The organism is Planktomarina temperata RCA23 (assembly GCF_000738435.1).
In the GTDB taxonomy this organism is placed as follows: Bacteria; Pseudomonadota; Alphaproteobacteria; order Rhodobacterales; family Rhodobacteraceae; genus Planktomarina; species Planktomarina temperata.
Genome location: NZ_CP003984.1, coordinates 2857519 through 3088204, shown reverse-complemented (window position 1 = coordinate 3088204; position 230686 = coordinate 2857519). Strand labels below are relative to the sequence as shown.

Below are 230686 nucleotides of genomic sequence, written 5' to 3'. Positions count from 1 at the left end.
ATGGCTGGCCGTGATCCTGCGGCCACATTTGGGGAATGCTTATGATATTTGAAAACTCTGCTGTAGCCGTTGTATCAGGCGGCGCCTCTGGTTTAGGTGCGGCCACCGCGCGGAAGCTCTCGGACATGGGCGCACGGGTGGTGGTTTTTGATCTGAACACGCAGGCAGGTGAGGCCGTGGCCCAGGAGGTTGGCGGGTTGTTTCAACATGTTGACGTGGCCGATCCTGTGAGCGTCGCCGCAGGGTTTGCCGCAGTGGTCGCGGAGCTCGGCACGCCGCGCATCATGATCAACTGTGCGGGTATTGCCCCGGCCATTAAAACCGTGTCACGCGGCGCGGCGCATGATCCTGCGATATTTGCGAAAACGATCCAAGTGAATCTGATTGGCAGTTTCAATTGCGCATCTCAAGCCGCTTGTTTAATGGCAGCCGCAGATCCATGCGGACCCGACGGCGCGCGGGGTGTGATTATCAACACAGCTTCCGTGGCAGCCTATGATGGGCAAATCGGCCAGGTTGCCTATTCAGCATCCAAGGGTGGAATCGTAGGGATGACCCTGCCAATGGCGCGGGATCTGGCCGATAAAGGCATTCGTGTATGCGCCATTGCGCCGGGTATCTTCGCCACCCCCATGATGGACGGTATGCCGCAAGAGGTTCAAGATGCGCTGGGCGCGCAGGTGCCCTTCCCGCGGCGCTTGGGTCAGGGGGCGGAATATGCCAATTTGGTTGGACATATCATCGACAACCAAATGCTGAACGGTGAAGTCATCCGCTTGGACGGCGCCATCCGTATGGCGCCGCGGTAAACCGTCCAAATGCTGGATACAGAGCGCCCAGTCGCGATTCTAGGAGCTGGCTTGATTGGTGTCAGCTGGGCTGCATTGTTTTTGCATCATGGAGTGCATGTGCAGGCTTGGGATCCTGATCCCGAGGCGCGGGATGCGCTGGAAGATCGGGTCAAGGCGCCCATGGCGCAACTGCGGCAATTGGGTGCGGGCGCGGACAGGCCAGGACGTTTGACAGTTCATGGTGAGCTTACAGAGGTGTTTTCAGGCGCGTTTTTCGTGCAAGAGAATGCACCTGAGCGCCTGGATGTTAAACACGATCTTTACCGCCGCTTTGAGCTACACGCCGAGGCAGATGCTCTGATTGCCTCCAGCGCCTCTGGTCTGCCCTGGTCGCGTCTGAGCGCACAGATGGACCGGCCGGAGCGTCTGCTGAACGCCCACCCCTACAACCCGCCTCATCTCGTGCCTTTGGTTGAGCTGTTTTGCCCTGCGGAGGCGAGTTTGGCCCGCGCCGAAGATCTTTACCGCCGCATTGGCCGGGTGCCGGTGCGCATGAAACGCGAGGCGGTGGGTCATTTGGCCAATCGGCTGGCGTCTGCGCTCTGGCGCGAAGCGGTGCATATCGTTGCTGAAGGCATCGCGGATGTGGAGGCGGTGGATCTTGCGTTGGTGAACGGGCCCGGGCTGCGCTGGGCCGTTATGGGCGCGCATATGACCTATCATCTGGGCGGCGGCGCTGGGGGCATGGCGCATTATCTTGAGCATCTCGGTGACAGTCAGGAGGGGCGTTGGAGCACGCTTGGCACCCCGCGATTGACCCCAGAGCTGCGGGCCGCGTTGATCGCAGGCGTTGAGGCCGAGGCCGGGGGCAAATCCATTGCGCAATTGGAGCAAGAACGCGATGCCGCTTTGATAGGCATCTTGGCCACGCGAAAGGCTCTTGATACCTGAGCCGCGCTCAGCCCCGGGTCATTCTCCGCGAAACACGGGCGGGCGTTTTTCATTGAAGGCCGCCACCCCCTCGCGGCGGTCCTCGGTCGGAATGGTGCGATTATAGGCTTCAATCTCCATAGCCAACCCATCTGACACCCCCATTCCGCCCCCGCGCCCAATCGCCAATTTGGCTTGCCGCACTGCAATCGGCGCGTTGGCGGCTATGGTTTCAGCGGTCTGGAGCGCGGCTGGGAGCAACTCTTCAATTGGGTATATGGCATTGGCAAGACCCCAGTCTAGAGCTTGCTCAGCTGTGAAGACCTCACCGGTGAAGATCAATTCCTTGGCCCGGCGCTCCCCAATCGCGCGCGCGAGGGTCTGCGTGCCGCCCGCGCCAGGAATGATGCCGATTTTAACTTCGGTCTGTGCAAAACGCGCGCCGCGGGCCACATAGGCAAAATCGACCGCTGCGGCCAACTCGCATCCGCCGCCGTAGGCTGCACCATTTATGGCGCCAATCACGGGAATCGGGCAGGTGATCACTGCGCGGGCCATGCGCTCATAGATCAAATGCTGTTTAGACCATGCGGCGTTGCTCATCCCATAGCGCTCCTTCAAATCCCCACCCGCACAAAAGGCGCGGGTGCCAGATCCGGTGAGAATGATCGCGCGGGTCTCGCTGGGGTCCATGGACAGAGATTCAAAAATATCTACCAGATCCAAAGCCATTTGCGTGTTGAACGCATTGGCAAAATCCGGGCGGTTCAAAGTGATTTGAACGACATGGTTTGCAGGTCTCGAAATCAACAGGGTGTCATAGGAACTCGTCATGTCAGGGCCTTTACCTTTGGGCATTCGCAAATTGCACCAGCGCCTCAATGGTGGCGTCAAAATCATAATGCGGCGCCCAGCCCCAATCTGCGCGCGCGGCGCTGTCATCAAAGACATCTGGCCAGCGCAGGATCAGGTCATCAGTTGGGCTGCCTGAGGTGAACGTACAGCTAAAGCCGGGAAAACGGCTCTGGATTGCCTCCACGAGGTCTTGGGCCGTGAACATAAAGCTGTGCAGATTATAGGCATGTTGGGTCAATGCAGCCCGCTCGGCAGAGCAAATCTCAACGATGCTGCGGGTCACATCATTGAGGTAAAGCGTCGACATGCCGGTATCTGGGGCAACTGGCATCACGAAGGTGTCGCCTCTGGCCGCAGCGGCGATGGCATGACTTGGATAGGCGGTCATGGCACCAGCTGGGGCGGAGGGGGACAGAACCATAGGGAATCTCAGGCAACGAAAATCAAATCCTTGCTTTAATTTGAGGTAAACCCCCATGCGCTCTACCGCGACTTTGGTTGCGCCATAAATATTTTCGGGCCATTGGGGCGTGTTCAAGGCCACGGGACTGGCCAGGTCAGGACCATAGGTTGCCGCGGTGCTGGCGAAGAAAAAAGGTCCGATGTTCCGGTCCAAACAGTGTCGCATCAAGCGAATGGAGCTTGAGGCGTTCACGTCCCAAGCCAATTCGGGATTGGCTTCAGAGCTGCCCGAAAGCATGGATGCCAGGTGGATCACCACGTCGGGCTTATGGGTCGCGAGCGTGTCCTCCAAGAGGCTCTGGTCTCGCATATCACCTAAGACGACGGCATGGCGTGGATCACAATGGGGGCCTTCGCTGCCGGGCAGGTCAAAGCTGACCACGCGTGTGCCCATGGCCTCCAGATTCTGCGCCACCAAACGGCCAAGATTTCCATTGCCGCCTGTGACCAATGCTGTTTTGAACATGAGACCCCTCCGATGAAGCTGAGCGCATCATGCCGGCAAGGCGCTCAGATTGGCAAGTTTGAAAGCACCATTGGGCGCAGATTGGCAGGGCCAGCGGCGTTTATGCCTTGTTTTGGGTGTCAAAATCGCTTGCGCTGTGACGCTCCGCCAGACGTTCAGCGGCCGGCCCATGGGTGCGGTTGACCATGCGGCCGCGCTGAAAGGCAGGGCGGGCAAAGATCTCATCGGCCCAACGCGTCACGTTTTTGTAGCTGGTCACATGAAGGAACTCTGCCGCATTATAGAGCAGGCCTTTGACCAAGGCACCGTACCATGGCGCGGTCGCGATATCTGCGATGGAATAGCTGTCTCCGGCCAAAAATTGCCGCTCTGCCAAGTTGCGGTCGAGCACATCGAGTTGGCGTTTCGCCTCCATTGAGAAGCGGTTGATGGGATATTCAAACTTTTCTGGTGCATAGGCGTAAAAATGGCCAAAGCCGCCACCCAAATAGGGGGCAGATCCATGGAGCCAAAATAACCAATTCAATGTTTCGGTACGCTGGGCGATATCCTTGGGAAGAAATTCCCCAAATTTTTCGGCCAGATAAATCAAAATTGATCCACTTTCGAAGATACGAAGCCCAGTGTCTTGGTCCAGCATGGCTGGAATTTTGGAATTGGGGTTGAGGCCAACAAAACCGCTGCCAAACTGGGCCCCTTCGCTGATGGGGATCAGCCAGGCGTCATATTCCGCCCCTTCATGCCCAAGCGCGAGCAGCTCCTCAAGCATCGCTGTGACCTTCACACCATTGGGCGTACCTTGAGAATATAACTGCAAAGGGTGCTGGCCAAGCGGAAGCTCTTTGTCGAAGGTTGCTCCGGCAATCGGTCGGTTGATGTTGCTGAATTTGCCGCCATTTTGGGCGTCCCATGTCCAAGTCGCGGGAGGGGTATAGGCCATTTTATTCTCCAATGTCTTCGCACCTCAACATAGGTAGGGCAGTCGGAAACACAATGGCGAAGGGCGTTAATTGGCTGCGAGGGAGAAAGAAAGGCTTTTACGCAAATGGGATTTCAAATGTTCTGTTGCCGCCTCGGCGTCACGCGCGAGTGCGGCTTCAAAAATCAGGTGCTGTTCTTCAAGGGCTTTTGCCCAGCGATAATTGCGCAGCACCAGTTGGTAGCCAATGTGTTTTTCGTAAATATTTTGGAAGACTGCGATCATGTGCCGAGAGTTGCAGGCCCGCACCAAGGCAAAATGAAACTCCCAATCATAGTGCAGTTGGCGTTCTAGAGAAACGTCCTCGCCGGCCATAATTTTCTTGCCAGTCATGGCCAATTTGTGGTGGGCAGAGACCAGATTGCCCTCCCAATTTTCATCACCAAAAGCCAAGGAGGCTTTGAGAGCAGCACATTGCAGTAATACGCGGAGATTGGACAGCTCAATCAGGTCCTCGTTGGACATTGTACGAACCAAAAAACCGCGTTGCTCGGGCGCGTCCACAAAACCATCACTAGCCAGCCGGTTAAGTGTTTCCCTTAAGGTTGAAACACTGGCTGAGTACTGCACTTTTAAGGCGTCTAATTTCAGCTTTTTCCCCGGCGTTAGAGCGCCGGTGATAATGTCGGATTTAATCTTCAAATAAACCGAAGATCCGACCGTTGTCGCGGCACTCGTCATTTGGACTACCCTGCTTCGCTTATAAAATAATCATACACATTTTCAGGGAGTTCCTCAACATAACAGAATATCTGATAAAAATTTAACTACCATATATATGAAGCCTATTATCTCATTTATATAAGATAATATCTGATATAGTGGCTCCAGCTTTGAAATTTTCAGTGGGTCCAAATGTGATCATAAAGTGAAAATTGCGAATCAATAAAATCAGACGATTAAATTTTCATCATACAAAATAACAAAAAAGATTAAGTTTATAGCATATTTTTATTCCACATAATAAACGCCTACTAAGGTGAATTTGACCCATTGTGCGGCCATAATTTGCCCGCCTGAGGTCGAGTCCCGAAAATCGGGAATTTTACATGCAGGAGGAAAATTATCCGCTATTAGTTAGTCTAGAACCTGGGGTAACGAGATCACTGTAGCGGTCATTTAGTTCTGCCACCAAACCCAAGCCGAACACCGCGTGGCTTGCTATTCCAAGCTCTGGAAACCTCTTTCATTTCAACTGAAAGAGGTTTTCGTGCTTCCAATAACCTATGAGGGGCCAATTGGGCCAAAACAAGCGACCGCTGCGCCCGGCCGCTTTAGGTCACCAAGGCTTTACTTTGAAATTCTGGGTTCTGCCAAGTTTTTTCAGTTAATATATTGGCCAAAATATCAACTGCTTGGGTGATATCTTCCAAGCTGGTGAATAAGGGTGTGATGCCAAAGCGCATTATATTAGGCGCTCTAAAATCTCCGATGACCCCCTGCGCAATCAGAGCTTGCATACAGGCATAGCCATGTTCAAACTTGAAAGCCACATGGCTGCCGCGCTGCTCGGGATCGCGGGGGCTGGCGAGGGTTAAGCCGGGGCATTTGGCTTCAACACCGGAAATCAGGGCTTCTGAAAGCTCAATTGACCGGGCGCGCAAATCCAACATATCTACCCCATCCCAAATATCCAACGCGGCCCCAAGCAAAGAGAAGGCCGCAATTGAAGGGGTGCCGATCCGCATGCGATCAATTTTTCCGGGCATCGGACGGAAGTTGAGATCAAAAGCAAAAGGTGCCTCATGCGCAAACCAGCCTGAGAGCACGGGCGCCACCTGATCGATCAAGCGGGGTGCGACATAGATGAAAGCGGGTCCGCCGGGGCCCGAATTTAGGAATTTATAGGTGCATCCGACTGCAAAATCGGCATTTGTGCCATACATATCAACAGGAATAGCACCGATGGAATGGGCCAAGTCCCAAACCACCGTTGCACCAACGCTATGTGCTTTTTTGATAATGGCCTGCATGTCATGTTTGCGGCCGCTGCGGTAATCAACCTCTGTGACCATGACGGTGGCCACCTCTTCGGTGATATGATCCAAAACATCCTCAGGTGCAGGGGTGCGCAGTTCGTAGCCCACATCACGCAAACCCATGAGCCCTTCAACCATGTAAAGATCTGTGGGGAAGTTGCCGCTGTCTGACAGGATTACCCGGCGGTCGGGGGCCAAGGCGAGTGCAGCGGCGACCGCTTGGAAGACCCTTATTGAGAGCGTGTCTCCGACCACGGTACTGCCTGCAGGGGCACCGATCAAACGCCCCAACCTATCACCGAGCGTATTGCTCTGCATGAACCAGTTTTTCGTGTTCCAGCCCCGGACCAATTCCGTGCGCCATTCATCCATTAAAAAGCTGTTGATCGCATTGGGAGCCGCTTTTGGCATAGGTCCAAGTGAATTTCCGTTGAGATAGATCACACCGGGTGGAATATCGAACATCTGTCGGGTCTTCGCAAAATCGGTCATTGAGTCTCCCTCTCGGTCTTAAGCTATCGGTAACCTATTATTATCTTTAGTCACCTGGTGCGATCAATAGGGTAGGCCCACATAGTTTTCAGCCATAGCTTGTTGCGCGGCACGATTGCTGCGCAAGAATTCTATTTCTGCCAGCTGCATCTTAAAATCAAAGGCGCTTTGTTCTGGATAGCGATGCATGAGCGATGAGAACCACCAGCTGAAGCGTTCGGCCTTCCAAACCCGGGCCAGGGCCAGCTCGGAGTAGCCATCAATCCCCGCCGCATCGCCTGTCTCGTAAAACTGCCGCAAGCCATTATAAAGATAATGCACATCAGAGGCGGCTGTATTGAGGCCTTTTGCGCCGGTGGGCGGCACGATATGGGCCGCATCGCCGCAGAGGAACAAGCGGCCCCAACGCATTGGCTCGCTGACAAATGACCGCAGAGGTGCGATGCTTTTCTCTATCGAAGGACCCGTGACCATTTTTTCCGCGACCTCTGGTGGTAGCCGGCGTTTCAATTCGGCCCAAAAGGCCGCATCGCTCCAATCCTCTGGTCGGTCGGTGAGGTCGCATTGAATGTAGTAGCGGCTGAGGTTTTCGTTGCGCATAGAGCAAAGTGCGAATCCACGTTCGGAGTTTGCGTAGATCAGCTCATGGCTGACCGGAGGCGTGCGCGACAAAATTCCAAGCCAGCCAAAGGGGTAGATTTTCTCATATTCTTTGCGAATCTCGCTCGGAATGGTTTTGCGACTAACCCCGTGATACCCATCACAGCCGGCCACGAAATCACAGCTGATCTTATGGGTTTGCCCGTCTTTGCGATAGGTGACAGTGGCCGCGTCGCTTTCAAGATCGTGAATCTCTACCTCTTCCACATTATACTCAATTTGACCGCCCATAGCTTCGCGCGCATCATAAAGATCTCGGGTGACCTCAGTTTGCCCATAAACCATGACGGAATGCCCAGTCAGCTCTTTGAAATCGATGCGAAACATCTCATCGCCGTAAGAGATGAGCGTGCCGTCATGGGCGAAGCCTTCCTTGGCCATACGGCCACCGATCCCGGCCTCCTCCATCAGCCCGAGCAGACCGCGTTCCAAGACGCCCGCGCGAATACGGCTGAGCACATAGTCTTTAGATTTTCGCTCCAATACCACCGATTGAATGCCGCGTTTATGCAGCAATTGCGACAAAAGCAGCCCGGAAGGGCCGCCGCCGATAATGACAATTTGTGTCCTACGCTCACTCATAACCTGTCTCGCAATGATCAAATCTACGCATTAGACGCGCCCGTGAAACAGTGGTCCAATCCGGGCGAGAGTTCAAGCACCGAGACATCTGGGCAGTGCAAGGGCAATCGCCCATTGCGCAATGGCAAAAAAACACTAGTAAAAGTCAAAAATATATTTTCGCTTCATCCCAGGTTATCACTAGGGTGGCGCGAACGTGTTCCAAAGGGGGCTTTATGCTGGTTGTTGGGGGAGACAATTTAATTGATCTCATCGAGATATCGCGCGACGATGCTGCGGTCTCATTCGCGGGTGCCCGTGGCGGCTCTGGTTATAACACGGCCCGCGCGACGGCGCGGCAGGGGCAAGATGTGGGCTTCATTACCCCCATAGCGCAGGATAATCTGGGGCATTTTCTGGCGGATAAAATGGTCGCTGATGGGGTGGCGCTGCTCAGCCCGCGATCAGAAAAACCCTCGTCATTGGCGGTGGTAACTTTGGTCAACGGCCAGCCCAGTTATCAATTTTACCGAGGCGATACGGCTGAACGGCAGGTGGATTTACCCTCTCTCAACGCCCATTTCCCGAAAAATGGCCGCGCTTTTCATCTGACCTCTTTGTCAATCATCGCTGGGGCGGATGCGGAGGCTTGGGCTGAATTTTTTGTTGCGAAACACAAAGCGGGTATCGTCACCACTTTGGATCCCAATGTGCGCCCAATGCTGATTGAGGACTGCGAGTCCTACCTTGCGCGCCTTTGGTATTTGATGTGGCATTCGGATGTCATCAAGCTCAGTGATGAAGACCTGGAGTGGATTTATCCTGAGTTGTCATTTGAAGCGGCTTGCGAGGCCTTGTTGGCCAAGGCCACAGCTAAGCTGACCATCATTACCAAAGGTGCCGAGGGCGCCCTTGGATATTGCAATGGTCACCGGGTCATCGTGCCGGCTCATCCGGTGGGGAAATTGATCGATACGGTTGGCGCTGGGGATACCTTCATGGGAACGGTATTAAGCGGCCTCAACGGTGCAGATCTGCTCACGCAAACCGCCTTGTCAGAGCTGACGCAGGACGGGCTGCAAGACCTTTTGAGCCGGGCTGCCAAAGCGGCTGCGATCAACTGTGGACGTGAAGGCTGTGATCCGCCCAGCAGCGCGGAATTGCTTTAAAAAGCAACCGACACATTGGGCAGGTTTAGGGCCTTGACCAATTCGCGCAGCTCTTGCCTTGCGGCGATATTGGATATGCTCAATTGATTGATCCCCACATCCTTGAGATCAAGCAGGGTTAGACCGCGGGGAAATAATTCGCGAAAGATCACCCTTTCGCCAAATCCGGGCGCCACGCGAAACCCGATTCGCTTGGCGAGGAGCGCGATGGCATCTCCCATTTTTTGTTTGTTGATCATGTTTTGCGTGCCGAGGCGGTTGCGCACCACGATCCAATCCAAGGGCGCCAACCCGGCCTTGGCGCGCAATTGCCGCGCGCTCCACACCATTTCGGAATAGACAGATGGGCCTTTTACCGTGATCCCATCACTCTCAATTTTTGCCAGAAGATCAAAGTCGACGAAGCTGTCATTAAGCGGTGTGATAAGGGTATTGGCCATAGCATGGGCCATTTGAGACAGGCGCGTGTGGCTGCCTGGACAATCAATCACGATGAAATCAGACTCTGGCTCCAGCAGTTCTACAGCGGCCGAAAGGCGGCGGTCCATCAGGTTTTCACCTGGGTTAAGATCGGCTTCGGCAATTTCAGGTAAATCAATGTAATTGGGCGATTGGAGCGTGATGTCGCTTTGGGCTGCATAGCGGATACGGTTGGTGACATATTGGCCGAATGTTTTCTGGCGTAAGTCCAAATCCAGACCGCCCACCCGGTGACCCATACGCGCCAAAGCCGTGGCCAGATGCATGGTTGTGGTCGACTTGCCGGAACCACCCTTTTCGTTGCCCACGACAATAATATGCGCCATCTCATGCCTCACAAATTTAGTGTATTTTGCCCCGGATATAGACGCGCAACGCGATCAAGGAAAGCACCTTGCGCAAGACCTCTGCGCCTTTCGATGTTTTTTGACTTATGGACCAAAGCCAACAAAAAAGACCGGCTCCAAGAAGCCGGCCTTTTGAATTCGTGAAGGGGAATGGCTTAGAAGCCCAAACCTTCGTATTTCTTTTTGAACTTTGACACACGGCCGCCAGTGTCCATCAAACGCGCGCCGCCACCGGTCCAAGCTGGATGCACGGAGGGGTCGATGTCCAAAGACAGCTGATCGCCATCTGCACCATAGGTGGAGCGCATTTGTACGATGTCGCCATTGGTCATTTTGACATTGATGAAGTGATAGTCTGGATGGGTATCTTTTTTCATGGTCCCGCTCCTTAAGACTTGGGTTTATAGTTGGTTTGCTCTGCGATACGTGCGGATTTACCACGACGATCCCGGAGGTAATACAGCTTGGCGCGACGTACGCGACCACGGCGGACAACGGTGATGTTGTCAATGTTTGTGGAATGCAGAGGGAACACACGTTCCACGCCTTCACCAAACGAAATCTTACGAACAGTGAACGATCCTGCGATACCGACGCCATTGTTGCGTGCGATACATACGCCTTCGTAGTTCTGAACCCGGCTTCTGGTGCCCTCGGTTACTTTAAAACCAACACGCACGGTGTCACCGGCTTTGAAATCGGGAATGTCTTTCCCGAGGGCGGCAATTTGTTCCGCCTCTAATTGTGCAATCAGATTCATCTGACGCTCCTTTGGTTGCTCGTGGTTGTTCCACGAAGTTTGATACCACCTCAGAGCTCTCAGTCTTCTTCCGGGTCCACCGCAGTGCCCGCTAGAGATCAGGTCGTCGTTGCTTTTTGCTGTACGAATGGGTTTGTGGATCCGCAGGCCCCGAAGAAAGGGTGCACGTATAATCGAAAACGCAATAGCACAGCCGCCCGAATCCATCTCTGGACCAGACTTGCGCCGTATATTTCGAGACTGCGGGCAAAGCAAGAGGATAGATTGGGACTGTGGCGCTCAAGCGCGCCTTATTTCCGATATTTTTCCCAAAGATCTGGCCGGCGGTCTTGGGTGAGGGCTTCGGATTGTTCGGCCTGCCATTGTGCCACCTTGCCATGATCACCAGACAGCAACACAGGCGGGATTTCACGTCCCTCCCAAACGGGCGGGCGTGTGTATTGCGGGTGCTCCAACAGGCCGTTGGAAAAGCTCTCTTGCTCTGTGCTGGCCTGGTTGCCCAACACGCCGGGAATGAGGCGGACAGCGGCGTCGAGCATCACCTGCGCCGCCAACTCGCCACCGGAGAGCACATAGTCCCCAATGCTGATTTCTTCGATTTTGAAGTGATCAATCACCCTTTGATCTATTCCTTCAAACCGGCCACATAGGACCACAGCGCCGGGCCCATCGGCCAGAGCTTGCGCGCGCGCTTGGGTCAAGGGACGGCCGCGGGGCGACATGTAGATGATTGGGCAGGGCGGGCGACGCAGCAATATATCCGACAAGGCGCGACCCAATACATCGGCACGCATGACCATACCTGCGCCCCCGCCGGCTGGGGTGTCATCAACATTGCGATGCTTGCCCTCGCCATAGGGGCGCAGATCATGGGTGTGCAATTGCCACTTGTCGTCTTTTAGACCCTTCCCGGTGAGGGAGGCGCCCAGAACGCCAGGGAATAGATCAGGAAAAAGTGTGATCACATCCGCACGCCAGACACCGGCCAAATCTGGCGTTTCGCCGTCCAGGGTCCGGGGTTTGAGCGTTGCACGGATCGACTTACGCCCATGAGATTTGCTGGGTGCGGTCATAGCAACCCTTCAGGCGGGTCAATAACAATTCGCCGCGCCGCCAGCTCTACAGTGGGCACAATCGCCTTGGTAAAGGGGATTAAGGCCGTATCTGACGCACCGGGAACTGTCACCTCAAGCAAATCATCGGCGCCGTGGTTCATCACGGATTTCACATGGCCAATTTCAACTCCGCCGGTGTCGCAGACCTGCAGGCCGATCAAATCTGAATAATAATATTCATCATCTGGCAAAGCCGGCAAATCTTCGCGGCGGGCGAACAGCTGTGTGCTGCGCAGCATATCGGCTTGTTCTTTGGTCTCCACCCCAATGATCCGGGCTGAAAACCCGTTTTTGATTTGGCCGATCAACGACAGCTCAAAGCTGCGAGTCCCGGATTCATCGAGTAAAGGTGCGTAGTTTTCAATATCGCTTGGAGTGGCGCAATAGCTTTTCACTCGCAATTCGCCGCGCACTCCATAAGCACCTGCAATCATGCCAACACAGATCAAAGCTGTCATTGGGTCACTCCTAAACAATAGCCGTTTTTCATTTTGCCACCATCCTCGATACACATCTCGCTGGCTTGATGGCGGGCGTAAAAATACCCAACCAAAAAGCATGTTCCGATCAGCATCAAAGAACGAATAGGGCGCAACAACATGCCTTACCCTTAATGCGAAACCTTAAAATGGAAAACCCCGCCAAAGAGGCGGGGTTCATTATTTTTTGAAGCGCAGGCCGTGCTGCGCGGAAGATTACTCTTCTGCGGCGGCTTCTTCTGCAGGGGCCGCTTCTTCCACTGGAGTGGCCGCTTTTGCGGCTTTTTCTTCAGCGCGCTCAATGGCTTTCTTGCCAGGTTTGGCTTTGATTGGGTTGTTGCGTGTTTTGGCCGGGATCACGCCTGCGGCTTCTAGCATACGGGACACACGATCTGTTGGCTGTGCACCTTGACCGAGCCAGTGCTGAATGCGCTCAATGTCGAGCTTTACGCGCTCTTCGCTGTCCTTGGCCAAAAGTGGGTTATATGTGCCCAGTTTTTCGATAAAGCGACCATCGCGCGGCATGCGCGCATCAGCAGCAACAACACGGTAAAAGGGGCGCTTTTTGGACCCACCACGGGCCAAACGGATTTTCATAGCCATTGTTAATCTCCTTGAAAATGGCAAATAGGCAGCAGATATTGCGGTCTATTCTTGATAAGTTTTGTGGTTCTGGATGACTTCTTGAACAATAAAGTTCAGAAATTTCTTGGCGAATTCGGGGTCGAGATCGGCGCGTTGCGCCAGATCTTGCAGACGGGTAATTTGTTGCGTCTCACGGGCGGGATCCGATGGTGGTAGAGCATGTTTGGCTTTGAGCTGCCCCACGGCTTGGGTGTGGGCAAAACGCTCGCCCAGAGTATAAACCAAGATGGCATCCAAGCGATCAATGCTCTCGCGGTGTGATTTCAGCAGCTCTGCGGCGCGTGTGGTATCGTCCGTCATAACAGGCCTCCGGGTGTCATATCTGAATGGTTCATTTCTTTTTTCCCAAACCGCTCAGGCCACCGGGCAAACCGCCGCCCAATCCGCCCATTCCTTTGGGCAAGCTCATGCCTTTGGGCAGGCCGCCCATAGCGCCACTGGCGATTTGCTCTTGTGCTGCGGCAAGCTCTGCTTGACTTGGGGCGCCCTGGCCGCCGAGCATGCCCTTGAGAGCGCCCAACCCGCCTTTTTTGCCAATTTTCTTCATCATATCTGACATTTGGCGATGCTGTTTGAGCAATTTATTGAGATCACTCACCTCAAGCCCCGCCCCCGCTGCGATCCGCTTTTTTCGGCTGGCTTGCAGCAAAGCGGGATTGGCTCGCTCTTTTTTTGTCATGGAATTGATCAAGGCAATTTGGCGCTTTAACAGGCTGTCATCGAGGCCGGCTTGATCAATCTTGCCCTTCATTTTTGCCATGCCGGGCATCATGCCCATCAGGCCCTGCATACCACCCATTTTTTGCATTTGCTCAAGCTGGCTGCGCAGATCGTTCATGTTGAACATGCCCTTTTGCAGGCGGCGCATCATCCGTTCGGCTTGTTCAGCCTCAAGCGTTTCTTGTGCCTTTTCGACCAAAGCGACGATATCGCCCATGCCCAAAATGCGTCCCGCGATGCGCTCGGGCTCGAAAGTTTCCAACGCATCCATTTTTTCGCCGGAGCCTACAAATTTGATCGGCTTGCCGGTGACCGCACGCATTGACAGCGCCGCACCACCGCGACCGTCCCCATCCATACGGGTGAGAACCACGCCAGAGATGCCGATTTTGCCGTCAAATTCTTCGGCGACTTCTACGGCCACTTGGCCTGTTAACCCATCGACGACGAGGAGTGTTTCACGCGGCTCGACCGCATCGCGCACATCCTCAACTTCCTGCATCAGGGTTTCGTCGATTTGCAGACGCCCGGCAGTGTCGAGCATATAGACGTCGTAGCCGCCCAATGTGGCCTGCTGTTTGGCACGTTTGGCAATTTGGACTGCGGTTTCACCGGCGACGATGGGCAGGGTATCAACACCCACCTGCGCACCCAAAATCGCGAGTTGTTCCATCGCGGCGGGGCGGTAGATGTCCAATGAGGCCATCAGTACCTTTTTACCTTCGCGGCCGGCCAAGCGTTTTGCCAGTTTCCCGGTGGTCGTGGTTTTACCGGAGCCTTGCAGACCCACCATCAAAATCGCAGCGGGTGGGTTGTCGATCTTCAGATCACCCGGTTCGCCTTCACCGCGCAGCGTGTCAATCAGAGCGTCATGGACGATCTTGACCACTTGCTGGCCGGGGGTGATTGATTTTGTGACAGCCGATCCAGTGGCTTTGCTTTGAACTTTCTTAATGAATTCGCGGGCAACAGGCAGGCTGACATCGGCCTCTAGGAGCGCAACGCGCACCTCACGCAGGGCTGTTTTCACATCCTCTTCCGACAGCGCACCTTGCTTGGTCAGCCGATCAAATACACCACCAAGGCGTTCGGATAGATTTTCAAACATGGGTCCGCCCCTTTCGCTCCGCACACGATCCCGCAATAGCGCAGGCCGCGTAAATTTCCAAAGTCCCAAACCGAAAAAGCACCCGTGGGCGCAACGCGCTGACGGATGGCGATCCTGGCAAAAGCCTGAGGACCGGAAGACTACAACTTCCGGGATTCGCCTGCGTTTACACGTGTCCCGCGTCCAGAGTCAAGCGCCGCATGTGCCGGGGCTTGCATGGCGACCATGGAGAAAAAAATTGCCAAAGCGGAGGTCTGTCATTACTGACACGGGGGCAGCGCGGCGTTTTTGCACGGTGGGCGACAAGAGGGCAAGGGCGTTATGTTAAATCCAGTGACGGCAGAATTTACAAGCCAATTGCAACGCCTCCTGCCGGCCGCAGCCTTTCCAGAGCTGAGCGATAAATATCTGACCGAGCCGCGCGGATATTACCAGGGATCTGCTGGGCTTTTGGTGGCTCCGGAAAGCACGGCTCAAGTGGCGCAGGTCATTGCGGCGGCGGCGGCGGCTCGGATCGGGGTTGTGCCCTATGGAGGCGGAACCGGTCTTGTTGGGGGACAAATCTTGCCAGAATCCAAGAATGGCGCCCCAAGCCCGCTGATCTTGAGCCTTGGGCGAATGCGCCGGATTCGGGCCCGTTACCCTGAGGAGAATGTTCTGGTGGCTGAAGCTGGTGCGGTGTTGGCGGAGGTTCAACAAAGCGCGGCCGATGTCGATCGATTGTTTCCACTATCGCTGGCTTCTGAAGGCACGGCGCAGATTGGCGGCTTGCTTGCGACGAATGCCGGCGGGGTAAATGTCCTGCGGTATGGCATGGCGCGCGACCAAGTTTTGGGCATTGAAGCCGTGATGGCAGATGGCCGGATTTTCAACGGTCTGCAACGACTGCGAAAAGATAATACGGGCTATGATCTGCGGCACTTGCTCATTGGGTCTGAGGGCACCTTAGGCATTATTACCGCTGCGAGTCTCAAGCTGGCGCCCCGCCCCCAATCTGAGGGCACGGCGCTTTTGACCGTAGAAAGTCCAAGTGCGGCGCTGGATCTGTTGGGGCGGGCTAGGGGCCTATTGGGTGAGAGCATCTCTGCGTTTGAGTTGATTTCTGGACAGGGCTTGCGCTTTTTGGCCGAGACTCACCCGCAGATGCGTCAGCCATGGTCTTCGCCGCCCAATTGGTCGGTTTTGCTGCATCTCGGTCTTTCGAATGGTACAGGGGCGGAACAAGCAATTGAAACTCTGTTTGAGCAGGCATCTGACTTGATCCGTGATGGGGTGATCGCCCAATCTGCGCAGCAAGCGCAGGATCTGTGGAGCTTGCGAGAAACCATCCCTCTTGCCAACCGTGCAATTGGCGCGATCTGCTCGTCGGATATTTCTTTGCCGCTGTCAGAAATTGCCGGGTTTATCGCCAAGATGCCTGCAATGCTGGCCCGTTTTGGCGACCTCCGAATTAATTGTTTCGGTCATCTTGGGGATGGGAACCTGCATTACAACCTTTTCCCGGCTGAGGGTGTACCGGCCTCAAACTACCGCGACATGCGCGCAGATTTGCAGGCAGAGGTGCATCGCCTTACGCATGAATTGGGGGGATCTGTTTCTGCGGAGCATGGCGTTGGGCGGCTCAAGGTGGCGGATATTGCGCGTTTTGGCGATCCTGTGAAATTGCAACTGATGCGCCAGATCAAAGACACGCTGGATCCCCAAGGCATTTTGAACCCTGGGGCCGTTCTGCCGCCCAGGGCCGCCTAGCTGCGGGCTTGTGTTTCGATCCAATTCCAGGAGCTTTGGCACATATCATCCAGACCGAAGTGAGTCTCAAAGCCCAAAACCTCTTTCGCTTTGCGCACATCAGCCAGACAGGTTGGCACGTCGCCTGCGCGGCGGGGGGCGATGACATAGGGCAGGTCTCGGCCGGCGGCCTTGCCATAGGCGGTGTTCATTTCTAGAACGGAATAGGCCTGCCCTGTGCCGAGGTTGACCACATGCCCCTCATCGGTGGAGAGTAATTTTTGCACAGATAACACATGGCCGCGCGCTAGGTCGCAGACATGAATGTAATCGCGTTCGCCTGTGCCATCGCGGGTGTCGTAGTCATTCCCAAATACATTGAGATGTGGCAATGCGCCGCTCGCAACCTTTGCGATATAGGGCATGAGGTTGTTGGGAATGTCGGACGGATCTTCGCCAATTAATCCGCTGGGATGGGCCCTGGCTGGATTGAAATAGCGCAGCACGCCAAAGGCCCAGGGGTCAGCGGCCGCAGCTTGGGTCAAAATTTGCTCGCTGGCGACCTTGGTGAACCCATAGGGGCTCGTGAATTGTAGCGGAGCGGTTTCAGCAATGGGAACCTCCTCTGGCTCGCCATATACGGTTGCGGAGGAGGAAAACACCAAACGCGTAATGCCTGCGCTCTTCATTTCTTCCAGCAGGCATAAAAGACCGGTGACATTGGTTGAAAAATACGCAAGCGGCTGTTCAACACTCTCCCCCACAGCCTTGAGCGCTGCAAAATGGATCACGGCGGAGATATCATGTTCGGTGAAAATCTGTGCCAACAGCGCCTTGTCCAGCACCGAGCCTTCGTAGCAAATGACCTGATTTTGCCCGGTGATTTGTCCCAAACGGATCAAAACACTGGGGTTTGAATTTGAGAAATTGTCTAAAATGACAACCTCAAACCCCGCTTCGATGAGGGCAACATAAGTATGCGACCCAATATAGCCCGCCCCGCCTGTGAGTAATATTTTGTTTCCCATCGGGTTATCCTAGCGAAGCTACTGAACTTGCTCAATGGTCAAGCTACCGACCCGATCACTGACCCATTGTTGCGATTTCCAAATAGTTTTTCCTGAGATCCAAAAGGTGTTTTCAATCTGCCGCCCGGCCAGATCACAGATCTCTACGCGTCTGATAACCCTATGTTTGTGGCCTAAAATGGTGATCGTCTGAGCACCATGATCGGTGAGGCCGCAGGTCAGGGGGACGGCTTCAAGATGATTTTGCGAGTTTATATAGCGCAGCATCCGTTCATATTGCCCGGACCCTTTGAAAATAGCGCGATGTGCTGCCGCATGATCTGAGCTCATCAGGTCATCGCCAAAGCCGCGCGATCCCGCGAGCAAGCCATTTTGCAGCAGCAGAGCAATACCGTCATCCGAGACATAGGTTCGGGTTGGACCGTTTTCTTGGATCATGTTCAGCGAGGCCTTGGCCTCCAGCTTTGGTGCGCTGACCAAAATAACTGGGCCTGTTTGGCCTTCGGTGACACTGGCGCGTGTGAATACTTCTGGTTCGGGCGCCGGTTCCGGAGCTTTGGGTTTGAGCAGTGACAAACCTTGATCTAAAATTTTCTGGGACCAGGGTTGAGTGCCATCTGGGGATGGGGAGCCGCAACCGACCAAAAGAGCCATCAGGCCCAGAGCGATGAGTCTGCGCATGTCTACCTCCAAAACCGGCCCCATTGGGCCTCAAGCTGCGGAACATGGGTGTCACGAACCAGGTCATATAGCCGATCCGAAAGATCCAATTTCGCACCGCCATCGCGCAGGAGGGGACGAATGACCACGGACCGTTTCACACGGCTTGGGCGGCCAATGCTCCAAGAGGTTGGAATTTCCATGACGATACCTTTGTCAAAAGATCCCTCGCCAAAATCATCAAAGGAAATATCGGTCAGCGTCGCATAGGCACCGACCTTCCAACCGTTGTTGAACTCCCGGTTCAATTGCACACTCATCCCCCAGTCTTTTGCCAGATACCGACCGACATCGAGTTGTGCATGCAGCCCGTTGTCGAAAGCATAATAGCCGGAAAAATGCCCGGTAATGGTGTCATAGGATCTTGGGGCGCCCAGGCCTGCTGTCGTGACGGTGAGCGGGGCAAAGCCAAGCCCGTCGAAACTTCTTTGGCGAACGGCGCTGACCTCGAAGCCAAGACCGAATTTGCTGTCAACAGGTTTCCACAAGAGCTCGGCAGATAGGCCGCCATACATGCGCTCCAAATATCCGGCGCTGAACCGGCCATAGAGATTGGTTCCTGGCCGAAAGCGATAATTGGCGGTGAGATCTTGAAGCACAGGTCCGTTGGCGCGGTCGTAAAACGTGGAATCCGATCGCACATGCGTGATGATGGAATCGGAATATCTTGGTGTGGAGGTGTAGTTGTCCACGATATTTTGGCGAAGCGTGCCGGTGACATAGACCCCCCTTGCGGGCACCCACTCCGCTGCCAGCTTTGCCCCAAGTGATAAGGCCACAGGATTATCTGGATCAAATAAGGATGCGGAGACGTCTGGCCCAAAGGACTATGAGAATTGAGGAAAAACGCCCTCGGCTGCCGCGGCTCTGTGATCTATGGCTGCGGCATCTGTCACGATTGTCGCGGCGCGCATGTCGGATGCGCCCGTGGGGGTGGCCTCATGGGTTTCTAGTGCATCGCGTGGGAAAATCACTCGAGAGCCCGCTATGCCCTTGACCATCGGAACTACGGCTATGGTGTCAACGGAAGCTGGGAGCGAATTAGACAACAGGCGTGCGACATGGCCAATGGCTTGGGGTTGCGATTGATAGCGGTGGTTTTCGACGGTCGCAATGGCGATCGTATCGGTCAGCGATAGACCGATGAGTTGGATGCCATCCTGCCGAAGCACCGGGGTCAGCGCGGTGATCAGCGCGCTGCGCAAGGATGGGATTTCTGACCACCCAGCAGGAGCGACCTGAGCCTTGGCACGCGGTAACACCGGCATAGGGGCCGGATCGCGGGTTGCGCCGCCGGGGCTGTGTTTTGGATTGCTGGTCAGACTGGCCAAAATGCCTATTTCATCACCATGCTGCGCATAGGCGGTGAGCTGGACGGTGGGTTTGATCTGATAATCAAGCGCCAGATTGAAAGGAGAGCGATGCTCAAAATGGCCGTAGGAAACTTCCTGTGTGTACGCATCCGAGGAATATTCAGCCTTGAGCGTAACCTTGTCGGTCACTGGCCAAGCAAAGCCGGCAAAAAAGGCCGCTGGACCGCGAAACCAGCGCGCGGATTCGATGCGCCCTCCAGTGCCGGTATAGCCCGCGTCACGGGTATCAAAGCGGCTGGAAATCATGCCAAGAGGATTGTCAAAACTATTATGTGATCCCAAACGGCCCCACCCAATGCCTGCGGTGGCGACAACCGGGCCGAAGGTTTTGCTCGCTGCAACATACTCGCCGCTATAAACGCCCGTACCGATAAAATCTTGCAAACCCACGGCAACGGCGGGCCGGAGCTGCGTTTCGTCAAGCAGCCGGTAGCGCAGATCAAAAGATCGGTCGTAGAGTGTTTGTGTTGGCCTTTCGATAGATGAGTAGCGAAAGGCCCCCGTCAGCCGGGGGGCAATCTGAAACGTCAACGTATTGCGCAGGCTCTTGCCCGATTGCGAAACGGAAAAACTCAACTCTGCGTCCGGTGCCGATTGCGCGCTGGGCATATCGACCAGACCAGGCATGCCATAGGCGTTATATGTGACCCTTGGTTCGGCGAATGAAATATGCGCGGTACACAAAACACCACTGAGGGCAGCCCAAAATAATTTCATTAATTAAATCCTTAACAATGTCTTAGGATACCTTAAAAATGCGAAGTTTGTAAACTGTGGATCTAGAAAATGGATATTTTTTGCTGGGCAATTTACCTATAGGCGCGAAAGAGCTATGGGCGGGGCATGACAGCCTATAACCCTCCGATGGACCCTTTGGATGTGATCCACCTGGATCATGAACTTTTGCTGGTCAACAAGCCCTCGGGTCTTCTGTCTGTGCCCGGGCGTGGACCGCTTTTGGCCGATTGTTTGATCTCTCGCATTCAGGCCGATTATCCCACGGCGCTTCTGGTGCATCGGTTGGATCGCGACACCTCTGGAGTCATGGTCTTTGCTCTGTCACCTCACGCGCAACGTCATTTGGGTCTGCAATTTGAAAAACGCCAGACGCAAAAGACCTATGTGGCGCGGGTTTGGGGGCAAATGGTGGAGCAAAGCGGCACGGTTGATCTTCCGATCATTGTAGATTGGCCAAACCGGCCACGGCAGATGATTTGCCATGAGACTGGCCGCGCGGCACAGACCGATTGGCAAGTGATTAAAAGTGGCCCCCAGGAAACGCGAGTGAAATTGAGCCCAAAAACGGGTCGTTCGCATCAACTTAGGGTGCATATGTTGGCGCTTGGGCACCCGATTTTGGGAGATCCGTTTTATGGCACGCCGGAAAGCCAAGCGGCTCCGCGCCTTATGCTCCATTCCCACCGCCTGCGCCTGCGCCATCCGGATGGCGGCGAAATGATGGATTTTCGCGCAAAAATACCGTTCTAAAATGGCGGCTTGGTCTTTCGAGCGCGGCGCGCGGTGTGATCAAGATCAAAAGTGCCCCACCAAAACCCCTGTCCCTGCGCTTATAGCTTGTCCAGGAAAGTGAGTTTTGATGGGGCTTTGGGCGTAAGAGCTACACGTCTTCCCAGCAGCTCACAGCTTTGATTTCCATGAACTCATGCAGGCCAAATATACCGCCTTCGCGGCCATTGCCCGATTGCTTATAGCCGCCAAAGGGGCTGCCCATGCCGAAGCCGACGGAATTGGTTTCGACCATGCCAGAGCGCAACTGCCGCGCCACGCGCTGACGTTGTTCTTGATCGCCGCATTGGATGTAATTGGTCAAACCGTAGGGCGTGTCATTGGCGATTGCGATGGCTTCCTCTTCCGTATCAAAAGGCATGATGCTCATGACGGGGCCAAAGATTTCCTCGCGGTTGATGCGGGCGGTGTTGTCCACATCCGCAAATATGGTCGGGCGGACATAAAAGCCGCGGTTTAACCCTTCAGGGCGACCAAGCCCGCCGGCGATCAATGTGGCGCCATCTTCTTTGATACCCACTTCGATTAGGGCCTGGATTTTGTCAAACTGCATTTGACTGACCACCGGACCGATGTGGTTGCCCTCTTCGGAAGCGGGGCCAACCTTGGTGGCCTCGGCTGCGGCTGCGGCTTGCTCCAGAGCCTCGGCATAGCGAGACCGCTCCACCAACATACGGGTCGGGGCGTTGCATGATTGGCCGGAATTGCGCATGCAGCGGGCGACGCCATTGGTCACCGCATCTTCAGCGGCATTGGCGAAAATGATATTTGCCCCTTTGCCGCCAAGCTCGAGGCTTACGCGTTTGAGCGTATCTGCGGCGGCTTTCGAAATGGCGATGCCTGCACGGGATGACCCTGTGAAGCTGACCATATCCACATCAGGATGCACAGACAATTGCGTGCCAACGCCCAGTCCATCGCCATTGACGAGGTTGAAAACACCGGCCGGAAAGCCTGCCTCATGGATCATCTCAGCAAACAACAGGCCTGAGAGCGGTGCGACTTCCGAAGGTTTCAACACCATGGTGCAGCCAGAGGCCAGCGCGGGCACGGCTTTGAGCACAATTTGATTCATGGGCCAGTTCCAAGGGGTGATCAAAGCGGTCACACCAATTGGTTCCATGACCGTGCGCTCATTGGGCGCTTGGGGGCCAAGCGGGCGATCAAATTCAAAGTCTTTGAAAGCATTAATGAAGCCTTGCAAATGCCATGTCCCAGCACCGACCTGCTGATTGCGGGCCAATTTCTGTGGCGCGCCCATTTCAAGGCTGATGGCTTCGGCCATATCGGCCTGCCGGGCTTTGTAAACTTCGAGGAGTTTTTCCAAGAGCTCCAAACGTTCCGCTTTGCTGGTCTGGGACCAGCTGGGGAAGGCCGCTTTGGCCGCTGCGACCGCTGCATCTGTATCGGCCTGGCCGCCTAAGGAGATCACCCCAACCACGTCTTCTGTGCTTGGATCTATGACATCAAAGTCATGCGCTGTTGCTGGGTTAACCCATTGGCCGTTTATATAAAATTGGCGCTTTTCGATCATCTTTGCCTCCCGCAGAACTGAATTCGACAGAGAATGTCACTGCCGAATGATTTTCGCAAGCGTTGAAGGCCTAGGGATGTAAATTTTTTGTTAAGGACCGGTGCACTACAGAGCCGCCCAGTCAGAACACTTTGCCCGGTGAAAACACCGGACAGTGTTGAAATGAGGGCAGCGCCGGCCTGGGCAGGCACAGCCCGGTGTTGCCACCGGGCACATGTTTTGGCGTGGCGGCTGGGTTATGCAGAGGTCTTATTTAAGGATTTGGTTTACCCAAAAAAAGCCCCACCAAAGGCGGGGCTTTTTAAGATGTTGGCTCTTGGCGGTTTAGCCTTCGCTGGCCTCATCGGCTGCGATTTCTTCGCCGGTTTCTTGGTTGACCATTTTCATGGCCAAACGCACCTTACCGCGATCATCAAAGCCCAGCAGTTTGACCCAAACCTCTTGACCTTCTTTGAGAACATCGGAGGGGTGGTTCAAGCGGCGATTTTCGATTTGGCTGACATGCACCAGACCATCGCGTTTGCCGAAGAAGTTTACAAATGCGCCGAAGTCGACAACTTTGACAACTTTGCCTTTGTAGATCGCATTTTCTTCAGGCTCTGCCACAATCGCGTGGATCATGTCATAGGCTGTTTTGATGCTATCGCCATTCGGGCTGGCGATTTTAATCACGCCTTCGTCGTTGATATCAACTTTCGCGCCGGAGACTTCAACGATCTCGCGGATCACTTTACCGCCAGAGCCGATGACTTCACGGATCTTATCGGTTGGGATTTGCATGGTTTCAATCCGCGGAGCATGTACCGAGAATTCCTGCGCGCCCGAAATGGATTTGCCCATTTCACCCAAGATATGCAAACGGCCAGCTTTGGCTTGCGCCAAGGCTTTTTTCATAATGTCCTGCGTAATGCCGGCCACTTTGATGTCCATTTGCAATGAGGTGATCCCGGCTTCTGTGCCGGCCACTTTGAAGTCCATATCGCCGAGGTGATCTTCATCGCCCAAGATATCGGTCAGAACGGCATATTCACCGTCATCTTCCAAGATCAGACCCATGGCGACACCGGCCACAGGTGCTTTCAAAGGCACACCTGCATCCATCATGGACAGCGAGCCACCACAGACGGAGGCCATAGAGGAAGAGCCGTTGGATTCGGTGATCTCAGAGACCAAACGGATCGTGTAAGGAAAGTCGGTCGCTGCAGGCAAAACCGCCTGAAGTGCACGCCATGCCAATTTCCCATGCCCAATTTCGCGGCGGCCCGGAGGGCCAAAGCGGCCAACTTCGCCGACCGAATAGGGCGGGAAGTTATAATGCAGCAGGAAGTTGGATTTATAAGTGCCGTGCAAGGCGTCGATCATTTGCTCATCATCGCCGGTGCCCAAAGTGGTCACGACCAGACCCTGCGTCTCACCACGGGTGAACAGAGCAGAGCCGTGTGTACGTGGCAACAGGCCGGTTTCGCAATTGATTGCGCGTACCGTATCCAAGGCGCGCCCATCGATGCGCTTGCCATTCTTGACGACATCGCCGCGCAGAACTTTGGATTCCAGTTTTTTCAAAGCAGAACCGAGGTTTTCATCGGCCAATTGCTCTTCGCTCAGGCTGGCTTTGATCGCGTCTTTCGCTGCGGCAACCGCAGAGGTGCGTTCTTGTTTATCGGTGATGGCGTAAGCGGCGCGCATGGCCTCTTCACCAGCAGCAGATACGGCAGCGAAGAGGTCGCTGTAATCTGGAGCTTGGAAGTCAAAAGGCTCTTTCGCGCAATCTTCCGCCAGATCCACGATCAGATCAATCACAGGCTGGATTTGCTCATGTGCAAAAGCAACCGCGCCGAGCATCTCATCTTCAGACAGCTCATAGGCTTCGGATTCAACCATCATCACCGCATCTTTGGTGCCGGCCACAACCAGATCCAAGCGCTGCTCAGGGTTCTGGCGCAGGTTGTGCATGTCATCAATTGTTGGATTGAGAACATATTCACCATCAACAAAGCCCACACGCGCGCCTGCGATTGGGCCCATGAATGGTGCGCCCGAAATGGTCAGAGCCGCCGAGGCCGCGATCATCGCAACCATGTCAGGGTCATTGACCAAGTCATGAGACAGAACGGTACAGATCACCAAGACTTCGTTTTTGAAGCCCGGCACGAACAAAGGCCGGATTGGGCGATCGATCAAGCGAGATGTCAGCGTCTCTTTTTCAGTTGGACGCGCTTCACGTTTGAAAAAGCCACCTGGAATTTTACCGGCGGCGTAATATTTTTCATTGTAATGTACAGTCAGAGGGAAAAAGTCCTGACCGGGTTTTTGGCTTTTGGCGAATGTTACGTTCGCCATAACTGAGGTTTCACCCAAAGTCGCAATTACGGTGCCATCGGCTTGACGGGCAACCTTACCTGTTTCCAAAGTAAGGGTTTCTTCGCCCCACTGAATGGATTTTTTAGTTTCTGTAAACATCTGTGTTTTCCTAAACGGCCCATTGGCCTGTCACATGGCGGCCCCATTGCCGCCGACCCCGATATCTTATTTTCGGGCGCTGGAGTCCGGGCGCCGCGTTTCAGATAGCGCGCATCTATAGCAATATTTACTGCGGGGGAAGGGGGGGCGTAATATTGGGGAGTTTTACCTGGCTTGGGTCGGAGTGCCGTCGGCCGCGGGCTCTTCAAAGATTTCTACCACACAGGCCCCGACAATGAGGCAAGCCCCGATCCATTCCAGCATCCCCATGGCCTCTTCTGGCAGCAACAAGCTGGCGGTGAGGGTGGCGACGATGACTTCGGTCATCATCAAAAGGGCTACCCTGCCCGGGAAGAGAAATTTTTGCGCCCAGAAGATAATTAATATCGACGGCAGAATGATCCCAATGGAAATCACAGTTGAGGCGGGCGCCACTTGCTGCAAAAGCGCCAGGCTTGGGCCCGAACCTTGGCCCCACAGCGCCCCAAACAACAGCGCAAATACGGAGGCGAGGCAGAACTGAAACAAAAGCAACGTCGGCATGGGAACCTCACCATAGCGTTTGATCATCGCGCCGCCTAAGGCCCAGGTGATGCCCGACAGGAACCCCAAAGCATCACCGATGTTGAGCGGCACCTGCCCGCCGCCTTGGGACACCAAAAACCCAAGGCCGAGCAAGCCGATGGCAATGGCGATCCAGCGGCCGCGGGTGACCTCTTCCTTCAGCCAATAGCTGCCAATCAGCGTCGACCAAATCGGCGCGAGGTAAAACAGCAATGTCACCCGCACCACTGAAGAGAGCACCAGACCAATGGTGAACAGCGCCACGGTTAATCCCATGAACACGCCGATCAAAGCCCCGCGGCGCAGATGTGGCAGCTGGCTGCGAAACTGCCAAAGGAACAGGGCGAGGGCGACAAAAGCGGCTGGAATATTGATCAATGCAACGGCCCAGTCTTCGCGCACCCCCAGGCCTGCAAGATAGCGCAGTGGAATCCAATACAGCCCCCAAATTCCCGCAGCGATCAAAACAGCGAGGGAGGCGAACCGGTTTGAGGGGTTGGCAAATTGCATGGAAAATCTGTCCAGCAGATGGGGCCGATTGTCTAGCCCTTAAAGACCTCTGCCTGCAAACGCAAAAACCGCACCCCGAAGGATGCGGTTTTTAAATCGATGATTGGACCGAGGCTTAGCGGCGCAGGCCCAAACGTTTGATCAAATCTTGGTAACGGGCTTCGTCTTTGCTGCGGGCATAATCCAGAAGCTTACGACGTGTGGCCACCATTTTCAGCAAACCGCGGCGACCGTGGTTGTCTTTTTTATGGGTTTTAAAGTGCTCAGTCAAAGTCGCGATGCGCGAGGACAAGATTGCAACCTGAACTTCAGGTGAACCTGTGTCGCCCTCTTTGATGGCGAATTCTTTCATGAGCCGTGCTTTTTCTTCAGCAGTAATCGACATCGGGGTCTCCTTTAAAGGTTAAGGGTTATGGCGCAGGCCGGGATGTCGTCCAGCAAGGCCCGTGGAGGCACCGCTCAAAACCTCACAAGGAATCTGAGCGATGGCTGCGTATAGGGAAGTTTTTGGCGAAAGGGAAGGGGATTTTCTAGGGCGCAAAGAAGGGCTCAAAGGCCGCAAGAACAGCCCTTGGATTTTCCTCCATGACGAAATGCCCAGCCTCACAAACGCTGGCCTCCACCGCAGGGGCCCAGCTGCGCCAGATTTCGGCGGCATTGCCGCTTTTGGCCGGAAACCCATGGGCGCCATAGAGCAAGCGCAGTGGTGCGGTGATCTGTTTTCCAGCGGCTTTATCGGCCTCATCCAAGGCGCGGTCAAAGCTGGCTCCGGCGCGATAATCTGCGCACATGGCATGAACCCGTGCGGGATCAAGGGCCTGCGCGCGGTAACTGTCCAAGGCGGCGGGGGAAAAGGCCTCAAGGCTTTTGGTCAGCGTCCATTGCGCCAAGGTCCACTCCACATAGGCCACAGGATCCGCCCCGATCATCCGCTCCGGCAGGGGGGCGGGTTGGGCCAGAAAGGTCCAATGATAGGCGGCCATGGCCAGATCGGCCGTCCAGCTGGCCCAGAAATCGGCGGTCGGCACAATTTCGATGATGCCCAGCTTGCCCAGCCGCTCGGGATGATCCAGGGCAAAACGATAGGCGACCCGTGCGCCGCGGTCATGGCCCAGGACATCTGCGCGAGAAATATCCAGCGCGGTGAGAAGATCGGCCATATCCTGCGCCATTGTGCGCTTGGAATAGGTCGTGTTGCTGGGATCATTTGTAGGCGCGCTGCTTTCACCATAGCCGCGCAAATCGGGAATGATCACATCATGCCGCCGCGCCAATTGCGGCGCCACGCTTTCCCAGCACATATGATTTTGCGGAAACCCGTGGATCAAGAGCAGCGGCTGGCCCTGCCCAGCGCGATGCACCGCGAGATCCACGCCGTTGCAGCGGATGACTGTCTTAGTGAAACCTTCAATCATGTCCAAACCTCGGGCTGTTGCGTATAGGCGATATAGAGCGGATGTTTGGGATGTCCGGCCTTGGACAGGCCCAAATGCAGCACCGAACGGCCCGACGCGCGCAACAGCGCCTCGACCTGCGGGCCGCGGTTCAAATGCGCCCCATGGGTGCCCCAAGCGGCAATCACCTGATCGCCCCAGGCGCAGGCCTCACGAATCGCCGCGTCATTATCGGGGCCGATGGGATCAAGAGCGGCGCGCATCTTTCGTGGGTCAGTGTCGCGCCAGGCAAAGATATTGGTCACGCGAAACCCGCCAAAGCCCAAGGCCCGCGCCCGCCGCTCGCAGCGCTCGACTGTGGGATCGTTTTGCACCTCGGTGGCGGTGGAGGGGTTGAGCATCACAAAGCTCAACCGCCGCCCCTGCGGCTCCCAAACGCGGGTCAGAGCATAGCGATACCGCTCGCAGTCGGAATAGACCGCGACGCTGGGCGCATCGTCCTTGATATGGGAGCGGGTGATCATAGCCTATGCTGGGCGATTGTGTGGCGAAGTTCAAGAGCGCCTGTCCCGCCCGGCCCATGGGCAAGCCCCTGATATATTGCCATTTGTCAAAATATTTTGCAGGCTTGCCTCGGCCAGCCCATTTGGGCGGCGATATTTGATGACAAAGTGATTTGAACCGATGAGCGACCCCAAACCCGACCGCATTTCGGTCGAAGAGAGCGACAACCCTTGGGTAAAGCTGATCTTGTGGTCGGATGAGCACCCAGTACGCCTCGCCAACCGTTGGAATGGGTTTATGAAGTATTTGGTTGAGGAAAGACGGGCGCGCTTGGTATCCTTGAAGGTCACCGACGCACGGCGCTTACTTTTAATGAAAGATTGGGACATTGACAGTGCTGAACTTAGGCGCGCGTCGCCATTGTCTGACGAAGAACTCGAAAATGCTAAAAGTTTGTTTCCATTTGGTACTGATTTTAGTCAACTCCTGCCAAATATAACGATCGATAACCTTATTTTCAGAAAGAAGTTAAGTTTCGCAGGCGCAATTTTTGCACGAACGATCAGTTTTAAGAATTGTTGTTTTGAGCGCCCCGTTGATTTTTATGGTGCAAATTTCGAACAATGGGCCATATTTTCAGGCTCTGAATTTTTGGAAGCTGTCCATTTCGGAGATGCGCAATTCCGCGTTGCTGCTCTCTTCGATAGGGTCACTTTTTGTGGACAGATTGATTTTTATTGGTCGAAGAATGACAGAATTCTGGATATGAGTTTTCGAGATGCACATTTTTTAAATTTTACCCCAATGTTCCACGGGCAAAAACTTCATCCGGGCAGTGATTTCCATGGTGTCACCTGGCCAGATATTCCAAAACGAAATGGCCACAAGAAAACCGAAGACACCATCAAAGGTGCCTTGCTCGCTCAAATTACCTCCTACGAATTCATCCGCACCCAAGCCGAACATATCGGGCAGTTGGAGCTGCGGAAGGAGATGATCCGGCGGGAGCTGGCCTGTCGGACGGAGCTGGCAGAGCCATCATTTGAGCGGCTTCTGCGCAAAGCCTATGCGTGGATTTGTGATCATGGCACCTCAATTGGCCGGCCGGCTTTGGCGCTGCTTTGTATCTGGGGTTTCACCTTTGCCGCCTGGCGAGGATGGGCCGCGCAGGAGGCGGCGGTCACGACCTGGGATGTGCTCTACCACACCGGCGGGCGGATGGTGCCGTTTGTCGGCGGCCATGCCTATGTTGAGGAGCACACCCTCAAAGCCCTACGTGCCGCGCCGCATGTGCTGCATTTTCTCAGCGCCATGGCCGCGATCCTCAGCCCGTTCCTTTTGTTTCTCATGGCCCTGGCGCTCAGGCTCAAATTCCGCATGTCGGTCTGACGCTATTCGGCGGCGATTTGATCCTTGGCATTTTCCACCTTCACCGCGGAGAATTTGAATTCGGGGATTTTGCCAAAGGGGTCCACTGCGGAATTGGTCAGAAGATTGGCCGCCGCCTCCACAAAGGCGAAGGGCAAAAAGACCATATCCGGCGCCACGGCGCGATCCTCGCGGGCCATAATCTCAATGCTGCCGCGTTTGGTGGTCAAACGAACCAAGCCGCCCGGCGCCACGCCCAGCTTGCGCAGGGTGGAGGGATGCAGCGAGCAATTGGCCTCTGGCTCCACCGAATCCAGCACCTTTGAGCGCCGGGTCATGGAGCCCGTATGCCAATGTTCGAGCTGCCGGCCCGTGGTCAGGATCATCGGATAATCGGCATCTGGCACATCATCGGGGGCAATCAAATCTGCTGGGGTAAAGCGCGCGCGCCCATCCAGCCGCGGGAAGCCATCACCAAAGACGATGGGCTGGCCCGGATCTGTGGGCGAGAGCGATGGGTAGGTCACCGCATTCTCGTTTTCGAGACGCTCCCAGCTGATATTGTCAAAGGATTTCATGGTCAGCTTCATCTCAGCGAAAACCTCACTGGGGTGGGTATAGCTCCAGCCCAGCCCAAGCCGTTTGGCCAATTCCACTTCGATCCACCAATCCGCGCGCGCCTCGCCCGGTGGGGGGACCGCTGGCCGGCCCATTTGCACTTGCCGGTTGGTGTTGGTGACGGTGCCGCTCTTTTCGGCAAAGGCGGCGGCGGGCAGGATCACATCGGCATAATTGGCGGTTTCGGTGATGAAAATATCTTGCACCACCAGATGCTCCAGCTTGGCCAAAGCATCCCGAGCATGGGCCACGTCAGGATCGGACATGGCTGGGTTTTCGCCTAGCACATACATGCCGCGAATATCGCCCGTGTGCACAGCATCCATGATTTCGGTGACGGTGAGACCTTTGTTGGGGTCCAGTGGCTCATTGACACCACCATCGCGGGCCCAGATGTCGGCGAATTTGGACCGAACCTCATCGCTGACCACGGTTTGCATATCGGGCAGGAACATCGGGATGAGCCCAGCGTCAGAGGCACCCTGCACATTGTTTTGCCCGCGCAGGGGATGCAGCCCCGTACCCGGCCGGCCCACATGCCCGGTCATGAGCGCCAGGCTAATCAGGCAGCGCGAATTGTCAGTGCCGTGGATATGCTGCGACACCCCCATGCCCCAGAAGATCATCCCCGCCTTACCACCGGCAAACACCCGCGCCACATCGCGCAGGGTTTCCGCATCAATGCCGCAGATATCGGCCATTTTCTCAGGGCTGAAGCCTTTGAGATGCGCGCGCTCTGCCTCCCAGTTTTCGGTGTAGGCGTCGATGTATTGCTGATCATAGAGGCCTTCCTCCACGATCACATGCATGATGGCGTTGAGCATACTGACATCCGCCCCAGGGCGAAATTGCAGCATGTGGCTGGCAAAGCGCTTGAGGGCCTGTCCGCGCGGATCCATGACAATCAGCTTCCCGCCGCGTTTGGTGAATTGCTTAAAATAAGTCGCCGCAACGGGATGATTTTCAATTGGATTTGCACCGATGACAATCGCCACATCGGCGTTTTCAATCTCGTTAAAGGTCGCAGTGACCGCGCCAGAGCCAACGTTCTCCATCAAGGCCGCAACGCTGGAGGCGTGGCAGAGGCGGGTGCAGTGATCCACATTGTTATGCCCGAAACCCTGGCGGATGAGCTTTTGGAACAGATAGGCTTCCTCATTGGTGCATTTCGCCGAGCCAAAGCCCGCGACGGAGGCGCCGCCGTGGGATTGCTTGAGCTTGGCCAGACCACCGGCCGCAAGATCCAATGCCTCCTCCCAGCTGGCTTCACGGAAGACATCGCCCCAATTTCCTGGATCAACGTTGAGCCCCTTGGCTGGCGCATCCTCTCTGCGGATGAGGGGTTTGGTCAGGCGGTGGTCGTGATGGATATAGTCAAATCCAAACCGACCTTTCACGCAGAGGCGCCCCTCATTTGCGGGGCCATTGATCCCTTCGACATATTTAACGCGATCCCCTTTGATCTTGAGGCTGACTTGACAGCCCACCCCGCAGAAGGGGCAGATGCTTTCGACTTCATGATCAAAATCTTTGCTGTCGCCGATCTGGTTTTCATCGGTGACGGTGGCCGGCAAGAGTGCTCCTGTCGGGCAGGCTTGCACGCATTCACCGCAGGCCACACAACTGCTTTCACCCATGGGGTCTGCCATATCAAAGGTTGGATAGGCATCATGACCCCGGCCAGACATGCCGATAACGTCATTGACCTGAACCTCGCGGCAGGCGCGCACGCAAAGGCCGCATTGAATACAGGCATCGAGATTGACGGACATGGCGACATGGCTGTCATCCAATAGGGGAATGCGCCCCTCTTCGAGTTTTGGAAAGCGGCTTTCGAGGACGCCTTGACCTGCGGCCATCTCCCAAAGGTGGCTGGATTTGTCATGTGCCACTTCTGGCGTCGGCTGATCTGCAACCAGCATTTCCATAACCATCCGACGGGCCTGCTTGGCGCGGTCCGAGCGGGTGTGCACGACCATGCCTTCGGCGACGGGACGGATGCAGGAGGCGACCAGCGTCCGCTCCCCTTCCACTTCGACCATACAGGCGCGGCAGTTGCCGTCGGACCGGTATCCCGGCTCGTCGCGGTGACACAGATGGGGAATGATAAAGCCTTGGCCTTTGGTGACGTCCCAAATCGTTTGTCCTGCCGGGGCCGAAACCTCTGCGCCATCAAGGGTGAATGTTACTGTCTCTGACATCGAACGTCTCCTGCGAATCTTTCTCTTGTTAGACCAGTTTTTTGCTCAAAACAGGTGTCATACGCGACAGGCATGGCCAAATTTGCGCCAAGGCAGGTTTCCGATGCATATCATTTCAAGCCGATTGGCAAAACCGCTAAAGCGGGCTAACTCAGTGCCATGAGTCAAAGTGAAATTATATTGATCCGTCACGGACAAGCCAATACCGGTGCCCAAGATGAGGAAAGCTATGACAAGCTTTCCGCCACGGGTCATCAACAATCTGCTTGGCTGGGCGATTATCTGCGCGCGCAGGACACAGCGTTTGATCGGGTGATTTGTGGCGATCTTCGGCGGCATCAGGAGACCGCAGCGGGGTTAGCTCTGTCGCAGAGCATCGCGATTGACCCCCGGGTGAATGAGCTGCGCTATTTTGATTTGGCCCGAGAATATCAGGCGCAAACCCGAAAGCCTTTGCCCAGCTCAGCGGAAGAATTTGCCCAGCATGCGCCACAGCTTTTCACCGCTTGGCATGCGGGCCGGTTGGACAGTGCCCATGAAAGCTACCGCAGTTTCGCAGATCGCTTCGGACAAGTGATGTCGGAGCTCACAGAGCTTGGCGGCCGCAGTTTGGTGATCACCTCTGGCGGCGTGATTGGCATGGCGATTGCCCAACATTTGTCCCTAGGGCCGGAGGGGTTTGCCCAGGTGATGTTGCCTATTCATAATTCTTCGATACATCGATTTTCAATTGCACAAGGCGCGACGCAAATGGCAAGCTATAATGGCACGCCACATTTGGATGCTGCCGACCGCCGCCATGCTCGGACCGTGATTTAATAAACGAATTAGGACAGACTATGCTAAAACTTTTCGCCACCAAAGGCACCATTTCCGTCGCAGTTGCGCTTGTGTTGGAGGAGGTGGGGGCCGAATATGAGCTATGTTTGATTGATTTTGCCACTGAGGATCAGCGCAGTCAGGCCTATCTGGAGATCAACTCAAAGGGCCGCGTTCCGGCTTTGGTCACTGAGGGCGGCATATTGACCGAGACTGCGGCGATCTTGGAATATATCGCCCCGCATATGCTGCCAAAGGACGCGTTTGCCTGCGCCAAGCATCGGGAGATATCCTATTATCTCGCCGCCACCATGCATATAAATCATGCGCATATATTGCGTGGCTATCGCTGGGCTGATCTGGAAACCTCCTTTGAGGATATGAGAGCGAAAGTCCCGCAAACCATGGCGGAAAGCTGTGCTTATGTGGAAAATGTCATCGTCGGCCCGTATATATTTGGGGCTGAGTTCACCCTGGCAGATGCCCATCTTTTTGCCATTACGCAATGGCTGGCTGGCGATGGGGTGAAGATTCAAAATTACCCCAAGTTGGCACAGCTGCAACGGTCCATCGCCGCGCGCCCCTCGGCTGCGACGCTCGCTGAGAAAGGTCTGTTATGACCCATATTTGGATTCGTGCCGAAGAGCGCCCGAATGAGCAACGTGTCGGCGTGACCCCGGACGGTGTGGCAGAGCTTCTCCGGGCCGGGTTTCAAGTAACTTTGGAAGAAGATCCGAGCCGTGCTATTTCCCTGGCGGATTACAAAGGGTGCCGCTTGGCCGCGACGGGATCCTGGCGCAACGCCCCTAAAGACGCAATTATCTTTGGATTGAAAGAGCTGCCCGACGACGATAGCCCGCTGGTGCATCGCCATATCATGTTTGGACATGCCTATAAGGGTCAGCCGGACGGCGCGCGCTTGCTGGCGCGGTTTAAGCGAGGGGGCGGGCGGCTTTATGATCTGGAGTATCTCACGGATGACACCGGGCGACGGGTCGCTGCCTTTGGCTACTGGGCTGGATATGCCGGGGCGGCGGTTGCGCTCAAATGCTGGGCGGCGGCGCGCAGCGGTGGGCTTTGCGCCCCTTTGCAGACCTTTTCTTCCGCGGCGGCTCTACAACACCATATCGCTGCAGATCTTGGGGGGGATACCTGTCCAAAGGTCATCATCATCGGCGCTCTGGGTCGGGTGGGCAGCGGCGCGCGTGATTTTTGCCGCGCCATGGGCGCTGAAGTGACCGGCTGGGATATGGCGCAAACCGCGCAGGGCGGGCCATTTCCCGAAATTTTGACCCATGACATTTTTCTCAACTGCATTCTTGCCAGCGCGTCAACTCCGGTTTTCGTGCCGGCCTCTGCCTCAAGCGCACCGCGCGTGCTTCGGGTTATTGGCGATATTGCATGCGACCCGGGCAGTGCCTTTTCTCCCATCAAAGTTTACGATCGCACCACAAGCTGGGAGCATCCCGCGCTGCGTGTTCATGAACATCCGATTTTGGACGTCACGGCGATTGATAACTTGCCGTCACTCTTGCCGCGTGAAAGTTCCGAGGATTTTGCAGCACAGCTTTTGCCAAGCCTATTGGGGTTGCACGATATGGCGCAGGGTGTTTGGGCCAAGGCGGGTGCGCATTTTGACAACCATCTGTCAATTTTGGGTAAAGACTCGGCGTCTTGAACTCCTCAGCTCTTGCCAAAAATCTTGAAATATAGCCGTTCAGGCAAAAAGCGACTGCCTCGAAATACCCAGGAAAATAGGCGCGGAAAGCTGTATTGAAATCGCGTAGTTTCCATGTGGCGTAGCATGTGATCTGCGGCTTTTTCGGGCGACATGATAAAGGGCATCGCAAAGCTATTTTTATCGGTCAGGCGGGTTTTAATAAAGCCGGGATTGGCCAGCTGTACTTTGATTCCTGTGCGGTGCAGATCAGCGCGCAGGCTTTCTGCCAAGGCCATAAGCCCCGCTTTTGAAGGTCCGTAGCCAATCGCACCGGGCAGACCTCGAAACCCAGAAAGAGAGCCGGTCAGCACAATATGCCCGGCATCACGCGCCAGAAAAGACTCCATCACTTGATCAAGAACTCGGAACGCGCCGATGAAATTGATGTCGGCCATGGCCAGAGCCTGCGCGCCATTCCAGTTTTGCGCCGGCATGGGCCAATAAACCCCCGCTAGAAACACCACCCCGTCCACATGACCCAACCGCGCGCCGGCAGCTGCGACAGATGCGCTATCGGCCAGATCCAAAGGCAGAACCTCTGCCGGGCCGGGCAGGGCATCGGCCAAGGCCTGCAAACGTGTCTCTGAGCGGGCCGACAGAATGAGCTCTGCGCCCGCAGCACTCATCTTATGGGCAAGAGCCCGGCCAAGCCCCTCACTGGCGCCTATGAGCCAGTAGCGTTTTGCAGCATAGTTCATTACGGATCAAACCGCCGGCATAGGCCGCATTGTGGCGACCAATTCTGCAACTTTGAACCCAAATTTTCGAAACTGGCTCCGGTTCATGATTGCACCATTCTCCATGAGATACATCCAATCTGTGACCTTGAGCGCGTGGCCACCGGCCTCTTCGGTGAGTTTGATGTCATAGGCAAGCATCACCGTTGCGCCCGATTGCTGCCCATAGCCTATGCCGATTAAATCTGGCGCAGTGGCTTGAATCTGGCCATCGTCACTGAGTTTCAAAGTCCATTCGCGGTGCTGGACTGTGCCGCTGTCGTAGCGGAATTCTTCGGTCATGCGACCTTCATTGCCCTGCCATTCCGCATGCATTTGGGCGACAAAGCGGGTCGTTACGCGGCCAAAGGGACCATAGATCACCCCTTCGCACAGCATTGGCCCTTTTAGGACCTCTCTGACATCGAACACGGGCGTGCTGGCGCCATAGTGCTGCGGGCGCTGGGCTCTGAAGCCGGTGGCATAGCGCAGGCCAAGCGCCAGAGCGAGTGCGGCCAAGATGATGAAAGTCATGGTCATATCTGTTCATCCTGCAAAGGGGTTTTGATCAGCAAGCCAATCGCAACCAGTTTTAGTATGAGCGGGCAAACCGCGTAGAGCAAAGTCAGGGTCCAAAGGGCTTGCGCGGTTTGTCCCTGGGCCGTGGCGTTGAATCCTGCCCCGTCTAGAATTGGAAATACAGCTATGGCGGCTGCGGCCAGGGTCAACTTGCTCATCAAAGCCCACAGCCCGAAACCTTGCCCCCCGCGCGGGGCAATTATGGATAATCGTTGCGCGAAGGCCGCCGGTAAAAGTGTCAAATCAGCGCCGATGCTGGCACCCGAGGCGATGCAGACCAGGGCAAAATAAGCCACATCTCCGCTGCGCAAGAATGCCGCCAGGGCAAAGACGACGACTGCCAGGCTCATGGCCCAAATCAAGCTTTGGCGCGTGCCAAAGCGTTGGGCGGCTTTGGCCCAAACTGGGGCTGAGCCAGCGGCTGAGAGGAAGAAGACCAGCAGTAATCCACCAGCCCAAGCGCCCGCCTGCAGCCGATGGGTGACAAAAAATAAAAACAGCGTTGAGGTAACGGCCACGGGCATTGCATTGACGAAGGCGAGGATCAACAAGCGGCGTGCCAGGTGATCTTGCCAGATGACTGCGAAGTTGGAAGGTGCACGGGGTGCAGCGCCGCCCCATTGATGCCGCATCATCCAAGAGGCCAGAAGCCCGCAACCGGCAAACCCAAGGGTAAAACCCACCATAGGCGAGGCGCTCCAGAGCATGAGCAAGGTTGGCGCGACAGCCGCCAAGCAAATCCCAATGAGCCCGCCGGTCTCGCGCCAAGCCGCCAGTTGCATATGCCCGCCAGGCAGATGAGAGGCCGCTGAAATACCCTGGGCATAGAAATTTATCGTCAGAAAGCTAAAGGCGCTGAACAGCCCGGTCATGGACAGGGCGAACCACAGCAAAGGCGCAGTGCGCGGCGGGATGGCAAACAGCAAGATCAAAGATCCGATCAAGATGAAAACTGCAAAACCGATCCAAAACCTGCGGTCGCGGCCCAACCGTTCAGACATCCAACCAAATAGCGGATCTTGCACCGCATCCAGCAGGCGCAACCAGAACAGAACCGCCGCAATGGCCGTCAATCCCGTACCATAGTTTTGCGCATAGAAAGTGGGTGCGAAGATATAGATGGGAATGCCAGCGGCGGCCAAAAAACCTGCAAAAACCGCAAAGGCCGGCAGAGCCGGATGGCTGGGGCTGGCGGTCATCGGCTTATGTCGCTTTGTGGGGCCTCTGGGCAGGGGCGAAACCGCGCCTTACGCAGCCATAGCTTCACCGCCTGCCAATGAATCAATGCCAAAACCCGGCGAGATCCGAGAGGGCGCCGCAGAAACCCACCCAGGATTGAGGCATTGGACAGGGGTTGGCGTGGTCCAACCAGCGTTGCAATCAGACCACCGCCCGCCCGCAGATATTCAATTGAAATTCCGATGCGCTCAGCGCGAATGTCAAACTGAAACCTGTAATCGCCCTCGACGGGCTGAAACGGCGAGACATGAAAGATTTTTTGAGCGCCCAATGTGTCTTGGGCCGTGATGGGGGAGAGATCCTCTTTGTAGCACAAATAGCTGTGCCTTTGACCGAAGGTGTTGCTGACCTCGGCAATCACCACGCGCAGCCTGTCTTGTGTATCCAAGCACAGCCAGAAGCTCACTGGATTGAAGACATGACCGAGCAGGCGCGGTTGCGCCAAAAGCAAAATACGCTCCTTACCCGGTAGATTTTCCGCTTTCAACACATCGCGCGCCCAAGCCAGACCACGCCCCTCTTTGGGGGCGCCGCCATGGTCGCTGTCAAACAGGCTCATCAAATTGAACCGATTGCGCGAGAAAAGCGTCGGCAAGGGGCGTTCTGCGGCCAAATCAATCAGCACATAGTCTATCGCATACCGAAAGGCATTGGACACGGGCCCTTTGCGCCCGTGATAGGTATGCGCCTTGATATGGTCGAGGCAGGTCATTCAGCGGCGGCCAAAATGGTCGCTTTTTGCGCCGTCAACCGACGGGCCGCTTCGATGCCTGTGGCCAGCCCATCTTCGTGAAAGCCATTGCGCAACCAAGCGCCGCAAAACCAGGTATGATTTGCCCCGTTGATGTCGCTGACAATCTGTTGCGCCTTCAAAGCGGCGGTGTCAAAGACCGGATGGTGAAAGGTGCATTGATCATAAATCAAGGCCGGATCAATATCGCGCTGGGTATTCAAGGTGACGAAGCACGGGTCATCTTTAGGCAGGCTTTGAAGGCGGTTGATCCAATAGGTCAGATCAATACGGTCGGATTGACGATCTTTGTCTTCCGTATAAACCCAGGACGCCCAGGCTGCCTTGCGTTTGGGCATAATGGAGCAGTCCCCATGCAGCACCATCTCATTGGGCTGATATTTCACCGCGCTTAAAGCCTTGCGTTCAAGACTGTTGGCATCGCTGAGCATTGCAAGCGTAGTGTCAGAATGCGTGGCGAAAATCACCTCATCGAAGGCCTCAACACTGCCATCGGTCATCTGCAGCCCAACCCCCAAAGGATTGCGCCGGACTTGCGCCACGGGGCTCGACAGGCGAATGTCAACATTGGCCCGCGTCAAGGCGCTTTGCAGGCGGCCTACATATTCGCGCGAGCCGCCGCGCACCGTGCGCCATTGGTGTTGCCCACCGGCACCGAGCAGGGCGTGGTTTTTCATGAAATTGATCATGGCCTGCGCTGGGAAATCAAGGATTTGCGTGATGGGTGTGGACCAAATTGCGCCGGTGAAGGGTGTAAGGTAATAATCGCGAAACCAATCCCCAAGCTGCCATTTTGTGACCAATTCACCGATGGTAATCGTAGGATCAATTACTTCGCTATTGGCGCGTTTGTTGAATTTTAAGATATCGCGGATCATGCCGTAAAATTTTGGCCGGATGATGTTTCGCGGTTGGGCAAATACGGCTGTAGGGGCTAGGAGCCCATATTCTAACCATCCACCATCAATGGATGCGCCGAAACTCATATCTGAGTCCATCACGGGCACGTCCAGCTCTTTAAACAGGCGAATTAAATGTGGGTAATTCACATCATTAAAAACCAAAAATCCAGTATCCACTGGTAAATCGCCGTTCTTGCCGGCCATTACAGTCCGCGCATGGCCGCCGAGCTTTGGGCCGGATTCGAACAGAACCACTTGATGCGCGTGGCGCAATTCATAGGCTGCCCCCATACCTGAAATGCCACCACCAATCACAGCAATGCGTTTAGCGCCCAAAGGGGCAGTCTCAAATGGCATAGGCGTATCCTTTAATGTTACTTGAAGCTTTTACGCGGAACGCGTGGATTTGGATTACTTTTAAAACCTTCTCGTTTTCTTTGATCCAAATCGTTTGATACTGCGTATGTACAGCATGGGAATGAATTTGGATATAGTGCAAGAAACGGGTGCATCTGGTCGTCAGCTGGCCTATGCTGCATTTAATTCAAATGCACTTGACGATCAGAAGGCAAATTTTCCCGCCGTGACACAAACCATCCCAAAAAATATATGGGTTGATCATCTGAAGCGTATTCAGACAGACCAAGACCAGCAGGCCTTTGCTGAACTCTTCGGATATTTTGCGCCGCGGGTGAAAGCGTTTTTGATGAAATCAGGCGCATCGCCGGGCATGGCAGAAGATTGCACGCAGGAGGTTATGGCCACCCTCTGGCACAAAGCACATCTCTTTGACCCCAGCCGAGCCAGCGTATCCACTTGGATCTTTACCATCGCCCGCAACAAAAACATCGACGCGTTGCGCAAGCAACGACGCCCCGAACCCGAGGAGCTGACCTGGGGTCCTGAAGCGGAGCCGGAAGCCTCTGACGTTTTAGTGATGCAACAAGAATCAGACCAGTTGAGCCAAGCCATGAAAGCCTTGCCCGGCCAGCAGCGTGAATTGATTGAAAAAGCCTATTTTGGCGACCTCAGTCATGGCCAAATTGCTGCTGAAACCGGTCTGCCCCTTGGCACAATCAAATCGCGCCTTAGATTGGCCTTAACGAAACTCCGCCAGACGATGAAATGAATACAATGAACAAGATTACCCACCACCTTTCAGATCAACTCTTGATCGGCTATTCCGCAGGCTCTTTGCCGGAGGCTTTTAACCTGGTTGTCGCCACGCATTTGTCGATGTGTGACGAATGCCGCGCGGCTGCGCAAAGTTTCAATTCTATTGGTGGCGCGATTTTGCAAGCGCAGCCCACAGAAAATTTGGGTGACGCGGCCTTGGCCAAGACTATGGCCTTGATTGCCAAAGGGCCAAAAGCCACGGCGTCTAAGCCTGTTGGCAGCGATGTGCCTGATCCCTTGAGCGCCTACATTGGCGGTGGTTTGAATGATGTAAAATGGCGGCCCATTGGTCTGGGTGTGCGGCAGGCTGTGTTGAAAACCTCTCACGCCGCAACAGCGCGTTTGCTCTACATTCCCTCGGGAGCGGCTGTGCCGGATCATGGGCACCGCGGCACAGAGCTGACACTCGTACTACAGGGTGCGTTTCGTGATGAAACTGCGCGCTTTGCGGCCGGTGATGTTGAAGTGGCCGATGAGGAGTTGCACCACAAGCCTGTGGCTGAGATTGGTCATGATTGTATCTGCCTTGCCGCCACCGACGCCCCGCTGCGGTTTAGCGCTTGGATTCCGCGGGTGGCGCAATCTTTGTTCCGGCTATAGTTTCGGCAGGGGCGCAACCGGATCAAGCGCTTCTATCTCTTCAAAATCGAAATTGTCCAATTTATGCGCGCGCTTCCCGGCGCGTTCTGCGGCTGTGCTGATGCCTTCGATGTCTTTGCGCGCTTGGTTGAAATGGGTGTTGAGCTTATCTACCCGATCCACCACCAGCTCGACATCCCGGTGCAATTGCCGCAATGCGGTGCGAATGGCGCCGGCTTGTTCACGCATCCGCGCATCTTTGAGGATCGCCCGCATCGTGTTCAAAGTGGCCATGCAGGTGGTGGGGGAGACAATCCATACGCGCGCTTCAAACCCTTCACGGATCAACTCGGGAAAATTTGAGTGCAATTCGGCATAGACCGCCTCTGAGGGCAAAAACATGATCGCCCCGTCAGCGGTTTCACCTTCGATAATATATTTCTCGGAAATGGCCTTGATATGCGCTTTCACAGAGGTGCGCATAAATTTGACCGCATCTCTTGTGTCCAGCTCGGTCTTGGCGTTGCGCAGGGCCTCATAGGCCTCAAGTGGGAACTTGCTGTCTATGACAATTGGGCCCGGTGGATTGGGCAGGTGAATCAAGCAATCGGCACGCTTGCCATTGGATAGGGTGGCCTGCCAAGCATAGGCGTCGGACGGCAGGGCCTTGCTGACGATCTCTTGCAGTTGGATTTCACCAAAGGCGCCGCGGGTCTGCTTATTGGCCAGAATATCTTGCAGGCTGAGCACGTCACCGGAAAGTTTTTGGATATTGTCCTGAGCCTTGTCGATTGTGACCAAACGCTGTTGTAATTCGCCCAGTGAATTGGCGGTGGTCTTGGCATTTGTGGTCAGGTTGAGCGTCATTTGTTCCTGAACCGCGGCTAAGCGCGCTTCCATCAACTTGAGCATATTGTTTTGTTGTGCGGCCTGTGCCTCTGAGACATGGGTCAGGCCACCGGCCAATTGTTGTTGCCCGTCGCCAATGGTTTGCACTCTTTGGTTGAGATATTCCATTTGGTTTGTCAAAGGCGCTGTTGCTTGTGCCGCGCGTCCCGCAGCGCGGGCCACCATCAAAAGCAAAATCATGACCACAAGGGCAAAACCGCCAGCGGCCATCATTAAGATTAAGGTGATTTCAGGGGTGACTATCATGTGCGTCCAAACAACTTTTCAATATCGGTCATAGCCAAACTGACATAGGTGGGGCGACCGTGGTTGCATTGGCCTGAGTGTGGGGTCGCTTCCATTTCGCGCAACAGCGCATTCATTTCTTCGGCTTGCATCTGGCGGCCTGTGCGAACCGAGCCATGGCAGGCCACGCGGCTCAAAATCGCATCCAGCTGTGCTTGCAAGCTTTGCTGCGTGCCGCCGTCCGACAGCTCGTCGACGATATCCAAAACCAACCGCTGCACATCCACATGGCCCAAAAGGGCAGGCACGGATTGCACAGCAACCGCGCCTTGGCCGAAGGGTTCAATGCTGAGACCCATCTGCGTCAAGGTTTCGTTTTGCTCCATCAGAAGGGCTATATCGCCGTCAGACAGGCTGATCACTTCTGGAATCAATAGCGCTTGCGCGCGCACGCCGGTTTCTGCCATCTGGGCTTTGAGTTTTTCATAGACCAAACGCTCATGGGCGGCGTGAGCATCCACGATGACCAAGCCGTCTTCAGTCTGTGAGAGGATGTAGTTTTCATGCAATTGTGCCCGCGCCGCGCCCAAGGGACGGTGCTGGGCCTCAAGCTGTGGTGCTTCTTCCATCCGTGCCGAAGGCTGGGGATCAAACATGGTGTCGGTCTCAGCCAGACCGGAATATCCCGGCGCATTGCGGGGGCGATCCATCTGGTAGATACGAGGTTGGCTCGGTGTTTCGGGTGTAAAAGCGCCCAGGGCTGCACTGGATACGGTGGTAGAGGCACGATGCCCCGCCTCGGCCAGCGCGTGACGCAGACCGGAAACGATCAGGCCGCGCACCATGGCTGGCTCGCGAAACCGCACTTCTGATTTCGCAGGATGCACATTGACATCCACCAGTGTCGGATCACATTCCACAAATAGTGCCACCGCCGGGTGACGATCGCGCGATAGAAAATCTGCATAGGCTCCGCGCAATGCGCCGAGCAGCAATTTGTCTCGCACTGGGCGGCCATTCACGAAGAGATATTGCGCGACGGCGGCCCCACGCGAATAGGTCGGAAGGCCCGCAAAGCCCGTGAGGCTCACCCCCTCGCGTTCCGCATCGACGGGAATGGCGTTGTCGACAAAATCCCGGCCCATAATTTGCCCCAAGCGCCCACGGAGCGCGGAAAACATATCGCCCTGCTCAGCCTGAACTTGGAAGACCATCCGGTCCGTGCCGGTGTCGCGCAGTGAGAAGGCAATTGCCGGCTCTGCCATGGCCAAACGCTTGACCACATCGGCAATGGCTTGCGCCTCGGCGCGATCAGACCGCAGAAATTTGAGGCGGGCGGGCGTGGCGTAAAAGAGATCTCGCAGGGTTGCACGGGTTCCGGGCTGCATCGCGGCTGGGCGCACGGGGCTGAGCTTGCCGCCCATAACCTGCAATTCAGCGCCCGAGCCTGTTGCCGTACGGCTTGTCAATGTCAGCTTGCCCACCGCACCCAAAGAGGGGAGAGCTTCGCCTCTGAAGCCAAAACTTTGGATATTGAGCAAATCTGAGCCGTCAATTTTGCTGGTGGCATGGCGTGACATGGCCAAAGCTAGGTCCTCGGCTGCAATGCCACAGCCGTTGTCGGTGACCTGTATCAAACGCTTGCCGCCGTCGGCATATTCCACGTCGATCCGTGAGGCGCCGGCATCAATGGCGTTTTCCACCAACTCTTTGATGGCAGAGGCCGGGCGCTCAACAACTTCACCCGCTGCAATTTGATTGATTGCAGTTTCATTCAATTGCCGAATGATGGGTTGGCTTTGGCTTATATTGGGGTCAGGTTTGAGCATGCTACAATCTATAGCATGCTCTCATCCGATTCTGCTACTCTTCTGTGAGCCCTGTTGGCTGTCCCACCACAACAAAATTCAAGGCCTCTGGCTTGAGCAACTGCGCAGCCACGCGGTTGATTTCAGGCAGAGTGACCGCGTTGATTCTTGCGTTGCGGGTGTTGATGTAATCCAGCCCTAAACCTTGGCGCTGCATGCCCACTAGGATCCGGGCAATCTGTGAATTTCCATCAAACCGCAAGGGGTAGGCGCCGGTCAGATAGGTTTGAGCCGCGTGCAATTCTTCGGCGGTGACACCGTCACGGGCCAGCTTGCTCCATTCGTCACGAATGACCTCAATAGCGGCGCCAATTCGGTCATTGGCACTGGCCACCTGTCCCAACATCACATCGGCCTGATCCTTGCTGATCAGAATTGTCGAGATGCCATAGGTGAGCCCACGCTTCTCGCGGACTTCTGCGGTTAGCCGGCTTTCAATGCCATGTCCGCCAAGAATGGTGTTTAGAATAAAGGCCGCAAAAAAATCAGGATGCGCGCGATCAATGCCGCTGTGGCCAAAAATGGCGACGGATTGCGGTGTGGGTATATCCACCACGGTCAGACCGGCGGGGATGTCCAGCTCCAAGGGCGCCGTTTCGAGGGTGGACCCTGCCGGCAAATCGCCAAGCAAATCGTCCAGAATGGGCCCGAGCTCTTCGGCCGTAATATCCCCAACAGCCGAGATTGATATTGCATCCCGCACCAGAAGGTTTTGATGCGCGGCCAGCAAATCGGTGCGGGTCAGTGCCGCGACGGAGCTTTCTGTGCCTTGGTAAGAGGTTCCATAGGCGTGATCTCCAAAGGCTTGCTCTGACCAAACGCGCTGCGCTGTGTCTGTCGGATCTTGCGCATTTGAGGCCAGAATTGAGAGAACCTGTTGGCGCACCCTTTCAACGGCGTCTGGGTCAAAACGGGGCTGCATTAATGCGGTTTTCAAAAGGGCCAAAGCCTCGGCCCGGTTTTCAGTTAAAACCCGCACGGAAATAGACAGAGTGTCGTCGGTTACGTCAAAGCTAAAAGAGGCAGATAACGCTTCTTTCGCGGCTGCGAAGGCCTGCGAATCCAAATCTCCGGCGCCCTCTTCTAACAGTCCGGTCATCATAAAAGCCGCACCGCGCTTGTCTGGGGGATCAAGCGCTGCGCCGCCGGAAAACATAATGTTCAAAGCGGTGAAAGGGATTGCGGGTTCTTCCAAAACCCAGGCAGAGAGACCGCCCGGGCTGGTGACGGTTTTGACAGGGCTATCGGCCTGAACCGCGCCAGCCCACAGCAGGGCTCCTAGGGCTAGAATACGCATCATTGTGCTTCCTCCTTTGGTCCCATCATCCAGCCAGTCACAGAGGCTCGTTCATCAAACAACCGTTCGGCAAGCGCCATAACCTCCTCGGGGGTGACCTCTTGCAAGATCTGCGGCCAGGCCTGCACATCTGCAACCGTTAGTCCTTGCGTTAGGGCCGCGCCGTAGCGCTCTGCAATGCCTGAGACATTATCCATGGCGTAAATTTCGTTGGCGCGGAATTGGGACTTGATACGCTCAAAGAGTTCACGATCGATGCCTTGGGTCATAAAATTTGCAATCGTGGCATCTACGGCGTGTTCGATTTGCTGTAAGTCCACGCCGGGTGCAGGCACGGCCACCAGACTAAAGGTGCTAAGGTCCAAGGCCGTGGGCTTATATTGGGCGCTGGTGTAAATCGCCTGCTGTGTATCATATTGCAAGGCCTGACCCAGGACAGAGGTGGCGCCCGAGCCGCCTAAAATTTCTGCGAGATAGACCAGCACAGCGGCGGTTCGCTGATCGCCACTGTCGCGTGTCGGTGCGAGATACCCACGGGCGAAAAATGGCTGCGCGACCCGCTCATCACGAAAAATCACGCGGCGGGCGGCCCGATGGGGCGGCTCTTGTCTGCGCGCGCGTGGCGTAACGGCCGGATTGGCTGGCAGAGAACCATAGTATTGCTCCGCCAAGGCTTTAACCCCTGCTGGGGTGACATCGCCCGCCACCACTAAAACGGCATTATTGGGGGCGTAATGCTGTTTGTAAAAGGCCATCGCGTCGTCGTAATTCAGAGCTTCCAGCTCATGCATCCAGCCAATGATCGGCACGCCATAGGGGTGGTTCAGGAACAGAGCGGCTTGCAAATGTTCGTTAAACAAGGCGCCCGGCGCGCTTTCGGTGCGTTGGTTGCGCTCTTCGATTACCACATCGCGCTCAACGGCAATGTCGTCGGGGGACAGCTGCAAGCCGGTCATGCGATCCGCTTCCATCTGCATCATCAATTCCAAACGATCGGCTGCCACCCGTTGATAGTAGCCGGTGTAATCAAGATTGGTGAAGGCATTGTGCGACCCGCCATTGGCCGCCACCGTATCGGCCAGCTCGCCGGCATCTAGATTTTCTGTTTTTTTGAACATGAGATGCTCGAGAAAATGCGCGATCCCGGATTTTCCTGGCGGTTCATCGGCGGATCCAACTTTATACCACACCATATGCACAACCACAGGCGCGCGGTGGTCCTCGATCACCACGACTTGCATGCCATTGCCCAGCATGAAGTCTGTGGTTTTGCCTTGGGCCAGAGCCTCCAGTGGTAGGCAGAGACATAAAATGGCGAGTAATCTATTGAACATGGGTCTTCCTTCGCAACTTGTCGGAGGTTGATTGTGCAAAATTATTTTTATTTATCAGGAAAAAAGCGGCAGTCTAGGTGGGTGGGTTGGGTTTCTTGGTGTCACTGGCGAAAAGCATCACACCTAAGAGACCGGCAAATATGGCGATATCAGCAACATTGAACGCGAAGGGATTTTGCAGCCCACAGCAGGTGATGTTGAGAAAGTCTGCGACACTGCCATATAAGACTCGATCGATCGCATTGCCCAAAGCACCGCCAATCACAATACCGGCGCTGATGAGGGCGATGGGGCGTGTTTCGCGGCGCATCCAATAGGTCACAACACCACAAATGCCGAGGGCTATGGCAATCAAGATCCAGCGTGTGGCGAGGCCATTGTCGGAAAAGAGACCAAAGTTGATGCCGCTGTTCCAGGCCATGTGAAAGTGAATAAAGCCGGGCCAAACGCTAATTTGCCCCCGCTCAATCAGGTTCATATAAAACACCACCAGGTATTTCGTAACCTGGTCCAGCGTAAGAACGCTCGCTGCGCTTATGAGTAAGAGTTTTTGCATATCAGTGCCTAAAATGTCTCATGCCAGTAAAGACCATCGCCAACCCGGCCGCATCTGCGGCGGCGATAACCTCGTCATCGCGCATGGAGCCGCCCGGTTGGATTAACGCCGTGGCGCCGGCCTCAAAGGCTGTGATTAACCCGTCTGCGAAGGGAAAGAAAGCATCGGAAGCAACCACTGAGCCTTGCGTCAAAGGCGCCTCAAGCCCAAGAACCTCCGCCATATCCTGCGCTTTACGCGCTGCGATGCGTGTGCTGTCAACCCGGCTCATTTGCCCAGCGCCGATGCCAATGGTTGCGCCGTCTTTGACATAAACTATGGCGTTGGATTTGACATGTTTCGCCACTTTCCAAGCAAAGAGCAGATCTTGCAATTCCTGCGCCGTTGGTGCGCGTTTGGTCACAACTTTTAAATCGCTTGGCAAAATTTGACCCGTGTCCTTATCCTGCACAAGATAGCCGCCCGAGACCTGGCGTATGGTTTGGCTGGCGGCTGTGACGTCCGGCAAAGCGCCCATGGTCAGTAGCCGCAGGTTCTTTTTCTGGGCAAAGATTTTCTTGGCCTCTTCATCCGCATCCGGTGCAATCACGACTTCGGTGAAGATTTTACAAATTTCACTGGCCGTTGGTCCATCCAAAGTTTGGTTGAGGGCGATGATGCCACCAAAAGCGCTGGTTTGGTCGCATTGGAAGGCGGCCTGATACGCCCCCACAAGGCTCGCGCCTTGGCTGACCCCGCAGGGGTTGGCGTGTTTCACGATCACGCAAGCCGGACCATTCTTAGGATCGAATTCGGCCACCAATTCCACGGCCGCATCGGTGTCATTGATATTGTTGTAGGAGAGTTCCTTGCCCTGATGTTGCACGGCGGTGGCGACACCGGGACGGGCTTGTCCGTCGGTGTAGAACGCTGCGGATTGGTGAGGATTTTCGCCATAACGCAGCGTTTGCGCCAATGTGCCTGCAACCGCTTTGCGCCGGGGGGTGACATCCAAAGTATTGGCCAGCCAATTTGAAACAGCGGCATCATAGGCCGCGGTGCGGGCATAGGCATTGAGCGCGAGTTTTTGGCGAAACTCATACCCTGTCGCCCCACCATTCGCATCTAATTCTTGCAAGAGCGCGTCATAGTCTTCGGTATCCGTGACCACGGATACAAACCCGTGGTTTTTTGCAGCAGCTCGGATCATCGCAGGTCCGCCGATGTCGATATTCTCAATCGCCGTGTCATAATCTGCGCCTTTGGCAACGGTGGCTTCAAAGGGGTAAAGATTGACAACCAGAAGGTCGATCCCTGCAATCCCATGCTCTTGCATTGCAGCCAGATGCTCTGGATTGTCGCGCAGGGCCAGCAGCCCGCCATGCACTTTCGGATGCAGCGTCTTTACGCGCCCATCCATCATCTCAGGAAACCCGGTCACATCGGCCACATCCGTCACAGGCAATCGCGCATCGCGCAGTGCTTTCGCCGAGCCGCCGGTTGAGAGCAGCTCCACCCCCCGATCTGCAAGCGCCTTACCGAGCTCGAGCAGCCCAGTTTTGTCTGATACGGAGATTAATGCGCGTTTGAGGTCTACAAGCTGTGTCATGAGTTATCCTACGAATGTGCCACGCCCCACCGCCTGGCTTCTTAGGAGGCCTTTTGAGGGTTTTCGCTGGCTTTGGCCAGTGACCAACGGACGCGGGTGGTGATTTCTTTGATCACACCGGTCAAAACAATCTGCTGTGACGGGCGCGGGAATTGGCGACCATCCTCAAAATAGACACTTTCGTCCAAGGCCAATTCAACGCCCGGCTGACAGCGAAAGACCCAAATATCACCCGTGGCCAGAGTGAGGGAAACAGAGGCCGAATCAGGCTCCAGATTTGGGGTCACCTCTGGGTGCAGATGAAAGCGGATCGAAAAATGCAGCGGCGACTCCGATTTTGCCTGCGCCGCCTGCAAAAGCCGCACATCGCTCTCATCGGGAGCATAAAGCTCATCCTCGCCCACAAGCCCCTTGCTGTCGACCGGCAGATCAAGCGTGCGCGCATGAATGAGCCCATGGCTTTTTTGATAGCCATTGTGGTTCATCTGTAACCGCACCCCATCCACGGCCCGAGTTTTTTCCACCATCACCAAGCTGGGTGTTTCGATAAAAGGGCGGGTGCCATTGCGCTTCGGCGCAGCAAAGCGGGAGGAAGATAGCCCTTCGATCGCCAATGTCGCATGGGAGGCGGTGGAGCGGCCGGCTTGATGCCAATCCTCACCAAATCGTAGGCCCGATCCACAGTTCACAATGACGCGGGAGCGTCCGACTGAGAGCTCAAAGGCGCAGGTGGATGCATGGCTGGTAAAGCGCTCCTGGCCGAGGGGCGGGGCGGCGGCATCAGCGATCAACGACGTCGCACCGGCTGCGAGGCGGGCAAATCCCATCGCCGAATCCTGCAGAGCGCTGGCGCGGATTCCTGAGATGGCGAGCGCTTGATCCAAGACATATTCGCTGCCCTGTCTACCCCCGTGAAAGCGCGCTAAAGTGCCGTCACCGTGGCGCAGACTGCGCAGCACGGGCGCTATGCTTGCAAGGCTCTTCGTCAAAGCCTCTGGAACGGGGGCATGAGTCAATTCGAGTGATTGTTTGACCCACGTCAGCAGACTGAAAATATCCAAAAGCTCTTCGGGATTGCGCGAGGCAATCGTGCCATGCACATCTATTTGTGCTTGGCATTCCTTAACCAAGGCCGTCAGCGCCGGGGGCAGTATGCTTTGCATCCCGGCCAAAGATTGTGCCGCACAGATCAGCCCAGCCAGGGCTTCGAATCGCCCCCGCCCGGCGGGCAGGTGGCGCCAAGATGTGCTTAGTAAACGGGTTTGGAGTGCCATAGACTGACAAATCTTATCGCGCCGGCTTTGCGACAGGCCGTGCAGCAAAAAGGCCGAATGGTTGATCCAGCGGATCAAGCGCCGGCCGGTGACATCTGCGCTCCAGCCGGGCCCGAGCCCCATGCCAAAACCATCTATCCAATCCAAAATCCAAGCTTGGGCGGTACCCATGGCGCGGGCATCGCCATAGGTCGCCAAGTCATCGAGCCATCGAAACCCATGCAATTCAGCTGCAAACAGCGGGGATGGCGGCTTGTGGTTCCATATCGAGCTTTCACCAATGTCCATCATATGCCCGGTGAAGACAATTTTTCCTGAGAGAATGCGCAGGCCGCGATCAAAATCGCCCGTTGTCCAAGGCTCTGGCGTCGCGATCAACCCCACCTTCGGCTTAGACCAAGCCGCCAAGCGCAACAGCCAGCGATACCGGAGTTGCTGTATCCAAGACAGTTGATGAGAATATCGGGCCACAGGCGTACGCGATCCTAAAAATTGAGTGTTTCGTGGTTTTTATACGGCGAACACCTTACCCTGTCACCCTGATAAATGTCACCCGCGCCGGTTCATTCGGATAAGATAAAACCCATCCATTCCGCCGAGCTCGGACCAATAATCTGGACGCAAACGAAACCCGCCCTCCTCGGTGCGCCAAGCTGGATCCATGCCCTGAGGCAGGCTCGTATCCACGGTGAAATCTTTATGTCTGCGCAAGAAATTTTCCGCCTGCACTTCGCCCTCATCGGGAATCAATGAGCAGGTGCAAAATACCAGCTTGCCGCCCGGCTTCACCCGTCCTACTGTTGCATTAAGCATTTGTGTTTGAAGCTCAATCAGCTCTGAAATGCCGGTGCCATCCTTGGCGAAAGGTAGATCCGGGTGCCGGCGAATTGTCCCGGTGGCGGAACAGGGCGCATCGAGCAAAACGGCATCAAACTGCCGTGGATCTTGCCATTCAAGAATATTTGCCACCACCAATTCAGCGGCCAATTGGGTGCGGGCCAGATTTTCTGCCACCCGCTCCATCCGACTGGCGGAGATATCTAAAGCCGTGAGGACACCACCTTGGGCTGCCATTTGCATGGTTTTTCCGCCGGGCGCGGCGCAGACGTCCAACACGGTTTCACCGGGCGTCACCGCCAAAGCGGCAGCAGGCCAAGCGGCCGCGGCATCCTGCACCCACCATTTGCCCTCTGCAAAACCCTCAAGCGCAGAAATCTGCCCAATCTCGCCCAGGCGCAGGGATCCATTTGCCAAGGGCGTGCCGCCCAAAGTGGACGCCCAGGTTGCAAGATCGCCAGTGACCGTCAAATCCACCGGTGCGCCGCGCATGTGCGCGGTTTCGATGGCCATAATTGTGCCATTGCCATAGGCTTCGCGCAGAGGATTGCGCAGCCATTTTGGCAGCATTTGCACGGGGGATTTGTCCCATTTTCCAGTCACATCTGCGACAGCCTTGCGCAGCACAGCGTTGATAAGGCCCTTATAGGGACGGGTTTGATTGGAGGCGGCGCAAATAGAGACCAAATCATTGACCACAGCATGGGCTGGAGCGCCGAGCCCTGCGATCTCGACCAAACCCAGACGCAAAATGTTCAGCACTTCGACAGCTGGCAGCTTGGCCAAATGCGGCCGCAAAGCCCGATCCGCCCGGCCCACATGGCGGAGGGTATGGGTGGCCAAACGCTGGCTGCGGGCCCGATCTTCGGGCGCTAAGGCTTGGAAGTCGTCAGACTGCGTTAATTCAGAAAGCTGTTTATGCTCAGTCATCACACCGTTCAATATCCGCACAGCCGCCTGCCGTGGCAGGTTCAAAACGGGACGTTTGTTGGTTTGACCGGCCATGGAAAGTCCGGAGCGACCTGATTTTTGCGGGGGGCGGGGCATAAGCTATCCTTGCGATCTGATGAAAGCGGCGTATATCAGCCTTATGACAGAAAACAAGAAACCCGATCTCAAAGCCGCCGCCGCGCGCGCACTGGCTGAAGCTGAAGCCCGCAAAGCGGCACAACCTGAGCAGTCTCTGCCGCCAGAGCTTGGCGGGCGTGACGGACCCGAGCCCGTACGATTTGGCGACTGGGAGCGCAAAGGCATCGCGGTGGATTTTTAAGAGCGGACCGATATCATCAGCGCAGTCCAGGCTTTAGAACGGGTTTTTACAGCCCCAAGACATCCATCATATCATAGTGACCAGGTTTTTTCCCCTGCCCCCAAAGCGCGGCTTTCAGCGCGCCGCGGGCGAAAATGGCGCGATCTGTGGCAACATGGCGCAAAATGATGCGTTCGCCGGCTGAGGCGAAGAGCACGTCGTGTTCGCCAACGATATCACCGCCGCGAATCGCGGCAAAGCCAATATCACCGCGTTTGCGGGCACCGGTGATGCCATCGCGGCCACTGTCGCGCATATCACTCAATGAGACACCGCGGCCTGCGGCGGCCGCTTCCCCCAGCATGAGGGCCGTACCAGAAGGGGCATCCACTTTGTGGTGGTGATGCGCTTCGATAATTTCGATGTCGAAATCCTCATCCAAGGCGGCGGCGACTTTTTCGGTCAATTTCGTAAGAAGATTTACGCCAAGTGACATATTCCCAGCACGCACAATCACCGCGTGGCGGCTGGCCGGTTCGAGCTTTTCTAGATCGTCCTCGCTCATGCCAGTGGTTCCGATGACATGCACGGCGCGGGCTTGCGCGGCGAGGGCGGCAAATTCCAGCGTGGCGGCGGGGGCGGTGAAATCGATAACAGCCTGAGAGAGCGCAAAAGCCTCAAGCGGCTCATCGGTGACAACCACGCCCACAGCTTGGCCGCCCATAGCCTCACCAACATCGCGGCCGACCCAGGGGTGTCCCTTGCGTTCAACTGCGCCGACAAGCCTGGCTTTATCGCTGTTCAAAACAGTTTGCAGCAGCATTTGCCCCATGCGCCCAGAGGCGCCGGTGATGGTGATTGCGGGGGTTTGAGCCATGACATTCTCCTTTCTTGCTTATGTGGCGCAAAGTTTTGCCACTTGCAAACCTATTGGTACAGCGCCTATGACCTCTTCCATGGCACAAAGCAGATCACACAAAAAATCCGGACCTTCGCAACGGCAACTGAAAGTCGGCGAGGTTATTCGCCGAACGCTGTCTGAAATTCTGGCCCGTGACGAGATTCACGATCCCGAACTGAACCGCATTTCAATCACTGTCTCAGAGGTGACCACCTCGCCAGATTTGCAGATTGCGACTGTCTACATCATGCCTCTGGGGGGTAAGCTCTATGAGGAGTCGATTGCCGCATTGGCGCGGAACAAAGGCCAGATTCGCAGCATCGTCGGTCGCAAAGCAGGGCTGAAATTTGCCCCTGATCTGCGGTTTCGCATCGATGAGACTTTTGATCGGATAGACAGCACCCGCGCCTTATTTGAGCGCGAAGAGGTGCGCCGCGATCTCGGGCCGGATCCAGAGGTTGAGGATGCAGCAGATACGGGCTCTCAGAGCGATTGACCTGCTGCGCTGCCCGGGCTAGGGCAGCCGCCTAGAACGCATGAGGGACTTATGGGACGCACACGCAAGGGCCGGGACATTTCCGGTTGGGTCATTGTTGATAAGCCTGCAGGCCTGACCAGCACGGCTGTGGTCAATAAAATTCGCTGGGCATTTGATGCTAAAAAAGCGGGCCATGCGGGGACTTTGGATCCCGAGGCCACGGGGCTTTTGGCTGTGGCGCTGGGCGAGGCGACTAAGACCATCCCCTATATCACGGATGCAACGAAAGCCTATGAATTTACAGTAAACTTTGGTGCGGCCACGAATACGGATGATGCGGAGGGTGAGGTGATCAAAACCTCTGATCTGCGACCCGATGATGCGCAGATTGTTGAAGCCTTACAGGAGTTTCTTGGGGAAATCATGCAGGTGCCGCCGCAATTTTCCGCTGTGAAAATTGACGGGCAGCGGGCCTATAAATTGGCGCGCGCGGGCGAAGAAATGCAGATTGCCGCCCGGCCGCTTTGGGTCGAAGAGCTGTTGCTTAGTGATCGACCCTCAGCCGATCAAGCGGTCTTGGAAATGACCTGTGGCAAGGGCGGATATGTGCGTTCGATTGCGCGGGATTTGGGAGAGGTTTTGGGCTGCTATGGCCATGTGGCGCAATTGCGTCGCCTGTGGTCGGGCCCGTTCGATTTGGAACATGCGGTCAGCCTCGAACAGATCGAACCCTTTGCAAAAACCTCCGAGATTGACCAGTTTCTGCGTCCTTTAGAAGAAGGTTTGACGGATCTGTTGCAAGGAACAACCAATGCCGAAGGCGCGGCAAAATTGCGCAATGGCAATCCGGCGATTTGTTTTACCGCCGCAGAGTATGGCGATGAAATTTGGGTCAGCCATGAGGGCAAAGCCCAGGCGATTGGGCGTTATAAATCAGGCGAAATTCATCCGACGCGGGTGATCTTGCAAGAGTAAGTGCCGCCCTCGTTCCTGTGCCTTTTGCATCCTTTGATGGGTCTTCGCATGACGATTTTGGGTGGAATTGAACGGATGTTCAAAAAAATTGATTGACCTTTGGCAACCCGCAGTTCCATTATCTGACCAGAGCCTATGAAAAGGCGCCGGGAACCGGCATTGGGAGGATAGTATTTTGACTGCGACGGATTCGGCGGATCTGGTCTCTATTCCAGCATTATTGGCACGCAATGCGCGTGAGTTTGGCGATAAAGCGGCCTATCGCGAGAAAGAATTTGGCATTTGGCAAAGCTGGACTTGGGTTGAAGCGGTGGAGCAAGTGGAGGCTTTGGCCTTGGGTTTGCTCTCGCTGGGCGCACAAAAAGGCGATCATGTGGCGATTGCGGGTCGCAACCGTCCGTATCTTTATTGGGCAATGTTGGCGGCGCAATCCATTGGCGCTGTACCCGTGCCAATTTATCAAGATGCGGTGGGAGATGAGATTGCCTATGTTCTGGATCACTGCAATGCGCGGTTTATCGTGGCCGGTGATCAGGAGCAGGTGGATAAGATCCTCGACATTCGCGACAGTTTGAAAAATCTTCAGACTGTCATCTATTTGGATCCACGCGGTCTGCGCAAATATGACCACAGCATCCTCAAGCAATATCAAAGCTTGCAAGAGGAAGGCCGGGCGGCGCGGGGAGATTTGGGCGACGAGCTGGCCAAACGCCAAGCGGCGCAGACCTATGATGACACCTGCGTGATGCTCTATACCTCCGGGACAACGGGCCGCCCAAAGGGCGTGGTCTTGTCCAATCGAAACGTCATTGAAACCTCAAAAAACTCATCGCAATTTGATGACTTGGGCCCGGGCGAAGAAGTGTTGGCTTATCTGCCGATGGCCTGGGTCGGTGATTATACCTTCTCGATGGGGCAAGCCCTGTGGACGGGTTTTTGCGTCAATTGCCCTGAGAGCGCAGAGACGATGATGACGGATTTGCGTGAAATCGGTCCGACCTATTATTTCGCCCCGCCGCGCGTGTTTGAAAACCAGTTGACCAATGTGATGATCCGCATGGAAGATGCGGGCCGTCTCAAGAAATGGATGTTTGACAAGGCGATGGCCCATGCCAAGCGCGTCGGGCCCGCGCTATTGAGCGGGGCCTCGGTCGGCTTTATGGATCGGGTGAAGTATTTTCTGGGGGATATTTTTATCTATGGCCCGTTGAAAAACACCCTTGGCCTGAGCCGCGTGCGCATTGGCTATACAGCCGGTGAGGCGATTGGGCCGGAGCTGTTCGATTTTTACCGCTCGCTTGGGATCAACCTCAAACAGCTGTATGGGCAAACAGAAGCTACGGTTTATGTCACCATTCAACCCGATGGCGAGGTGCGGGCCGATACGGTTGGCGTTCCGGCACCGGGCGTCGAAGTGCGCATTGGAGACAATGGCGAGATCTATTACCGGTCACCGGGCGTTTTTGTGGAATATTACAACAACCCTGAAAGCACAGCATCAACCAAGGATGCCGAAGGCTGGGTGGCCACGGGAGATGCGGGCTTTTTTGAAGAGGACACGGGCCATCTGCGCATTATTGACCGGGCCAAAGATGTTGGCAAAATGGCTGATGGGCGTTTGTTTGCGCCAAAATATGTTGAGAATAAGCTCAAATTCTATCCAAATATTTTGGAGGCTGTCGTTTTCGGCAATGACCGGGACTATTGCACCGCCTTTGTGAATATTGATCTAAATGCAGTGGGCAATTGGGCCGAGCGCAACAATATTGCCTATGGCGGCTATCAAGAGCTGTCCCAGCACCCGCAGGTATTGGACATGATCCAAGCCCATATTGAAGAAACCAATCAAAGCATCGCGCAAGATCCGATGTTGTCGGGCTGCCAAGTGCGCCGCTTCTTGGTTCTGCATAAGGAATTGGACGCCGATGACGGTGAAATGACCCGCACGCGCAAGGTGCGTCGTCGCACGGTTGAGGATAAATTTGATGATCTGATCGTTGGCCTTTACGGCGGCGCGCTGTTTGTTGAGACCACTACTGAGGTGACATATGAGGATGGGCGCAAGGGCTCGATTTCGGCAAAATTGGAGCTGCGGGATGCAGCGCTTGCCGCTGAGCAACAGATGGCTGCCCAATGATTGTATCCATGCCCGCAGTGATCATTCAATATTCTTTGGAGTATCCGCCCCATGTTTGACCAAGCTGAAAGTTTTGTAACCGCAGATGGCCGAACCATTGGTTCTGTGATGATGGAAATGAAGAATATCACCCTGCGGTTTGGCGGGGTGGTGGCGATCAAGGATATTTCCTTTGATGTGCGCGAGGGAGAAATTCGCGCGATTATCGGACCCAATGGCGCTGGGAAATCCTCGATGCTCAATGTTATTTCTGGCTTTTACCATCCCCAGGAAGGGGAGGTCTGGTACAAAGGCGCCCGCCGGCCTGAAATGAAACCCTTTGAAGTCGCCCGCCAAGGCATCGCGCGGACCTTCCAAAATATTGCGCTTTTCGAAGGCATGAGCGTTTTGGATAACGTCATGACCGGCCGATTGAACCATATGAAAAGTGGTATTTTAAGCCAGGCGATTTGGTATGGAAAAGCCGAACGTGAAGAGACAGAAAACCGCGCAGTTGTGGAGCGTGTCATTGATTTTCTCGAAATTCAACATATCCGCAAAACACCTGTCAGCCGCTTGCCCTATGGTTTGAAAAAACGCGTAGAATTGGCCCGCGCCTTGGCGGCTGATCCCAAGCTGCTGTTGCTGGATGAGCCGATGGCGGGGATGAATGTGGAAGAAAAAGAGGACATGAGCCGCTTTATTCTCGACGTGAACGATGAATTTGGCACGACGATTGTTTTGATTGAGCATGACATGGGTGTTGTGATGGATCTATCTGACCGTGTGGTTGTGATGGATTATGGTAAGAAAATTGGCGATGGGCCGCCCGACGAAGTGCGCAACAATCAGGCGGTGATTGATGCCTATTTAGGGGTCGCGCATGATTGATCGTATGAAATTTATGGGCGGCGGCGTCACGCAGGCTGCTCACAATACCGGCACGGAGGCGTAAGCTATGTTCCCAGATCAGTTTTTATTCGGTGTCGAAGTTGTAATCAATGGTTTGATGGCTGGTGTGCTTTATGCGTTGGTAGCTTTGGGGTTTGTTCTAATTTTCAAAGCTTCGGGCATTTTCAACTATGCGCAAGGGGTTATGGCCTTGTTCGCGGCGCTGACCCTTGTGGGCATTATGGATGGTCAGGTTCCATTTTCCCATTTGATCAACGCGATCTTTGGCACGGATGTGCATCACTTCGGTTGGCACGTCCCAGCGTTTGCGGCCATTCTGATGGCGATTGCCGTGATGGTTGGTCTGGCCTGGATGGTTCAGCATTTCATTTTCCGCCATTTGGTGGGGCAAGAGCCAATTATCCTATTTATGGCAACCATTGGGCTAGCCTATCTGATGGAAGGCTTTGGGGATTTGATGTGGGGCTCTGATATCAAGAAACTTGATGTTGGCATTCCGCAGGGTGGTAGCTTTTGGATTGAGGAAGCTACGGCATTTTTAGGTGGCTCGAACTTCTACGGGTTTTTCATAGATCAGCTGGATATTGTTGCGGCCATTGTGGCGATTGTTTTAGTGGTCCTGTTGGTGGCATTTGCTCAATACACGAAGCAAGGCCGCGCCATGCGAGCCGTGGCAGATGATCACCAAGCTGCTTTGTCTGTTGGCATATCTTTGAGCTTCATTTGGGTCTTAGTCTGGTCACTTGCCGGTTTTGTGGCCTTGGTCGCTGGCATCATGTGGGGCGCGAAATCGGGCGTGCAGTTTTCATTATCGCTTATTGCACTCAAAGCGCTTCCTGTGTTGATACTTGGAGGCTTCACTTCAATCCCTGGTGCGATTGTCGGCGGATTAATTGTGGGTGTTGGTGAAAAATTGTTTGAATTCCTTATCGGCGCGCCCTTCTTGGGTGGCGCGACGGAGAATTGGTTCGCCTATATGCTGGCTCTGGTGTTTTTGGTCTTTCGTCCGCAAGGCTTGTTTGGGGAGAAAATCATTGAGCGTGTATAACTCATGTACCTGCGCCCCAAGGGGTTTTGCGACGAATGATCTCAATGTGAAGGAGGCAGAACATGCTATATCGTGAGTCTGGCGATTTCAGCGAAACCTATAAAGCGGACAGTCAAACCTTTCCGATCAAATTTGATCGTTATCGCTATTATGCGGTTTTGATCGTGGCATTTTTGGTCATTCCCTTGGTAATTAATGATTACTGGGCCAACGCTGTTTTGGTACCTTTTTTGATCTATGCGATTGCCGCGATTGGGCTGAATATCCTTGTGGGTTACTGTGGCCAGGTGTCCTTGGGGACGGGTGGATTTATGGCTGTGGGCGCCTATGCGTGTTATAAGCTCATGACAGCCTTTCCAGAGGTGAGCATCATGATCCATGTGGTGATCTCTGGTGGAATAACCGCGGCGGTGGTCACGGTTTTCGGCCTGCCAAGCCTGCGGATCAAGGGTTTTTATCTGGCGGTGGCCACATTGGCGGCGCAGTTCTTTTTGGTCTGGTTGTTCAACCGGGTGGCCTGGTTCTACAATTATTCGTCTACCGGTCAGATAACAGCGCCTGATAGAACTGTATTAGGTTATTTAGTAACAGGTCCGAATACAGAGGCTTGGTCTAAATACCTGATTTGCCTTGTTTTTTTAACAATTTCTGGGATTATTGCCCGAAACTTAACGCGCGGCTCGATGGGGCGTCGCTGGTCTGCTATTCGTGACATGGACATCGCCGCAGAAATCATTGGTGTTAATCCGTTGACTGCAAAGTTATCAGCCTTCGCGGTATCGGGTTTTTTCATCGGTATTTCTGGCGCATTATTTTTTGCAGTCTATCTTGGAGCTGTGGACGTAGGTGAATCGTTTGGAATTCAGAAGTCGTTCTTAGTTCTTTTTATGGTAATCATTGGTGGGCTTGGATCAATTTTTGGCAGTTTCGCTGGTGCAGCTATGCTGGTTTTATTACCGGTTTTGCTAAAAAATATCTTAGTGGGAGCCCTTGGTTGGGATACTGCACTGGCGGCACATTTAGAGTTCATTATAGTGGGCGCCTTGATCATTGTGTTTTTGATTGCTGAGCCCCATGGATTGGCTCAGCTGTGGCGGGTGGCCAAGGAAAAGTTACGATTGTGGCCTTTCCCACATTAGTGACAGGTTAACTACATGACCGGAACAACCGGTATTTCGGACAAACCAAGGGAGGATTAATCCGATGAAAAGACTAGCAACAGCAACAGTGGCGGCCGTCATGGCCGCGGCCCCAGTTATGGCAGACCTGGTGTTCCCATCTCTGTCCTATCGCACAGGCGCCTATGCTTCTGGAGGCATTCCGTTCGCGGATGGATACGCTGATTATATGACACTTTTAAATGAGCGCGACGGTGGTATTGGCGGCGTCATGACTCGCATATTGGAATGTGAGACTGGCTTTAACACAGAAAAAGGTGTGGAATGCTACGAAGCGACCAAAGGTGAAGGGGCTCTTGTTTACCAACCACTATCTACAGGCATCACTTATCAATTGATACCAAAGGTAACTGCGGATGGGATTCCTTTACACTCTATGGGTTACGGTCGTACGTCTGCTGCAAACGGCAAAGTTTTTAGTAATATATTTAACTACCCTGCAAATTACTGGAATGGCGCATCTCTTGTTGTGAACCATCTGCTGGAATTGAACGGTGGTGACATTAAAGGTAAAAAGCTTACGTTGGTGTATCACAATTCGGCATTTGGCAAAGAACCAATCCGTACTTTGGAAGAATTGTCGAAAAAACATGGTTTTGAGCTTACAACTTTGGCCGTCGATCATCCGGGCCAGGAGCAAAAATCACAGTGGTTGCAAATCCGCCGTGAGCGCCCAGACTATGTGACTATGTGGGGCTGGGGAGTTATGAACCAAGTTGCGATACAAGAGGCAGCTAATATCAGGTTCCCAATGGAAAACTTCATTGGCGTTTGGTGGTCCGGTGCTGAAATTGATGTTTTGCCGGCGGGAGATGCTGCTGACGGCTACAAAGCCATTACTTTTCACAATGTTGGAGATGATTTCCCATTATTTGACGATTTAAAAACTTATGTTGTTGATCGTGGAAAGGCTGCTGGAGCCGGGGATCAATTGGGAACAGTAGTTTATAATCGTGGTCTTTATGCTGCAATGTTGGCAAGCGAAGCAGTACGCGCAGCTCAAAAAATTCATGGTGTTTCCGACATTACACCTGCAATGATGCGTGATGGTATGGAGGCCTTGGAAATTACCGAGGCGCGCATGGTTGAGCTAGGCATGCCAAATTTTGGCCCATCCTTTAAAGTATCCTGTGAAAACCATGGTGGTCCGGGAACTGGAGCTATTGCGCAGTGGGATGCCACTTCCAAGCAGTGGTCACTAATTTCCGACTTCATGGCAACGGATATGTCCGTGATCCAACCTTTGATTGATGCAGATTCTGCGGCCTTTGCTGCGGAAAACAACATCACAGCCGGTTGTAGCTAAGACGAATAAGAGCGCTCTGGCCCCCTCTGGGCCAGAGCATTTCCAATAGGATGAATGCCATGCTTGATGACAGCTCAACGAACGAAACACTGCTCGAAGTCAATAATATCGAAGTGATTTATAATCACGTGATTTTGGTATTGAAGGGCGTGTCTTTAAGTGTGCCAAAAGGCGGGATCACCGCGCTTTTAGGCGGTAATGGCGCGGGTAAAACCACGACATTGAAAGCGATTTCTCAATTGCTTCATTCCGAACGCGGCGAAGTTACAAAAGGAACGATTGCCTATCGCGGCCAATCGGTTTCTGGTTTGAACCCTTCGGATTTGGTGAAACGCGGCGTAATCCAAGTGATGGAAGGACGCCATTGTTTCGAACATTTAACAATCGAAGAAAATCTGCTGACCGGCAGCTATACCCGCACGGATGGCTCGGCCGCGGTCGCGGCGGATTTGGAGAAAGTTTACGCCTATTTCCCAAGGCTGGCCGAAAGACGCAAAAGCCAAGCGGGTTATACCTCTGGTGGTGAGCAACAGATGTGTGCCATTGGGCGCGCTTTGATGTCTCGTCCCGAAACGATTTTGCTGGATGAACCCTCTATGGGTTTGGCGCCGCAATTGGTTGAAGAAATTTTTGGCATTGTGAAAGATCTCAATGAGAAAGAGGGCGTGTCTTTCCTCTTGGCGGAGCAAAATACCAATGTTGCGCTAAGATTCGCCCATTATGGCTATATTTTGGAATCTGGTCGTGTGGTGATGGATGGTCCGGCCGCGGAATTGCGCGAAAATCCGGATGTGAAGGAATTTTATCTCGGTATGTCCGATGAGGGGCGCAAGTCTTTTCGCGACACACGCAGCTATCGCCGCCGCAAAAGATGGCTCAGCTGACCTGTTCATAGATGGAAGCCAAGCAATGACATTTTACGACGCCTTAGAAACCCGCTCTGCGGATGCCCGTGCGGCCTCTTTGGCCGAATGTTTGCCGGCGCTTTTGACCCATGCGCAGGGCCTTGCGGGTTATGAGCATTTGGCACAGTTTGATCTGTCCAGCATTGCCTCTGCTGACGATCTCGCCCGCTTGCCAGTTCTGCGAAAGTCAGAGCTTGGCGCTGCGCAAAAACGCTTGCCACCCTTTGGTGGCTATAGTGGTGGAGAATTCGATTATGCCTTCCAATCGCCAGGGCCGCTTTATGAGCCTGGCCGAAACAGTCATGATTGGTGGCGTTTTGCGCGATTTTTGCATGCCACCGGGTTCGGGCCAGACGATATTGTGCAAAATTGCTTTTCCTATCATCTGACGCCCGCTGGAACGATGTTTGAGAACGGCGCACGGGCCGTGGGCGCTGCCGTTTTGCCGGCCGGGACCGGGCAAACCGAACTACAAGCTCAAGCGGCGCACGATGTGGGGGTCACCGGCTATGCCGGCACGCCAGATTACTTGAAAGTGATTTTGGAAAAGGCCGATGAGATGGGCCTGACGCTCGGTATTGGCAAAGCCGCAGTTGGGGGCGGAGCGCTGTTTCCCTCGTTGCGGCAATGGTATGCAGACCGGGGCATCATTTGCCGCCAATGCTATGCGACCGCGGATCTTGGCAATGTCGCCTATGAAAGCGAGGCAATGGACGGATTGATCCTGGATGAGGGTGTCGTGGTCGAGATCGTCACGCCCGGCACGGGCGATCCTGTCCCCTTTGGTGAGGTGGGCGAGGTCTTGGTCACCACGCTGAACAATGACTACCCATTGGTGCGATTTGCCACCGGAGATCTTTCTGCCTTTATGCCGGGTGAAAGCGCCTGCGGACGGAGCAACCTGCGAATCAAGGGATGGATGGGCCGCGCCGATCAAACCACCAAGATCAAAGGGATGTTCATCCGCCCCGAGCAAGTGGCGGCCTTTGTGGCCAAACACCCCGAAGTCACCCGCGCCCGTGTCATTGCCAGCCGGGATGGTGAGGCGGATGCAATGGCTGTGAAAATCGAAGGTGTGGCTGAGAAAGCCGCTGACTACGCAGCCTCCTTGACAGAGACGTTGAAATTGCGCGGTCAAGTGGAAGTGGTCGCCTCCGGCAGCTTGCCGCGTGATGGCGTCGTGATTGAAGATCAACGCAGCTACGAGTGAGCCTTGGACTTCGGCTATAAAAAAAGCCGCCCCCGGAGGGACGGCCTTTTTAAAAACGCTGTATCAGAGATTAACCCTGACGTGCTTTAAAGCGAGGCTGTGTTTTGTTGATCACATAAACACGGCCCTTACGGCGTACCACACGACAATCGCGGTGGCGGCTCTTAAGCGAGCGAAGCGAGTTTTTGACCTTCATGGCCTTCTCCTTCAAAACCGGGCCGCGGAGTAGCCCAAGTAAACAAAATGGTGGGCACGACTGGGATCGAACCAGTGACCCCTTCGATGTCAACGAAGTGCTCTACCGCTGAGCTACGCGCCCGTTGAACCGATGTTTTCCCCACGCCCCACAAAAAAGGACGCAAAAATCGCGCCGGTAGCGGCCGTATATGCAGCAGGTCGCGAGTCTTCAAGCTGAAATCGCAATTGAGCCGAGAAATTGCTGGGACAATGGCAATTTTGGCGGATTTCATAGGAATTGTTTCCTCAATCTGGGCTCTATGCTATGGTTGCCCCATGCAAGATGCTCCTTTCACCCTTTTTGAGCCTGTCCACCGTAGCAGTTGCGTTGTCTTTGCCACGCCGCATTCGGGGCGCCACTATGCGCCGGAGTTTCTGGCGCAGTCTGTGCTTGATTCGCATGCGATTCGCGCCTCTGAAGATGCTTTTGTCGATCACTTGTTTGAGCCTGCCGTTCAGTTCGGCGCGCCGCTCTTGGTTGCCAATGCCCCGCGGGCTTATGTGGACCTCAACCGTGCCTGCGATGAGCTGGATCCTGCGGTGATTGAGGGTGTTAAAAGCCTGGGCGTCAATGCAAGGATTGCCTCGGGTCTTGGTGTTGTGCCGCGGGTCGTGGCGATTGGGACACCGATTTACCGCGGAAAGATCAGCCTAAAAGAGGCGCAAGAGCGCATCTACCGCATTTGGTGGCCATATCATCATAAGCTGACTGCGCTTTTGGACCAGACTCGCGTGCAGTTTGGTCAAGCCATCTTAATTGACTGTCATTCCATGCCCCATTCCGCCGTCAGTCGCGGCCCGCTTGAGGGCACGGCGCCGCAGATCGTTTTGGGCGACCGTTTTGGGGCGGCTGCCGATGAGACGCTGATGGCGCATATTCATGGCGCTTTTGTGGAGGCTGGATTTCGGGTGGCGCGCAACACGCCCTTTGCCGGCGCGTTTATCAGTCGGCGTTATGGCAAGCCGCAGATGGGGCAACATGCGGTGCAGATCGAAATTGATCGCAGCCTCTATATGGATGAAGCGCGTATCCGGCCAAGCGCTGAGTTCGATGCCGTCCGTCGCCGTCTGGTTGGCGTCATTGCGGATATTGCAAGACTGGGACAATCGGGGCAAGAGCTCGCGGCGCAGTGAAGCCCTAGCGCAAAGACCGTCCCTTCACGATCGCATCTTTGCCGAATTTTGCCCGAATAGTATCTGTCGCCCGTTCGGCCTTGGCGCGGGTGCTTGCCTTGGGGTCCAGAAGATCGCCGGTCAAATCACTTTCCTCCGCACGCACCAAATCGGACAGGCCAACGCCAATCAAGCGATAGGGACCCTGCGGGCCGGACTGGTCAAACAAATCTCGCGCCGTGCGGTAGATCCGATCGGCGATCTGCGTGGCCTCGCGCAAAGATACACGGCGTGACAAAAGGCTGTGATCTTTGCGTTTGAGCTTCAGCGTCACGACACGCCCGGCGAGATCCCGAGCCTTTGCGCGGTCACTGACCTTTTCCGCAAGGCGCCAGATATGTCCGTCGAGCATATCTGAATCTGAGGTATCTTCAAAGAATGTCGTTTCATTTGAGATGCTTTTCACAGGCGCATGGGCCGAGACCTGCCGCCGGTCCTCGCCGCGGGCCAGATGCCACAACCGATCCCCCATGGATCCGAAGCGTGCGGTCAGGTCCTGCCGTTCCCAACGCAAAAGATCGGCAAATGTGCGGATGCCCGCCTTGTCCAATGCGCCCTGTGCCACAGCTCCCACGCCCCAGATCAGGCCGATGGGTTTATCTTTGAGGAACTGATTTGTCTCCGCTTTTCCGATCACCGAGAATCCCCTTGGTTTGTCGAGATCACTGGCCACTTTTGCGAGAAATTTATTATGTGACAGACCGATCGAGCCGGTGAGGCCCAATTCCTCCCTCATGCGTTTCACCAAACGGGCCAACATCACCGCAGGCGGCGCCCCATGCAGCGCTGTGGTGCCGGTCATATCGAGGAAGGCTTCATCCAGAGACAAGGGCTCAATGGCTGGGGTGAGCTCTTGCATCATTTTGCGGATGGCGGCGCTGGCTTTTACATATTCCTCCATGCGCGGCCTCACCACCACGGCTTCTGGGCAAAGTTTTAGCGCCTGAAACATCGGCATCGCAGATTTCACACCCCGCACGCGGGCCACATAGCAAGCCGTGCTCACCACCCCGCGTCGACCGCCGCCAATGATAACGGGTTTGCTGGCCAGCTCTGGATTGTCGCGCTTTTCAACCGAGGCATAGAAGGCGTCGCAATCCATATGGGCGATGGAGAGGGAGAAGAGCTCTGGATGGGCGGCTATGCGTGGCCGCCCACAAGCCGTGCACCGGCGCGGGGCAGTCTCAAAGGTGGTCAAACAATCGCGGCAAAATGCAGGCATGTCTGTAAGCTAACGCGGAAGCGCGGCTGCGTCCACGCGCAAGCCGACTGTCGGCCCGCATCGAAGATTTCATTTTTGCATAACACGCCCTATATAGTCCCTATATAGAACAGACTCATGGGGAGAAAATTTATGGATTTTGAAGCGACTTTAAGCCAATTGGGGCAAAATGGCTTTCTCATCGCCTTGGCGATTATTATTTTGGTCGTCCTCTTCAAAGGTGTGCGCATCGTGCCGCAATCTGAGAAATTTGTGGTCGAACGGTTCGGCCGCCTCAAATCTGTTCTGGGCCCAGGGTTAAACTTCATTGTGCCCTTCCTGGACCGGGTGCGGCATCGGGTTTCGGTTCTTGAGCGGCAGTTGCCAACCAACAGCCAAGACGCAATCACCAGCGATAACGTTCTGGTGAAAGTCGATACCTCGGTTTTCTATCGCATTACCGAACCGGCAAAAACAGTTTACCGAATCCGCGATGTGGACGCGGCGATCTCAACCACTGTAGCCGGGATCGTGCGGGCGGAAATCGGTCAGATGGAGTTGGACGAGGTGCAATCGAACCGCTCTGAGCTGATCAATGCGATCAAGTCGGCGATTGAGGTCGCGGTTGATGACTGGGGCGTTGAGGTGACACGGGCAGAATTGCTGGATGTGAACCTCGATCGGGCCACTCAAGATGCTATGCTGCAACAGCTCAACGCCGAGCGGGCCCGCCGGGCGCAGGTGACTGAGGCAGAAGGATATAAGCGCGCTGTGGAGCTCAACGCCGATGCAGAACTCTATTCTGCCGAGCAAGCGGCCAAAGCGCGCCGTCTGCAAGCGGATGCTGAAGCCTATGCCACGGGTGTTGTTGCACGCGCCATTGCCAAGAATGGCATTGAAGCGGCGCAATACCAGGTGGCGCTCAAGCAGGTTGAAGCGCTAACCGCCTTAGGTGGTGGTGAGGGCAAGCAAACCATCCTGGTGCCCTCCAACGCGATGGATGCTTTTGCAGATGCGTTCAAAATGCTGAAAGGGTCGAAGTGATGCTTCAGACACTTCATGCCACTTGGTGGGCTTGGGCGATTTTGGCCTTGGCCTTGGCCTTTCTTGAAATCATCGTGCCGGCCTTTGTGTTTTTGGGCATGACCATCGGGGCTGCCTGCGTCGCGCTGGTGATGCTTTTGGGAGGCGCTGGCTCTATCGGCGCGCCGGTCTCGGTGCTGATATTCGCCGTGACCTCGCTTGTCGCCACTTTGATCCTGCGCCGGATTTTCTCGCTGCCCAAAGGACAGGTCAAAACCTTTGAGGGTGATATCAACGATTAAGCATTTGGGCGTTCGGCTTGTGGGCTGGCCAGTTCCGCCAAAATAGAAAGCGCTGCATCGCGTGGGGAGGGGGCGGTCCAAATTGGCCGACCCACGACCACATGATCTGCGCCATTGGCAATGGCCTGCGCCGGTGTGGCGATGCGTTTTTGGTCGCCCAAGTCGGCGCCCGTGGGGCGCACACCTGGGGTGACGATCAATTTGCCTTTGGCCTCGGGAAGTGCGCGGATGACAGCGGCCTCTTGCGGGCTGGCAATCACCCCGTCCGCTCCGGCGTCAAAGGCCTTGCCCGCGCGCTCTGCCACCAAATCGGCAATATCTCCGGGCTTGATTAAGGCATCATTGAGATCGGCACGATCCAGTGACGTTAAAATAGTCACGGCCAGGATTTTCAAATCCTTCCCTGCCGCGCCCTCTTTGGCCGCGCGCACCACATAGGGGTCGCCGTGGACGGTTAGGAAATCGAGATCAAATTGCGCGATACCGCGCACCGCATGTTCAACGGTGGCACCGATGTCGAACAATTTCATGTCGAGAAAAATACGCTTGCCCAATTCCGCCTTTAACTCATTGGCCAGCGCCAAACCACCGCCGGTCAGCATACCGAGGCCGATTTTGTAGAAGTTGACCGCATCCCCGAGTTGCTCGGCCATCTTCAAGGCTTCAATGGCATTTGGCATATCCATCGCCACAATTAATTTGTCATCAGCCATGGGGATCTCCAGAGTTTGCGCGTTGGGGGTGAATTATCCATTGTAACCGCGCCTGTCCATGCCAAGGGTCATAAATTGCGATTTATTGCCAAAAATCCCTGTTTATGTGGGCCGATCACTTGTCGAGCCAGTGGACGATGCCCAAATAACGGTTAAGGTCGCATAATGGCTGTGCCGAAGTCGGGCAGCGTAAGATCCGCGACGCTTACTAAGGAGAGAGACGATGAATTTAGACAAATTCACCGAACGGTCGCGCGGTTTCATTCAGGCGGCCCAAACCATTGCACAAAGAGAAGATCACGCGCGCCTTGGGCCGGAGCATTTGCTCAAAGCACTGTTGGACGACAAAGAGGGGTTGGCGAGCAATTTGATCGCGCGATCCGGTGGCGTGCCGCAGCGCGTGCTCGAACATTTGAACCTTACCCTGTCCAAAATTGCCAAGGTTACGGGTGATGCGCAGGTCTATGTCGACGGCACAACTGGCAAGGTTTTAGCTGAGGCGGAAAAACTGGCGCAAAAGGCGGGCGACAGTTTTGTGCCCGTGGAGCGCATTTTGATGGCGCTTTGCATGGTGAAATCCAAAGCGAAGGAGGCACTCGACGCCGGCGCCGTAACGGCGCAAAAGCTCAATGGCGCGATTGAAGACATTCGTCAGGGTCGCACCGCGGATTCGGCCAGCGCCGAAGACAGCTATGAGGCGTTAAAGAAATATGCCCAAGATTTGACCGCGCGGGCGCGGGAAGGGAAGATTGACCCGATCATTGGCCGAGAAGAAGAAATCCGCCGCGCCATGCAGGTCCTATCGCGGCGCACCAAGAATAACCCGGTGTTGATCGGTGAGCCGGGCGTTGGGAAAACGGCGATTGCCGAGGGTATGGCGCTGCGCATTATCAACGGTGATGTGCCCGAAAGCCTGCGCAATAAGCGGCTCTTGGCTTTGGATATGGGCGCCTTGATTGCCGGGGCGAAGTATCGCGGCGAATTTGAAGAGCGTCTCAAGGCGGTGTTGAATGAGGTGACATCTGCGGCGGGCGAAATCCTATTGTTCATCGATGAGATGCACACGCTTGTCGGCGCGGGCAAAGGCGATGGTGCGATGGACGCGGCCAATTTGATCAAACCGGCTCTGGCCCGCGGCGAATTGCACTGCATCGGAGCGACCACGCTGGATGAGTATCGCAAATATGTCGAAAAAGACGCCGCCCTTGCTCGGCGCTTTCAACCGGTCCAGGTCGAAGAGCCAAGCGTCACCGATACCATCTCGATCCTGCGTGGGATCAAGGAGAAATACGAGTTGCACCATGGCGTGCGCATCGCTGATGCGGCGCTTGTGGCGGCGGCAACCCTGTCAAGCCGCTATATCACGGATCGCTTTCTGCCCGACAAGGCCATTGACCTCGTGGATGAGGCGGCCAGTCGCTTGCGGATGCAGGTCGATAGCAAGCCCGAAGAGCTGGACGCGCTGGACCGTGATATCTTGCAAAAACAAATCGAGGTTGAGGCGCTCAAGCTGGAGGATGATGCGGCGTCGAAAACTCGGCTTGTGGCTTTGGAGAAATCTTTGGCCGATCTACAAGAGCGCTCCAGCGAGCTGAACGCCCAATGGCAGGCGGAGCGGGATAAGCTCGCCTCAGCGCGCGAGATCAAAGAGCAGCTGGACCGGGCCCGGGCCGATCTGGACATCGCCAAACGTGAGGGCAATCTCGGCAAAGCCGGTGAGCTGTCCTACGGGGTGATTCCGGGGTTGGAAAAAAGCCTAGCAGAGGCGGAAGCGGCCGAAGGTCATATGGTTGAGGAGGCCGTGCGCCCAGATCAAATCGCCGGTGTGGTCGAGCGCTGGACCGGGATTCCGACCTCGCGGATGCTGGAAGGCGAGCGGGATAAATTGCTGCGCATGGAGGAGGAGCTGCATGCGCGGGTGATTGGTCAATCGGCCGCGGTCAAAGCCGTGTCCAATGCGGTGCGCCGGGCGCGGGCTGGGCTCAATGATGAAAGCCGACCTCTGGGGAGCTTTCTCTTTTTGGGCCCAACCGGCGTGGGTAAGACCGAATTGACCAAGGCGGTGGCGAATTTCTTGTTCGATGACGACGCTGCGATGGTTCGGATTGATATGTCAGAATTCATGGAAAAACATAGTGTGTCGCGGTTGATCGGCGCGCCTCCAGGCTATGTTGGCTATGATGAGGGGGGCGTTTTGACCGAAGCTGTGCGCCGCCGGCCCTATCAAGTGGTTTTGTTTGATGAGGTGGAGAAGGCCCATCCGGATGTGTTCAATATTCTGTTGCAGGTTTTGGACGATGGTGTGCTCACCGACAGCCAGGGCCGAACCGTGGACTTTAAGCAAACTTTAATCGTACTCACCTCAAATCTTGGGGCGCAGGTGCTCAGCGAGCTACCCGAAGGGATGGAATCTTCTGAGGCGCGGAGCGAAGTTATGGAGGCTGTGCGGGGGCATTTCCGCCCGGAATTCCTCAACCGTTTGGACGAGACCATCATCTTTGATCGTCTGAACCGGCAGGACATGGACGGTATTGTGGATATCCAATTGGGACTTTTGCAGAGCCGTCTGGCACCGCGGGAGATCAGCTTGGAACTTGATGCCTCCGCCAAAACTTGGTTGGCCGATGAAGGGTATGATCCGGTCTTTGGTGCGCGTCCGTTGAAGCGGGTGATCCAATCGGCGTTGCAAAACCAATTGGCCGAGATGCTTTTGGCCGGTGAAGTCTCAGATGGTGACATTGTGCCCGTCACGGCGGGCAGTGAGGGCTTGATCGTTGGAGATAGGGTGAGCGGTTCCAACCGATTGCCACCCAAAGACGCGGTCGTGCATTAAGCTCTCGAACACCAGCGCCCCCGTGCAATCGCGTGGGGGCGCTTTATTTCACAAGGAACACTATATGCGACAGCTTGAACGCCTGCCTAAGATGGTAATTTTTGATTGTGACGGCGTCGTGGTAGATAGTGAACCTCTGACACTGCAACTGATCCGTAAAGATCTGGCCGCAAGAGGCTTGCCGCTTGAGTTGCCGAAAGTCACCGATCTGTTCGTGGGTGGAACCATTGCCGGGGCCGGTGCCCAAGCGCGGGCCATGGGCGCGGATATTCCAGCAGATTGGGTCGATCAAATCTATGACAAAGTGTTTGCTGTTTTGGCCCGCAGTGTCGCGCCTATCCCGGGCATTGCAGCGGTGTTGGATCGTTTGGATCATCAGGACATTCCCTATGCGATTGGCTCAAACGGGCCGCATCGCAAGATGGAAATTACCTTGGCGCGCTGCGGCTTGGCGGCGCGCTTTGCGGGGCGGATCTATTCGCGCGAAGATGTCGCCGCGCCCAAACCTGCTCCGGATGTTTATCTATTGGCTGCCAGCCAAGCGGGTGTGGCGCGGCAAGACTGTGTGGTGGTTGAAGACAGCGCCACCGGAGCACAGGCCGCCGTGGCTGCGGGCATGGCCGTTTTGGGATTTACGCGCGACACTCCGCGCGCCAAATTTGAAGGTCTTACGGATCTCGTGTTTGACGATATGGCGCAGCTGCCTGCGCTACTTGGTTTGCCCGCGGAGTGACGGCAGACCAATACCCGTGCTTTCAAATCCCCCATCGACCGAGATATTTTGCCCGGTCACAAAGCTGGCCTCATCTGAGCATAGAAAGGCGATGACCTGCCCGATTTCCGCTTCGCTACCATAGCGACCCAGTGGAATGGCGTCGTGATAGGCATCGATGATGTCTTGGGTATGGACGGCCATGGCCAGTTTGGTGCGCACCGGGCCGGGCGCCACAGAATTGACCCGAATGCCATATTCGCCAAGCTCTGCCGCATATTGCTGTGTCATATGAATGATTGCAGCTTTTGACGTTCCATAGGCCACCCGCAGGGTCGAGGCGCGCAGACCAGAGATTGAGGCGATATTGACCACTGCGCCGCGACTGGCCTTGAGGGCTGGAGTGGCCGCTTGGGTGCACAGAAACGCCCCGTCCAGATTGGTTTCCATGACCCGCCGCCAGCGCGCGAAGGTGGTTTGCTCAATCGGGCCAAAATCGGCAACCCCAGCGTTATTGACCAAAGCGTCAATCTGCCCACGCGCGGCCAGCGTCGCTGCGATCATACTGTCCACTTGGTCTGGATCTGAAATATCATGCACCGCCGCGGTCACCGCTTGGCGCTCAAATGCTCTCGCCGTCAACTCTTCTGCGTCTCTGTCCACCATGACCACATGCCATCCCTGCGCGCAGAGTATATCCGTTGTGGCAAGTCCAATGCCGCGCGCCGCGCCGGTAATGAGTGCAGTTTTCATATCATTCTCCTTTTGCCTGACTGTGCCGCTGGGTCGCAGCAGAGGCAAGTGCTCAAAATGTTTCAGGCACCTAGCGAAGCTGTGATGTGACTTGTAGTGGACAGAAGCGGCTTTTGGGCTATGTTTTCCTCAAGAGAAAGGATCTCACCATGGCACATCGCTGGACCAATACGCTGACACGCGCGGATGTCACTCCGGAGCCGCTTTGGCTCAATCGCAGGCAAGTTATCGCAGGCGCCTTGGGGGCAGGGGCTATGGCTTCGATCGCCAGCCCGGCTCTGGCGGAAACCTTAGAGCCCAACACTTGGGAGCATATCACCAGCTATAACAATTTCTATGAATTTGGCACCGATAAGGAAGATCCTGCCGCCAACGCCCACCGGTTGAACACCTCTGGTTGGGAGATTGAAGTAGATGGTTTGGTCGATGCGCCTGGGCGCTATTCGCTGACCTCGCTGCTTGAGGGGTTAAGTGAAGAGGAGCGTATCTATCGGTTCCGATGCGTTGAAGCCTGGTCGATGGTCGTGCCTTGGAATGGGGTGGAGCTGAAAGACATTCTCGATAAGGTCGGCGTACAGTCGGGGGCCAAATATGTTGCCTTTGAGACTGCCAACCGTCCCGATGAAATGCCAGGTCTGCGCTATCCTGTCCTGGATTGGCCCTATCGCGAGGGGTTGCGGCTTGATGAGGCGCTGCATCCTTTGACCCTGATGGCGACGGGAATTTACGGCAAGCCCATCCCAAATCAGAATGGCGCGCCGATCCGATTGGTGGTGCCTTGGAAATACGGATTTAAATCGATCAAATCCATCGTGCGGATCACGTTGACGGACCAAGAGCCTGCCACGAGCTGGAATATGGCCAATGCCCGCGAATACGGCTTTTACAGCAATGTGAATCCAACGGTGAGCCATCCACGCTGGTCGCAAGCCTCAGAGCGCAAGATTGGCGGTGGCCTGTTTAATCGTCGGCAACCAACATTGATGTTCAACGGGTATGAGGCTGAAGTTGCAGATCTCTACAAGGGTATGGATCTCACGACGTATTTTTAGCGTCTCGCCAGCGCGGCGCAGGGTGTTTGCATGGGGCAGCCATTCGGCTATTGTGGCATCTATTAAATGAAAATGGATTGCCATAATGCTTATACAATGGATCAACACGGGTCTGCGCAAAATTCCGACCTGGGTTCTGTACCTCATTCTCCCTATTCCGGGCCTCTTGGTCATTGCGGCGGGCTTGACCGATAACCTTGGACCAGAACCTATTAATGAACTGGAAGAGGAGCTGGGCGAATTTGCCCTCAAGCTCTTAATTCTGGGTCTCGCCATTTCACCGCTGTTGCATTTCACTCGGATCAATCTGGTGCGATTCCGCAGAGCCATCGGGGTGATGGCTTTTGCCTATGTCACGGCGCATTTCTTGGTCTGGTTCGTACTTGATCTGCAAGGCCTCAACCAAATCTGGACTGAGATTGTCAAACGCCCCTATGTGACCGTAGGGTTCGCAGGCTTTGTCGCGATGATCCCCTTGGCGATCACGTCCAATGATCTTTCGGTCCGGCGCCTGGGACGCTTCTGGCGTATTCTGCATCGCCTGATCTATCTGGTGGCTATTTTGGCTGGGCTGCATTTCATCATGCTGTCTAAAGGCTTTGATGTGGAAGCGCTGGCCCATATGGTCGTGATCCTGGCGTTTTTGGCCCTCCGTGTGAGCAAATGGCGTCGTGGATTGCAGTCAGGCCTTCAGGGGCTGCGGAAAAAGCTCATCGGATGAGGGCACCTCGGCCGGTTTGCAGGTGAGTCTTTGGCGGCTGGCATGTTTGCGCTGCCAAGATTCCCACGAATTCTTGTTTTTTGGCCTGTCCGCATGTGTTTTGAATGCCTCACCGGCAGGCAGCAGTCATTGAAAGTCAAATTATGGCACTGTTTTTAATCGTTTAAAAACTTAATTCAAAAAATTAGACATTTCTGCAAAAAAGCTCTTGCGGCTTTTGATCAGTAACCTTAGAAGCCCTCTATCAGCAACGCAGAGACGCCGCGCTGGTCAGACACAGAAAGATAAAACGATCATTTTGCGCATATTGTTATTGCGTAATTTGGCTTTTTTTGTGTCACGTTATTTGAAATTTTGGTATCTGAAGAGATATGTGGGCGGTTTGGTTCATTCGATGAACAAACAACTGCATATCGACTTACTAGGGCTACCTCTTTTGAGGGTGTCCGATGATGTAAGGTCAGCTTCACTGTTTGTTAGGTTTTTGTTTCTTTTGAAACTGAAGCACAATGAACAGAAATGATGTCCCGCCTGAACAGCGGGACGATGTGCAGAGGTTCGAACGTCAAGGTTATACAGGTAACTGTATTTCAACTTGAGAGTTTGATCCTGGCTCAGAACGAACGCTGGCGGCAGGCCTAATACATGCAAGTCGAGCGCGCCCTTCGGGGTGAGCGGCGGACGGGTGAGTAACGCGTGGGAATATGCCCTTCTCTAAGGAATAGCCTCTGGAAACGGAGAGTAATACCTTATACGCCCTTTGGGGGAAAGATTTATCGGAGAAGGATTAGCCCGCGTTAGATTAGGTAGTTGGTGGGGTAATGGCCTACCAAGCCTACGATCTATAGCTGGTTTGAGAGGATGATCAGCCACACTGGGACTGAGACACGGCCCAGACTCCTACGGGAGGCAGCAGTAGGGAATCTTAGACAATGGGGGCAACCCTGATCTAGCCATGCCGCGTGTGTGATGAAGGCCCTAGGGTCGTAAAGCACTTTCGCCAGAGATGATAATGACAGTATCTGGTAAAGAAACCCCGGCTAACTCCGTGCCAGCAGCCGCGGTAATACGGAGGGGGTTAGCGTTGTTCGGAATTACTGGGCGTAAAGCGCACGTAGGCGGATTAGTAAGTTAGAGGTGAAATCCCAGGGCTCAACCCTGGAACTGCCTTTAATACTGCTAGTCTTGAGTTCGAGAGAGGTAAGTGGAATTCCGAGTGTAGAGGTGAAATTCGTAGATATTCGGAGGAACACCAGTGGCGAAGGCGGCTTACTGGCTCGATACTGACGCTGAGGTGCGAAAGTGTGGGGAGCAAACAGGATTAGATACCCTGGTAGTCCACACCGTAAACGATGAATGCCAGACGTCAGCAAGTATACTTGTTGGTGTCACACCTAACGGATTAAGCATTCCGCCTGGGGAGTACGGTCGCAAGATTAAAACTCAAAGGAATTGACGGGGGCCCGCACAAGCGGTGGAGCATGTGGTTTAATTCGAAGCAACGCGCAGAACCTTACCAACCCTTGACATCCTGTGCTACTACCAGAGATGGTACGTTCCCTTCGGGGACGCAGTGACAGGTGCTGCATGGCTGTCGTCAGCTCGTGTCGTGAGATGTTCGGTTAAGTCCGGCAACGAGCGCAACCCACATCTTTAGTTGCCAGCAGGTTAAGCTGGGCACTCTAGAGAAACTGCCCGTGATAAGCGGGAGGAAGGTGTGGATGACGTCAAGTCCTCATGGCCCTTACGGGTTGGGCTACACACGTGCTACAATGGCAGTGACAATGGGTTAATCCCCAAAAGCTGTCTCAGTTCGGATTGGGGTCTGCAACTCGACCCCATGAAGTCGGAATCGCTAGTAATCGCGTAACAGCATGACGCGGTGAATACGTTCCCGGGCCTTGTACACACCGCCCGTCACACCATGGGAGTTGGTTCTACCCGACGACGCTGCGCTAACCCTTCGGGGGGGCAGGCGGCCACGGTAGGATCAGCGACTGGGGTGAAGTCGTAACAAGGTAGCCGTAGGGGAACCTGCGGCTGGATCACCTCCTTTCTAAGGATGATCTTAGCAGCAAGACTTCGGTCTTACTCGTAGATCACTTAGCATGATATGTCCTTTGCATATCAAAACATCAGTTCATCTTTTGATGGACTTGGGCCGAGCCGTCCTCATATCTCTTCAGAATTGCGAGCCTTAGGCTTGTATAAACCGCCTGATTGGACCACCACCGGCCCTTTCGGCAGACTTGCTTTGCAAGTCACCTGTCGGGCGTTGTCGATCTTGTTATTCAAGATCCACTGGGTCGGTAGCTCAGGTGGTTAGAGCGCACGCCTGATAAGCGTGAGGTCGGAGGTTCAAGTCCTCCTCGACCCACCATAGATTACACACCCTTAAATGGGGCGTTAGCTCAGCTGGGAGAGCACCTGCTTTGCAAGCAGGGGGTCATCGGTTCGATCCCGATACGCTCCACCAAGGATTTAAGTTTGAAAGTTAAGCAACTTTTGTTGTTTTGCTGTCCAACTTGGACATTGTTCAGTCTTCGGACTGACTTGACATCGTAAAGAGAGATACAAACATCAGAATTACTGATGCACCGCGTAAGGTGTATCGTGATGTTGTTTGGCATCGTGTGAGAGGGGTAGGAGCAATCTTATCTTTTGATTGGGGTGTCATATATAGCAACAGTTCACAAAGTAATTTTGTTCCAAGTTAAGTACAATTATACCTGAGTAAAGCCGCAAGGTTTTGCTCATCGTCGCTGCTCTATCCGGGCAGTGGCGGCACGCATGTTGCCCCCTCTTTGAACCAGCGGGGGCCCATGGGAATAATTTTGTATGACTTTTGGTTCAGAATTTAGTCATCTTCGGATGATGTTGGCAGGACACGCAAAAGGCCTGTCTTCTTCTGGATCAAATCAAGCGCGAAAAGGGCGTTTGGTGAATGCCTTGGCAGTAAGAGGCGATGAAGGACGTGATACTCTGCGATAAGTTATGGGGAGCTGAGAATAAGCTTTGATCCATAAATTTCCGAATGGGGCAACCCACCTGATACTTTGTTATTAATACTACTTATTGTAGTGCCGTTTAAGGGTTCGCCCTTGGGTAGCGTTGCATGCGGTGGGGCATAATAATAGGGTAAACCAGGTATTTATAACTTGAATACATAGGGTTATAAAAGCAAACCCGGGGAACTGAAACATCTAAGTACCCGGAGGAAAGGACATCAATTAGATACTCCCCTAGTAGCGGCGAGCGAACGGGGACCAGCCGAGCCATGAGTGTGACTAGAATGTGTTGGAAAGCACAACCAAAGTGGGTGACAGTCCCGTATAGGAAGCATGATTGGACGTATTAAGTAGGGCGGGACACGTGAAATCCTGTTCGAAGATCGGAGGACCACCTCCGAAGGCTAAGTACTCCTTACTGACCGATAGTGAACCAGTACCGTGAGGGAAAGGTGAAAAGCACCCCGACGAGGGGAGTGAAACAGTTTCTGAAACCGGACGCCTACAATCAGTTGGAGGGCCCTTGCGGCCTGACAGCGTACCTTTTGTATAATGGGTCATCGACTTAGTGTATCTAGCAAGCTTAAGCCGTTAGGTGTAGGCGCAGCGAAAGCGAGTCTTAATAGGGCGATTGAGTTAGATGCATTAGACCCGAAACCGAGTGATCTAGGCATGACCAGGTTGAAGGTTGGGTAACACCAACTGGAGGACCGAACCCACATCTGTTGAAAAAGATCGGGATGAGTTGTGCCTAGGGGTGAAAGGCCAATCAAACTCGGAGATAGCTGGTTCTCCGCGAAATCTATTTAGGTAGAGCGTCATCCGAATACCCCGGGGGGTAGAGCACTGGATGGGTAATGGGGCCCCACAGGCTTACTGATCCTAACCAAACTCCGAATACCCGGGAGTAATAGATGGCAGACACACTGCGGGTGCTAACGCCCGTAGTGAAAAGGGAAACAACCCTGACCGACAGTTAAGGCCCCTAATTCATGGCTAAGTGGGAAAGCAGGTGGGACGACCAAAACAACCAGGAAGTTGGCTTAGAAGCAGCCATCTTTTAAAGATAGCGTAACAGCTCACTGGTCTAATTAAGTTGTCCTGCGGCGAAGATGTAACGGGGCTCAAGCCATGAGCCGAAACTTCGGATGCATTTAATGCATGGTAGCGGAGCGTAGTGTGACATAGTTCCATGCGTCCTTCGTTTTATAGCGGACTGCCCAGGCTTTCGAGCCTGTGTGGAGGCGCGTAAAATACTGGACGCAAGGAGCTTTCTGTGAAGCCGGCCTGTGAGGGATCCGGTGGAGAGATCACTAGTGAGAATGATGACATGAGTAACGACAAAGGGGGTGAGAGACCCCCTCGCCGAAAATCCAAGGGTTCCTGCTTAAAGCTAATCTGAGCAGGGTAAGCCGGCCCCTAAGCCGAGGGCGAAAGCCGTAGGCGATGGGAACCAGGTTAATATTCCTGGGCCAGGAGGAAGTGACGGATCACAAAGATTGTTGGATCAGGCGTAGTTGCCCCAGCAGTTCAGTGGTTCCTGGAAATAGCCCTCCATCAGACCGTACCCTAAACCGACACAGGTGGATAGGTAGAGTATACCAAGGCGCTTGAGAGAACTATGTTGAAGGAACTCGGCAAAATACCTCCGTAAGTTCGCGAGAAGGAGGCCCGGTTTCTAGGCAACTGGAAGCTGGGGGCACAAACCAGGGGGTGGCGACTGTTTACTAAAAACACAGGGCTCTGCGAAGTCGCAAGACGACGTATAGGGTCTGACGCCTGCCCGGTGCCTGAAGGTTAAAAGGAGGGGTGAGAGCTCCGAATTGAAGCCCAGGTAAACGGCGGCCGTAACTATAACGGTCCTAAGGTAGCGAAATTCCTTGTCGGGTAAGTTCCGACCTGCACGAATGGCGTAACGACTTCCCCGCTGTCTCCAACATAGACTCAGTGAAATTGAATTGCCTGTCAAGATGCAGGCTTCCCGCGGTTAGACGGAAAGACCCCGTGCACCTTTACTACAACTTTACACTGATAACAGGCACAACATGTGCAGAATAGGTGGTAGGCTTTGAAGCAGAAACGCCAGTTTTTGTGGAGCCTCCTTTGAGATACCACCCTTGTTTTGCTTGTTATCTAACTGCGGTCCGTTATCCGGATCCAGGACCCTGTATGGTGGGTAGTTTGACTGGGGCGGTCGCCTCCTAAAGCGTAACGGAGGCGCGCGAAGGTTGGCTCAGAGCGGTCGGAAATCGCTCGTTGAGTGCAATGGCAGAAGCCAGCCTGACTGCGAGACTGACAAGTCGAGCAGAGTCGAAAGACGGCCATAGTGATCCGGTGGTCCCGAGTGGAAGGGCCATCGCTCAACGGATAAAAGGTACGCCGGGGATAACAGGCTGATGGTGCCCAAGAGTCCATATCGACGGCACCGTTTGGCACCTCGATGTCGGCTCATCTCATCCTGGGGCTGGAGCAGGTCCCAAGGGTACGGCTGTTCGCCGTTTAAAGAGGTACGTGAGCTGGGTTTAGAACGTCGTGAGACAGTTCGGTCCCTATCTGCCGTGGGTGTAGGATACTTGAGAGGAGTTGCCCCTAGTACGAGAGGACCGGGGTGAACGATCCACTGGTGGACCAGTTGTCGACTACGGCAGTGCTGGGTAGCTATGATCGGACAGGATAACCGCTGAAAGCATCTAAGCGGGAAGCCCCCCTCAAAACAAGGTATCCCTGAGGACCGAGGTAGACCACCTCGTCGATAGGCCAGAGGTGTAAGCGTGGTAACACGTTCAGCTGACTGGTACTAATGGTCCGATAGGCTTGATTTGATCCAGTAGAAGGCAGACACGCCAATACAGATCCAAAAGCCATACACTATTGCCGCGTAATAAACTTAACTTGGAACAACCAGTTTGATTGCAAAACGCAATCTATAATCTATCTTGGTTTGGTGATCATAGCGCCAATGAAACACCCGATCCCATCCCGAACTCGGAAGTTAAGCATGGTCGCGCCGATGGTACTGCAGCTCAAGCTGTGGGAGAGTAGGTCATCGCCAATCCTAGATAGATTAATATCTCTCATACGATAACAATAGATATAAGCTTAAAGTACCCATACCCAGGCGCGAGCAAGTGCTTGCCTTGGAGCTGAAAGACATTAAAACAGCGGCTATGGAGGACATCATGTTTGCACGAATCTACCAGCCCGCCAAGACAGCTATGTCATCAGGGACGGCCAAAACCAAACTTTGGGTGTTGGAATTTGCACATTCGGAAGCCCGCCGTATTGATCCTTTGATGGGTTGGACTTCCAGCGACGATACACAAACCCAGGTTCGTCTGCAGTTTGACACTAAGGATGCGGCTGTGGACTATGCGGAACGTCACGGTATTCAAGCCACGATTGTGGAACCGCAAAAGCGGGCAACAAATATACGTCCTGGCGGTTATGGGGAAAATTTCGCAACAAATCGTCGTGGTGTCTGGACCCATTAGGCTGCCATCTTACCATGTTAAGGAAGCTGCCTCCGGCGCCTTGGTGCCGGACTTAAAAACGTAGAACTAAATAAAATATATATTAAAATTTTATTTATCTCGACTTTTACAGGTGAGATTTCGTTTGGTTTTAGTAATTCTCGTTAGGTGGGCAGTCGAGATTAGGAATTCACTATGGATTCGCCCATTCACGTATACTTTGGTTGTTCAGAGTAATCTCATATTCGGCCTGACCGTACCATTTCTCACACATCGTCACAGTCGGTTGTAGCAGCGTCAAGCTCAAGTATGCTTTGAGTTTCTGACCTGCCCCACCAGGACTTTGCAAAAGATTTTTCTTTTTATGAAGTTGATGCGATATCCTTGATCCACGGCTAGATTGCGCGATTGGCTTGGCCCAGAATCATGGCTGCTAGTCGAGGGAAGGTGTTGATGCTCTACGCGCATCGCCTTGTTCATTTTGTTTGGGCCCCATTCATGTTATCTTCTGGAACACTGGAAGGTATAAGTTTTGTTTTATGGCGTAGCTTACGACTGCAATCAGCGTAGAGTTTCCTCCCCAATTTATCGATCCAGGACAGGTGGGTTGTTCTCATCTAGTTATGGTGCTTTGCGAATTTGGAGAAATGCCTCTGCGGGTTCCAGTGAGCCTGGCGCGGAACAAGATTACATATTGTTGCGCGGGTACTGCAAACCTGCCGCGCTAGAAATCTGATAACAGACTGTTAGAAAAAACTTATTTTGGTGCGATACAATAAACATAGACAGAAAAAAATTAAAAGTTAAGCTGGACTAAGTGCCATGGATGTAAAGGGCTTTTTGAGGATGTTGTCTGATATGTGAACCATATGGTTCGGTTCGGCAAGCTAGGGGTAAGATTTTACGTTGCGGCACCCATAAGGGAGGTAAAAAATGAGAAATATTATTGGAACAGCGGCACTTTGTGCTGCGATGATGGCAGCTGGATCGGCGTATGCATTTGAGTGTAAACGTGGTGAAGCATCTTTTGACAAACCTGGTGGGTTTCCAGAGCGTGCTTTGACAATGATCGTACCATATGGTCCTGCAGGTGGATCAGGGCAGGTAGCTGCTGCGATGGCCGAAGCGGTGACTGAACTGACTGGCATTCCAATCAACCGCGATCACAAACCAGGCGGTTCTGGGACTGTTGGTATGACGGCCTATATGGCGGCGCCAGCAGATGGATATAACGTTTTGGAACACATTGATGACGCGTCCTCTGCGCATGCGTTGGATTCATCAATGCCAAACCCAGCAGATGATTTGATCCCACTGGTGGTTAGCCAGGTGACATTCAGTCAGGTGTATATCCGCACAAATGAAACACGTTTTAGCGATTGGCCATCTTTTGTAGAATGGGTCAAGGCGCAAAACGGCAAAGCAACCATTGCGAACGTATCCAAAGAGGGTTCGATGGAGCGTGTCACAATGGGCTTTATCACCGATGCAAGTGGCATGAAAATTCAGCAGATCTCATTCGACAAGGGTGCCCCACGTTACGGCGCCTTGTTGGGTGGACAAGTGGACGCCCTTTTTGAGCAGCCTGGTGATGTGCGCAACTTCCTTGATGCGGGTCAATTTAAACCAATCCTAACAATCTTTGATGAACGCCCAGCCGCGTTTGCAGATACGCCAACGCACCGAGAAGTGGGTATGGATTTTGATCCATTGCTACGTTTTCGGGGATTCTATGTACATGCAGATGCACCAGTAGATCGCGTCGAATGGCTAAAGTGGGCTTTTCAGCGTGGATATTGTGAAGACAGCTACCAGGCATTCAATGAATCAAAATTCATGACTGTGATTGACAGCTATCGTGATACTAACGGTGCAAAAGATTTGATTGCCCGTTCGATCGAGCAGTATCGCGAAGTGTACAAAGCCATGGGCCTAGACGTGAAATAAACAAAAGATAATAAATATAACATGGCGCCGTTTGGCGCCATGTTTTCTGCTGCGAGCATGGGAATATACTGTGGGACGACTAACACTCAGTAATCTGATCGAAGCCGCGATTTTTTTGTTGATCGCTGGCATTTTTTACGCCTTTTCATTCGAATTCAATCAACCTATCGAAATCTATATCTTTGGGGCCACCGCATGGCCACGAGTTGTGGTTGGATTTTTACTATTGGCGACACTTGGAAATCTTTGGTTCCATTATCGCTATGGCAACGCGACACAGGCAACTTTGGGCCAATCGGAGGATAAGGCAGACTTTAGTGAGGCCGGAACTGTACGCCGCATGATAGCCGTGCTGCTGACGCCGTTAATATTTGCCTATCTGCTCAAACCAATTGGCATTTACTTTAGTGCACCGTTTTTCATTGCCGCAATTATCTGGTTTTTTGGCGAACGTAGATGGAAGGTGATCTTGATCATGACTCTGTTTATTTATTGTGTTTTCATTGGGCTATTCCTAATGATTTTGAACGCTCCATTGCCCCAAGGCAATGTGTCACCCTTTTATGATTTCAGCGCGTGGGTGCTGAAACTGAATGCTAAGTTGCAAGGGATTTAAAGCGCAATGATCGAGAATTTTTTAGCGGGTTCCGCAGCTCTTTTTGGTGATCCCTTCACGATAGGCATCTTCGTCTTTGGCGTCGTGGGCGGCATGTTGTTTGGGGCAATCCCCGGGGTTAGTATGCTGACACTTGCGGCGATTTTGTTGCCCTTTACCGCAAGCCTGGAACCTGCACAGGGCGTTATGTTGTTTGCGGTCATTTACTGTACTGGGACCTATGGCGGTGCGATTACTGCAATTTTGTTCAACATTCCTGGATCCGCCGAAAATGCTCCAACCGCGTTTGATGGCTACCCCATGACGCAAAAAGGCCAATCGGGAAAGGCTGTTGGCGCAGCCGTGTTGTGTTCGGCCATTGGGGGCATTGCATCGGCCCTCGTTATGATGGCCGCAACCGAACCATTAGCAAATTGGGCGATCCGCAACATTGGCCCGCCTGAAATCTTTGCTCTTGTTTTCTTTGGTCTAATCGTCGCCTCATCCGTTGGGGCGCGCACCATTTGGAAAGGCTGGATGTCGGTCCTAATCGGATTGTTGATCGCAACCATTGGTCAAGATCCGGTGGGAGGCATCAACCGTTATAATTTTGGCATGACTGATTTAGCCGCTGGTATTGCGTTTATCCCTGCGATCTTGGGGTTCTTTGCGGTTTCAGAAATCTTTGTTCAGGCTGAGAAGAAGGCCAGCGGTAAATACCAGGCACCCAAAGTCAGCATGACGTTTCCATCTTTTATTGAACTATGGATGCATAAAATCGCTGTGCTGCGATCTATCCTAGTTGGGTTTTTCTGTGGCATCCTGCCGGGCATTGGCGCCACGCTCGCCGCTTTCATGAGTTATGGCGAAGCTGTGCGGTGGTCCAAAAACCCAGAGGAGTTTGGCAAGGGTAAACTAGAAGGGGTTATTTCCGCAGAAACCGCAAACAACGCGGCAACGGGTGCGGCGATGATCCCGCTGTTGGCATTGGGTCTGCCGGGAGGCGCATTAACCGCGATGATGGTTGCGGTGTTCCAAATGCATGATCTGCAACCTGGTCCATTGGTTTTTATGCTGTCACCTGATCTGATTTGGATTGTGTTTGCGGCGATGTTCTACGCCAATTTGTCCATCCTGATCATTGGTGTTTTAGAAACCAAAACTATTTTGAACCTATTGAAAATCCCATTCCAGTTCTTGGCACCGCTTATTTTGATGTTGGCCACAACAGGGGCTTATATCGGACGTGGTTTGGTTTTGGATGTGATGGTAATGTTCCTAGCAGGCATTATTGGGTATCTGCTGCGCCGTTCTGGGTTTTCGATCCCTGCAATTGTACTAGGTTTGATTCTTGGTAAAATTGGCGAACAAAATTTCGCGCAAGGCATGCAGATGGTGCATTACGATTTGGGCACGTATTTTTCTCGTCCAATTTGTGCAATTTTGATCGCTGCAGGTGTAATCACTCTTGCATCAAACATCTACCGCGCGTTTACCTCAATTAAGACAAAGGCATAAGGCTGGGGTAACCTGAAACGGAGTTTATGGAATGACGGATACTGGCGTTCAGGCGATTGTTGCGCATTCGCGCATCGCACAGGCAGAGTACGAAAAAAATGGATCGCAGCAGCGCTATGACCACGCTGCGCAAGCTGTGGCATGGGTGATTATGGAACCCGCCCGCAATCGGCGTTTGGCAGAATTGGCCGTGGAAACTACAGGGCTGGGAAATGTTCCTGATAAGATCATTAAAAATCATCGTAAAACATTAGGTCTAATGCAGGATATTCAAAATGTGGTGACCTTTGGTGTTATGTCGGATGATCCTAAAACAGGGATTACGGAAATTGCCCGCCCCAAAGGGGTTGTGGGTGCGATTGTGCCCTCAACAAACCCTGCGGCTACACCTGCTAATAACATAATCAATGCGTTGAAATGCGGCAATTCAATTGTGGTCGCGCCATCGCCTAAGGGGGTAGCCTGTTGTGAACTGTTGCTTGAATATATCCATGCCGAGTTTGCGAAAATTGGCGAGGATCCCGCACTGGTGCAAATGATCCCCACACCTGGGTCCAAAGAAAAGACACAAACATTGATGGATCAGTGTGATATGATCGTCTGCACGGGCAGCCAAAACAACGTGCATCGCGCACAAACCGCAGGGACCCCAGCAGTTGCTGTAGGCGCTGGAAATGTGACAGTGATCGTAGATGAAACCGCAGATTTGGATGGGGCTGCAGCAAAAATTCGGGCGTCTAAATGCTTTGATAATGCCACTTCTTGCAGCTCGGAAAATTCGGTTGTTGTGGTGGATGCAGTTTACGATGATTTCATTGCTGCACTCGCGCGCGCAGGTGGTGCGTTTTATGCGGATGAGGCAGCGTTGGTATCCAAACTATGGCCGGATGGGCATTTGAACCGTTCGGTCATTGCACAAGATGCGGATAAAATGATTGCTGCCCTTGATGTGGACGTGCCAGAGGGGACTGAATTTTTGGTTGTGCCGACATCAGGTATAGGTCCGGATCATCCGCTGTCTGGCGAAAAACTTAGCCGTGTTTTGGCTCTGTATTGCGCGTCTGATTTTGACGCTGCTTTGGATATGACGCATAAAATTCAGGCTTATCAGGGGGCAGGGCATTCGGTGGGATTACATTCTGCATTGGATGAGCGCGCGTATACCTTGGCAACGGCAATCCCCACCAGTCGGATCATTGTTAATCAGGCGCATACATTTGCGACGGGTGGATCGTTCACTAATGGCATGCCCTTTTCCCTGTCGATGGGGTGTGGCACATGGGGGGGCAATTCTGTGAATGAAAATGTGAACTATCGCCACTTTCTACAATCAACAAAAATTATTCGCGAAATTTCATCGCGTGAACCCAAATTAGAAGACATCTTTGATGGGTATTGGAGCCTTGCTGGGAAATGAGATTTGATACAACTACGCCTCCTCAAGGAACGCTGAGGGATTGGATTGACGCCCGTGCTGAACGCGGAGGTACGGCATTTGTTTTTCCCGAAACGGAACAGACCCTAAATTGGGCTGATTTACGCGATCACTGCGCGATGGTGGCGGCTGATCTAACGGCACAAGGCATTGTCAAAGGTGAAAGTATCGTAGTGATGCATCCCAACGGATATGATGGGGTTAAGGCGTTGTTTGCCGCGCTCTATGGTGGGTTTCGTGTTACGATGTTAAATTTAGCCGCAGGGCCGGATGCGCTTGGCTATGCCATGGATCATTCCGCGGCGTGGGTGGCTTTCGTGCATGAAACACAATTGGACGTGTTCCATCAGGTGAAACCAGAACGGTTGAAACTATATACGCCAACGGATCAGCGGAAAAACCTGCATCCCCTTTCCTCAGATGACGATGCATTGTTAATGTATACCTCTGGCACCACTGGGCGACCCAAGGGCGTCGTTCACACGCAATCTAGCCTATTGGCAGGTGGTTGGACTGTCAGTGTGGCCCATGAATTGACTGAACAAGACCGTGGAATGGGGGTTTTACCCTTTTATCATATCAATGGTCTGTGCGTGTCCGTCATGGGCAGTTTGGTATCAGGTGGATCCTTGGCGATGGTATCACGTTTTTCCGCCAGCAAATTTTGGCAACAGGCCGCAGATGGCGGAATTACGTGGTTTTCTGCTGTCCCCACGATCATCAGTCACCTGCTGCATGGAGCGGCAGAGCCAAGTGCCGATTTGAAATCCCGCCTGCGTTTTGTGCGCTCTGCATCCTCGGCGCTCGCGGTTGAAACACAGCGTGCCTTTCAGGACCGCTTTGGCTTGGGTATTGTGGAATCTTTGGGCCTGACGGAAACGGCAGCACAATGTTTGGTTAACCCATTGGATCCCCGCCTGCATAAAATTGGGTCTGCGGGCAAAGCAATCAGCAATCAGGCGCGTATTGCTGATGGGAATGGTATTGAATGTGCCTGTGGGGTTGAGGGTGAAATTCAAATCCAAGGTCCCAATGTGATGAAAGAATACTTACGCAATCCCGATGCCACTGCGGCCACCTTTCATGATGATTGGCTGCGCACGGGGGATTTGGGACGTATGGATGAAGATGGCTATGTCTTTGTAACGGGGCGTTTGAAAGAGTTGATTATCAAGGGCGGTGAAAACATCGCGCCGCGAGAAATCGACGAGGTTCTATACGAACATCCCGATGTGGTTGAGGCCGCCGCATTCGCCCGGCCCTGTGCGCAATATGGGGAACGCGTAGAGGCGGCAGTGCGTTTAAACGAGACATCGAACGCCACTCCCGAGCAGTTACGTGCATTGTGTGAGGCAAAGTTGGGAATATTTAAATCGCCAGAAAAGGTACATATTCTGCCAGAGTTGCCCAAAGGAGCATCCGGTAAAATCCAGCGCCTATATTTGAACAAAATGTTATATGGTTCCTAGGTAATGCCGTTGATGATCAGGCGCAGACCCATGAAGAAAAACGCAATCAAAACGGCTTTGCGAAATAATTTTTGGCTGACACGTTGGCGCAGTAGTTCACCAATGCGAAATCCAATTAGGACGACGATCAACGCAAGGCTTGATTTGATCAATGCAGGGCCTGTTAGGATTCCGGCAACCAATTGACCTGCACCCAAAGGCAAGACACCTGCTAAGAACAAGAATCCTGTTGCCCCGATAAATCGTTCCTTACTGACATCACGTGCCACCAAATACATTGCGACAGTGGGTGACCAGATTGAACTGATCCCGCCCAATACTCCTGACAGCACCCCAAATCCTAAATGCCATCCACGCCCTGGGCCAATGTTCAATTTAACACCCAACAGCAGGTTTAAAGAAAACAGCATCATCGCAATGCCGATCGCCACTGTAAGCAGAGCTGTCGGATAGGCCGTAATGAACATAGATGTGACGAAAATCGACACCATAATCGCCAAAGCGAACAGCCAATATTCCCGCGCGATGTCCAATTTGTTTGGTGCTTGGGCAAACTGCAGTGAGTTGGTAGCTAGAATGGACAACCATAATAGCGGTATTGCTTCTGTTGGGGACATCACAAGCGTTAAGAACGCCATTGAAGCGGCAGGTAAACCGATGCCTAAAAAGCCTTTTACGATGGCTGCAAACAAAAATATCCCGATTAGGATCAATGTTTGTAGTGGGTCAAAATTATATGTTAAATCAATAATTTGTGACATTATCTTGTAGTGCCTTATCCATTAGAAGGGCAAGGTTCATCGCCTTACGTTCTGTTACATCTTTGATCTGACAGCGACAGGAAAACCCGTCTGCTAAAACAATTGTATCCGTGGGGGCCGCGCGCACTGTTGGGGCCAGCGATAATTCAGCCATTTGGCGCGACACCTCGGCGGTTTCGACCTGATAGCCGAAGGACCCGGCCATTCCGCAACAGGAACTGTCGATCATCTGCGCATTGGCACCCAGTACACTTTTCACCGCATCAACAGTGTATTGGGCGACACCCATCGCCTTCTGGTGGCAGTGTCCATGTACCAAAACATCCAGTACCGACATATCCAAGCCCGCGGGTGGGTTTTGCATAATATATTCGGCAAAGGTCAGGATTTGTGCGCCATGTGCCTCTGTCCACTCGGGGATCAGGTTTACGGCCTCATCACGAAACATCAATGTGCAAGATGGTTCCAAACCGACAATTGTTTTGCCAGCATCTAGTGCCGCACGAAATGCATCTGTTGTGCGCTGCAATTCCTGTTTTGCGCGATCGGTCTGACCGGTGCTTAGGTGTGTGCGACCACAACAAAGGGGACGACCAGGCGCCGATATAACGCCTACGGTTTTACCTGTGGCGCCAATAACCCGTTCCGCGGCGCGTAATGTTTCAGGATCGAAATGGCGGTTGAACGTATCTGCGAATAACAAAACATCACCGCCTTCAGGCCCTGAATACGGTTTTTGAAAATCTGGTAGGCGGCGGGTTTTGTCAAATCCGAAGAGATAGCCAAATTTGAGCGCAAAGTTCGAGAGAGGTGAAAAGGTGGACGCAATTGGCGCCATGCGGGGCAGGGCCGCGATCAGTTTTTCGCGCATTGGCACGCCATATTTTGCGGCGCGTGCACTTTGCACCTCAGTTTTCATTTTGGCCATGTCGATAGACATGGGACATTCTGATTTGCATGCCTTGCATCCCACACAAAGTGCCATGGCATCTGCCATGTCATTGGATGCAAAGGCATCATCCCCCAATTGGCCCGTTAATGCCAAACGCAACACATTGGCCCGTCCACGCGTCAGGTCCTTTTCCGCACCAGTGACGCGGAAGGATGGACACATCACACCCCCAACGCTTTTGCGGCAGGCACCGTTGTTGTTACACATTTCTACCGCACCTGCCAAACCACCGGGCCAAGCATTCCAGTCGAATACTGTATCTGGCGTTTGTGGGGAATAATTTTTGGGCCAGCGGGTAATCGCCCGTTCGTCCATTTTCGGGGATCGGGTTATTTTACCAGGGTTCAATACCGCGTTTGGATCAAAGCGGTCTTTCACTGTTTCAAAGATACGGATCATTTTTGACCCATACATCCGTTCGTGGAACTCCGAACGTACGATGCCGTCCCCGTGTTCGCCTGAATGCGAGCCTTTGAATTTTGAGACAAGATCAAAGGCCTCTTCCGCGATGGCCCGCATCTGACGTAGTCCCAAATCCTGTCGCAGGTTCAAAACAGGACGCACATGCAACAACCCGACCGAGGCATGGGCATACCACGTGCCGTCCGTGCCGTGATTGTGAAAGACGTCTGTCAGCTGGCTGGTGAAATCGGCCAGATGTTCCAGAGGAACGGCGCAATCCTCGACAAAGGACACGGGCTTTCCTTCGCTGCGCATAGACATCATGATGTTTAATCCTTGCGTGCGCACACCCCAAATGCGTGCTTGGAATGTGGGGTCCTCAACCTTCAACACACCACCTGTGGCTTTATTTTTGTCCGTCCATGAAAAACCCAGATCGCCCATCAATTCGACCAGCGCATTGAGGCGTCTTTTGTTTTCCTCGGGTGTTTCGGCAAATTCAACCAAGAGAAGGGCGGCTGGATTTCCTTGGACGAAACTTTCAACGATGGGTCGAAACTGTGGGATATCACGCCCCAACTGGATCATATTGTGATCAACCAATTCCACAGCAATGGGGCCCAATTTAACGATGTGCTGTGCGGCGTCCATTGCCGCGTAAAATGTGGGGAAATGGCACACGCCCAATGTTTTTGTTCCCAACACAGGGGACAATTTCAAATCAATGCTTTTCGTCAGGGCCAGTGTCCCTTCGGATCCAACCAAAAGGCGGCCGATATGTGGCGTATCGCCCAAAAGGGCATCAATGTTGTACCCGCCCACGCGCCGCTGAACCTTGGGAAAGCGTGTGGTGATTTCATCCTGTTCCTGTAAGGCAAGCGTGCGCATATCCGCATCTAATGACTGTGTTGTATCCGCATATTCAAACCGCCGTGTTGTGCCATCAACGGTCATCGCGGTCAGAGCGCGCACATTATCCTGCATCTTGCCATATCGGATCGAACGCGATCCACAGGAATTGTTGGCCGCCATCCCTCCAAGGGTTGCGCGCGACGCCGTCGACACATCAACAGGGTACCACCATCCATCTGATTTTAATTGACGATTTAGGTTATCTAGAACCAACCCAGGTTGTACCGTGGCTGTTCCCGCATCAGCATCATAATCTAGTATGTTGTTTAAATGTTTTGTGAAATCAATGACCAAGGCATCATTCACGGTTTGCCCTGATTGTGAGGTTCCCCCACCTCGTGGCAACAGTGAAATGCCCTCATCCTTGGCAAAATCCAGCGCGGCTTCTACGTCCTGCCATGTTTTTGGGACCATGACCGCCTTCGGCATGATCTGATAGATCGAGGCATCGGTCGCATAGCGTCCGCGATCAAAAGAGGAATTCAGAATATCGCCTTCGATTTGTTTTTTCAAACGATCATAGTCTGCCATTTCACTTGACCTTTCCTGTCATCACATTCACTTTTGTAGCGGTGTAGTGCAACTTTTTTCGGTTAACAGTATGAGATCAGGACGTCACTTTCTTCAAATTCCCGGACCCACCAATACACCCGAACGTATTTTGCGTGCGATGCATCGATCGGTTATTGATCACCGTGGGCCAGAGTTCGCAGAATTAGGATTGGGTTTGCTGCGTGATTTAAAGCCGGTTTTCCAAACAGAAGGTCGTGTTGTTATCTATCCCGCCTCTGGTTCCGGCGCATGGGAGGCCGCATTGGTCAATGTGTTGCAACCGGGTGATCAGGTGTTGATGTATGAAACGGGTCAGTTTTCGACATTGTGGAAAAACATGGCGACCAAGTTGGGGTATGATCCCATCTTTATCGCGGGTGACTGGCGGCGCGGCGTAGACGCGAATTTGATTGCAGATGCATTAGCCAAAGACACGGATCACAAGATTAAGGCTGTCTGCGTTGTTCACAATGATACCGCAACGGGTATTACATCCGATATCGGTGCCGTACGCGCTGCGATTGATGGTGCAGCGCATCCCGCGCTTATGATGGTGGATACCATTTCATCTCTTGGCTCTATTGATTTCAAAACAGACGCGTGGGGTGTCGATGTGGTCGTTGCAGGATCACAAAAGGGATTGATGTTGCCCCCTGGATTGTCATTCAATGCCATTTCGGAAAAAGCTTGGGCCGCTTGTCAGGCGGGCGGGGATCGCCGTTCCTATTGGGATTGGCGCGATATGATGACGCCGAATGATGCGGGCTATTTCCCATACACACCCGCCACGACACTTCTTTATGGATTGCGTGAGGCTTTGGATATGTTGGCGGGAGAAGGATTGGAGCAGGTATTTGCACGCCATGAGCGCCACGCATCAGCGACCCGCGCAGCAGTTGAGTCATGGGGGTTCGAGATTTTGGCGTTAAATCCAGACGAACGATCAAACAGCCTGACCGCTGTATTAATGCCTGATGGACAGGGGGGCGATGCGTTGCGCGCTGAAATATTGGACGGGTTTGATATGTCCCTTGGAACGGGGTTAAATAAAGTCGCTGATAAAATTTTCCGCATTGGTCATTTGGGCGACTTCAATGATTTGATGCTTATGGGAACGCTAAGTGGTGTGGAAATGGGCATGATACGGGCAGGCGTGCCTCATCAGTCAGGTGGTGCACAAAGTGCGTTGAAATATCTTGCCGATCACCGCATTTGATTTAACAACAGTCGAAATCATTACGATTTTTGCAGCATACCTTTTTGCCGCCACGGCAAAGGGCATCACGGGTTTGGGTTTTTCAACGACCTGCCTACCAATTTTGGTGTTCGCGATTGGCTTAAAGGACGCGCTTTCGTTGGTGTTGATCCCATCGATCTGTTCAAATCTTGTGGTAATGCGCCAAGTGGGTCAGTTTAAATCCACGATCCTGCGGTTTTGGCCAATGCTACTTGCAACCATTCCCAGTCTGTTATTGGGTCTGTGGGTTCTTTCAGGAACTGATGGGGCCACGGCCAAGATTATCTTAGGTCTTGTTTTGCTCATGTGGTGTTGTTTTTCATTTCTTAAACCAGACCTTCGATTGCCAAGTGGACTAGAAGACAGGCTTGCTCCTATCTCTGGCATCTGCACTGGTTTTTTAAACGGGCTAACTGGTTCACAGGTTATGCCAGTAGTTCCATTTTTGATGTCGTTGCACCTAGGCCGGAATGCGTTTATTCAGGCCGCGAATTGTTCGTTTACAATTTCAAGTCTGATCATGATGGTTGGGTTGGGATATTTGGGGCTGTTCACAGGGTCGGATGTTGTGATTTCTACCTTGGGTGTTTTATGCGTATTCATCGGCGTAAAAGCTGGGGCGGCAATCCGTGAAAGATTGTCTGAAAAAATTTTTCAAAAAATGATTTTATCGATCCTAGCAACAATTAGTATTGGTTTACTAATGTCATAATTTGTCTTGTCAGCACGGTAAAATTAAACGTGCATGAAAGTGTCAGGTTTAATTTATCTCGTCCTTGAATAATAAAAAAGTCTACATTCCGCTACTTCAAAACAAGCCCAAGCGTCTATCAATGTGTGGTTAAGCAGTACAATCACCTCCGCCATCACCAAGCTCCAAACATGAGACCCCAGTTCCAGAAGCTCTATTGAAAAAAGGCACATAATTTGCGGGCTGGAAGGGGGGCAATTTATGCCACATTTCAGCGCGGGTTGCGGGTGCTAGAAGATTTATCCGTTTTGGGGATAGGGGATTTCAAGGGCAGTAAGGAGATGGAGCCGGCGCTGACCACGATCCATTTTCCTGCCGAAGAAATTGGCAGTTTGGCGGGGCGCGAAATGTGTGGTTTGATCGCGCAGTCCGAAGGGGTGAAAGCCACGGGGCAGCTGGTGCGCCGGAAATGTCAGATCAGCTTGGCTGAGCGCGCGACCTGCTTGCCGGCCCGGGACTTGCGCCCCTCTGATCCTTGAAAGATTCTGCGAAATAAAATGGAATTTTGCAAAAAAGCCTTACTCTACCCTTCCAATGGGTGCCTATTGCGCTATCGTTTCTCGGAAGCCAAATTAAGTTTGGCTTAATATCTGGGAGGATACTATGAAAAATCTAGGAATGAAGACGGCCATTGCTGCATTGACAGTTGCCTTTGCTGGCGAGGCCATCGCTACAGAGTGGAATGTTTCTGTATGGGGCAAGCGTCGGGCGTTTACCGAGCATGTTGAGAAATTGGCAGAATTGGTCTCGGCGAAAACCAATGGCGAATTCACGATGAATGTTAGCTACGGCGGTCTGTCAAAGAACCGCGAAAACCTCGATGGGATTTCCATTGGGGCCTTTGAAATGGCGCAATTCTGTGCCGGCTATCATCCAGACAAAAACCGCGTGGTGACTGTTTTGGAACTGCCGTTCTTAGGCGTTGCAAATTTGGCAGAAGAAGTTGCGGTTAGTCATGCAGTCTATGCCCATCCGGCAGCGACCGAAGAAATGGCACAATGGAATGCGCGTTTGCTTATGACCTCACCGATGCCTCAATATAACATCGTTGGCACTGGTGATCCGCGTTCGACCCTAGCGGATTTCGAAGGTATGCGCGTGCGGGCCACAGGTGGTCTGGGCAAAGCTTTCGCATCGGTTGGCAGTGTGCCCACATCCGTGACAGCAACCGAAGCCTATCAAGCGATGGAATCGGGTGTTGTGGACACCGTGGCCTTTGCGCAGCATGCGCATTTGTCCTATGGCACAATCAATCGTGCGGATTGGTGGACGGAGAATCTGAACCCAGGCACTGTGAACTGTCCGGTTGTCGTCAACATCGATGCCTATGAAAGCCTGTCTGATGCGCACCGCGCTGTGTTGGATGAATCCGTTGACGAGTCGATTGAATATTATCTCGAAAACTACGCCAAATTGCTGCAGCGCTGGGATGACGTTCTTGCCGAAAAAGGTGTTGAAAAAGTCACCATCAGCGATGCCGAATTGTCAGCGTTCCGCGCACAAGCCGCCGATCCAATCCGTGCGGCTTGGATCGCCGATATGGAAGCGCAGGGCATTCCTGGTCAAGAATTGTTTGACCTTGTCATGACCACTTTGGAAAACACCCGTAAGGGCAATTAATCCAATCGCACCTGCCCCTTTTCGAGAGGGGCAGGTGTTTTGATATTTTACGCGCTGTCAATTTAACCCGAAAGGGACGCTATGGCTTCCTCCTCATCTGTTCTGCAAGACGAGTCTTGGCTCAGCCGCGCTGATCGCGCACTTTTGCCAGTTGAGCGCATCTTTGCATTATTCAGCGGATTGGCCGTATTTTCACTCATGTTTCTCGCGGCTTACTCTGTTTCAGGCCGCAAATTTTTCAACCAGCCCTTGAATGGTTATGTCGACTATATCGAGGCGGCCATGCCGGTGATTGCCTTTATGGGAGTGTCCTATGTGCAACGTTTCGGGGGTCATATTCGTATGGATATGATCATCGGCAAGATGCGAGGCCGGGTGCTCTGGGCGTTGGAGCTGCTGACTGTGACGCTGATTTTGGTCGTTATTTTGGCGCTAATCTGGGGCTCTTGGGCGCATTTTGACCGCAGTTTTGATTTCGCCAAACCTCTTTGGAGCCGTGACAGCTCGATTGATATCGGCATTCCGATGTGGCCGGCCAAACTTCTGGTTCCCGTCGCCTTCTCGCTCTTGGCGGTGCGGCTCGTCTTGCAGATTATTGGCTATGGCCGTGCATTGGTCCTCGGATTGGAGCGCCCGGTGGCTGTGCCCTTGATCTTAACAATTGAAGAACAGGCCATGGCAGAAGCGGCCCATTTGGCGGAGCAAGAGTGATGGATCCTATTTCAATAGGTCTATGGACCACCGGCGGCATGCTGGTTTTGGTTTTCATCGGTATGCGGGTGGCTTTTGCCGCGGGTCTTGCGGGCTTTGTTGGCTTGTTTTGGTTGCGCTGGAACGGCTTTGACTATGACCCGGCAAAATTTGGCAAAGCCCTGACCATTAGCGTAAAAATTGCCGGCCAAGTGCCGCATTCAAAAATAGCTGCGCAGGCCTTGAGCCTTATTCCGACGTTTATTTTGATCGGCTATTTGGCCTATTATGCCAAGTTGACCACGGCCCTTTTTGAGGCCGCGAAACGGTGGATCGCTTGGGTGCCTGGCGGTCTTGCGGTCTCTACGGTTTTCGCGACAGCAGGCTTTGCGGCGGTTTCTGGTGCATCGGTGGCCACGGCGGCGGTTTTTGCGCGGATTGCGATCCCTGAGATGCTGAAAATCGGCTATAATAAGCAATTTGCCGCTGGCGTTGTGGCGGCTGGCGGGACTTTGGCGTCGCTCATTCCGCCCTCTGCTATTTTGGTCATCTACGCGATTATCGTTGAGCAGGATGTGGGAAAGCTGCTGTTGGCGGGCTTTATTCCCGGTGCTTTTTCGGCTTTGGTCTATGCCGGGCTCATCATTGGTATTGCAGTGATCTTCAAAAACGTTGGCCCACCGGTGACAGGCTTCACTTGGCGCGAACGTTTTGCAGCCCTGCCACCGGCTTTGCCGATTGTCGCTGTGGTCGTGATTATCATCTTCTTTGTTTACAATCCCTTTGGGGATGCCTGGGGCACACCCACAGAAGGTGGCGCCGTCGGCGCGTTCATCGTGTTTCTGATGGCGCTCTACCGTGGTATGCGCTGGGCTCAGCTGAAAGATGCTCTGCTTGAAACGGCCAAATTGACCGTGATGATCTTCTCAATCATTTGGGGCGTGCTGATTTATGTGCGGTTCTTGGGATTTGCCGATCTTCCGGGGGTGTTTTCTGATTGGATTACCAGCCTGGACATGGCGCCTTTGCTTATTCTGATCTGCATCCTTTTGGCCTATGCGGTTTTGGGCATGTTCATGGATGCGATTGGCATGTTGCTTTTGACGTTGCCAGTGGTCTACCCGGCCGTCATGGCACTCAATGGTGGTGAATTTGTGACTGCGGCTGACAGCGCCTTTGGCATGAATGGCACGATGTGTGCGATTTGGTTTGGGATATTGGTGGTGAAAATGGCGGAGTTCTGTCTGATCACCCCGCCCATCGGCCTCAATTGCTTTGTGGTCGCAGGCGTGCGCGATGATTTGACGGTGCAGGATGTCTTCAAAGGCGTCACCCCCTTCTTCCTTGCGGATGGTGTCACAATCGCGCTTTTGGTCGCCTTTCCGGGAATTGTTCTGTGGCTGCCGTCCTTGGTGGGTTAGGGCGGCGAAATTTCTCTTGCCTCTTTTGATGCAGCATGAAAGCCATTGCTTATGAGCGAGAAAGCTGCGGATAGGCCGATTGTTGGCGCATTGTGGATGGGGCTGTCAGGGCTTTGTTTCATCGGCGTTTATGTCGGCGTAAAATTGGTGGGCACGCGCCTGCCGGCCGCTGAAAGTGCCTTTCTGCGCTATGCGTTAGGCCTGGTGTTCTTGCTGCCGGTTCTGCGTGGCTTACTGCGTGAGGGGCTCACGTGGCAAGTGACCAAACTCGGCGCAGGGCGCGCGTTTTTGCATACTTTTGCCGTGACACTTTGGTTCTATGCCATGGCCCGTATTCCCGTGGCGGAGGTCTCTGCTATGGGATATTTGACGCCAATATTCGTGACATTGGGAGCGGTTGTTATTCTGGGCGAGCGTTTGGCGCTGCGCCGGGGGCTGGCGATTGTCGTGGCGATTTTGGGAGTTTTGGTTATCTTGCGGCCGGGTATTCGTGAGATCACACCGGGCCATATCGCCATGCTGGGCACAACCCTATGTTTTGGGGTGAGCTACCTCATTGCCAAGCGCCTGACCGATTTGGCCAGTGCGGACATGGTCGTGGCGCTATTGTCGGTTGGTGTGACCATCGGGCTTATCCCGCTCACAATCCCCGTCTGGATTGCGCCCACGAGCTTTGAAGTTGGAATGCTCATGGCCGTCGCCACTTTCGCCGTCGCGGGGCATTACTCAATGACATTTGCCTTCCGATCTGCGCCGCTGACCGTCACGCAACCGGTTGGGTTTTTGCAGCTGATTTGGTCTGTTGCCACGGGATATTTCCTTTTTGGCGAGCATATAGATGCTTTGGTTATTCTGGGCGGGACGATTATTGTTGGTTCCGTGTTGTACCTCACGCTGCGCGAAGCGCAGTTGAAACGAAAACGAGAAAGAAAGACCCCCCTATGATCGATCCAAAACCCACCGCCAGCCATTTTATCAACGGCGCCTATGTTGAAGACACAGAGGGCGCCGCGATTGATGTGATCTACCCCGCAACGGGAGAGGTGATCGGCCGGGTGCATAGTGCAACGCCGCAGATCGTGCAGGCGGCTCTTGCGGCGGCCAAGGCGGCCCAGCCAGCTTGGGCCGCGATGACCGGCACGGAGCGCGGCCGGATATTGCGCCGGGCGGCGGATATGATGCGTGCGCAGAACCGTTCGTTGTCCGAATTGGAAACCTATGACACCGGCAAGCCCTTGCAGGAAACTTTGGTGGCCGATGCCACCTCGGCGGCGGATGCTTTGGAGTATTTTGGGGGTCTGGCCGGGAGTCTCACCGGGGAGCATGTGCAGTTTGGTGAGGATTTTGTCTATACGATACGCGAGCCGCTTGGGCTTTGCGTTGGGATTGGCGCTTGGAATTACCCCACGCAAATTGCCGCATGGAAAGGCGCGCCCGCTTTGGCCTGCGGCAATGCGATGGTCTTTAAACCTTCTGAAACAACCCCGCTTTGCGCTTTGAAAGTGGCGGAAATTTTGCACGAGGCGGGTTTGCCCGCCGGGCTGTATAATGTGGTGCAGGGATTGGGCGATGTGGGGGCGGCCTTGGTGAGCGATCCTTTGGTGGATAAGGTCTCACTGACAGGCTCGCTGCCAACAGGCCGCAAAGTCTATGCCGCCGCGGCAGAGGGTATGCGCCATGTGACCATGGAACTGGGCGGGAAATCACCGCTGATCATTTTTGATGATGCCGAACTGGAGGCTGCGGTCAGCGGCGCTATCTTGGCCAATTTTTATTCCTCAGGGCAGATTTGCTCGAATGGAACACGCGTTTTCGTCCAAAAAGGCATCAAGCCCGCCTTTCTCAAGCGCCTCTCCGAGCGCCTGGCGACAGCGGTCTTGGGGGATCCCATGGATGAGGCCAGCAATTTCGGACCGATGGTTTCAGAGCGACAGCGCGATATCGTGGAAGGGTTCATTGCTAAGGGCAAGGCGGAAGGGGCGCGGCTCGTCTGTGGCGGCACACGGCTGGATCGTCCAGGCTTTTGGCTGACGCCAGCGGTGTTTACTGATGTGACGGATCAAATGACCATCGCAAAGGAAGAGATTTTTGGGCCCGTCTTATCAGTTCTAGAATTTGACGATGAGGCGGAGGTTTTGGCCCGTGCCAATGATACGGACTATGGGCTGGCGGCTGGTGTCTTTACCCAAAACCTGCCCAGGGCCCATCGGATGGTGAAGGCTCTGGAGGCCGGGACCTGCTATATCAACACCTATAACGACGCCCCGGTCGAAGCACCGTTTGGCGGTGTAAAGCTCTCTGGCGTGGGCCGTGAAAACTCGAAGGCCGCGATCAATCATTACTCACAGCTTAAATCTGTCTATGTCCGCCTGAGCCAATTGGAAGCGCCCTATTAGAGATCGGTGCGTGCAGGAGGCGGTCGCCTCATCGCACTTGATAGGGCAGGATACCGCGCAGATCCGGATCCACCTGTAAATTGCGCTCCAGCGGTGGCACGGAGCGTTGGTGGCAATTGCGGCGCTCACAGATTCGGCAGGAGATGCCAATGGGTTCCACCTGAGCATTGGCGCTGGTGTCCAGCCCGTCGGCATAGACCAAAGACCCTGCATGCCGCATTTCGCATCCCAAGCCAATGGCATAGCGCCGTACGGGCGCGCCCCATGCGCCGCCGGATTTGCTCACATCCCGCGCCAGGCAGAAATAGCGTTTCCCGTCGGGCGTCTCAGCCATTTGCCGTAAAAACTGTCCTGGGGTTTCAAAGGCGCGATGCACATTCCAAAGCGGGCATGCGCCGCCAAAACGGGCGAATTGCAATGAGGTGGCCGAATGGCGTTTGGTAATGGTGCCGGCTTGATCGACACGGACAAAAAAGAAGGGCAAGCCCTTTTGCCCACTGCGCTGCAAGGTGGAGAGGCGATGGGCGACCTGCTCAATGCTGGCGCCAAACTTCCCGGCCAATTGCTCCAGATCATGTCGCAGTTCCTGTGCGGCGGTCAAAAAGCTGCCATAGGGCATGAGGCTGGCCCCGGCGTAGTAATTGGCCAAGCCCAATTTGGCGATGTCGCGGGCTGCGGGTGAATGGAATTTGGCAAAGTCCAATGTGGCATCCAGAAGATCGTTTTGTGTCAACAGGGCAAGTTGGATCAGGAGTTGAAAGGTAGCGGTTGCCTCGGGCAGATGTGCCGAAAGCGTTAGGATTTTACTCTCGGGCTCATAGCGGCGGAGGGCCGGACCTCCGCTGCGCCGCAATTTCACGCCATGGGCTTCAAGCCTGGCAATCGCATGGGCCTGGATGCTGCCTTTGGCGTCGGCGGCGAAGCGCTCCGCCGCGCGGTCCACGGCATCAATATAGTTGTCACAATAGTGGAAAAAATCTCGAACCTCTTCCCAAGGGCTGGATTGTAAGCGGCTGTCGGCGCGGCCGAGGGCTTCATCCAGAGACGCGAGCCGCTCATGGGTTTCCCGATAGGCCCGATGCAGCTGCAAAAATGCGCGCGCCAATCCGGGAGCGTTGTTGGCGGCCATGCGGATATCGGCCAGATGCGGTGCATCGGCGCCAAAGATCGGATCAGTGGCCGCTTCGCGCATATCGCTGACCAATCGCGCGTTGTCGCCTGACACAAGTTCGGTGACGTCAAAACCAAAAACATCAGCCAAAGCGAGAATCACCGCCGCAGACACTGGGCGGTTGTTGTTTTCCATTTGATTGAGATAGGGCAGCGAGACCTCGAGCCGCTCGGAAAATTCCCGCTGGGTGAGATCAACCTTGCGCCGTAATTCGCGCAGTTTCGTGCCGGCATAGAGTTTTTGTTTGGCCATGGGAACCTGCTAGCACGGCAAGTTTGCAAACTCAACTTTGCGGGTTTGCGATTTCAAGATCACTGGTGCGTTTGATCACATAGGTGATGGTCAAAATGGACAGGCTGGTAGTGGCGAGCATGATCAGCAGCAGGGGCAAAGCGCCGGTCCCGGGGACCAATATGGCCCCGGTGCCAATTGCGATCAATGCGCCGCCGCCGGTGTTGATTGTGCCGCCAATGCCAGAGGCGGAGCCGGCCAAATGCGGCCGGACGGACATCATGCCCGCCGTGGCGTTCGGCAGAACCATACCATTGCCAAGGCCCATAAAGCAGACACAGCCAAAGAAGGATATCGGTTGCGCGTCAGTGAAGAGGAACAAGCTGATGCTCAGGACCAATCCCAGGCAGGTCAAAATCGTGCCGATCAGCACCATTCGGTTGACCCCTAGCGTGTTGGAGAAACGCCCTGATATGCCATTCCCAACGATATAGCCCAATGAAGGCGCGCCGAGGTAAAATCCCAAAGCTGCCGGCGATAGGCCAAATATTTCACGGCCAACATAGGCGCCGCCGCCCAGATAGGCGAAATAGGCACCGGCGCTGAAGCTGGCGGTCAGGCAATAGCCCCAAAAGCGACGAGACTTCAGAAGCTCAGGATAAGCGCGAAACTGCTCTGCCATTGAGCTGGTTTGATGCAGATTGGTCTCACCCATGTCCAAATAGGTCAGGGCAAAGACGAAAATGCCAACGCCGAGCAGGAGCCAAAAACTCGCCACCCAGCCAAATTGTGCCTCTAAGCCACCGCCCATTGCGGGTCCGATGAGGGGCAAGATGGCCATGCCCATTGTGACGTATCCCAGCACGGAAGCTGCTTGATCTTGGCTGCAGGTGTCGCGAATCGCCGCGCGAGACAGAACCAGGCCGGTGACCACAACCGCCTGCAGCAAGCGGCAGACCAGAAAAACCTCAAAAGAGGGGGCAATAATGCAGCCCAATGAGGCGCTGCAAAAAATGGCCAAGGCGACCATGACCACGGGCCGGCGTCCGTAGCGATCCGACAGCGGGCCGACAAAGAGTTGGAAGACCGCATTCATTGCCAAATACAGACTTACGGAGAGCGTGGCGCTGGCGTAGCTGACATTGAACGTCTGTGCCATTGAGGGCAGCGAAGGTAGAAAGATGCTGAGACCGAGAGCGCCGACTGCCGAGAGGCAAATCAGTGTGAAGATGCTGGGCGGTGTGGAATTGTCCAAGAACTTGGAGCGGGAATGACTACTCATTGTAAATCGCTATCGCCGCCTGTTGGGCTTGTCCAGACTCTTTGCAATTATTCAGTTATGCAGATTGTTGCCGCAAAATATTTGCAAATATTCCAAATTCGCCTTCGCTTTGTCGGCCGGGGAGGCTATGGTCGCGCAAAGAGGATCTGCCATGACGAATATTTTGAATGAATTACAAAGCCGGCGTGACATTGCGCGGATGGGCGGCGGTCAGCGCCGGATTGATGCGCAGCATGCGAAGGGGAAACTCACCGCGCCCGAGCGGATTGATTTGCTGCTTGATGAGGGCAGTTTTGAAGAATTTGATATGTTCAAAGCTCACCGCTGCGTGGATTTCGGCATGCAAGAGCAAACCTACCCTGGCGATGGCGTGGTCACAGGCTGGGGTACGGTCAATGGACGCATGGTCTATGTTTATAGTCAAGATTTCACGGTTTTTGGGGGCTCATTGTCAGAAACCCATGCGGAGAAAATCTGTAAAATCATGGATATGGCGATGCAAAACGGTGCACCTGTGATCGGATTAAACGATTCTGGTGGCGCACGGATTCAAGAGGGCGTCGCCTCTTTGGCCGGTTACGCAGAGGTGTTTCAACGCAATGTTATGGCCTCCGGCGTCGTGCCGCAGATCAGCGTGATCATGGGCCCCTGTGCTGGCGGCGCGGTCTATTCGCCGGCGATGACTGATTTCATCTTCATGGTCAAAGACAGCAGCTATATGTTTGTGACAGGCCCTGATGTGGTCAAGACTGTGACCAATGAGGTGGTAACGGCCGAAGAGCTCGGTGGCGCGGTCACCCATTCGAAGAAATCATCCGTGGCCGATGGGGCCTTTGAGAATGACGTTGAGGCCCTGACAGAAGTCCGGCGTCTGGTGGATTTTTTGCCGCTCAACAATCGCGAGAAACCGCCTGTCCGGCCATTCTTTGACGATCCGCTTCGCGTGGATAACAGTTTGGACACGCTGATCCCTGCGAACCCGAACCAGCCTTATGACATGAAAGAGCTGATCCATAAAATCGCTGATGAAAGCGATTTTTATGAGATCCAAGAGGAATTTGCCAAAAATATCCTCACCGGCTTTATTCGCATGGAAGGCTCCACCGTTGGGGTTGTGGCCAATCAGCCGACAGTTTTGGCCGGCTGTTTGGATATTGACGCCAGCCGCAAGGCCGCGCGTTTTGTCCGGTTCTGTGATGCCTTCGAAATCCCAATCCTCACGCTCGTGGACGTGCCCGGTTTTCTTCCCGGAACAGGGCAGGAATATGGTGGCGTGATCAAGCACGGAGCCAAACTCTTGTTTGCCTATGGTGAGGCCACGGTGCCCAAGGTGACGGTCATTACGCGCAAAGCCTATGGCGGCGCCTATGATGTGATGGCCTCCAAACATCTGCGCGGTGATTTCAACTACGCTTGGCCCACAGCCGAGATTGCGGTGATGGGCGCCAAAGGGGCAACCGAGATCATCCATCGTGCTGATCTGGGGGATGCTGAGAAGATTGCCCAGCATACGAAAGACTATGAAGAACGTTTCGCCAATCCTTTCGTTGCGGCTGAAAAAGGGTTCATCGACGAGGTGATCATGCCAGCTTCCACGCGTCGCCGGGTGTGCCGGGCATTTGCCAGTTTGCGGGGAAAATCCCTGAAAAACCCATGGAAAAAACATGACAACATTCCACTCTAAGGTCGAAGAGAGCCAATAATGGAAAAACACCGTGGGTTCCCCGGCCGTCTTCCCGGTACGGATGCGCAATTTACCATTCGGCGCGCGAGTAAGAATGGGGCGACAAAAATTATCAGGCGCGAGCGCTATGCAGATCGTCGTCCCCCAGATCGCCGGGCGGATGAGGCGTTTCTGCACGCTTTGATTGAATATTTTGGTGAAGAGCCATTTGAGCGCGGCAACCTTGATGGGGGCCGCCTGTCTTGGTTGTTTGAACGCGAAGTCGTCCCCGCACAGGATGATTTCGATCCCGAATCCTATGTGGCTTTGCTGCGTGTGGATCTGAAAAAAGCGCAAGCGAGCTTTCCACAAATCTTTGTCGAAGGGTGGTCGGCGTGAATTTGCCGGGTCTCATAGGGTGTTTTGCGCGGCTTTGTGCCCAGTGCTTGGGAGCAGCCGGGTCTTCCCTTGGCCTATCCTGCTGCGCTTGTCATAATCTAGGTGTTGGAGTTTCAAAATTCTTTGCATTGGTTTTGAAAACATATCGACCCTTTCTTTCCTTAACCGGTTCTGGCTTTGGCCAGTGCCGGTTCTTTTTTTCGCACAGCTCCTTTGCCTCGAGCTGCGCGCGCCGAGAAGGATTCCTCAATGTTTGATAAGATTTTAATTGCCAACCGGGGCGAGATTGCCTGTCGTGTGATAAAAACAGCCAAGGCGATGGGGATCAAAACCGTGGCGATTTATTCCGATGCGGATGCCCAGGCGTTGCATGTGAAAATGGCGGATGAGGCGGTGCATATCGGTCCTTCGCCGGCGAATCAGTCTTACATCGTGATTGAAAAAGTCATGGATGCGATCCGGCAAACCGGGGCGCAAGCTGTGCATCCCGGTTATGGGTTCTTGTCAGAAAATCGCCTGTTTGCTGAGGCCTTGGAGGCTGAAGGTGTGGCTTTTATCGGCCCGCCGGCCTCTGCGATTGAAAGCATGGGAGACAAGATCACCTCGAAAAAACTGGCCAAAGAGGCCGGTGTGAGCACGGTTCCGGGCTATATGGGTCTGATTGCTGATGCAGATGAAGCGGTGAAAATCGCACAAGAGGTTGGATATCCGGTGATGCTCAAGGCCAGCGCTGGTGGGGGTGGCAAGGGTATGCGCATCGCATGGAACGATGCAGAGGCGCGCGAGGGGTTCCAATCGTCCAAGAATGAAGCGGCGAGCAGCTTTGGAGATGATCGGATTTTCATCGAAAAATTCGTCACGCAACCCCGGCATATCGAAATCCAAGTTCTGGCGGATGGCCATGGCAATTGCATTTATCTCAATGAGCGCGAATGTTCCATCCAGCGGCGCAACCAAAAAGTGATTGAGGAGGCCCCGAGCCCCTTCTTGACGCCCGAAGTGCGCAAGGCCATGGGCGCGCAATCTTGTGCATTGGCCCAAGCGGTGGGCTACACCAGCGCCGGTACGGTGGAATTTATCGTCGACAGCGCACAGAATTTCTACTTTCTTGAAATGAACACGCGCTTGCAGGTCGAACATCCGGTGACGGAGTTGATCACTGGGGTGGATCTGGTGGAGCAGATGATCCGCGTTGCCAATGGCGAGGCGCTGTCCATTACCCAAGAGGACGTGAAAATTAATGGCTGGGCCATGGAAAGCCGCCTCTATGCGGAAGACCCTTATCGGGGGTTTTTGCCCTCAATTGGCCGTTTGACACGGTATCGTCCGCCCGCTGAAAGCCGCAGCGCGACCGCGGCCGTACGCAATGATACCGGTGTTTATGAAGGTGGAGAAATTTCCATGTTCTATGATCCGATGATTGCCAAGCTTTGCACCTGGGCGCCAGATCGTCCCGCGGCCATTGCGCAGATGCGCAATGCGCTGGATGCCTTTGAGGTCGAGGGTATTGGTCACAACATTCCATTCCTCTCTGCGGTCATGGATCACCCGAAATTTTGCGCCGGCAATATCACCACTGCCTTTATCGAGGAGGAATATCCAGACGGGTTTCATGGGGTTGATCTGCCACAAGAGACGCTGAAAATTGTCGGCGCCTGCGCGGCGGCAATGTATCGTTTGGGCGAAATTCGTCGCACAAAAGTTTCTGGGCGCATGGACAATCACGAGCGCCGCGTGCGCGACGATTGGGTTGTTGGCATTCAGGGCCACGAGTTCCCCGTGACAATTGCAGCCGATCCCAATGGATCCACCGTACATTTTGAAAGCGGCAGCCATAGGGTGGCCAGTGATTGGACACCGGGCAAGCCACTGGCTTTGATGAATGTGGATGGTATCGATATCGCGTTAAAGGTTGAGAAATGCACAAGCGGCTTCCGTATCCGCTTCCGCGGGGCTGATATGCGCGTGACTGTGCGCAGCCCGCGTCAGGCTGAGCTGGCCAAATTGATGATCGAGAAAGTCGCGCCGGATACTTCGAAACTCTTGCTCTGCCCCATGCCGGGCTTGATCGTCAAAGTCGATGTGGCTGTGGGCGATGAAGTGCAAGAGGGCCAGACGCTTTGCACAGTTGAGGCGATGAAAATGGAAAATATCCTGCGGGCCGAGAAGAAAGCTATTGTCAGCAAGATCCATGCGGCGCCGGGCGACAGTCTGGCCGTGGATGCGATCATCATGGAGTTTGAGTGAGCCTGAACGGCTCAGACCCGAAGGTGGGGCGACCCTTGGGCCGTTCCATTCTTCGCGGCGGCCTTCAGGGCTTGCTCATCTCGCGCTGTCGGATGGGCATTTTGTCGATCACCCGGCTCAATTCACGCATGTCCCAAGCAAAGGGTTTGCGCAGTTTGATTTTACCATCCTTGCCGATCAAAACCCAATTGAAGCCTTTGGGGTGCAATGTTTTGCGCAGGTTGGACTGGGCTTTGGGATCGGTATCGACCACAATCATGACGTCTCGTTCCTGCAACACAGCAATTTCAGCCTGCAAAAGCGCCATTTGCTGGGTGAAAGTAGGGTCCAGCGGGCTATCGGCGAACACAACCCAGGGCCGCGCCGCCCAGATGACATCTGACAGCTCAACCTCTTTGGCGTCGAAAATATGGGTCGGATCGGAGCGCCAAATGTCTAAGGTCTCCCCGGCCAAGACCGGTGGCGCGATGGCCAGAAGCCCGAGCCACAAGTGGAACACTCTTTTAAACATAATATCTCCTTCATGGTTCTATATAGGGCCTTTGCAATTGCAAGCGAAGGGGTTGAACGAAAAATACCCGGGCATCGGCCCGTGGGACAAGGAGCGCGGATAATGACAGATAAGACATCTTGGAGCGAAATTGCTGGCAAAGAGCTGCGCGGCAAGCCATTGGAGTCTTTAACTTGGGATACGCTCGAAGGCATCAAGGTGCAGCCGATGTATACGGCTGAAGATGCGACAGGATTGGCGCATATGGGCAGCGTGCCGGGGCAAGAACCCTATACGCGCGGTGTCAAAGCCACCATGTATTCCGGCCGGCCCTGGACCATTCGGCAATACGCTGGATTTTCCACAGCCGAAGAGTCCAATGCCTTTTACCGCCAAGGGCTCGCAGCCGGGCAACAGGGGGTATCAGTGGCCTTCGATTTGGCCACGCATCGGGGCTATGACAGCGATCATCCGCGCGTTGTCGGCGATGTTGGCAAAGCTGGGGTGGCGATTGACAGTGTAGAGGATATGAAAATCCTCTTTGATGGCATCCCGCTGGATAAGATTTCTGTCTCCATGACGATGAATGGCGCGGTGATCCCTGTTTTGGCCTCCTTCATCGTGGCCGGTGAAGAGCAAGGCGTCAGCCGCGCGGCCCTCTCGGGCACAATCCAAAATGACATTCTCAAAGAATTCATGGTGCGCAATACTTATATTTACCCACCTGAGGCCTCCATGCGTATTGTGGCCGATATTATCGAATTTACCGCCCGTGATATGCCGAAGTTCAACTCCATTTCGATCAGCGGTTATCACATGCAAGAGGCCGGTGCGAATTTGGTGCAGGAGTTGGCCTATACCATTGCAGATGGGCGCGAATATGTGCGCACGGCGATTGCGCGGGGGATGGATGTGGATGCCTTTGCCGGGCGTCTGTCGTTTTTCTTTGCCATTGGTATGAATTTCTTTATGGAAGCGGCGAAATTGCGGGCTGCAAGGGTTTTGTGGCACCGGGTTATGGCAGAATTTGATCCGAAAAATCCCAAATCCAGCATGCTGCGGACCCATTGCCAAACCTCCGGTGTGAGTCTGCAAGAGCAAGATCCCTATAACAACATCGTGCGCACGGCTTTTGAAGCGATGTCCGCGGTTTTGGGCGGCACACAATCGCTGCATACCAATAGTTTTGATGAGGCCATTGCCCTGCCAACGGAAACCTCGGCACGCATTGCGCGCAACACACAGCTCATTTTGCAAGAAGAAACTGGGGTGACCAATGTGGTTGATCCGCTGGCGGGCTCTTACTATGTGGAAAAACTCACTGCTGATCTTATTGATGAGGCCTGGGCGCTGATCGAAGAGGTTGAGGAGATGGGCGGCATGACCAAAGCCGTGGCCAGCGGCCTGCCCAAGCTTAAAATTGAAGAAAGTGCGGCGCGGCGTCAGGCGATGATTGATCGCGGGGAAGAGGTGATTGTTGGGGTCAACAAATATACCTCGGACAAACAACCCGACATTGAGGTGCGCGATATTGATAACAATCAGGTGCGCGAGGCCCAGGTCGCGAAACTCCAATCCATCCGCGCGAGCCGTGATCAAACGGCCTGTGATGCGGCCCTTCTTGAGCTTGGACGGCGCTGCGTTGAAGGGGGCAATCTATTAGAAGCGGCTGTTGAAGCGGCGCGTCATCGGGCGACGGTGGGGGAAATTTCATTGGCGATGGAGGGCACATTTGGCCGACATCGCGCGGAGGTGAAGACATTGGCTGGCGTGTATGGATCTGCCTATGAGGGCGACGAAAACTTTGAAGCAATTCAGAGATCTGTGGAAGAATTCGCCAAAGAAGAGGGACGCAGGCCCAGGATGCTTGTGGTGAAAATGGGGCAAGATGGCCATGATCGGGGCGCCAAAGTGATTGCCACGGCCTTTGCCGACATTGGTTTTGATGTGGACGTCGGCCCCCTGTTTCAAACCCCTGAGGAGGCGGCGCAGGACGCGGTGGACAATGACGTGCATGTGGTTGGTATTTCCAGCCAAGCGGCAGGTCACAAAACCTTGGCGCCCAAATTGGTGGAGGCATTGAAGGCCGCAGATGCGCAGGAGATTATCGTGGTCTGTGGCGGGGTTATTCCTCAGCAAGACTATGATTTCCTCAAAGCCGCTGGCGTAGCGGCGATCTTTGGTCCGGGCACAAATATCCCCGATGCGGCACAGAATGTTTTGGATTTGATCCGAAAGGCGCGCAGCTAAAGCGCGGCAGAGGGGGATGGTATGTTAAGATTGGATCACATTGCAGTGGCGGGGGAAACCCGGCAAGCCGCAACGGATTTTGTTCAAAATTGCTTGCAGGCTGCGCCACTTGCGGCCGGCCAGCATCCACATTTCTCAACGCATAACCATCTTTGGGGCATGGGTGAGGCCTGCTATCTGGAATCCATCGCGATTGATCCGGAGGCACCCTCTTTGCCCTATCCGCGGTGGTTCGGTTTGGACCGCTTTTCTGGTCCGCCGCGCATTGCCAGTTGGATTTTGGCAACCGACAATATCCAAGAGAGCCTTGCCCGGCTTAGCCCCGAGTTTGGAACGCCGGTGCGGCTTGAGCGTGGCGCCTATACTTGGGATATTTCCGTCTCAGATACGGGAGACTTGCCATTTGGTGGTTACGGGCCGGCGTTGATTGAGTGGCAACCGCCTGCCCATCCTTGCCAGAATTTGCCCGACAGCGGCTGTCGTCTGATCTCTTTGCAAGTTCAACACCCGCAAGCCGACCAAATGCAGGCGCTTTTGGCAGAGCTTATCGGTGATGAACGCATTTGCTTTTCAACCGGCCCTGCGCAGATTTCCGCTGAAATTCAAACGGATCACGGTTTGGTGACGCTCAAGTAGAGGCTTTGCCCTTTCGTCTTGTGCGCACAGGGCCTAAGATGCCACCCATGTCTATTTGGACCCGCATCACCGCTGCGCTTTCCGCCCTTGCCAAGGGCGAAGGGCTTTCAGCAGTTTTCGAGAAGCTGCGCAGCCCGCCGGAGAAATCCGTCGGGTTTACCATCGCTGTGATCGCATTGAGCGCAAAGATGGCCAAAGCCGATGGCAGCGTCACCCGTGCGGAGGTGCTGGCGTTTCGGGAAGTTTTTTATATTCCCACCTCAGAAGAGAGCAGTGCGGCCAAAGTGTTTAACCTCGCGCGTCAGGATGTGGCCGGATTTGAAACCTATGCTCGGCAAATCAAATCTATGTTCGGTGCAAGGATGGATATCCTGGAAGACTTGCTTGAGGGATTGTTTCACATAGCCACCGCAGATGGATCTTATCATGCGCAAGAGGATGCGTTCTTGAGCCGAGTTTCCGATATTTTCGGCCTGTCTGCACGGGGCTTTTGCGTGATCAAAGCCCGTTACGTCAAGGGCGCAACCGCCGATCCTTTCGATGTTTTGGGCGTCTCGCCGGGCGCAAGCTTTGAAGAAATACGTTTGGCATGGCGGGCACTCGTGAAAAAGAATCACCCCGATCAGCTGGTGGCGCGCGGCGTTCCGCGCGAGGCTGTAAAATTGGCCGAAGCACGTCTGGTGGCGATCAATAAGGCGTGGGAAGAATTGGCAAAGGTCCAGGCCTAGCCATCGCGCAGCCCTGGGCGTGAGACAGGTTCTAAGTCAATCGCATATCGGTGCGGAGCTTTGCATCCAGGGATGCGGCCAAAGAATTGAGCCGGGCTTCGGCCACCTCCCCAAACAGAGGCGAGGCCTCTGCCGTGAGCGTGAGCGACAGTGTTTTTGTCTTTGCGGACCAGTGGAGCTGGGCGGTCTCATCGTCGGGATCGGCCCAGAGCATCGCGCCAAGGCGCATGGCTTTGCCTAAGATCTCAGCCTGTTTTTGGTTGGGCTCATCCAGAAGCGTCAAAAGCTCTTCAAACCGGGTGCCTGCGCGGCTGTTTCGGTAGCGATGCAGCAATGCCAAGCCCAGAAAAATTCGCTCCTCATGGCTCAGCCCGCCCAAATTGGCACGGGTGGCATATTCGAAGCAAACCTCCGCCCGGAAATCAGGATGGGCGCGCCAGCTTACATCATGCAGCAAACACGCCGCGCGCACCAGCCGCGCGCGACTGGGGGACATCTTGGAAAAGAGCGGGGAGATGAACTTGTGCAGCCGCATACCAAAGCCCGGAAGCCGCGCATCCTTGCGCTCGGCGAAATGGCAGCTTTCGATCAAAGGGTCGCGGTCGCGCATGGCTTGCGGCATCTGTTCATAAAGAAGCCCCTCTCTAATCCCATAGCTTGAGATGGCGATGTCATGGGGCTTGAACCGTTTGAGGAGGCCTTTAAGAATTTCTGCCGCGATTGGCACAAGTGCCATTCGGCTTTGTGTCACGCGGATGGTCTGGCGCAGCGCTTCGAGATCACAGTCTTCGATATAGCGCAAAGTGGCCTTCACATCGCGGGCCGTCATTTGATATTCGTGCATCACATGCAGCGGGTATCCGCGCCTGTGCATATCAATACGCGCCAAGGCCCGCCAAGATCCCCCAACCAAAAAGAGCCGATCAGATTGTGGTCCCATTTGATCGCGCAGATGATCTAATGTCTCTGCGATCACCGCTTTACGTCCCTTTTTACCGCCCGGGACATTGATCAGCTTCAATGGCCCAAGTGGAGAGGTCACTCTTTGGCCCACTTGCCCATTGGCAATCTCTGCCAATTCCATCGAACCACCGCCAATATCGCAGACAAGGCCATAAGAGCCGGGCCAGCCAAGCAAGACACCCTGCGCCGCCAGTCGGGCTTCTTCCTCGCCATCGATGACGTGGATTTTCAACCCCGTTTCGCTTTGGACCTGCGCGATGAAGTCGTTGCCATCGCTGGCCTCACGCACGGCGGCGGTGGCGACAGCGGTCAGGCTGGGCAGGCCGATGCCTTTGGCAATGGTGCAAAATCGTCGTAAGGCAGAGAGGGCGCGCAAGCGCCCATCGGGATTGAGCTTGCCACTTTCGGCCAAGCCTGCACCAAGTGCGCACATGACTTTTTCATTGAAAAAATAGGCCGGAGATCGGGCGGCGCCGTCAAAAACCACTAAGCGTACGGAGTTCGAGCCAATATCAACCACCCCGACGCGTGACAGATCGCGGGCCTTGGGGTTATCAAATAAAGGCCGCTCAAACGGGTCCCATTTTTCAGAGGGTTTTACCAAGTCGTCCATCTGGGCTCCTGCGGGTTTCCGCAATTGTCTTTCACTCAGCCTAGGCGATTCGACCGAGACTTCAAAGAGTGGTTAGGAATCATCGGTATGGGTGAGCTGCGGCACATCCTGCGCCCCGGCACTGCCACGTCCCGAGAGCGAGGGGTTCTCCATGAAAAACCGGTGGCAACTGAAGGCGAAGCTGCCATCTGGCCAAGTGGCTCTTGCATAGCTGCCATTGGGTTGCATCACCCAGGATTGGGCAACATCGGCCAGATTGGCCGCCATGATCTGGCTGACAATCTGCGCCTTGACGGTTTCATTGTGAATTTCAACCAATGTTTCAACCCGGCGGTGTAAGTTGCGATCCATCCAATCGGCAGAGGAGATATAAACCCGCGCCTTGGGGCTGTTCAGATCATGGCCATTGGCAAAGCAAACGATGCGGGAATGCTCTAAGAACCGCCCAATCACGGATTTCACGCGGATATTCTCAGAAAGCCCAGCCACCCCCGGTCGCAAGCCACAAATCCCGCGAATGACGAGGCTGATTTTCACCCCCGCCTGCCCCGCGGCATAGAGTGCGTCGATCACTTCTGCATCAATCAGGGAATTTAACTTGACCCAAATAGCCGCAGGCTTGCCAGCCTTGGCGTGTTCGGCCTCAGCTGCGATGCCTTGCAGAAGGGTGGTTTTCAAAGTCAGTGGCGAAATGGAGATATTTTCAAGAGTTTCGGGCTGTGCATATCCTGACAGATAGTTGAACACTTTTGTGGCATCTCGCCCCAAAGCCGCATCGCAGGTGAACAGGCTCACATCGGTGTAAATCCTTGCGGTGATCGGGTGATAATTGCCGGTGCCATAATGGGTATAGGTGACCAAACGATCACCTTCTTGCCGCACGATGGTGCTGATTTTCGCATGGGTTTTAAGGTTCATAAAGCCATAGACCACATGGGCTCCGGCGCGCTCCAAGCGGCGGGATTGACGAATATTGGCGGCCTCATCAAAGCGGGCTTTCAGCTCGACCAATGCGGTTACGGATTTCCCATCTTCTGCCGCTTCGCACAAAGCCTCCACGATGGGGGAGCGTTTTGATGTGCGGTAAAGTGTTTGCTTAATGGCCAAGACATTGGGATCTCGCGCGGCTTGTTGCAACAAGCGCACGACCATATCAAAAGTCTCATAGGGGTGCTGCAGCAGCATATCTTTGTTGCGAATTGCGGCGAACATATCGCCGTCATGATCGGTGACCCGCTCGGGCACGCGCGGTGTGAAATTGGGCCACAGGAGGTTGGGCCGGTCTTCAATGACCAATTCTTTCAGATCGGGAAGACCCAACATGCCATCCACTTCGATCACCTCGGTATTGGTGACGGAGAACTCGACCATAATGTCATCGCGCAAAGCTTTGGGGGCATTTGCACTTATTTTTAGGCGAATGACTTCGCCGCGCCGCCTGCGTTTGAGGGCAACCTCAAATTCGCGCACCAAATCTTCGGCCTCATCTTCGACTTCCAAATCGCTGTCGCGCAGGACGGAGAAACTGCAATGACCTTTGAGCGCATAGCCTGGGAACAATTGCTCCAAATGCATCAAGATCAGCTCTTCGAGCGGAAGGTATCGATAACCATTCCCGGGAAGCACCACAAAGCGGCTAATTTGCTGCGGTATGGGCACCAAGGCGCGCAGGCTGCGCTTGTCCGTCTTGCGCTCAAGCTGCAGCGCGAGGGCAAAGCCAGCATTGGGGATGAACGGAAAGGGATGGGCCGGATCAATCGCCAGAGGCGAGACCACGGGAAAGACATGGGACAGGAAATATTGCAGCAGATAGGCGTGATCCTCTTTCGCCTCCGCTGCGGTCAGAATTTGAATATCCTGCTCCGCCATTTCTTTGCGCAGATTGGCAAGAACCGATTGCTGTTGGCTCATCAAATCGCGCGCTTCGCTGTCGATGAGCTCCAATTGCTCAGGGATGCTGCGCCCGTCTATACCGGGCGTGATGCTGCCCGCGCGGGCCAATTCGCGCAGACCGGCGACGCGCACAGAATAAAATTCGTCCAAATTGGTGGCGGAAATTGACAAGAAGCGCAGGCGTTCGAGCAAAGGCACATTGAGGTTATCCACCTCCTCTAAAACGCGCCAGTTAAACGCCAGCCATGACAGCTCTCGGTTCAAAAATCGATCTGGCCCGGTGATATCAAGACCACAACTTTGCGCTGCGGGGAAATCACTGTGCAGAAAGTCAGCGGGGTGCGTCATGGTTTATCCTATATCCAAGGCGGTAATTTATACCTCTTGAATGCAAATTGTAAGGGGGCGCCCTAGGCCATAACCGTCGCGGCCATAGCGCGGGTGATCGGGCGCTTGGTGGACATGCTCTGACGGTCCAATTCAGCGACAATATCACTGGCCGCATCAAAACTGCGATCCATGTTTTTTAAGATATATGCCAAGACGGCTGGGGTTGGGGAGAGCTGACGATCCATGAAGGATTTGAGCAAGACCGCGTGCAGCAAGGCGTCATCGGGGCGGTCAATTTTGGCGCAACTTGTGCCTTCGAGCCGACTAAGCAGGTCGGGCAACTGGAACCCGGCTTGTCGCATGGCGATGTTGGAGGCCATAAGCAGCAGCCCGCCGCTTGATTGCAGCTGGTTGTGCAGATGAAACAAACGGGTTTCAGCAGGCAAAATGCCTGCCACCTGCTCAAGGTTGTCTACCACAACCCGCGCCCCGGCCTCTGGCGGCGCAAATTCTCGCAGGGGATCAATTTTCTGGGCGTTCTGTTCGGTGGCCCAAATTTCCAAAAGATGCGTTTTGCCGCAGGCTTTGGGGCCCAGGAGGACCAACTTGCCTTGCGGCCAACTGGCGGCGTTTTCCAGCTGCGCAACTGCCTGTTGATTGGCTTCTGATACGAAAAACGCATCGCGCTCTCGTGCCACCTTGATTGGCAGTCTGAAGCTGAGTTGCTCACTCATCTTTGGGCTCCGAATGGCTTAACCCGCGGTACAATAGCCCCGCTTTATATTGTTGCATCAAAAACCGTGCGACAACGCCGATCATAGCCGCGACCGGCACGGCGACCAACATGCCGACAAAGCCAAATATGCTGCCGAAAACGGAAAGGGCAAAGATCAGCCAGACCGGATGCAATCCGACGGAGTTTCCCACGAGTTTTGGCGTCAGCACATTGCCTTCTAAAACCTGCCCGAGCATGAAAATAATGGCAATCACACCAATGGACATCCAATCTCCCCAAAACTGGAACAGCGCCAAACCCAGCGCCAGACCACCGCCCACCAAGGCGCCGACATAGGGAATGAAAGAGATCAACCCGGCCACAAAGCCGACCACAATGCCATAGTTTAGCCCGGCCAGCATCAAGGCAATGCCGTAGTAAAGCCCTTGGATAAAGCACACCGTGCCTTGTCCGCGGATGAAGGAGGCGAGGGTGGCATCAATCTCGTGGCCCAATCTGCGCACGTTCTCAAGGTGGTCGCGCGGGATCAGCTCGTCAATTTTTGCCACCAAATTGTCCCAATCGAGCAATAGATAAAACGCGACAACGGGCACGACCACGATCAAGACCACAATATTGACGATGGAATTGAGCGAGGAGGCCAGACCATTAACCAAAGCGCCACCGCGCGCCTGTATGGTCTCGCCCAGCCCAGTCAGGGACTGCCTAATCGCGCTGTTGTTATCGAGAAGATCCGGGAAGCGGGTTGTCAGAAATGTCCAGAGATCGGCGGCAATCTGAGGCGCCGTATTGAACAAGGAAATCGCTTGCTGCACCAGCAATGGCACGATCAGCAGCATGGCTAAGACAAATACGAAAATCGCCGCCAAGGTGATCACACTTGTGGCAAGCAGGCGCGACAGCCCCCAGCGCTCCATCCGGTCGGCAATCGGGTCGAGCAGGTAAGCAATGGCCCCGCCCAAAATGAAGGGCAGCAATGTGTCGCCCAAAAACCAAAGCACCAGGCCCAAAACGGCGGCGGCAACTCCCCAATAGCGCAGCTGTAAAGACACTGGTAAGGCCATGATCAATCTCCCTTTGTCGTTCAACTTGCGTATTGTAGCCCAGCTTGCAAGAGGGGGAAGGGAAATATCGCGGCTATGACGCAGTTTCGACCGCTTTCGCTTGTGACGCTCGCGGGGGGGCATTAAACTGGCCCCTGAAATCAATTGGAGTGTTCGATGCGCCTAAGTCGCTACTTTTTGCCCGTCCTGAAAGAAAACCCCGCCGAGGCGCAGATTGTCTCGCATCGCTTGATGCTGCGTGCTGGGATGATCAAGCAATCTGCCGCGGGCATATATTCTTGGTTGCCGCTTGGATTAAAGGTGCTCAAAAATATTGAAAACATCGTGCATGAAGAGCAGGCGAAAGCCGGGCATTTGGCGATGTTGATGCCAACCATTCAATCGGCAGATCTTTGGCGAGAATCAGGGCGCTATGACGATTACGGCGAGGAGATGCTGCGCATCAAAGATCGTCACGGCCGCGATATGCTTTTCACCCCCACCGCAGAAGAGCTGATCACAGATATTTTCCGTGGTCACGTCACGTCCTATAAGGATATGCCCCTGACCATGTATCAAATCCAGTGGAAGTTCCGCGATGAGCGGCGCCCACGGTTTGGTGTGATGCGGGGCCGCGAATTCTATATGAAAGACGGGTATAATTTCGACCTGACCAAAGAAGATGCGATGCACGCCTATAACCGCCATTTGGTCAGCTATCTGCGCACATATGAGCGCATGGGCCTACAAGCCATCCCCATGCGGGCGGACAGCGGCCCGATCGGTGGCGATGATACCCATGAATTTTTGGTTCTGGCCGATACAGGCGAGAGCGAAGTGTTCTACGACAGCGCAGTGACAGATCTGACCTTTGGTGATCGTGACATCAATTATGATGACAAAGCGCAATGTCAGTCGATCATGGAAGAGTTTACGACCAAATACGCCCGCACCGATGAAACCCATGATGAGGCGCTTTTCGCCGAGGTGCCGCAAGAGCGCCGAAAAGTGGCGCGCGGGATTGAAGTGGGGCAGATTTTTTACTTTGGCACAAAATATTCCGAAGCTATGGGGGCCACGGTCCAGGACGGTGATGGTAAACAGGTGCCTGTGCATATGGGCAGCCATGGCATCGGCGTGAGCCGGCTTGTTGGGGCCATTATTGAGGCCAGCCATGACGACAAAGGCATCATTTGGCCAGAAGGTGTCACCCCATTTCATTGCGGAATTGTGAATCTCAAGCAAGGTGATGCAGAGGCGGATGCCGCCTGTGAGGATCTTTACCACCATTTGACCAAAGCGGGACTTGAGCCGCTGTATGACGACCGCAACGAGCGCGCCGGCGGCAAATTTGCCACGATGGATCTTATCGGCTTGCCTTGGCGCTTAACGGTCGGACCAAGGGGCTTGAAAAACGGTGTGGTTGAACTGACCTGCCGTAAAACTGGCGAGAGTGAAGAATTGACGCCTCAAGCCGCGATCGCCAAAGTCATTGCGCAATATAATTGAATTCAAGCGCGCATGAGGCGCAGAAAGCGGCATAGCCCATGAGGCAAGAGGAATGGATGAAGGCCCAGAGGCCAGCCACCGCGAGGCGCCTATGACCCGCGCTGCGCCCTTTGCCGCTTTTGAATTTCTGATTGCTTGGCGCTATCTTAGGGCCAAACGCGCCGAGGGTGGCGTCAGCGCGATGACCTGGATCAGCTTGATTGGCATCGCCCTTGCTGTGGCTGCTTTGATTATTGTGCTGGCTGTGCGCAGCGGCTTTCGCACGGAATTTGTTGATGCAATTTTGGGCGCCAATGCCCATGTGACGGTCTATGAACAGCGTTTCGATGGCCCCAGTGGTCGTTTTGACTATCGGATCGAAGAGTTCGAGGCCTTAACAGCCCAAGTGCAGGCGGTGCCGGGGGTCACGCGTGCAGCTCCGCTGATACGCGGGCAGGTCATGGGCACGGCAAACGATCAAAATCACGGGGTGATTGTTTTTGGCATCACGCTTGAGGACCTAAAAACCATCCCCAACGTGGCGGGCTCCGAGCGGAGCCAAGGAGATATTGATGATTTTTCCCAAGGGGTGGCGATTGGTTCTGGCGTGGCCAAGGCACTGCGCTTGGCGATTGGGGATCGGATCAAACTGATCTCACCTAATGGCGTGCGGACGGCCTTTGGCACAAGCCCGCGGGTCAAGTCTTATACGGTCTCGTACATCTTCACCGCGGGGCATTATAACATTGATCAAACACGCCTTTATCTACCCTTCGAGGAAGCGCAGAGTTTTTTCAACAAAGAAGGCTTTGCCGATCAGATTGAGGTTTTTGTTGATGCGCCAGAGCAAGCGGAGGTCATGGCGCGCAAGCTGCGTGAAGCGGCGGGCGAGTCGGCTGTGGTGGAAACATGGCGCGATTACGCGGGCGGATTTCTGCGGGCCTTGGCGGTTGAAGACAATGTGATGTTGGTCATCATGATTGTGCTGATCTTACTGTCCACTATGAATATCATCTCGGGCCTCATCATGCTGGTGAAAAACAAGGGCCGCGATATCGGCATTCTGCGAACCATTGGCCTCAGCGAAGGCACGGTGTTGCGGGTATTCTTCCTGTGCGGCGCGGGGATTGGCTTGGTCGGTACGCTTCTGGGCGTGATTGTTGGCGTGGTCTTTGTGGTCAACATTGATGCGATTTTCAGTCTGGTGAATTACCTATCTGGTGGGCAAGTCTGGGATCCCTCGATCCGGGGCATCTACCATCTGCCCTCAGAGCTGCGCGGTGTGGATGTGCTCAACGCCGTGGGGATTTCACTGTTTTTGTCCTTTTTTATCACCATTTTCCCCGCAAGACGGGCGGCCAGGATGAATCCGGTGGAGGCATTGCGCAATGAATGAGCCGGTGTTGTCGTTGACGGGGATCTGTAAATCCTACAATCCGGGCCAGGCCAATGAGGTGAGGGTGCTGCAGAGCTGTGATTTGACGCTGATGGCTGGGCAAGTGACCTCGCTGGTGGCGCCATCTGGTTCGGGAAAGTCCACATTGCTGCATATTGCCGGCCTGCTGGACACCGCCGACAGTGGTCAGTTGCAGATTGCGGGGCGCGACATGTCACGCGCCGATGATCGGCTGCGCACGGATTTGCGACGGATGGAAATTGGTTTTGTCTATCAATTTCATCATCTGCTCCCAGAATTCACGGCGGCTGAAAATATCATGCTGCCGCAGCAGGCGGCGGGCAAGGCGGTCGGTTCTGCCCGCAAACGGGCGCTGGAGCTTTTGGATCAAACGGGTTTGGCAGAGCGTGCCGATCACAGACCGAGTGAATTGTCCGGCGGGGAGCAACAAAGGGTCGCCTTTTGCCGTGCACTGGCCAATGAACCAAAACTTCTGTTGGCCGATGAGCCGACTGGGAACCTCGACCCTGAAACCTCTGATCACGTGTTTGATGTCTTGATGGGCCTCGTGCGCAGCACGGGCATGGCGGCGTTGATTGCCACGCATAATATGGAGTTGGCTGCCCGGATGGACCGGCAAGTGCGGTTGAGCAAGGGACAGATTGTCTGAATATTGTGTTGCTTAACCTGGAAAAGCCTGATTTTTTCTCCAAAATGATGACCTTTAGACCTGTTTGAATTGGAAATGCTATGCCGCGCTGCTCTGTCTTGGAAATTGAAACTGCCAGTAAATTGGCGCTTGAAGCTTTTGGCGCAAAAGACTGGATAGCCACCTCTGTGGCGCGGGCCGTTGCCGATGCGGAGGCGCATGGCAATGTGATTTGCGGGCTCTATTATCTCGAGAGCTATTGCCGCCAATTGGCCACAGGCCGGGTGAGCGGTTCGGTGGATCCAAAGGTCACGGCCTCCCGGCCGGGCTCGATCTTATCGGACGCGGGCTATGGCTTTGCGCAGCCGGCTTTTGAGGCCGCTTTGCCCATGGCGGTGGCCGCCGCGCGGGAGAATGGCACGGCCTCGCTCGCGGTGGCTCATGCGCACACCTGCACATCTTTGGGATATTTCACCGCGCAATTGGCCGCTGAGGGTTTGATGGCGATTGGTTTTACCAACGCCAGCCCAGTTGTGGCGCCTCCGGGGGGCAACCAAAAGGTGATTGGCACCAATCCCATTGCCATGTCGGTTCCAGATGGTGCCGGTGGCCTCGCGGTGCATTTTGACTTTTCCACCTCTGCCGTGGCGCTGGGCAAGATCACCATGGCAAAGGCCGCCGGGGAGGAAATTCCTTTAGGCTGGGCTGTGGATGCGCAGGGTGTGCCGACGACGAATCCAGAGGCAGCACTGGGCGGAGCTTTGGTCTCAGCCGGCGGCTATAAAGGCTGGGGTTTTGGCATATTGGCCGAGCTTCTCGCCGCGGGGATGACAGGGTCTGTCAATTCCTTGGATGTCGGTGGCTTGAAATTGCCGGACGGCCCGCCGCATGGATTGGGGCAGTTTTACCTTATTTTGGATCCGAGCACCCATCATGACGGGTTTGCCGATCGTTTGGCACGGCTTGCAGATGCGGTGGCTTCGCAGGAGGGCGCACGGCTTCCCGGCAGTGCCCGCAGCCCTATGGCGGAAGTTGATGTGCCTGATGCGCTCTGGGATCTGGTTGCGGAGCTGGCAAAGGGTCCGCAGTAGACTGGTCGCTTAGGCCTTTTGCGTCAGCAAGACCCCGGTGGCCATGAGAAGTAATCCGCTGAGACGGGTCCAGGTCAGAGGGATTTGCTGAGCGCCAAATAATCCGAAATGATCGATCACGGCCGCGGAAATCAATTGGCCGATGAGCACAAAGAAAATGGCATTTCCAACGCCAAACTTGGGCGCAATCGCGGTTATGGACAGCACATAAAACGCCAGCAAGACGCCGGCAAAGAACAGATGTTTTGGTGCAGTTGCGAGTTTGACCAGAGCGCTGGGCCCTTGGGTCATGGCGACCAGGCTGGCGGTGAGCAAGCCCACAGCGATCAACACCACCCCGGCGAGCATGGGCGCGCCAAGAGATCGGCCGAGGGCTGCATTCATCGCGGCCAAGACCGGTATCCCAATCCCCGCCGCAAGCATTGTAATCGCATAGATTGGCATAGATTGCGGTCCTCTTTCTGGGGTCTATAGATCGAGCTCTTCAACGAATTTGGCGTTGGCTTGGATATACTCAAACCGTTTTTCCGGCTTTTTGCCCATCAAACGTTCAATGAGATCTCCGGTCTCGCCCGGCGTGTCCTCATCAACGGTGACGCGAATCAATTTGCGTGTCGACGGGTCCATTGTGGTCTCTTTGAGATCCTTGGCATCCATTTCGCCCAGACCTTTGAAACGGCTGACGTCAATTTTGCCCTTACCGCCCAATCCCTTGGCAAGCCAGAGATCTTTCTCTGCCTCATCCAGGCAATACACCCGCTTGGCTCCCTGCGTTAGGCGAAACAGCGGGGGGCAGGCCAGATAAAGATGACCGGCATCAATCAAAGGCCGCATTTGTGAGAAAAAGAACGTCATGAGAAGGCTGGCGATATGGGCTCCATCGACATCGGCATCGGTCATGATGATGACTTTTTCATAGCGCAGATCATCAATATTGAATTTTGTGCCAATCCCGACGCCCAGCGCTTCGCAGAGGTCGCTGATCTCAGCATTCGAGCCGAGTTTATTTGATGCGGCGCCCAAGACGTTGAGGATTTTCCCCTTGAGGGGCAAAAGCGCTTGGTTGACGCGATTGCGCGCGCCTTTGCCTGAGCCGCCAGCGCTGTCGCCTTCAACGATAAATAATTCCGTGCCCTCGCGGGTTTTAGAGGTGCAATCGGTGAGTTTTCCCGGCAGGCGCAGTTTCTTAGTGGCAGATTTGCGCTGCGTTTCTTTTTCCTGCCGGCGCCGCAGGCGCTCCCCAGCGCGCAGGACCAAGAAATCGAGGATTGCGCCGGCGGACTTCGTATCGGCCGCAAGCCAATTGTCGAACCGGTCACGGACGGAGTTTTCGACCAATCGTTGAGCTTCGACAGTGGCCAAACGGTCTTTGGTTTGGCCGACGAATTCCGGCTCGCTGATGAAACAAGAGACCAGCGCGCAACCGCCTGTTGTGAGGTCATCACGGGTGATGTTGCTGGCTTTGCGGTTATTGACCAACTCGCCATAGGCTTTGATGCCTTTTAAGATTGCGGCCCAGAACCCGCTTTCATGGGTGCCACCTTCCGGTGTCGGTACGGTGTTACAATAGGATTGGATTAAGCCATCACGCGATGGTGTCCAATTGACCGCCCATTCCACCTTGCCGGGCACATTGAAGCGCTCTTGAAAATCCACGGTGCCGGCGAAAGGGGCCTCGGCATAGGTGCTGGCTTTGCCCAGGGTCTCCACGAGATAGTCTGACAGGCCACCGGGAAAATGGAACGTCGCTTCACGCGGTGTTTCGCCATCATCAATCTCGGTTTTCCACCGAATTTCGACGCCGGAAAACAGATAGGCCTTAGATCGAATAGAGGCAAAGAGGCGCGCAGGTTTGAATCGATGCTTGCCGAAGATCTGTTCATCTGCATGAAAGGTGACCGAGGTGCCGCGGCGATTGGGGGCGGCGCCGATCTTGGCAATGGGACCCAGCGGGATGCCGCGGGCGAAGCGCTGCTCGTAGAGTTCCCGATTGCGGGCGACTTCGACAACCATGGAATCGGAGAGCGCATTGACCACAGAGGCACCAACCCCATGCAGGCCGCCCGAGGTTTGATAGGCTTTGCCAGAAAATTTGCCACCGGCGTGCAAGGTGCACAGGATAACCTCAAGGGCGGATTTGTCGGGAAATTTCGGATGGGGATCAACAGGAATACCGCGGCCATTGTCGCGGATGGTTACGGAATAATCTGCGTGCAGCTCAACTTCGATGCGATTGGCATGGCCTGCCACCGCCTCATCCATTGAGTTGTCCAAAACCTCAGCCACCAGATGGTGCAAGGCCCGCTCATCGGTGCCGCCGATATACATGCCGGGTCGTTTGCGCACCGGCTCGAGACCTTCCAACACCTCAATGGAGGAGGCGTCATAATCCGTATTTGCGGCCGAAGATAATAGGTCACTTGCCATTGGGCTGCTCTTTCTTTGATTGGCGGTATTCATGGCAGAAGTTGCCGGGCAAGAAAAGACCTGGCGCGCGGCGCGGTCCATATTCCTTGCCGATTTCACCACTGGTCAGACCGCTGGCTTCTGCTTAAGAGAAAGATATGAAAAAAACCTCTGCGATCACATTGGAAGCGCGATCTTTGTTGATCTTGGGACTGCCTTTGGTTGGCAGCCAAGTGGCGCAATTTGCTGTGCATACAACCGATACGTTGATGCTGGGCTGGTATTCCGTTCTGGCGCTGGCGCAGGTGACTTTGGGCGCCCAAGTCTTGTTCATCGCCTTCATCGCAACCTCCGGTTTTGCTTTCGCAATTTTGCCGATGGTGGCCAAATCTATGGCGGAGGAGGATTCGCAATCGGCCAGGCGGGCCACGCGCATGGGGCTTTGGGTGTCGACTTTGGCCGCGGCTCTATCGTTTTTGCCCATGTGGCATGCCCGCCCTCTGCTTGAGGCGATGGGTCAGGATCCCACAGTGGCACAGGGCGCGCAGGACTATCTCCGCATCGCGGGTTTTGGCCTATGGCCCGCATTGTGGGGGTTGGTGCTGCGCAGCTATCTTTCGGCGCTGGAACATGCCGGGATCGTGCTTTGGGTGTCCCTCTTTGTTTTGGTGGCCAATGCGCTGATCAACTATGCCTTGATATTTGGCAATTGGGGGCTGCCGGAGTTGGGGCTGCAGGGCGCAGCGATTGCGTCGGTCATGGCGCAAACGTTGGCTCTGCTCGGATTTGTGATCTACATCCAGCGCAATTTTCCCGAACAACAGATGTTCGCCCGCTTCTGGCGATTTGATGGCAGCGCCGCCCTGGCCGTCACCCGGCTTGCGGTGCCGATCTCAGCCACGGCCCTTGCCGAAAGTGGATTGTTTGCCGCGTCCGCCTTTATGATGGGTTGGCTCGGACATTTGGAGCTGGCGGCCCATGGTATTGTATTGCAGCTGGCGGCGTTGAGTTTCATGGTGCATATGGGATTGTCACAAGCCGGCACGGTGCGCGCCGGCAAAGCCTTTGCTCGGCAGGACTGGCCCGCGGTCCGGCGCACAGCCTGGGTGACAATGGGCTTGTCGAGCATTGCGGCCATTGTGGCCATATTCTTTTTCCTGACGAGCCCGCAGCTTCTGATCCGTGCGTTTTTGGACCCGCAGGATCCTTTGACCGCTGACATCCTACGCATCGGCACGCTCTTGTTGATGCTCGCGGCATTGTTTCAATTTGTCGATGCCGCACAGGTTGTGGCCCTGAGCCTGCTGCGCGGGTTGCAAGACACCAAAGTGCCCATGTGGATCGCCGCGATATCCTATTGGTTGATCGGCCTGCCGATCAGCTATGTTTTGGGCTTTTGGTTCGGCTTCCAAGAGGCCGGCATATGGATGGGTCTGGTCGTTGGGCTCGGACTGGCCGCGGTCTTACTTTGGCTGCGGTTTCACCGTCTGGCTGGGCGTAATCCTTAGGGCTTGTTCGTGGCCCGCTCGATTTTTTTGCGGCTCAGGATTGTTCGCAGATCATGCATGGACAATAACAGCTGATCTGTGACTCGCTCTAGATCTGCATCGCTGGCTTTTGATTGCGCCCATTGCGCGGTCAGATTGAGGTGATCAATAGTTCGTAAAATGTCATCGATTTCACGCTCTTCTAGCACGGTTTTGCGCTCTCGCATCCAGTCTGCGATCAACTTGGTTTCTTCATCGGTCAGGACAGTATCGCCCAGCGGTTTCACGGTCTCGTTGCGTATGTTAATTGCCGCGATTTGGTGCATTTCCAGCCGATTTTGGCGATTATTTCCCGGAGTCTTGAACAGGACCGCACCGTTTTCGCGGATTCGAAAAAAATACCTTGGTAGGGCAATGGTCATGGCAATAACTCAAATTAGATTAGGTTTTCACAAAATTCTTTGATTCTAGTACAGGCTTCTAAGAGCTCGGCATCTGATGTGGCATAGCTCACGCGGAAATTTGGGGATAGGCCAAAGGCGGCGCCAAAGACCACCGCGACGCCGGTTTGTTCAAGAAGCTCGGTGGCGAAGGTCTCATCATCTGTAATAACGGTGCCACTGGCTGTCTGTTTTCCAATGAGTGCGGCGATTGAGGGGTAGACATAAAACGCACCTTCCGGCGTGGGGCAGGTAATTCCCTTGGTCTCATTGAGTATTTTGACCACCAAATCGCGACGACGGCTGAAAGAGGCGTTGTTCTCGGTTAAAAATTCCTGTGGACCGTTCAAGGCTTCGACAGCCGCCCATTGGCTGATGGTGCAGGGGTTGGATGTGGATTGCGATTGAATTTTGCGCATGGCGGCGATCAGGGGCTCGGGACCGGCGGCATAGCCAATCCGCCATCCCGTCATCGCATAGGCTTTTGAGACACCGTTGCAGGTCAGCGTGCGCGGATAGAGTGCCGGCTCGACCTCGGCAGGTGTGCAAAATTTGAAGTCATCATAGGCCAGATGCTCATACATATCATCGGTCATCACCCAGACATGGGGATGGCGCAACAGAACATCGGTCAGCGCCTTTAATTCGTCCCAACTGTATCCCGCTCCGGTCGGGTTTGAGGGGGAATTGAAAATGAACCATTTGGTTTTGGGGGTCAGTGCGGCTTCGAGCTGCGCGGGGGTGAGTTTGTAATTGGTCTCTTGTGACGTTGGCGCAATCACCGGTGTGCCGCCTGCCAAGAGCACCATGTCGGGATAAGAGACCCAATAGGGTGCGGGAATCACCACCTCATCGCCTGCATTTAATGTCGCAATAAACGCATTATAGAGTGTTTGCTTGCCGCCATTTCCAACCGTCACCTGCGCTGGGCTATAGGTCAGTGAATTTTCGCGCAGGAACTTGGCGCAAATCGCCTGCTTGAGCTCGGGCATGCCATCCGGAGCGGTATATTTGGTTTTGCCCTCTGCAATGGCTTTAACAGCCGCGGCTTTGATATGGTCTGGGGTATCAAAATCCGGCTCGCCAGCTGCAAGTGCGATCACGTCACGCCCTGCTGCCTTTAATTCCGCCGCCTTGGTTGATATAGCAATGGTGGGAGAGGGTTTCACCCGTTCAAGCGCGGTAGACAAAATGGACATGACGGCCTCGTTATGCGTGTGTTCCTACAATTCTAGATAGATGTGCAGGGCTCTGCAAGGCGAAGTAATTGGAAAGAGAAAAACGATTATGGAAAATGAATCTGATACAAACTTCGATTGGTACGGTCCCGATGCAGCCACGTTTGGGGATCGTGTTCTGGGGGCGCGGGAAAAGGCTGGCATGACCCAGGCGCAACTGTCGCGCCGTCTGGGAATTAAATTGACCACTTTGCAGGCCTGGGAAGAGGATCGTTCCGAGCCGCGGGCCAATAAATTGCAAATGTTGACTGGAATGCTCAACGTGTCTTTGCCGTGGCTTCTGAGCGGTGAGGGGATCGGGCCAGAAGAGCCGAACACGGCGCCGCTGTCCGACGATATTCAAACAATTTTAATCGAAATGCGCGCAATAAAAACGGACATGAACCGTACCGCCGATCGGCTGAGTAAATTGGAAAAAAAATTAAGGTTGGCCATGAAATGATTGAGCTGCATGATCATAGGATCAAACGCCTGAAGATGCGTTCTATGCGCCGTGGAATCAAAGAAATGGACATTATTTTAAGCCATTTTGCTGAAATCGCCTTGGAGCGGATGACTGAAGAAGAGCTGGTGAATTACGACTTGTTGCTGGCAGAAAATGACCATGATCTTTATTCTTGGGTAACCGGAAGTGCCGCAGCTCCCGCAGAATTTGCGCCCATGATCGGCCAAATCGTCGCAGGTTTGCAGGGTCCATCCGTTTAAACGCATCTCGTTTAGATAATATTCGCGAATTTCCTCAATACTGCGGACCGAAGCAGTGTGAGAGGCGATCAATGAGTGGCGATTCCAAAACCGGCAAGAGTTTTATGACCCATTACTTGGAGAGTTTGGCTTTGGTCGAGCGGCTCCATCGTTTGTTGTTGGATGTTATCAAAGATGAATTTGAGCGGGTTGGGGTGATTGAGATCAACCCCGTGCAGGCTTTGCTCGTATTCAACATCGGCGACAATGAGGTCACCGCGGGCGAGCTGAAGAGCCGCGGATATTATCAGGGCTCAAATGTCAGTTACAATCTGAAAAAATTGGTGGGTATGGGCTATATGCACCATGAACGGTGCCGGGCGGACCGGCGGTCTGTGCGCGTGAGGCTGACCGATAAGGGGCAACATATTCGTGGACTTGTGAATGACTTGTTTGAGGGTCATGCGGCTGCGCTGCAATCGGAGGGGGTTTTGCAAGGCACCGGGGTCGAGGATATCAATGCAGCGCTGCGGCGGATGGAGCAATATTGGGGCAAACAGATTCGATTTATTTATTGATCCGATTGGCTCATGCTCAAAAATTCCAATTCGCGAAGTAATTTTCGGCTCATGGCGCGCTCATAATCGTCAAAACCGATGGCAACTTCGGAAAACGCGTCTGGCCCGGCCAGAACGCGATGCGCAAAATAGGCGGTCAATTCGGCAATGGACAGTTCAGCATGGGACAGCCGGGAGGTGGCATCAACGCCGATGATCAATGCGTTGATGACAATATCTCCGATCTTCTCTGGGCCGTTGACGTGATGCGGTTCTGGACCCGTGTTGTTTTTCCCATCCCCCGAAATATCCAAAGTGCGCTTCCAGCAGTCTGGCTGTTGGTTTAGAAACCCAGCTCCGACCTGTATGGCTTGACCCAAAGCGGTGGTTGGTGGGGCTTGGCGGCGGGTGGTGGACCGCAGTTGCTCGGAAACAGCCTTAAGGCGCGATGGGCTTGTTATATCTGTCCACGGGATGAGGACCCGCTGATAGTCCTGACCGCTCCATTCAAAAACCAAAATCCGGACCGGTGCATCGGGCAGGCGCATGAGACTTGCGCGGACATCATCACTGATCAAGGCGGCGGCCAGCCCCTGCAGTTGCAGCTGATATTCGGCCTCGTCAACAGATCCTGACACATCCAGGCCCAAGGCCAGGGCCTGGCGGCAGGCGGCGTCAGCGCCGGCCGAGCTTGTCACCCAAAACGTAAATGACAGAGCGGCCAGGGCTTTGCAGAGGCGACGATTCACCAATGACCGATGTTTTCCATACTCGCCCAGGGTTCGGCCACGGGCAGGTTGTCACCCTCTTGCAAGAGCTCAATCGAGATATTGTCTGGGCTGCGCACAAAAGCCATGCGGCCTTCGCGTGGCGGGCGATTGATTGTGATGCCATTGTCCATGAGATGCTGGCAGGTGGCATAAATATCTTTCACCTCATAGGCCAAATGCCCGAAATGTCGGCTGTCTGACGGCAGGCCGTCATCACCATCCCAGTTATAGGTCAGTTCAACGGGACACTCTGGTTGGCCAGGAGGAGCCATAAAAACCAGGGTGAAACGTCCAGCTTCATTGTCCCAACGGCGCGTTTCTTCTAGCCCCAAGAGGGCAAAAAAAGCGATGGAGGCGTCTAAATCGGCCACGCGGACCATTGTGTGTAGATATTTCATTTGCATTTGCCTTTATATAGTAGGTTCATCCTTCAGATTACTCCATATATAGTGTTAAGGGAATCACTCCAGATGGGGTTAACTAAGGGGATAGTGATGCTGCTGACACCAGAACAACAAGAAGAAATTGACCAGCTGCGATCAAATCCCCAGCTTACCCTGCGGGCTGTCGCGCCAGGCATGGAAGAACATCTTTACAGTGCCAAGCCTGTTTTGGACCACGGGTTTGTGCGGGTGATCGATTATATGGGCGATGATGCCGCTATCTGCCAAGCCGCACGGGTCAGCTACGGCAAGGGGACAAAATCCGTACAAAATGATGCGGGCCTCATTCGTTACCTGATGCGCCACTGGCATTCCACGCCTTTTGAGATGTGCGAAATCAAACTGCATGTGAAATTACCGGTTTTTGTGGCTCGCCAATGGATTCGCCACCGCACGGCCAATGTAAATGAGTATTCAGCGCGCTATTCGATTTTGGATCGGGAGTTTTACATTCCAGAGCCGGACTCTCTGGCTGCGCAATCGGTGGTGAACAATCAGGGCCGTGGTCAGGTTTTGCAAGGGGCCGAAGCGGCGCGGGTTTTGGAGATTTTGAAATCGGACAGCAACCGCGCCTATGACAATTATGAGTCGATGATCTCGGATGATGGGCAGGATGGTTTGGCCCGTGAATTGGCGCGCATGAACCTACCGGCGAATATTTACACGCAATGGTATTGGAAAGTTGATCTGCATAACCTGTTTCACTTCCTGCGTCTTCGGGCTGATTCTCATGCGCAATATGAAATTCGGGTCTATGCGGAGGCTATTTGTGAGATGGTGCGCGACTGGGTGCCGGCGGCCTATGGCGCTTTTGAGGATTACCGTTTGGGTGGCGCGGTGCTCTCGGCAAAATCGGTTGAATGTCTGAAGCGTATGCTTGCCGGCGAGCCTGTTACGCAGGAAGATTCAGGTATGAGCAAGGGGGAATGGCGAGAATTTGAAGCGGTGATCGGGCGTTAAACCCTAAGAGCATGACACAAAAGTAAACAGGTTGGGCGCGGCCCAACATATAGCGGATCACCGTCCGCTCAGGCTGCGGCAAGGCGCGTTTAGTCGGCGTTGCTCAGTTCACCAGCCATTTGACGCCCGTCGCGTCCTTCGACCAGCTCATAGTTTATTTTTTGGTTGTCAGCCAAGCTTGTCATTCCAGCGCGTTCGACTGCTGAAATATGGACAAACACGTCATTCCCTCCACCTTCTGGCTCAATGAACCCGAAACCTTTTGTGGTGTTGAACCATTTTACTGTGCCCAAAGGCATATCATATTCTCCCAAGTCATACCTACACGCCCGAAGAGTTGCGGGCGGCATCACGCATCTGAAGGGCAAAAATTCTCACGAATACCCTGTTTTCCAGATGCCATGTCTCTACAATTATGCGATTAAAAATAAAATCAAGGAAAATTTTATGCAACTCTATGGATTAAAAACCTGCGACAGCTGTCGCAAAGCAAGAAAAGCGCTGCAAAATCAGCAGGTCGAATATATCGATGTGCGGGAGGGGCAGGTGCCGGATGCAGTGCTTGAAGCGGCCCTCGCACAGTTTGGGGATGCTCTGTTGAACCGTGCCTCGACCACCTGGCGCGGCTTGGATGAGGTGGCCCGTGCCAGTGATCCGTTGGCGCTGCTCAAGGCGCATCCGACGCTAATGAAGCGCCCGTTGATTGTCCACGATGGACAGATGACTCTCGGCTGGAAGCCTGATGTGGCGGCCTATTATGCGGCTTTGCCGGGGGCATAGCTGCCCGATGCGATGACCGGGCAGGCTCTTGATTTATAATGGATGCGGGTTTTACAGCAAATCTGGTGGTGTGGATTCGGTTTTGAGCTCTGCCACCAGTTGATCGAGCGCCACAACTTCGCTGTTTTTGCTGCCCAAGCGGCGCATGGAGAGCGTGCGATCTGCAACCTCTTTCATCCCCACAGCGAGGATCACAGGCACTTTGGCCACGGAATGCTCGCGCACTTTATAATTGATTTTTTCGTTGCGGGTATCGGCTTCGGCCCGAATGCCCGCGGCGCGCAGGGCCGCAACCGCCTCATGAACAAATTCATCGGCGTCCGACACAATGGAAGCTACGACCACCTGACGCGGTGCCAGCCAAAGTGGCAAGCGACCGGCATGTTCTTCGATCAATATCCCGATGAACCGTTCAAAAGATCCCAAGCAGGCGCGATGCAGCATGACCGGCCTATGCTTATTCCCATCTTCGCCGATGTAGCTGGCGTCCAAGCGTTCAGGCAGAACGAAATCCACCTGATGGGTGCCGCATTGCCAATCCCGGCCAATGGCGTCTGTCAAAACAAACTCCAATTTTGGACCATAGAAGGCGCCTTCTCCCGGGTTCATCTCCGGTTCAATGCCCGCTTTGCGGGTCGCGGCCAAAAGGGCGGTTTCTGCACGATCCCAAACCTCATCAGAGCCGGAGCGCTTTTCTGGCCGATCACTGAATTTCACCCGAAAGGATTCAAAGCCGAGATCTTTGTAAACGGAGGTTAGATAGGCGATATATAGCGCCGTTTCCTCTTCGATTTGATCTTCACGGCAGAAAATATGCCCGTCGTCTTGGGTAAAGCCGCGCACCCGCATAATGCCATGCAGTGCACCGGATGGCTCGTAGCGTGCGCAGCTGCCAAATTCCGCCATGCGCAGCGGCAGATCTCTGTAGGATTTCAAGCCTTGATTGAAAATTTGAACATGGCAGGGGCAGTTCATCGGCTTGAGCGCATTGACGGCCTTTTCGCGGGCATGTTCTTCATCCACCTCAACGATGAACATATTCTCCTGGTATTTGTCCCAATGGCCTGAGGCCACCCAGAGCTTGCGGTCCACGACCTGCGGGGTGTTGACTTCAACATACCTGCCTGCGCGTTGTTTGCGGCGCATGTAATCTTGTAGCTCGGTGTAGATGGTCCAGCCGTTTGGATGCCAAAAGACCTGCCCGGGCGCCTCTTCTTGCATATGGTACAAATCCATTTCGCGGCCCAATTTGCGGTGGTCGCGTTTTGCGGCTTCTTCCAGCATATGCAGATGGGCTTTGAGCTTTTCCTTATTGGAAAATGCGACCCCATAGATGCGTTGTAGCATCGCTCGGTCGCTGTCGCCGCGCCAATAGGCGCCGGCCACATTCATCAGTTTGAACCCATCCGCGGGCACTTGCCCTGTGTGTTGCAAATGCGGTCCACGGCAGAGGTCTTGCCAGTCACCGTGCCAATACATCCGCAGCGGTTCGTCGCCAGGGATGGCGTCAATCAGCTCCACCTTATAGGGCTCTTTGGCATCGGTATAATGTTGCACCGCGCGCGCACGGTCCCAAACTTCGGCGCGGACGGCATCGCGCTTGTTGATGATTTCCTTCATCTTTTTCTCGATCACGCCCAAGTCTTCCGGGGTGAAAGGGTCTTTGCGATCAAAATCATAATACCAGCCGTCTTTGATCACCGGGCCTATGGTCACCTGAACATCGGGCCAGATCTCTTGAACCGCACGGGCCATGATATGGGCCAAATCATGGCGAATCAGCTCATTGGCTTGCGCCTCATCTTTCATGGTGTGAATGGCGATCGTGGCGTCGGTCTCAATGGGCCAAGCCAGATCAAAATGTGCGCCATTCACTGTGGCAGAAATCGCCTTCTTCGCCAAAGAGCTGGCGATATCAGCAGCCACTTCGGCGGCGGTGATGCCGGCCTCATAATGGCGGATAGAATTGTCAGGAAGGGTGAGTGAGATTTGGGCCATCACGGGCACTCCTCGTCAGTTTGGCGCCCACGGAACGCCCGGTTGCGGGTATTTGGTTCGGCTGCTGTTTGGCGGTTTTGAATTTGACTGTCAACCGCTCAAGCGGCGGGGCGCGTTGCGGCCATTATGACACAGGCCCATCAGATGGACTCGCGGGGGCGTAAAATATCATTGTCAGTGTCCATTGTGCAGCTAAAATTAGGATCAGACTTTGGGGGGCGCATGAAATTTTTAACAACGGATACGGGCCGCAAGATTGCCTATGTGCAGAGCAAGGGCATGGGGCCGGGCGTGGTGTTTTTGGGTGGGTTTATGTCCGATATGACGGGCACCAAGGCGCTGCAATTGGAGGCCTGGTGCAAGGCGGAGGGGCGCGGGTTTCTGCGATTTGACTATTCGGGGCACGGCGCGTCTTCGGAGGCCTTCACCGATGGATGCATTGGCGATTGGGCGGAAGATGCGCAGGCGGCAATTTGTGAACTCACCCAAGGCCCACAAATTTTGGTTGGCTCGTCGATGGGAGGCTGGATTTCCCTTTTGATGGCAAAGAGAATTCCAGAGCGTATTGCCGGGCTGGTGACCATCGCCGCGGCTCCAGATTTTACGGAAGATGGGTTTTGGGCAAGCTTCAATGCGGATACTCGAAAGTTTTTGGCTCAAGAGGGGCTGGTTAATATTCCGTCGGATTACGGCGATCCCTATCCGATCACCAAACGCCTCATTGAGGACGGTCGGTTGCATCTAGTTCTGCGCAGCCCGCTGCATTTGCCTTTTCCCACGCGATTTTTGCAAGGTGATGAGGATGAGGAGGTTTCCGTTGACCTGGCTCAACGCCTTTTTGCGCTTGCCACGGGCGATGATATTCAACTGCGCTTGCTCAAGGGAGGGGATCACCGTTTTTCATCTCCCCGAGCTCTGGCCTTGACCCAAGAGGCGATTACGGATGTGATTGGCGCAATTAAGGCATAATGAATTTTAGGAGATTATCGCGTGGCACAATTTTTATTAACTTATTTAGAGCAACCTCAGATGACGTCGCCAGAAGAAGGCAAGGCGCATATGGGCAAATGGATGAACTGGTTGACGGGCTTGGGGGAGGCCGTGGTTTATCCCGCTTCACCGGTGAAACGCTCCAAAGTGGTTGGCCCGGATGGAGTCAGTGATGAGCCCGTGGCCATCACCGGGTTTTTGATCGTTGAGGCAGACGATATGGAGGCCGCTGTGAAAATCGCGCAGTCCGACCCGTTCTCAGATCATGCCAAAATGGCGGTTTCAGAATTGATGGTCATGGGCGGTTGAGATTTGGTTTGCCCGCGCCGCATGGGTTTTGCGAATATCTTTGTAAGATATAGAACTATTAAGGTTAATTCCCCTCGGGAGAACTTGGCAAGCGTTTTAAAAATTGCAAGTAATGCGGCATGAATTTGGATCCGCTGGTAGTTTTACCTGACATGATGTGCGATGCGCGCCTTTTTGCGCCACAAATTGACGGGCTCTCTCACGACCGAGCTGTGATGGTTGGGCCGGTCCATTTGGGTGAGCGGGTCGAAGAGCGTGCCAGCATGATTTTGGACATGGCGCCGCGTCGTTTTGCTCTCTGCGGGCATGGGTTCGGTGGTACTGTTGCGCTGGAGATCTTGCGGCGCGCGCCCACTCGCGTGAGCCGCCTGTGCTTGATTGCGACCAATCCCATGGGCGAAACGCCGGTACGGGCGGCCGAAAGGGAGCCGCAGATCATCGCGGCGCGCACGGGGCGGCTGGAACAGGTCATCCGCGAGGAGTTGATCCCTGAGCTCCTGGCCGAGACACCCTTCAAAGCCCATATTTTCGACATGATGGTGGATATGGCACTGTCGCTCGGGCCAGATGTCTTCGTGCGCCAATCGCGGGCTTTGCAAAAGCGCCGGGATTATCAGCGGTCTCTGGCCTTAATTAAGTGCCCCTGTTTGGTGCTCTGTGGTGCTGAAGATCTAGTCACCCCGCTTCAGAGACAAGAATTCATAGCTGAATTGATTGAGCCCGCAGAGCTGGTTGTTATTGAAAACGCGGGACATATCCCGACCCTGGAACAGCCAGCGGCGACCATTTCTGCCCTGCGTCATTGGCTGACATGAGGGGTGCTATTTCTTTGAGTTGTATTTTGTGACAGATTTTTCGAGTTTGTTTTTTGCCCGATCACGCAGTTTGCGATTGGCCAAGAATTTGGTGTTTTCGGCATCTTCCGCCACAAGTTTGAGCCAGCGTTGCAGGCGCGGCACATCAACCTCTCCTGAAGCAACGGCCGCTTGCACGGCGCAGCCGGGTTCTGTCTTGTGGGCACAGTCATTGAAGCGGCAGTTTTGTTTGAGGGCGTGCAGGTCCGCAAAGGTCTCTTCCAAGCCGACAGAGACATCAGTCAGTTGGATTTCACGCATCCCAGGCGTATCCAAGACGGCGCATCCGCTGGGCAGAATGTGCAATTGCCGTCCGGTGGTGGTGTGACGGCCCTTGTCGTCGCTGGCGCGGACATCTTGGGTCGCAATGGCCTCATTGCCGGCCAGGGAATTGGTCAAGGTCGATTTGCCCACACCGGAGGAGCCCAGAAAGGCGACGGTTTGCCCGGCTTGGCACCAAGGGCGTAAGAGTTCAATGGCCTCGGGACTACGGGCGTCGAGGCAGACCACTGAGAGCTGCGGTGAAATACTTTGCGCCTGCGCTGCAAAGTCGCTGGCTTCGGTGGTCAAATCGATTTTGCTTAAAATGATGACCGGGGTAACACCGGCCTCATGGGCCATGGCAACATAGCGTTCCAACCGCGCCAGGCTGAAGTCATTGTTACAAGAGGTCACAACAAAAGCCGTGTCCAGATTGGCAGCGATCAGTTGTTCTTTGCGATCATGACCCGGTGCGCGCCGTTTGATCAAGCTTTTGCGGCTCAACAATTGACTGTTGCGCGGCGTGTCGGCGTCAAAGAGGAGCCAGTCTCCAACTGTGACGCCGTGAAGGCCCGGAATGATCATGTCGAGATCAACGCCTTGGATATGCAGCGTGTTGCGGTGCACCTGTGTGATCCGCACGGGTGGGGTTTTCGAGAGGGCGGCGGAGGTGGCTTGATCGGCAAAATACTTTGACCAGCCCAGAGCGCGCAGTTGGCCTGCTGCGTCGCGCTGGGTGGGTAGGCTCAAACTTTCGATGGTTTTTTCTTTCTGTGCTCTTGTGTGCCGGCGATAAACTCAAGCACCAAGGGGCGGATATTATTGCGCCAGCTTTTGCCCGCGAAAATACCATAGTGGCCGGCGCCCGGTTCGAGATGTGCTGCTTTTAGGGAGTCTGGCAAGCCGGTGAGCAGGTCCAGCGCGGCCAAACATTGCCCCGGCGCGGAGATATCATCATTCTCCCCCTCCACGACAATCACGGGAACGGATGTTATTTTCGAGATATCCGCATGGATTCCTTGCACATAAAATGCGTTGCGCGCCACTTCGCGTTGCTTGAAAATCCGGTGCACCGTTGAAAGGTAAAACTCAGCTGTCATATCCATCACGGCGAGATATTCATCGTAAAAGCGATTGTGTTTGTCATTGTCGCGCGCTTCGCCCTGAGCTGTGCGGATAATTTGATCGGTGAAAGCCTTGCCATGGGTGTCGCTGTTCATGGACATGAAGCTCATCAATTGCAGCAGGCCGGGATAGACCCGGCGGCCGACACCGGCATGTTGAAACCCAACTTGCTGGATCATAGTTTCTTCCAACTGCCCCATTTGAACGCGATTGCCAAAGTCGGTGACGTCGCTTGGATTGGCATCGGGATCAATCGGGCCGCCAATCAAAGTCAGGCTCGCGGGCTGCGCCTCGGGGGTGGTGGCGGCGAGATAGGCTGTTGCAACAAGCGCAATTGGTCCGGGTTGGCACACAGCGATGACATGGGTGTCTGAGCCAAGTTCTCTTATAAATTCTGCGAGATAGAGGGTGTAGTCTTCCACATCGAACTTGCCGGCGCTGACAGGAATATCGCGGGCATTGTGCCAATCCGTGATGTAGACCTCACAATCAGGCAGCAGACTGCGCACAGTGGAGCGCAGGAGCGTGGCGTAATGTCCGCTCATCGGAGCGACCAGAAGAACTTTGCGGTCCCTTGGTCTGCGGCCAGGCACGGCGAAATGGATCAAGTCGCCAAACGGCTTTGCCAATAGGGTTTCGACTTCAACCAAATGATCTTTACCATCCTCGGTTGAGACAAAATCCAAACGCCAGCCGGGCTTGACCACCATGCGCGCATAGGCCCGTTCGGTGACTTCTCCCCAAGCCGACATCCACTGAAAAGCGGGGTTAGGGACCATGGCAAACATGGGGTAGGAGGCCATCGCTTTCGCAGTTGCACCCATCCATTGATTGGTGTTCCGCAATGTTTCCATCATATCGTAAGTGGCCATATAGCGCATTGACGTTTCTCTCCTTGCATGGCGGCTATGCAACTTTATATTTTGATAATTCTAAAGTTTCATTTATGCTGCAACTGCAAACTAGGGGGCTTTTGTCGACATGACAACTGATAACGGCAGCACTGAGCTCGGATTAGAGCGATTGACTGAAAATTTACAACGTGTCGAGGCGCTGACCCAGCGGCTTTTGGCAGCGGTTTCCCATAAAAAACCCGTGCGACCCGCCTTGCAGGGGCCCGGCCACGATCTGTTTACCAAGGCCGCAACAGCCTATGTCACGGAGATGATGAGCAATCCATCCCGTATGATCGAGCAACAAATCGCCTATTGGGGGCAATCTTTACAGCATTTCGTCGACAGTCAAAGCGCGCCAGCAGATCGCAGATTCTCTGATCCGTTGTGGAATGAGCACCCTTATTTTAATTTTATTAAACAGCAGTATTTGCTCAATACCAAGGCGATGGAAACGGCCGTTGCGCAGATGGACAATCTCGACACCCGTGAGCGGCAAAAGTTGGATTTCTTTAGCCGCCAGATCATGGATATGTTCAGCCCAAGCAATTTTCTCGGGACAAACCCGCAGGCCTTGGCCCGGGCGGTTGAGACCGATGGGGAGAGCCTCGTGCGGGGGTTGGAAAATCTTGTGCGAGATATTGAGGCCAATAATGGCGATCTCATGGTGACTCTGGCCGATCAAGGCGCCTTTGATGTCGGCAGCAATATCGCGACGACGCCGGGTAAAGTTGTGTTCCGCAATCATCTGTTTGAGCTGATTCAATATAGTCCCACCACGCAAACGGTGCAGGAAGTGCCTTTGGTGATCTTCCCGCCCTGGATCAATAAATTCTACATCATGGATCTGCGGCCAGAGAATAGCTTGGTCAAATGGATCGTCGATCAAGGCTTCACGCTATTTGTGGTCAGCTGGGTTAATCCGGATGCGTCGATGCGCGACACGGGTGTCGAAACCTATATTGAGGATGGGTTTCTGACGACAATTGAACAGGTCAAACAGATTTGCGATGTGCCGCAGGTCAATGCCACGGGCTATTGTATAGGCGGCACAACCTTGTCCATAACCTTGGCGCTTTTGGCGCAGCGCGGCGACACATCGGTGAAATCCGCCACCCTGTTTACCACTCTGACAGACTTTTCCGATCAGGGGGAGATGTCGGTGTTCTTGGGCAATGACTTTGTGGATGGAATCGCGGATGAGGTGGAGGAGCATGGCATCTTAGATAAATTCTTCATGTCGCGGACCTTTTCCTTTTTGCGCTCGAATGATCTGATCTACGGCCCCGCAATTCGTCATTATATGATGGGGGAGACACCGCCGGCGTTTGATCTGCTGTATTGGAATGGCGATGGCACCAACCTGCCAGGCCGTATGGCGATCGAGTATCTGCGTGGGCTTTGCCAAAAGAATCAATTCGCCGATGGCGGGTTTGAGGTCTGCGGAGCGCGGCTGCACTTGAGCGATATTGACGTGCCGGTCTGCGCAGTGGCCTGTGAGACAGATCATATTGCCGCCTGGGCACAATCCTACCGGGGTGTGCAGCAAATGACCGGGGCTGACCGCTATTTTATCTTGGCTGAATCTGGTCATGTTGCGGGCATCATCAATCCGCCGCAGCGCAATAAATATGGCTATTACACCCAGAAGTCTTTGGCCGAGAGCCCAGAAGCTTGGCAGTCTTCGGCGGCTCATTCCACAGGCAGCTGGTGGCCTGCTTGGAAAGACTGGTTAATGCTGCAAAGCGGCAATAGCATCAAGGCGCGCAAGCCAAAATCTCCTAAAGGACTGAAGTTGGGCAATGCGCCTGGGCAGTATGTGTTGAAATAATTTATGCTGCAGTGCAGAAAATACTTGCAATGCCGCAACGCAGCATCTAAATAGGTGTCAGAGAGAAAACACGCTTGAGGATTAAGCACATGACAAAAACACCTGATTACACCGCGATGTTCAAAGACATGATGGGTAAATTCCCAGTAGATATGTCTGCTTTTGAAGATGCCTACAAAGCTCAAGTGGCTTTTGGCGAAAAAATGTCTGCAGTTGCTTTGGAAGCTGCGATGAAATCGGCCGAGATTTCTTCTGCTTGGACAAAAGCTTCTTTGGAAAAAGTTGCTGACTTGTCAAAAGTAAACGCAGATCCTGCCGCTGCCGCGCAGACATTGACAGATTTTGCATCTTCTTCCGCTGAAATGGCTGCTGAAAACATGGCTGCTATGGCCGGTGTTGCGAAAAAAGTGCAACTGGACTCCGCTGAGTTGATGATGGCTGCTGGCAAAGAAGTGAGCGCTGAAGCTACAGCTGCCATGAAAAAAGCCGGTAAAGCTGCAAAAGCTGCCTGAGTTACGATAAAAAGTTAGGTTTATCTGTCCTCCCAAATTTAGATGAACCGGTATTGAAGGGCGCAGCGTTTGCTGCGCCCTTTCTTTTTGTGCTGCGTTTGCATAGCATTGCCGCAGTGCCGCGCAAATGCGGTGAGTCGCTGCAAAGGGCTGGGATATGAGCAAGAAAACACAACCGCTTCTGATTAAGCGTTATGCGAGCCGGCGTTTATACAACACCGAATCAAGCGATTATGTGACTCTGGATGATATTGCCGGGTTCATTCGAGATGGACGCGAGGTCCAGATCATTGATCTAAAATCTGGCGATGATCTGACGCGGCAATATTTGCTGCAAATTATAGCCGAGCACGAAAGCCGTGGTGAGAATGTATTGCCGGTGGATGTGCTGACGGATTTGGTGCGCTCCTACGCCTCCCAAGCCACATCGATTGTACCGCAATTTCTTGCGGCCAGCTTTGAGATGCTGCGCGATGGGCAATCCAAAGCCATGGAAAATCTCACAGTGGTCAATCCTATGACCGCCATGCCAGGCTTTGAGATGATGAAGGCTCAGCAAGAGGCATTTATGAAGGCGATGACCGGCGGTCTGGCTGGCTCAACCCCGACCAGCCGTCCTGACAGCCGCGCCAATGAAAGCGCCGATGATCTGAACGACATCAAATCGCAATTGGCGGAGCTGCAAGAAAAATTGTCGAAATTATAAGGTAATGTCGGGCGGAAGACCCCGCCCGACGCGACGACTAGGCCACTTCACGGAACACTTGTTTCAAAGCCGCTTCCAGCTTTTCAAACATCTCATCGATATGGCTCTCGGTAAAGATGAACGCCGGGCAAAGCACGATAGATTGCCCCAAAGGTCGACAGATCAACCCGTGATCGGTGCAGGTGTTCGCGATCCGCTCACTGACAGACAACTCTGCGGCGAAGGGGGTTTTGCTCCCCTTGTCTTGCACGGCCTCCAATGCCCCCATCAAGCCCTTACCTCTTGCCTCACCGATATTTGGATTTTCAAGGAGCCGCTGCATATGCGCTTCGAAATAGGGGGTTAGGCGGCGCACATTCTCAGCCAGCCCTTCATTCATGATGACATCAATGGCTTTCAATGCAATGGCGGAGCCAACCGGATGGCCGGATGCGGTGAACCCATGCGGGAATTCCTCAATCGCCTCTGAAGCTGCTTGCAAACGCTGGGTCAATTGCGGGCCAAGAATGACCGCCCCCATGGGGAAATATCCAGCCGTGAGGTTTTTGGAGCTGATGATGGCATCCGGTACAAACCCATAGGCCTCGCATCCCCAAGTATGCCCCGTGCGCCCAAAACCGCAAATCACCTCATCGGAAATCAATGGGATACCATATTTTTGCAATATGGGTTGAAGCGCCTGAAAATAGCCCTCTGGCGGTGGAATCACCCCGCCTGCGCCCAGCACTGGTTCTGCAAAGAAACCGGCAATCGTGTCTGCGCCCTCGCGCAGGATCATCTCTTCCAATTCAGCCGCAAGCCGCGCGGTGAATTGCGCCTCCGTTTCGCCTGGCTGGCCTTCTCGCCAATAATGCGGACAGGTCAGATGCAAAAAGCCGGGCAAAGGCAGGCCGAAGACAGAGTTATAGGGCTTGCCGGTCATAGATGCCGAGACCGCCGTGACGCCATGGTAGGCATTCTTGCGGGTAATAATTTTGCGTCGCTGATCATGGCCTTCTGACCCGTGCAGAAACCAAAGCATTTTGACCATCGTGTCATTGGCTTCAGAGCCAGAGTTGGTGTAAAACACCTTGCCGCTCTCAAAGGGGGAGACCTCAACGAGCTTTTCCGACAGCATCACAGTTTGGTCGGACATTCGGCCAAAAAAGGCGTGATAGCCGGGAAAGCGGTCATATTGATCCTTGGCGGCCTGTGCGAGACCGGCATGATCAAATCCGGCAACCATATTCCAAAGGCCAGAGTTGGCATCTAAAAATTGTCGGCCGTGCACGTCAAAAACATAGGGGCCGCGGCCGTGGGTGAGGACCGTTGCACCGCGGTTTTCAATCGTTGGTAAATCGGTGAAGCCGTAGAAGGAATGGGCATCAGCCCGTGCTTCCCAGCTGTTCGGAGATTGGTCTTTCATAGGGGGACCTTTGCTTGGAGGGACCGGAGGGCAGGCCGCCGGCCCAAAAACAGGAGGCCTTTACAGTTAAGGCCGGATGAAATCAGTGCCGCAATTTTGGGGCGGCGCGCCCGCCCAAGCCCATGTGCCATTGGCCACGCCAAACCAGCCTGTGGCAGGCACGGATTTTGCTGTGAATCTGCAAGGGGCAACCTGTGTCATAGGCCGAGCCTATCGCGCAGAGCGAACCATGTCATCGCCAAAGTCATGATTGGGCCGCGCAGGCTTTGCCCGCCAGGAAAGGAGGGGGTGGGAAGCTGGGACAGAAGGTCAAAGCGCTCTGCATCTCCCGCAATCGTCTCTGCCAAGACTTGCCCAGCGAATCCCGCCAGAGCCACCCCATGCCCGGAATAGCCAGAAGCGGTGAGCTGCTGCGGCCCGACATGGGCAAAGAGCGGCAGACGCCGTGTGGTGATTCCGAGGGTTCCGCCCCAGGCATGGGTCAGCGGCACATCGGCCAGCTGTGGGAAAATTTCACACAGGGGCCTGCGGACCTTAGCAAAAATATCTTCTGGAAACCGTGCTCCATAGCTTTCGCCACCGCCAAAAATCAGCCGATTGTCATGGCTGAGGCGATAGTAATTGAGCACGAAGCGGTTATCGGCGACAGCGATGGGCTTGCTCAAAACCTCTTGCGGCCGGTCCAGCGGCTCTGTGGCCACCAGAAAGTTATTGATCGGCATGACCTTGGCGGCTTGGCGCGGGTTGAGGCTGCTGTGATAGCCATTGGTGGCATGGACGACATAGCTGGCGCGCAATTGGCCTTTGGCGGTTTGCACGAGGCTCGGGGGGCCGTCTTGCACCGAAATTGCCGCACTGTTTTCAAAAATGCGCGCCCCGGCGGTCTCAGCGGCAGTGGCTAGGCCCAAGGCGTAGCGCAGCGGATGAAGATGCCCGGCGCCCCAATCAATGATCCCCCCCGCATAGCGTGGGGATTTGATGAGATTTGCGATATCCGTTTGGTTAAGGCAATCAATCTTTTCATAGGCATAATGCCGGGCCAGATAATCCGCCTTTGCGTGGCTGCTGGCCCGGTCTTTTGCGTTGAAGTCTGCTTCGGCGACACCGGGTTGATAGCCGGCCTCTGGCGCGTGGCGGGCTGCCAAATCTTGTGTCAGAGATTTGGCGGCCTGTGCCATATCCCAAAGCTGATGGGCCGCATCATGGCCCAGTGTCTTCTCAAGCGTCTGTTGACTTTGGTTGTACCCAGATCCCACTTGCCCGCCGTTGCGGCCGGAGGCGCCGAAGCCTACCCTATGCGCATCCAACACGATGACATGATAGCCCTTTTGCGCCAAATGAAGCGCGCAGGACAATCCTGTGAAGCCTGCACCAATGATGCAGACATCACAAGATATCACATCTGTAAGTGCGGGCCGGGCCGGGTGCTCGGGAATGTTTTGAGCATACCAGCTGGCGGGATAGCGGCCCGGTTGATCATTGGCGTAGAGAAAATCAGACATTCAGTAACAGATGCTCGCGCTCCCAAGTGGAAATGACCTGCAAAAATTCACTATATTCCGTGCGCTTGACGATCGAATAGACCCGGGCAAATTCGGGATCAAGCACCTCATGCAGGCGCTTGGCCTCATCAAAAATATCCATGGCCGTGAAAAGGTCATAAGGGATCGCCTCTTCGCTGTCATAGGCGTCACCTCGATATTGTTTGTCGGGGCGCTCCTGATCTTCAAGCCCAAGATAGCAACAGGCCAGGGAGGCGGCGATGCCAAGATAGGGATTGCAATCCATTCCTGCCAGACGGTTTTCAATCCGGCGTGACTTCGGTGAAGACAGGGGGATGCGAATTCCTGTGGTGCGATTGTCGCGGGCCCATTCGAGGTTGATTGGGGCGGCATGATCTTTGACGTAGCGCCGGTAGCTGTTCACATAGGGCGCCAGCATGGCAATGACCGATGGCAGATGATTTTGCAGCCCGGCGATCATATGGTAAAAAACATCAGTCTCACCGCCCTGTGGGCCGACAAAAATATTGTCGCCATCTGCGTCCAAAAATGAGTGGTGAATGTGCATGGCGGAGCCGGGTTCATCGGCGATGGGCTTGGCCATGAATGTTGCAAAACAATCGTGTTTCAAGGCCGCTTCGCGGATCAGGCGTTTGAAAAAGAACACCTCATCGGCGAGTTTCACCGGATCACCATGGCGCAGATTGATCTCAACCTGACCCGCGCCGCCCTCTTGGGTAATGCCATCAATTTCAAAACCTTGGGCCTCAGCAAAGTCATAAATATCATCGATCACCGGGCCATATTCATCAACGGCGGAAAGCGAGTAGGCTTGATGCGCCGCCGCTGGCCGGCCTGAGCGCCCCATCATTGGCACAATCGGTTGCGCCGGATCTGTGTTGCGGGCAACAAGAAAAAATTCCATCTCTGGCGCAACCACAGGCTCAAGCCCCTTGTCGCGGAACAATTGAACCACGCGCTTGAGGACATTGCGCGGCGCGGTTGGGATCGGCGCACCATCGCGATCATAGGCATCATGAATGACCTGCAAGGTGGCATCGGTGGCCCAAGGTGCTGCGGTGGCGGTGTCGAGGTCGGGGCGCAGTGTCATATCAGGCTCCACCCAGCCCTCCTCGCCTGCCGCTTCCGCCCATTCGCCCGTGAGCGTTTGCAGGAAAATTGAGTTGGGCAGATAGAAATGCTCTTGTTTGGCAAATTTTGAGGCCGGAACCGCTTTGCCGCGCGCCACGCCCGGAAAATCGGAAATGATGCATTCGACCTCATCCAATTGCCGCTCGCCAATATAGGCTTTGGCACTGGCCGGTAGGCTGTCTTTCCAACTCATGAGCGTATCTCCGGTATATATTTTCCTTTGAGGAAGGCGGCTATATCCTGCGCAATTGCGGAATTCTGGATCGGTACATCGCGCAATTGATCCGCGCGTTCCATGAAGGCCGGCGGATAGACTGGGCTTGAGCGTCGCGATTTCACATAATCATCGAAGACTGAATTGCTGAACTCGGGGTGCGGCTGAACCGTAAAAGCTTTTTGCCCATAAATCAGCGCGGCGAATTGGCAAAATGGGCTGCTGCCGATGACCTGCGCTTCGGGAGGTAGGGTCGTGACCTGATCTTGATGCCAAGCATTCAACGTCACCGAGCCATGGCCATTAAAGCTGTAGTCATGTCGGCCAATAGCCCAGCCCCCTTCAAATTTCTCCACGCGCCCCCCCAGCGCTTGCGCTATGATCTGGTGGCCAAAGCATATGCCCACCATAGGGCGCGCGCTGGCATAGATCTCGCGGATTAATTCACTCAAAGGAGGGATAAAAGCGTGATCCTCATAGGCGCCATGTTTGGAGCCGGAGATCAACCATCCGTCTGCCGCGTCAATGGCGGCGGGAAAATCTCCATCCACCACGTTCCAGGTTTGGAAGGTGAAGTCATAGCTTTGAAACAAAGTGGCAAACATAGCGTCGAAATCACCGTGCTGGGCACGGACCTCATCCGGCGCATGGCCACATTGTAAAATGCCGATCAGCATTGGAACCTCTTGTAGATTGCGCGGATCCTATGCAGGTTCCGCTGGTTTGAAAAGACGTGTTTAGGCAGTGTCGATCAAGGCCATGAGGGCGTCATGATCCGAAAGCTTATCAAAAAGATCGCGTTCTTGTGATTTTGTGGCCGCGAGATTTTCCAAAATGAGAGGGGGCATGAACTGCTCAAGCAGTGGCGCCTCCAGCCCTTCAATCGCGGCAGAAAGATCAGGCAACAACCCAGGCAGCTGTGCGGGGTGTTCGTAGGCATTGCCCTCAATTGGCGCAGGTGGCACGGAATTGCGTTCTATACCCTCTAAAGCGGCGCCGAAAATGGCGGCAAAAAGCAAATAAGGATTGGCGTCGCCGCCGGCCACGCGATGTTCAATCCGTGTGGCGGCTTTTGGGCCACTGGGAATACGCATGGCGACGGTGCGGTTTTCATAGCCCCAGGTGGCGGAGGTCGGCGCATGGGCGCCCGCGACGAAACGTTCAAAACTATTGACATAGGGGGCGAAAAACAACGTGCTGGCTTCGAAGGCCTCAAGACAGCCTGCAACTGCGGATTGTAACTTGTCCTGGCTGCAGAAGATGTTTTCACCCGCCTGATTGATCACCGAAAAATGCGTGTGCAGCCCGTTGCCGCTTTCATCGGAAAAAGGTTTGGCCATGAAGGTTGCGGCCATGCCGTGGTTGCGTGCGGTGCCTTTGATCAGTTCTTTGAGCAAAATGACATTATCTGCTATGTGAAGTGCCGGGCCATGGGTCATCGTGACTTCAAACTGCCCAACGCCGGCTTCTGTGGTGATGGTCAAATCACCTATCCCCATGAGCTTTGCCCCTTCGGACACATCGTTGAAGAAGTGATCGAACCCATCCAATTCCCGCAGGGACAAAATTTCGGTTCCACTCAACCGGCGGCCGGTTTTGGGATTCACCGGTGGCGCAAGATTGCCACCATCTTCGAGCAAGAAAAATTCCAGTTCACAGGCGGCAATCACCTGCCAGCCATGATGGGCATAACGGTTCAAAACATCGCTCAAGGCAATGCGCGGGTCGCCTTCAAAGGGGGAGCCATCTTCATTGTGCATCACCCTTAGGTCCAATTCCGCCTCACCTGCCACCCAAGGCAGAGGGACAGGGTCACGGCCCGCTGGCTCCATAATGCCGTCTTGATCGCCGGTTTCAAACACAAGCGGCGATTCTTGGATGTCTGCCCCGAATACATCAATATTGAGGACGGACAGCGGCATGCGCATTTGCTTGCCGCTCATGCCTTTGGGGACGCGTTTGCCGCGTAATTGACCATTGAGATCAACAGCTGCGACACGAAGGGATTTGCTCATCTTATGACCTGTGGCCTATAGCGCAGCTTCGGGCGCGCCTGGCTTGGAAGATGTCGATTGAGACGTGCGTTGACAAGGCCAAAAAAGCCGATGATCACAAAAGTGAGCAGGATGAAATAAAAGGCCAAAATAGGATAGGCGATGAAGGGGTTGAAGGTCTTATCGGCGAAATAGCTGGCGTAATAGAGGGCATCGCCGCGCTGTTGCCAGGCTGGGAAGCCTGAAAAAAACACCAAGGTGGTCGCATGAAACAGAAAAATTGCCTCATTGGTATAGGCCGGCCAAGCCAGGCGTAGGCTGGTGGGCCAGATCACGCGGCGGAAGCGCGACCAGCCCGAAAGGCCATAGGCATCGGCGGCCTCAACCTCTCCTTTTGGCACGGACCGCAACGCGCCGTAGAAAATTTCGGCAGAATAGGCGGCTGTGTTGAGGATCAGCACCAAGAGCGCCCCAAATTGTGCCGCGGTCAGCCAAGGCAGAAGGCCTTGCTGCTTGAGGCGCAGAAAGATGAAATAGGCCAAGAAAAATTGGATAAACAGCGGAGAACCGCGGAAAATTAAAATAAACCATTCAGCCGGCCGGCGCAGAATCGCGCGGGGGCTGGCCTTGGCGAGCGCCATCGCATTGGCGATGAAAAATCCGATCAAAAGTGCCAAGGCTCCGAAATAGATATTCCAAATGAGACCCGAGCCAATCAGCGTGAAATGCTGGCAAAGGGTGAAATCCGACTTGGGCAGCAGGCGTTCGCCATAGCCCAGCGAGCGCAGCCCATAGTCCAAAATGGTTTGCTGGCAGCTCATGAGGTGGCTCCCAATGTACCCTGCCCATGTGTGAGGCGTTTCATTACGCGTTCCAGCACCACCTCGGAGAGTTTGGTAAAGGCAAGGTAAAAGACCAGCAGAAACAGAAAATACTGCATGCGCCAGTCACCATGGGGATAGTCGGAGAATTTCGCCTGTTTCGTGCCACCCAATTCGCGGGCCCAGTAAACAATGTCTTCGACGCCAAGCAAAAATAATAGCGGTGTGGCCTTGATCAAGACCATCCAAAGATTGGACAGCCCAGGCAGGGCATAGACCCACATTTGCGGCACCAAAATACGCCAAAATACTTGCGCTGGGCGCATACCATAGGCTTGCGCTGTTTCTATCTGGGCTTGGGGCACGGCGCGCATGGCACCATAAAGGACATTGGCGGCAAAGGCTCCGAAGACGATTGCAAAGGTCAAAACCGCGGTGAAAAACCCGTAAATCTCATGCACATATTGTGGGGCTGTGCCCAAGGGCAGCTTGGCCGCAGCGCAGACGACGAAGTCATTGCCTTGGCGAATAGGTTCGTTCCAATCGGGGCAAAGCGCCTGATGGCGCAGCCATTCGAAACCTTGATCCAGGGCGATGACAAAAAACAGGAAAAAAGCAATATCAGGCACGCCGCGCACAGCGGAGATATAGGTTTTGCCGATAAGGCGTAATGGCAAGAGCCGGGCGCGCGCCAAGGTCGCGCCGCCAAAGCCAAACACAAGCGCCGCAGGGGCCGTGACCGCCAAGAGGATGAGCACCGTTGCGAAGGATTGATAAAACAACAGGTGTTTGCCCGTGGTCAGATAGCAGCTGAGCCAGGGCAGGCTGGAAAGGAGGCTAGGATCTGAACAATAGTTAAAAATCGGACTGGGACCTTCGGTTTGGCGTCGGCGGGCCTTTTTCGGTGAATATTTATTCTAAATCCTTAACGGCGTCTCATACGTCGGCGTTCTGGGGCAATGGGGGCGAGGATGAACCCGCCCCCAAGGTTTTCAGTTAGAATTGTTCGCCAATGTCCCATTCGGCGATCAGCGCGTTCAACGACCCATCCGCTTTCATAGAGGCGATGGCGGCATCAAATTTGTCGCGCAGCTCCGTATCGGATTCGCGGAGCCCCATGCCCACGCCGCCACCGATCAACTCTTGTTGCTCCAAGAGCACCAGATCGGCATCGCCTTCTGCCACGGGGGTGAGATAGGCTTTATCCGCCAACACAGCGTCGGCTTCACCGTTTTTCACGGCAGCCACGGTTTCTTCCGGTGTTGCAAATTCCACCAGTGTGGCGCCAGAGGCGGCCACAAAGCTGGCTTGAATGGTGTTGGCTTGCGCGGCAATCACAGCGCTTGAGAGATCCACATCAGCCGAGAGGGCCATATAAGCGGAAGGATCAGGTTGGGTATAGTTTTGAGTGAAGTCGATCACCTCATCACGCTCCGCTGTGATCGACATGCCGGCAATGATGGTGTCGTAGTTGCCGGACACTAGGTTTGGAATGATGCTGTCCCAGTCGTTGACAACCCATTCGCAGGTCAACATGGCCCGCGCGCAGAGCTCATCACCCAATTTACGCTCGAAGCCGTCAACTTCGCCAGCATCGTTGATGAAGTTATAGGGGGGGTAGGCCCCTTCGGTGCCCATCCGGATTGTATCGGCAAAAGACATGCCAGCGGTCAGCGCCAATGCGGCGGTGGTCAAGATCAGCTTATTCATATGTATCTCCCTAAGATATGTGGCTGAGTGTTGTTAAGCGACGGCAGAAAGAAACTGCTGAAGCCGTTGTGATTTCGGTGCACCAAAGAGGGTCTCGGGAGGACCTTGTTCCTCAATCACCCCTTGGTGCAAGAAAATAACGTGATTGGCCACATCGCGCGCCATGGCCATGTCATGGGTGACGATGAGCATGGTGCGCCCTTCCGCGGCCAAATCCTTGATGACGCCAATCACCTCTTGCTCCAATTCTGGATCAAGGGCGGATGTAGGTTCATCAAACAATAGTGCTTCGGGCTCCATGGCCAAGGCGCGGGCGATGGCAGCCCTTTGTTGTTGCCCGCCAGACAGTTGGGCGGGGTAGACATCGCATTTTTCGCCAATACCCACTTTATCCAGAAGCGCACGGGCGCGGGATTCGACTTCGGATTTATCCTGTTTGAGCACGGTTACCGGAGCTTCCATGACATTTTGCAAGATGGTCATATGCGCCCAAAGGTTGAACTGTTGGAAGACCATCGACAGGTTGGTGCGCAGCCGGGTGACTTGAGCGGGATCGGCCGGACGCCGGTTGTGTCCCTGAGAGCTCCAGCGGACGGCCTCGCCTTGGAAGAGAATCGCACCCTTTTGGCTGATCTCCAGCATATTGCAGCAGCGCAGCAGAGTGGATTTCCCAGATCCAGACGAGCCAATAAGCGCCACCACATCACCGCGTTTTGCTGTGATGTCGACACCTTTGAGAACCTCAAGATCCCCATAGGCTTTATGGAGACTTTTTATTTCAATCACGGGTATATTTTGGTCGTTCACGAAAACTCCTATCCTACCAGAGCAGATATTAGGCGAGGAAGGGCGCGTCTCGCAATCTAAAAGCGGCATCTGCTGAAATTAAGGGGTCGGAGGCAGCGGCAATTGCAGGTAAGCCTCGGCATTGATCTCAACGAGGTCAAATATTTGAAGTGTTTGCCTGTCTTTTAGGCCAATAGAGAGAATCGCCTGCCGCAGAGCCTCGCGGAGGGCGGCTGCGTTTTGGCCCAATGCGGTGATATAGGGCAGCGTTGGCGTGGCAGGAGTGATGGCGCAGATCTCTAGCCCTGCCGCCTTGTCCCAATCGCGTGTCAAAAAATGCCAAGTCAACGCATCCACGGCAGCCAGATCAGCCCGTCCCTCCAAAACAGCGCGGGCCGAGGCTGCATGTCCGCCGGTTTGCAGCCGTGTGGCGCCGGTGAGGCCAATGGACTGCGGTGCGGCCCAACCCGATTGAGACAGCGGTTCATTATAGGCCAAGGTAAAGTCATTGGCCGCAAGGTCTGGAACCGCGCCCCGGCGAGCCAGCAGCACCGAGCAGTAATAGCCTGGCGGGCAATTTGGAATTTGATTGTCTGGCGTGGCAATCAACTGCACCTGGCCATGCAGCGCCGCGCGATAGGGCAGGCCGCAGGTTTGGGACAGATAAAGCTCTGGGCTGAGCCAATCGACCATAAGATCCACGCTCGGTTGGGTGAAATTCGGCGCATCTGGCAGGTGGTCCTGCAGCGCCTGCCACAGGCGTCGGTGTGCGGCGCGGTTGGCCGGCACATCATACATGGGCAGATGCGCAATCACGGGGCTAGGCCCGTTGACGGGCTAGGGCGCTGTCGCGATCATTGACGCCGAGCAGGCTTGCCAAAAGGCGCATCAGCGCGTCTTCTTCTGCATCGCGGGCCCCGTCGGCCAGAACAACTTGCCATAGCGCGCGCACGACATTGAAGCGCTCCTCATAGGGAACCTCTTCCTTAATCGCACGGGTGAACCGCACGGTGTCGGGGGCTTCGGCCTCAAGCGCCTCGGCCGTTTGGCGCAGGTTGGCGGCTTGATCCGCGGTCAATTTATACAGCAGGCCAAGCACGGCATCGATCCTTGCGATTTCTGCGGCGGAATATTCATCATCAGATTTAGCAATCCGCACCATCAATGCGGCCATGGCTTCAGAGGCGCTGATATCGCGCGCGCTGTCAGAGGATTTTGACGAAAACAAAGATGCAAACATAGGGGGCCTCAAAATTTGGGACTGCGGCGATGATCAGCCGTCATATCCTTCGACAATCACCAGATCCCCAATTGAAACTGGCGTCCGTAGGGCTTTTGCGGCTTGATATGTCGCGCTGTTGTAGCACTCTTGCGCCGCTTTTAGGCTTGGAAACTCAATCATAATCGTTCGCGCGCGCAGCTGGCCTTCGGGGAATTCAGCGGCACCCGCCCGCACAAGAAATTTGCCCTCATAGGCGCGCAGGGCTGGCGCGGCGGCGATTTTATAGGCCTCATAGGCCTCAGCATCACTGATCTGATTGTGGGCGATCCAATATCCTTTGGCCATAGGGCCCTCCTTTGTGTGTTAAACCAAACGGCTCATTTCCTTAGCAGCGCGGACAAAATCGCGGAACAAAGGATGCGGCGCGAATGGTTTGGACTTCAACTCTGGATGAAATTGAACGCCAATAAACCAAGGGTGATCTTTAACCTCAACAATCTCCGGCAAGCGGCCGTCAGGCGACATGCCTGAGAAGAGCAGCCCTTTTTCTTCGAGCTGCTCGCGAAATTGGATGTCGACTTCATAGCGGTGACGATGACGCTCTTCGATGGCCGTGCTGCCATAGATTTTTGCCACCAATGAATCTGGGTTCAAAGTGGCATTATAGGCGCCAAGGCGCATGGTGCCGCCCTTGTCGTCATCTTCGTTGCGCCGCACCCGATGATTGCCCTGCACCCATTCTTTCAAGTGGTAGACCACGGGGGTGAAACGCTTCTTGCCGGCCTCGTGATCAAATTCTTCCGATCCCGCATCTGCAACGTTGGACAGGTTGCGGGCGGCCTCAATCACCGCCATTTGCATGCCAAGGCAGATGCCGAGGTAGGGCACTTTGCGCTCACGCGCGAATTGTGCCGCTTTGATTTTGCCTTCCGTGCCGCGCTCGCCAAAACCGCCGGGAACCAAAATAGCGTGATACCCTTCGAGATGTGGCGCGGCGTCTTCGTGATCAAAGACTTCGGCATCAACCCATTCGACATTAACCTTTACCCGATTGGACATGCCGCCATGGGTGAGTGCCTCTTTGATTGACTTATAGGCGTCTTCTAGCTGCGTGTATTTGCCGACAATCGCCACATTAACTGCACCCTCTGGGTTGTTGACGCGGTCTTGCACGTCCTCCCATTTGCTCAGGTCAGGCTGTGGCGCGGGGGAGATATTGAATGCATCTAAAACGGCTTGGTCAAGCCCCTGGGCGTGATAGGCCAAGGGGGCTTCGTAGATGGAATTGAGATCATAGGCGGCGACCACCGCATCGGGGCGCACATTGCAAAACAGGGCGATTTTCTCCCGCTCTTTGTCGGGAATCTGATGCTCGGAGCGGCAGACCAAAATATCTGGGGCAATGCCAATGGATTGCAATTCTTTAACGCTGTGCTGCGTGGGTTTGGTTTTCAGCTCGCCGCTGGCCGCGAGATAAGGCAACAGCGTGAGATGCATGAAAATACAGTCCCCGCGTGGCTTGTCGTGGGAGAATTGGCGAATGGCTTCAAAAAATGGCAGGCCTTCAATATCGCCCACTGTGCCGCCAATTTCGCAGAGCATAAAATCGACTTCATCGTCACCGACTTTCAAAAACTCTTTAATTTCGTTGGTGACATGGGGCACCACCTGAATGGTTTTGCCCAAATAGTCGCCGCGGCGTTCTTTTTCCAGCACGGTTGAATAGATTCGACCAGAAGAGACAGAATCAGTCATCCGTGCGGCCACACCGGTGAAGCGTTCATAATGGCCCAAATCCAGATCCGTTTCCGCGCCATCATCGGTGACGAAGACCTCCCCATGCTCAAAGGGGGACATCGTGCCGGGATCAACGTTGAGATAGGGATCAAGTTTCCGCAGTCTTACGGAAAATCCACGGGCCTGCAGGAGGGCGCCTAGGGCTGCAGAGGCCAAGCCTTTGCCAAGAGAAGACACAACACCACCGGTGATAAATACATAACGCGCCATAAATAAAGAGATCCCCGTCGTTTCGAATTTTCGGCAAGAAAAATGCGCCTCACCACGGGATTAAACCAATAACAGCTCCGTGATGATTCTGCAATCTGATGATACAAGATAAGGCGGCAAAATTTACCGATGCCGCCATATTTAGGGGTAAGTTAGTCAGCAACCGGCAAAAGTGGCGCGGAATCCTCGACCGAAGGCGGCAATAGGGCATCGCCATCAACGGGTGTATCTTGCTCGGTGGCCGGCATCAATTGATCCAAAACGGAGCTGCCAGAGGATTTTTGAACCTGTAGAATCGTTAGGGCCAGAGAGGTGCAAATAAAGGCAATCGCCAGACCCCAGGTCAGCTTGGTCAAAGCCGAGGCCGCCGCGCGACCGGACATCGCCCCACCGCCAGCACCGCCGCCGCCCATACCAAGGCCGCCACCTTCAGAGCGTTGCAACAGAACCAGGCCAATCAACGAGATGGCCAAAAGAAGGTGGATGATCAAGACGACATTTTGCATACGAATTTCCCAGTTCAGGTCAGAGGCTATCTAAGCAAGGATAACCCATTTGCCAAGTCAAAACTGGGACATCGGCCCCTATATGCCGCTTCACCGGGCTTGGCTTGCGCCAGCGGCGGGGTTTGCGCTCGAATTTGCATCAAAACGCAGCTTGGCCCTCCCGCGGCAAGTTAGCAGTTTCCCTTGCCCTTGATCCCCGCTATACGGCCCACGTTTTGATCCGATCGAAAGAGGATAAGTTATGGCCAATGTTGTTGTGGTGGGCACCCAATGGGGTGACGAAGGCAAAGGCAAGATTGTGGATTGGCTTTCCGAACGCGCCGATGTGATCGCGCGTTTTCAAGGCGGCCATAATGCCGGTCATACGCTCGTGATCGGGGAGGCTGTCTATAAACTTCATGCGCTGCCCTCTGGCGTTGTGCGCGGCGGAAAATTATCTGTCATTGGCAATGGTGTGGTGCTCGATCCGTGGCATTTGATCAAAGAGATTGAGGGCATCCGTTCTCAAGGTGTAGAAATTAATCCAGAAAATCTAATGGTGGCGGAAAACACCCCTTTGATTATGCCCTACCATGGTGAGCTGGATCGCGCGCGAGAAGGGCAGGTGTCCGTCGCGAAAATTGGCACGACCGGTCGGGGCATTGGCCCTTGTTATGAAGATAAAGTCGGTCGCCGGGTGATCCGCGTGGCGGATTTGGCGGATACTGCCACTTTGGAACTGCGCGTCGACCGCGCCTTGCTGCATCATAACCCGCTGCGCAAAGGTCTTGGCCTTGAGCCAGTAGACCGGGCAAGCTTGCTGGCGCAGTTGCGTGACATTGCGGACCAGATATTGCCCTATGCGGCGCCGGTTTGGAAAGTTTTGAACGAAAAACGCAGGGCTGGGAAGCGCATCTTGTTTGAGGGCGCGCAGGGTGCTTTGCTGGATATTGACTTTGGCACCTATCCTTTTGTGACCTCTTCGAATGTGATTGCTGGCCAAGCGGCCACAGGTACAGGCATTGGTCCAGGAGCGATTGACTATGTCCTGGGCATCACCAAAGCCTATACCACCCGCGTCGGTGAAGGCCCGTTTCCAACAGAGCTGGACGATGCTGATGGCCAGCAGCTTGGCGAACGTGGGCATGAGTTTGGCACCACCACGGGGCGTAAGCGCCGCTGCGGTTGGTTCGATGCCTGTCTGGTGCGGCAAACCTGCGCCACCTCTGGCGTGAATGGCATTTCACTGACCAAATTGGACGTCTTGGATGGGTTTGACGAACTGAAAATCTGTGTGGCTTATGATCTGGATGGCCAACGGCTGGATTACCTGCCCACTGCCGCCGATGCGCAAGCCCGCGTGACGCCGATCTATGAAACCATCGAAGGTTGGTCCGGCAGTACAGCTGGCGCCCGCTCTTGGGCAGAGTTGCCTGCTCAGGCGATCAAATATGTTCGGCGCATCGAAGAGCTGATTGAGTGTCCAGTGGCATTGGTCTCAACCTCGCCTGAGCGCGAAGACACCATCCTCGTTACTGATCCTTTTGCAGACTGATGGCTCTGAGTTACAAAGCCCGCCGCCGCTGGTCGCTGCTGATCTTGGTTATTGGCTTGCCAGTCTACGCAGTCTTGGCCGTGAACCTTGTGGCACTGCTTCCCGTGCTTCCAAAATTCTTGGAATTCATCCTCTATGTGGTGCTCGGCACCGCCTGGGCGTTTCCGCTGAAATTTGTCTTTAAAGGCATCGGTCAGGTGGACCCCGATGCGGATGATAATTCTTGAGAACTCGGCATATCAATTGGGTTGCGAAAGTGTCTGTTTTTGCAAAGCATTACGGCCCAATTGCAATTTATTGGGCCAAGGATAACGTCATGTCTTTCGTCAGTAGAGGCTTATTGTTTTTCAGGTGTCTTGCGATCAATTTCTTTTGGCGCCTCCCTTCGGGGATGAGCTCAACGGATTTTGGTAAGAACCCTGAATCTAAAAGGTCGGGAAAAATAGAGGTAATTTCTTTGACGGTTTCCTGTGGTAGCGCTTTAAGCGTGCCCTTCCCAAGGTGCAGGCTCTCTGTAGGTGCACCTTCTGCAAATATGATCTCATGGTTTTGAAGTAGAATGTGGAAGTAACGAAGGTCGTTTGTTTTCGTATCTATGAAAATTCCGGGTAGTTGCGTCAGCTGAATTGCAGAAACAAGTGTGGCATCAGTTCCAAACATGCGTCTGCAAATAGGTGACGAGACAAGAAATCGATGTTGCTTGGACACACGCAAATTGCGCTTGGGAAGGCCTCGACCCAATGCGCCCTGAGAAACGACGACAGGTCGTAGGTTCGGATTGTCCAGCAATTCTGAACATGCGATGCCGCGATTGCACACTGCTTTTATGCTCATGAAATGACCATGCAAAGTTGCAACTTTGTGTTTGCAAGTTAGCTGTTCAACAGCCTTGGGGCCGTCCTTCGTTTCTATCAACGTTCCCTCACAAAAGCATGCAACAAAGTCTAAATAATTTCTGGCTTGATTACCTTTAGGGTCTCGTTCGGAGGTTACAGTGAGCACTGTGCCTGCTGGCGGAATACTTCCTTCCCAGAAGATTGCGTCTGGTATCCGTGGCTGACCACCCGCTGCAAATATTAAGCTGGTAAGTGTATAATTATTGCCATCAGATCCACTGAAGATGATGGTATAAGAAGGTGTTAGAACTTGTCCTGAACTATAGGTACTCCCATCGAAGGTGAGTGACGTTACCAAGGTTTGGTCGGTTTCAAGTTCGTCGAAGCTTGTCCCTGAAGGATCGTCAATTTCAATGAATGCACTTTCACCACCACCGTTCCATGTAAGCTGGTCGCCATTTTGAAGGTCCGAACGATGTGAATTGTCCTCAGCAGGAAAAAAACCAGGGTTTTGTGGGTTGGTGAGATTATCTGCTGCAAAAATTAAGACCCCGAAAGTAGCCATGAAACGCTCCCCGTCTCGTGTCACCGCGCAATAGCCCACCGTTGCCGCAGTACTTTTGCATCACGCGATGATGCACGCTGGATTTTTTTTGTTTTCGATCAGGTTGATCTAGATTTATCTAAAATTAATTTGATACTAATGTATATTTTTATACGCTAATGATTTTGAGTATCAATGCGCAAGAATTTTCTGCTCGAGCCAAAAAAGAAAAAATTGTGAAGCTGGATTTTTTTTGAGCTGCCCCTAGAATTCCGCAAAGCTCAAATTTTGTGAATTATGGTCAAATTTAATAGGGACGTACGTGAGCCGCGCCCTGTTGAAATTGCAGGGGTGAAGCGTATTTCTTCGTCCGAAGTTATCTGTTTATTATGGTTATTATATTGGGGTCAACGGCTGGATGACGGGACGCGGGGGTATAAGTGTGATGATCCTAGAGAAGTTTCATGCTTAGCGGCAGCTCCTACTTGCCTCTCTCTGCCGCCGCATGCTTGCGGCGCCGGCCGGAGGTTAGATCCCAAAGATCCATAGTGGCTGCGGCTGCGGGTGGGTTCGCATGGGGCGCGCTTTGCTCTTTCGCCGTCTCGGCTTTCACGGGCGCCTGTGGCTCTGGTGGCGCTTCTGTGGATGCGGCTGGTGGTGGGTTGAATTGTGCAAATTTTGGCATTTTCCCAGTTAATCTGTGAAGCTGGTCGATCAACTCCGCGTCTTCGGGCAATGAGAGCACGATTTTCGGATCAGGTTTGCGCAGCAGGCCTTCTAGCCCGTGCAGATCAACAAAGGGCGCGGGGGCCCCGTTCGGCGCTTCGGCCTTGACCTCAGGACCGGCGCCATTCAACCATAACGCGTCGACGCGATACTGCGGAGTGAGGAGAAATGAGGCCGGACGCTTGGCGGGCATGGGAAAAATCCGATGGCAATCTGTTTGGTCTCTTCATAGGCGCGCCGTCCTTCAAAATTATTAAGACCGCGACGGTCATTTTTCCAGGGGGCACTCTGAAATGCGGCGCAAAGAAAAATAGTGAGTTAATCTAATGATCTATGAGAATAATATGTATCGCGCGTCCCGAACTTTATTGATTGGGGCAGGCCCATCATCCGCTCAATTGATCCGAGAGACTTCCGCCTATTGTGACGCGATTGTGGCGGCTGATGGGGGTTTTGAGGCGGCCAAACAAGCGGGGGTTCAGGTGGCATTAGTGGTGGGCGATATGGATTCGCAACAAGCCCTGCCGGCCGGTCAGGCTGTAGCGCATATCACAGATCAGGAGACCACGGATTTCCAAAAATGCCTCGCGGTCTGTGATGCAGATGTTTTTTTGGGTGTGGGGTTTCTCGGCGGGCGGTTGGATCATCAATTGGCAGGCTTCTCCGCTCTGCTCAATGAACCGCGGCCCGTGGTCTTGATTGATGAGGTGCAGCTGGTTTTTGTTGTGCCGCAAAAATTTTCTGTGGATCTGGAAGCTGAGACACCCGTGGGGTTTTACCCCATGACCTCGGTTGAAGCGAGTTTGCGCGGGGTTCGCTGGCCGCTTTCAAATGCGGCCATGAGCCCGATGGGGCAAATTGCGACTTCGAATGCCGCCTTGGGTGGTGCGCTGGACATTACCGTGGATGGGCCGGGTTTGTTGGCAATCCTGCCGCGCTGCCACCTTGAGACTGTTCTGGAAGCGCTAGACAGAGGCTTTGGTAAAACGCACCACCAATAGTCCAGCGGTCACCGTCACGATGATCCCAACAGCCGCCATGCCATTGGGCAGATCGCCAAAGAGCACCAGGCCATAGAGCGCTCCGAAAGGAATCTCGAGATACTGCACCGGGGCCACTGTGGGCGCAGAGGCATAGCGCAGCGCCCAAGTCATGCTCAAATGCGCCAAAGTTCCCAAGATCCCAAGGCCCAGCAATGCGTAAAATTCAAATCCAGTGACCGGGACGATGGTCAAAAGTGGAATGTTCAAAGCCGAGCCAAAAGCGGCAATGGGCAAGAGGATCGCCATGGCGCAGACCCCATTTGCCGCTTGCAGATCGATGGGGTCGATATGTTTAGAAATCTTGCGGGTGATGAACATAAAGCCGGTGAATAAAACGGCCACAACCAGCGGCAAGAGCGCAGGCCAACCGACCTCGGCAAAGCTGGGCTGCACCACCATCAAAGTGCCGATGAACCCCAGCAGGCAGAGTCCAAGGCTCAAAGGACTTGCCCGATCTCCGGTCATCCAACCGACGCCCAAGATCAGGAAGGGCAGGACATAGGCAATTGCGATGGCATCTGCGAGGGGCAGGTAGCGCAGCGAGAGAAAGAAAAAAGAAATGGCTACCAGATGCAGAACCGACCGCAGAATGACATAGCCAAGCCGATCTGCCCGCATCCAAGTGTTGCGGCGGCTGGTCCAAAGGTTGCGGCGTACCAAAAGCAACTGGGCGATAAACCGGGCAATGACCACCTGCAGCAAAGGAATTCCATCGCCTAAAATCTTGACCAAAGCATCACTGGCCGGCGCCAGAATACAAAAGCCAATCATCAACAATAGACCTAAACGATTGTTATCCTGAGCCATGGGGTGCTTTCATATCAAGGTTTGGATTGGTCAGCAGTTGGGCACATTTACCGCCAATCCACCGAGCGAAGTTTCTTTGTATTTTTCATGCATGTCTAGACCGGTTTGCCGCATTGTTTCCACGCAGGCATCTAATGACACCAAATGCGTGCCATCGCCGCGCATCGACAGGCTGGCGGCGGAGACCGCTTTGATACAGCCCAGCCCATTGCGCTCAATACAGGGCACTTGCACCAGGCCTTTGACCGGATCGCAGGTCATGCCCAAGTGATGCTCTAAGGCTATTTCTGCGGCATTTTCCACCTGTGCGGGGCTGCCGCCCAAGACGGCGCAGAGACCGGCGGCGGCCATGGCCGAAGCACTGCCCACTTCCGCTTGGCAGCCGCATTCTGCCCCTGAGATGCTGGCGTTGAATTTGATCAGCCCGCCGATTGCGGCGGCGGTGAGGAGAAACTCTGGGATGCGCTTTGGCGTGGCGCCGGGCACATGATCGAGCCAATAGCGCAGGGTGGCAGGCACCACTCCGGCCGCACCATTGGTCGGCGCGGTCACGACCTGCCCGCCGGCGGCATTCTCTTCATTGACCGCCATGGCGTAGACGCTCATCCAATCATTGATCGTATGCGGGGCGGGCATATTCAGCCCGCGCTCGGCCATCAACGCTTCATGAATGGGTTTGGCTCTGCGTTTTACATTCAAACCACCCGGCAGAATGCCGCCGCGGTCGAGCCCGCGATTGATGCAATCGTTCATCACCTCCCAGATTTTGGCCAGGCCGCGGTCAAGCGCGGCAGCGCTGCGGCGGCTCAACTCATTCTCGCGTTTGATCTGGGCGATGGATTTTTCCTGAGCGGCGCAAAGGGCCAGCAATTCATTGGCGGTGTTGAATTCATGGGGGTAGGGGTCCATGTCGCCGGTCGATACCCCACTGGCCATGTCTTCGGCTGTCACCACAAAACCGCCGCCGATGGAATAATAGGTCTGTTGCAAAATCACGTCGCCCTGTGCATCCGTCGCCATGAGGATCATACCATTGGTATGACCCGGCAGGGATGGGCCGAAGTCAAACACGATGTCACTGGCCGGATCGAGATGCAATGTTCCAAGCCCATCAGGGTTGACCTCTTTGTTGCGCTTCATGGCCTCTAGAGTCGCTTCAGCCTTGGCGGCATCATAGGTTTCGGGCGAAAATCCGGCCAATCCGAGAAGTGTTGCGCGATCTGTCGCATGGCCCACGCCGGTGAAGGCCAAAGACCCATGCAGGCGCGCTTTCAGGCCTGCGGCCTCAAAAGGGCTGTCGCGCAGCAGGTCCAAAAACATCCCCGCCGCAACCATTGGGCCCATCGTATGCGATGAGCTTGGCCCAATGCCGACCTTAAACATGTCAAAAACAGATAAAAACATTGAAGACCTCGCAGGAGTATATAGCTTGGGTTGATCATGGTTTGACAGGGTTTGTCGGCGGAAATGCGACACTTTCCCCTAGGTCTACGTCCGCACCTTTCACGGAGCAAGCGAATAAGCGGCGCATTGCGGGTCAAAAGAGCTCTGAACAAGGCCATTCAACACAGAACTGAGGGCAGGCAGGCGCAACCCTGTGTTGCCACCGGGCAAGGTGTTTTGGCCTGGCTTCCCTATTATGCGGAGGCCTTTGCTTGGCTGGAGCTAAGCTCGGCCAACGCCGGGTTCGAAAGATGAAATCGGGCCTCGCGCATTGGCAGAACTTCGGTCTATAATAGGGGCGAAAATCACCAGGAGTAGCTTTACATGTTTGCCGATTTATCCCCCGCCGATCAGGCAAAATACGTCGCGGCCAAACGCGCTGTTGAATTGGTCGAAGATGGTATGAAACTCGGGCTCGGAACCGGTTCAACGGCGGCTTGGATGGTGCGGTGTTTGGCTCAGCGGGTGAAAGCCGAAGGGCTGCGCATTCAAGGTGTGCCCACCTCGACCCGCACAGCCGACTTGGCCCGTGAGCTGGGTTTGGAAGTTGTGACTCTGGATCAGGCTGGGCATTTGGACATCACCATTGATGGTACGGATGAATTCGATTCCGCTTTGAACCTCATCAAAGGCGGTGGCGGGGCGCTTTTGCAAGAAAAGATCGTCGCCTCCGCCTCGGATCGGATGATTGTGATTGCAGATTTTGATAAGCATGTGCCTCAGCTCGGTAAATTCCCTTTGCCGGTGGAGGTTTTGGGATTTGGTTTGGCCTCGTCGCGCGATCATATTGCCCGCCTCTTGGCCGATCACGGATTGGCCGGGTGCGATATCACCACGCGCAAGCAGGGCGATGCCCCCTTTGTGACGGACGAGGGGAATTTCATTCTCGATTTGCATCTTGCGCAAATACCCGATGCGCCGGCTTTGGCCATTGCCCTTAATCAAGTGCCGGGCGTGGTTGAAAATGGCTTATTTATAGATATTTGTGATCGAGTCATTCTTGGCGCCAGTGATGGGCGCATTGAAGAGCACGTTCGGCCTTAACACGCCAAACGGTGGGGTTTCAGATCAGGCGGCGGTGGGCTTTGGATTTCAATAGGGGACGAAAATGTCTTTTGACTATGATCTTTTTGTAATTGGGGGTGGCTCTGGCGGTGTGCGCGCGGCGCGCGTTGCGGCGTCAGACACCGGGGCCAAAGTCGGTTTGGCCGAAGAGAGCCGCTATGGAGGCACCTGCGTCATCCGTGGCTGCGTGCCGAAAAAGTTGATGGTGTTTGCCTCAACCTACGCGCCTGCGATGGAGCAAGCTGCAGTCTATGGCTGGGACGTGCAGATGGGCGGTTTCAACTGGTCGGGATTTCGGCGCAATCTGGAAGGTGAGCTTGATCGGCTTGAAGGCATCTATCGCTGCCTGTTGCAAAACTCAGGTGTCGAGACCTTCGATGTGCGCGCAACAGTCGGCGGCCCGCATTCGGTGCGTTTGGCCGATGGCCGGGTCGTGACGGCCAAGGTGATTTTGCTGGCCACGGGCGGCTGGCCCTCAGTGCCCGATGTTCCTGGCGCCGAATACGCCATCACCTCGAACGAAATTTTTCATCTTGAGGCTTTGCCACAGCGCATCTTGATTGTTGGAGGCGGCTATATTGCTTGTGAATTTGCCGGCATTCTCAATGGTCTTGGGGTGCAAACCCATCTTTGGTATCGCGGCGAGGCGGTCTTGCGCGGCTTTGACAAAGAGGCCCGGGATGTGATTGTGCAGGGCATGCAAGAGCGCGGTGTCCAGATGCACATGCAAACCAATGTGGCCCGCATTGAAAAGCAAGGGGCGGGATACTGCGTGACAGATACAAAGGGCGCGCGCCATGACTTTGATGTCGTGATGTACGCCACAGGCCGCACCCCTAAAAGCGCGGGATTGGGGCTTGAGGCGCTGGGCATTGGTCTGGATTCAGTGGGCGCAGTCCAGGTGGATGGTTTTTCTCAGACTTCGGTGCCTTCGATTTATGCGATCGGAGATGTGACCAACCGTGTCAATCTGACGCCGGTGGCGATCCGTGAGGGCATGGCCTTTGTTGAGACCGCCCTGAAGGGCAATCCGACCTCTGTGGATCATGAATTGATCCCAACGGCGGTCTTCACGCAACCGGAATTTGGCACAATTGGCCTCAGCGAAGAGCAGGCGCGTGCGCAAGAGCCGATTGAAGTCTATGCAACTGCCTTTCGCCCAATGAATATTTCCTTTATTGATGCGCCGAACAAAGTGTTAATGAAATTGGTTGTCAGCCAAAAAACCCGTAAGATTTTGGGCTGTCATATCGTCGCAGATGGTGCTGGTGAGATGATTCAACTGGCTGGGATAGCGGTGAAAATGGGAGCAACAAAAGAAGATTTCGACCGTGTGTGTGCTGTGCATCCGACGGTGTCCGAAGAACTTGTGACAATGAAAACCCCTGTGCGGAGCGCTTGAAATTTTCAAAGCAGAGCACAGATAGAACAGAAGCGCAGAATGACTGTGAAGGGAAACAGCTGAATGGCGGATAATAACGGTGGACCTTGGGGCGGCGGCGGAAGCGGCGGCAATCGAGGCAACAAAGGTAATGGCGGCGGGAATGACCGAGGTCCAGACGGGCCGCAAATCCCGGAAATTGACGAGTTGATGCGCAAGGGTCAGGAGCAATTGCGCGTGTTGATGGGCGGAAAAGGCAGCGGTGGCACAGGTGGTGGCAGCGGATCTGGCGGCTCAGATGCGGGCATCCCGCGCAGCACTTTCGTCCTGGCTGGGCTTGCGGCGGTTGGCATGTGGCTGTTCGCGTCCTTTTATACGGTCAAGCCGGAGGAACAATCCGTTGAGCTCTTCCTTGGAGAATTCAATGAAATTGGGACCAATGGTCTCAATTTTGCGCCTTGGCCCTTTGTGACCTATGAGAAGTTCAACGTCACCACCAACCGCACCGAATCTCTCGGGCTCAATGACAGCCGTGACAGCGGGCTGGGCTTGATGCTGACCACGGATGAAAACATCGTGGATATCGACTTTCAGGTGGTTTGGAATATCAAGAATTCTTCGGATTTTTTGTTTAGTCTGAAGGAACCTGAGCAATCTATCCGGGCGATTTCGGAAGCGGCGATGCGCGAAGTGATTGCGCAATCGGAATTGGCGCCGATCTTGAACCGAGATCGTGCTGCGATTGAGGCGAATGTGCGGCAATTGATCCAAAAAACATTGGATGAGCGCCAGACTGGGATTTCTGTGGTCCGGGTCAACTTTAACAAAGTGGATCCGCCAAGCCGTCAGGTGATCGTGACCGCCGCCGATGGGTCGCAAAAGCGCGTGTCGGTGATTGATGCCTTCCGCGATGTGCAAGCCGCAGAGCAAGAGCGCGATCAACGCGAGCGTCAAGCGGATGCTTATGCCAACCAACGTCTTGCCGAAGCGCGTGGTGCTGCGGCGCAGTTGCTTGAGGCCGCAGAGGGCTACCGCGCCTCTGTCGTCAATGCCGCTTTGGGCGAGGCCAGCCAATTCTCGGCTGTCTTGACCGAATACAAAGAGGCCCCCGAGGTGACCCGTCGTCGTTTGTATATTGAGACTTTGGAAAAAGTCTTGGGCAATGTCGATAAGATCATCATGGACAATGGCGAGGGCGGCCAGGGTGTTGTGCCTTATTTGCCGTTGAATGAATTGCGCAAATCTTCACAAGGAGGGTCAAACTAATGTCTATGAGATCTCGTATTGCAGTGATCATAGCCGCCGTGATTGCGGTTGGTGGGTTGATGTCTTTGTTCATCGTGGATGAGCGCGAAAAAGTGCTGGTGCTGCGGTTCGGCCAAATCAAACAGGTCAAAACCGATCCTGGTTTGGGCTTTAAGATCCCTTGGCTGGATCAAGTTGTGCGTTTTGATGACCGGATTTTATCGTTGGAAACCCCGGTGATCGAGGTGACGCCGGCGGATGATCGTCGTCTCGAGGTGGATGCTTTTGTCATGTACCGCATCGCGGATATTGTGAAGTTCCGTCAGGCCTTGGGCGCGGGCGGTGAGCGCGAAGCCAGCATTCAGCTCAACGACATTCTAGACGGTCAGATCCGGGCGGTTCTCGGGGCCGATGGGGTGACGTCAAACGCCATTCTGTCGCCCGAACGGTCCCGCTTGATGGAGCTGATCCGGGGTGAGGCTCAAACGCGGGCGAAGGATTTGGGGCTGGATGTGGTTGATGTGCGTCTGCGTCAAACCAACTTGCCAGAGCAAAACTTCGACGCCACGTTGCAACGTATGATCGCCGAGCGGGAACGCGAAGCGACCGATGAACGCGCCCGAGGCCGCGAGGCGGCGCAAAGGGTCACAGCTGTGGCAGATCGGACCCATGAGGAAACGCTGTCTGCGGCCAAGCGGGATGCTTTGATCATCGAAGGGGAAGCCGATGCGGAACGTGCCCGAATTTTGGCGAATGCCTTCGGTGCAGATCCTGAGTTTTTCGACTTCTATCGTTCGCTTGCGGCTTATGAGGCTTCCATACTTGGTGGAAATTCAACTTTGGTGATCCCGCCAGATCATGAATTTTTAACCTATATGAAATCCGCAACGCCGCGTGTTGCTGAGTGATTGACAAGATCGTATTCGGCCTTGCGGCTGTTATGATTGCTGAGGGGCTGGTTTATCTACTGGCCCCTCATGCCCTTGAGACCCTGCTGAAAGCGCTTAAATCCCTGTCGATCTCTGCGCGCCGGCAAATGGGGGCTCTGCTTTGTCTGGCTGGGTGCATTCTATTGGCGTTGAGCCTATAGGCGGCCCGGCGTTCAAAATGAGTGTTTTTCCGCCGAAATTGGCCTTCACGAGATGGTGACTGGGCCTGACCGGTCATTGCGTTGAAAACTTGCTGAACTACATTAAGTTAATCAAGACAACAGGCGCCCAATCTGCTTGATGCAGATGGGCATGAATGGAGATAAAGATGAATTCGATTGCCTTACCTAAGCGCAAGGATTTTGCAGCTTACCGCGCCACTTGGGTTTTTGCGGCGGCGCTTTGTCTGCTGATCTTACAAGCTCTACAGGCCACAGCTCAAATGCTGCCAAATACATTTGCCGATCTTGCCGATGAGATCAGCCCCTCCGTGGTGAATATCACCACAACAACCGTGATTGCTGGTCGCGCCGATCAAATGCCGCGTGGTATTGTGCCCAAGGGCTCGCCTTTTGAAGAGTTCTTTCGGGAGTTCGAAGATCGTCGCCGTGGCGGCAATGGTGGGGCCAGCCGCTCCTCTGCCTTGGGGTCGGGGTTTGTGATCTCTGCCGATGGGTTCATCGTCACCAACAATCACGTGATCGAAGGGGCCGATGAAATTGAAGTAGAATTTTTCTCCGGTGAAAGACTGGCCGCTAAGGTCATCGGAACCGATAAGAATACGGATATCGCAGTGCTGAAGGTCGCGTCGGATGCACCGCTGCCTTTCGTCAGTTTCGGCGACAGTGACACAGCCCGCGTGGGCGATTGGGTGGTGGCGATGGGCAACCCTTTGGGACAGGGGTTCTCGGTCTCCGCGGGAATCGTTTCGGCCCGAAACCGGGCATTGTCTGGGATTTATGACGACTATATTCAAACGGATGCCGCAATTAACCGGGGCAATTCTGGCGGGCCTTTATTCAATCTGGATGGTGAAGTTGTCGGTGTGAACACCGCGATTTTGTCGCCCAATGGCGGCTCTATCGGCATTGGCTTTTCTATGGCCTCCAATGTGGTCAGCCGGGTCGTTGATCAATTGACGGAATACGGCGAAATTCGCCGGGGCTGGCTGGGCGTGCGGATCCAAGATGTTGATGAAGACATTGCTGAAAGCATTGACGGTTTGGACCGGGCCGCCGGGGCCGTTGTAACAGGCGTGCCAGAGGGCCCCTCGAAAGATGCCGGAATATTACAGGGCGATGTGATCGTGATCTTTGATGGTCATGAGGTCGAGGACGTGCGCGATTTGGTGCAAACTGTCGGCAACACAGAAGTTGGCAAGGCGGTTGATGTGGTTGTGGTGCGCGATGGTGCGCAGGTGACATTGAGCGTCACCCTTGGCCTGCGCGACGACGAAAAACTGGCCCGCGCAGATGAGCCAGCGGTCAATGAAGATGCGCCTAAAGACTATGAGGACCTTGGGATCACCCTGTCCAACCTGACCGATGAAATTCGTGAGGGTTTGGACCTTGCCGTTGGATTGGAAGGCGTTGTCGTTGTGGATGTTGTGGAAACCTCCGAGGCCTTTGAAAAAGGTTTGAAATCAGGGGATGTGATCGTGGAGGCCGGCCAAGAGAAGGTCACCTCACTTGCTGAGTTTGAAGAGCAAGTGAGCGCGACCATTGAGAGCGGCCGTAAAACGATGCTTCTGCTCGTGCGCCGCGGCGGCGATCCCCGGTTTTTGGCCCTCACTGTACAGCAATAACTGCAGCGGTACGGTGGGGAAAGGGGCGGCTCTAGGGCCGCCCTTTTTGGGTTCAGCGCGGTTACGGCTGCTCGGTGGCGCGGCTGGCCTCTGGCAGCAAGAGATCATCCAGCATGAAAGATATATCTTCCACATGCTCAGCAATCACATGGCACACAGCGCCTTCGCGTTGAATGCGCCCGGTGATTCGCAACATACGCCCCGCGATTACGGCGCGGCGGTACTGCTCATAGAGTTTACGCCAGACGATCACATTGCAAACTCCGGTCTCATCCTCCAGCGTGATGAAAATGACTCCATTGGCCGTGCCGGGTCTTTGGCGCACCAGGACCAGACCCGCCACAGTAACCCTTGCACCATTTGGTGGCAGCTCCAGCATAGCATGGGGCAGGGCGGCGGGGGGCTTGGGCCAAGTGTTGGGAGAGTCAAATGACATGGAACAAAAATAGAACATTTGAGCAATATCGCAAGTGGCATTATTCCACCCTCATGGGGGGTAGAATTTTTTGAATTACATGTTACCTCAGAGAAGAAACAGTCTAGCGAGATACAAAGACATGGCTAAAATTACTTATATTGAACACGGTGGCGCGGAACATGTGGTGGAGGTCGCCAATGGGCTGACCGTCATGGAGGGCGCCCGGGACAATAACATTCCTGGCATCGAAGCCGATTGCGGCGGCGCCTGCGCCTGCTCAACCTGTCATGTCTATGTTGACAGTGCTTGGGTCGAGAAACTGCCCGCAATGGATGGCATGGAAGAAGATATGCTGGATTTTGCCTTTGAACCCAAACCAGGCCAATCCCGTTTGACCTGCCAATTGCGCGTCTCTGACGCTTTGGATGGGTTGGTTGTGCGGATGCCAGAACGCCAGATCTAAACTCCTGTCGACACTGAAGTGGCCGCACTGTTCTGAACTGCGGCCACAGGCGCTTTTAAAGCGCGCGCCAACCGATATCGCGGCGGCAAAACCCTTCGGGCCAGTCGATTTGATCGACCATGTCATAGGCCATGGTCCGGGCCTCGCTCAGGCTTGCAGCGCGCGCCGTGACATTCAAAACCCGCCCGCCCTGTGCGGTGAGATTTGCGCCAATTTGCGCGGTTCCGGCATGAAAACAGGTGGCCGAAGAGCTGTCTGGCAAGGCGTTCGCCCCGGAGATTACTGTGCCCTTTTTATAAGCGCCGGGATAGCCCTTGGCGGCCATGACAACCGTCAAAGCATGGTCTGCGGCCCAATTGACCTGAACCTCTGACAGCCGTTCTTCGGCACAGGCCAGCAGCAGATCCAACGCCTGAGCCCCGAGCCGCATCATCAGCACTTGGCATTCTGGATCGCCAAAGCGAGCATTATATTCCACCAAGCGGGCCTTGCCGTTTTTAATCATCAAACCGGCATAAAGCACCCCTTGGTAAGGCGTGCCCCGACGGGCCATTTCCGCCATGGTGGGTTTGATAATTTCGCGCATAGCCTGCTCTGCAATCTCATCTGTCAAAACCGGCGCGGGGCTATAGGCGCCCATGCCGCCGGTGTTGGGGCCGGTGTCTCCCTCGCCCACGCGCTTGTGATCCTGTGCGGTGCCAATGGCCAAAACATCACGGCCATCACAGAGGATGAAATATGAGGCCTCTTCGCCCTCCATAAACTCTTCAATCACCACTTCTGCGCCTGCACTGCCAAATTCGCCGCTGAACATATCATCCAAAGCCTCAAGAGCTTCTTGCTCGCTCATGGCGACAATGACGCCTTTGCCCGCCGCCAGCCCATCGGCTTTGACCACAATCGGCGCGCCCATTTTGCGCACATAGTCCGCGGCGCTTGGCTGGTCGGTAAAATGGCCATATCCGGCAGTGGGCGCACCTGCGGCATCGCAGATCGATTTGGTAAAGAATTTTGAGGCTTCCAGCTGCGCTGCCGCCTGACTGGGGCCAAAGCAGAGCACATCTGCGGCCCGCAAGACATCGGCGACACCGGCAGCCAAAGGGGCTTCTGGACCAATGATCACAAAATCAATTGCCTGACTGCGGACAAAGGCGAGAACAGCGGCGCCGTCCAAAATATTCAGATCCACACAATCCGCAATTTTAGCGATGCCGGCATTGCCTGGGGCAACCATCAAATGATCGCATTTTGGGTTTTGCGCGACGGCCCAGGCCAATGAATGCTCGCGGCCTCCACTGCCTAAAATTAAGATATTCATGACACGCGCTCCCCTTGGCCTTTGCTTGCCCGCGTTCTAAGCTGCATCAACTCTGGTCACAAGGTGCACTATGTCTGATCTTATTGACGATCCCCGTCTTGGCGAGAATGCCCCAGAATTTACCGTTTCAGAAATCTCTGGTGCCGTGAAACGCACTCTGGAGGCGGAATTTGGCCGCATAAGGGTGAAGGGCGAAGTGGGGCGTGTGGTTCAGGCCCGTTCGGGGCATATGTATTTCGATGTAAAAGATGAACGCAACGCTCTGGCGTGCACCACTTGGAAAGGTCAGGTGTCAAAACTCTCTGTCCTCCCCGAGGAGGGGATGGAGGTGGTTGTCAGTGGCAAAATGACCTCCTTCGGCGGGCAGTCCAAATACAACTTGAATGTGGATGATGTGGCTGTTGCCGGGGTGGGGGCATTGATGGCCATGTTGGAAAAGCGAAAGACCGCTTTGGCCGCCGAAGGGTTGTTTGATCCGGCACGCAAACAGGCTTTGCCCTTTTTGCCCGACGTGATTGGGGTCGTCACCTCTCCCACTGGCGCTGTGATTCGCGATATTCTGCACCGCCTGCGCGACCGTTTCCCGCGGAAAGTTTTGGTTTGGCCGGTTGCGGTGCAGGGGGCCAATTGCGCCGCCGAAGTGGCGCGCGCGATTGCTGGGTTCAATGCCATGACCCCGGGCGGGGCTCTGCCGAGGCCAGATTTGCTGATCGTGGCGCGCGGCGGGGGCTCCATTGAGGATCTTTGGGGGTTCAACGAAGAAATTGTTGCACGCGCCGCGGCGGCCTCTGAGATTCCCCTAATTTCCGCTGTGGGCCATGAGACCGATACGACATTGATTGATTTCGTCTCTGACATGCGCGCGCCCACCCCCAGCGCCGCCGCTGAATTGGCGGTGCCGGTACGCTTGGACCTTTTGGCCGAAACCCGTGCTAAGGGCGCCCGGGCGGCGCAGGGCTTGGCCAATATCATGGCGCGGCGCAAACAAAGATTGGCCGATGTATCCCGCGCTTTGCCGCGTCCAGACAGCCTGACGCAGACGGCGCAACAGCGTTTGGACCATTGGGAGGGGCGTTTGCCATTGGGGCTGCGCAGCTTGGTGCAAAAACAACAGCTGCGCCTGACCGCTTCGGCGGGGCAGATTAAGCCCTCTGCATTGGGGCGGATATTGGTGCAGGAGGCGCGGCAATTGCAGGCCTTGGGGCAGCGCCTACCGGCCGGCTTGGACCGGGCAGCGCTCTCGGCCCGGCAGATGCTACGGGCCTGCGCATCGCGTCTGCGTCCGGCACCCCTGGCGGAGCGGGTTGCGCGGTTGCGCAAAGATCTCGATGATCTTGAAACGCGGTTGGAGCAAACCTTTGAACGGCAATTGCAAAGACGCCGCGAGCAGCTGGTGGCCTGTGATCGGTTGCGCGAGACTTTGGGATATCGTGAGACTCTGCGCCGCGGCTATGCGGTGGTGCGGTCTGGGCAGGCTTTGATCACCAATGTGGCGAAGGCTGAGGCCGCGAAATCTCTGGAGATCGAGTTTGCCGATGGGCGCTTTGCGGTGGGGCAAAGTACCGCCGCCCGTCCCGCAGGCCGCGCCAAGCCGACCCCACCTGAACAGGGACAATTGTTCTGATTGTGGTCAGGTGATGTCTATTGAGGCATGAGAAAACGCATCTGTTGCAAGTGGTGTCGTATTTCGACCTATGTCAGGGCCGGGTTGCGGGTTAAACCAGCCACAATGAATTGAGGAACAGATCATGTCTATCGAATCGTCAAAAGGTGTTTGGAAATCTGGACCGGGCAGAGGCCGGGTGCGACCAAAAGGGCGTCAGCTCGACGATTTGGCATGGTCACAGGTGCAAGACTTGCTGGGGCAACGGCCGCGTCGGCGCGATCTTCTGATCGAATTTTTACACCTTATTCAAGATGCTTATGGCCATCTCTCGGCGGCGCATTTGCGCGCTTTGGCCGAAGAAATGCGTTTGAGCCAGGCTGAGGTCTATGAGGTTGCGACGTTCTACGCGCATTTTGATGTGGTCAAAGAGGGGGAAACTCCACCGCCGGCCTTGACCGTGCGGGTCTGCGACAGCTTGTCGTGCGAATTGGCCGGGGCGGCTCAATTGCAAGAGGCTTTGCAGCAGGGGTTAGATCCCAAATCTGTGCGGGTTGTCCGCGCGCCCTGCATGGGGCGCTGTGATACCGCCCCGGTGCTTGAGTTGGGTCACCATCACATTGATCATGCAACGCCCGAAAAGGTTTTGGCAGCAATTTCCGCCGGCCATACCCATGCTGAGAGTCCCGATTATGAAGACCTCGCGGCCTATCGTTCTGCCGGTGGCTATGCGCGGCTTGAAGAGCTGCGCGCCGGTGGTGATTGGCGAGAGGTCCAGGCGCAGATAAAGCAAAGCGGTCTGCGCGGCTTGGGTGGTGCGGGGTTTCCATCCGGCACAAAATGGGGCTTCGTGCGCAGCAATGCGGGGCCGCGCTATTTGGCGGTGAATGGAGATGAGGGCGAGCCTGGAACGTTCAAGGATCGCTACTATCTCGAGCGCACACCGCATCTGTTTCTCGAAGGCATGTTGATTGCCGCTTGGGCAGTCGAGGCGGAAACCTCTTTTATCTACATGCGCGACGAATACCCGGCGGTTCTGCACATTTTGGCCCAAGAGATTGCCGCTTTGGAAGGGGCTGGGCTTGTGCCTGCGGGCTATATTGATCTGCGGCGCGGGGCTGGGGCCTATATCTGCGGTGAAGAAAGCGCGATGATCGAAAGCATTGAAGGCAAGCGCGGCTTGCCGCGCCATCGCCCTCCCTTTGTGGCGGCGGTGGGGATCCACAATCGCCCCACTTTGGTGCATAATGTTGAAACTTTGCTCTGGGTTGCGCGCGTGGTGCGCGAAGGGCCGGAGTGCCTGAACGCGGTGGAACACAATGGCCGGACAGGTCTGCGCAGTTACTCGGTTTCTGGTCGCGTGAAAAACCCCGGTGTGCATCTGTTGCCTGCGGGATCCACGATTACCGATATCATTGCCGCCTGTGGCGGGATGTTGGAGGGCCATATCTTCTCAGCTTACCAACCTGGTGGCCCGTCTTCAGGGCTTCTGCCTGCATCCATCCATGACGTGCCCTTAGATTTTGACACATTGCAGCCGCTTGGAACCTTCATTGGGTCGGCCGCTGTGGTGGTTCTGTCGGATCAGGACAGCCCTCGGGCTGCGGCCTTGAATATGTTGCGATTCTTTGAGGACGAAAGCTGTGGTCAGTGCACCCCTTGCAGGGTTGGCTGTGAAAAGGCGGTAAAATTGATGCAGGCAGAGACCTGGGATCAGCCGCTTTTAGAGGATTTGACCACGGCGATGGTGGAGGCTTCGATCTGCGGGCTCGGGCAAGCGGCGCCCAATCCGATCAAATCGGTCATCAAATATTTCCCAAGCGAAATTTAGCGCGCGGCTGCCATTGGCATTGCCGGGGGCTAGGATTACATTCGCGTCACCGTTTGCGGCGACTTTGAAGCCCGCGGCGAACAATGGAGCGTGTTGATGTCCTTTTTTGGTAAGTTGAAATCCAAACTTTTTAAATCCTCTGCCAAGCTTGAAGAGGGTCTGGATGCGATTGTCCAAGAAGATGTTGCGCCTGAGGAGGAGCCTTCGGCTCCGGCCATCACGGATGCGGCTGCGCAGGTGGCGCAGCCCGAGGTTTTGCGCGCGCCCGACCCTGTAGGAGACAGCCCGCGAGAGCACAAGCGCGCGCAGGTGGCGCCGCCAGAAGCAGAGGCAGAGGCAGAGCCAGGCGTCAGCGCGCCAAAGGTCGCGATTGACCCTTTGGAGGTGGACACAAAGCCGGTGGATCCCTTGCCCCAGAAAACTGGGGTTTTCGGGCGTGCGCCGCGCCGCGTGCTGGATGATGATATGCTTGAACAGCTCGAAGAGCTGTTGATCTCCTCGGATATGGGGGTGGATACGGCTGTGCGTATCACTGCGAATTTGGCCGAAGGGCGTTTTGGTCGGAAACTCTCCACGGCGGAAATCAAATCAGCCTTGGCCGAAGAAATTGCCCGCGTGATGGAACCTGTGGCCCGGCCCTTGCCGATTTATAATAAAAAACCACAGGTGATTTTGGTGGTGGGTGTGAACGGTTCGGGGAAAACCACCACGATCGGCAAGCTCGCGAGCCAGTTTAAGAAGGCTGGGAAATCTGTTGTAATCGCGGCTGGCGATACGTTTCGCGCCGCCGCGGTGGGGCAATTGCAAGTTTGGGGGGAGCGGGCCGGGGTGCCGGTGATGACCGCAGCTGAGGGGTCCGATCCGGCAAGCCTGGCCTTTGACGCCATGACGCAGGCGGAAAAAGATGGCGCGGACCTGTTGATGATTGATACGGCGGGACGGTTGCAAAACCGGGCAGATTTGATGGAGGAATTGTCCAAAATCATTCGTGTGATCCGCAAGAAAGATCCTGATGCACCGCACAACACGGTCTTGGTCCTCGATGCGACGACCGGGCAAAATGCGGTCAACCAAGTGGAAGTTTTTCGCAAAATGGCGGATGTTACGGGCCTGGTGATGACCAAATTGGACGGCACCGCCAAGGGCGGGGTGTTGGTCTCTCTCGCGGATAAATTTGCTTTGCCTATTCACGCCATTGGCGTGGGTGAACAGATAGATGATCTTGACGCTTTTGATCCTCAGGAATTTGCTGCGGCCTTGACTGGGGTCTCTGCGTGACCGAGTGGGTCCTTGCGATTGAAGGCAGTCACACGGGCCGATTGGTCGGTATGCTTTTGGCGCTCTTGGCCGCTGTGTTGCACGCGGTCTTTGCCGCGATGCAAAAGGGGAGAATTGACCCCTGGGTGATGCGCGGGGCTATGGATGCCAGCTACGGTTTGATGGCCTTGCCTTTTGCTCTGTTCGTGGTGCCCTGGCCAGAGGCGCATTTATGGCCAATTTTGGCAGGGGCATGGGCGATCCACACTGTTTATAAAGTCTTGCAGGCCATGGCCTTCACCCGTGGCGCCTATACGGTTGTTTATCCCGTGGTGCGCGGATCGGGGCCGTTTTTTACGGTGATTGGGGCATACTTATTGTTTGGCGAAGTGTTCACTGTTGGGCAATGGCTGGGGGTGGCTGTGCTTCTGTGCGGGATTTTTGGCCTGGCTGTGTATAATATGCGCACGGTGACGCTGGAACGTGAGACATTGGGTCTGGCCTTGGTGCTGGCGCTCTTCACAGGGTTTTTTGTGGCGTTTTATACGACCTATGACGCCTATGGCATCCGAGCTGCGGCGGATCCGTTTACCTTTCTGGCCTGGTTCTTTGTGATTGATTCTTGGAGCATGCCGATTGTGGCACTTGCCCATGCACGGCGCAAAGGCATCGCCTTGGCGCGGCAGGGCCTCATGTGGCGCGCGCCGATTGGGGGATTGGTGGCGATGGCCTCCTTTGGCGCGATCTTATTGGCCACGCGATTGGATAAGGTTGGAGAAGCGGCTGTGCTGCGCGAGACCTCGACCATTTTTGCCGCTCTCATTGGCTGGTTGTTTTTGAAAGAGACCGTCGGGCCGCGCCGTTTGGCTTTAATGGCTTTGATTGCGCTGGGCGCTGTGATAGTTGAGTTTGCGGGATAAAAGGAAGGCCTAATTATGTCTGACGAAAATTTACCAAAATGGGTGAAGCCGCTTTTGGAGTTTGGGCCTGTGCTGGCCTTTTTTGTCGCCTATCTGAAGATGAAGGGCACGAGCTATAGCCTCGGCGGGTCTGATTATGATGGGTTCATCTTGGTTACGGCGCTGTTTGTCCCGTTGCTTTTGCTGTGCACAGCGATTTTGTGGAAGCTGACGGGGAAAATCTCTCCTATGCAGATCATGACGGCGCTTTTGGTGACCGTCTTTGGCGGGTTAACGGTTTGGCTGAATGACCCGCAATTTATAAAAATGAAACCGACGCTGATCTATCTTATTTTTGCAGGGCTTTTGGGATTTGGATTGCTACGCGGGCAATCTTATCTCCGGTTGGTGATGCAGGACGCGCTGCCGATGCAGGCTGAGGGCTGGATGATTCTGACACGCCGGTTCACAGCGGTGTTTTTTGGATTGGCGCTGCTCAATGAGGTGATCTGGAGGTTCTTTTCGACGGAGACTTGGGTGTATTTTAAAACCTTTGGCCTAACGGCGGTGTTATTTGGCTTTTTTATGAGTCAAGCGCCGCTCTTGGCAAAATATGCGCTGGAAAAAGATGACTGACCGGGCGTGACCGCGCGGTGCGGCTGCGCCGCATTATCTTTTTCCTTTCGCCTGCCTCCGGCAGGCTCAAGGCGCGGGACAGGGTGGTTATTTCGCTTTGAAGAGCTGATCTAAGCTGTCTTTGTCGCTTGATTTCGGGGTCACCCGCAGGTCCAAATGCAACCCATGGCCAGCAGTAACGCCGCGGCGCGCGGCGCAGGCTTGCAGCCAGCGGGCCATATGCGGTTTATCCTCGAGTGTCTGTTTTTGGCCCTCCCATAGGGACGCCCAGGGCCAGATCGCCATGTCGGCGATTGAGAAAAAATCACCTGCCACATAGTCGTTCTGCTCGAGTTGGGTGTTGAGCACCCTATACAGCCGGGCGGTTTCTTGGGTGTATCTGTCTTTGGCGTAGGTCAAATCCTCACCCATAAGCGGGGCGTATTTGTTGAAGTGGTGATTTTGCCCTGCCATGGGGCCAAGCCCACCCATTTGCCACATCAGCCATTGATCGACGGCCAGCTGGTCGCGATAGGTTGTGCCATAGAATGTCCCGGTCTTGCGCGCCAGGTATTGCAAGATGGCGCCGCTTTCAAAGAGGGCGAGCGGAGCGCCGTCGGGGCCGTCATGATCGACAATAGCAGGCATGCGGTTGTTGGGAGAGATTTTCAAGAAATTGGGATTGAATTGCTCACCTTTGCCGATGTTCACCAGCTGCGTGGTGTAGGGAAGGTTCATTTCCTCAAGCGCAATTGCGATTTTCCATCCATTCGGTGTGGGCCAGTAGTAAAAATCGATCATCGCACCTGTCCTATTGCCGCTTTGGGCCAGTATTCGGGCTATCGCTTTGAGCGCAAGGGGCAAATGGGCGATTTTGAGTGTTGACCCTCTTGGGTTGGGTCATTATTTGTGACGCGTGGCGATTTGTTACCGGATTGCGGGCCACGTTAAATAAGCTGCTAAAAGGGTTTGGGATATGACAGAGACCCCGCCTTTCACCGGTGGGTTTTTTTGTGCCTTTAAGGAGGGTCAAATGACACGCGATAAACGTACACTCGCGGTGCATGCCGGCACCCGGCGCTCGCAGTTTTCTGAAATGTCTGAAGCAATTTATATGACACAGGGCTTTGCCTATGCCTCTGCCGAGGCGGCGGAGGCGCGGTTTGAGCAGGCCGGGACGGATGAATTTATTTATGCCAGATATGGCAATCCCACTGTGCGGATGTTTGAGGAGCGGATCGCCGCTTTGGAGGGTGCCGAAGATGGGTTTGCCACGGCCAGTGGTATGGCGGCGGTGCATGGGGCTTTGGCCGCAATGACGAAAGCCGGTGATCATGTGGTGGCGGCGCGGGCGCTGTTTGGTTCTTGTCTTTACGTTTTAGAAGATGTTTTGGCGCGCTTTGGCGTGCAGGTGACTTTGGTGGATGGTTTGGATATGCAGGCTTGGGCTGAGGCGATTACGCCCCAGACAAGGCTGGTATTCTTTGAGAGTATTTCCAATCCGACCCTGGAGGTGATTGATATTGCGCAGGTCTCTGCGCTCGCCCATGCGGTGGGCGCTTATGTGGTGGTGGACAATGTGTTTTCAACACCCGTTTACTCAAAGGCAATCGAATTGGGCGTTGATGCGGTGATCTATTCTGCCACCAAACACATCGACGGGCAGGGACGAGGCTTGGGCGGGGTGATTCTGGGAACGAAAGATGTCATTCGCGGCATCATAGAGCCATTTATGAAGCATACGGGCGGCGCGATGAGCCCCTTTAACGCTTGGATGATGGTGAAAAGTTTGGAAACTCTGGAGCTGCGTGTGCGTGCACAGGTTGAGACGGCCAATGCATTGGCAGAGGCTTTGCTGCACCGGAAAGATCTCGAGCGTGTGATTTATCCTGGCTTGAAAACCCATCCGCAGTTTGCTCTGACGCAGGCGCAAATGGGCGCGGGCGGGACAGTGATGGCTTTGGATGTTGGCAGCAAGGAACGCGCGTTTCGGTTTATGAATGCTTTGGAGATCATCCTTATTTCCAACAACCTAGGGGATTCGAAGTCAATTATCACCCATCCCGCGACCACAACACATCAGCGCTTGCCGCAGGCGCAAAAAGACCTGCTGGGCATCACGTCAGGATTGTTGCGGTTCTCGGTCGGGCTGGAGAGTGCGCGGGACCTTGAAGCGGATCTTATGGCGGCGCTGGATGCAGCGGGCGTTGAGGCATAATCGGTTCAGGGCGCTTGAAATTCCTCTATCCAAGCTAACTTGCATAGAAAGAAGTTGAAATCCTGCCCGATGATCCCCAAAATAACAGGGATTAGGCCCGCACCTTTGAAAGGGGAAATTGCCGTGAATATTCACCTTCCATCCATGGATGACGCCGCATCGAATGTGGACTGTTCAGATGAAACGCAAGACCTGAGCCGTGATTATGCGCAGGATTTTGTGGCGGATGCCGACTACATCCGCACCCTGCCTGATCTACAAAACGGCCCGACCTCGTTGATCCGCGGCGCGCAAAAATTCATCCAACACGTGGGGATTTCCAATTTCCGTTTGCCGATCCGGTTTCAAACGCGGGACTCTGATCCTTTGGTATTGGAGGCCTCAGTCACTGGTTCGGTTTCTTTGGATGCAGAGAAAAAGGGTATTAATATGTCGCGCATTATGCGCACATTTTATCGCCAAGCAGAGGAGACCTTCAGCTTTGATGTGATGGCGCGCACGCTGGATGATTACAAAGCTGACTTAGAGAGTTTTGATGCACGGCTGCAAATGCGCCTGTCTTTTCCGATGCAGGTGCAAAGCCTGCGCAGCGGGTTGAGTGGCTTTCAATATTACAACATTGCTTTGGAAGTTGTGGAGCGCGCGGGGCAGCGTCACAAGATTGTGCATCTCGATTATGTCTATTCGTCCACCTGCCCGTGCTCGTTGGAGTTGTCCGAGCACGCGCGCCGTGAGCGTGGGCAGTTGGCCACGCCGCATTCGCAGCGGTCTGTGGCGCGGATCTCAGTCGTATTGGCCGAGGGGCAGCCGCGCCTTTGGTTTGAAGATTTGGTCGAACTGTGCCGTAAAGCGGTGGCAACCGAGACACAGGTCATGGTCAAACGTGAAGATGAGCAAGCCTTTGCGGAGTTAAACGCGGCCAATCCTATTTTTGTCGAAGATGCCGCTCGGCTGTTTTGTGAGCAATTGCAAAGTGACCCGCGCATTGGCGATTTCCGCGTGATCGCCAGCCATCAAGAAAGCCTGCACAGCCATGATGCTATTTCTGTTCTGACCGAGGGTACAACTTTTGCGCAAACCAGTATGGATCCAAGCACATTTGCAAACCTCTTTCACGTTGGCTGATTGCTTGACTTGCGGGGCATTCATCGCCATCGCTTAACGCATGTTTGATGTGCGCCCCGTCTTCAATGTGATCGGTTTGCTGGTGAGTTGCTTAGGGCTCACTATGATGTTTCCCATGGCCTTGGATATGTCTCGAGGTAATGGGCATGCGGGCGTTTTTTTGGAATCTGCTCTGATCACCTGTTTGACTGGCAGCATGATGTATTTGGCGACGCGCCGAGAGGCGGCGCGGGGTCTCACCCTACAACAGACATTTTTGCTGACCTCAGGGGTTTGGCTGGCCCTGCCGATTTTTGGTGCCTTGCCCTTTGCCTTGGGGGCAACGGACTCGAGTTTCACCGATGCGTTTTTTGAAGCCATGTCCGGGCTGACCACCACAGGTGCGACGGTGATTTCAGGTTTGGATTACCTGCCCGATGGCCTCTTGCTCTGGCGCTCGATCCTGCAATGGTTGGGCGGGATTGGGATTATTGTTGTGGCTATGGTGTTTTTGCCGGAGCTGCGCGTGGGCGGGATGCAAATCTTTAAATCAGAGGGCTTTGACACCTTCGGTAAAATTTTGCCCCGCGCAACGGAAATCGCCGCGCAAGTTGCTTGGCTCTATGTCGGGCTCACGGGGGCCTGTGCGGTGATCTATATCGCAACGGGTATGCGCAGTTTTGATGCCGTGCTGCATGCAATGACCACCATCGCGACGGGGGGATTTTCGACCTATGACAGCTCTTTTGTGAAATTTGGCGCCTCAACGGAATATGCCGCTGTGGTGTTCATGTGTTTGGCGGCCCTGCCTTTCGTGCGCTATGTGCAGCTGATCAACGGGGCGCCCGGCTCGTTGTTTCACGATTCTCAAGTGCGCGTATTTTTCATCGTGCTTTTGGTGACTGTTGGGTTTTTAACTCTGGTGTTGTGGCAGGGGTATCAATTTTCTGGTGAATTGGGCTTTCGAAAAGCGCTCTTTAATGTGGTGTCGATCACCACCGGGACGGGATACGCCAGCGCCGATTACAGCACCTGGGGTCCGGTGGCCCTGGTGGTGTTTTTCTATGCCGGGCTTGTGGGGGGGTGCGCCGGGTCAACGTCTTGCTCGGTCAAAGTGTTTCGCTATCAATTATTGGTCTCAGCCATTCACATGCAGCTGCGCAAAATTCACAGTCCGAGCGGCGTCTTTAATCTGCGGTATCAGGGTCGGATTGTGGGGACGGACGTTATCAATTCGGTGATTTCTTTCTTTGTGATATTCTTCGTCTCGCTTGGAGTCTCGGCGATGGCATTGGCGCTGACGGGGCTTGATTTGCTCACAGCCTTCTCTGGCGCGGCGGCGGCTCTGGCCAATATTGGGCCTGGCTTGGGAGAGGTGATTGGCCCATCGGGCAATTACAGCACATTAAGCGATAGCGCAAAATGGATTTTGGCCTTTACCATGTTACTTGGACGATTGGAGCTTCTGGCCGTCTACACATTATTCACACTTAGATTCTGGAGGAATTAATGCCGGAGATGAAACCCCTAGGGGCACAGATTTCACATATGTTGAAAGATCGCGGTGTGAACGTCATTTTTGGAATTCCCGGCGTGCATAATCAAGAAATGTACCGCGGTATTGAAGAGGCTGGCATTCGCCACATTTTGGCGCGCCATGAGCAGGGCGCGGGCTTTATGGCTGATGGCTATGCGCGGGCCAGTGGCAAGCCGGGGGTGGCTTATGTCATTACCGGACCGGGTTTGTGCAATATCATGACGGCGATGGGACAGGCCTATTCGGATTCCGTGTCAATGTTGGTGCTGTCGAGCTGTTTGGATGAAACCGCGGCCCGGCGCGGGCAGTTGCATCAAATGTTGGACCAAGAGGCGGCAGCCGGGAGCGTTTGCGATTGGTCCTATCAGGCCAATAGCGCAGAGGCGGCCTATGATTTGATCGACCGCGCCATGCTTGAGTTTGAAACCCATCGTCCGCGCAGTAAGCATATTCAAGTGCCCATTGCGCAGTTGGAAGGGCAGGCGGCACCTGCGCCGCGGCGGCGGGCGGGGCTTGCTGATGGGCTGGGAACTGGTTCTGTGGATTTGCGCCCCCTTGCCGCGGCACTGTCTGCGGCCTCAAAACCACTATTTGTCATAGGCGGCGGGGCTGCCAAAGCGGGCGCGGATCTTGCTGCGGTGCTTGAGACTTGCGGGGCGGCATGTTTCGAGACCTATGCGGGGCGCGGGGTTGTGCCTTGGGATTATCCTCTGAATTTTGGGGCGGCATTGGCCCGGCCCAGCTCAGCGCAAATTGTGGCGCAAGCAGATTGCGTGGTCGCCATTGGGACCGAGTTGGCGGAGGTGGATTTATGGCGTGCGCATCTGGGGCATAGCTGCCCGCTTTACCGGATTGATATCGACCCGGAGTGTCTTGCGGATATGCAGCGCGCAGAGATGGGGATCCTTGCGCGGGCCGAAGAGGCTATGGCCAGCCTAAGGCCCTTGATGGCGGCCTCTGCGTCGCAATGGCAAGCAAGATCGGTGGCGCATCAACGCGGGCTTTGGCGAGCAGAAACTGAAGCAGAACGCCCCGGGATCATTGCGATCGTTGAAGCCTTGCGGGCCGTTGTTCCTGATGATGCGATGATTTATTCTGATATGACGCAGTTTGCCTATGTGGCCAATGAAGTGTGGCCGATGACACGGGCCAAACATTGGCACCATCCCTCAGGTTTTGGCACGTTGGGCTATGCACTGCCGGCGGCCATTGGTGGCGCCGTGGCGCGGCCTGGAAAACCGACGCTGGCGATTGCGGGGGATTATGGGTTTCAGTATTCTGTGCAAGAGCTCGGCACGGCCGTTGAGCTTGGCCAGGCTTTACCAATTATCCTATGGGACAATGGCAAGTTGAAGGAAATTGAAGACAGTATGCGCAGCGCCCAGATCGCCCCCAATGCGGTCATTGCGAAAAATCCAAATTTTCTGGAACTGGCGCGGGCCTACGGGGCGGATGCATCTGCACCAGAGACATTAGCGCAGATGCAAGAGGCGGTGACGGCGGCCTTCAAAGCGGATCGCCCCAAATTGATCTACCTGTCGCCAAATATTTTATCGTGACACCAGCAGAGGGCGCATTGCGGGTCGACTTTGTGACCGGCGCTGTGGCGCACCGGCTGCGCTTTGGTGGTGGGCGCGGCCAGGATTTGGCCAAGGCCATGGGCCTGCGCGCTGGCAAAACGCCAAAAATTGTCGATGCCACAGCGGGCCTGGGCCGCGATTCATTTCTCCTGGCCTCGCTGGGGGCGGAGGTGACGATGATTGAACGCTCTGATGTCATGCATGGCTTGCTGCAAGACGGCATGGCGCGGGCGCGGCAGGAGGGGGGTGTCTTTGGCGAAATTCTTTCGCGGATGACTCTTTTGCACGGGGATGCGAAAGTGCTTTTGCCAGATCTGGACGCAGAGGCGATATTGATTGATCCCATGCATCCGCCGCGTAAAAACTCGGCCTTGGTCAAACGTGAGCTGCGCCAAGTGCGCGAGATCGTCGGCACCGATGAAGATTGTGAAGCGTTGATGCAGGTGGCCTTGCGGCATGCCCGCCAGCGGGTGGTGCTGAAATGGCCGGCCAAAGCCGCCCCGATGCCTGGGATCAAACCCTGCTCGCATCAGATTTTGGGAAAATCCACGCGCTATGACGTGTTCATGTGCAGTATAGGCTGTGAAGGCCCTGCCGTTTGACCTTGCTGTGACAATGTGGCTTTCTGCGCAAAGGTAATCATTGAATGAGTAGGGCGGTTATATGACATTTGTTGTAGTTTTGAAATTCTTTCACTTTCTAGGGCTATTTTTGGCTGGCGGACTGGGCGTTGCCAATAGTCTTTTGATGAAGGAGCATCAAATGGCGAAAGAAGCCCCCTCTGCTGCGACGCAAAAAACAATGGGGAAGTTGGCGCGGATCGGCTTGGTGGCGATGGGCTTGCTCTGGGGAACGGGGTTTGCTTTGGCCTATCGTGTCTACGGAGGCATGAACCTTGGGCTGGCTTTCAATATTAAACTTCTAGGGGCGACCGCTTTGCTGGGGGTGGTGGTCTTTATGAATTTCTATCCGGCAGCGATGGCCAAGAAAGGCCAGGCCCCTAATCCTAAGCTGATGAAGATCATGCCTATGGTGGCGCGCAGTGCGTTGGTTTTGGTCCTGGTGGGAATCGCGGTGACCACGACAGTCTAGCCGCGCTGTTCGGCCCAAGGCGGAAATCACACGACTCATGGAGCAAGATCGGCGATGCGCGCCTTGATCTCGGCTTCCAAAGAACGCCGCCGACCTCCAAAGGTTGCCTTGAGCCATGCGGCCGGATCGATTGTTACGCTGGCCCTTGGTTTTCGGTTCAAATATTGCGCAGTTTCCCAAAAATTCGCCAAAATTGCGGGAAATGAAAAAAATGAAAGAAAGATGAAAATAGCTCTTGCGACTCTCAGCGGGGAACCTTAAACCCACCTTTACCGGAGGCGCTGAGCGACAACGGGGCGAAAGACGGGTCAATCAGACTACGGTTCGGAAGACGAAAACCGATATAGAAACGATCATTTTGCGCATATTGTTATTGCGTAATTTGGCTTTTTTTGTGTCACGTTATTTGAAATTTTGGTATCTGAAGAGATATGTGGGCGGTTTGGTTCATTCGATGAACAAACAACTGCATATCGACTTACTAGGGCTACCTCTTTTGAGGGTGTCCGATGATGTAAGGTCAGCTTCACTGTTTGTTAGGTTTTTGTTTCTTTTGAAACTGAAGCACAATGAACAGAAATGATGTCCCGCCTGAACAGCGGGACGATGTGCAGAGGTTCGAACGTCAAGGTTATACAGGTAACTGTATTTCAACTTGAGAGTTTGATCCTGGCTCAGAACGAACGCTGGCGGCAGGCCTAATACATGCAAGTCGAGCGCGCCCTTCGGGGTGAGCGGCGGACGGGTGAGTAACGCGTGGGAATATGCCCTTCTCTAAGGAATAGCCTCTGGAAACGGAGAGTAATACCTTATACGCCCTTTGGGGGAAAGATTTATCGGAGAAGGATTAGCCCGCGTTAGATTAGGTAGTTGGTGGGGTAATGGCCTACCAAGCCTACGATCTATAGCTGGTTTGAGAGGATGATCAGCCACACTGGGACTGAGACACGGCCCAGACTCCTACGGGAGGCAGCAGTAGGGAATCTTAGACAATGGGGGCAACCCTGATCTAGCCATGCCGCGTGTGTGATGAAGGCCCTAGGGTCGTAAAGCACTTTCGCCAGAGATGATAATGACAGTATCTGGTAAAGAAACCCCGGCTAACTCCGTGCCAGCAGCCGCGGTAATACGGAGGGGGTTAGCGTTGTTCGGAATTACTGGGCGTAAAGCGCACGTAGGCGGATTAGTAAGTTAGAGGTGAAATCCCAGGGCTCAACCCTGGAACTGCCTTTAATACTGCTAGTCTTGAGTTCGAGAGAGGTAAGTGGAATTCCGAGTGTAGAGGTGAAATTCGTAGATATTCGGAGGAACACCAGTGGCGAAGGCGGCTTACTGGCTCGATACTGACGCTGAGGTGCGAAAGTGTGGGGAGCAAACAGGATTAGATACCCTGGTAGTCCACACCGTAAACGATGAATGCCAGACGTCAGCAAGTATACTTGTTGGTGTCACACCTAACGGATTAAGCATTCCGCCTGGGGAGTACGGTCGCAAGATTAAAACTCAAAGGAATTGACGGGGGCCCGCACAAGCGGTGGAGCATGTGGTTTAATTCGAAGCAACGCGCAGAACCTTACCAACCCTTGACATCCTGTGCTACTACCAGAGATGGTACGTTCCCTTCGGGGACGCAGTGACAGGTGCTGCATGGCTGTCGTCAGCTCGTGTCGTGAGATGTTCGGTTAAGTCCGGCAACGAGCGCAACCCACATCTTTAGTTGCCAGCAGGTTAAGCTGGGCACTCTAGAGAAACTGCCCGTGATAAGCGGGAGGAAGGTGTGGATGACGTCAAGTCCTCATGGCCCTTACGGGTTGGGCTACACACGTGCTACAATGGCAGTGACAATGGGTTAATCCCCAAAAGCTGTCTCAGTTCGGATTGGGGTCTGCAACTCGACCCCATGAAGTCGGAATCGCTAGTAATCGCGTAACAGCATGACGCGGTGAATACGTTCCCGGGCCTTGTACACACCGCCCGTCACACCATGGGAGTTGGTTCTACCCGACGACGCTGCGCTAACCCTTCGGGGGGGCAGGCGGCCACGGTAGGATCAGCGACTGGGGTGAAGTCGTAACAAGGTAGCCGTAGGGGAACCTGCGGCTGGATCACCTCCTTTCTAAGGATGATCTTAGCAGCAAGACTTCGGTCTTACTCGTAGATCACTTAGCATGATATGTCCTTTGCATATCAAAACATCAGTTCATCTTTTGATGGACTTGGGCCGAGCCGTCCTCATATCTCTTCAGAATTGCGAGCCTTAGGCTTGTATAAACCGCCTGATTGGACCACCACCGGCCCTTTCGGCAGACTTGCTTTGCAAGTCACCTGTCGGGCGTTGTCGATCTTGTTATTCAAGATCCACTGGGTCGGTAGCTCAGGTGGTTAGAGCGCACGCCTGATAAGCGTGAGGTCGGAGGTTCAAGTCCTCCTCGACCCACCATAGATTACACACCCTTAAATGGGGCGTTAGCTCAGCTGGGAGAGCACCTGCTTTGCAAGCAGGGGGTCATCGGTTCGATCCCGATACGCTCCACCAAGGATTTAAGTTTGAAAGTTAAGCAACTTTTGTTGTTTTGCTGTCCAACTTGGACATTGTTCAGTCTTCGGACTGACTTGACATCGTAAAGAGAGATACAAACATCAGAATTACTGATGCACCGCGTAAGGTGTATCGTGATGTTGTTTGGCATCGTGTGAGAGGGGTAGGAGCAATCTTATCTTTTGATTGGGGTGTCATATATAGCAACAGTTCACAAAGTAATTTTGTTCCAAGTTAAGTACAATTATACCTGAGTAAAGCCGCAAGGTTTTGCTCATCGTCGCTGCTCTATCCGGGCAGTGGCGGCACGCATGTTGCCCCCTCTTTGAACCAGCGGGGGCCCATGGGAATAATTTTGTATGACTTTTGGTTCAGAATTTAGTCATCTTCGGATGATGTTGGCAGGACACGCAAAAGGCCTGTCTTCTTCTGGATCAAATCAAGCGCGAAAAGGGCGTTTGGTGAATGCCTTGGCAGTAAGAGGCGATGAAGGACGTGATACTCTGCGATAAGTTATGGGGAGCTGAGAATAAGCTTTGATCCATAAATTTCCGAATGGGGCAACCCACCTGATACTTTGTTATTAATACTACTTATTGTAGTGCCGTTTAAGGGTTCGCCCTTGGGTAGCGTTGCATGCGGTGGGGCATAATAATAGGGTAAACCAGGTATTTATAACTTGAATACATAGGGTTATAAAAGCAAACCCGGGGAACTGAAACATCTAAGTACCCGGAGGAAAGGACATCAATTAGATACTCCCCTAGTAGCGGCGAGCGAACGGGGACCAGCCGAGCCATGAGTGTGACTAGAATGTGTTGGAAAGCACAACCAAAGTGGGTGACAGTCCCGTATAGGAAGCATGATTGGACGTATTAAGTAGGGCGGGACACGTGAAATCCTGTTCGAAGATCGGAGGACCACCTCCGAAGGCTAAGTACTCCTTACTGACCGATAGTGAACCAGTACCGTGAGGGAAAGGTGAAAAGCACCCCGACGAGGGGAGTGAAACAGTTTCTGAAACCGGACGCCTACAATCAGTTGGAGGGCCCTTGCGGCCTGACAGCGTACCTTTTGTATAATGGGTCATCGACTTAGTGTATCTAGCAAGCTTAAGCCGTTAGGTGTAGGCGCAGCGAAAGCGAGTCTTAATAGGGCGATTGAGTTAGATGCATTAGACCCGAAACCGAGTGATCTAGGCATGACCAGGTTGAAGGTTGGGTAACACCAACTGGAGGACCGAACCCACATCTGTTGAAAAAGATCGGGATGAGTTGTGCCTAGGGGTGAAAGGCCAATCAAACTCGGAGATAGCTGGTTCTCCGCGAAATCTATTTAGGTAGAGCGTCATCCGAATACCCCGGGGGGTAGAGCACTGGATGGGTAATGGGGCCCCACAGGCTTACTGATCCTAACCAAACTCCGAATACCCGGGAGTAATAGATGGCAGACACACTGCGGGTGCTAACGCCCGTAGTGAAAAGGGAAACAACCCTGACCGACAGTTAAGGCCCCTAATTCATGGCTAAGTGGGAAAGCAGGTGGGACGACCAAAACAACCAGGAAGTTGGCTTAGAAGCAGCCATCTTTTAAAGATAGCGTAACAGCTCACTGGTCTAATTAAGTTGTCCTGCGGCGAAGATGTAACGGGGCTCAAGCCATGAGCCGAAACTTCGGATGCATTTAATGCATGGTAGCGGAGCGTAGTGTGACATAGTTCCATGCGTCCTTCGTTTTATAGCGGACTGCCCAGGCTTTCGAGCCTGTGTGGAGGCGCGTAAAATACTGGACGCAAGGAGCTTTCTGTGAAGCCGGCCTGTGAGGGATCCGGTGGAGAGATCACTAGTGAGAATGATGACATGAGTAACGACAAAGGGGGTGAGAGACCCCCTCGCCGAAAATCCAAGGGTTCCTGCTTAAAGCTAATCTGAGCAGGGTAAGCCGGCCCCTAAGCCGAGGGCGAAAGCCGTAGGCGATGGGAACCAGGTTAATATTCCTGGGCCAGGAGGAAGTGACGGATCACAAAGATTGTTGGATCAGGCGTAGTTGCCCCAGCAGTTCAGTGGTTCCTGGAAATAGCCCTCCATCAGACCGTACCCTAAACCGACACAGGTGGATAGGTAGAGTATACCAAGGCGCTTGAGAGAACTATGTTGAAGGAACTCGGCAAAATACCTCCGTAAGTTCGCGAGAAGGAGGCCCGGTTTCTAGGCAACTGGAAGCTGGGGGCACAAACCAGGGGGTGGCGACTGTTTACTAAAAACACAGGGCTCTGCGAAGTCGCAAGACGACGTATAGGGTCTGACGCCTGCCCGGTGCCTGAAGGTTAAAAGGAGGGGTGAGAGCTCCGAATTGAAGCCCAGGTAAACGGCGGCCGTAACTATAACGGTCCTAAGGTAGCGAAATTCCTTGTCGGGTAAGTTCCGACCTGCACGAATGGCGTAACGACTTCCCCGCTGTCTCCAACATAGACTCAGTGAAATTGAATTGCCTGTCAAGATGCAGGCTTCCCGCGGTTAGACGGAAAGACCCCGTGCACCTTTACTACAACTTTACACTGATAACAGGCACAACATGTGCAGAATAGGTGGTAGGCTTTGAAGCAGAAACGCCAGTTTTTGTGGAGCCTCCTTTGAGATACCACCCTTGTTTTGCTTGTTATCTAACTGCGGTCCGTTATCCGGATCCAGGACCCTGTATGGTGGGTAGTTTGACTGGGGCGGTCGCCTCCTAAAGCGTAACGGAGGCGCGCGAAGGTTGGCTCAGAGCGGTCGGAAATCGCTCGTTGAGTGCAATGGCAGAAGCCAGCCTGACTGCGAGACTGACAAGTCGAGCAGAGTCGAAAGACGGCCATAGTGATCCGGTGGTCCCGAGTGGAAGGGCCATCGCTCAACGGATAAAAGGTACGCCGGGGATAACAGGCTGATGGTGCCCAAGAGTCCATATCGACGGCACCGTTTGGCACCTCGATGTCGGCTCATCTCATCCTGGGGCTGGAGCAGGTCCCAAGGGTACGGCTGTTCGCCGTTTAAAGAGGTACGTGAGCTGGGTTTAGAACGTCGTGAGACAGTTCGGTCCCTATCTGCCGTGGGTGTAGGATACTTGAGAGGAGTTGCCCCTAGTACGAGAGGACCGGGGTGAACGATCCACTGGTGGACCAGTTGTCGACTACGGCAGTGCTGGGTAGCTATGATCGGACAGGATAACCGCTGAAAGCATCTAAGCGGGAAGCCCCCCTCAAAACAAGGTATCCCTGAGGACCGAGGTAGACCACCTCGTCGATAGGCCAGAGGTGTAAGCGTGGTAACACGTTCAGCTGACTGGTACTAATGGTCCGATAGGCTTGATTTGATCCAGTAGAAGGCAGACACGCCAATACAGATCCAAAAGCCATACACTATTGCCGCGTAATAAACTTAACTTGGAACAACCAGTTTGATTGCAAAACGCAATCTATAATCTATCTTGGTTTGGTGATCATAGCGCCAATGAAACACCCGATCCCATCCCGAACTCGGAAGTTAAGCATGGTCGCGCCGATGGTACTGCAGCTCAAGCTGTGGGAGAGTAGGTCATCGCCAATCCTAGATAGATTAATATCTCTCATACGATAAAAAAATATAATCAAAACACATTCCCAACGCACAGTTGCAATTCATTTACACATGAAATGATATCAATATGGCTTACAAAATAACAAAAGCTGTAAATGATATGCAAAATAAACATATTAAAATAACAATACACGCCGGTGCCCATAAAACCGCAACCACGCATCTACAAAACAGGCTACTCGAAAATGAAAACCTGTTTGCGAAAGGCGGTTGCTCATATCTGGGGCCCGAAAAAATCCGTGAGGAATTCGGAACTCTCTGGAAAGCATTGGGACGAAAAGAGAAAAATCAACAACAAAAAAGAAAATTTGCGGATTTGGCGGCTGGCCAACCACGACTTTTGATTTCGGAAGAAAACATCATTGGCGGGTTTAAAGACTTGATGAATGGCCCCAATCGGGAGATGATATATCCTAAAGCTATCGAGCGCTTGACCCGTCTGGCCCAACTTGTCGCGCCCAATCCGTTGCACATCGCCATGGCCGTGCGGGAACCTTGTTCTTATTATGTGTCTGTCTACAATCAATTGCTGCTCTCGGGGCGGTTCCAGACTTGGGAGCGGTTCTCAAAAGGATTGGATCCGACGGCGGTCAAATGGTCCGATATCCTGCGCCCCATGGCCAAAATCCCGGGCGTGGCTCAGGTTTCGATATGGCGATATGAGGACTATCACAGGGTGTTTCCACAGGTTCTGGACAGGCTAATCGGCCAGCCGCGCCCTGAAATTCCATCACTGCTGGAAAAACGCCTGCACGCCGGCCTCTCGGAGCGGGCCGTAAACGCCTGCTGCACCTGGCATGCGGCAGGTTACGGCGGGCGCCTGGGTGCGGTTGCGCGGGAAGATTTCCCCATTTCTGACGTCTATCCCAAGTTTGCGCCTTGGCCGGAAGCGCTGGTGCGCGAAAGCCAGGCGGCCTATGGCCAAGATATTGACGCGCTTGGCCGAGCCCACGAGATCACAGTTCTCGAATGATGTGTTTCAAAGGGTTGAAACACCGCTCAAGTCAGCGTATCTGCGCTTAATCACTAATGTTCTGAGGATCATCATGGCGCGCACGAACCCATTTCAATTTATCCAGCAGACACGGGCGGAGATCACAAAGGTTGTGTGGCCCACCCGCCGCGAGGTTTTGATCACCACTGCGATGGTCTTGGTTCTGGCGATCATTGCTGCGATTTTCTTCTCTGGCATCGATGCTGTGATCCGCTTGGGGCTGCGCTCTGTCTTAGGCATGTTCTAAACAAGTCCGATGCCGGCTCTTGAAAATAGGGGCCATGGAGGGTACTGGGCTTACGAACAACTCATGGCGTGCGGCGATTCGGCCTCACGCCCGTTTTCATTTAGCGCCGAATGCGTTGACGTTTGAATTTTCGGGCCAGGCCCGATCAAGGTGAAGGGCCATAAAATGGCAAAAAGATGGTATTCCGTAAGTGTTCTGTCGAACTACGAAAAGAAGATCGCAGAGGCCATTCGCCAGTCGGCTATCGATTCCAATATGGAAGAGCAAATCGAAGAGGTTTTGGTTCCTACGGAAGAGATAATCGAGGTGCGCCGTGGTAAGAAAGTGACCACAGAGCGCCGCTTCATGCCGGGCTATGTTTTGGTGCGGATGGAGCTGTCTGACGAGGCCTATCACCTGATCACCTCCATCAATCGCGTCACTGGATTTTTGGGCCCACAGGGTCGCCCCATGCCGATGCGCGATGCCGAGGTGAACCAAATCTTGAACCGCGTTCAAGAGGGTGAAGATACACCGCGCACATTGATTCATTTTGACATCGGTGAGCAAGTTAAAATCAACGGTGGGCACTTTGAAGGCTTTGACGGCAACGTCGAAGAAGTCGATGATGAGAACCAACGCTTGAAAGTGACCGTGTCCATTTTTGGCCGCGCCACCCCCGTGGAATTGGAATTCACTCAGGTCTCAAAACAGGTCTGAGCGATCTGCGCCTCTGGCGCAATCTGCCCGTTGGGGCATGTGGGAGGTTTCTGTCACGCGTGACAGGCCGGACCACATCAACATAGCCCAGTGATCGCGATCATGGGTGTTTGAAAAAGGAGCAGCCGAAATGGCTAAAAAAATCGCTGGTACGATGAAACTGCAGATTCCTGCAGGTGCAGCAAACCCCTCCCCGCCAGTGGGCCCTGCATTGGGTCAACGCGGGATCAACATCATGGAATTCTGTAAAGCGTTTAACGCAAAAACAGCCGATATGGAGCAAGGTGCACCTTGCCCGACTGTGATTACATATTACCAGGACAAATCTTTCTCCATGGAAGTTAAGACACCGCCGGCGTCTTACTACCTGAAGAAAGCCGCGGGCCTGAAGCCTGTTGGCAAGCGCAACCGCCCACGCGGTGCGGAAAATCCAGGTCGTGAAACTGTGGCAACCGTTACAGTCGCTCAGGTGAAAGAAATCGCTGAAGCGAAAATGAAAGATCTGAATGCCAACGATATCGAAGGCGCAATGCAAATCATCCTGGGCTCAGCTCGGTCTATGGGCATAGAGGTGAAGTAAGATGGCAAAATACGGAAAACGCACCACCACCGCACGCGCTGCATTCGCTGGCAAATCCATGGTCACAGTTGAAGAGGCTGTGGCGCTGATCAAAAGCGTCGCGACTGCGAAATTTGATGAATCACTTGAGATCGCGATGAACCTTGGTGTTGACCCACGTCACGCCGATCAAATGGTTCGCGGCACAGTGAACCTGCCCAACGGCACAGGTAAATCCGTTCGGGTTGCTGTCTTTGCCCGTGGCCCGAAAGCTGAAGAAGCTTTGGCTGCCGGTGCAGATGTTGTTGGCGCAGAAGATCTGATGGAAATCGTGCAAGGCGGCAAGATCGACTTTGATCGCTGCATCGCGACACCGGATATGATGCCCGTCGTGGGTCGTTTGGGCAAAGTGTTGGGCCCACGCAACCTGATGCCAAACCCGAAAATTGGGACGGTGACGATGGATGTCAAAGAAGCGGTTGAAGCGGCTAAAGGTGGTCAGGTTCAATTTAAAGTAGAAAAAGCTGGCGTTATTCACGCGGGCATCGGCAAAGTATCCTTTGATGATGCGAAATTGGCTGAAAACGTGCGCTCCTTCGTGGATGCAGTCTCCAAAGCCAAACCGTCGGGTTCCAAAGGCGCTTACATGAAGAAAATCGTTTTGAGCTCAACAATGGGCCCAAGCGTAACTTTGAACGTTGACAGCGCGACAGGCCAATAAGCCGCACTGTCTCTTGTATTCATAAAAATGGCGGGCTCTTGGGTCCGCCATTTTTCGTTTGTGGCGTCCGCAGGGCGCGTCGATTTTAGTCTTTGGCCAAAAACCATTTGAGCCCTTGCCCAATCCTTGCGAATCCCCTAAACGAACCCTCGACCCCCTGGCACTTTGTGACCGGGGTGTCATTCTGTCCGAGATGGTGGGTGCCGTGAGGCTTAATTTCCTGCCTGAGATGGAGATTAGGACGAATTTCCGGAAGGGTTCCTTCGGGTGATTTTGGCTTTGGTCTCATATCATGGACTCTAACGTGGCGGGAAACTGCCACAGAACTGAGCCGAGGGGACCTTAAAAGCCCCTCATAATTTGGAGTGAAACTGTGGATAGAGCACTGAAAGGGAAGTTGGTCGAAGAACTCGGTCAAATCTTTGAAAGCTCTGGCGTCGTGGTGGTTAGCCGCTACGAGGGTATGACAGTTGCTGAAATGCAGGACCTGCGCGCGCAAATGCGTGAAGTTGGTGGGTCTGTGCGTGTTGCCAAAAATAGGCTCGCCAAAATCGCCCTTGATGGGAAGCCTTGCGCAAGCATCGCAGACCTTCTGACGGGTATGACCGTTCTCGCTTATTCCGAAGACCCTGTGGCTGCTGCCAAAGTGGTTGAGGCGTACTCAAAAGGCAATCCAAAGCTGGATATCCTGGGTGGTGCGATGGGCGAAAACGCATTGGACGTCGCCGGTGTCAAAGCTGTTGCCGCAATGCCAAGTCGCGAGGAGCTTATTGCTTCCATCGTGGGTTGCATTGGTGCACCTTCCAGCAACATCGCCGGGGCCATTGGCGCACCTGCAAGCAATATCGCAAGCATTCTCTCGACCATCGAAGAGAAGGCTGCTTAAGCAACCAAACATCCTCGTGGGTTTAAACCCGTCGTTGGAACACACTTATTAATTGGAAAGAGTCTAAAATGGCTGATCTGAAAAAACTTGCAGAAGACATCGTTGGTCTGACACTGCTCGAAGCACAAGAACTGAAAACTATTCTGAAAGATGAATATGGCATTGAGCCCGCTGCTGGCGGCGCTGTCATGATGGCTGGTCCTGCTGGCGATGCTGGCGGTGCAGCTGAAGAGCAAACAGAATTCAACGTAATTCTTGTTGCTGCTGGCGCATCTAAAATCAACGTCATCAAAGAAGTCCGCGCCATCACTGGCCTGGGTCTGAAAGAAGCTAAAGAATTGGTAGATGCTGGCGGCAAAGCTGTCAAAGAAGGCGTCGACAAAGCTGAAGCTGACGACATCAAAGCCAAGCTCGAAGCTGCTGGCGCTGAAGTCGAAGTAAAGTAATTTCAGACCTGTTCTGAAATTGGCTGGGGGCAGTTTTCTGCTCCCAGCCTTTGTCGTCTTAAAGCTACAGGGCGAAAGCCTTTGCGATAAGACAGCAGATCTTTCCTGATAGGCGCCCAAATGGGGGCGTCTTTCAGGGTAGGTTCATAGGTCGGGCGAGTGTCTTTGGGACGACATTCAAGAATAGGCCGAACCACAACCCGTTCTCAGATGTGCGCATCGCCGGTCCCCGACGGCAATGCGACAGTCGAGATGAAAGGTTACGTAACGCATGGCTATGTCATTCCTAGGTCAAAAACGTTTGCGCAAATATTACGGTAAAATCCGTGAAGTTTTAGAAATGCCAAATTTGATTGAGGTTCAAAAATCCTCATATGATTTGTTCTTGAAATCCGGTGATTCCCTACAGCCGCTCGACGGCGAAGGCATCAAGGGTGTTTTTCAATCGGTCTTCCCGATTAAAGATTTTAACGAAACCGCAATTTTGGAGTTCGTAAAATACGAGCTGGAAAAACCAAAATATGATGTGGAAGAGTGCCAACAGCGCGACATGACATATGCAGCTCCCTTGAAGGTGACACTGCGCTTGATCGTGTTTGAAGTAGATGAAGACACCGGTGCGAAATCGGTTAAAGATATCAAAGAGCAAGACGTCTTCATGGGCGATATGCCGTTGATGACACCGAACGGCACATTTGTGGTCAATGGCACAGAGCGGGTGATTGTTTCCCAGATGCACCGCTCCCCTGGTGTGTTCTTCGATCATGACAAGGGCAAATCCCATTCTTCGGGTAAATTGCTGTTTGCTTGCCGGATTATTCCCTACCGCGGCTCTTGGCTCGATTTTGAGTTTGACGCCAAAGACGTGGTTTACGCGCGCATCGATCGCCGCCGTAAATTGCCTGTGACCACTTTGCTTTATGCGCTGGGTCTCGACCAAGAGGGCATCATGGATGCCTATTATGAAACCGTGGATTATACCTTCAAAAAAGGCAGCGGTTGGGTCACCAAATTCTTCCCAGAGCGTGTGCGGGGCACACGTCCAACCTATGATTTGTTCGATGCAAAAACGGGCGAGATGATTGCTGAAGCCGGCAAGAAAGTGACGCCACGCGCGGTCAAGAAATTGATCGACGAAGGGGCTGTGTCAGATCTTCTGGTGCCTTTCGATCAAGTCGTTGGCAAATTCGTTTCCAAAGACATCATCAACGAGGAAACCGGCGCCATTTATGTGGAAGCGGGTGATGAGTTGACTTGGGAGCTGGACAAAGATGGCGAAGTCATCGGCGGGTCTTTGAAAGATCTGTTGGATGCCGGCATAACCACAATCCCAGTGCTCGACATCGATAATGTGAATGTGGGCGCCTATATGCGCAACACAATGGCGATGGACAAGAATATGTCTCGCGACACAGCATTGATGGATATTTACCGCGTGATGCGTCCGGGTGAGCCGCCCACCGTGGATGCGGCCTCTGCCTTGTTTGACACGTTGTTCTTTGACAGTGAGCGCTATGATCTCTCTGCCGTGGGCCGGGTGAAAATGAATATGCGTTTGGCTTTGGATGCAGAAGATACCGTGCGCACATTGCGCCGCGAAGATATCGTTGCCTGTGTCAAAGCCTTGGTTGATTTGCGAGATGGTCGCGGTGATATCGACGATATTGACCACCTCGGCAACCGCCGGGTGCGCTCGGTTGGTGAGTTGATGGAGAACCAATATCGCGTAGGTCTGTTGCGTATGGAACGCGCAATTAAAGAGCGGATGTCCTCTGTCGAAATCGACACTGTGATGCCGCAAGATTTGATCAATGCGAAACCTGCGGCTGCTGCTGTGCGTGAGTTCTTTGGCTCCAGCCAGTTGTCACAATTCATGGACCAAACCAATCCCTTGTCGGAAGTCACTCACAAACGCCGTCTCTCGGCGCTTGGCCCTGGCGGTTTGACCCGTGAGCGTGCTGGTTTTGAAGTGCGCGACGTGCACGCCACCCACTACGGTCGGATGTGTCCTATTGAAACGCCAGAGGGGCCGAATATTGGTCTGATCAACTCATTGGCGACATTCGCACGTGTGAACAAATATGGCTTTATCGAAACACCTTACCGCAAAGTTGTGGACGGTGTTGTGACCGATGATGTGCAATATATGTCTGCCACAGAAGAAATGCGTCACACGGTGGCGCAGGCCAACGCGGCATTGGATGAGAACGGTAAGTTCAAAAATGATCTGGTCTCAACCCGTCAAAATGGTGATTACACTTTGGCGCAATCCAGCGCTGTTGATTTGATCGACGTGTCGCCAAAGCAGTTGGTCTCCGTTGCGGCCTCCTTGATCCCATTCCTTGAAAATGACGATGCCAACCGTGCTTTGATGGGCTCGAACATGCAGCGTCAAGCCGTGCCATTGCTGAAGGCGGAAGCGCCTTTGGTTGGGACCGGTATTGAAGAAGTGGTGGCGCGCGATTCCGGTGCGGCGATCATGGCCAAGCGCGGCGGTATCATCGACCAAGTGGATGCACAGCGGATCGTGATCCGGGCCACGGAAGATCTTGAGCTTGGTGATGCGGGTGTGGATATCTACCGCATGCGCAAATTCCAGCGCTCAAACCAAAATACCTGTATCAACCAACGCCCCTTGGTGAAGGTTGGCGATTATGTTCGCAAAGGCGAAGTGGTCGCCGATGGTCCCTCCACTGATATCGGTGAGTTGGCCTTGGGCAAGAACGTGGTTGTCGCCTTTATGCCTTGGAACGGATATAACTATGAAGATAGTATCCTGATCTCAGAGCGTATTGTGCGCGATGACGTGTTCACCTCGGTTCACATCGAAGAATTTGAAGTGGCCGCGCGCGACACCAAACTTGGCCCTGAGGAAATCACCCGTGATATTCCGAACGTTGGCGAAGAGGCTCTGCGCAACTTGGACGAAGCGGGCATCGTGTATATCGGTGCGGAAGTGGGTCCAGCGGATATCTTGGTTGGTAAAATCACACCAAAAGGCGAAAGCCCGATGACACCAGAGGAAAAGCTCTTGCGGGCGATCTTCGGGGAGAAGGCCTCTGACGTGCGCGACACCTCTTTGCGTCTGCCACCGGGTGACTATGGCACAATCGTGGAAGTGCGTGTGTTCAATCGCCATGGCGTTGAAAAAGATGAACGTGCTTTGCAGATCGAGCGTGAAGAAGTTGAGCGTTTGGCGCGCGACCGTGACGATGAGCTGACCATCTTGGATCGCAACATCTATGCACGTCTGCGGTCGATGATTGAAGGCCGCGAGGCTGTGAAAGGTCCAAAAGGCACCAAGGGCGGTCTTGTGAGCGCTGAATTGCTGGATGAGACACCCCGCAGCCATTGGTGGCAGTTCGCCATGAAAGAAGAGGGCGATGCCCAGGTGGTTGAAGCGCTGAATGAACAATATGAAGCGCAAAAACGCACCCTGGATGCCCGCTTTGAAGATAAGGTCGAAAAAGTTCGCCGTGGTGATGATCTCCCGCCGGGCGTGATGAAAATGGTCAAAGTATTCGTAGCGGTGAAGCGCAAGCTGCAACCGGGCGATAAAATGGCCGGTCGTCACGGCAACAAAGGTGTCATCTCCAAAGTTGTCCCAATGGAAGATATGCCTTTCTTGGGTGACGGGACACCTGTGGACTTCGTTCTGAACCCGCTCGGCGTGCCGTCACGGATGAACGTCGGCCAAATTCTTGAAACCCACATGGGTTGGGCCGCGCGCGGCTTGGGAATTCAGATTGATGAGGCCTTGGGTGAGTATCGCCGGTCTGGTGACTTGACCCCTGTGCGTGACGCTATGCGGATTGCTTACGGCGATGACGTCTATGCGGAAGGTATTGAGGGCATGGATGAGGCCTCATTGCTGGAATCGGCTGGCAATGTCATCAATGGTGTTCCAATCGCAACGCCTGTGTTTGACGGTGCGAAAGAAGCAGATGTGAACGACGCATTGCGCCGGGCAGGCTTTAGCGAAAGCGGACAGTCGGTCTTGTTTGATGGCCGTACAGGCGAGCAATTTGCCCGCCCTGTGACGGTTGGCATCAAGTATCTTCTGAAATTGCACCACCTTGTGGATGACAAAATTCACGCACGCTCTACTGGTCCATACTCGCTGGTCACCCAGCAGCCATTGGGCGGTAAAGCGCAATTTGGTGGTCAACGCTTTGGGGAGATGGAAGTTTGGGCGCTGGAAGCTTATGGCGCGGCTTACACCTTGCAAGAAATGCTGACGGTGAAATCGGATGACGTTGCTGGCCGGACGAAAGTCTATGAAAGCATCGTGAAGGGTGAGGATAATTTCGAAGCTGGAATTCCAGAATCGTTTAACGTTCTTGTCAAAGAAGTCCGTGGCCTTGGCCTGAATATGGAACTCCTGGATGCGGAGGTGGAGGAGTAGACTGCGCGCCCGCGCATTCTACGCCCACCGTCCCTCCCTCTGATTAAAAGGAATTTAAGATGAACCAGGAACTATCAACCAACCCGTTTAACCCGATTGCGCCGCCCAAAGCCTTTGATGAAATCAAAGTCTCTTTGGCCAGCCCTGAGCGGATCCTGTCTTGGTCTTTTGGTGAAATTAAGAAGCCAGAAACCATCAATTATCGCACGTTCAAACCCGAGCGGGACGGCCTGTTCTGCGCGCGTATCTTTGGCCCGATCAAAGATTATGAATGTCTGTGCGGCAAGTATAAGCGCATGAAATATCGCGGCGTTGTCTGCGAGAAATGCGGCGTGGAAGTGACCTTGCAGAAGGTCCGCCGCGAGCGGATGGGCCACATCGAATTGGCCAGCCCCGTTGCGCATATTTGGTTTTTGAAATCTCTGCCGTCGCGCATTGGTTTGATGCTGGATATGACTTTGCGCGACCTTGAGCGGATCTTGTATTTCGAAAACTATGTGGTCATTGAACCGGGCCTCACGGACCTCACCTATGGCCAGTTGATGAACGAAGAAGAGTTCCTCGATGCGCAGGATATCTATGGCATGGATGCCTTCACCGCCAATATTGGCGCGGAAGCCATTCGTGAAATGTTGTCCTTGATTGATCTGGAAGCAGAAGCCGAACAACTGCGCGTTGATCTGTCAGAAGCCACCGGTGAATTGAAGCCAAAGAAGATCATCAAGCGCTTGAAAATCGTTGAGAGCTTCATTGAATCTGGCAACCGTCCCGAGTGGATGATCTTGACTGTGATCCCTGTGATCCCACCTGAGTTGCGCCCCTTGGTGCCTCTGGATGGCGGCCGTTTTGCGACTTCTGATTTGAACGATCTTTATCGTCGTGTGATCAACCGCAACAACCGTCTGAAGCGCCTCATTGAGCTGCGCGCGCCCGACATCATTGTGCGCAACGAAAAGCGCATGTTGCAAGAATCTGTTGATGCCTTGTTCGACAATGGCCGTCGGGGCCGGGTGATCACCGGGCAAAACAAACGCCCGTTGAAATCCTTGTCTGACATGCTCAAAGGCAAGCAGGGTCGTTTCCGTCAAAACCTCTTGGGCAAACGCGTCGACTTCTCTGGTCGTTCGGTGATTGTGACCGGTCCTGAGCTCAAGCTGCACCAATGCGGCTTGCCAAAGAAAATGGCGTTGGAGCTCTTTAAGCCCTTCATTTACAGCCGCTTGGAGGCCAAAGGCCTGTCCTCGACTGTAAAACAAGCCAAGAAACTGGTTGAAAAGGAGCGGCCGGAAGTTTGGGATATCCTTGATGAGGTGATCCGTGAACATCCCGTCATGCTCAACCGTGCGCCAACTCTGCACCGCTTGGGCATCCAAGCTTTTGAGCCGGTTCTGATCGAAGGCAAGGCCATTCAGCTGCACCCGCTGGTCTGTTCTGCGTTCAACGCTGACTTTGACGGCGACCAAATGGCGGTTCACGTTCCTTTGAGCTTGGAAGCGCAGTTGGAAGCGCGGGTTCTGATGATGTCCACCAACAACGTTCTGTCGCCAGCCAATGGTGCGCCGATCATTGTGCCGTCACAGGATATGATCTTGGGCCTTTATTATACCTCCCTGATGCGTGAAGGCATGAAGGGCGAAGGCATGATTTTTGGCTCCGTGGATGAAGTTCAGCACGCGCTTGATGCGGGGGTTGTGCATCTTCATGCGAAAATCCAATCGCGCATTCCGCAGATTGATGATGAGGGCAATGAGGTTATGGTGCGGTTTGAAACCACACCGGGCCGCGTGCGTTTGGGCGCTTTGCTGCCTCAGAACGCTAAGGCGCCCTTCAGCTTGGTGAACCGCCTTTTGAAAAAGGGCGAAGTTCAGCAGGTCATCGATACGGTCTATCGCTACTGTGGTCAGAAAGAATCTGTGATTTTCTGTGACCATGTGATGACTTTGGGTTTCCGTGAAGCCTTCCGCGCCGGCATTTCCTTCGGCAAGGATGACATGCTGATCCCAGACAACAAATGGACCATCGTTGATGGTGTGCGCGCTCAAGTCAAAGAGTTCGAACAGCAATATATGGATGGTCTGATCACCCAGGGTGAGAAATACAACAAGGTGATCGATGCCTGGTCAAATTGTAATGACCAAGTGACCGACTCTATGATGGATGCGATTGCCTCGGTGAAATACGATGAGACTGGCGCTGAAATGGAGCCGAATTCGGTTTACATGATGGCCCATTCCAAAGCGCGTGGCTCGGTCACTCAGATGAAACAGCTGGGCGGTATGCGTGGTCTGATGGCCAAGCCGAATGGCGATATCATCGAGACGCCGATCATCTCGAACTTTAAGGAAGGTCTGACCGTTCTTGAGTATTTCAACTCAACCCACGGTGCGCGGAAGGGTCTGTCAGATACGGCTTTGAAAACGGCCAACTCTGGGTACCTTACACGTCGTCTTGTGGATGTGGCTCAGGACTGCATCGTGCGCCAGCATGATTGTGGCACGGATCGTTCGATCACTGCACGGGCTGCGATCAATGATGGGGAAGTGATCTCCTCTTTGTCAGAGCGGATCTTGGGCCGGGTTGCGGCCGAAGATGTGATCAAACCTGGCACGGATGAGGTTCTATGCGCCAAAGGTCAGATCATCGACGAGCGCAAAGCGGACTTCATCGAAGAAAATGGCGTGATTTCCATGTTGATCCGGTCGCCTTTGACCTGTGAAACGGAAGATGGCATCTGTGCGGCCTGCTATGGTCGTGATTTGGCCCGCGGTACTTTGGTGAACCAAGGTGAAGCGGTCGGTATCATCGCGGCGCAATCAATTGGTGAACCCGGTACACAGCTCACCATGCGGACATTCCACATTGGTGGTGTTGCGCAAGGTGGTGGCCAGCAATCGAGCCAAGAAAGCAGCCAATCTGGGAAAGTGCATTTTGAGAATGCAATCTTGCTGAAAAACTCAGCCGGTGAGCAGCTCTCCATGACACGGAACATGGTGGCCAGTATTCTTGACGTGGGTGGCGCTGTGATTGCCAGCTATAAGGTGGCCTATGGCTCGAAAATGTTGGTCAAAGATGGCCAAACGATTGAGCGTGGCGACAAGCTGTTTGAATGGGATCCGTTCACATTGCCCATCATCGCTGAGAAATCAGGTGTGGTGAAATATGTTGATCTGGTGTCTGGCATTGCAGTGCGCGACGAGACCGATGACGCCACTGGCATGACCCAAAAAATCGTGACAGATTGGCGCGCTGCGTTAAAAGGCAGCGAATTGGCGCCAAAAATCATCGTCACCGATGAAAAGGGTGAAATGCTGACCCGTGAAGATGGCAATCCAATTGCCTATGCCATGTCCGTCGATGCGGTTCTCTCCGTTGAAGATGGTCAGGACATCAAGGCGGGTGACATTCTTGCGCGTATCCCGCGTGAGGGTGGCCGATCCAAAGACATCACCGGTGGTCTGCCGCGGGTTGCGGAATTGTTTGAGGCCCGTCGCCCCAAAGATCACGCGATCATTGCAGAAATTGATGGCTATGTGCGCTTTGGCAAAGACTATAAAAACAAGCGCCGCATAGCGATTGAACCGGCTGACGAGACTTTGGCAAAAGTCGAATACATGGTGCCAAAAGGCAAGCACATCCCTGTCCAAGAAGGTGATTTCATCAAGAAGGGTGATTACATCATGGATGGCAACCCCGCGCCGCATGACATTCTTGCGGTTATGGGTGTTGAGGCTTTGGCCGATTATATGATCGACGAGGTCCAGGACGTGTATCGCCTGCAAGGGGTGAAGATCAACGATAAGCACATTGAAGTGATTGTGCGTCAAATGTTGCAGAAATGGGAAATCACTGACAGTGGCGAGACAACCTTGCTTAAGGGCGAGCATGTCGACAAAGCTGAATTTGATGCGGCCAATGAAAAGGCCCTCTCAAAAGGCACCCGTCCTGCACAGGGTGAGCCGATTTTGCTGGGGATCACAAAAGCCTCCTTGCAAACACGCTCTTTCATCTCTGCGGCTTCATTCCAAGAAACCACGCGGGTTCTCACCGAGGCCTCTGTGCAAGGCAAACGTGACAAGCTGATTGGTCTTAAAGAGAATGTCATCGTTGGGCGCTTGATCCCAGCTGGCACCGGTGGCGCGACGCAGAAAATGCGCCGTGTGGCGGCAGATCGTGACAATGTTGTGATCGAAGCGCGCCGTGCGGAAGCCGAAGAGGCGATTGCCTTGGCCGCGCCGGCAGCTGTGGCTGAAACGCCTGATGAGATGTTTGAAAGCCTGTTGGTTGATACAGTTGAGAATAACGAAGAGTAAGACAGTTACACTTTGTGATTTAGGGCCGTTCTTTTGAGCGGCCCTTTTCTTTTGCAGTTGCACTTTTTGTCGAAATAGAGCCCGGTAGATCCGAGACGGTATTGATTTACGCAGCGAAGGCAGATCCATGACTGACAATATCCGCGGAGCGCTCTTTATGGTTTGCTCAATGATTTGTTTTGCTGTGAATGACGCGGTGATCAAATCTTTGGGCGGGGTGCTGCCGATTTTCCAAACGCTTGCGGTGCGCGGCGGGATGGTGGTGGTCCTTCTGGCAATCTTGGTCATGCGCTCTGGTTGGCGGGTGCAGGAGCTTCGGCGCCGCGATCAGATGATCCTATTGCTGCGCGTCGCGGCAGAAGTTGGCGCCGCTTTCTTTATCGTTACGGCTCTGTTCAATATGGAATTGGCCAATATGACGGCCATCTTGCAAATCTTGCCGCTCACCATCCCATTGGCTGCCTTCATGTTCCTCGGGGAGCCTTTGGGTTGGCGCCGATTGGTGGCGATTTGCATCGGTTTTCTGGGGATGTTGTTCATCGTGAAACCGGGCAGTGATGGGTTTAATATTTACTCATTATTTTGTTTGGCAGCGGTGATCTGTGTCACAATTCGTGATCTGACCGCGCGCAGTTTGGGGGCCAAGCTCTCCTCCCAGGAGATGTCGCTCTTTGCCGCCGTCGGCGTGTTCGGCGCGGCGAGTGTGGCAACAATGTTCGAGCCCTGGGTGACGATTTCCCTAGCATCCTGGGCGGCACTATGCGGCTCTTCATTTGCGATTTTATTGGGATATCTGGTCAGTGTTTATGCCATTCGGACAGGGGATGTCAGCTTCACTGCACAGTTTCGCTATATTGGCCTCATTGCTGCATTGATTTTGGGCTATGTGTTTTTTGGCGAATGGCCAGATCGTCTGGCTTTGATAGGGGCTGCGATTATTGTCGGTACAGGCGCCTTTACCCTCTATCGCCAGCGCGCGAGTCGAAAAGTGAAACCTGCTTAGCACTGGCTTTGCGCGGTCGTCTGCGCGCAAGAGCAGATATTCTGCACTTCCGGCCTTGACGTTGAATTTGCGCTGGCATACCTCTCTGACACGGCGCGGGTATGGTGAAATGGTATCATAAGAGCCTTCCAAGCTTAAGGTGCGGGTTCGATTCCCGCTACCCGCTCCAAAATTACCCAATTTTTTCCATCAATAAATACAAACGTATAATGGAAATTGCGTTGTTACGTGCTTTGGATCTTAGGGTGCGGGCTCGAGGGTCACATCAAAGTCGCATTGAAATTCAAGAACACCGGCGCGAGTTTGCGGACCCAGCCTCAACTGTGCGGGAAACGTGAGTTCAAGCCTGAGTTTTTCTTGCGGCTTCAAGGACAGCGGCGCCAGGGCCTGCGGCTCTGCTGCATCAGCTGCCAATACCAGGCCCGCGCCATCTGCGGTCTGATATTCCGCTATGGGGCAGAGCGGGCCGGGAGTAATGCGCAGTTGTACCTGCGCGTTCTGCTGCTGCTGGCTGAGGTTTTCACAGTCTAGTTTCACCAGCCCATAGCTGTCGAAATATCGACCCGCAGAGGCTGAGACAGAACCGAAATTCAAACTTGACGAAGCAATCGCGCAAAACACTTCGCCGGCCGCGGCGGGGCCGCCCTTCAAGCCAAGCAAAATGCAGCCCAGCCGTAGGGCGGCCGCGGCGTTAGCGGCAGGTGAACGGGCCGAGCGTGGGTTGCAGGTCATCGCTTGGTGGAAATTTAATGGCTGTTTCACAGGTTTCTTCTCCCATTGTGACATTCAAAGTGGTGGAGGCTGGCAAATCTTCAAAAAATACTTCCCCGAAATCTATGACATAGGAGGGATATTCTGCGCCCTCGAATGTGACCTCACTTCCGGCTGGCAAGGCCCTGCCAGAGGCATCCCGAAGTTGCACGATTGCCGAGCGCCGCAGGTGGGTTGAGAGGTTGATAAAGGAGGCGCCAAAGGGATAGGGGTAGACCGTAACCATCGTATTTGTGATGTCATATTCAAACGGAATTTCTTCTGGAGAGATGCTTATTTTATTGGCCTTGCCGCGCCGCAGGTTTGGCACAATGGCATTGCCGTTGCGATCGGTTTTGGTCACTTCCTGACTTTGCAGGTAGACGGGGATGTCGGATGCTTCGCCGGTGGTCACCACCGCATATTGTTGTCCCAGTTTTGGCGCTGCGAAAAATGTTCCATTCGCGCGGCCTAGCACACCGCGACGGGCGTAATATCCAGAGGTGGCAGATGTGCTGTAGCTGAACCTAAGTTGATGATTGGCCGTGCGGCTTGGTTTTTCGAATTTGGCGTCAAGGCGGACCGGACCTGTTTGATCGATGCTGCCGCTGTAGGTTTGAGAAAGCCCCGACTCGCTTTGGCTAAACTTTGAGAAATTAACATCCAATGTGAGCCCGTTTTCACCGATGGCCGAGTTGGCAGTCGTGACCCGTTTTGTGCCGAAGGTTCGGCTGACCAAGAGGGATAGATCCAGTTTTGCGCTCCGGGCGGCGGCGCGAGCCGACAGGGTCCATTTTTCATTCAAGGTGCGAGTCTATTGGGTGGAGAAAGCCGTCACGAGACCGGTGTCCCATTTCTTTTGTACCATGAGCGAGGTGGAGAGCGTGTCCTTCTCCGTTAAGTCCAGCGCGAGAAATCCGCGGATAGCGGCTTGGAAATTGGGCGCATCCTCCGGCCCCTGGCCGACTTGTCGCCAGGCGTGGTTTTGGAAGGTCAGCTGCGCCCCCCAGTTGAAGGTTTCTGGCCGCGTGGCGGGTGATAGATTGGCTTTGACTTGCAGGCCCAACCCGCTGGCGCTGGTACTGGCGGCGGCTGTGGCGTTGCCCATCGTTTTTTCGCGCCAGGCATGTTGTGCGCCGCCACCGAGGAGAGCGCCCCCTGGCCAAAAGGCGACAGACCCCGACGCGGTAATCCGGTCGGTGAGACCGTAGCGTTGTACGCTCGAGGCATAGAGTCCGCGATAGATGCCGCGGCCGCGCGACATAAGGCCGAGACCGTATTGGAACTCATAGGCGCCCTTTCTATATATGCCGGGCATGTTGAAATAGGGAATGCTTTGCGTGGTTTTTCGACCAAATTTATCCGTCAGGACAATGGAGACCGTGCCGTTGCCGTCAATTGAGGGGATGTCTTCCAGGCGAAATTCGCCGCGGTCTACGGAGATGGTTTCTCCTATTTTTGCCTCCCCGATGTAAAATTCAACATCACCCGGCAAGCCAGTTGCGCCCTCGAAAGATAGCGTGTTGAAATGGCTGTGATTGGGCGTGAAGCCAAAGTCGCTGACATAGCTTACCCCGGTGAATCCGGCACCATTGAGGCCCGGTCCTGAAAATCCCGCCTGCTCGCCAAACCGCCAGAGGGCATTTTGTTTGGGCCGGTGGTAGCGGCCTTGGATGCCAAATAGGTCGAGCTCCACCCCGCCTTCGCTATCAGCTTGTATGCGGGCGTTGGCTTGCGCCTGTAGATGTGCGTTTGAATATTCAAACAGACCGGAGGCCTGTGCTGCCAAAGCGCCGGTGCCGGACAGTTGGCTCGTAATGTCGTAGCGCAGGAGCATGCTGGGGATGGGCTCGGCCATGACAGGCGGCGCGCCACCGGCGCCGCGCTTTGCGCTGGAGCCGAAAAGCTGAGGTTGAGCGGTGAAATAGGCACGGGTGGCATCGCCGCTGAAGTGAAGGCTCAAACCGCCAATTTGATCGAGAGCCACATAATCGAGATCAAACAGGCGCGCCAAGGGCGGGGTGACCGCCAGGCCAAGCTGGGCAAAATCTTCTGGGTCAATATAGGCTTGGCCATTGTGAAACTCAAAAAAGAAGAAGAATGGAAGTTTCTCCCCGTTGAGGTAGAGGTCGAAAAAATCTGGCACGAGGTCGGCGCGATCGGCCAGATCAATCCAATAGGCACGCAGTTTTTGGTCAATTTCGGATCGGGTGATGCGCCCATCCTCATCGATATCCAGTGGCGTATAGCGGGTATAGGATTTCGGGGTGTTGTCTTTGGTAAAGACAGGTGTTGTTTCTGTCCCGTCGATATGATCGGGCGCAATGAGTGCGATGCAGATATCGGCCAAGCTGAGCGGCGCCGCGCGGTTGCTTTGAGCGCGGCCTTCGAGCAGCTGACCGATATAGTGTAAGTGCTGCTCAAAGCTGGCCTTGCCCAGATCTTCCTGGCTCGTGCCCAATCGCTGGGCCAGTTCTGGGGTGAATTGGATCAACCCGAGGGTTTCATTCACTGGATTTCGAAACCGATGGTCAAAACTGCCATCGGTTTCAAAGGCGATCACCGCCATTAAGTGCTCAGGGGCCACTAAGAGGGCCTGGGCCAGCGCGGTTATGGCATCCACTTTGTTCTGCGGGATGCCATTTCGCACGACGGCTGATGGCGCGTTCGCGCTGGCCTGCGCCAGGGGTGCAAGCCAGATCCCGCAAGAGATGGAGAGTAAGCGTACATATGTTTTAATACCGGCCACGCTGCCCTATTCATGATTGGCGAGCTGATAGGTTTGGTTCAAGCCCGTCAGTTTGTAGACCGCTTTGCCTGGCAGCATACCTTCCGGCAACTTCACTTGCCATTCACGCCAGGATCCCGCCAAAACATGTGCCAAGCTGTTGTTGGCATAAACGGGCGTGTTTTCTTGGTTGGGGTTCGGATGCAGACCAACGCTCACCACGGTGGCCCGCTGGTTGCCTGAGTTGGTGGCCCGTAGGGTGGCGGTGTCGCCTTGGGTTGTGATGGTCCAGCTCAATTTCGGCCCGCCGGGGGTTTGCGGCGCAACATAGACTGGCAAGACATGGCGCAGGGTCACATCGAGGGTCGATGTGCCTTCCGCAGCTTTCTTCACCTCCGAGGGGACTTCCGCGACGATAAGACGGAAGGTCTGTTCCGATGGGGTGCCGCGCTTGCCGCGAAACCTGAGGCGTACTTTTTTCGATTTTCCGGGGTGGAGTTTGAAACTTGGTGGGCTGACGATGAATAATCTTGTGTCTTCATATTCGTCGACCCCGTCAACCACCGCCCATTTCAAGACTTCGATGTTATAAAGCGTGGGCTGGGTTCGCAGGTTTGTGATTTCCACAACTCCGCGGCCCGAGGCTTCCACGTCAACAATGACGGGAACAATCGTGGAATTGGCTTGAAGGGTGGTCGCTAGAAAAACAATAGTGAAAGCGGAATAAACTATGTGCAGAAAGCCAGTCATAGGAGGTCTCCTAAAAATATGGCCCGTTTGGGGCCGATAAGTGATAGGTATCGCTATACTTAAGGAGTATTAAATCATTGCTTAAAACCGAGGTAAGACAGCAAAATTGTATATGAAAAATCAAATAAGCAGAGAGATTTCTGGCCAGTAACGGTGGACTGAACTGGGCCCTGTGAATGGAATCTCCAGGGCCCAACTCAAGGGATCTAATCGGTCGGATTAGTATGTGATGGTGATGCCCAATGTGTCGGAGTAAGTGCCAACCACACCTGCGCTGTTTTCTTCAGCCAGAACGCGGCCGTAGACTGAGTAGTTCACGGCTTCGCTGCTTGCCGCTACGGCATTGCTGACCAAGGCACCATTTGCTGGGATGTAGCTGTCGACGGCCCGCGATTCATCAAACGCGATGATATACTCCAGATAGTTTTCGCTTTCGGCCTCAGCCAAACGCCGGTTGGTATCAACCAAAGAGCTGCCACCATCAATGGTGATTGTGTAGGTTGTTCCGGTTTTGCAGGCGGCGCCGATGCTGCCCTCTGCGTCTGTTACTGAACCCGGTGTAATGGCGCCAAAATTCAGCGCAACAGCAGAAACGGTGCAGGAGCCTTGAACGTTGCCAGAGACATTCATTGTGCCAGTTGCACTGCCAGCCTGCGCGACCTGCGCAGTTGTCAATGTTGCCAAGAAAAGTGGTGCAGCGAGTTTCATTGCATATGTCATTGTGGTGTCCTTAAATATCTATGTCGTTTTAGATGAAGTCTTGGGAAGAATTGAGAGACTTCGCTGCTCAAATAGGTTTCAATATGCTAACAAAGGGTAAATCTTTCCGGCCCTGTGTCTCAATTGGACAGTTGGCTATAATGGGTCTTCAAAAGTGTAGAAAATGCGCTTTTTATTGTTATCAATAGACAATTTAGTGATCTATTAGCCTTTAAATTAAACCTGTTAGTGATTGGTTTAAACTTTGACGTGTTTTGATCGCGCGAAAGCGTGTTTTCGGAGGGATCGCGCCGCAATAGCGCACGCGCCCGCCGGCTTATGATCCGCCCGCCTATCTGCGGCCATCGAATGTGCGACACTCTGATTTTATTGAACGCGCCCTCTTGTTGGTTGCCCTACAGCCGGATACATCGTGTGGACGAGTTTAAGGGGCGGGCATGGCACAGACACCAAATTCAGCGGCGGAGGTGAGCGAAGAGCGCGCAGCCTCAAAACGAGTTGGCGTGTTACAAGCTCTGCTTCCCTATTTTGCCCCTTACAAAATTTGGGTTGTATTGGCACTGGCGGCCCTCACCATCACGGCCAGCGTGTCATTGATTTTGCCGGTTGCGGCCCGCCGGGTGATTGACGGATTTTCGGTTGGGGATGTGTCCCTACTCAATCAATATTTCATGGGCGCCATTGCAGTGGCCGCGATCTTCGCTCTGGGCACAGGCCTGCGCTATTATGTGGTGACACGTCTTGGCGAGCGCGTGGTCGCAGATTTGCGCAAGGCCATTTTTGACCGCATGATTGGCATGTCACCGGCCTATTTTGAGAAATTGATGACTGGCGAAGTTCTCAGCCGTATCACAACCGACACGACGTTGATCCTGTCGGTCATCGGGTCCTCTGCCAGCTGGATGCTGCGCAATATGCTGATGATGTCTGGTGGATTGATTATGATGCTCTGGACCTCTCCAAAGCTGACCGGTTTGGTGCTCTTGATCGTGCCTCTCATTTTAGGGCCGATTTTGGCATTAGGGCGCAAATTGCGCGGCTTGTCGCGACAAAACCAGGACTGGATTGCGGCCTCCTCTGGGAAGGCGTCGGAATCGCTTTTGTCGGCACAAACCGTACAAGCCTTTACCCATGAGGCCCGCAGCTCGACAGAGTTCTCAAATGTCACCGAGAAAGCCTATGACAGCGCCCGCGCAAGGATCAAAACGCGCGCGCTGATAACGATGATCATTATCTTTGTGGCATTTAGCGGCGTGATGGGGGTTTTGTGGATTGGGGCCATTGACGTGCGCAGTGGCGCCACCACCGCCGGACAGTTGGTGCAATTTGTCATCTATGCTGCCATTGTTGCCAGCTCAACTGCGGCCTTGTCAGAGCTTTGGTCCGAGCTGCAGCGGGCGGCCGGGGCCACGGAACGCCTGGTTGAGCTGTTGGAGGCGGAGGATTCGATTGCCGATCCACAGGAGCCGATCCCGGCGAAACCGGGGGCCTTGGTGTTTGAGGATGTAAAGTTTGCTTTCCCAAGCCGGCCAGACCAGCCGGCGCTCAATGGGGTGAATTTTACGATCAATCCCGGTGAAACGGTGGCTCTGGTGGGACCTTCTGGAGCTGGCAAGTCTACGATTATTCAGCTGGTGCAGCGGTTTTTTGATCCGCAAGCCGGCCATATCACCTTTGGCGGTGTGGCTTTGCCTCAGATGCGGCGCAGTGATTTTCGCCAATTCATGGCGCTTGTTCCGCAAGATCCGGTTGTTTTTGCCAGTTCCGCCTATGACAATATCTTATTTGGCCGCCCAAGTGCCAGCCGCGATGAGGTGATTGCGGCGGCCAAGGCGGCGGCGGCAGATGATTTTATTCGTGCGCTGCCTGATGGCTATGACAGCTATGTCGGCGAGCGCGGCGTGATGCTTTCTGGCGGGCAGAAGCAACGGATTGCCATTGCCCGCGCAATCCTGCGCGATGCGCCGGTGCTCTTGCTGGATGAGGCCACCTCGGCTCTGGATGGCGAGAGTGAGGCTTTGGTACAAAAAGCATTTGAGGCGCTGTCAAAACATCGCACCACCTTGGTGGTGGCGCATCGTTTGGCGACGGTCAAAAATGCCGATCGCATTCTGGTGATGGATCAGGGCCAAATTATAGCGCAGGGCACGCATGCCAGTTTGGTCGCAGAAGGCGGGCTCTACGCGCGCCTGGCCAAATTGCAGTTTTCTCAAACAGATGGTGCCTAGAGGCAATCTGCGCCCAAGCGCGCAAATTCCTTGCGAAATTGATTAATATTTAGCATCCTCCATCATGGCGTGCGGATTGGCGCGCGTGAGTTTGGGAGATGCTTATGGGATTTGCAACTAAAGCTGATCGGGACGCAGTTGAAAACGAAATGCCCTGGGCAGAGCGTGATGTTCCCAAAACAATGTATGAGTTCATCGACCGGGTGGCCGCGCGTCATGGTGCCCGCCCCGGTGTGAGCTTTCAGATCACCTCGGGGCAGGCGGACAAGGCGGAAACGCTGAGCTGGCAAGAGTTTCGAGATAAATCGGTGCAGGCCGCCAATCTATTCCGCCGCTTGGGTGTGGGTGAAAATGACGTCGTGGCTTATCTGTTGCCCATCTGTAACGAGGCGGCCTTGACCCTTGTGGGGGGAAGCATTGCGGGCATTGCCAATCCAATCAACCCTTTGCTGGAACCAGATCAAATTTCTGCGATCCTGCGCGAGACCAATGCGAAGGTCTTGGTCACCCTGCGCGGGTTCCCAAAAACGGATTTGCCACAGCTGGCAGCCGATGCGGTGGCGCAGGCGCCGAATGTGCAGACTGTGTTGGAAGTGGATCTCAACCGCTACCTGACACCGCCGAAATCTTGGATCGTGCCGCTCATTCGTCCGAAAGTCTCCGTCACCCATGCGGCGCAGGTCATGGATTTCAACGCAGAGCTGGCAAAGCAGAACCGCATACTTGATTTTCAAGATGCAACTGAAGATCGTGTCGCTGCCTATTTTCACACGGGTGGCACAACGGGTATGCCGAAGGTTGCGCAACATAAATATTCCGGCATTGTCTATAATGGCTGGCTTGGGGATCGAATGCTGTTTGAGGCCCAGGACACAATCATTTGTCCTCTGCCGCTGTTTCACGTTTTTGCCTGTCATGTGATATTGATGGCCATGATCAGCTCTGGCGCCCATGTGGTCTTTCCCACGCCGCAAGGCTATCGGGGCGAGGGGGTGTTTGATAATTTCTGGAAACTCATAGAGCGGTGGAATGTGACTTTTATGATCACCGTCCCGACCGCGCTGTCAGCGCTGATGCAGCGCCCGGTGAATGCGGATATCTCGTCGCTGCGAACGGCGTTTTCTGGCTCTTCACCATTGCCAATTGAACTGTTCAAGCGCTTTGAGGCGGCAACAGGGGTTGAGGTTGTCGAGGGGTATGGTTTGACTGAGGTGACTTGTTTGGTCTCTTGCAACCCTGATCAAGGTCTCAAAAAAGTTGGGTCCGTTGGGCTGCCCTTGCCGCATACCTCCGTTAAAATTCTGCGTGATGGGCCCAAGGGACCTCAGGAATGCGATGTCGATGAGATTGGAGAAATCTGCGTTGATAATCCGGGGGTCTTTGCAGGTCACACCTATACGGAAGCGGCCAAGAACAAAAATCTCTATCATTTCGCGAGCTACCTGCGCACTGGGGATTTGGGGCGGATGGACGCGGATGGCTACCTGTGGATCACCGGCCGCGCCAAAGATCTTATTATTCGCGGTGGGCATAACATTGATCCGGCCCTGATCGAGGAAGCTTTAGCGGGCCATGAGGCCGTCGGATTTGTCGGCGCAATTGGCCAGCCTGATGCGCATTCGGGGGAAATTCCCTGTGCCTATGTGGAGCTGGTTGCAGGTGCACAGGTCAGCGCTGAGGAGCTCGTGGCTTTTGCCAGTGAACGCGTGGCAGAACGGGCTGCGCAACCAAAATATATTGAGATCATGCCAGAGCTGCCGAAAACGGCGGTGGGAAAGGTCTTCAAACCTGCGCTGCGCAAATCTGCAATCACCCGCATTTATAATGCGGCGCTGTCAGAGGCAGGCGTGCCTGCGGAGGTGCAGACAGTGATTGAGGACAAACAACGCGGGCTTGTGGCGCAAGTGCGTGGCAGCGCTGAAGATGAGGCGGTGAACCAAGTGCTTGGTGGCTTTATCTGGTCTTGGGAACGTGCAGGCTAGAGTGTGCGGGCCAAAGACGCGCCGGCTCAAAAGCCTGGACAGGCTTTGGAGCGCTCACTAGGCTGCGTTTCAACTGATGGATGAGGTAAATTATGGACGCGTCGTTTTCACGCCGTAAACTGGTCACCCCAGCCGAACTCAAGGCGCTTAATACACGCTCAAACCTTTGGGGGGCTGCGCAAATGGCCAGCCATCTGGGGGCAATCGTCTGCGCGGGTTACCTGCACAGCTTGGCTTTGGGCACTGCATGGGTCTGGCTGACAGGCTTTGTCTTGGGTGTTTTGCTCAATTTCCTCTATGCCGCCCAGCATGAGCTGAGCCATGCGACCGTTTTTGCGACCCGCCGGATAAATGTGCTCTTTGGCCGGTTGATTGGCTTTGTGATGATCTTTCCACGAGATTACGATCAGGTCATGCATTTCGCACATCATACCCACACGCAAGATTGGGAGAAAGACGGCGAATTGGTGCGCGCGCCCTATACGCTTGTGACATATCTCTTGTGGCTGTCCGGCGTTACGTATTGGCGCAATCGCATCTTTGGTGTGATCCGCCGCGCGCGGGGGGTGATTATTGAGCCGTTTATCCGCGCCGAAGAAGAGGCCAAGATCGTTCTTGAGAGCCGGGTTCATGTGGCGCTCTATGCGGTGATCCTCTTGGGCTCTGTTGCTTTGAATTCATGGGCGGCGATGAGCTTTTGGCTTTTGCCGATGCTTTTGACCAAACCTGTGCATCAGTTGCAAAATACAATTGAACATTTGGGCCTCAGCCATGAGGACGATATACTAAAAAACACACGCTCCACGCGGACCAATGCGCTGATGCGCTGGCTGTGCTGGCAGATGCCCTATCACACGGCGCATCATGTATTTCCCTCTGTGCCCTTTTGGAAGTTGCGGCAGCTCAATGCCAAGATCGAGGCGCAGGCCGGGCCTGTGCATCGGATGGGCTGGATCGAATTTCAGATTGAAGTCATCAAGCGGTTTGCGCAAAAGGATGAAAGCCAATGGCCCATGGATGAGGTTTGGATTGTGCCGACCTCAGCTGGACGCGAGACGCGCGTTGAGGCTTGAGCTCGCCGCCGCATAGGCGCGTTCCAGCTCTATTAACTTCTGCTTGCGCCACAGCCCGCCGGCATAGCCTGTCAGAGTGCCGTCAGCGCCAATGACGCGGTGGCAGGGCAATACAATTGCGATTTGATTGGCCCCATTGGCGCGAGCAACGGCACGCATGGCCGTGGGTCGCGCTATAGATTGCGCCAATTGCGCATAGGATCGGGTTTGTCCGGCTGGGATGTCTTGCAAAGCGCGCCAGACAGTTTTGGAAAAATCTGTGCCGTGCAAGGCCAGAGGCAGATCGAATTTCGGCCGCCGCCCCACAAAAAATTCTGTCAGCTGCGCTTGCACCCGATCGGTCAAGGCAAAGCGACCAAAACCCAATTGCCCTTTGGAATATTGAAACAGCTGCTGCACCTCGCGGGCCAGGCCCTTGCGTTCGGGAAATTCCAACAAATGCACTTGGGTGGCGTCACAGATGGTCACCATCGCGCCAATGGGTGTGTCGATCCAACTGGCCCGCAACAGGGCATTTTCGGCAAATTCCCCTGGGGCTCGTCCCATGAGCTTTGCGAAAGCGGCGCGAAATGCGCTGGGCGATTTAAATCCTGCGCTCAGCTGGGCCTCGACGACCTTATCGCCCTTGGCCAAGACCTCGGCAGAGTGGCGCAATCGGCGGTGACGGGCCATTTCCAAAAAGGTCATGCCAAAATGGCGCTTGAAGGAGCGCCGTACGGTAGAGGGGTCAAAGCCCATCGCTGCAACGCAGGTCTCGCTCCAGCGACGCATCGGATCTGCGTCAAAGGCTTTCAGCATCTGATCCACAAGCGGATCCAGCCGCGCCACAGGCGCCAGCGGGTGGCAGCGTTTACAAGGCCTAAATCCCGCAGCGATACAATCGCCGGGGTTCTCGAAAAACGTGCAGTTTTCCGGTTTGGGATTGGGGGCCGGGCAGTTGAGGCGGCAAAAAATGCCGGTTGAGGTCACGCCGACATAGGCGCGTCCCTCATAGGCGTCACTGCGGGCGACAAGTGCGTAATAGAGCACATCTGGATCAGGCAAGGAAAACATCATTTCAGCACCCTAGCGCGATTCGCTTCGTCTTGGCGCCGTTTTTCGGGCGTGACTGTGAGTTTTCTTACTAAAGGCCTCTGCATACCCCAACCGCCAAGCCAAACACTTTGCCCGGTGGCAACACCGGGCTGTCACCATCTGGGCATTCTGTTATCTATGGCTATTGCTCAAATTTTGCAGTGATGTCACCACCAAACATATGCGCCCGCCCAGGCAGGCGCTGCCCTCATTTCGTGTTGAAATGGCGTTTTTACCATTGCCTGTCAGTTCGGGCCGGGCTGCGGCCGGATGCGTGAAAATTGCTTGCCTCACCTAGGAACTCATTGCAGGCTGACCAGATGACACAGACTCTCAAAACCTTCACCAGCCTTTGGGCCATGCAGCCGCACGATCAAACAGGGATTAAACTGCCCTATGAGCAGGTCTGCGAAATGGTGGCCGAGGCCGGTTACGACGGGATGGCGATTGATCTGGGGGCCGGTGATGTGGCGCAAGCCCATGAGGTAAGGCCGCATATGGAGCGTTATGGCCTAACGCCTTTGATCGTTGCCTTTCCCAAGAGTGTTGAAAGCCTGCGCGAAACGCTGGTGATGGCAAAGGATTTTGGCAGCCCTTTCGTGGATGTGATTGGTCAGGTGATGCCACTTAGCGTTGATGGGATGATCCCCGTGATCCGGCAATGGATGGATATGGCCGATGAGATTGGCGTTCCCGTACAATTTGAAACCCACCGCAATTGCATCACCAATGATCTTTATTCCACACTTTGCCTGCTTGATGCCATCCCGGAGATGCGGATATGTGCGGACTTGAGCCACTATGTGGTGGACCGCGAATTTTGGTTTCCTCTTTCGGAACGTGACATGGGATTGATCAGCCGCATTTTGCAGCGCTCAGACAGTTTTCAAGGCCGGGTGGCCAGTCGTCAGCAAATTCAACTGCAATTGGATTTTCCGCAGCACCAAAAATGGGTTGAACTGTTCAAAGGCTGGTGGCGCGAAGGGATGCAAGATTGGCGTGCGCGCGCGGAGGGTGATTGCATCTTCCTATGCGAGCTTGGCCCGCCAGAATATGCGATGACCGATGCTCAGGGGCGCGAGATGTCCAACCGCTGGGAAGAGGCTTTGCAGATTAAAGCTTGGGTCGCAGAGATTTGGCAAGAGCTCGGCGGCGATCGTTAAAAGCCGCTCATCGCCTTTGGTGAAAAATAAAGCCGATGAAATTCAAGAGCAATTGCGCTGCCAGAATTTGTGTGCTGTCCGTTGGGTCATAGGCCGGTGCCACTTCAACCAGATCAATCCCGGCGACATGCCCGCGCTGGGCCAGACCCTGTAAAATTTCCAACACGTCGTAATAGAGAAACCCGCCATGGCTTGGCGTGCCGGTGCCCGGGGCGATGGAGGGGCAGAAGGCGTCGATATCGATGGTGACATAATAGCGCGCTCCGGCGGGGATTCGCGCCAGCACGGCCTCAAGCCCTAATGCTCGCACTTGCCGCACCGACAGGATGTCAGACCCGCGGGCCCTTGCGTCATCATAGCCTTCTTTCGCGGTGGAGCTGACGTTGCGAATGCCCAGCTGTGTCATGCCACAGACCCATGGTTTTTCAATTGCGCGGCGCATGGGATTGCCATGGCCCGCAGTCACCCCATGACGGCTGTCCACAAAATCCAAATGGGCGTCAATCTGAACCACATGCACGGGCTCTTGCTCGGAAAAGGCGTTGATGCAGGGGATATTGATGGAATGATCCCCGCCGATCACCACTGGCAGCGCGCCGGCGGCCAAAATCTTGCGCACACCAAATTCAATATTGGCATGGCTTTCATCCGTTTTCGTATGGATGATATCGGCATCACCCAAATCAACGATACGCACATCGCTTGCGAGGTATGTCGCGTCATCCTCATGGTCATAGGCACCGGCATGACCGAAAGAAAATAGAGTTGAGGCTTCGCGGACTGCGCGCGGACCGAAGCGCGCACCGGGGCGCCATTGGGTGCCAAAATCGAAGGGAGCACCCAAAATTGCCACATCGGCCTCAATCGCATCCCAATCTGCGACATAGGGGCGTTTGCCAAAGGTGGAAATTCCAACAAAAGGCAAGTTCAGCCGCCCGGCTTCATAACCATGATCTGACATAGAGGCTCCGTTTCGCTTTTACTGGACCAGTGTTGTGCGATTGGGCTGAAAATGTCGATGAAAAATTGGAGCGAAAAGAGTGAACGCGCCTGCGGCGGGCGTAGGTGAGGGTGGCCACAGACGCGTTCTATCCCAGTTTGCGGAGGGTTTGGCAGGCAAGGCTGGCCTCATCCACTCCGGTGTGGGAACTGTATGTTCTTGTCCCCTTCCAAAAGGGGCTGCAGCAGGTGATGAGGTCAGGATCACGTAAGAGATGCGACAGTGAGGCCGGTGCCATATGGCGTGGCCTTGCCTATTTCGTCCCACCCGCCTTTGCCTCATTGCGCGCTACACTGACACCGCTAAAGGAAGCTTTCGGCTAATGTAATTGCGCTATAGTATACAAATTTGTGCGAATGCGCTTAAATTACCTGTTTAAATTGCATTGGCAGGTCATTTATTCACCTTTCTTTCACAACTTATTTTGCGCCAGTGTTGGCGCAGTGCACGGCCTCTGCTTTGGAGGCTGCCAATAGATCATTTGGCTGCACAATTTGAGCAAAAACGCTCAAAATCATCCCTACTGAAACGACAAAACTACGCGGTATATAGCAAAAGCATTGCAATGTGGTGGGAGTTGGAAAATATAGGCGCTGTATTTTATGCGTTTATCCGATCATGATTTTTTAATTTGGGCGAATTTTATGACTGAATTTGGCGAGAATCTGAGATGGCTCTGCGGTCTGCGGAAATCTGTATCCTTTGTTGCCCGCGAATTGGGGATAAACCGTCAGCAATTCGGGCGCTATGTGAACAATAAGTCCTATCCCAATACCCATAATTTGATCGCCATTTGTGATTATTTCAATGTGCAAGCCGCAGATTTTGAGTTGCCGCACATCGAATTTTCTCAGAAATATCGCAAGGTGTCTTTGCTCAAACAGGGGCCTGCGCAGCGAACCTTGGAGTTTCCACTGGATGCTTATTTTCGCCAGTCGTCGCGCCTTTTAGAACGGTTTCGCGGAGATTATTTAATATATTTCAACACGAAGACCTGGCCGGATCACTATATGATTGCATTTTGTCGCGTGTTTTCGCGTGAGGATTCAACCTTTTTGCGCTACATCATCCGAGGGCGCGAACCGCTTTTGGGCAATCGAATATTGTTCAAAGGTGGCGGGCAGGCGGCGAAGTTTGAACATAACGTATTTATTCAGTCCTATTCAAAACCCTTGGCTGGGCCTTTGGTGTCGGAGATCATTTCAATTCGGGACTGGAAGCATACGGATCTGCTCCCGAGCCGCATGATGTCGACCCATATAGATACAAATGAAATCCTATATAAAGCGCGCCTCTGGCGCCGCCTTGGACTTGGCACAGATCTTAGGGCGGGGCTAAAAGCCAGCGGCTTGGTCCGAAAGACATCACCGCGCGTCTCCACTATGATTCGCGACATACTGGAGGGTCCAAATTTTCAGGTCCACACTGTTTGAGCTTGAGTCTGCGACATGCTCGAAACGCTCTGCGCAGCTCTTTGCGGAAAATTGATTTGAGAGGTAAAAATCTACGATTTACCCCTTGTGGTTTGCGTGGCGAGGGTCTAGCTATCAGGAACTTGGCGCGGGATGGAGCAGCCCGGTAGCTCGTCAGGCTCATAACCTGAAGGTCGTAGGTTCAAATCCTACTCCCGCAACCAAAGTAATTGACGCTAGCTCAATAGGTTAGCGTTTTTTGCGTTTTAAGGCCTATTTGCATCACAGAATAATTGCCGCGTTCATTGCCACTTTTTAACATTCCCTGATGTCCGTCGAATCTCTGATCGAGGGAAAAGCAAATTATAAAGCTTAATCTGCTGTGAATACTCCCGTACCAATCATAGCTTGACCGTTCCCCGAGCTAAGCATTCCTGTGAGGTGTCGGCCATCTTGTTTGGGGGGTTACTTAGCCTAATCCAAACAGATGAAACGCGCCAGGCTCACACAAGGCCCCCTATCCCAAGGCCCCGCGCCTCGCACCTCGGGCCTTTAGTGTTGGGGTGGTGGATTCATTGGGAGGGGGTTTTGTTTGAGGTGGTTATCTCTATTCATGCTCTAATTTCAAGCTGAACCGAGCCGCTGATCTCACCGAGTGACGTCAATTATTGAGCGCATAGGTTCAGGCTGCGCCATTAATTCGATGCGAGTTCTCATTCGTCTGACAGCATCCTTTACTGGTTTGATGCCATGTGGGGCTAGACCTGAACCCAGATGCGGCCGTCGCGCAGTTCGACCGGATAGGTCTTGAGGTCGACAGTTACGGGCGAGGACAAAGCTTTGCCGCTACATATGTCGAACCGACCGCCATGAAGGGGGCATTCGATCACGCAGTCGATAACCAGCCCATCCTCTAGGCTCTGTTCCTCATGGGTGCACATCAGATCGGTAGCAAAGAATCCTTTTTCTGTGTTGTAAATCGCGATCTTTTGGCCATTGTGGTCCCATGCGATGAGGTCTTCTTCGTCAATGTCTTCGGGCGCGCAGGCGTCTATCCATTGGCTCATTTTTTGGCTCCTGGGTGTTCTGACTGGGGATCATTGGTGGGTCGGCGTCCAGCCCTCGAGGGCGTCGAGGAACTTGTCCTTCTCATCTGGTTTCATCCCGATATTGGTGGGTGCATAGGGAAAGTTCCCATCAACTACCTCGCGGTGAAACTCGCCAAGGGCTGCCACACGTTCTTCGTGAATCTGTTTGTGCAGACGGCCTACATCGCCAAAGGCATGGGCATGCTTCGGGGGTTTTTCTTCTTCGCTTGCCTCGCCGCAGACATCGGCCACAAAAGAAAAGATCGCGTCACCGCCCATGCCGGAGCCAAGAGAGAACGTCACCACGGACGTCTTGTCGTTAATGGCAAGGAGCACCTCTTCCGCCAGGCATTCCACTTCGACGGCAAAGACGCCTACATCTTCCATGCGCTTCAACCTCTCCCAGACCTGCATCGCCTCCTCAGAGGTCCGCCCAAAGGCGCGCAGACCGCCGTAATGATGGCTGAATGTCGGTATTAGGCCGATGTGGCTTTGCACGGGAATCCCTTCGCGCGCCATGCATTCCATCACATCGAACGAGCGCAGCGTGTAATACATGTCCGCACCGCGACGCATAGCCTCAAAGGCATGAGCCACAATCTCGTCATCAGAGCCAAACTGCGCCCAAGTGGAACCCGCTCCGGCGAAGTGTGTCGGGGCAAGCTCGCGCACGTCTTCCATCTGATCCGTGCCAACTACGAACAGATCGATCCCAGCATCGACGCACGCTGTGATCTGGTCGCGATCTGCGGGGTTCGACATCGAAAGTTTGCGGTCCGACCCTTTAAGGGCCTTCAGGTCTGTCACAGTATAGTTCCGCTGTGCGGGGTTGCGGCCGAAATCATAGATGCGTTTCATTTTACATGGTCCTTTGGGCCACGCGGACCACCGGGCCGCCTTCTGTGATCATATGGGGCGCTTGCCGGATGGTTGGCGCCTTGGTGGGCCGCCCCAATGACCGGCGAAACACCACCAGCAGCACCTCGAAATTGGTTCGGAAGAAGCCAGGGTCCGGCTCTGGTAGTTGATCCTGTACTGCCTCGGCTAACCGCGGCAGGGCGTGAAACGGCACCTGTGGATAGAGGTGATGTTCAACGTGGTTGTTCATGTTCATGTACAGAAACCGTCCAAGCCAGCTTGTCCGGAAGGACCGCGTGCTTTCCAGGATTGATGGCGAGTTTTCCTGCAGTTCGACATGCTGGATCAGTGTGAAGAGCAGCATGACGGGTGCGCCCAGGATACGCGGCAGAACATATAACCAGAAGGGCCACCAGACTCCAAAGATTGGCGCCAGCAACACCGCTGCATAAATTGCGATCATGATCCGCGCGTTGCGGGTCATCTTGGGTAATTCCTGCTCCGGCGCGACCAGGCGCAGGGTGTCGGTATATCGCCCCAACGCCAAAAGCCCGAATACGGACAAATGAAAGCGTAGCAATGCAAAGCCTGTAGCCTCTGCCACCCAGGCGCCAAAGCCCATAGGGGTGTCAAACGGCATTTGACTATCCTTGCCGATGTGCCACGTATGCGTGTGGTGATTGGTGTGTGTGAAACGCCGGTGCAGGGGCTCCTCCATGTAAAGCAGCGAAGTCACCCAAAGCACGGCTTCATTTAGCCAACGCGTCCGGAACGCTGTGCCATGGGCGGTCTCGTGACTCGCCGCATAGGCTGGTACCGTAAGACAAACGCCATGCAGCAGCATGGCAGGCCACACCCAAAAAGTGCCGAGCGACATCATGACAAGCGCACCGGTCAAAGCCAGACAGATGACCCATTGGCCGAGCCAAATCAGGCCAGGTCGGTCCGTGCGGGCGGCAATCGCCTTTAGTGTCTTCTTGTCAAGTTTGACGCCCGAAGAGGCGGCATTTGTAGGGACGTAGTTAGGCATGGTCAGCTCCCGTAGTTTGAGCCTTCCTCGTCGAGGATGGCTTTGAGTTCGGCCAGGTGGCACTCGGATTGATCTGGATAGTCTTCGAGTTCTTGCGCCGTCTTTTCAGCAATCTCGTCAGATAAGATCCGCAAGGGCTTTCCTGTTTGGAGAGCACGGATATAGGTCTCGGCCGCGCGCTCAAAATAGTAGAGGCGGTTAAACGTATCTGCGACCGTATGACCGATCACGAGTACGCCATGGTTGCCCATGATCATGACCTTCTTGTTGGGGTCGCCGAGCATGTCGGCGCAGCGCAGACCTTCTTCTTCAAAAGCGAGGCCAGCAAAGTCGTGATCGGTCATAGTGCGGTTGAAAAAGATCGCGCTGTTTTGATCAATGGGCGGCAGGGTGCTATCTGCGAGACATGCGAGAACTGTGGCATGGACCGAATGCACATGCATGACACAGCGCGCATGTGAGCACAGTTTATGGATCGAACCATGCAGCCCCCAGGCGGTCGGGTCTGGCGCATTGGGCGTATCCATTGTTGTTGGGTCGTTGGCATCTAGCAGAAGAAGATCAGAGGCTTTGACGCGCGCGAAGTGCTTTTGATTGGGGTTCATCAAGAACCGTGTGCCATCCTCATTCACCGCAAGGCTAAAGTGGTTGGCCACACCCTCATGCATGTTCAGGCGTGCAGCCCAACGGAACGCGGCTGCCATATCAACCCGCTCCTCCCAATAGGCCAGGTTTGCGGTTTTTTGCACATCCAGCATCTCGGTCCTCCCTCAATCTGCCGAATGACCTATACCAAAGCACTTTAGAGGCTGACAAACGATAGATTCTACGCTAATGCATCAGTTCAACTAATGCATAGGTTATGTGTGGAATGCAGTTGGACGGATTACCACCCTTGAACTGGCTGCGCGCGTTTGAGACCAGCGCGCGTCATCTGTCGTTTACCTTGGCGGCTAGTGAACTCAACCTGACCCAATCCGCGGTAAGCCAGCATGTGCGCAGCCTTGAATCCTTTCTTGGCCGTGACCTGTTTCTGCGCAAAACCCGAGCGATTGAACTCACCGAAGCAGGGGCCAACTATTTGCCTGTAGTGCGAGAAGCGTTCCAAATGCTGGCGAGCGGCACGCGCGCCTTTACAGGAGGCGACCGTGGCCGCACTCTGACGCTTCATTGCAATATGGCGTTCTCAGTGCATTGGCTCGCTCCACGCCTGAAACGCCTTTATGCAGCGCATCCATGGATCGTGCTTAACATCGTTACCCCGATCTGGGATCCCGAAAGGCAGGCTGCAAACGCCCAAGTTGAAATCCGTTTCGGTCGTCCAGAGGACATGTCTCCAGCCGCTCAGCAACTCACCAAAGAGCGGTTCTTTCCAGTTTGTGCGCCAAGCTATCAGGAAGGTGAAATTGACCTTGAAACCGCTGTACTGCTCGACTGCGCGGGGATGACCGGATCTTGGGGCACTTGGTTTAAATCGCAAAACCAGCCATTCGACAGGGATGGTTCTGTGACCCTGGTCTCAACATTCGTGATTGCAATTCAGGCAGCGCTTCACGGTGCTGGAATAACCATGGTCCACGACACACTCGCGGAGGATCTCCTCGCCGATGGTCGGGTCATCCAGCCGTTTGATCATTGTCCACCACTGACAGAGGCCTATTTTCTGTCAGATCCGCCTGAACACGCGTCAACGCCAGCATCGCGCGCCTTTAGCGCCTGGTTGAACAGTGAGCTGGTCGGGACCATGTGAGAGGCCAGCCTAACTTGGCAACTGCCATGAATCTTAACATGGGACAGTCGGGTAGGTGAAAAGCAAAAGCGGACATCCAAGTATAGTGCAGCATCTGGTAGGTCTAGGCTCACGGTACTGTCAGACAAACTAACTTGAGACGGGGCGGGCGGTTTCGTAACCTGGCCTTGATGACAAAACACTCCCCATCTGGCTACATGAAACCTGGCCCGGGGTTCCTGGACTATCTTGCTTAGCCCCGGGGACCGGGAACCAAGAACCAGGGCTCTATCGGACAGGGGAGCTCGCACCCACGTCCAGCTTTCAGCGTTGCCAGAGCCCAATCGGTGTTGGATGATTTTGCCCGGTCCGCGGTCCGTGGACCAATAACAGGGGTTACTGTGCCTGATCGCTACAGTTGAGCCGCAGGACCATGGACCGGGGCCCCCCATCATAAGGCCCCGCGTCTCGGACCACGGGCCTTTAGTATTAGCGTTGTAGATTCATTGGGTGGGGGTTTTGTTTACTGCCATTAACTGAAGAAGCAGACATTGCCCTATCCAAGCACTAACGGCTGCTATGTGGACAAAGTGTGAATTCGCTGCAAATGCTCCAATGGCCGCTTCTGTCGAGAAGCTTTAGGATTAGAGGATCGGGATGTAAGCCTTCGGTGCGAAAGCGACGAATAGTTCTGCAGAGACGTCGGTAACTTATGATGGCAATACTACACCCTTGCTATGATGGTTGGACCAAACCAGCTTACCTCGCTTTATGATTGGAAGACATTTGATGCGACCAGATACAATGCATGCGGTTTTATTGACTGGTCACGGCGGCCTGGAAAAATTGGATTACCGAACTGATGTGCTCATACCGCAGCCAAAGCCTGGTGAGTTACTGATCCAGATTGCTGCGGCAGGTATCAACAACACCGATATCAATACTCGTATTGGTTGGTATTCGAAGGCGGTTAACGAGGGCACTGATACCGGTGGCGCAACTGGCTTTGACAGTGTGGACGATGATGACGCTAGCTGGTCAGGCACGCCGCTGACCTTCCCGCGCATCCAAGGTGCCGATGTCTGCGGTTATATCGTGGCTGTTGGTGACGGGGTCAGCGACGCGCGTATCGGAGAACGGGTCTTGGTCCGTAATATGTTGCGCACTTACGTTGATTTTCGCCCCTATGAATGTTGGACGATTGGCAGTGAATGTGACGGAGGCTTCGCTCAATTTGTTGTAGCACCGGCCCGCGAAACCCACCGTGTCGACTGCGATTGGACCGACGCAGAGCTTGCTTCGATCCCTTGCGCTTATTCAACAGCAGAGAACATGTTGCATCGCGCAGGCGTTGGTGCGGAACGGGTCTTGATCTCAGGCGCGTCAGGAGGAGTTGGCTCAGCCGCTGTGCAACTCGCAAAGCGACGTGGAGCTGAGGTCATCGCGCTGTCGTCAGTGGCCAAGGCAGAAGAGGTAAGAGCTTTGGGCGCAGATCAGGTTCTCGACCGGAACGTCGATCTGGTGGCGGAATTGGGCACGGGCTCGATTGATGTGGTGATTGATCTTGTTGCCGGGGAACAATGGCCCTCTTTTCTTGATGTCTTGCGGCGCGGTGGGCGGTACGTAACCGCTGGTGCCATTGCTGGGCCAATCGCGCAGATTGACGTGCGGACGCTGTACCTCAAGGATCTCACCCTCATGGGCTGCACCTTTCAGGAAGATGAAGTGTTTGCCAATCTGATCAGCTATATCGAAGCCGGAGAAATTCGCCCTGTTGTTGCCAAAACGTACCCGTTGCGTGACATCGCGCAGGCGCAAGAGGATTTCCTGGTAAAGAAGCATACGGGAAAACTGGTCCTGATCCCGCCGGAGGTATCTTCGTGAAAATCGCTCACCTGAATATCTACCAATATGATTTACCGGTCAAAAATGGCCCATACACAATGTCATATGGTGAGATATTCTCGCTGGACACGACGCTGGTGAAACTGGTCACAGACACTGGCGTTGTCGGCTGGGGCGAAACATGCCCGCTGGGGCCGGTTTATGCCGAAGCCCACGCCAAAGGGGCGCGCGCAGCCCTATTGGAGATGGCTCCGGGATTGATCGGTACGGAGGTCTTGCCGCTTAGCGTGCACCGACAGATGGATAATCTGCTCCATGGCCATAACTATGCGAAAGCTGCGATCGACATTGCCGTCTTTGACGCGTTGGGCAAATCCCTTGGACTTCGTGTTGCAGATCTGTTGGGTGGGGCCGCGATGGACCGCGTTCCTTCGTATTACGCGATCGGGATCGAAACGCCAGACAACGCTGGGCGGATAGCAGCTGCAAAACGCGCAGAAGGCTACCCGCGACTGCAATTGAAGGTCGGCGCACATTCACCAGAAGTCGACGTTGAGGTGATCCGCAAGGTTTGGGAGGCCATCAAAGGCAGTGGCATGCGTCTTGCCATTGATGCCAACAGAGGCTGGAGCACCCGCGATGCCATGTACATCAGCCGTTCATGCGCCGATATTCCGTTCGTTCTGGAGCAACCATGCAGCACAAATGACGAACTGCGCCAACTGCGGCCATTGCTTCACCACCCACTTTACATCGACGAGAGTTCTTATGATGTGAACACAGTGATTAGCGCTGCTGGCTCAGGGTTGGTTGATGGCTTTGGGCTGAAACTTACCAGGCTGGGCGGGTTGCAGCCGATGACGACGGTGCGCGACATTTGCGCGGCGCGGAATTTGCCGCACTCATGTGACGACGCATGGGGTGGCGATATCCTTGCAGCGGCTTGCACCCATTTAGGGGCAACAGTGCGCCCAGACTTGTTGGAAGGTGTTTGGTTGGCAGCGCCCTATATCGACGGCCACTATTGCGGTGAAAGTGGCCTGGAGGTTGTAGGCGGTCATATTGATCTTCCGAAGGGCCCAGGCCTGGGCATCACGCCAGATGAGGCACTCTTTGGCGACCCCGTTGCCGCGTTTTAAATCACGCTAGCAGTTTGGGCGCAGAATTATACCAATTTGCACTTTGCAGCCGTTAAAACAAATTGCAGCATCGCTCAAAGTGGGCTCAAAAAGCCCTTCGCCGCAATTTTAATGAATGACTGCTTTAGCCCAACACTTAAAGCTGAGCCTAGACACTAGCGGACCATAGAGCGCGCACCTATGTCCTGCCTTCAGCGTTGTCTGATCTCAATTTGCGCTGGGTGGTTTTGCTGGGACCGCGGTCCGTGGACTGTCAGCAGGGTTACTGCGCCCAATCCAAACAGATGAAACGCGCCAGGCTCACACAAGGCCCCCTATCATAAGGCCCCGCGTCTCGGACCACGGGCCTTTAGTATTAGTGTTGTAAATTCATTCGGGGGTAATTTTGTTTGGTAACGCCACCTCTATCCACGTATCAATTCCAAGTTAAACCGAACCGCCGCTCTCGCTGAGTGGCGTCAATTATTGCGCGCATAGATTTAGGCTGTGCCTGCAATACGATGCGAGTTCTCATGTCGTCTTACAGCATCCTTTTAATTAGTCTTACAGCACCATAGAGTCAGGTTTCGTGAAGCCCTATCGATCCGCGAGGTCTGCCATAAGAAAACGAGACTACAATTAAAGGGGCCTTCACGTATGATATGGGGGGGCCTTGGGCACCTTTGCAGTTAGATGGTGGGGTAGCATGCAGTACAATCTGATAACTCTGAAAATGTTCTTGACCGTTGCCAGAACGGGGAGCATTTCTCAAGCATCTGAAGCTGAGAACATAGCTGCTTCAGCCATTAGCAAACGCATCTCAGATTTAGAAGATCAGATTGGAACTCCACTGTTTTATCGGCAAACACGGGGGGTTGAGTTGACACCAGCGGGGCATGAACTCGCCCGGCATTCCTCGAACCTATTCCGATTGGTGGAACGTATGGAAAACCAGATGCATGATTTTGCAACCGGAGCTAAAGGTTCAGTTCGTATTGCGGCAAATACATCAGCAATCACGCAATTTCTTCCTGAAGATCTGGCTGGTTTTGCAGAGAATTACCCAGATGTAAGGATTGACCTGAGTGAGAGAACCTCTGAGGAAATACTTACCGCCGTACGAGATGGTTTGGCAGATCTAGGAATTTTTTCGGGGATGGTCGAAGAACCAGAATTGGAGGTTCTTACCTATCGTCTTGATACATTGGTGGTGGTAATGGGCAAGGAGCATCCTTACCGGCCTGACCATCCGGTTAAATTCGCTGAGTTTGCCAAACTTGATATGGTGGGTTTGCAAAGTGGCAGCTCATTGCAGGCTTTTCTGGAGGTGTGTGCCGGTGAACAGGGGCTGACACTTAAAACGCGTGTTGAAACTCTTAGTTTTGATGGTGTGCGTCGGATGGTCGAAGCCGGTCTAGGTATCGCAGTGCTGCCACTCGGAGCCGTCGAACCTTACCTCGAAAGTGCCCAGTTGCGGATGCAGGAAATTGATGAAGATTGGGCAGTTCGGACGCTCAAGCTTGCCGTTAAAGACTTGAGTGCAGTGTCTAACGCCGTTCGAGCCTTGGTGGAGCATCTGATCGCCCAAAATTTGACTGACAAATAGTTCAACTTTTCTTTCCAATCGGTGTCAACCGCTACATTGGGGCATCACTGACCGGCCAAAATTTGCCTTATTAACAGGTTTTTGCTCACTTTTTCATATTGCCATCCCTAACGGTGATACCCCCATTCGGAATTTGAGACTCCTGAAAGCGGCTATCCAAGCGTTACCCATAGTTTGTGCTTCAAAAAAAACCCTATGGGAGGATAAGATGAAAAGAACGTCCAGAGTAATTACCAGTGCTGCTATACTTGCTTGCGTCGTGGCCACAACGGCATACGCCGAAAAGATCAAAATTAATATGCCATCGACATTCGCTGGTTCACTAACTCAACTCGGTACAGCCGGTGTACGATTTTCAGAAACTGTAAATTTGATCTCTGGTGGCGATATTGAGGTTAAATTCTATGATCCGAACGCTCTGATTCCACCATTAGAAATTTATGACAATGTATCCACTGGAGCGGTGGATGCAGGTTGGTCAACCTCGGGTTATTGGGGGTCTAAAAACTCGGCCTTGAACTTGTTTGCTGCCGTACCTTTTGGTCCAGGCCCAGGTGAATATCTGGCATGGATGTGGAATGGGGACGGTGAAAAGCTTATGAACGAACTTTACCATCCCGTAGGCATCCACGGACAAGTTTGCGGCATCGTCTCGCCGGAAACCTCCGGCTGGTTTAAAGAAGAAATTAATTCAGCAGAGGACCTGGCAGGGTTGAAAATGCGCTTTTACGGCCTTGGTGCCTTGGTGATGCAGAAAATGGGTGTCGACACCCAGCTTCTAGCCGGTGGCGACATCTATCCGGCGTTGGAGCGTGGCACCATCGATGCAACCGAATTCTCGATGCCTGCAATCGACCAGAACCTTGGATTTTATAATCTGGCCAAACACAACTATTTTCCCGGTTGGCACCAACAGTCGACCATTCAGGAACTTCTTGTGAATAAGGCCGTTTGGGACGGCATGACGGATCAGCAACGTGCGATCATCACGACGGCATGCCGCGCGACTGTAGCAACGCAGCTAGCAGAGGGTGAAGCCATTCAAGGCAAGGCGCTACTTGAAATGCGTGCTGAAGGTGTGACGACCCACCGTTGGCCAGATGAATTCCTCGACACGCTTGAGGCTGAATGGGACGGGATTGCAGTTGGGATGGCTGCGGAAAATCCCGATTTTGACCGGGTGTGGAAGAACCTTCAGGCATTCCGTGCTGACTACAAAGTCTGGAAAGATCTGGCCTACCTCGATTGATGGGCTGATATTAATCAAAGAACCCGGCTGACAGTCAGCCGGGTTTACTCATTTTCAACTCGAAAAACTAAGGAAGGGGTATCCAATGGAAAGCGCTTTGACGGTCAGCCGCGCAATCGACGCGTTTCTCTGGGTTATGGCCAAGATGGGCGCTTGGTGCGCGCTGCTTCTTGTACTCGTTGTCACCTATGACGTGACTACACGTTATCTGGGCGTACCCAAGGTGTTTGGATTGACCTCAACAATGTTGCAGGAATCGGAGTACTGGCTGCATAGCTTTCTGATCGTTTTGGTCGTGGGCTATGCCTATCCAAAACAATCCCACGTGCGCATTGATTTGATCCGAGAGAATCTGTCGGACCGTACCAAGTACATGATCGAAGTGGCGGGCATCCTGCTTGCATTGATCCCCTATTCCTTTCTGGGGGCCTGGTTGTCCTGGCCCTATGTCGTTCGGTCTTTCACGTCTGGTGAGATTTCAAAATCTCAAACCGGTTTGACAGACCTGTGGATCCTGAAAAGTGGGTTGATTATCCTGTTCGTTCTAATCGGACTGGCTGGGATATCCCAACTCATTAAGTCAATCGCAGGACTGGCCGGAAGGCTTCCTGATGACATGAAAGCAACGACAATCGGGGGTGGCCACTGATGGGCATTATCGAACTCCTCCCGCTGTTGATGTTTGTTGCTCTTGCGTTCCTGCTGTTCAGCGGCTTTCCGGTAGCCTGGGTTCTGGGAGGCGTTGGTCTGGGCTTTGGCCTGATTGGTATTGTCGCAGATGAACTTAACTTCATTCAGTTCTCCACACTGCCGTCGCGTATTTTCGGCGGTGTCATGGAAAACCTTATCCTGACAGCGATACCGATGTTTGTGTTCATGGGCACGATGCTGGAGAAATCGGGAGTTGCGCGCGACCTTTTGAACTGCCTTCAAATTCTGATGCGGCGTGTTCCGGGCGGTCTTGCACTCTCTGTGACCATCATGGGAACCATTCTGGCTGCTACCACCGGCATCATTGGGGCTTCTGTCATCATGATGAGCCTGCTGGCCCTGCCGATCATGGTCGAACGCAAATATGATCACGCCCTTGCAACCGGCACAATTGCAGCCTCCGGGACGTTGGGCATTCTAATCCCGCCGTCCATCATGTTGGTGATCATGGCGGACTTGCTGTCACGTTCAGTGGGCAACTTGTTTGTGGCGGCGGTCTTCCCCGGCCTTATTCTGGCGACGCTTTATATGGGCTATATCGTCATTCGCTGTTGGATAAATCCGTCTTTGGCACCGCCAATATCTGAGGCTCTAGGCCCGCAAACGCGTGGTGGCATAGCGGTCATGATCCTGCGCAGCTTTGTCCCACCTGTCATCCTGATCGGCATGGTGCTTGGCTCGATCCTAGGGGGTGTTGCAACCCCGACAGAGGCGGCTGGCGTTGGGGCCTTAGGCGCGATCTTACTAGGGTTCTTCAATCTGGTGATCCTGCCCTCGATGGGTGTTAAGGACTTCACACTTAAGGGGCCAGATGCCAGCACGCAATCTGCCACCGTTATTGCTACATCTTTGTGGAGAAAGCTGGTGCAGTTCGAACGCACGGTGTCCGGCGTGGTTGACAGTACGGCACAAACCAATGCGATGATCTTCGGCCTGTTCGTCGGCGCGACCTTCTTTAGCTACATCTTCCGCGCGCTTGGAGGTGATGATCTGGTGATCAGTACTGTTGAGGCGATGGGTCTTGGCCCATGGGGTTTGTTGTTCCTACTGCTTGGTTTGGTCTTTGTGTTGGGGTTCTTCTTTGACTGGATCGAGATCACGCTGATCGTGCTGCCCGTCTTCGCACCCATTATCGCACAATTGGATTTTGGCGATCATGTCTCGCGATTTGATGTCGTGTATTGGTTCGCAATCCTGATTGCCATCAACCTGCAAACCTCGTTCTTGACGCCGCCCTTTGGTTTTGCGCTCTTTTACCTCAAGGCGGTTGCGCCGCCGGAAGTAAAGATCCAACAGATCTATCGCGGCATCATCCCATTTGTGATATTGCAACTGTTTGGTCTGACACTAGTGATCCTGTTTCCAGAGATCGCGCTTTGGCTTCCCAGAGTGTTGCTCAACTAAACATATGATTGATTATATTTGGCAGGTGCGGCACCGTTGCGGCTCCTGCCTTGTCGTTTGTGAGAAAGCTATTGATAGCCGAAACTCTTCCATTGTTTCTGTTTGTACTGGCTGGGTTGTTTTCGCCTGGCCCGAATGTCGTCATGCTGACCGCATCGGGTGCAAGGTTCGGGTTCAGGGCTACGGTTCCACACCTGCTGGGCGTTCCGTTTGGGACTGGCATGTTGGCCGCTGGAAGCGCGCTTGGGCTGAGCACACTTTTGTTGACCTTACCGGCACTAAAACTGCTGTTTCAAATAGGGGCCGCTCTTTGGATTTTGTGGCTGGCATGGCAGACAGCCTTGGCAGGGCGCACCGAAAGAACACAAGACCATGGGTGCCCATTTACTTTTCGTCAGGCAGTTCTGTTTCAGGCCGTAAATCCCAAAGTCTGGGCGATCACGCTTGCGGCCTCAGCAGGATTTGGCATTGGGCTTGCCCCCCATCAAGAAGCACTGCGCTTGTTCGTTGTTTTCGCGGGCATCAATTTGGGTGTGTGCCTGTTTTGGACAACACTTGGCC

202 protein-coding genes, 7 tRNA genes, 6 rRNA genes, 1 pseudogene and 1 riboswitch (1 of these 217 cut by a window edge) are annotated in these 230686 nt (G+C 54.2%); of the genes and pseudogenes, 121 read left to right on the top strand and 95 right to left on the bottom strand.

Translation table 11 applies throughout. The annotated features are described in order from the left end of the window. Window positions 1–41: 41 nt before the first annotated feature. Both RCA23_RS14860 and RCA23_RS14855 read left to right on the top strand, forming a co-directional pair. Window positions 42–809, top strand: a complete 768-nt coding sequence (locus RCA23_RS14860; RefSeq protein ID WP_044050964.1) for an SDR family NAD(P)-dependent oxidoreductase — start codon at window positions 42–44, stop codon at window positions 807–809. 9 nt (window positions 810–818) lie between these two features. After that, on the top strand, window positions 819–1742 hold the full coding sequence (locus tag RCA23_RS14855) for a 3-hydroxyacyl-CoA dehydrogenase NAD-binding domain-containing protein (protein ID WP_044050963.1): 924 nt from the start codon (window positions 819–821) through the stop codon (window positions 1740–1742). Between the two features lie 18 nt (window positions 1743–1760). On the opposite strand, the gene RCA23_RS14850 is transcribed toward RCA23_RS14855, so the two are convergent. The 6 genes from RCA23_RS14850 to pobA form a co-directional block, all read right to left on the bottom strand. Further along, a complete protein-coding gene (locus tag RCA23_RS14850; RefSeq protein WP_044051640.1) occupies window positions 1761–2555 on the bottom strand; it encodes an enoyl-CoA hydratase/isomerase family protein in 795 nt (264 codons plus the stop codon). A gap of 10 nt (window positions 2556–2565) precedes the next feature. After that, window positions 2566–3504, bottom strand: a complete 939-nt coding sequence (locus RCA23_RS14845; protein ID WP_044050962.1) for an NAD-dependent epimerase/dehydratase family protein — start codon at window positions 3502–3504, stop codon at window positions 2566–2568. A gap of 100 nt (window positions 3505–3604) precedes the next feature. After that, the gene (gene yghU / locus RCA23_RS14840) at window positions 3605–4444 is read right to left on the bottom strand and encodes a glutathione-dependent disulfide-bond oxidoreductase (RefSeq protein ID WP_169701429.1); all 840 of its coding nucleotides are present in this window, start codon (window positions 4442–4444) and stop codon (window positions 3605–3607) included. Between the two features lie 66 nt (window positions 4445–4510). Next, entirely contained in the window at window positions 4511–5164 is a 654-nt protein-coding gene (locus RCA23_RS14835; protein ID WP_044050960.1) for a GntR family transcriptional regulator, read from the bottom strand. 593 nt (window positions 5165–5757) lie between these two features. Beyond that, a complete protein-coding gene (kynU, locus tag RCA23_RS14830) occupies window positions 5758–6954 on the bottom strand; it encodes a kynureninase (protein ID WP_044050959.1) in 1197 nt (398 codons plus the stop codon). Between the two features lie 63 nt (window positions 6955–7017). Continuing rightward, complete coding sequence (gene pobA, locus RCA23_RS14825; RefSeq protein ID WP_044050958.1) at window positions 7018–8196, bottom strand: 4-hydroxybenzoate 3-monooxygenase; 1179 nt, start codon at window positions 8194–8196, stop codon at window positions 7018–7020. A 215-nt stretch (window positions 8197–8411) separates the two neighbouring features. On the opposite strand from pobA, the gene RCA23_RS14820 reads away from it, so the two are divergent. Next, window positions 8412–9344: a carbohydrate kinase family protein gene (locus RCA23_RS14820; RefSeq protein WP_044050957.1), complete on the top strand. Its 933-nt coding sequence runs from the start codon at window positions 8412–8414 to the stop codon at window positions 9342–9344. On the opposite strand, the gene RCA23_RS14815 is transcribed toward RCA23_RS14820, so the two are convergent. From RCA23_RS14815 to ffh, 8 genes are all read right to left on the bottom strand, one after another. Continuing rightward, window positions 9341–10150, bottom strand: coding sequence for a division plane positioning ATPase MipZ (locus tag RCA23_RS14815; RefSeq protein ID WP_044050956.1), 810 nt, complete (start codon window positions 10148–10150; stop codon window positions 9341–9343). The two genes, RCA23_RS14820 and RCA23_RS14815, sit on opposite strands and share 4 nt — an antisense overlap. 176 nt (window positions 10151–10326) lie before the next feature. Further along, window positions 10327–10548 (bottom strand): 50S ribosomal protein L31, encoded by a 222-nt coding sequence (gene rpmE, locus RCA23_RS14810; RefSeq protein WP_044050955.1) that lies wholly within the window; start codon window positions 10546–10548, stop codon window positions 10327–10329. 11 nt (window positions 10549–10559) lie between these two features. Continuing rightward, window positions 10560–10931 carry a 50S ribosomal protein L19 gene (gene rplS, locus RCA23_RS14805; RefSeq protein WP_044050954.1) on the bottom strand — a complete coding sequence of 124 codons (372 nt, stop codon included), beginning with the start codon at window positions 10929–10931 and terminating at the stop codon, window positions 10560–10562. A 290-nt stretch (window positions 10932–11221) separates the two neighbouring features. Next, window positions 11222–12004 (bottom strand): tRNA (guanosine(37)-N1)-methyltransferase TrmD, encoded by a 783-nt coding sequence (gene trmD / locus RCA23_RS14800; protein ID WP_044050953.1) that lies wholly within the window; start codon window positions 12002–12004, stop codon window positions 11222–11224. After that, complete coding sequence (gene rimM, locus RCA23_RS14795; RefSeq protein WP_044050952.1) at window positions 12001–12504, bottom strand: ribosome maturation factor RimM; 504 nt, start codon at window positions 12502–12504, stop codon at window positions 12001–12003. The genes trmD and rimM overlap by 4 nt, the downstream gene beginning before the upstream one ends. Before the next feature lie 237 nt (window positions 12505–12741). Then, window positions 12742–13128: a 30S ribosomal protein S16 gene (gene rpsP / locus RCA23_RS14790; RefSeq protein ID WP_044050951.1), complete on the bottom strand. Its 387-nt coding sequence runs from the start codon at window positions 13126–13128 to the stop codon at window positions 12742–12744. 45 nt (window positions 13129–13173) lie between these two features. Continuing rightward, window positions 13174–13470 carry a chorismate mutase gene (locus tag RCA23_RS14785; RefSeq protein WP_044050950.1) on the bottom strand — a complete coding sequence of 99 codons (297 nt, stop codon included), beginning with the start codon at window positions 13468–13470 and terminating at the stop codon, window positions 13174–13176. 31 nt (window positions 13471–13501) lie between these two features. After that, a complete protein-coding gene (gene ffh / locus RCA23_RS14780; protein ID WP_044050949.1) occupies window positions 13502–14998 on the bottom strand; it encodes a signal recognition particle protein in 1497 nt (498 codons plus the stop codon). Window positions 14999–15319: 321 nt separating this feature from the next. Here ffh and RCA23_RS14775 point away from each other — a divergent pair, with 321 nt between their 5' ends. Beyond that, a complete protein-coding gene (locus tag RCA23_RS14775; protein WP_044050948.1) occupies window positions 15320–16747 on the top strand; it encodes an FAD-linked oxidase C-terminal domain-containing protein in 1428 nt (475 codons plus the stop codon). Here RCA23_RS14775 and galE read toward each other — a convergent pair. The 3 genes and pseudogenes from galE to RCA23_RS16810 form a co-directional block, all read right to left on the bottom strand. After that, window positions 16744–17754 (bottom strand): UDP-glucose 4-epimerase GalE, encoded by a 1011-nt coding sequence (galE, locus tag RCA23_RS14770; RefSeq protein WP_044050947.1) that lies wholly within the window; start codon window positions 17752–17754, stop codon window positions 16744–16746. The two genes, RCA23_RS14775 and galE, sit on opposite strands and share 4 nt — an antisense overlap. A gap of 18 nt (window positions 17755–17772) precedes the next feature. After that, complete coding sequence (locus tag RCA23_RS16120) at window positions 17773–18435, bottom strand: YjbF family lipoprotein (protein ID WP_052377218.1); 663 nt, start codon at window positions 18433–18435, stop codon at window positions 17773–17775. Window positions 18436–18437: 2 nt separating this feature from the next. Further along, window positions 18438–20564: pseudogene (locus RCA23_RS16810) on the bottom strand (YjbH domain-containing protein). A 126-nt stretch (window positions 20565–20690) separates the two neighbouring features. Between RCA23_RS16810 and RCA23_RS14755 the strand changes: the two are divergent. Further along, window positions 20691–21335 (top strand): RluA family pseudouridine synthase, encoded by a 645-nt coding sequence (locus RCA23_RS14755; RefSeq protein ID WP_044050946.1) that lies wholly within the window; start codon window positions 20691–20693, stop codon window positions 21333–21335. A gap of 130 nt (window positions 21336–21465) precedes the next feature. Here RCA23_RS14755 and RCA23_RS14750 read toward each other — a convergent pair whose 3' ends face one another. The 6 genes from RCA23_RS14750 to RCA23_RS14725 form a co-directional block, all read right to left on the bottom strand. Beyond that, a complete protein-coding gene (locus RCA23_RS14750) occupies window positions 21466–22908 on the bottom strand; it encodes an aldehyde dehydrogenase family protein (RefSeq protein ID WP_044050945.1) in 1443 nt (480 codons plus the stop codon). Between the two features lie 324 nt (window positions 22909–23232). Beyond that, a complete protein-coding gene (gene pnp, locus RCA23_RS14745) occupies window positions 23233–25368 on the bottom strand; it encodes a polyribonucleotide nucleotidyltransferase (RefSeq protein ID WP_044050944.1) in 2136 nt (711 codons plus the stop codon). 165 nt (window positions 25369–25533) lie between these two features. Further along, complete coding sequence (locus RCA23_RS14740; protein WP_052377215.1) at window positions 25534–26442, bottom strand: DMT family transporter; 909 nt, start codon at window positions 26440–26442, stop codon at window positions 25534–25536. Window positions 26443–26557: 115 nt separating this feature from the next. Then, window positions 26558–26827, bottom strand: coding sequence for a 30S ribosomal protein S15 (rpsO, locus tag RCA23_RS14735; RefSeq protein WP_044050943.1), 270 nt, complete (start codon window positions 26825–26827; stop codon window positions 26558–26560). Between the two features lie 145 nt (window positions 26828–26972). Further along, window positions 26973–27857 (bottom strand): alpha/beta fold hydrolase, encoded by an 885-nt coding sequence (locus tag RCA23_RS14730; RefSeq protein ID WP_044050942.1) that lies wholly within the window; start codon window positions 27855–27857, stop codon window positions 26973–26975. Continuing rightward, window positions 27854–28360, bottom strand: a complete 507-nt coding sequence (locus RCA23_RS14725; protein ID WP_044050941.1) for a DUF1643 domain-containing protein — start codon at window positions 28358–28360, stop codon at window positions 27854–27856. The genes RCA23_RS14730 and RCA23_RS14725 overlap by 4 nt, the downstream gene beginning before the upstream one ends. Before the next feature lie 160 nt (window positions 28361–28520). Here RCA23_RS14725 and RCA23_RS14720 point away from each other — a divergent pair, with 160 nt between their 5' ends. Further along, on the top strand, window positions 28521–29729 hold the full coding sequence (locus RCA23_RS14720) for a pentapeptide repeat-containing protein (protein WP_044050940.1): 1209 nt from the start codon (window positions 28521–28523) through the stop codon (window positions 29727–29729). 2 nt (window positions 29730–29731) lie between these two features. On the opposite strand, the gene fdhF is transcribed toward RCA23_RS14720, so the two are convergent. Further along, complete coding sequence (fdhF, locus tag RCA23_RS14715) at window positions 29732–32527, bottom strand: formate dehydrogenase subunit alpha (RefSeq protein WP_044050939.1); 2796 nt, start codon at window positions 32525–32527, stop codon at window positions 29732–29734. 159 nt (window positions 32528–32686) lie between these two features. Between fdhF and RCA23_RS14710 the strand changes: the two genes are divergently transcribed. From RCA23_RS14710 to RCA23_RS14700, 3 genes are read left to right on the top strand one after another with little or no spacing between them, the layout of a single operon-like run. Then, entirely contained in the window at window positions 32687–33346 is a 660-nt protein-coding gene (locus RCA23_RS14710; protein WP_044050938.1) for a histidine phosphatase family protein, read from the top strand. Window positions 33347–33366: 20 nt separating this feature from the next. Then, window positions 33367–33966, top strand: a complete 600-nt coding sequence (locus RCA23_RS14705) for a glutathione S-transferase family protein (protein WP_044050937.1) — start codon at window positions 33367–33369, stop codon at window positions 33964–33966. Then, complete coding sequence (locus tag RCA23_RS14700; protein WP_044050936.1) at window positions 33963–35024, top strand: saccharopine dehydrogenase; 1062 nt, start codon at window positions 33963–33965, stop codon at window positions 35022–35024. The genes RCA23_RS14705 and RCA23_RS14700 overlap by 4 nt, the downstream gene beginning before the upstream one ends. 5 nt (window positions 35025–35029) lie before the next feature. Here the strand turns inward: RCA23_RS14700 and RCA23_RS14695 are convergent, their stop codons facing one another. Genes RCA23_RS14695 through RCA23_RS14675 form a run of 5 tightly spaced genes read right to left on the bottom strand, consistent with a single transcriptional unit; the run spans window position 35030 to window position 39610 of the window. Next, window positions 35030–35764, bottom strand: coding sequence for an SDR family NAD(P)-dependent oxidoreductase (locus tag RCA23_RS14695; RefSeq protein ID WP_044050935.1), 735 nt, complete (start codon window positions 35762–35764; stop codon window positions 35030–35032). A gap of 6 nt (window positions 35765–35770) precedes the next feature. Continuing rightward, the gene (locus RCA23_RS14690) at window positions 35771–36316 is read right to left on the bottom strand and encodes a DUF3833 family protein (RefSeq protein WP_044051637.1); all 546 of its coding nucleotides are present in this window, start codon (window positions 36314–36316) and stop codon (window positions 35771–35773) included. A gap of 2 nt (window positions 36317–36318) precedes the next feature. After that, the gene (locus RCA23_RS14685) at window positions 36319–37560 is read right to left on the bottom strand and encodes an MFS transporter (RefSeq protein ID WP_044050934.1); all 1242 of its coding nucleotides are present in this window, start codon (window positions 37558–37560) and stop codon (window positions 36319–36321) included. Further along, window positions 37557–38312: a DUF1365 domain-containing protein gene (locus RCA23_RS14680; RefSeq protein WP_044050933.1), complete on the bottom strand. Its 756-nt coding sequence runs from the start codon at window positions 38310–38312 to the stop codon at window positions 37557–37559. The genes RCA23_RS14685 and RCA23_RS14680 overlap by 4 nt, the downstream gene beginning before the upstream one ends. Continuing rightward, the gene (locus tag RCA23_RS14675; RefSeq protein WP_044050932.1) at window positions 38309–39610 is read right to left on the bottom strand and encodes an NAD(P)/FAD-dependent oxidoreductase; all 1302 of its coding nucleotides are present in this window, start codon (window positions 39608–39610) and stop codon (window positions 38309–38311) included. The genes RCA23_RS14680 and RCA23_RS14675 overlap by 4 nt, the downstream gene beginning before the upstream one ends. Before the next feature lie 121 nt (window positions 39611–39731). Here RCA23_RS14675 and RCA23_RS14670 point away from each other — a divergent pair, with 121 nt between their 5' ends. Together RCA23_RS14670 and RCA23_RS14665 are read left to right on the top strand one after the other, a co-directional pair. Further along, window positions 39732–40382 carry a sigma-70 family RNA polymerase sigma factor gene (locus RCA23_RS14670; RefSeq protein ID WP_424450371.1) on the top strand — a complete coding sequence of 217 codons (651 nt, stop codon included), beginning with the start codon at window positions 39732–39734 and terminating at the stop codon, window positions 40380–40382. Between the two features lie 5 nt (window positions 40383–40387). Further along, window positions 40388–41029 (top strand): ChrR family anti-sigma-E factor, encoded by a 642-nt coding sequence (locus tag RCA23_RS14665; protein WP_081870987.1) that lies wholly within the window; start codon window positions 40388–40390, stop codon window positions 41027–41029. On the opposite strand, the gene RCA23_RS14660 is transcribed toward RCA23_RS14665, so the two are convergent. From RCA23_RS14660 to RCA23_RS14625, 8 genes are all read right to left on the bottom strand, one after another. Next, entirely contained in the window at window positions 41024–42163 is a 1140-nt protein-coding gene (locus tag RCA23_RS14660; RefSeq protein WP_044050930.1) for a DNA recombination protein RmuC, read from the bottom strand. The two genes, RCA23_RS14665 and RCA23_RS14660, sit on opposite strands and share 6 nt — an antisense overlap. Further along, window positions 42160–43971: a DNA mismatch repair endonuclease MutL gene (gene mutL, locus RCA23_RS14655; protein WP_044050929.1), complete on the bottom strand. Its 1812-nt coding sequence runs from the start codon at window positions 43969–43971 to the stop codon at window positions 42160–42162. The genes RCA23_RS14660 and mutL overlap by 4 nt, the downstream gene beginning before the upstream one ends. Window positions 43972–44005: 34 nt before the next feature. Then, on the bottom strand, window positions 44006–45310 hold the full coding sequence (locus RCA23_RS14650) for a M16 family metallopeptidase (RefSeq protein ID WP_044050928.1): 1305 nt from the start codon (window positions 45308–45310) through the stop codon (window positions 44006–44008). Then, window positions 45307–46641 carry a M16 family metallopeptidase gene (locus RCA23_RS14645; RefSeq protein WP_044050927.1) on the bottom strand — a complete coding sequence of 445 codons (1335 nt, stop codon included), beginning with the start codon at window positions 46639–46641 and terminating at the stop codon, window positions 45307–45309. Before RCA23_RS14645 ends, RCA23_RS14650 begins: the two co-directional genes overlap by 4 nt. A 73-nt stretch (window positions 46642–46714) precedes the next feature. Then, window positions 46715–47197, bottom strand: coding sequence for a signal peptidase II (gene lspA / locus RCA23_RS14640; RefSeq protein WP_044050926.1), 483 nt, complete (start codon window positions 47195–47197; stop codon window positions 46715–46717). Between the two features lies 1 nt (window position 47198). Next, on the bottom strand, window positions 47199–48785 hold the full coding sequence (gene purH / locus RCA23_RS14635) for a bifunctional phosphoribosylaminoimidazolecarboxamide formyltransferase/IMP cyclohydrolase (protein ID WP_044050925.1): 1587 nt from the start codon (window positions 48783–48785) through the stop codon (window positions 47199–47201). A 41-nt stretch (window positions 48786–48826) separates the two neighbouring features. Continuing rightward, complete coding sequence (locus RCA23_RS14630) at window positions 48827–50530, bottom strand: heparinase II/III domain-containing protein (RefSeq protein WP_169701428.1); 1704 nt, start codon at window positions 50528–50530, stop codon at window positions 48827–48829. Window positions 50531–50608: 78 nt separating this feature from the next. Continuing rightward, complete coding sequence (locus RCA23_RS14625) at window positions 50609–51901, bottom strand: RsmB/NOP family class I SAM-dependent RNA methyltransferase (RefSeq protein WP_052377292.1); 1293 nt, start codon at window positions 51899–51901, stop codon at window positions 50609–50611. 85 nt (window positions 51902–51986) lie between these two features. Between RCA23_RS14625 and RCA23_RS14620 the strand changes: the two genes are divergently transcribed. Next, window positions 51987–52166: a DUF1674 domain-containing protein gene (locus RCA23_RS14620; RefSeq protein ID WP_044051633.1), complete on the top strand. Its 180-nt coding sequence runs from the start codon at window positions 51987–51989 to the stop codon at window positions 52164–52166. 46 nt (window positions 52167–52212) lie between these two features. On the opposite strand, the gene dapB is transcribed toward RCA23_RS14620, so the two are convergent. Further along, the gene (dapB, locus tag RCA23_RS14615; protein ID WP_044050924.1) at window positions 52213–53022 is read right to left on the bottom strand and encodes a 4-hydroxy-tetrahydrodipicolinate reductase; all 810 of its coding nucleotides are present in this window, start codon (window positions 53020–53022) and stop codon (window positions 52213–52215) included. A 79-nt stretch (window positions 53023–53101) separates the two neighbouring features. Here dapB and rbfA point away from each other — a divergent pair, with 79 nt between their 5' ends. From rbfA to RCA23_RS14570, 9 genes are all read left to right on the top strand, one after another. Further along, window positions 53102–53542: a 30S ribosome-binding factor RbfA gene (gene rbfA / locus RCA23_RS14610; protein WP_052377291.1), complete on the top strand. Its 441-nt coding sequence runs from the start codon at window positions 53102–53104 to the stop codon at window positions 53540–53542. Between the two features lie 51 nt (window positions 53543–53593). Continuing rightward, window positions 53594–54499 carry a tRNA pseudouridine(55) synthase TruB gene (truB, locus tag RCA23_RS14605; RefSeq protein WP_044050923.1) on the top strand — a complete coding sequence of 302 codons (906 nt, stop codon included), beginning with the start codon at window positions 53594–53596 and terminating at the stop codon, window positions 54497–54499. Window positions 54500–54674: 175 nt separating this feature from the next. Continuing rightward, window positions 54675–56636, top strand: a complete 1962-nt coding sequence (locus RCA23_RS14600) for an AMP-binding protein (RefSeq protein WP_236631373.1) — start codon at window positions 54675–54677, stop codon at window positions 56634–56636. Between the two features lie 51 nt (window positions 56637–56687). Further along, a complete protein-coding gene (locus tag RCA23_RS14595; protein ID WP_044050922.1) occupies window positions 56688–57506 on the top strand; it encodes an ABC transporter ATP-binding protein in 819 nt (272 codons plus the stop codon). A gap of 67 nt (window positions 57507–57573) precedes the next feature. Next, the gene (locus RCA23_RS14590) at window positions 57574–58575 is read left to right on the top strand and encodes a branched-chain amino acid ABC transporter permease (protein ID WP_044050921.1); all 1002 of its coding nucleotides are present in this window, start codon (window positions 57574–57576) and stop codon (window positions 58573–58575) included. 62 nt (window positions 58576–58637) lie between these two features. Further along, on the top strand, window positions 58638–59714 hold the full coding sequence (locus RCA23_RS14585) for a branched-chain amino acid ABC transporter permease (protein ID WP_044050920.1): 1077 nt from the start codon (window positions 58638–58640) through the stop codon (window positions 59712–59714). Window positions 59715–59778: 64 nt separating this feature from the next. Continuing rightward, window positions 59779–61059, top strand: coding sequence for an ABC transporter substrate-binding protein (locus tag RCA23_RS14580; RefSeq protein WP_044050919.1), 1281 nt, complete (start codon window positions 59779–59781; stop codon window positions 61057–61059). A gap of 59 nt (window positions 61060–61118) precedes the next feature. Continuing rightward, window positions 61119–61943: an ATP-binding cassette domain-containing protein gene (locus RCA23_RS14575; RefSeq protein WP_044051630.1), complete on the top strand. Its 825-nt coding sequence runs from the start codon at window positions 61119–61121 to the stop codon at window positions 61941–61943. Window positions 61944–61968: 25 nt separating this feature from the next. Beyond that, window positions 61969–63174, top strand: a complete 1206-nt coding sequence (locus tag RCA23_RS14570; RefSeq protein ID WP_044050918.1) for a phenylacetate--CoA ligase family protein — start codon at window positions 61969–61971, stop codon at window positions 63172–63174. Window positions 63175–63244: 70 nt separating this feature from the next. On the opposite strand, the gene ykgO is transcribed toward RCA23_RS14570, so the two are convergent. Continuing rightward, a complete protein-coding gene (gene ykgO, locus RCA23_RS16330) occupies window positions 63245–63370 on the bottom strand; it encodes a type B 50S ribosomal protein L36 (RefSeq protein WP_048864290.1) in 126 nt (41 codons plus the stop codon). Between the two features lie 48 nt (window positions 63371–63418). Next, window positions 63419–63493 (bottom strand) — tRNA-Val (locus RCA23_RS14560). Window positions 63494–63687: 194 nt separating this feature from the next. Here RCA23_RS14560 and RCA23_RS14555 point away from each other — a divergent pair. Next, window positions 63688–64545, top strand: a complete 858-nt coding sequence (locus RCA23_RS14555; RefSeq protein ID WP_044051629.1) for an N-formylglutamate amidohydrolase — start codon at window positions 63688–63690, stop codon at window positions 64543–64545. A 4-nt stretch (window positions 64546–64549) separates the two neighbouring features. Here RCA23_RS14555 and RCA23_RS14550 read toward each other — a convergent pair whose 3' ends face one another. Then, a complete protein-coding gene (locus RCA23_RS14550; RefSeq protein WP_044050916.1) occupies window positions 64550–65806 on the bottom strand; it encodes a DNA polymerase IV in 1257 nt (418 codons plus the stop codon). A 132-nt stretch (window positions 65807–65938) separates the two neighbouring features. On the opposite strand from RCA23_RS14550, the gene RCA23_RS14545 reads away from it, so the two are divergent. Both RCA23_RS14545 and RCA23_RS14540 read left to right on the top strand, forming a co-directional pair. Further along, entirely contained in the window at window positions 65939–66829 is an 891-nt protein-coding gene (locus RCA23_RS14545) for an SPFH domain-containing protein (protein ID WP_052377213.1), read from the top strand. Further along, window positions 66829–67110: an NfeD family protein gene (locus RCA23_RS14540; RefSeq protein ID WP_044050915.1), complete on the top strand. Its 282-nt coding sequence runs from the start codon at window positions 66829–66831 to the stop codon at window positions 67108–67110. The genes RCA23_RS14545 and RCA23_RS14540 overlap by 1 nt, the downstream gene beginning before the upstream one ends. On the opposite strand, the gene pyrF is transcribed toward RCA23_RS14540, so the two are convergent. Then, entirely contained in the window at window positions 67107–67823 is a 717-nt protein-coding gene (gene pyrF, locus RCA23_RS14535) for an orotidine-5'-phosphate decarboxylase (protein ID WP_044050914.1), read from the bottom strand. The genes RCA23_RS14540 and pyrF overlap by 4 nt on opposite strands. Before the next feature lie 223 nt (window positions 67824–68046). Here pyrF and clpB point away from each other — a divergent pair, with 223 nt between their 5' ends. Together clpB and RCA23_RS14525 are read left to right on the top strand one after the other, a co-directional pair. Beyond that, on the top strand, window positions 68047–70656 hold the full coding sequence (gene clpB, locus RCA23_RS14530) for an ATP-dependent chaperone ClpB (RefSeq protein ID WP_044050913.1): 2610 nt from the start codon (window positions 68047–68049) through the stop codon (window positions 70654–70656). Between the two features lie 64 nt (window positions 70657–70720). Further along, on the top strand, window positions 70721–71389 hold the full coding sequence (locus tag RCA23_RS14525; protein ID WP_044050912.1) for an HAD family hydrolase: 669 nt from the start codon (window positions 70721–70723) through the stop codon (window positions 71387–71389). Here RCA23_RS14525 and RCA23_RS14520 read toward each other — a convergent pair. Beyond that, entirely contained in the window at window positions 71366–72121 is a 756-nt protein-coding gene (locus RCA23_RS14520; RefSeq protein ID WP_044050911.1) for an SDR family NAD(P)-dependent oxidoreductase, read from the bottom strand. The genes RCA23_RS14525 and RCA23_RS14520 overlap by 24 nt on opposite strands. Before the next feature lie 149 nt (window positions 72122–72270). Between RCA23_RS14520 and msrP the strand changes: the two genes are divergently transcribed. The 13 genes from msrP (at window position 72271) to RCA23_RS14455 (ending at window position 87336) form a co-directional block, all read left to right on the top strand. Beyond that, window positions 72271–73173, top strand: coding sequence for a protein-methionine-sulfoxide reductase catalytic subunit MsrP (gene msrP / locus RCA23_RS14515; RefSeq protein ID WP_044050910.1), 903 nt, complete (start codon window positions 72271–72273; stop codon window positions 73171–73173). A gap of 85 nt (window positions 73174–73258) precedes the next feature. After that, complete coding sequence (gene msrQ / locus RCA23_RS14510) at window positions 73259–73894, top strand: protein-methionine-sulfoxide reductase heme-binding subunit MsrQ (RefSeq protein WP_052377212.1); 636 nt, start codon at window positions 73259–73261, stop codon at window positions 73892–73894. Between the two features lie 591 nt (window positions 73895–74485). Further along, window positions 74486–75950 (top strand): 16S ribosomal RNA (locus tag RCA23_RS14505). Window positions 75951–76197: 247 nt separating this feature from the next. Continuing rightward, window positions 76198–76274: transfer RNA gene (locus RCA23_RS14500), tRNA-Ile, on the top strand. Window positions 76275–76294: 20 nt separating this feature from the next. Beyond that, window positions 76295–76370, top strand: a tRNA-Ala gene (locus RCA23_RS14495). A 440-nt stretch (window positions 76371–76810) separates the two neighbouring features. Beyond that, window positions 76811–79724, top strand: a 23S ribosomal RNA gene (locus RCA23_RS14490). Between the two features lie 118 nt (window positions 79725–79842). Next, window positions 79843–79957, top strand: a 5S ribosomal RNA gene (gene rrf / locus RCA23_RS14485). Together the 16S, 23S and 5S rRNA genes with 2 tRNA genes alongside form the textbook arrangement of a ribosomal RNA operon. A 124-nt stretch (window positions 79958–80081) precedes the next feature. Next, a complete protein-coding gene (locus tag RCA23_RS14480) occupies window positions 80082–80393 on the top strand; it encodes an ETC complex I subunit (protein ID WP_044051626.1) in 312 nt (103 codons plus the stop codon). 912 nt (window positions 80394–81305) lie between these two features. Further along, complete coding sequence (locus tag RCA23_RS14475) at window positions 81306–82319, top strand: tripartite tricarboxylate transporter substrate binding protein (RefSeq protein WP_044050909.1); 1014 nt, start codon at window positions 81306–81308, stop codon at window positions 82317–82319. A 70-nt stretch (window positions 82320–82389) separates the two neighbouring features. After that, window positions 82390–82935, top strand: a complete 546-nt coding sequence (locus RCA23_RS14470) for a tripartite tricarboxylate transporter TctB family protein (protein ID WP_044050908.1) — start codon at window positions 82390–82392, stop codon at window positions 82933–82935. 6 nt (window positions 82936–82941) lie between these two features. Then, complete coding sequence (locus RCA23_RS14465; protein ID WP_044050907.1) at window positions 82942–84432, top strand: tripartite tricarboxylate transporter permease; 1491 nt, start codon at window positions 82942–82944, stop codon at window positions 84430–84432. A gap of 31 nt (window positions 84433–84463) precedes the next feature. Beyond that, window positions 84464–85849: an acylating sulfoacetaldehyde dehydrogenase gene (gene sauS / locus RCA23_RS14460; protein WP_044050906.1), complete on the top strand. Its 1386-nt coding sequence runs from the start codon at window positions 84464–84466 to the stop codon at window positions 85847–85849. Then, window positions 85846–87336, top strand: coding sequence for a class I adenylate-forming enzyme family protein (locus RCA23_RS14455; protein ID WP_044050905.1), 1491 nt, complete (start codon window positions 85846–85848; stop codon window positions 87334–87336). The genes sauS and RCA23_RS14455 overlap by 4 nt, the downstream gene beginning before the upstream one ends. On the opposite strand, the gene RCA23_RS14450 is transcribed toward RCA23_RS14455, so the two are convergent. Both RCA23_RS14450 and RCA23_RS14445 read right to left on the bottom strand, forming a co-directional pair. Continuing rightward, entirely contained in the window at window positions 87333–88097 is a 765-nt protein-coding gene (locus tag RCA23_RS14450; RefSeq protein WP_044050904.1) for a sulfite exporter TauE/SafE family protein, read from the bottom strand. The two genes, RCA23_RS14455 and RCA23_RS14450, sit on opposite strands and share 4 nt — an antisense overlap. Further along, window positions 88081–90894, bottom strand: a complete 2814-nt coding sequence (locus RCA23_RS14445) for an FAD-binding and (Fe-S)-binding domain-containing protein (protein WP_044050903.1) — start codon at window positions 90892–90894, stop codon at window positions 88081–88083. The genes RCA23_RS14450 and RCA23_RS14445 overlap by 17 nt, the downstream gene beginning before the upstream one ends. Before the next feature lie 139 nt (window positions 90895–91033). On the opposite strand from RCA23_RS14445, the gene RCA23_RS14440 reads away from it, so the two are divergent. The 8 genes from RCA23_RS14440 (at window position 91034) to betB (ending at window position 99030) form a co-directional block, all read left to right on the top strand. Beyond that, the gene (locus RCA23_RS14440) at window positions 91034–92131 is read left to right on the top strand and encodes a pyridoxal-phosphate-dependent aminotransferase family protein (protein WP_236631372.1); all 1098 of its coding nucleotides are present in this window, start codon (window positions 91034–91036) and stop codon (window positions 92129–92131) included. Beyond that, a complete protein-coding gene (locus RCA23_RS14435) occupies window positions 92112–92864 on the top strand; it encodes a sulfite exporter TauE/SafE family protein (protein ID WP_201770467.1) in 753 nt (250 codons plus the stop codon). The genes RCA23_RS14440 and RCA23_RS14435 overlap by 20 nt, the downstream gene beginning before the upstream one ends. A 215-nt stretch (window positions 92865–93079) precedes the next feature. Beyond that, window positions 93080–93382: a substrate-binding domain-containing protein gene (locus RCA23_RS14430; protein ID WP_044050901.1), complete on the top strand. Its 303-nt coding sequence runs from the start codon at window positions 93080–93082 to the stop codon at window positions 93380–93382. Between the two features lie 124 nt (window positions 93383–93506). Then, a complete protein-coding gene (locus RCA23_RS14425) occupies window positions 93507–94523 on the top strand; it encodes a C4-dicarboxylate TRAP transporter substrate-binding protein (RefSeq protein WP_044050900.1) in 1017 nt (338 codons plus the stop codon). Between the two features lie 81 nt (window positions 94524–94604). Continuing rightward, window positions 94605–95234 carry a TRAP transporter small permease subunit gene (locus tag RCA23_RS14420; protein ID WP_044050899.1) on the top strand — a complete coding sequence of 210 codons (630 nt, stop codon included), beginning with the start codon at window positions 94605–94607 and terminating at the stop codon, window positions 95232–95234. After that, on the top strand, window positions 95234–96634 hold the full coding sequence (locus RCA23_RS14415; RefSeq protein WP_044050898.1) for a TRAP transporter large permease: 1401 nt from the start codon (window positions 95234–95236) through the stop codon (window positions 96632–96634). Before RCA23_RS14420 ends, RCA23_RS14415 begins: the two co-directional genes overlap by 1 nt. A gap of 51 nt (window positions 96635–96685) precedes the next feature. Further along, window positions 96686–97579, top strand: a complete 894-nt coding sequence (locus RCA23_RS14410; RefSeq protein WP_044050897.1) for a DMT family transporter — start codon at window positions 96686–96688, stop codon at window positions 97577–97579. After that, on the top strand, window positions 97576–99030 hold the full coding sequence (gene betB / locus RCA23_RS14405) for a betaine-aldehyde dehydrogenase (protein WP_044050896.1): 1455 nt from the start codon (window positions 97576–97578) through the stop codon (window positions 99028–99030). The genes RCA23_RS14410 and betB overlap by 4 nt, the downstream gene beginning before the upstream one ends. Window positions 99031–99058: 28 nt before the next feature. Here betB and RCA23_RS14400 read toward each other — a convergent pair whose 3' ends face one another. Together RCA23_RS14400 and RCA23_RS14395 are read right to left on the bottom strand one after the other, a co-directional pair. Then, on the bottom strand, window positions 99059–100453 hold the full coding sequence (locus RCA23_RS14400; RefSeq protein WP_044050895.1) for a helix-turn-helix domain-containing protein: 1395 nt from the start codon (window positions 100451–100453) through the stop codon (window positions 99059–99061). Window positions 100454–100484: 31 nt separating this feature from the next. Continuing rightward, window positions 100485–101714: a Bcr/CflA family efflux MFS transporter gene (locus RCA23_RS14395; RefSeq protein WP_044050894.1), complete on the bottom strand. Its 1230-nt coding sequence runs from the start codon at window positions 101712–101714 to the stop codon at window positions 100485–100487. A 151-nt stretch (window positions 101715–101865) separates the two neighbouring features. Between RCA23_RS14395 and RCA23_RS14390 the strand changes: the two genes are divergently transcribed. The 3 genes from RCA23_RS14390 (at window position 101866) to RCA23_RS14380 (ending at window position 106023) form a co-directional block, all read left to right on the top strand. Beyond that, the gene (locus tag RCA23_RS14390; RefSeq protein ID WP_044051624.1) at window positions 101866–103398 is read left to right on the top strand and encodes a carboxyl transferase domain-containing protein; all 1533 of its coding nucleotides are present in this window, start codon (window positions 101866–101868) and stop codon (window positions 103396–103398) included. Between the two features lie 18 nt (window positions 103399–103416). After that, window positions 103417–103776, top strand: a complete 360-nt coding sequence (locus RCA23_RS14385) for a hypothetical protein (protein WP_044050893.1) — start codon at window positions 103417–103419, stop codon at window positions 103774–103776. A 249-nt stretch (window positions 103777–104025) separates the two neighbouring features. Then, window positions 104026–106023 (top strand): acetyl-CoA carboxylase biotin carboxylase subunit, encoded by a 1998-nt coding sequence (locus RCA23_RS14380; protein WP_044050892.1) that lies wholly within the window; start codon window positions 104026–104028, stop codon window positions 106021–106023. A gap of 64 nt (window positions 106024–106087) precedes the next feature. Here the strand turns inward: RCA23_RS14380 and RCA23_RS14375 are convergent, their stop codons facing one another. Then, entirely contained in the window at window positions 106088–106534 is a 447-nt protein-coding gene (locus tag RCA23_RS14375; protein ID WP_044050891.1) for a DUF4174 domain-containing protein, read from the bottom strand. A gap of 102 nt (window positions 106535–106636) precedes the next feature. On the opposite strand from RCA23_RS14375, the gene scpA reads away from it, so the two are divergent. The 3 genes from scpA to RCA23_RS14360 are packed head-to-tail and all read left to right on the top strand — an operon-like array spanning window position 106637 to window position 110127. Next, window positions 106637–108763, top strand: coding sequence for a methylmalonyl-CoA mutase (gene scpA / locus RCA23_RS14370; RefSeq protein WP_044050890.1), 2127 nt, complete (start codon window positions 106637–106639; stop codon window positions 108761–108763). A 21-nt stretch (window positions 108764–108784) separates the two neighbouring features. Continuing rightward, window positions 108785–109399 carry a VOC family protein gene (locus tag RCA23_RS14365; RefSeq protein WP_044050889.1) on the top strand — a complete coding sequence of 205 codons (615 nt, stop codon included), beginning with the start codon at window positions 108785–108787 and terminating at the stop codon, window positions 109397–109399. 47 nt (window positions 109400–109446) lie between these two features. Then, window positions 109447–110127: a molecular chaperone DjiA gene (locus tag RCA23_RS14360; protein WP_044051623.1), complete on the top strand. Its 681-nt coding sequence runs from the start codon at window positions 109447–109449 to the stop codon at window positions 110125–110127. A 31-nt stretch (window positions 110128–110158) separates the two neighbouring features. Here the strand turns inward: RCA23_RS14360 and RCA23_RS14355 are convergent, their stop codons facing one another. From RCA23_RS14355 to RCA23_RS14340, 4 genes are all read right to left on the bottom strand, one after another. Beyond that, window positions 110159–111703 (bottom strand): Ppx/GppA family phosphatase, encoded by a 1545-nt coding sequence (locus RCA23_RS14355; protein WP_044050888.1) that lies wholly within the window; start codon window positions 111701–111703, stop codon window positions 110159–110161. 72 nt (window positions 111704–111775) lie between these two features. Further along, entirely contained in the window at window positions 111776–113944 is a 2169-nt protein-coding gene (locus tag RCA23_RS14350; RefSeq protein ID WP_044050887.1) for an RNA degradosome polyphosphate kinase, read from the bottom strand. Window positions 113945–114006: 62 nt separating this feature from the next. After that, on the bottom strand, window positions 114007–114660 hold the full coding sequence (locus RCA23_RS14345; RefSeq protein ID WP_044050886.1) for a P-loop NTPase family protein: 654 nt from the start codon (window positions 114658–114660) through the stop codon (window positions 114007–114009). Next, a complete protein-coding gene (locus tag RCA23_RS14340; RefSeq protein WP_044050885.1) occupies window positions 114653–115726 on the bottom strand; it encodes an AI-2E family transporter in 1074 nt (357 codons plus the stop codon). The genes RCA23_RS14345 and RCA23_RS14340 overlap by 8 nt, the downstream gene beginning before the upstream one ends. A 156-nt stretch (window positions 115727–115882) precedes the next feature. On the opposite strand from RCA23_RS14340, the gene proS reads away from it, so the two are divergent. The 4 genes from proS to RCA23_RS14320 all read left to right on the top strand — a co-directional run bounded on the left by proS (window position 115883) and on the right by RCA23_RS14320 (window position 120329). Beyond that, window positions 115883–117214 carry a proline--tRNA ligase gene (gene proS / locus RCA23_RS14335; protein ID WP_044050884.1) on the top strand — a complete coding sequence of 444 codons (1332 nt, stop codon included), beginning with the start codon at window positions 115883–115885 and terminating at the stop codon, window positions 117212–117214. Window positions 117215–117305: 91 nt separating this feature from the next. Then, window positions 117306–118589, top strand: a complete 1284-nt coding sequence (locus RCA23_RS14330) for a lipoprotein-releasing ABC transporter permease subunit (RefSeq protein WP_044051622.1) — start codon at window positions 117306–117308, stop codon at window positions 118587–118589. Next, window positions 118582–119259 carry an ABC transporter ATP-binding protein gene (locus tag RCA23_RS14325; protein WP_044050883.1) on the top strand — a complete coding sequence of 226 codons (678 nt, stop codon included), beginning with the start codon at window positions 118582–118584 and terminating at the stop codon, window positions 119257–119259. Before RCA23_RS14330 ends, RCA23_RS14325 begins: the two co-directional genes overlap by 8 nt. Window positions 119260–119339: 80 nt before the next feature. Beyond that, window positions 119340–120329 (top strand): Ldh family oxidoreductase, encoded by a 990-nt coding sequence (locus tag RCA23_RS14320; protein WP_044050882.1) that lies wholly within the window; start codon window positions 119340–119342, stop codon window positions 120327–120329. A gap of 9 nt (window positions 120330–120338) precedes the next feature. On the opposite strand, the gene RCA23_RS14315 is transcribed toward RCA23_RS14320, so the two are convergent. Both RCA23_RS14315 and parE read right to left on the bottom strand, forming a co-directional pair. Continuing rightward, window positions 120339–120773 carry a DMT family transporter gene (locus RCA23_RS14315; RefSeq protein ID WP_044050881.1) on the bottom strand — a complete coding sequence of 145 codons (435 nt, stop codon included), beginning with the start codon at window positions 120771–120773 and terminating at the stop codon, window positions 120339–120341. Window positions 120774–120797: 24 nt separating this feature from the next. Further along, on the bottom strand, window positions 120798–122756 hold the full coding sequence (gene parE, locus RCA23_RS14310; protein ID WP_044051621.1) for a DNA topoisomerase IV subunit B: 1959 nt from the start codon (window positions 122754–122756) through the stop codon (window positions 120798–120800). Between the two features lie 137 nt (window positions 122757–122893). On the opposite strand from parE, the gene RCA23_RS14305 reads away from it, so the two are divergent. Then, window positions 122894–124243, top strand: a complete 1350-nt coding sequence (locus tag RCA23_RS14305) for an MATE family efflux transporter (protein ID WP_044050880.1) — start codon at window positions 122894–122896, stop codon at window positions 124241–124243. On the opposite strand, the gene RCA23_RS14300 is transcribed toward RCA23_RS14305, so the two are convergent. Next, window positions 124240–124644 carry a hypothetical protein gene (locus RCA23_RS14300; protein WP_044050879.1) on the bottom strand — a complete coding sequence of 135 codons (405 nt, stop codon included), beginning with the start codon at window positions 124642–124644 and terminating at the stop codon, window positions 124240–124242. The genes RCA23_RS14305 and RCA23_RS14300 overlap by 4 nt on opposite strands. A gap of 14 nt (window positions 124645–124658) precedes the next feature. Beyond that, the gene (locus tag RCA23_RS14295) at window positions 124659–125861 is read right to left on the bottom strand and encodes a pyridoxal phosphate-dependent aminotransferase (RefSeq protein ID WP_044050878.1); all 1203 of its coding nucleotides are present in this window, start codon (window positions 125859–125861) and stop codon (window positions 124659–124661) included. Window positions 125862–125949: 88 nt separating this feature from the next. Between RCA23_RS14295 and RCA23_RS14290 the strand changes: the two genes are divergently transcribed. The 3 genes from RCA23_RS14290 to RCA23_RS14280 all read left to right on the top strand — a co-directional run bounded on the left by RCA23_RS14290 (window position 125950) and on the right by RCA23_RS14280 (window position 127162). Continuing rightward, a complete protein-coding gene (locus RCA23_RS14290) occupies window positions 125950–126342 on the top strand; it encodes a helix-turn-helix domain-containing protein (protein WP_044050877.1) in 393 nt (130 codons plus the stop codon). Beyond that, entirely contained in the window at window positions 126339–126605 is a 267-nt protein-coding gene (locus RCA23_RS14285; protein ID WP_044050876.1) for a succinate dehydrogenase assembly factor 2, read from the top strand. The genes RCA23_RS14290 and RCA23_RS14285 overlap by 4 nt, the downstream gene beginning before the upstream one ends. Before the next feature lie 71 nt (window positions 126606–126676). Further along, on the top strand, window positions 126677–127162 hold the full coding sequence (locus RCA23_RS14280) for a MarR family winged helix-turn-helix transcriptional regulator (protein ID WP_044050875.1): 486 nt from the start codon (window positions 126677–126679) through the stop codon (window positions 127160–127162). Here the strand turns inward: RCA23_RS14280 and RCA23_RS14275 are convergent. Together RCA23_RS14275 and RCA23_RS14270 are read right to left on the bottom strand one after the other, a co-directional pair. Further along, on the bottom strand, window positions 127156–127890 hold the full coding sequence (locus RCA23_RS14275) for a DUF1194 domain-containing protein (protein WP_236631370.1): 735 nt from the start codon (window positions 127888–127890) through the stop codon (window positions 127156–127158). The genes RCA23_RS14280 and RCA23_RS14275 overlap by 7 nt on opposite strands. After that, entirely contained in the window at window positions 127887–128315 is a 429-nt protein-coding gene (locus RCA23_RS14270) for a VOC family protein (RefSeq protein WP_044050874.1), read from the bottom strand. The genes RCA23_RS14275 and RCA23_RS14270 overlap by 4 nt, the downstream gene beginning before the upstream one ends. Before the next feature lie 90 nt (window positions 128316–128405). Between RCA23_RS14270 and thyX the strand changes: the two genes are divergently transcribed. Then, complete coding sequence (thyX, locus tag RCA23_RS14265; protein ID WP_044050873.1) at window positions 128406–129314, top strand: FAD-dependent thymidylate synthase; 909 nt, start codon at window positions 128406–128408, stop codon at window positions 129312–129314. 89 nt (window positions 129315–129403) lie between these two features. Here thyX and RCA23_RS14260 read toward each other — a convergent pair whose 3' ends face one another. After that, the gene (locus RCA23_RS14260) at window positions 129404–129613 is read right to left on the bottom strand and encodes a cold shock domain-containing protein (protein WP_044050872.1); all 210 of its coding nucleotides are present in this window, start codon (window positions 129611–129613) and stop codon (window positions 129404–129406) included. Between the two features lie 148 nt (window positions 129614–129761). On the opposite strand from RCA23_RS14260, the gene RCA23_RS14255 reads away from it, so the two are divergent. Beyond that, the gene (locus RCA23_RS14255; RefSeq protein ID WP_044051619.1) at window positions 129762–130094 is read left to right on the top strand and encodes an ArsC/Spx/MgsR family protein; all 333 of its coding nucleotides are present in this window, start codon (window positions 129762–129764) and stop codon (window positions 130092–130094) included. A 51-nt stretch (window positions 130095–130145) separates the two neighbouring features. Here the strand turns inward: RCA23_RS14255 and thrS are convergent, their stop codons facing one another. Continuing rightward, on the bottom strand, window positions 130146–132092 hold the full coding sequence (gene thrS, locus RCA23_RS14250; RefSeq protein ID WP_044050871.1) for a threonine--tRNA ligase: 1947 nt from the start codon (window positions 132090–132092) through the stop codon (window positions 130146–130148). A gap of 222 nt (window positions 132093–132314) precedes the next feature. Between thrS and RCA23_RS14245 the strand changes: the two genes are divergently transcribed. From RCA23_RS14245 to RCA23_RS14235, 3 genes are all read left to right on the top strand, one after another. Continuing rightward, the gene (locus tag RCA23_RS14245; protein WP_044050870.1) at window positions 132315–133061 is read left to right on the top strand and encodes an alpha/beta fold hydrolase; all 747 of its coding nucleotides are present in this window, start codon (window positions 132315–132317) and stop codon (window positions 133059–133061) included. Window positions 133062–133082: 21 nt separating this feature from the next. After that, window positions 133083–133391 carry a YciI family protein gene (locus RCA23_RS14240; RefSeq protein WP_169701427.1) on the top strand — a complete coding sequence of 103 codons (309 nt, stop codon included), beginning with the start codon at window positions 133083–133085 and terminating at the stop codon, window positions 133389–133391. A gap of 119 nt (window positions 133392–133510) precedes the next feature. Beyond that, window positions 133511–134206: an alpha/beta fold hydrolase gene (locus RCA23_RS14235; protein ID WP_044050869.1), complete on the top strand. Its 696-nt coding sequence runs from the start codon at window positions 133511–133513 to the stop codon at window positions 134204–134206. A 6-nt stretch (window positions 134207–134212) separates the two neighbouring features. On the opposite strand, the gene rsgA is transcribed toward RCA23_RS14235, so the two are convergent. Together rsgA and phaZ are read right to left on the bottom strand one after the other, a co-directional pair. Beyond that, window positions 134213–135256 carry a ribosome small subunit-dependent GTPase A gene (rsgA, locus tag RCA23_RS14230; protein WP_236631369.1) on the bottom strand — a complete coding sequence of 348 codons (1044 nt, stop codon included), beginning with the start codon at window positions 135254–135256 and terminating at the stop codon, window positions 134213–134215. Next, the gene (gene phaZ, locus RCA23_RS14225) at window positions 135253–136512 is read right to left on the bottom strand and encodes a polyhydroxyalkanoate depolymerase (RefSeq protein ID WP_044050868.1); all 1260 of its coding nucleotides are present in this window, start codon (window positions 136510–136512) and stop codon (window positions 135253–135255) included. Before phaZ ends, rsgA begins: the two co-directional genes overlap by 4 nt. Window positions 136513–136612: 100 nt before the next feature. Between phaZ and RCA23_RS14220 the strand changes: the two genes are divergently transcribed. The 3 genes from RCA23_RS14220 (at window position 136613) to phaR (ending at window position 139573) form a co-directional block, all read left to right on the top strand. Beyond that, window positions 136613–138355: a PHA/PHB synthase family protein gene (locus RCA23_RS14220; protein WP_044050867.1), complete on the top strand. Its 1743-nt coding sequence runs from the start codon at window positions 136613–136615 to the stop codon at window positions 138353–138355. A gap of 89 nt (window positions 138356–138444) precedes the next feature. After that, window positions 138445–138867 (top strand): hypothetical protein, encoded by a 423-nt coding sequence (locus RCA23_RS14215; RefSeq protein WP_044050866.1) that lies wholly within the window; start codon window positions 138445–138447, stop codon window positions 138865–138867. A 157-nt stretch (window positions 138868–139024) separates the two neighbouring features. After that, the gene (gene phaR / locus RCA23_RS14210; protein ID WP_044050865.1) at window positions 139025–139573 is read left to right on the top strand and encodes a polyhydroxyalkanoate synthesis repressor PhaR; all 549 of its coding nucleotides are present in this window, start codon (window positions 139025–139027) and stop codon (window positions 139571–139573) included. A gap of 37 nt (window positions 139574–139610) precedes the next feature. Here phaR and RCA23_RS14205 read toward each other — a convergent pair whose 3' ends face one another. From RCA23_RS14205 to secG, 15 genes are all read right to left on the bottom strand, one after another. After that, a complete protein-coding gene (locus RCA23_RS14205; protein WP_044050864.1) occupies window positions 139611–140978 on the bottom strand; it encodes an aminotransferase in 1368 nt (455 codons plus the stop codon). 66 nt (window positions 140979–141044) lie between these two features. Then, complete coding sequence (locus tag RCA23_RS16890; protein WP_268870331.1) at window positions 141045–141179, bottom strand: hypothetical protein; 135 nt, start codon at window positions 141177–141179, stop codon at window positions 141045–141047. Further along, window positions 141176–142480, bottom strand: coding sequence for an NAD(P)/FAD-dependent oxidoreductase (locus tag RCA23_RS14200; RefSeq protein WP_044050863.1), 1305 nt, complete (start codon window positions 142478–142480; stop codon window positions 141176–141178). The genes RCA23_RS16890 and RCA23_RS14200 overlap by 4 nt, the downstream gene beginning before the upstream one ends. Further along, entirely contained in the window at window positions 142473–143825 is a 1353-nt protein-coding gene (locus RCA23_RS14195) for a glutamine synthetase family protein (RefSeq protein ID WP_044050862.1), read from the bottom strand. Before RCA23_RS14195 ends, RCA23_RS14200 begins: the two co-directional genes overlap by 8 nt. Next, entirely contained in the window at window positions 143822–144523 is a 702-nt protein-coding gene (locus RCA23_RS14190; RefSeq protein WP_044050861.1) for a type 1 glutamine amidotransferase, read from the bottom strand. The genes RCA23_RS14195 and RCA23_RS14190 overlap by 4 nt, the downstream gene beginning before the upstream one ends. A 60-nt stretch (window positions 144524–144583) precedes the next feature. Then, window positions 144584–145861 carry a glutamine synthetase family protein gene (locus tag RCA23_RS14185; protein WP_052377209.1) on the bottom strand — a complete coding sequence of 426 codons (1278 nt, stop codon included), beginning with the start codon at window positions 145859–145861 and terminating at the stop codon, window positions 144584–144586. Then, window positions 145858–146661 carry an ABC transporter permease gene (locus RCA23_RS14180; protein ID WP_044050860.1) on the bottom strand — a complete coding sequence of 268 codons (804 nt, stop codon included), beginning with the start codon at window positions 146659–146661 and terminating at the stop codon, window positions 145858–145860. Before RCA23_RS14180 ends, RCA23_RS14185 begins: the two co-directional genes overlap by 4 nt. Continuing rightward, a complete protein-coding gene (locus RCA23_RS14175; RefSeq protein ID WP_044050859.1) occupies window positions 146658–147524 on the bottom strand; it encodes an ABC transporter permease in 867 nt (288 codons plus the stop codon). Before RCA23_RS14175 ends, RCA23_RS14180 begins: the two co-directional genes overlap by 4 nt. Window positions 147525–147657: 133 nt before the next feature. Further along, window positions 147658–148371: a transporter substrate-binding domain-containing protein gene (locus tag RCA23_RS14170; protein ID WP_044050858.1), complete on the bottom strand. Its 714-nt coding sequence runs from the start codon at window positions 148369–148371 to the stop codon at window positions 147658–147660. Window positions 148372–148404: 33 nt separating this feature from the next. Further along, complete coding sequence (locus RCA23_RS14165) at window positions 148405–149178, bottom strand: ABC transporter ATP-binding protein (protein ID WP_271486744.1); 774 nt, start codon at window positions 149176–149178, stop codon at window positions 148405–148407. Between the two features lie 78 nt (window positions 149179–149256). Continuing rightward, entirely contained in the window at window positions 149257–149973 is a 717-nt protein-coding gene (locus RCA23_RS14160; RefSeq protein ID WP_044050857.1) for a phosphate/phosphite/phosphonate ABC transporter substrate-binding protein, read from the bottom strand. A 4-nt stretch (window positions 149974–149977) separates the two neighbouring features. Beyond that, window positions 149978–150397: a TerB family tellurite resistance protein gene (locus tag RCA23_RS14155; protein WP_044050856.1), complete on the bottom strand. Its 420-nt coding sequence runs from the start codon at window positions 150395–150397 to the stop codon at window positions 149978–149980. A 33-nt stretch (window positions 150398–150430) separates the two neighbouring features. Then, entirely contained in the window at window positions 150431–150724 is a 294-nt protein-coding gene (locus RCA23_RS14150) for a DUF1330 domain-containing protein (protein ID WP_044050855.1), read from the bottom strand. Between the two features lie 18 nt (window positions 150725–150742). Then, on the bottom strand, window positions 150743–152386 hold the full coding sequence (pyrG, locus tag RCA23_RS14145) for a CTP synthase (RefSeq protein WP_044050854.1): 1644 nt from the start codon (window positions 152384–152386) through the stop codon (window positions 150743–150745). Between the two features lie 152 nt (window positions 152387–152538). Further along, window positions 152539–152892, bottom strand: a complete 354-nt coding sequence (secG, locus tag RCA23_RS14140; RefSeq protein WP_044050853.1) for a preprotein translocase subunit SecG — start codon at window positions 152890–152892, stop codon at window positions 152539–152541. A 241-nt stretch (window positions 152893–153133) separates the two neighbouring features. Here secG and RCA23_RS14135 point away from each other — a divergent pair, with 241 nt between their 5' ends. After that, window positions 153134–154426, top strand: coding sequence for an adenylosuccinate synthase (locus RCA23_RS14135; protein ID WP_044050852.1), 1293 nt, complete (start codon window positions 153134–153136; stop codon window positions 154424–154426). Then, window positions 154426–154653 carry a DUF2842 domain-containing protein gene (locus tag RCA23_RS14130; protein WP_044050851.1) on the top strand — a complete coding sequence of 76 codons (228 nt, stop codon included), beginning with the start codon at window positions 154426–154428 and terminating at the stop codon, window positions 154651–154653. The genes RCA23_RS14135 and RCA23_RS14130 overlap by 1 nt, the downstream gene beginning before the upstream one ends. A gap of 67 nt (window positions 154654–154720) precedes the next feature. On the opposite strand, the gene RCA23_RS16105 is transcribed toward RCA23_RS14130, so the two are convergent. Both RCA23_RS16105 and RCA23_RS14120 read right to left on the bottom strand, forming a co-directional pair. Beyond that, on the bottom strand, window positions 154721–155827 hold the full coding sequence (locus tag RCA23_RS16105; RefSeq protein WP_052377208.1) for a Hint domain-containing protein: 1107 nt from the start codon (window positions 155825–155827) through the stop codon (window positions 154721–154723). Between the two features lie 460 nt (window positions 155828–156287). Next, a complete protein-coding gene (locus RCA23_RS14120; protein WP_044050850.1) occupies window positions 156288–156725 on the bottom strand; it encodes a hypothetical protein in 438 nt (145 codons plus the stop codon). A 133-nt stretch (window positions 156726–156858) separates the two neighbouring features. On the opposite strand from RCA23_RS14120, the gene RCA23_RS14115 reads away from it, so the two are divergent. Beyond that, window positions 156859–157533 (top strand): thiamine diphosphokinase, encoded by a 675-nt coding sequence (locus RCA23_RS14115; protein ID WP_052377207.1) that lies wholly within the window; start codon window positions 156859–156861, stop codon window positions 157531–157533. Here RCA23_RS14115 and RCA23_RS14110 read toward each other — a convergent pair. Together RCA23_RS14110 and RCA23_RS14105 are read right to left on the bottom strand one after the other, a co-directional pair. Beyond that, window positions 157498–158382: a DMT family transporter gene (locus RCA23_RS14110; RefSeq protein ID WP_044050849.1), complete on the bottom strand. Its 885-nt coding sequence runs from the start codon at window positions 158380–158382 to the stop codon at window positions 157498–157500. The two genes, RCA23_RS14115 and RCA23_RS14110, sit on opposite strands and share 36 nt — an antisense overlap. Window positions 158383–158412: 30 nt before the next feature. Continuing rightward, window positions 158413–159786 (bottom strand): L-serine ammonia-lyase, encoded by a 1374-nt coding sequence (locus RCA23_RS14105; RefSeq protein WP_044050848.1) that lies wholly within the window; start codon window positions 159784–159786, stop codon window positions 158413–158415. 363 nt (window positions 159787–160149) lie between these two features. On the opposite strand from RCA23_RS14105, the gene rpiA reads away from it, so the two are divergent. From rpiA to RCA23_RS14075, 6 genes are all read left to right on the top strand, one after another. Next, window positions 160150–160869: a ribose-5-phosphate isomerase RpiA gene (gene rpiA, locus RCA23_RS14100; protein ID WP_052377206.1), complete on the top strand. Its 720-nt coding sequence runs from the start codon at window positions 160150–160152 to the stop codon at window positions 160867–160869. A gap of 64 nt (window positions 160870–160933) precedes the next feature. Continuing rightward, entirely contained in the window at window positions 160934–162292 is a 1359-nt protein-coding gene (gene gorA, locus RCA23_RS14095; RefSeq protein WP_044050847.1) for a glutathione-disulfide reductase, read from the top strand. Window positions 162293–162355: 63 nt separating this feature from the next. After that, entirely contained in the window at window positions 162356–163537 is a 1182-nt protein-coding gene (hflK, locus tag RCA23_RS14090; protein ID WP_081870984.1) for an FtsH protease activity modulator HflK, read from the top strand. Next, window positions 163537–164424, top strand: a complete 888-nt coding sequence (gene hflC, locus RCA23_RS14085; RefSeq protein WP_430902976.1) for a protease modulator HflC — start codon at window positions 163537–163539, stop codon at window positions 164422–164424. The genes hflK and hflC overlap by 1 nt, the downstream gene beginning before the upstream one ends. Then, complete coding sequence (locus RCA23_RS14080) at window positions 164421–164606, top strand: DUF2065 family protein (protein WP_044050846.1); 186 nt, start codon at window positions 164421–164423, stop codon at window positions 164604–164606. Before hflC ends, RCA23_RS14080 begins: the two co-directional genes overlap by 4 nt. Window positions 164607–164773: 167 nt before the next feature. Continuing rightward, the gene (locus RCA23_RS14075; RefSeq protein ID WP_044050845.1) at window positions 164774–166249 is read left to right on the top strand and encodes a Do family serine endopeptidase; all 1476 of its coding nucleotides are present in this window, start codon (window positions 164774–164776) and stop codon (window positions 166247–166249) included. A gap of 61 nt (window positions 166250–166310) precedes the next feature. On the opposite strand, the gene RCA23_RS14070 is transcribed toward RCA23_RS14075, so the two are convergent. After that, window positions 166311–166685, bottom strand: a complete 375-nt coding sequence (locus RCA23_RS14070; protein ID WP_236631368.1) for an OB-fold nucleic acid binding domain-containing protein — start codon at window positions 166683–166685, stop codon at window positions 166311–166313. Between the two features lie 121 nt (window positions 166686–166806). Here RCA23_RS14070 and RCA23_RS14065 point away from each other — a divergent pair, with 121 nt between their 5' ends. After that, the gene (locus RCA23_RS14065; protein ID WP_044050843.1) at window positions 166807–167130 is read left to right on the top strand and encodes a 2Fe-2S iron-sulfur cluster-binding protein; all 324 of its coding nucleotides are present in this window, start codon (window positions 166807–166809) and stop codon (window positions 167128–167130) included. A 55-nt stretch (window positions 167131–167185) separates the two neighbouring features. Here RCA23_RS14065 and purD read toward each other — a convergent pair whose 3' ends face one another. After that, on the bottom strand, window positions 167186–168448 hold the full coding sequence (purD, locus tag RCA23_RS14060; protein ID WP_044050842.1) for a phosphoribosylamine--glycine ligase: 1263 nt from the start codon (window positions 168446–168448) through the stop codon (window positions 167186–167188). A gap of 70 nt (window positions 168449–168518) precedes the next feature. Between purD and xseA the strand changes: the two genes are divergently transcribed. The 5 genes from xseA to RCA23_RS14035 all read left to right on the top strand — a co-directional run bounded on the left by xseA (window position 168519) and on the right by RCA23_RS14035 (window position 174674). Further along, complete coding sequence (xseA, locus tag RCA23_RS14055) at window positions 168519–170072, top strand: exodeoxyribonuclease VII large subunit (protein ID WP_044050841.1); 1554 nt, start codon at window positions 168519–168521, stop codon at window positions 170070–170072. Between the two features lie 124 nt (window positions 170073–170196). Then, complete coding sequence (locus RCA23_RS14050) at window positions 170197–171882, top strand: NAD(P)H-dependent oxidoreductase subunit E (protein ID WP_044050840.1); 1686 nt, start codon at window positions 170197–170199, stop codon at window positions 171880–171882. Between the two features lie 96 nt (window positions 171883–171978). After that, entirely contained in the window at window positions 171979–173160 is a 1182-nt protein-coding gene (gene ftsY, locus RCA23_RS14045) for a signal recognition particle-docking protein FtsY (protein WP_044050839.1), read from the top strand. Between the two features lie 50 nt (window positions 173161–173210). Then, a complete protein-coding gene (locus RCA23_RS14040) occupies window positions 173211–174059 on the top strand; it encodes an EamA family transporter (RefSeq protein ID WP_430903625.1) in 849 nt (282 codons plus the stop codon). 15 nt (window positions 174060–174074) lie between these two features. Continuing rightward, window positions 174075–174674 (top strand): inner membrane-spanning protein YciB, encoded by a 600-nt coding sequence (locus RCA23_RS14035; RefSeq protein ID WP_044050837.1) that lies wholly within the window; start codon window positions 174075–174077, stop codon window positions 174672–174674. A gap of 87 nt (window positions 174675–174761) precedes the next feature. Here the strand turns inward: RCA23_RS14035 and RCA23_RS14030 are convergent, their stop codons facing one another. Then, on the bottom strand, window positions 174762–175454 hold the full coding sequence (locus tag RCA23_RS14030) for a glutathione S-transferase N-terminal domain-containing protein (RefSeq protein ID WP_044050836.1): 693 nt from the start codon (window positions 175452–175454) through the stop codon (window positions 174762–174764). Window positions 175455–175559: 105 nt separating this feature from the next. After that, window positions 175560–175637: riboswitch (SAM riboswitch) on the top strand. 49 nt (window positions 175638–175686) lie between these two features. Between RCA23_RS14030 and metZ the strand changes: the two genes are divergently transcribed. The 23 genes from metZ to RCA23_RS13915 all read left to right on the top strand — a co-directional run bounded on the left by metZ (window position 175687) and on the right by RCA23_RS13915 (window position 202776). Then, window positions 175687–176871, top strand: coding sequence for an O-succinylhomoserine sulfhydrylase (gene metZ / locus RCA23_RS14025; protein ID WP_044051609.1), 1185 nt, complete (start codon window positions 175687–175689; stop codon window positions 176869–176871). A gap of 69 nt (window positions 176872–176940) precedes the next feature. Next, a complete protein-coding gene (folE2, locus tag RCA23_RS14020; protein ID WP_052377205.1) occupies window positions 176941–177996 on the top strand; it encodes a GTP cyclohydrolase FolE2 in 1056 nt (351 codons plus the stop codon). A gap of 40 nt (window positions 177997–178036) precedes the next feature. Continuing rightward, window positions 178037–179485, top strand: a complete 1449-nt coding sequence (locus RCA23_RS14015; RefSeq protein WP_044050835.1) for a TrkH family potassium uptake protein — start codon at window positions 178037–178039, stop codon at window positions 179483–179485. A gap of 8 nt (window positions 179486–179493) precedes the next feature. Further along, a complete protein-coding gene (locus RCA23_RS14010) occupies window positions 179494–181071 on the top strand; it encodes a thiamine pyrophosphate-binding protein (protein ID WP_081871033.1) in 1578 nt (525 codons plus the stop codon). Continuing rightward, a complete protein-coding gene (locus tag RCA23_RS14005; protein WP_044050834.1) occupies window positions 181068–181694 on the top strand; it encodes a class I SAM-dependent methyltransferase in 627 nt (208 codons plus the stop codon). Before RCA23_RS14010 ends, RCA23_RS14005 begins: the two co-directional genes overlap by 4 nt. A gap of 61 nt (window positions 181695–181755) precedes the next feature. After that, the gene (locus RCA23_RS14000; protein WP_044050833.1) at window positions 181756–182184 is read left to right on the top strand and encodes a hypothetical protein; all 429 of its coding nucleotides are present in this window, start codon (window positions 181756–181758) and stop codon (window positions 182182–182184) included. A 54-nt stretch (window positions 182185–182238) separates the two neighbouring features. After that, window positions 182239–182445, top strand: coding sequence for a hypothetical protein (locus tag RCA23_RS13995; protein WP_044050832.1), 207 nt, complete (start codon window positions 182239–182241; stop codon window positions 182443–182445). A 390-nt stretch (window positions 182446–182835) separates the two neighbouring features. Continuing rightward, window positions 182836–184300, top strand: a 16S ribosomal RNA gene (locus RCA23_RS13990). Between the two features lie 247 nt (window positions 184301–184547). Continuing rightward, window positions 184548–184624 (top strand) — tRNA-Ile (locus RCA23_RS13985). Between the two features lie 20 nt (window positions 184625–184644). Next, window positions 184645–184720, top strand: a tRNA-Ala gene (locus RCA23_RS13980). 440 nt (window positions 184721–185160) lie between these two features. Next, window positions 185161–188074 (top strand): 23S ribosomal RNA (locus RCA23_RS13975). Between the two features lie 118 nt (window positions 188075–188192). Further along, a 5S ribosomal RNA gene (gene rrf / locus RCA23_RS13970) occupies window positions 188193–188307 on the top strand. A 370-nt stretch (window positions 188308–188677) separates the two neighbouring features. Further along, entirely contained in the window at window positions 188678–189310 is a 633-nt protein-coding gene (locus RCA23_RS13965) for a hypothetical protein (RefSeq protein WP_169701426.1), read from the top strand. Window positions 189311–189383: 73 nt separating this feature from the next. Then, on the top strand, window positions 189384–189578 hold the full coding sequence (gene secE, locus RCA23_RS13960; protein ID WP_044050830.1) for a preprotein translocase subunit SecE: 195 nt from the start codon (window positions 189384–189386) through the stop codon (window positions 189576–189578). A gap of 165 nt (window positions 189579–189743) precedes the next feature. Further along, entirely contained in the window at window positions 189744–190277 is a 534-nt protein-coding gene (gene nusG / locus RCA23_RS13955) for a transcription termination/antitermination protein NusG (protein WP_044050829.1), read from the top strand. Between the two features lie 130 nt (window positions 190278–190407). Next, entirely contained in the window at window positions 190408–190857 is a 450-nt protein-coding gene (gene rplK / locus RCA23_RS13950; protein WP_044050828.1) for a 50S ribosomal protein L11, read from the top strand. A gap of 1 nt (window position 190858) precedes the next feature. Further along, window positions 190859–191557, top strand: a complete 699-nt coding sequence (gene rplA / locus RCA23_RS13945; RefSeq protein ID WP_044050827.1) for a 50S ribosomal protein L1 — start codon at window positions 190859–190861, stop codon at window positions 191555–191557. A 373-nt stretch (window positions 191558–191930) separates the two neighbouring features. Next, complete coding sequence (rplJ, locus tag RCA23_RS13940) at window positions 191931–192443, top strand: 50S ribosomal protein L10 (RefSeq protein ID WP_044050826.1); 513 nt, start codon at window positions 191931–191933, stop codon at window positions 192441–192443. A 68-nt stretch (window positions 192444–192511) separates the two neighbouring features. Continuing rightward, a complete protein-coding gene (rplL, locus tag RCA23_RS13935; protein WP_044050825.1) occupies window positions 192512–192889 on the top strand; it encodes a 50S ribosomal protein L7/L12 in 378 nt (125 codons plus the stop codon). A 271-nt stretch (window positions 192890–193160) separates the two neighbouring features. After that, on the top strand, window positions 193161–197294 hold the full coding sequence (gene rpoB / locus RCA23_RS13930) for a DNA-directed RNA polymerase subunit beta (protein WP_044050824.1): 4134 nt from the start codon (window positions 193161–193163) through the stop codon (window positions 197292–197294). Between the two features lie 59 nt (window positions 197295–197353). Further along, the gene (gene rpoC / locus RCA23_RS13925; protein WP_044050823.1) at window positions 197354–201604 is read left to right on the top strand and encodes a DNA-directed RNA polymerase subunit beta'; all 4251 of its coding nucleotides are present in this window, start codon (window positions 197354–197356) and stop codon (window positions 201602–201604) included. A gap of 127 nt (window positions 201605–201731) precedes the next feature. Continuing rightward, window positions 201732–202607, top strand: coding sequence for a DMT family transporter (locus tag RCA23_RS13920; RefSeq protein ID WP_044050822.1), 876 nt, complete (start codon window positions 201732–201734; stop codon window positions 202605–202607). A gap of 95 nt (window positions 202608–202702) precedes the next feature. Continuing rightward, window positions 202703–202776: transfer RNA gene (locus tag RCA23_RS13915), tRNA-Gly, on the top strand. Between the two features lie 71 nt (window positions 202777–202847). Here the strand turns inward: RCA23_RS13915 and RCA23_RS13910 are convergent. The 5 genes from RCA23_RS13910 to RCA23_RS13890 all read right to left on the bottom strand — a co-directional run bounded on the left by RCA23_RS13910 (window position 202848) and on the right by RCA23_RS13890 (window position 207555). Continuing rightward, window positions 202848–203339 (bottom strand): hypothetical protein, encoded by a 492-nt coding sequence (locus RCA23_RS13910; protein WP_044050821.1) that lies wholly within the window; start codon window positions 203337–203339, stop codon window positions 202848–202850. Beyond that, window positions 203299–204162: a fimbria/pilus outer membrane usher protein gene (locus RCA23_RS13905; RefSeq protein WP_044050820.1), complete on the bottom strand. Its 864-nt coding sequence runs from the start codon at window positions 204160–204162 to the stop codon at window positions 203299–203301. The genes RCA23_RS13910 and RCA23_RS13905 overlap by 41 nt, the downstream gene beginning before the upstream one ends. A 9-nt stretch (window positions 204163–204171) precedes the next feature. Continuing rightward, a complete protein-coding gene (locus RCA23_RS13900; RefSeq protein WP_169701425.1) occupies window positions 204172–206007 on the bottom strand; it encodes a fimbria/pilus outer membrane usher protein in 1836 nt (611 codons plus the stop codon). A 105-nt stretch (window positions 206008–206112) separates the two neighbouring features. Further along, the gene (locus RCA23_RS13895; RefSeq protein ID WP_044050818.1) at window positions 206113–206835 is read right to left on the bottom strand and encodes a fimbrial biogenesis chaperone; all 723 of its coding nucleotides are present in this window, start codon (window positions 206833–206835) and stop codon (window positions 206113–206115) included. Between the two features lie 219 nt (window positions 206836–207054). Beyond that, entirely contained in the window at window positions 207055–207555 is a 501-nt protein-coding gene (locus RCA23_RS13890) for a Csu type fimbrial protein (RefSeq protein ID WP_044050817.1), read from the bottom strand. A gap of 437 nt (window positions 207556–207992) precedes the next feature. Between RCA23_RS13890 and RCA23_RS13885 the strand changes: the two genes are divergently transcribed. From RCA23_RS13885 to RCA23_RS13875, 3 genes are all read left to right on the top strand, one after another. Then, window positions 207993–209783, top strand: coding sequence for an ABC transporter transmembrane domain-containing protein (locus RCA23_RS13885; protein ID WP_044050816.1), 1791 nt, complete (start codon window positions 207993–207995; stop codon window positions 209781–209783). A gap of 104 nt (window positions 209784–209887) precedes the next feature. Then, the gene (locus RCA23_RS13880; RefSeq protein ID WP_044050815.1) at window positions 209888–211765 is read left to right on the top strand and encodes an acyl-CoA synthetase; all 1878 of its coding nucleotides are present in this window, start codon (window positions 209888–209890) and stop codon (window positions 211763–211765) included. A 92-nt stretch (window positions 211766–211857) separates the two neighbouring features. Continuing rightward, window positions 211858–212838 carry a fatty acid desaturase gene (locus RCA23_RS13875; protein WP_044050814.1) on the top strand — a complete coding sequence of 327 codons (981 nt, stop codon included), beginning with the start codon at window positions 211858–211860 and terminating at the stop codon, window positions 212836–212838. Here RCA23_RS13875 and RCA23_RS13870 read toward each other — a convergent pair. Then, window positions 212806–213894 carry a bifunctional transcriptional activator/DNA repair enzyme AdaA gene (locus RCA23_RS13870; protein ID WP_044050813.1) on the bottom strand — a complete coding sequence of 363 codons (1089 nt, stop codon included), beginning with the start codon at window positions 213892–213894 and terminating at the stop codon, window positions 212806–212808. The genes RCA23_RS13875 and RCA23_RS13870 overlap by 33 nt on opposite strands. Before the next feature lie 338 nt (window positions 213895–214232). Here RCA23_RS13870 and RCA23_RS13865 point away from each other — a divergent pair, with 338 nt between their 5' ends. Next, complete coding sequence (locus RCA23_RS13865) at window positions 214233–215075, top strand: sugar phosphate isomerase/epimerase family protein (RefSeq protein ID WP_044050812.1); 843 nt, start codon at window positions 214233–214235, stop codon at window positions 215073–215075. A gap of 7 nt (window positions 215076–215082) precedes the next feature. Here RCA23_RS13865 and speB read toward each other — a convergent pair whose 3' ends face one another. Beyond that, on the bottom strand, window positions 215083–216036 hold the full coding sequence (gene speB, locus RCA23_RS13860; protein WP_044050811.1) for an agmatinase: 954 nt from the start codon (window positions 216034–216036) through the stop codon (window positions 215083–215085). A 683-nt stretch (window positions 216037–216719) separates the two neighbouring features. Between speB and RCA23_RS16100 the strand changes: the two genes are divergently transcribed. Both RCA23_RS16100 and RCA23_RS13850 read left to right on the top strand, forming a co-directional pair. After that, window positions 216720–217508 (top strand): helix-turn-helix domain-containing protein, encoded by a 789-nt coding sequence (locus RCA23_RS16100; protein ID WP_169701424.1) that lies wholly within the window; start codon window positions 216720–216722, stop codon window positions 217506–217508. Between the two features lie 126 nt (window positions 217509–217634). Next, window positions 217635–217711: transfer RNA gene (locus RCA23_RS13850), tRNA-Met, on the top strand. A 534-nt stretch (window positions 217712–218245) separates the two neighbouring features. Here the strand turns inward: RCA23_RS13850 and RCA23_RS13845 are convergent. Genes RCA23_RS13845 through RCA23_RS13830 form a run of 4 tightly spaced genes read right to left on the bottom strand, consistent with a single transcriptional unit; the run spans window position 218246 to window position 221221 of the window. After that, on the bottom strand, window positions 218246–218554 hold the full coding sequence (locus RCA23_RS13845; RefSeq protein ID WP_044050809.1) for a non-heme iron oxygenase ferredoxin subunit: 309 nt from the start codon (window positions 218552–218554) through the stop codon (window positions 218246–218248). Between the two features lie 30 nt (window positions 218555–218584). Continuing rightward, window positions 218585–219433: a 3-methyl-2-oxobutanoate hydroxymethyltransferase gene (locus tag RCA23_RS13840; RefSeq protein WP_044050808.1), complete on the bottom strand. Its 849-nt coding sequence runs from the start codon at window positions 219431–219433 to the stop codon at window positions 218585–218587. Between the two features lies 1 nt (window position 219434). Then, complete coding sequence (locus tag RCA23_RS13835) at window positions 219435–220463, bottom strand: fatty acid desaturase (protein WP_044050807.1); 1029 nt, start codon at window positions 220461–220463, stop codon at window positions 219435–219437. Window positions 220464–220465: 2 nt separating this feature from the next. After that, window positions 220466–221221: a class II aldolase and adducin N-terminal domain-containing protein gene (locus RCA23_RS13830; RefSeq protein WP_044050806.1), complete on the bottom strand. Its 756-nt coding sequence runs from the start codon at window positions 221219–221221 to the stop codon at window positions 220466–220468. Window positions 221222–221334: 113 nt separating this feature from the next. On the opposite strand from RCA23_RS13830, the gene RCA23_RS13825 reads away from it, so the two are divergent. The 8 genes from RCA23_RS13825 to RCA23_RS13790 form a co-directional block, all read left to right on the top strand. Then, on the top strand, window positions 221335–222213 hold the full coding sequence (locus tag RCA23_RS13825; RefSeq protein WP_044051605.1) for a LysR family transcriptional regulator: 879 nt from the start codon (window positions 221335–221337) through the stop codon (window positions 222211–222213). A gap of 768 nt (window positions 222214–222981) precedes the next feature. Beyond that, window positions 222982–224076: a zinc-binding dehydrogenase gene (locus tag RCA23_RS13820; protein WP_201770466.1), complete on the top strand. Its 1095-nt coding sequence runs from the start codon at window positions 222982–222984 to the stop codon at window positions 224074–224076. Next, a complete protein-coding gene (locus RCA23_RS13815) occupies window positions 224073–225176 on the top strand; it encodes a mandelate racemase/muconate lactonizing enzyme family protein (RefSeq protein ID WP_044050804.1) in 1104 nt (367 codons plus the stop codon). Before RCA23_RS13820 ends, RCA23_RS13815 begins: the two co-directional genes overlap by 4 nt. Before the next feature lie 685 nt (window positions 225177–225861). After that, window positions 225862–226761, top strand: a complete 900-nt coding sequence (locus tag RCA23_RS13810; protein ID WP_044050803.1) for a LysR substrate-binding domain-containing protein — start codon at window positions 225862–225864, stop codon at window positions 226759–226761. 208 nt (window positions 226762–226969) lie between these two features. Further along, window positions 226970–228010, top strand: a complete 1041-nt coding sequence (locus tag RCA23_RS13805; RefSeq protein WP_044050802.1) for a TRAP transporter substrate-binding protein — start codon at window positions 226970–226972, stop codon at window positions 228008–228010. Window positions 228011–228095: 85 nt separating this feature from the next. Next, window positions 228096–228659 (top strand): TRAP transporter small permease subunit, encoded by a 564-nt coding sequence (locus RCA23_RS13800; protein ID WP_052377202.1) that lies wholly within the window; start codon window positions 228096–228098, stop codon window positions 228657–228659. After that, window positions 228659–230125, top strand: coding sequence for a TRAP transporter large permease (locus tag RCA23_RS13795; RefSeq protein ID WP_044050801.1), 1467 nt, complete (start codon window positions 228659–228661; stop codon window positions 230123–230125). Before RCA23_RS13800 ends, RCA23_RS13795 begins: the two co-directional genes overlap by 1 nt. A 92-nt stretch (window positions 230126–230217) precedes the next feature. After that, window positions 230218–230686 carry the 5' portion of a LysE family translocator gene (locus RCA23_RS13790; RefSeq protein ID WP_236631366.1) on the top strand. It continues 101 nt past the right edge of the window, so only the first 469 of its 570 coding nucleotides appear in the window; its start codon is at window positions 230218–230220; its stop codon lies off the right edge, out of view.

Coding starts and splice junctions, on each gene's coding strand:
- RCA23_RS14730 (WP_044050942.1), bottom strand. CDS start 27,857: ATGATTGAAGGTTTCACTAAGACAGTCATCCGCTGCAACGGCGTGGAT.
- RCA23_RS14255 (WP_044051619.1), top strand. CDS start 129,762: ATGCAACTCTATGGATTAAAAACCTGCGACAGCTGTCGCAAAGCAAGA.
- RCA23_RS13995 (WP_044050832.1), top strand. CDS start 182,239: ATGCGCGCCTTGATCTCGGCTTCCAAAGAACGCCGCCGACCTCCAAAG.
- RCA23_RS14150 (WP_044050855.1), bottom strand. CDS start 150,724: ATGGCCAAAGGATATTGGATCGCCCACAATCAGATCAGTGATGCTGAG.
- pobA (WP_044050958.1), bottom strand. CDS start 8,196: ATGAGTGAGCGTAGGACACAAATTGTCATTATCGGCGGCGGCCCTTCC.
- pyrG (WP_044050854.1), bottom strand. CDS start 152,386: ATGGCGCGTTATGTATTTATCACCGGTGGTGTTGTGTCTTCTCTTGGC.
- RCA23_RS14585 (WP_044050920.1), top strand. CDS start 58,638: ATGCTATATCGTGAGTCTGGCGATTTCAGCGAAACCTATAAAGCGGAC.
- RCA23_RS14645 (WP_044050927.1), bottom strand. CDS start 46,641: ATGTTCAATAGATTACTCGCCATTTTATGTCTCTGCCTACCACTGGAG.
- RCA23_RS16100 (WP_169701424.1), top strand. CDS start 216,720: ATGACTGAATTTGGCGAGAATCTGAGATGGCTCTGCGGTCTGCGGAAA.
- RCA23_RS14550 (WP_044050916.1), bottom strand. CDS start 65,806: ATGCCTGCATTTTGCCGCGATTGTTTGACCACCTTTGAGACTGCCCCG.
- ykgO (WP_048864290.1), bottom strand. CDS start 63,370: ATGAAGGTCAAAAACTCGCTTCGCTCGCTTAAGAGCCGCCACCGCGAT.
- gorA (WP_044050847.1), top strand. CDS start 160,934: ATGTCTTTTGACTATGATCTTTTTGTAATTGGGGGTGGCTCTGGCGGT.
- nusG (WP_044050829.1), top strand. CDS start 189,744: ATGGCAAAAAGATGGTATTCCGTAAGTGTTCTGTCGAACTACGAAAAG.
- RCA23_RS13795 (WP_044050801.1), top strand. CDS start 228,659: ATGGGCATTATCGAACTCCTCCCGCTGTTGATGTTTGTTGCTCTTGCG.
- RCA23_RS14480 (WP_044051626.1), top strand. CDS start 80,082: ATGTTTGCACGAATCTACCAGCCCGCCAAGACAGCTATGTCATCAGGG.
- secE (WP_044050830.1), top strand. CDS start 189,384: ATGGCGCGCACGAACCCATTTCAATTTATCCAGCAGACACGGGCGGAG.
- rbfA (WP_052377291.1), top strand. CDS start 53,102: ATGGCACAAAGCAGATCACACAAAAAATCCGGACCTTCGCAACGGCAA.
- RCA23_RS14245 (WP_044050870.1), top strand. CDS start 132,315: ATGAAATTTTTAACAACGGATACGGGCCGCAAGATTGCCTATGTGCAG.
- RCA23_RS14030 (WP_044050836.1), bottom strand. CDS start 175,454: ATGATCGATTTTTACTACTGGCCCACACCGAATGGATGGAAAATCGCA.
- RCA23_RS14440 (WP_236631372.1), top strand. CDS start 91,034: ATGCATCGATCGGTTATTGATCACCGTGGGCCAGAGTTCGCAGAATTA.
- RCA23_RS14170 (WP_044050858.1), bottom strand. CDS start 148,371: ATGAATAAGCTGATCTTGACCACCGCCGCATTGGCGCTGACCGCTGGC.
- RCA23_RS14845 (WP_044050962.1), bottom strand. CDS start 3,504: ATGTTCAAAACAGCATTGGTCACAGGCGGCAATGGAAATCTTGGCCGT.
- RCA23_RS14815 (WP_044050956.1), bottom strand. CDS start 10,150: ATGGCGCATATTATTGTCGTGGGCAACGAAAAGGGTGGTTCCGGCAAG.
- RCA23_RS14695 (WP_044050935.1), bottom strand. CDS start 35,764: ATGAACTATGCTGCAAAACGCTACTGGCTCATAGGCGCCAGTGAGGGG.
- RCA23_RS13810 (WP_044050803.1), top strand. CDS start 225,862: ATGCAGTACAATCTGATAACTCTGAAAATGTTCTTGACCGTTGCCAGA.
- RCA23_RS13885 (WP_044050816.1), top strand. CDS start 207,993: ATGGCACAGACACCAAATTCAGCGGCGGAGGTGAGCGAAGAGCGCGCA.
- RCA23_RS13880 (WP_044050815.1), top strand. CDS start 209,888: ATGGGATTTGCAACTAAAGCTGATCGGGACGCAGTTGAAAACGAAATG.
- RCA23_RS14705 (WP_044050937.1), top strand. CDS start 33,367: ATGCTAAAACTTTTCGCCACCAAAGGCACCATTTCCGTCGCAGTTGCG.
- rplL (WP_044050825.1), top strand. CDS start 192,512: ATGGCTGATCTGAAAAAACTTGCAGAAGACATCGTTGGTCTGACACTG.
- yghU (WP_169701429.1), bottom strand. CDS start 4,444: ATGGCCTATACCCCTCCCGCGACTTGGACATGGGACGCCCAAAATGGC.
- RCA23_RS14205 (WP_044050864.1), bottom strand. CDS start 140,978: ATGAAAGACCAATCTCCGAACAGCTGGGAAGCACGGGCTGATGCCCAT.
- RCA23_RS13920 (WP_044050822.1), top strand. CDS start 201,732: ATGACTGACAATATCCGCGGAGCGCTCTTTATGGTTTGCTCAATGATT.
- rpmE (WP_044050955.1), bottom strand. CDS start 10,548: ATGAAAAAAGATACCCATCCAGACTATCACTTCATCAATGTCAAAATG.
- ffh (WP_044050949.1), bottom strand. CDS start 14,998: ATGTTTGAAAATCTATCCGAACGCCTTGGTGGTGTATTTGATCGGCTG.
- RCA23_RS14425 (WP_044050900.1), top strand. CDS start 93,507: ATGAAAAATCTAGGAATGAAGACGGCCATTGCTGCATTGACAGTTGCC.
- RCA23_RS13835 (WP_044050807.1), bottom strand. CDS start 220,463: ATGCCTAACTACGTCCCTACAAATGCCGCCTCTTCGGGCGTCAAACTT.
- RCA23_RS13840 (WP_044050808.1), bottom strand. CDS start 219,433: ATGAAACGCATCTATGATTTCGGCCGCAACCCCGCACAGCGGAACTAT.
- RCA23_RS14620 (WP_044051633.1), top strand. CDS start 51,987: ATGACAGAAAACAAGAAACCCGATCTCAAAGCCGCCGCCGCGCGCGCA.
- RCA23_RS14155 (WP_044050856.1), bottom strand. CDS start 150,397: ATGTTTGCATCTTTGTTTTCGTCAAAATCCTCTGACAGCGCGCGCGAT.
- purH (WP_044050925.1), bottom strand. CDS start 48,785: ATGACACAGCTTGTAGACCTCAAACGCGCATTAATCTCCGTATCAGAC.
- RCA23_RS14280 (WP_044050875.1), top strand. CDS start 126,677: ATGAGTGGCGATTCCAAAACCGGCAAGAGTTTTATGACCCATTACTTG.
- msrP (WP_044050910.1), top strand. CDS start 72,271: ATGGCACATCGCTGGACCAATACGCTGACACGCGCGGATGTCACTCCG.
- RCA23_RS14410 (WP_044050897.1), top strand. CDS start 96,686: ATGAGCGAGAAAGCTGCGGATAGGCCGATTGTTGGCGCATTGTGGATG.
- RCA23_RS14300 (WP_044050879.1), bottom strand. CDS start 124,644: ATGACCATTGCCCTACCAAGGTATTTTTTTCGAATCCGCGAAAACGGT.
- RCA23_RS14330 (WP_044051622.1), top strand. CDS start 117,306: ATGACCCGCGCTGCGCCCTTTGCCGCTTTTGAATTTCTGATTGCTTGG.
- RCA23_RS14420 (WP_044050899.1), top strand. CDS start 94,605: ATGGCTTCCTCCTCATCTGTTCTGCAAGACGAGTCTTGGCTCAGCCGC.
- RCA23_RS14340 (WP_044050885.1), bottom strand. CDS start 115,726: ATGGCCTTACCAGTGTCTTTACAGCTGCGCTATTGGGGAGTTGCCGCC.
- rplA (WP_044050827.1), top strand. CDS start 190,859: ATGGCAAAATACGGAAAACGCACCACCACCGCACGCGCTGCATTCGCT.
- RCA23_RS14235 (WP_044050869.1), top strand. CDS start 133,511: ATGAATTTGGATCCGCTGGTAGTTTTACCTGACATGATGTGCGATGCG.
- RCA23_RS13845 (WP_044050809.1), bottom strand. CDS start 218,554: ATGAGCCAATGGATAGACGCCTGCGCGCCCGAAGACATTGACGAAGAA.
- lspA (WP_044050926.1), bottom strand. CDS start 47,197: ATGCAAAAACTCTTACTCATAAGCGCAGCGAGCGTTCTTACGCTGGAC.
- RCA23_RS14065 (WP_044050843.1), top strand. CDS start 166,807: ATGGCTAAAATTACTTATATTGAACACGGTGGCGCGGAACATGTGGTG.
- RCA23_RS14690 (WP_044051637.1), bottom strand. CDS start 36,316: ATGACTTTCATCATCTTGGCCGCACTCGCTCTGGCGCTTGGCCTGCGC.
- RCA23_RS14740 (WP_052377215.1), bottom strand. CDS start 26,442: ATGCAATTTGCCAACCCCTCAAACCGGTTCGCCTCCCTCGCTGTTTTG.
- RCA23_RS14135 (WP_044050852.1), top strand. CDS start 153,134: ATGGCCAATGTTGTTGTGGTGGGCACCCAATGGGGTGACGAAGGCAAA.
- RCA23_RS14195 (WP_044050862.1), bottom strand. CDS start 143,825: ATGAGTTGGAAAGACAGCCTACCGGCCAGTGCCAAAGCCTATATTGGC.
- RCA23_RS14350 (WP_044050887.1), bottom strand. CDS start 113,944: ATGACGCACCCCGCTGACTTTCTGCACAGTGATTTCCCCGCAGCGCAA.
- RCA23_RS14520 (WP_044050911.1), bottom strand. CDS start 72,121: ATGAAAACTGCACTCATTACCGGCGCGGCGCGCGGCATTGGACTTGCC.
- RCA23_RS14360 (WP_044051623.1), top strand. CDS start 109,447: ATGTCTATTTGGACCCGCATCACCGCTGCGCTTTCCGCCCTTGCCAAG.
- RCA23_RS13890 (WP_044050817.1), bottom strand. CDS start 207,555: ATGACATATGCAATGAAACTCGCTGCACCACTTTTCTTGGCAACATTG.
- RCA23_RS14835 (WP_044050960.1), bottom strand. CDS start 5,164: ATGACGAGTGCCGCGACAACGGTCGGATCTTCGGTTTATTTGAAGATT.
- RCA23_RS14685 (WP_044050934.1), bottom strand. CDS start 37,560: ATGACCGCCAGCCCCAGCCATCCGGCTCTGCCGGCCTTTGCGGTTTTT.
- RCA23_RS14035 (WP_044050837.1), top strand. CDS start 174,075: ATGTCTGACGAAAATTTACCAAAATGGGTGAAGCCGCTTTTGGAGTTT.
- sauS (WP_044050906.1), top strand. CDS start 84,464: ATGACGGATACTGGCGTTCAGGCGATTGTTGCGCATTCGCGCATCGCA.
- folE2 (WP_052377205.1), top strand. CDS start 176,941: ATGATCCCCAAAATAACAGGGATTAGGCCCGCACCTTTGAAAGGGGAA.
- RCA23_RS14285 (WP_044050876.1), top strand. CDS start 126,339: ATGATTGAGCTGCATGATCATAGGATCAAACGCCTGAAGATGCGTTCT.
- RCA23_RS13895 (WP_044050818.1), bottom strand. CDS start 206,835: ATGACTGGCTTTCTGCACATAGTTTATTCCGCTTTCACTATTGTTTTT.
- RCA23_RS14120 (WP_044050850.1), bottom strand. CDS start 156,725: ATGCCCGCCAAGCGTCCGGCCTCATTTCTCCTCACTCCGCAGTATCGC.
- phaZ (WP_044050868.1), bottom strand. CDS start 136,512: ATGCGCTATATGGCCACTTACGATATGATGGAAACATTGCGGAACACC.
- RCA23_RS14415 (WP_044050898.1), top strand. CDS start 95,234: ATGGATCCTATTTCAATAGGTCTATGGACCACCGGCGGCATGCTGGTT.
- RCA23_RS14110 (WP_044050849.1), bottom strand. CDS start 158,382: ATGGCTCAGGATAACAATCGTTTAGGTCTATTGTTGATGATTGGCTTT.
- pyrF (WP_044050914.1), bottom strand. CDS start 67,823: ATGGCTGATGACAAATTAATTGTGGCGATGGATATGCCAAATGCCATT.
- RCA23_RS14555 (WP_044051629.1), top strand. CDS start 63,688: ATGCAAGATGCTCCTTTCACCCTTTTTGAGCCTGTCCACCGTAGCAGT.
- phaR (WP_044050865.1), top strand. CDS start 139,025: ATGAGCAAGAAAACACAACCGCTTCTGATTAAGCGTTATGCGAGCCGG.
- scpA (WP_044050890.1), top strand. CDS start 106,637: ATGACAGATAAGACATCTTGGAGCGAAATTGCTGGCAAAGAGCTGCGC.
- hflC (WP_430902976.1), top strand. CDS start 163,537: ATGTCTATGAGATCTCGTATTGCAGTGATCATAGCCGCCGTGATTGCG.
- fdhF (WP_044050939.1), bottom strand. CDS start 32,527: ATGTCAGAGACAGTAACATTCACCCTTGATGGCGCAGAGGTTTCGGCC.
- RCA23_RS14720 (WP_044050940.1), top strand. CDS start 28,521: ATGAGCGACCCCAAACCCGACCGCATTTCGGTCGAAGAGAGCGACAAC.
- RCA23_RS14390 (WP_044051624.1), top strand. CDS start 101,866: ATGACGAATATTTTGAATGAATTACAAAGCCGGCGTGACATTGCGCGG.
- rpsO (WP_044050943.1), bottom strand. CDS start 26,827: ATGTCGATTACTGCTGAAGAAAAAGCACGGCTCATGAAAGAATTCGCC.
- purD (WP_044050842.1), bottom strand. CDS start 168,448: ATGAATATCTTAATTTTAGGCAGTGGAGGCCGCGAGCATTCATTGGCC.
- RCA23_RS14115 (WP_052377207.1), top strand. CDS start 156,859: ATGATCTATGAGAATAATATGTATCGCGCGTCCCGAACTTTATTGATT.
- RCA23_RS14850 (WP_044051640.1), bottom strand. CDS start 2,555: ATGACGAGTTCCTATGACACCCTGTTGATTTCGAGACCTGCAAACCAT.
- RCA23_RS14400 (WP_044050895.1), bottom strand. CDS start 100,453: ATGGCCAAACAAAAACTCTATGCCGGCACGAAACTGCGCGAATTACGG.
- ftsY (WP_044050839.1), top strand. CDS start 171,979: ATGTCCTTTTTTGGTAAGTTGAAATCCAAACTTTTTAAATCCTCTGCC.
- RCA23_RS14345 (WP_044050886.1), bottom strand. CDS start 114,660: ATGAGTGAGCAACTCAGCTTCAGACTGCCAATCAAGGTGGCACGAGAG.
- RCA23_RS13830 (WP_044050806.1), bottom strand. CDS start 221,221: ATGCTGGATGTGCAAAAAACCGCAAACCTGGCCTATTGGGAGGAGCGG.
- RCA23_RS14575 (WP_044051630.1), top strand. CDS start 61,119: ATGCTTGATGACAGCTCAACGAACGAAACACTGCTCGAAGTCAATAAT.
- RCA23_RS14525 (WP_044050912.1), top strand. CDS start 70,721: ATGCGACAGCTTGAACGCCTGCCTAAGATGGTAATTTTTGATTGTGAC.
- RCA23_RS14010 (WP_081871033.1), top strand. CDS start 179,494: ATGAAACCCCTAGGGGCACAGATTTCACATATGTTGAAAGATCGCGGT.
- secG (WP_044050853.1), bottom strand. CDS start 152,892: ATGCAAAATGTCGTCTTGATCATCCACCTTCTTTTGGCCATCTCGTTG.
- RCA23_RS14455 (WP_044050905.1), top strand. CDS start 85,846: ATGAGATTTGATACAACTACGCCTCCTCAAGGAACGCTGAGGGATTGG.
- RCA23_RS14595 (WP_044050922.1), top strand. CDS start 56,688: ATGTTTGACCAAGCTGAAAGTTTTGTAACCGCAGATGGCCGAACCATT.
- RCA23_RS14625 (WP_052377292.1), bottom strand. CDS start 51,901: ATGGCCGGTCAAACCAACAAACGTCCCGTTTTGAACCTGCCACGGCAG.
- RCA23_RS14660 (WP_044050930.1), bottom strand. CDS start 42,163: ATGATAGTCACCCCTGAAATCACCTTAATCTTAATGATGGCCGCTGGC.
- RCA23_RS14665 (WP_081870987.1), top strand. CDS start 40,388: ATGAACAAGATTACCCACCACCTTTCAGATCAACTCTTGATCGGCTAT.
- rpiA (WP_052377206.1), top strand. CDS start 160,150: ATGTTTGCCGATTTATCCCCCGCCGATCAGGCAAAATACGTCGCGGCC.
- RCA23_RS14075 (WP_044050845.1), top strand. CDS start 164,774: ATGAATTCGATTGCCTTACCTAAGCGCAAGGATTTTGCAGCTTACCGC.
- clpB (WP_044050913.1), top strand. CDS start 68,047: ATGAATTTAGACAAATTCACCGAACGGTCGCGCGGTTTCATTCAGGCG.
- RCA23_RS14190 (WP_044050861.1), bottom strand. CDS start 144,523: ATGCTGATCGGCATTTTACAATGTGGCCATGCGCCGGATGAGGTCCGT.
- betB (WP_044050896.1), top strand. CDS start 97,576: ATGATCGATCCAAAACCCACCGCCAGCCATTTTATCAACGGCGCCTAT.
- RCA23_RS14320 (WP_044050882.1), top strand. CDS start 119,340: ATGCCGCGCTGCTCTGTCTTGGAAATTGAAACTGCCAGTAAATTGGCG.
- rpsP (WP_044050951.1), bottom strand. CDS start 13,128: ATGGCTATGAAAATCCGTTTGGCCCGTGGTGGGTCCAAAAAGCGCCCC.
- proS (WP_044050884.1), top strand. CDS start 115,883: ATGCGCCTAAGTCGCTACTTTTTGCCCGTCCTGAAAGAAAACCCCGCC.
- RCA23_RS14820 (WP_044050957.1), top strand. CDS start 8,412: ATGCTGGTTGTTGGGGGAGACAATTTAATTGATCTCATCGAGATATCG.
- RCA23_RS13820 (WP_201770466.1), top strand. CDS start 222,982: ATGCGACCAGATACAATGCATGCGGTTTTATTGACTGGTCACGGCGGC.
- galE (WP_044050947.1), bottom strand. CDS start 17,754: ATGGGAAACAAAATATTACTCACAGGCGGGGCGGGCTATATTGGGTCG.
- RCA23_RS14860 (WP_044050964.1), top strand. CDS start 42: ATGATATTTGAAAACTCTGCTGTAGCCGTTGTATCAGGCGGCGCCTCT.
- rpoB (WP_044050824.1), top strand. CDS start 193,161: ATGGCTATGTCATTCCTAGGTCAAAAACGTTTGCGCAAATATTACGGT.
- RCA23_RS14295 (WP_044050878.1), bottom strand. CDS start 125,861: ATGTCCATTTTGTCTACCGCGCTTGAACGGGTGAAACCCTCTCCCACC.
- RCA23_RS14375 (WP_044050891.1), bottom strand. CDS start 106,534: ATGTTTAAAAGAGTGTTCCACTTGTGGCTCGGGCTTCTGGCCATCGCG.
- RCA23_RS16120 (WP_052377218.1), bottom strand. CDS start 18,435: ATGCGCAGACTCATCGCTCTGGGCCTGATGGCTCTTTTGGTCGGTTGC.
- RCA23_RS14325 (WP_044050883.1), top strand. CDS start 118,582: ATGAATGAGCCGGTGTTGTCGTTGACGGGGATCTGTAAATCCTACAAT.
- speB (WP_044050811.1), bottom strand. CDS start 216,036: ATGTCAGATCATGGTTATGAAGCCGGGCGGCTGAACTTGCCTTTTGTT.
- RCA23_RS14315 (WP_044050881.1), bottom strand. CDS start 120,773: ATGCCAATCTATGCGATTACAATGCTTGCGGCGGGGATTGGGATACCG.
- mutL (WP_044050929.1), bottom strand. CDS start 43,971: ATGCTCAAACCTGACCCCAATATAAGCCAAAGCCAACCCATCATTCGG.
- RCA23_RS14670 (WP_424450371.1), top strand. CDS start 39,732: ATGAATTTGGATATAGTGCAAGAAACGGGTGCATCTGGTCGTCAGCTG.
- RCA23_RS14305 (WP_044050880.1), top strand. CDS start 122,894: ATGAAAAAAACCTCTGCGATCACATTGGAAGCGCGATCTTTGTTGATC.
- metZ (WP_044051609.1), top strand. CDS start 175,687: ATGACACGCGATAAACGTACACTCGCGGTGCATGCCGGCACCCGGCGC.
- RCA23_RS14355 (WP_044050888.1), bottom strand. CDS start 111,703: ATGGACGACTTGGTAAAACCCTCTGAAAAATGGGACCCGTTTGAGCGG.
- RCA23_RS14200 (WP_044050863.1), bottom strand. CDS start 142,480: ATGTCTGATTTTCTCTACGCCAATGATCAACCGGGCCGCTATCCCGCC.
- rplK (WP_044050828.1), top strand. CDS start 190,408: ATGGCTAAAAAAATCGCTGGTACGATGAAACTGCAGATTCCTGCAGGT.
- hflK (WP_081870984.1), top strand. CDS start 162,356: ATGGCGGATAATAACGGTGGACCTTGGGGCGGCGGCGGAAGCGGCGGC.
- RCA23_RS14185 (WP_052377209.1), bottom strand. CDS start 145,861: ATGAGCAAATCCCTTCGTGTCGCAGCTGTTGATCTCAATGGTCAATTA.
- RCA23_RS14290 (WP_044050877.1), top strand. CDS start 125,950: ATGGAAAATGAATCTGATACAAACTTCGATTGGTACGGTCCCGATGCA.
- RCA23_RS14130 (WP_044050851.1), top strand. CDS start 154,426: ATGGCTCTGAGTTACAAAGCCCGCCGCCGCTGGTCGCTGCTGATCTTG.
- RCA23_RS14445 (WP_044050903.1), bottom strand. CDS start 90,894: ATGGCAGACTATGATCGTTTGAAAAAACAAATCGAAGGCGATATTCTG.
- trmD (WP_044050953.1), bottom strand. CDS start 12,004: ATGACCGCACCCAGCAAATCTCATGGGCGTAAGTCGATCCGTGCAACG.
- RCA23_RS16890 (WP_268870331.1), bottom strand. CDS start 141,179: ATGACACAGGTTGCCCCTTGCAGATTCACAGCAAAATCCGTGCCTGCC.
- RCA23_RS14545 (WP_052377213.1), top strand. CDS start 65,939: ATGGATTTTGAAGCGACTTTAAGCCAATTGGGGCAAAATGGCTTTCTC.
- RCA23_RS14785 (WP_044050950.1), bottom strand. CDS start 13,470: ATGACGGACGATACCACACGCGCCGCAGAGCTGCTGAAATCACACCGC.
- RCA23_RS14365 (WP_044050889.1), top strand. CDS start 108,785: ATGTTAAGATTGGATCACATTGCAGTGGCGGGGGAAACCCGGCAAGCC.
- xseA (WP_044050841.1), top strand. CDS start 168,519: ATGTCTGATCTTATTGACGATCCCCGTCTTGGCGAGAATGCCCCAGAA.
- RCA23_RS14220 (WP_044050867.1), top strand. CDS start 136,613: ATGACAACTGATAACGGCAGCACTGAGCTCGGATTAGAGCGATTGACT.
- RCA23_RS14755 (WP_044050946.1), top strand. CDS start 20,691: ATGACAGCCTATAACCCTCCGATGGACCCTTTGGATGTGATCCACCTG.
- RCA23_RS14675 (WP_044050932.1), bottom strand. CDS start 39,610: ATGCCATTTGAGACTGCCCCTTTGGGCGCTAAACGCATTGCTGTGATT.
- RCA23_RS14260 (WP_044050872.1), bottom strand. CDS start 129,613: ATGCCTTTGGGCACAGTAAAATGGTTCAACACCACAAAAGGTTTCGGG.
- RCA23_RS14710 (WP_044050938.1), top strand. CDS start 32,687: ATGAGTCAAAGTGAAATTATATTGATCCGTCACGGACAAGCCAATACC.
- rpoC (WP_044050823.1), top strand. CDS start 197,354: ATGAACCAGGAACTATCAACCAACCCGTTTAACCCGATTGCGCCGCCC.
- RCA23_RS14580 (WP_044050919.1), top strand. CDS start 59,779: ATGAAAAGACTAGCAACAGCAACAGTGGCGGCCGTCATGGCCGCGGCC.
- RCA23_RS14540 (WP_044050915.1), top strand. CDS start 66,829: ATGCTTCAGACACTTCATGCCACTTGGTGGGCTTGGGCGATTTTGGCC.
- RCA23_RS13825 (WP_044051605.1), top strand. CDS start 221,335: ATGCAGTTGGACGGATTACCACCCTTGAACTGGCTGCGCGCGTTTGAG.
- RCA23_RS14650 (WP_044050928.1), bottom strand. CDS start 45,310: ATGATGCGTATTCTAGCCCTAGGAGCCCTGCTGTGGGCTGGCGCGGTT.
- parE (WP_044051621.1), bottom strand. CDS start 122,756: ATGGCAAGTGACCTATTATCTTCGGCCGCAAATACGGATTATGACGCC.
- RCA23_RS14855 (WP_044050963.1), top strand. CDS start 819: ATGCTGGATACAGAGCGCCCAGTCGCGATTCTAGGAGCTGGCTTGATT.
- rplS (WP_044050954.1), bottom strand. CDS start 10,931: ATGAATCTGATTGCACAATTAGAGGCGGAACAAATTGCCGCCCTCGGG.
- RCA23_RS13870 (WP_044050813.1), bottom strand. CDS start 213,894: ATGATGTTTTCCTTGCCTGATCCAGATGTGCTCTATTACGCACTTGTC.
- RCA23_RS14015 (WP_044050835.1), top strand. CDS start 178,037: ATGTTTGATGTGCGCCCCGTCTTCAATGTGATCGGTTTGCTGGTGAGT.
- thrS (WP_044050871.1), bottom strand. CDS start 132,092: ATGGCCCAAATCTCACTCACCCTTCCTGACAATTCTATCCGCCATTAT.
- RCA23_RS14465 (WP_044050907.1), top strand. CDS start 82,942: ATGATCGAGAATTTTTTAGCGGGTTCCGCAGCTCTTTTTGGTGATCCC.
- thyX (WP_044050873.1), top strand. CDS start 128,406: ATGCTGCTGACACCAGAACAACAAGAAGAAATTGACCAGCTGCGATCA.
- RCA23_RS14000 (WP_044050833.1), top strand. CDS start 181,756: ATGACATTTGTTGTAGTTTTGAAATTCTTTCACTTTCTAGGGCTATTT.
- RCA23_RS14570 (WP_044050918.1), top strand. CDS start 61,969: ATGACATTTTACGACGCCTTAGAAACCCGCTCTGCGGATGCCCGTGCG.
- RCA23_RS14590 (WP_044050921.1), top strand. CDS start 57,574: ATGTTCCCAGATCAGTTTTTATTCGGTGTCGAAGTTGTAATCAATGGT.
- RCA23_RS13800 (WP_052377202.1), top strand. CDS start 228,096: ATGGAAAGCGCTTTGACGGTCAGCCGCGCAATCGACGCGTTTCTCTGG.
- RCA23_RS14700 (WP_044050936.1), top strand. CDS start 33,963: ATGACCCATATTTGGATTCGTGCCGAAGAGCGCCCGAATGAGCAACGT.
- RCA23_RS14070 (WP_236631368.1), bottom strand. CDS start 166,685: ATGTCATTTGACTCTCCCAACACTTGGCCCAAGCCCCCCGCCGCCCTG.
- RCA23_RS14475 (WP_044050909.1), top strand. CDS start 81,306: ATGAGAAATATTATTGGAACAGCGGCACTTTGTGCTGCGATGATGGCA.
- RCA23_RS13805 (WP_044050802.1), top strand. CDS start 226,970: ATGAAAAGAACGTCCAGAGTAATTACCAGTGCTGCTATACTTGCTTGC.
- pnp (WP_044050944.1), bottom strand. CDS start 25,368: ATGTTTACAGAAACTAAAAAATCCATTCAGTGGGGCGAAGAAACCCTT.
- RCA23_RS13875 (WP_044050814.1), top strand. CDS start 211,858: ATGGACGCGTCGTTTTCACGCCGTAAACTGGTCACCCCAGCCGAACTC.
- RCA23_RS14040 (WP_430903625.1), top strand. CDS start 173,211: ATGCTTTTGGCGCTCTTGGCCGCTGTGTTGCACGCGGTCTTTGCCGCG.
- rimM (WP_044050952.1), bottom strand. CDS start 12,504: ATGACAGCTTTGATCTGTGTTGGCATGATTGCAGGTGCTTATGGAGTG.
- RCA23_RS13865 (WP_044050812.1), top strand. CDS start 214,233: ATGACACAGACTCTCAAAACCTTCACCAGCCTTTGGGCCATGCAGCCG.
- RCA23_RS14270 (WP_044050874.1), bottom strand. CDS start 128,315: ATGCAAATGAAATATCTACACACAATGGTCCGCGTGGCCGATTTAGAC.
- RCA23_RS14725 (WP_044050941.1), bottom strand. CDS start 28,360: ATGATCACCCGCTCCCATATCAAGGACGATGCGCCCAGCGTCGCGGTC.
- RCA23_RS14050 (WP_044050840.1), top strand. CDS start 170,197: ATGTCTATCGAATCGTCAAAAGGTGTTTGGAAATCTGGACCGGGCAGA.
- RCA23_RS14450 (WP_044050904.1), bottom strand. CDS start 88,097: ATGTCACAAATTATTGATTTAACATATAATTTTGACCCACTACAAACA.
- msrQ (WP_052377212.1), top strand. CDS start 73,259: ATGCTTATACAATGGATCAACACGGGTCTGCGCAAAATTCCGACCTGG.
- RCA23_RS14750 (WP_044050945.1), bottom strand. CDS start 22,908: ATGATCGAAAAGCGCCAATTTTATATAAACGGCCAATGGGTTAACCCA.
- RCA23_RS16105 (WP_052377208.1), bottom strand. CDS start 155,827: ATGGCTACTTTCGGGGTCTTAATTTTTGCAGCAGATAATCTCACCAAC.
- RCA23_RS14215 (WP_044050866.1), top strand. CDS start 138,445: ATGACAAAAACACCTGATTACACCGCGATGTTCAAAGACATGATGGGT.
- RCA23_RS14395 (WP_044050894.1), bottom strand. CDS start 101,714: ATGAGTAGTCATTCCCGCTCCAAGTTCTTGGACAATTCCACACCGCCC.
- RCA23_RS14105 (WP_044050848.1), bottom strand. CDS start 159,786: ATGTTTTTATCTGTTTTTGACATGTTTAAGGTCGGCATTGGGCCAAGC.
- truB (WP_044050923.1), top strand. CDS start 53,594: ATGGGACGCACACGCAAGGGCCGGGACATTTCCGGTTGGGTCATTGTT.
- kynU (WP_044050959.1), bottom strand. CDS start 6,954: ATGACCGATTTTGCGAAGACCCGACAGATGTTCGATATTCCACCCGGT.
- RCA23_RS13910 (WP_044050821.1), bottom strand. CDS start 203,339: ATGACCTGCAACCCACGCTCGGCCCGTTCACCTGCCGCTAACGCCGCG.
- RCA23_RS14180 (WP_044050860.1), bottom strand. CDS start 146,661: ATGAGCTGCCAGCAAACCATTTTGGACTATGGGCTGCGCTCGCTGGGC.
- RCA23_RS14680 (WP_044050933.1), bottom strand. CDS start 38,312: ATGACCTGCCTCGACCATATCAAGGCGCATACCTATCACGGGCGCAAA.
- RCA23_RS14385 (WP_044050893.1), top strand. CDS start 103,417: ATGGAAAAACACCGTGGGTTCCCCGGCCGTCTTCCCGGTACGGATGCG.
- RCA23_RS14380 (WP_044050892.1), top strand. CDS start 104,026: ATGTTTGATAAGATTTTAATTGCCAACCGGGGCGAGATTGCCTGTCGT.
- RCA23_RS14775 (WP_044050948.1), top strand. CDS start 15,320: ATGTTAAATCCAGTGACGGCAGAATTTACAAGCCAATTGCAACGCCTC.
- dapB (WP_044050924.1), bottom strand. CDS start 53,022: ATGGCTCAAACCCCCGCAATCACCATCACCGGCGCCTCTGGGCGCATG.